Source organism: Mycobacterium sp. IDUB_5, assembly GCF_055419565.1.
The window spans coordinates 1-205,139 of sequence record NZ_JBVAXX010000006.1 but is presented as its reverse complement, the minus strand read 5'-3'; the positions used below and the strand labels follow the sequence as shown (position 1 = coordinate 205,139).

191 protein-coding genes, 3 tRNA genes and 1 other RNA gene are annotated in these 205,139 nt (G+C 67.8%); 74 read left to right on the top strand and 121 right to left on the bottom strand.

Going from position 1 to position 205,139, the window contains the following annotated elements; all coding sequences use genetic code 11:
- The 3 genes from ACZY1G_RS20945 to leuC all read right to left on the bottom strand — a co-directional run.
- On the bottom strand, positions 1–442 hold a 442-nt coding region (locus ACZY1G_RS20945), incomplete at its 3' end, for an HU family DNA-binding protein (RefSeq protein WP_463823517.1).
- 201 nt (positions 443–643) lie between these two features.
- Positions 644–1,237, bottom strand: a complete 594-nt coding sequence (leuD, locus tag ACZY1G_RS20940) for a 3-isopropylmalate dehydratase small subunit (protein ID WP_463816954.1) — start codon at positions 1,235–1,237, stop codon at positions 644–646.
- Between the two features lie 17 nt (positions 1,238–1,254).
- Positions 1,255–2,700: a 3-isopropylmalate dehydratase large subunit gene (gene leuC / locus ACZY1G_RS20935; RefSeq protein ID WP_463816955.1), complete on the bottom strand. Its 1,446-nt coding sequence runs from the start codon at positions 2,698–2,700 to the stop codon at positions 1,255–1,257.
- A gap of 36 nt (positions 2,701–2,736) precedes the next feature.
- Here leuC and ACZY1G_RS20930 point away from each other — a divergent pair, with 36 nt between their 5' ends.
- Positions 2,737–3,438: an IclR family transcriptional regulator gene (locus ACZY1G_RS20930; RefSeq protein ID WP_335333765.1), complete on the top strand. Its 702-nt coding sequence runs from the start codon at positions 2,737–2,739 to the stop codon at positions 3,436–3,438.
- A gap of 49 nt (positions 3,439–3,487) precedes the next feature.
- On the opposite strand, the gene ACZY1G_RS20925 is transcribed toward ACZY1G_RS20930, so the two are convergent.
- The 4 genes from ACZY1G_RS20925 to ACZY1G_RS20910 all read right to left on the bottom strand — a co-directional run bounded on the left by ACZY1G_RS20925 (position 3,488) and on the right by ACZY1G_RS20910 (position 6,086).
- Positions 3,488–3,560: transfer RNA gene (locus tag ACZY1G_RS20925), tRNA-Glu, on the bottom strand.
- Positions 3,561–3,621: 61 nt separating this feature from the next.
- A tRNA-Gln gene (locus ACZY1G_RS20920) sits at positions 3,622–3,696 on the bottom strand.
- A 129-nt stretch (positions 3,697–3,825) separates the two neighbouring features.
- Positions 3,826–5,301, bottom strand: a complete 1,476-nt coding sequence (gene gltX / locus ACZY1G_RS20915; RefSeq protein ID WP_463816956.1) for a glutamate--tRNA ligase — start codon at positions 5,299–5,301, stop codon at positions 3,826–3,828.
- Positions 5,298–6,086, bottom strand: coding sequence for a fumarylacetoacetate hydrolase family protein (locus ACZY1G_RS20910; RefSeq protein ID WP_463816957.1), 789 nt, complete (start codon positions 6,084–6,086; stop codon positions 5,298–5,300). The genes gltX and ACZY1G_RS20910 overlap by 4 nt, the downstream gene beginning before the upstream one ends.
- 118 nt (positions 6,087–6,204) lie before the next feature.
- Here ACZY1G_RS20910 and ACZY1G_RS20905 point away from each other — a divergent pair, with 118 nt between their 5' ends.
- Positions 6,205–7,443 carry an MFS transporter gene (locus ACZY1G_RS20905; RefSeq protein WP_463823516.1) on the top strand — a complete coding sequence of 413 codons (1,239 nt, stop codon included), beginning with the start codon at positions 6,205–6,207 and terminating at the stop codon, positions 7,441–7,443.
- Here ACZY1G_RS20905 and ACZY1G_RS20900 read toward each other — a convergent pair.
- Complete coding sequence (locus tag ACZY1G_RS20900) at positions 7,332–7,820, bottom strand: MarR family winged helix-turn-helix transcriptional regulator (RefSeq protein ID WP_463816959.1); 489 nt, start codon at positions 7,818–7,820, stop codon at positions 7,332–7,334. The genes ACZY1G_RS20905 and ACZY1G_RS20900 overlap by 112 nt on opposite strands.
- A gap of 60 nt (positions 7,821–7,880) precedes the next feature.
- Between ACZY1G_RS20900 and ACZY1G_RS20895 the strand changes: the two genes are divergently transcribed.
- Positions 7,881–8,207 carry an antibiotic biosynthesis monooxygenase family protein gene (locus ACZY1G_RS20895; RefSeq protein ID WP_463816960.1) on the top strand — a complete coding sequence of 109 codons (327 nt, stop codon included), beginning with the start codon at positions 7,881–7,883 and terminating at the stop codon, positions 8,205–8,207.
- Here ACZY1G_RS20895 and ACZY1G_RS20890 read toward each other — a convergent pair.
- Genes ACZY1G_RS20890 through serA form a run of 3 tightly spaced genes read right to left on the bottom strand, consistent with a single transcriptional unit; the run spans position 8,174 to position 11,387 of the window.
- Positions 8,174–8,779 carry a hypothetical protein gene (locus tag ACZY1G_RS20890; protein WP_463817197.1) on the bottom strand — a complete coding sequence of 202 codons (606 nt, stop codon included), beginning with the start codon at positions 8,777–8,779 and terminating at the stop codon, positions 8,174–8,176. The two genes, ACZY1G_RS20895 and ACZY1G_RS20890, sit on opposite strands and share 34 nt — an antisense overlap.
- Positions 8,780–8,781: 2 nt before the next feature.
- The gene (locus ACZY1G_RS20885; RefSeq protein WP_463823653.1) at positions 8,782–9,792 is read right to left on the bottom strand and encodes a 3-isopropylmalate dehydrogenase; all 1,011 of its coding nucleotides are present in this window, start codon (positions 9,790–9,792) and stop codon (positions 8,782–8,784) included.
- 8 nt (positions 9,793–9,800) lie between these two features.
- On the bottom strand, positions 9,801–11,387 hold the full coding sequence (gene serA / locus ACZY1G_RS20880; RefSeq protein ID WP_463816961.1) for a phosphoglycerate dehydrogenase: 1,587 nt from the start codon (positions 11,385–11,387) through the stop codon (positions 9,801–9,803).
- 35 nt (positions 11,388–11,422) lie between these two features.
- Between serA and ACZY1G_RS20875 the strand changes: the two genes are divergently transcribed.
- Both ACZY1G_RS20875 and ACZY1G_RS20870 read left to right on the top strand, forming a co-directional pair.
- Positions 11,423–12,871 (top strand): phytoene desaturase family protein, encoded by a 1,449-nt coding sequence (locus tag ACZY1G_RS20875; protein WP_463823515.1) that lies wholly within the window; start codon positions 11,423–11,425, stop codon positions 12,869–12,871.
- A 433-nt stretch (positions 12,872–13,304) separates the two neighbouring features.
- Positions 13,305–14,579, top strand: coding sequence for a hypothetical protein (locus ACZY1G_RS20870; RefSeq protein WP_463816963.1), 1,275 nt, complete (start codon positions 13,305–13,307; stop codon positions 14,577–14,579).
- An 82-nt stretch (positions 14,580–14,661) separates the two neighbouring features.
- On the opposite strand, the gene ilvC is transcribed toward ACZY1G_RS20870, so the two are convergent.
- The 3 genes from ilvC to ACZY1G_RS20855 are packed head-to-tail and all read right to left on the bottom strand — an operon-like array spanning position 14,662 to position 18,093.
- On the bottom strand, positions 14,662–15,663 hold the full coding sequence (gene ilvC, locus ACZY1G_RS20865) for a ketol-acid reductoisomerase (RefSeq protein ID WP_335333537.1): 1,002 nt from the start codon (positions 15,661–15,663) through the stop codon (positions 14,662–14,664).
- 47 nt (positions 15,664–15,710) lie between these two features.
- A complete protein-coding gene (gene ilvN, locus ACZY1G_RS20860; RefSeq protein WP_335333531.1) occupies positions 15,711–16,211 on the bottom strand; it encodes an acetolactate synthase small subunit in 501 nt (166 codons plus the stop codon).
- Positions 16,212–16,242: 31 nt separating this feature from the next.
- On the bottom strand, positions 16,243–18,093 hold the full coding sequence (locus tag ACZY1G_RS20855) for an acetolactate synthase large subunit (protein ID WP_463823514.1): 1,851 nt from the start codon (positions 18,091–18,093) through the stop codon (positions 16,243–16,245).
- 297 nt (positions 18,094–18,390) lie between these two features.
- Between ACZY1G_RS20855 and ACZY1G_RS20850 the strand changes: the two genes are divergently transcribed.
- Positions 18,391–18,780, top strand: coding sequence for a PH domain-containing protein (locus ACZY1G_RS20850; RefSeq protein ID WP_463816965.1), 390 nt, complete (start codon positions 18,391–18,393; stop codon positions 18,778–18,780).
- A gap of 3 nt (positions 18,781–18,783) precedes the next feature.
- Here the strand turns inward: ACZY1G_RS20850 and ACZY1G_RS20845 are convergent, their stop codons facing one another.
- Positions 18,784–19,617 (bottom strand): DoxX family protein, encoded by an 834-nt coding sequence (locus ACZY1G_RS20845; RefSeq protein ID WP_463823513.1) that lies wholly within the window; start codon positions 19,615–19,617, stop codon positions 18,784–18,786.
- A gap of 167 nt (positions 19,618–19,784) precedes the next feature.
- Here ACZY1G_RS20845 and ACZY1G_RS20840 point away from each other — a divergent pair, with 167 nt between their 5' ends.
- Positions 19,785–20,888 carry a PQQ-dependent sugar dehydrogenase gene (locus ACZY1G_RS20840; RefSeq protein ID WP_463823652.1) on the top strand — a complete coding sequence of 368 codons (1,104 nt, stop codon included), beginning with the start codon at positions 19,785–19,787 and terminating at the stop codon, positions 20,886–20,888.
- A gap of 6 nt (positions 20,889–20,894) precedes the next feature.
- Here the strand turns inward: ACZY1G_RS20840 and ACZY1G_RS20835 are convergent, their stop codons facing one another.
- The 5 genes from ACZY1G_RS20835 to gatC form a co-directional block, all read right to left on the bottom strand.
- The gene (locus tag ACZY1G_RS20835) at positions 20,895–22,265 is read right to left on the bottom strand and encodes a sensor histidine kinase (RefSeq protein WP_463816968.1); all 1,371 of its coding nucleotides are present in this window, start codon (positions 22,263–22,265) and stop codon (positions 20,895–20,897) included.
- A 7-nt stretch (positions 22,266–22,272) separates the two neighbouring features.
- Positions 22,273–23,784, bottom strand: a complete 1,512-nt coding sequence (gene gatB, locus ACZY1G_RS20830; protein WP_463816969.1) for an Asp-tRNA(Asn)/Glu-tRNA(Gln) amidotransferase subunit GatB — start codon at positions 23,782–23,784, stop codon at positions 22,273–22,275.
- Between the two features lie 100 nt (positions 23,785–23,884).
- On the bottom strand, positions 23,885–24,916 hold the full coding sequence (locus ACZY1G_RS20825; protein WP_463816970.1) for an ATP-dependent 6-phosphofructokinase: 1,032 nt from the start codon (positions 24,914–24,916) through the stop codon (positions 23,885–23,887).
- An 18-nt stretch (positions 24,917–24,934) separates the two neighbouring features.
- The gene (gene gatA / locus ACZY1G_RS20820; RefSeq protein WP_463823512.1) at positions 24,935–26,452 is read right to left on the bottom strand and encodes an Asp-tRNA(Asn)/Glu-tRNA(Gln) amidotransferase subunit GatA; all 1,518 of its coding nucleotides are present in this window, start codon (positions 26,450–26,452) and stop codon (positions 24,935–24,937) included.
- Entirely contained in the window at positions 26,449–26,748 is a 300-nt protein-coding gene (gatC, locus tag ACZY1G_RS20815) for an Asp-tRNA(Asn)/Glu-tRNA(Gln) amidotransferase subunit GatC (RefSeq protein WP_463816972.1), read from the bottom strand. Before gatC ends, gatA begins: the two co-directional genes overlap by 4 nt.
- A gap of 82 nt (positions 26,749–26,830) precedes the next feature.
- On the opposite strand from gatC, the gene ACZY1G_RS20810 reads away from it, so the two are divergent.
- Positions 26,831–27,490 (top strand): ACT domain-containing protein, encoded by a 660-nt coding sequence (locus ACZY1G_RS20810; protein ID WP_463816973.1) that lies wholly within the window; start codon positions 26,831–26,833, stop codon positions 27,488–27,490.
- On the opposite strand, the gene ligA is transcribed toward ACZY1G_RS20810, so the two are convergent.
- Positions 27,487–29,631, bottom strand: coding sequence for an NAD-dependent DNA ligase LigA (gene ligA / locus ACZY1G_RS20805; protein ID WP_463823651.1), 2,145 nt, complete (start codon positions 29,629–29,631; stop codon positions 27,487–27,489). The genes ACZY1G_RS20810 and ligA overlap by 4 nt on opposite strands.
- A 93-nt stretch (positions 29,632–29,724) precedes the next feature.
- On the opposite strand from ligA, the gene ACZY1G_RS20800 reads away from it, so the two are divergent.
- The gene (locus tag ACZY1G_RS20800) at positions 29,725–30,156 is read left to right on the top strand and encodes an MmcQ/YjbR family DNA-binding protein (protein ID WP_463823511.1); all 432 of its coding nucleotides are present in this window, start codon (positions 29,725–29,727) and stop codon (positions 30,154–30,156) included.
- A gap of 16 nt (positions 30,157–30,172) precedes the next feature.
- Positions 30,173–31,789 (top strand): 4-coumarate--CoA ligase family protein, encoded by a 1,617-nt coding sequence (locus tag ACZY1G_RS20795; protein WP_463823510.1) that lies wholly within the window; start codon positions 30,173–30,175, stop codon positions 31,787–31,789.
- A gap of 35 nt (positions 31,790–31,824) precedes the next feature.
- On the opposite strand, the gene ACZY1G_RS20790 is transcribed toward ACZY1G_RS20795, so the two are convergent.
- Positions 31,825–32,835: a uroporphyrinogen decarboxylase/cobalamine-independent methonine synthase family protein gene (locus ACZY1G_RS20790; protein ID WP_463816976.1), complete on the bottom strand. Its 1,011-nt coding sequence runs from the start codon at positions 32,833–32,835 to the stop codon at positions 31,825–31,827.
- 35 nt (positions 32,836–32,870) lie between these two features.
- Here ACZY1G_RS20790 and ACZY1G_RS20785 point away from each other — a divergent pair, with 35 nt between their 5' ends.
- Positions 32,871–33,524: a sensor domain-containing protein gene (locus tag ACZY1G_RS20785; protein WP_463816977.1), complete on the top strand. Its 654-nt coding sequence runs from the start codon at positions 32,871–32,873 to the stop codon at positions 33,522–33,524.
- 24 nt (positions 33,525–33,548) lie between these two features.
- On the opposite strand, the gene ACZY1G_RS20780 is transcribed toward ACZY1G_RS20785, so the two are convergent.
- Positions 33,549–34,151, bottom strand: coding sequence for a TetR/AcrR family transcriptional regulator (locus tag ACZY1G_RS20780; RefSeq protein ID WP_463823509.1), 603 nt, complete (start codon positions 34,149–34,151; stop codon positions 33,549–33,551).
- A gap of 94 nt (positions 34,152–34,245) precedes the next feature.
- On the opposite strand from ACZY1G_RS20780, the gene ACZY1G_RS20775 reads away from it, so the two are divergent.
- Positions 34,246–34,965 carry an SDR family NAD(P)-dependent oxidoreductase gene (locus ACZY1G_RS20775; RefSeq protein WP_463817204.1) on the top strand — a complete coding sequence of 240 codons (720 nt, stop codon included), beginning with the start codon at positions 34,246–34,248 and terminating at the stop codon, positions 34,963–34,965.
- On the opposite strand, the gene ACZY1G_RS20770 is transcribed toward ACZY1G_RS20775, so the two are convergent.
- The 8 genes from ACZY1G_RS20770 to ACZY1G_RS20735 form a co-directional block, all read right to left on the bottom strand.
- Positions 34,966–36,546 carry a Na+/H+ antiporter gene (locus ACZY1G_RS20770; RefSeq protein ID WP_463823508.1) on the bottom strand — a complete coding sequence of 527 codons (1,581 nt, stop codon included), beginning with the start codon at positions 36,544–36,546 and terminating at the stop codon, positions 34,966–34,968.
- 35 nt (positions 36,547–36,581) lie between these two features.
- A complete protein-coding gene (locus tag ACZY1G_RS20765) occupies positions 36,582–36,752 on the bottom strand; it encodes a hypothetical protein (protein WP_463816980.1) in 171 nt (56 codons plus the stop codon).
- 40 nt (positions 36,753–36,792) lie between these two features.
- Positions 36,793–37,866, bottom strand: a complete 1,074-nt coding sequence (gene mnmA / locus ACZY1G_RS20760) for a tRNA 2-thiouridine(34) synthase MnmA (RefSeq protein ID WP_463816981.1) — start codon at positions 37,864–37,866, stop codon at positions 36,793–36,795.
- A 2-nt stretch (positions 37,867–37,868) separates the two neighbouring features.
- Positions 37,869–39,062 carry a cysteine desulfurase family protein gene (locus ACZY1G_RS20755; RefSeq protein WP_463823507.1) on the bottom strand — a complete coding sequence of 398 codons (1,194 nt, stop codon included), beginning with the start codon at positions 39,060–39,062 and terminating at the stop codon, positions 37,869–37,871.
- A gap of 47 nt (positions 39,063–39,109) precedes the next feature.
- Positions 39,110–39,955 (bottom strand): lysophospholipid acyltransferase family protein, encoded by an 846-nt coding sequence (locus ACZY1G_RS20750; RefSeq protein ID WP_463823506.1) that lies wholly within the window; start codon positions 39,953–39,955, stop codon positions 39,110–39,112.
- A complete protein-coding gene (locus ACZY1G_RS20745) occupies positions 39,952–40,812 on the bottom strand; it encodes a GNAT family N-acetyltransferase (RefSeq protein WP_463816984.1) in 861 nt (286 codons plus the stop codon). Before ACZY1G_RS20745 ends, ACZY1G_RS20750 begins: the two co-directional genes overlap by 4 nt.
- Positions 40,813–40,975: 163 nt before the next feature.
- Positions 40,976–41,932, bottom strand: a complete 957-nt coding sequence (locus ACZY1G_RS20740) for an electron transfer flavoprotein subunit alpha/FixB family protein (protein ID WP_463816985.1) — start codon at positions 41,930–41,932, stop codon at positions 40,976–40,978.
- A 68-nt stretch (positions 41,933–42,000) separates the two neighbouring features.
- On the bottom strand, positions 42,001–42,792 hold the full coding sequence (locus ACZY1G_RS20735) for an electron transfer flavoprotein subunit beta/FixA family protein (RefSeq protein WP_463816986.1): 792 nt from the start codon (positions 42,790–42,792) through the stop codon (positions 42,001–42,003).
- Between the two features lie 191 nt (positions 42,793–42,983).
- On the opposite strand from ACZY1G_RS20735, the gene ACZY1G_RS20730 reads away from it, so the two are divergent.
- From ACZY1G_RS20730 to ACZY1G_RS20720, 3 genes are read left to right on the top strand one after another with little or no spacing between them, the layout of a single operon-like run.
- Positions 42,984–43,790 carry a class I SAM-dependent methyltransferase gene (locus tag ACZY1G_RS20730; protein WP_463823505.1) on the top strand — a complete coding sequence of 269 codons (807 nt, stop codon included), beginning with the start codon at positions 42,984–42,986 and terminating at the stop codon, positions 43,788–43,790.
- Positions 43,787–45,367, top strand: a complete 1,581-nt coding sequence (locus ACZY1G_RS20725) for a 1,4-alpha-glucan branching protein domain-containing protein (RefSeq protein ID WP_463823504.1) — start codon at positions 43,787–43,789, stop codon at positions 45,365–45,367. Before ACZY1G_RS20730 ends, ACZY1G_RS20725 begins: the two co-directional genes overlap by 4 nt.
- 2 nt (positions 45,368–45,369) lie before the next feature.
- A complete protein-coding gene (locus ACZY1G_RS20720; protein WP_463823650.1) occupies positions 45,370–46,608 on the top strand; it encodes a glycosyltransferase family 4 protein in 1,239 nt (412 codons plus the stop codon).
- On the opposite strand, the gene ACZY1G_RS20715 is transcribed toward ACZY1G_RS20720, so the two are convergent.
- Positions 46,605–47,342: an acyltransferase gene (locus ACZY1G_RS20715; protein WP_463823503.1), complete on the bottom strand. Its 738-nt coding sequence runs from the start codon at positions 47,340–47,342 to the stop codon at positions 46,605–46,607. The genes ACZY1G_RS20720 and ACZY1G_RS20715 overlap by 4 nt on opposite strands.
- 82 nt (positions 47,343–47,424) lie before the next feature.
- Between ACZY1G_RS20715 and ACZY1G_RS20710 the strand changes: the two genes are divergently transcribed.
- Entirely contained in the window at positions 47,425–48,702 is a 1,278-nt protein-coding gene (locus tag ACZY1G_RS20710; RefSeq protein ID WP_463823502.1) for an outer membrane protein assembly factor BamB family protein, read from the top strand.
- Positions 48,703–48,706: 4 nt separating this feature from the next.
- Here the strand turns inward: ACZY1G_RS20710 and ACZY1G_RS20705 are convergent, their stop codons facing one another.
- The 8 genes from ACZY1G_RS20705 to ACZY1G_RS20670 all read right to left on the bottom strand — a co-directional run bounded on the left by ACZY1G_RS20705 (position 48,707) and on the right by ACZY1G_RS20670 (position 54,972).
- Positions 48,707–49,408, bottom strand: a complete 702-nt coding sequence (locus ACZY1G_RS20705) for an esterase (RefSeq protein WP_463823649.1) — start codon at positions 49,406–49,408, stop codon at positions 48,707–48,709.
- Between the two features lie 109 nt (positions 49,409–49,517).
- Entirely contained in the window at positions 49,518–50,735 is a 1,218-nt protein-coding gene (locus ACZY1G_RS20700; RefSeq protein ID WP_463817207.1) for a THUMP-like domain-containing protein, read from the bottom strand.
- Complete coding sequence (locus tag ACZY1G_RS20695; RefSeq protein ID WP_463823501.1) at positions 50,681–51,718, bottom strand: class I SAM-dependent methyltransferase; 1,038 nt, start codon at positions 51,716–51,718, stop codon at positions 50,681–50,683. The genes ACZY1G_RS20700 and ACZY1G_RS20695 overlap by 55 nt, the downstream gene beginning before the upstream one ends.
- A 34-nt stretch (positions 51,719–51,752) precedes the next feature.
- Positions 51,753–52,418: an enoyl-CoA hydratase gene (locus ACZY1G_RS20690; protein WP_463816992.1), complete on the bottom strand. Its 666-nt coding sequence runs from the start codon at positions 52,416–52,418 to the stop codon at positions 51,753–51,755.
- Entirely contained in the window at positions 52,415–53,272 is an 858-nt protein-coding gene (locus ACZY1G_RS20685; protein WP_463823500.1) for an NUDIX hydrolase, read from the bottom strand. Before ACZY1G_RS20685 ends, ACZY1G_RS20690 begins: the two co-directional genes overlap by 4 nt.
- Positions 53,272–54,120: an ABC transporter ATP-binding protein gene (locus ACZY1G_RS20680; protein ID WP_463823499.1), complete on the bottom strand. Its 849-nt coding sequence runs from the start codon at positions 54,118–54,120 to the stop codon at positions 53,272–53,274. Before ACZY1G_RS20680 ends, ACZY1G_RS20685 begins: the two co-directional genes overlap by 1 nt.
- A 13-nt stretch (positions 54,121–54,133) precedes the next feature.
- A complete protein-coding gene (gene yczE, locus ACZY1G_RS20675) occupies positions 54,134–54,823 on the bottom strand; it encodes a membrane protein YczE (protein WP_463816996.1) in 690 nt (229 codons plus the stop codon).
- Entirely contained in the window at positions 54,820–54,972 is a 153-nt protein-coding gene (locus ACZY1G_RS20670; protein WP_335333498.1) for a hypothetical protein, read from the bottom strand. Before ACZY1G_RS20670 ends, yczE begins: the two co-directional genes overlap by 4 nt.
- A gap of 62 nt (positions 54,973–55,034) precedes the next feature.
- Here ACZY1G_RS20670 and yczR point away from each other — a divergent pair, with 62 nt between their 5' ends.
- Positions 55,035–56,474 (top strand): MocR-like transcription factor YczR, encoded by a 1,440-nt coding sequence (yczR, locus tag ACZY1G_RS20665; RefSeq protein ID WP_463816997.1) that lies wholly within the window; start codon positions 55,035–55,037, stop codon positions 56,472–56,474.
- Positions 56,475–56,492: 18 nt separating this feature from the next.
- On the opposite strand, the gene serB is transcribed toward yczR, so the two are convergent.
- Positions 56,493–57,722 (bottom strand): phosphoserine phosphatase SerB, encoded by a 1,230-nt coding sequence (gene serB / locus ACZY1G_RS20660; protein ID WP_463816999.1) that lies wholly within the window; start codon positions 57,720–57,722, stop codon positions 56,493–56,495.
- 26 nt (positions 57,723–57,748) lie between these two features.
- Positions 57,749–59,494, bottom strand: a complete 1,746-nt coding sequence (ctaD, locus tag ACZY1G_RS20655; protein WP_463817000.1) for an aa3-type cytochrome oxidase subunit I — start codon at positions 59,492–59,494, stop codon at positions 57,749–57,751.
- A 228-nt stretch (positions 59,495–59,722) separates the two neighbouring features.
- Here ctaD and ACZY1G_RS20650 point away from each other — a divergent pair, with 228 nt between their 5' ends.
- A complete protein-coding gene (locus ACZY1G_RS20650; protein ID WP_463823648.1) occupies positions 59,723–60,856 on the top strand; it encodes an iron-siderophore ABC transporter substrate-binding protein in 1,134 nt (377 codons plus the stop codon).
- On the opposite strand, the gene ACZY1G_RS20645 is transcribed toward ACZY1G_RS20650, so the two are convergent.
- From ACZY1G_RS20645 to ACZY1G_RS20595, 11 genes are read right to left on the bottom strand one after another with little or no spacing between them, the layout of a single operon-like run.
- On the bottom strand, positions 60,849–61,892 hold the full coding sequence (locus tag ACZY1G_RS20645) for an isopenicillin N synthase family dioxygenase (RefSeq protein WP_463817001.1): 1,044 nt from the start codon (positions 61,890–61,892) through the stop codon (positions 60,849–60,851). The genes ACZY1G_RS20650 and ACZY1G_RS20645 overlap by 8 nt on opposite strands.
- The gene (locus ACZY1G_RS20640) at positions 61,889–62,404 is read right to left on the bottom strand and encodes a hypothetical protein (RefSeq protein WP_463817003.1); all 516 of its coding nucleotides are present in this window, start codon (positions 62,402–62,404) and stop codon (positions 61,889–61,891) included. The genes ACZY1G_RS20645 and ACZY1G_RS20640 overlap by 4 nt, the downstream gene beginning before the upstream one ends.
- Positions 62,401–63,420 (bottom strand): allantoicase, encoded by a 1,020-nt coding sequence (gene alc / locus ACZY1G_RS20635; protein WP_463817004.1) that lies wholly within the window; start codon positions 63,418–63,420, stop codon positions 62,401–62,403. Before alc ends, ACZY1G_RS20640 begins: the two co-directional genes overlap by 4 nt.
- Positions 63,421–63,433: 13 nt before the next feature.
- Positions 63,434–64,204 carry an aspartate/glutamate racemase family protein gene (locus tag ACZY1G_RS20630; RefSeq protein ID WP_463817005.1) on the bottom strand — a complete coding sequence of 257 codons (771 nt, stop codon included), beginning with the start codon at positions 64,202–64,204 and terminating at the stop codon, positions 63,434–63,436.
- Positions 64,201–65,544, bottom strand: coding sequence for an allantoinase AllB (gene allB / locus ACZY1G_RS20625; RefSeq protein WP_463823498.1), 1,344 nt, complete (start codon positions 65,542–65,544; stop codon positions 64,201–64,203). Before allB ends, ACZY1G_RS20630 begins: the two co-directional genes overlap by 4 nt.
- A complete protein-coding gene (locus ACZY1G_RS20620) occupies positions 65,499–66,338 on the bottom strand; it encodes an N-acyl homoserine lactonase family protein (protein ID WP_463817007.1) in 840 nt (279 codons plus the stop codon). The genes allB and ACZY1G_RS20620 overlap by 46 nt, the downstream gene beginning before the upstream one ends.
- Positions 66,338–67,915 carry an ABC transporter substrate-binding protein gene (locus ACZY1G_RS20615; RefSeq protein ID WP_463823497.1) on the bottom strand — a complete coding sequence of 526 codons (1,578 nt, stop codon included), beginning with the start codon at positions 67,913–67,915 and terminating at the stop codon, positions 66,338–66,340. Before ACZY1G_RS20615 ends, ACZY1G_RS20620 begins: the two co-directional genes overlap by 1 nt.
- On the bottom strand, positions 67,912–68,559 hold the full coding sequence (locus ACZY1G_RS20610; protein ID WP_463817009.1) for a cysteine hydrolase family protein: 648 nt from the start codon (positions 68,557–68,559) through the stop codon (positions 67,912–67,914). The genes ACZY1G_RS20615 and ACZY1G_RS20610 overlap by 4 nt, the downstream gene beginning before the upstream one ends.
- On the bottom strand, positions 68,560–69,564 hold the full coding sequence (locus ACZY1G_RS20605) for an ABC transporter permease (RefSeq protein ID WP_463823496.1): 1,005 nt from the start codon (positions 69,562–69,564) through the stop codon (positions 68,560–68,562).
- On the bottom strand, positions 69,561–70,433 hold the full coding sequence (locus ACZY1G_RS20600) for an ABC transporter permease (RefSeq protein WP_463823495.1): 873 nt from the start codon (positions 70,431–70,433) through the stop codon (positions 69,561–69,563). Before ACZY1G_RS20600 ends, ACZY1G_RS20605 begins: the two co-directional genes overlap by 4 nt.
- Complete coding sequence (locus tag ACZY1G_RS20595) at positions 70,433–72,442, bottom strand: dipeptide ABC transporter ATP-binding protein (protein WP_463823494.1); 2,010 nt, start codon at positions 72,440–72,442, stop codon at positions 70,433–70,435. The genes ACZY1G_RS20600 and ACZY1G_RS20595 overlap by 1 nt, the downstream gene beginning before the upstream one ends.
- Positions 72,443–72,666: 224 nt before the next feature.
- Between ACZY1G_RS20595 and ACZY1G_RS20590 the strand changes: the two genes are divergently transcribed.
- The 4 genes from ACZY1G_RS20590 (at position 72,667) to ACZY1G_RS20575 (ending at position 77,001) form a co-directional block, all read left to right on the top strand.
- Entirely contained in the window at positions 72,667–73,332 is a 666-nt protein-coding gene (locus ACZY1G_RS20590) for a TetR/AcrR family transcriptional regulator (protein WP_463817013.1), read from the top strand.
- 130 nt (positions 73,333–73,462) lie between these two features.
- A complete protein-coding gene (locus tag ACZY1G_RS20585) occupies positions 73,463–74,509 on the top strand; it encodes an NAD(P)-dependent alcohol dehydrogenase (RefSeq protein ID WP_463817211.1) in 1,047 nt (348 codons plus the stop codon).
- A 202-nt stretch (positions 74,510–74,711) separates the two neighbouring features.
- Complete coding sequence (locus tag ACZY1G_RS20580; protein ID WP_463823493.1) at positions 74,712–76,307, top strand: APC family permease; 1,596 nt, start codon at positions 74,712–74,714, stop codon at positions 76,305–76,307.
- A gap of 40 nt (positions 76,308–76,347) precedes the next feature.
- Positions 76,348–77,001: a response regulator transcription factor gene (locus tag ACZY1G_RS20575; RefSeq protein WP_463823492.1), complete on the top strand. Its 654-nt coding sequence runs from the start codon at positions 76,348–76,350 to the stop codon at positions 76,999–77,001.
- On the opposite strand, the gene ACZY1G_RS20570 is transcribed toward ACZY1G_RS20575, so the two are convergent.
- Complete coding sequence (locus ACZY1G_RS20570) at positions 76,983–77,363, bottom strand: response regulator (protein WP_463817016.1); 381 nt, start codon at positions 77,361–77,363, stop codon at positions 76,983–76,985. The genes ACZY1G_RS20575 and ACZY1G_RS20570 overlap by 19 nt on opposite strands.
- A 72-nt stretch (positions 77,364–77,435) precedes the next feature.
- Here ACZY1G_RS20570 and ACZY1G_RS20565 point away from each other — a divergent pair, with 72 nt between their 5' ends.
- Entirely contained in the window at positions 77,436–78,950 is a 1,515-nt protein-coding gene (locus ACZY1G_RS20565; protein ID WP_463823491.1) for a GAF domain-containing sensor histidine kinase, read from the top strand.
- A 3-nt stretch (positions 78,951–78,953) separates the two neighbouring features.
- Here ACZY1G_RS20565 and ACZY1G_RS20560 read toward each other — a convergent pair whose 3' ends face one another.
- From ACZY1G_RS20560 to ACZY1G_RS20545, 4 genes are all read right to left on the bottom strand, one after another.
- Positions 78,954–79,280: a hypothetical protein gene (locus ACZY1G_RS20560; protein WP_463823490.1), complete on the bottom strand. Its 327-nt coding sequence runs from the start codon at positions 79,278–79,280 to the stop codon at positions 78,954–78,956.
- 1 nt (position 79,281) lies between these two features.
- Positions 79,282–80,244, bottom strand: a complete 963-nt coding sequence (nrdF, locus tag ACZY1G_RS20555; RefSeq protein WP_463823646.1) for a class 1b ribonucleoside-diphosphate reductase subunit beta — start codon at positions 80,242–80,244, stop codon at positions 79,282–79,284.
- 152 nt (positions 80,245–80,396) lie between these two features.
- On the bottom strand, positions 80,397–81,119 hold the full coding sequence (locus ACZY1G_RS20550; protein ID WP_463823489.1) for an Atu4866 domain-containing protein: 723 nt from the start codon (positions 81,117–81,119) through the stop codon (positions 80,397–80,399).
- A 120-nt stretch (positions 81,120–81,239) separates the two neighbouring features.
- Positions 81,240–81,977 carry a TetR/AcrR family transcriptional regulator gene (locus ACZY1G_RS20545; protein ID WP_463817020.1) on the bottom strand — a complete coding sequence of 246 codons (738 nt, stop codon included), beginning with the start codon at positions 81,975–81,977 and terminating at the stop codon, positions 81,240–81,242.
- 151 nt (positions 81,978–82,128) lie between these two features.
- Here ACZY1G_RS20545 and ACZY1G_RS20540 point away from each other — a divergent pair, with 151 nt between their 5' ends.
- The gene (locus ACZY1G_RS20540) at positions 82,129–83,310 is read left to right on the top strand and encodes a geranylgeranyl reductase family protein (protein WP_463817021.1); all 1,182 of its coding nucleotides are present in this window, start codon (positions 82,129–82,131) and stop codon (positions 83,308–83,310) included.
- 96 nt (positions 83,311–83,406) lie between these two features.
- Positions 83,407–83,823, top strand: coding sequence for a VOC family protein (locus tag ACZY1G_RS20535; protein ID WP_463817022.1), 417 nt, complete (start codon positions 83,407–83,409; stop codon positions 83,821–83,823).
- A 10-nt stretch (positions 83,824–83,833) separates the two neighbouring features.
- Here ACZY1G_RS20535 and ACZY1G_RS20530 read toward each other — a convergent pair whose 3' ends face one another.
- The gene (locus ACZY1G_RS20530) at positions 83,834–84,553 is read right to left on the bottom strand and encodes a LysR family transcriptional regulator substrate-binding protein (protein ID WP_463823488.1); all 720 of its coding nucleotides are present in this window, start codon (positions 84,551–84,553) and stop codon (positions 83,834–83,836) included.
- Positions 84,554–84,582: 29 nt separating this feature from the next.
- Here ACZY1G_RS20530 and ACZY1G_RS20525 point away from each other — a divergent pair, with 29 nt between their 5' ends.
- On the top strand, positions 84,583–84,969 hold the full coding sequence (locus tag ACZY1G_RS20525) for a DUF5997 family protein (protein ID WP_463823487.1): 387 nt from the start codon (positions 84,583–84,585) through the stop codon (positions 84,967–84,969).
- 94 nt (positions 84,970–85,063) lie between these two features.
- On the opposite strand, the gene ACZY1G_RS20520 is transcribed toward ACZY1G_RS20525, so the two are convergent.
- The 6 genes from ACZY1G_RS20520 to ACZY1G_RS20495 form a co-directional block, all read right to left on the bottom strand.
- Positions 85,064–85,240 carry a hypothetical protein gene (locus tag ACZY1G_RS20520; RefSeq protein WP_463817026.1) on the bottom strand — a complete coding sequence of 59 codons (177 nt, stop codon included), beginning with the start codon at positions 85,238–85,240 and terminating at the stop codon, positions 85,064–85,066.
- A 20-nt stretch (positions 85,241–85,260) separates the two neighbouring features.
- An RNA gene (locus ACZY1G_RS20515) (hammerhead ribozyme type II) lies at positions 85,261–85,329 on the bottom strand.
- A 21-nt stretch (positions 85,330–85,350) separates the two neighbouring features.
- Positions 85,351–87,522, bottom strand: coding sequence for a class 1b ribonucleoside-diphosphate reductase subunit alpha (gene nrdE, locus ACZY1G_RS20510; protein WP_463817027.1), 2,172 nt, complete (start codon positions 87,520–87,522; stop codon positions 85,351–85,353).
- Positions 87,489–87,935, bottom strand: coding sequence for a class Ib ribonucleoside-diphosphate reductase assembly flavoprotein NrdI (gene nrdI, locus ACZY1G_RS20505; protein ID WP_463817029.1), 447 nt, complete (start codon positions 87,933–87,935; stop codon positions 87,489–87,491). Before nrdI ends, nrdE begins: the two co-directional genes overlap by 34 nt.
- Before the next feature lie 46 nt (positions 87,936–87,981).
- Complete coding sequence (nrdH, locus tag ACZY1G_RS20500; protein WP_463817030.1) at positions 87,982–88,224, bottom strand: glutaredoxin-like protein NrdH; 243 nt, start codon at positions 88,222–88,224, stop codon at positions 87,982–87,984.
- A gap of 456 nt (positions 88,225–88,680) precedes the next feature.
- Positions 88,681–89,223 (bottom strand): NAD(P)H-dependent oxidoreductase, encoded by a 543-nt coding sequence (locus ACZY1G_RS20495; protein WP_463817031.1) that lies wholly within the window; start codon positions 89,221–89,223, stop codon positions 88,681–88,683.
- Between the two features lie 121 nt (positions 89,224–89,344).
- Here ACZY1G_RS20495 and ACZY1G_RS20490 point away from each other — a divergent pair, with 121 nt between their 5' ends.
- From ACZY1G_RS20490 to ACZY1G_RS20480, 3 genes are read left to right on the top strand one after another with little or no spacing between them, the layout of a single operon-like run.
- Complete coding sequence (locus ACZY1G_RS20490) at positions 89,345–89,929, top strand: TetR/AcrR family transcriptional regulator (RefSeq protein ID WP_463817214.1); 585 nt, start codon at positions 89,345–89,347, stop codon at positions 89,927–89,929.
- Positions 89,926–90,999: a DNA polymerase IV gene (locus ACZY1G_RS20485; protein ID WP_463823486.1), complete on the top strand. Its 1,074-nt coding sequence runs from the start codon at positions 89,926–89,928 to the stop codon at positions 90,997–90,999. Before ACZY1G_RS20490 ends, ACZY1G_RS20485 begins: the two co-directional genes overlap by 4 nt.
- A gap of 12 nt (positions 91,000–91,011) precedes the next feature.
- Positions 91,012–92,175: an AAA family ATPase gene (locus ACZY1G_RS20480; protein ID WP_463823485.1), complete on the top strand. Its 1,164-nt coding sequence runs from the start codon at positions 91,012–91,014 to the stop codon at positions 92,173–92,175.
- A 3-nt stretch (positions 92,176–92,178) separates the two neighbouring features.
- Here ACZY1G_RS20480 and ACZY1G_RS20475 read toward each other — a convergent pair whose 3' ends face one another.
- Both ACZY1G_RS20475 and ACZY1G_RS20470 read right to left on the bottom strand, forming a co-directional pair.
- The gene (locus ACZY1G_RS20475) at positions 92,179–93,042 is read right to left on the bottom strand and encodes an SDR family oxidoreductase (protein ID WP_463823484.1); all 864 of its coding nucleotides are present in this window, start codon (positions 93,040–93,042) and stop codon (positions 92,179–92,181) included.
- A 42-nt stretch (positions 93,043–93,084) separates the two neighbouring features.
- Positions 93,085–93,720 (bottom strand): TetR/AcrR family transcriptional regulator, encoded by a 636-nt coding sequence (locus ACZY1G_RS20470; RefSeq protein WP_463823483.1) that lies wholly within the window; start codon positions 93,718–93,720, stop codon positions 93,085–93,087.
- 127 nt (positions 93,721–93,847) lie between these two features.
- Between ACZY1G_RS20470 and ACZY1G_RS20465 the strand changes: the two genes are divergently transcribed.
- Entirely contained in the window at positions 93,848–95,329 is a 1,482-nt protein-coding gene (locus ACZY1G_RS20465) for a cytochrome P450 (RefSeq protein WP_463817036.1), read from the top strand.
- 18 nt (positions 95,330–95,347) lie between these two features.
- Here the strand turns inward: ACZY1G_RS20465 and ACZY1G_RS20460 are convergent, their stop codons facing one another.
- The gene (locus tag ACZY1G_RS20460; RefSeq protein ID WP_463823482.1) at positions 95,348–95,839 is read right to left on the bottom strand and encodes a homocitrate synthase; all 492 of its coding nucleotides are present in this window, start codon (positions 95,837–95,839) and stop codon (positions 95,348–95,350) included.
- A 458-nt stretch (positions 95,840–96,297) separates the two neighbouring features.
- On the opposite strand from ACZY1G_RS20460, the gene ACZY1G_RS20455 reads away from it, so the two are divergent.
- A complete protein-coding gene (locus tag ACZY1G_RS20455) occupies positions 96,298–97,056 on the top strand; it encodes a sulfite exporter TauE/SafE family protein (protein ID WP_463823481.1) in 759 nt (252 codons plus the stop codon).
- 16 nt (positions 97,057–97,072) lie between these two features.
- Here ACZY1G_RS20455 and ACZY1G_RS20450 read toward each other — a convergent pair whose 3' ends face one another.
- Both ACZY1G_RS20450 and poxB read right to left on the bottom strand, forming a co-directional pair.
- Positions 97,073–98,125, bottom strand: a complete 1,053-nt coding sequence (locus ACZY1G_RS20450; RefSeq protein WP_463823480.1) for a phosphotransferase family protein — start codon at positions 98,123–98,125, stop codon at positions 97,073–97,075.
- Between the two features lie 51 nt (positions 98,126–98,176).
- Positions 98,177–99,913: a ubiquinone-dependent pyruvate dehydrogenase gene (gene poxB / locus ACZY1G_RS20445; RefSeq protein WP_463823479.1), complete on the bottom strand. Its 1,737-nt coding sequence runs from the start codon at positions 99,911–99,913 to the stop codon at positions 98,177–98,179.
- 87 nt (positions 99,914–100,000) lie between these two features.
- On the opposite strand from poxB, the gene ACZY1G_RS20440 reads away from it, so the two are divergent.
- Both ACZY1G_RS20440 and ACZY1G_RS20435 read left to right on the top strand, forming a co-directional pair.
- Complete coding sequence (locus tag ACZY1G_RS20440; RefSeq protein ID WP_463823478.1) at positions 100,001–101,527, top strand: molybdopterin-dependent oxidoreductase; 1,527 nt, start codon at positions 100,001–100,003, stop codon at positions 101,525–101,527.
- Positions 101,528–101,561: 34 nt separating this feature from the next.
- Positions 101,562–103,130, top strand: a complete 1,569-nt coding sequence (locus ACZY1G_RS20435) for an ATP-dependent DNA ligase (protein WP_463823477.1) — start codon at positions 101,562–101,564, stop codon at positions 103,128–103,130.
- Between the two features lie 27 nt (positions 103,131–103,157).
- Here the strand turns inward: ACZY1G_RS20435 and ACZY1G_RS20430 are convergent, their stop codons facing one another.
- Positions 103,158–104,201: a TIGR03857 family LLM class F420-dependent oxidoreductase gene (locus tag ACZY1G_RS20430; RefSeq protein WP_463823476.1), complete on the bottom strand. Its 1,044-nt coding sequence runs from the start codon at positions 104,199–104,201 to the stop codon at positions 103,158–103,160.
- Between the two features lie 65 nt (positions 104,202–104,266).
- On the opposite strand from ACZY1G_RS20430, the gene ACZY1G_RS20425 reads away from it, so the two are divergent.
- Positions 104,267–105,919 (top strand): acyl-CoA synthetase, encoded by a 1,653-nt coding sequence (locus ACZY1G_RS20425; RefSeq protein ID WP_463823475.1) that lies wholly within the window; start codon positions 104,267–104,269, stop codon positions 105,917–105,919.
- Positions 105,920–105,996: 77 nt separating this feature from the next.
- Here ACZY1G_RS20425 and ACZY1G_RS20420 read toward each other — a convergent pair whose 3' ends face one another.
- From ACZY1G_RS20420 to ACZY1G_RS20410, 3 genes are all read right to left on the bottom strand, one after another.
- Positions 105,997–108,342 carry a hypothetical protein gene (locus ACZY1G_RS20420; RefSeq protein WP_463823474.1) on the bottom strand — a complete coding sequence of 782 codons (2,346 nt, stop codon included), beginning with the start codon at positions 108,340–108,342 and terminating at the stop codon, positions 105,997–105,999.
- Positions 108,343–108,482: 140 nt separating this feature from the next.
- On the bottom strand, positions 108,483–109,598 hold the full coding sequence (locus ACZY1G_RS20415) for a sulfotransferase family protein (protein ID WP_463823472.1): 1,116 nt from the start codon (positions 109,596–109,598) through the stop codon (positions 108,483–108,485).
- Positions 109,599–110,624 (bottom strand): 3-oxoacyl-ACP synthase III family protein, encoded by a 1,026-nt coding sequence (locus tag ACZY1G_RS20410; RefSeq protein WP_463817049.1) that lies wholly within the window; start codon positions 110,622–110,624, stop codon positions 109,599–109,601. It lies immediately after the preceding gene.
- A 376-nt stretch (positions 110,625–111,000) separates the two neighbouring features.
- Between ACZY1G_RS20410 and ACZY1G_RS20405 the strand changes: the two genes are divergently transcribed.
- On the top strand, positions 111,001–111,375 hold the full coding sequence (locus ACZY1G_RS20405) for an NYN domain-containing protein (protein WP_463817050.1): 375 nt from the start codon (positions 111,001–111,003) through the stop codon (positions 111,373–111,375).
- 11 nt (positions 111,376–111,386) lie between these two features.
- Here the strand turns inward: ACZY1G_RS20405 and ACZY1G_RS20400 are convergent, their stop codons facing one another.
- From ACZY1G_RS20400 to fabG, 4 genes are read right to left on the bottom strand one after another with little or no spacing between them, the layout of a single operon-like run.
- A complete protein-coding gene (locus ACZY1G_RS20400) occupies positions 111,387–112,055 on the bottom strand; it encodes a GntR family transcriptional regulator (RefSeq protein WP_463817051.1) in 669 nt (222 codons plus the stop codon).
- Positions 112,056–112,061: 6 nt separating this feature from the next.
- Positions 112,062–113,255, bottom strand: coding sequence for an acyl-CoA dehydrogenase family protein (locus ACZY1G_RS20395; RefSeq protein ID WP_463817052.1), 1,194 nt, complete (start codon positions 113,253–113,255; stop codon positions 112,062–112,064).
- Positions 113,252–114,487 carry an acetyl-CoA C-acetyltransferase gene (locus ACZY1G_RS20390; protein ID WP_463823471.1) on the bottom strand — a complete coding sequence of 412 codons (1,236 nt, stop codon included), beginning with the start codon at positions 114,485–114,487 and terminating at the stop codon, positions 113,252–113,254. The genes ACZY1G_RS20395 and ACZY1G_RS20390 overlap by 4 nt, the downstream gene beginning before the upstream one ends.
- Positions 114,484–115,224, bottom strand: coding sequence for a 3-oxoacyl-ACP reductase FabG (gene fabG / locus ACZY1G_RS20385; protein WP_463817054.1), 741 nt, complete (start codon positions 115,222–115,224; stop codon positions 114,484–114,486). The genes ACZY1G_RS20390 and fabG overlap by 4 nt, the downstream gene beginning before the upstream one ends.
- Before the next feature lie 80 nt (positions 115,225–115,304).
- Here fabG and ACZY1G_RS20380 point away from each other — a divergent pair, with 80 nt between their 5' ends.
- Complete coding sequence (locus tag ACZY1G_RS20380) at positions 115,305–116,477, top strand: acyl-CoA dehydrogenase family protein (protein ID WP_463817056.1); 1,173 nt, start codon at positions 115,305–115,307, stop codon at positions 116,475–116,477.
- On the opposite strand, the gene ACZY1G_RS20375 is transcribed toward ACZY1G_RS20380, so the two are convergent.
- Positions 116,478–116,930, bottom strand: a complete 453-nt coding sequence (locus tag ACZY1G_RS20375) for a MaoC family dehydratase (protein ID WP_463817057.1) — start codon at positions 116,928–116,930, stop codon at positions 116,478–116,480.
- Between the two features lie 1,226 nt (positions 116,931–118,156).
- On the opposite strand from ACZY1G_RS20375, the gene ACZY1G_RS20370 reads away from it, so the two are divergent.
- From ACZY1G_RS20370 to ACZY1G_RS20360, 3 genes are all read left to right on the top strand, one after another.
- Positions 118,157–118,519, top strand: coding sequence for a hypothetical protein (locus tag ACZY1G_RS20370; protein WP_463817058.1), 363 nt, complete (start codon positions 118,157–118,159; stop codon positions 118,517–118,519).
- A gap of 11 nt (positions 118,520–118,530) precedes the next feature.
- A complete protein-coding gene (locus tag ACZY1G_RS20365; RefSeq protein WP_463823469.1) occupies positions 118,531–120,696 on the top strand; it encodes an Rv1355c family protein in 2,166 nt (721 codons plus the stop codon).
- Positions 120,697–120,765: 69 nt separating this feature from the next.
- The gene (locus tag ACZY1G_RS20360) at positions 120,766–122,547 is read left to right on the top strand and encodes a putative bifunctional diguanylate cyclase/phosphodiesterase (RefSeq protein WP_463817215.1); all 1,782 of its coding nucleotides are present in this window, start codon (positions 120,766–120,768) and stop codon (positions 122,545–122,547) included.
- Positions 122,548–122,564: 17 nt separating this feature from the next.
- Here ACZY1G_RS20360 and ACZY1G_RS20355 read toward each other — a convergent pair whose 3' ends face one another.
- The gene (locus tag ACZY1G_RS20355) at positions 122,565–123,305 is read right to left on the bottom strand and encodes a hypothetical protein (RefSeq protein WP_463823468.1); all 741 of its coding nucleotides are present in this window, start codon (positions 123,303–123,305) and stop codon (positions 122,565–122,567) included.
- 219 nt (positions 123,306–123,524) lie between these two features.
- Between ACZY1G_RS20355 and ACZY1G_RS20350 the strand changes: the two genes are divergently transcribed.
- Together ACZY1G_RS20350 and ACZY1G_RS20345 are read left to right on the top strand one after the other, a co-directional pair.
- Positions 123,525–124,757, top strand: a complete 1,233-nt coding sequence (locus ACZY1G_RS20350; protein ID WP_463817064.1) for an acyl-CoA dehydrogenase family protein — start codon at positions 123,525–123,527, stop codon at positions 124,755–124,757.
- A 20-nt stretch (positions 124,758–124,777) separates the two neighbouring features.
- A complete protein-coding gene (locus ACZY1G_RS20345; RefSeq protein ID WP_463823467.1) occupies positions 124,778–125,914 on the top strand; it encodes an acyl-CoA dehydrogenase family protein in 1,137 nt (378 codons plus the stop codon).
- Here ACZY1G_RS20345 and ACZY1G_RS20340 read toward each other — a convergent pair.
- A complete protein-coding gene (locus tag ACZY1G_RS20340) occupies positions 125,911–126,792 on the bottom strand; it encodes a universal stress protein (RefSeq protein WP_463817066.1) in 882 nt (293 codons plus the stop codon). The genes ACZY1G_RS20345 and ACZY1G_RS20340 overlap by 4 nt on opposite strands.
- A 116-nt stretch (positions 126,793–126,908) precedes the next feature.
- Complete coding sequence (locus tag ACZY1G_RS20335) at positions 126,909–127,673, bottom strand: endonuclease/exonuclease/phosphatase family protein (protein ID WP_463823466.1); 765 nt, start codon at positions 127,671–127,673, stop codon at positions 126,909–126,911.
- 46 nt (positions 127,674–127,719) lie between these two features.
- Between ACZY1G_RS20335 and ACZY1G_RS20330 the strand changes: the two genes are divergently transcribed.
- Together ACZY1G_RS20330 and ACZY1G_RS20325 are read left to right on the top strand one after the other, a co-directional pair.
- Positions 127,720–128,304 carry a hypothetical protein gene (locus ACZY1G_RS20330; RefSeq protein ID WP_463823645.1) on the top strand — a complete coding sequence of 195 codons (585 nt, stop codon included), beginning with the start codon at positions 127,720–127,722 and terminating at the stop codon, positions 128,302–128,304.
- Positions 128,305–128,396: 92 nt separating this feature from the next.
- Positions 128,397–129,167 carry a PE-PPE domain-containing protein gene (locus tag ACZY1G_RS20325; protein ID WP_463823465.1) on the top strand — a complete coding sequence of 257 codons (771 nt, stop codon included), beginning with the start codon at positions 128,397–128,399 and terminating at the stop codon, positions 129,165–129,167.
- Position 129,168: 1 nt separating this feature from the next.
- Here ACZY1G_RS20325 and ACZY1G_RS20320 read toward each other — a convergent pair whose 3' ends face one another.
- Entirely contained in the window at positions 129,169–129,777 is a 609-nt protein-coding gene (locus tag ACZY1G_RS20320) for a TetR/AcrR family transcriptional regulator (protein WP_463817070.1), read from the bottom strand.
- A 110-nt stretch (positions 129,778–129,887) separates the two neighbouring features.
- Between ACZY1G_RS20320 and ACZY1G_RS20315 the strand changes: the two genes are divergently transcribed.
- Together ACZY1G_RS20315 and ACZY1G_RS20310 are read left to right on the top strand one after the other, a co-directional pair.
- A complete protein-coding gene (locus ACZY1G_RS20315) occupies positions 129,888–130,997 on the top strand; it encodes a DmpA family aminopeptidase (protein WP_463817072.1) in 1,110 nt (369 codons plus the stop codon).
- Positions 130,998–131,062: 65 nt separating this feature from the next.
- Positions 131,063–132,412, top strand: coding sequence for an APC family permease (locus ACZY1G_RS20310; RefSeq protein ID WP_463823644.1), 1,350 nt, complete (start codon positions 131,063–131,065; stop codon positions 132,410–132,412).
- Here ACZY1G_RS20310 and ACZY1G_RS20305 read toward each other — a convergent pair.
- A complete protein-coding gene (locus ACZY1G_RS20305) occupies positions 132,401–133,999 on the bottom strand; it encodes a PucR family transcriptional regulator (RefSeq protein ID WP_463817073.1) in 1,599 nt (532 codons plus the stop codon). The two genes, ACZY1G_RS20310 and ACZY1G_RS20305, sit on opposite strands and share 12 nt — an antisense overlap.
- An 80-nt stretch (positions 134,000–134,079) precedes the next feature.
- Here ACZY1G_RS20305 and ACZY1G_RS20300 point away from each other — a divergent pair, with 80 nt between their 5' ends.
- Together ACZY1G_RS20300 and ACZY1G_RS20295 are read left to right on the top strand one after the other, a co-directional pair.
- The gene (locus ACZY1G_RS20300) at positions 134,080–135,570 is read left to right on the top strand and encodes a CoA-acylating methylmalonate-semialdehyde dehydrogenase (RefSeq protein WP_463823464.1); all 1,491 of its coding nucleotides are present in this window, start codon (positions 134,080–134,082) and stop codon (positions 135,568–135,570) included.
- Between the two features lie 13 nt (positions 135,571–135,583).
- Complete coding sequence (locus ACZY1G_RS20295) at positions 135,584–136,963, top strand: aminotransferase class III-fold pyridoxal phosphate-dependent enzyme (RefSeq protein ID WP_463823463.1); 1,380 nt, start codon at positions 135,584–135,586, stop codon at positions 136,961–136,963.
- Positions 136,964–136,972: 9 nt separating this feature from the next.
- Here ACZY1G_RS20295 and ACZY1G_RS20290 read toward each other — a convergent pair whose 3' ends face one another.
- Positions 136,973–138,433: a hypothetical protein gene (locus ACZY1G_RS20290; protein ID WP_463823462.1), complete on the bottom strand. Its 1,461-nt coding sequence runs from the start codon at positions 138,431–138,433 to the stop codon at positions 136,973–136,975.
- A gap of 540 nt (positions 138,434–138,973) precedes the next feature.
- Between ACZY1G_RS20290 and ACZY1G_RS20285 the strand changes: the two genes are divergently transcribed.
- Together ACZY1G_RS20285 and ACZY1G_RS20280 are read left to right on the top strand one after the other, a co-directional pair.
- Complete coding sequence (locus ACZY1G_RS20285; RefSeq protein ID WP_463823461.1) at positions 138,974–140,416, top strand: HNH endonuclease signature motif containing protein; 1,443 nt, start codon at positions 138,974–138,976, stop codon at positions 140,414–140,416.
- 161 nt (positions 140,417–140,577) lie between these two features.
- The gene (locus ACZY1G_RS20280; RefSeq protein ID WP_463817079.1) at positions 140,578–141,234 is read left to right on the top strand and encodes a hypothetical protein; all 657 of its coding nucleotides are present in this window, start codon (positions 140,578–140,580) and stop codon (positions 141,232–141,234) included.
- 7 nt (positions 141,235–141,241) lie between these two features.
- On the opposite strand, the gene ACZY1G_RS20275 is transcribed toward ACZY1G_RS20280, so the two are convergent.
- From ACZY1G_RS20275 to pgm, 6 genes are all read right to left on the bottom strand, one after another.
- The gene (locus tag ACZY1G_RS20275) at positions 141,242–143,242 is read right to left on the bottom strand and encodes a heavy metal translocating P-type ATPase (protein ID WP_463823460.1); all 2,001 of its coding nucleotides are present in this window, start codon (positions 143,240–143,242) and stop codon (positions 141,242–141,244) included.
- Between the two features lie 83 nt (positions 143,243–143,325).
- Positions 143,326–143,583, bottom strand: coding sequence for a DUF3297 family protein (locus ACZY1G_RS20270; RefSeq protein WP_463817082.1), 258 nt, complete (start codon positions 143,581–143,583; stop codon positions 143,326–143,328).
- A 131-nt stretch (positions 143,584–143,714) separates the two neighbouring features.
- Positions 143,715–144,458, bottom strand: a complete 744-nt coding sequence (locus tag ACZY1G_RS20265) for an MBL fold metallo-hydrolase (RefSeq protein ID WP_463823459.1) — start codon at positions 144,456–144,458, stop codon at positions 143,715–143,717.
- A 120-nt stretch (positions 144,459–144,578) separates the two neighbouring features.
- Positions 144,579–144,651: transfer RNA gene (locus ACZY1G_RS20260), tRNA-Ala, on the bottom strand.
- Positions 144,652–144,707: 56 nt separating this feature from the next.
- Entirely contained in the window at positions 144,708–145,970 is a 1,263-nt protein-coding gene (locus ACZY1G_RS20255; RefSeq protein ID WP_463823458.1) for an MFS transporter, read from the bottom strand.
- Positions 145,967–147,601 carry a phosphoglucomutase (alpha-D-glucose-1,6-bisphosphate-dependent) gene (pgm, locus tag ACZY1G_RS20250; protein WP_463823456.1) on the bottom strand — a complete coding sequence of 545 codons (1,635 nt, stop codon included), beginning with the start codon at positions 147,599–147,601 and terminating at the stop codon, positions 145,967–145,969. Before pgm ends, ACZY1G_RS20255 begins: the two co-directional genes overlap by 4 nt.
- A 72-nt stretch (positions 147,602–147,673) precedes the next feature.
- Here pgm and crcB (ACZY1G_RS20245) point away from each other — a divergent pair, with 72 nt between their 5' ends.
- From crcB (ACZY1G_RS20245) to ACZY1G_RS20235, 3 genes are read left to right on the top strand one after another with little or no spacing between them, the layout of a single operon-like run.
- The gene (gene crcB, locus ACZY1G_RS20245; protein ID WP_463823455.1) at positions 147,674–148,069 is read left to right on the top strand and encodes a fluoride efflux transporter CrcB; all 396 of its coding nucleotides are present in this window, start codon (positions 147,674–147,676) and stop codon (positions 148,067–148,069) included.
- Positions 148,066–148,431, top strand: a complete 366-nt coding sequence (crcB, locus tag ACZY1G_RS20240; protein WP_463823454.1) for a fluoride efflux transporter CrcB — start codon at positions 148,066–148,068, stop codon at positions 148,429–148,431. Before crcB (ACZY1G_RS20245) ends, crcB (ACZY1G_RS20240) begins: the two co-directional genes overlap by 4 nt.
- A complete protein-coding gene (locus ACZY1G_RS20235; protein ID WP_463823453.1) occupies positions 148,398–149,459 on the top strand; it encodes a DUF190 domain-containing protein in 1,062 nt (353 codons plus the stop codon). The genes crcB (ACZY1G_RS20240) and ACZY1G_RS20235 overlap by 34 nt, the downstream gene beginning before the upstream one ends.
- Here ACZY1G_RS20235 and ACZY1G_RS20230 read toward each other — a convergent pair whose 3' ends face one another.
- Positions 149,460–149,834: a hypothetical protein gene (locus ACZY1G_RS20230; RefSeq protein ID WP_463823643.1), complete on the bottom strand. Its 375-nt coding sequence runs from the start codon at positions 149,832–149,834 to the stop codon at positions 149,460–149,462.
- Positions 149,835–149,918: 84 nt separating this feature from the next.
- On the opposite strand from ACZY1G_RS20230, the gene ACZY1G_RS20225 reads away from it, so the two are divergent.
- Complete coding sequence (locus ACZY1G_RS20225; RefSeq protein WP_463817090.1) at positions 149,919–150,107, top strand: hypothetical protein; 189 nt, start codon at positions 149,919–149,921, stop codon at positions 150,105–150,107.
- Between the two features lie 4 nt (positions 150,108–150,111).
- Here the strand turns inward: ACZY1G_RS20225 and ACZY1G_RS20220 are convergent, their stop codons facing one another.
- Positions 150,112–151,050 (bottom strand): DUF808 domain-containing protein, encoded by a 939-nt coding sequence (locus tag ACZY1G_RS20220; protein ID WP_463817091.1) that lies wholly within the window; start codon positions 151,048–151,050, stop codon positions 150,112–150,114.
- Between the two features lie 178 nt (positions 151,051–151,228).
- Between ACZY1G_RS20220 and ACZY1G_RS20215 the strand changes: the two genes are divergently transcribed.
- The 3 genes from ACZY1G_RS20215 to ACZY1G_RS20205 all read left to right on the top strand — a co-directional run bounded on the left by ACZY1G_RS20215 (position 151,229) and on the right by ACZY1G_RS20205 (position 153,456).
- Positions 151,229–152,227, top strand: a complete 999-nt coding sequence (locus ACZY1G_RS20215) for a hypothetical protein (protein ID WP_463823452.1) — start codon at positions 151,229–151,231, stop codon at positions 152,225–152,227.
- Between the two features lie 66 nt (positions 152,228–152,293).
- Positions 152,294–152,764, top strand: coding sequence for a hypothetical protein (locus tag ACZY1G_RS20210; protein WP_463823451.1), 471 nt, complete (start codon positions 152,294–152,296; stop codon positions 152,762–152,764).
- Between the two features lie 8 nt (positions 152,765–152,772).
- Positions 152,773–153,456, top strand: coding sequence for an HAD family hydrolase (locus ACZY1G_RS20205; RefSeq protein ID WP_463823450.1), 684 nt, complete (start codon positions 152,773–152,775; stop codon positions 153,454–153,456).
- On the opposite strand, the gene ACZY1G_RS20200 is transcribed toward ACZY1G_RS20205, so the two are convergent.
- Positions 153,446–156,268 carry an MMPL/RND family transporter gene (locus tag ACZY1G_RS20200; protein ID WP_463823449.1) on the bottom strand — a complete coding sequence of 941 codons (2,823 nt, stop codon included), beginning with the start codon at positions 156,266–156,268 and terminating at the stop codon, positions 153,446–153,448. The genes ACZY1G_RS20205 and ACZY1G_RS20200 overlap by 11 nt on opposite strands.
- A gap of 253 nt (positions 156,269–156,521) precedes the next feature.
- Here ACZY1G_RS20200 and ACZY1G_RS20195 point away from each other — a divergent pair, with 253 nt between their 5' ends.
- Positions 156,522–157,487, top strand: coding sequence for a DNA polymerase domain-containing protein (locus ACZY1G_RS20195; RefSeq protein ID WP_463817097.1), 966 nt, complete (start codon positions 156,522–156,524; stop codon positions 157,485–157,487).
- Positions 157,488–157,505: 18 nt separating this feature from the next.
- Here ACZY1G_RS20195 and ACZY1G_RS20190 read toward each other — a convergent pair whose 3' ends face one another.
- From ACZY1G_RS20190 to ACZY1G_RS20170, 5 genes are read right to left on the bottom strand one after another with little or no spacing between them, the layout of a single operon-like run.
- A complete protein-coding gene (locus tag ACZY1G_RS20190; RefSeq protein ID WP_463817099.1) occupies positions 157,506–157,817 on the bottom strand; it encodes an STAS domain-containing protein in 312 nt (103 codons plus the stop codon).
- Positions 157,817–161,950 (bottom strand): SpoIIE family protein phosphatase, encoded by a 4,134-nt coding sequence (locus ACZY1G_RS20185; protein WP_463817100.1) that lies wholly within the window; start codon positions 161,948–161,950, stop codon positions 157,817–157,819. Before ACZY1G_RS20185 ends, ACZY1G_RS20190 begins: the two co-directional genes overlap by 1 nt.
- A complete protein-coding gene (locus tag ACZY1G_RS20180; RefSeq protein ID WP_463817102.1) occupies positions 161,947–162,312 on the bottom strand; it encodes an STAS domain-containing protein in 366 nt (121 codons plus the stop codon). The genes ACZY1G_RS20185 and ACZY1G_RS20180 overlap by 4 nt, the downstream gene beginning before the upstream one ends.
- Positions 162,313–162,342: 30 nt before the next feature.
- Positions 162,343–163,041 (bottom strand): PAS and ANTAR domain-containing protein, encoded by a 699-nt coding sequence (locus ACZY1G_RS20175; protein ID WP_463817103.1) that lies wholly within the window; start codon positions 163,039–163,041, stop codon positions 162,343–162,345.
- A 50-nt stretch (positions 163,042–163,091) separates the two neighbouring features.
- Entirely contained in the window at positions 163,092–163,472 is a 381-nt protein-coding gene (locus tag ACZY1G_RS20170; protein ID WP_463817105.1) for a DUF4242 domain-containing protein, read from the bottom strand.
- 59 nt (positions 163,473–163,531) lie between these two features.
- Here ACZY1G_RS20170 and ACZY1G_RS20165 point away from each other — a divergent pair, with 59 nt between their 5' ends.
- Positions 163,532–166,153 carry an ATP-binding protein gene (locus ACZY1G_RS20165; protein WP_463817106.1) on the top strand — a complete coding sequence of 874 codons (2,622 nt, stop codon included), beginning with the start codon at positions 163,532–163,534 and terminating at the stop codon, positions 166,151–166,153.
- Here the strand turns inward: ACZY1G_RS20165 and ACZY1G_RS20160 are convergent.
- Positions 166,150–167,520, bottom strand: a complete 1,371-nt coding sequence (locus ACZY1G_RS20160) for an APC family permease (protein ID WP_463823448.1) — start codon at positions 167,518–167,520, stop codon at positions 166,150–166,152. The two genes, ACZY1G_RS20165 and ACZY1G_RS20160, sit on opposite strands and share 4 nt — an antisense overlap.
- A 67-nt stretch (positions 167,521–167,587) precedes the next feature.
- On the opposite strand from ACZY1G_RS20160, the gene ACZY1G_RS20155 reads away from it, so the two are divergent.
- The gene (locus ACZY1G_RS20155) at positions 167,588–168,754 is read left to right on the top strand and encodes an LLM class flavin-dependent oxidoreductase (protein ID WP_463823446.1); all 1,167 of its coding nucleotides are present in this window, start codon (positions 167,588–167,590) and stop codon (positions 168,752–168,754) included.
- Positions 168,754–169,551, top strand: coding sequence for an aminoglycoside phosphotransferase family protein (locus ACZY1G_RS20150; RefSeq protein WP_463823445.1), 798 nt, complete (start codon positions 168,754–168,756; stop codon positions 169,549–169,551). Before ACZY1G_RS20155 ends, ACZY1G_RS20150 begins: the two co-directional genes overlap by 1 nt.
- Positions 169,552–169,570: 19 nt before the next feature.
- On the opposite strand, the gene ACZY1G_RS20145 is transcribed toward ACZY1G_RS20150, so the two are convergent.
- Positions 169,571–170,218 carry a TetR/AcrR family transcriptional regulator gene (locus ACZY1G_RS20145; RefSeq protein ID WP_463817111.1) on the bottom strand — a complete coding sequence of 216 codons (648 nt, stop codon included), beginning with the start codon at positions 170,216–170,218 and terminating at the stop codon, positions 169,571–169,573.
- Between the two features lie 89 nt (positions 170,219–170,307).
- Here ACZY1G_RS20145 and ACZY1G_RS20140 point away from each other — a divergent pair, with 89 nt between their 5' ends.
- On the top strand, positions 170,308–171,771 hold the full coding sequence (locus tag ACZY1G_RS20140; RefSeq protein WP_463823444.1) for an FAD-dependent monooxygenase: 1,464 nt from the start codon (positions 170,308–170,310) through the stop codon (positions 171,769–171,771).
- A gap of 113 nt (positions 171,772–171,884) precedes the next feature.
- The gene (locus ACZY1G_RS20135) at positions 171,885–172,316 is read left to right on the top strand and encodes a VOC family protein (RefSeq protein WP_463823443.1); all 432 of its coding nucleotides are present in this window, start codon (positions 171,885–171,887) and stop codon (positions 172,314–172,316) included.
- Positions 172,317–172,322: 6 nt separating this feature from the next.
- On the opposite strand, the gene ACZY1G_RS20130 is transcribed toward ACZY1G_RS20135, so the two are convergent.
- Together ACZY1G_RS20130 and ACZY1G_RS20125 are read right to left on the bottom strand one after the other, a co-directional pair.
- Positions 172,323–173,438, bottom strand: a complete 1,116-nt coding sequence (locus ACZY1G_RS20130; RefSeq protein ID WP_463823442.1) for a DUF1214 domain-containing protein — start codon at positions 173,436–173,438, stop codon at positions 172,323–172,325.
- Positions 173,435–174,010: a TetR/AcrR family transcriptional regulator gene (locus ACZY1G_RS20125; RefSeq protein ID WP_463823441.1), complete on the bottom strand. Its 576-nt coding sequence runs from the start codon at positions 174,008–174,010 to the stop codon at positions 173,435–173,437. The genes ACZY1G_RS20130 and ACZY1G_RS20125 overlap by 4 nt, the downstream gene beginning before the upstream one ends.
- Before the next feature lie 31 nt (positions 174,011–174,041).
- On the opposite strand from ACZY1G_RS20125, the gene ACZY1G_RS20120 reads away from it, so the two are divergent.
- On the top strand, positions 174,042–175,286 hold the full coding sequence (locus ACZY1G_RS20120; protein ID WP_463823440.1) for a sulfotransferase family protein: 1,245 nt from the start codon (positions 174,042–174,044) through the stop codon (positions 175,284–175,286).
- A gap of 11 nt (positions 175,287–175,297) precedes the next feature.
- Here the strand turns inward: ACZY1G_RS20120 and treS are convergent, their stop codons facing one another.
- Positions 175,298–177,517, bottom strand: a complete 2,220-nt coding sequence (gene treS / locus ACZY1G_RS20115) for a maltose alpha-D-glucosyltransferase (RefSeq protein ID WP_463823439.1) — start codon at positions 177,515–177,517, stop codon at positions 175,298–175,300.
- 196 nt (positions 177,518–177,713) lie between these two features.
- Here treS and ACZY1G_RS20110 point away from each other — a divergent pair, with 196 nt between their 5' ends.
- On the top strand, positions 177,714–178,592 hold the full coding sequence (locus tag ACZY1G_RS20110) for a lytic transglycosylase domain-containing protein (protein WP_463823642.1): 879 nt from the start codon (positions 177,714–177,716) through the stop codon (positions 178,590–178,592).
- Between the two features lie 13 nt (positions 178,593–178,605).
- Here the strand turns inward: ACZY1G_RS20110 and ACZY1G_RS20105 are convergent, their stop codons facing one another.
- Genes ACZY1G_RS20105 through ACZY1G_RS20095 form a run of 3 tightly spaced genes read right to left on the bottom strand, consistent with a single transcriptional unit; the run spans position 178,606 to position 181,857 of the window.
- Entirely contained in the window at positions 178,606–180,024 is a 1,419-nt protein-coding gene (locus ACZY1G_RS20105) for a DUF2252 domain-containing protein (protein WP_463817119.1), read from the bottom strand.
- Between the two features lie 47 nt (positions 180,025–180,071).
- Positions 180,072–180,569, bottom strand: coding sequence for a nitroreductase/quinone reductase family protein (locus tag ACZY1G_RS20100; RefSeq protein ID WP_463817120.1), 498 nt, complete (start codon positions 180,567–180,569; stop codon positions 180,072–180,074).
- A gap of 46 nt (positions 180,570–180,615) precedes the next feature.
- Positions 180,616–181,857, bottom strand: coding sequence for a PucR family transcriptional regulator (locus tag ACZY1G_RS20095; RefSeq protein WP_463817121.1), 1,242 nt, complete (start codon positions 181,855–181,857; stop codon positions 180,616–180,618).
- A 56-nt stretch (positions 181,858–181,913) separates the two neighbouring features.
- Between ACZY1G_RS20095 and ACZY1G_RS20090 the strand changes: the two genes are divergently transcribed.
- Genes ACZY1G_RS20090 through ACZY1G_RS20080 form a run of 3 tightly spaced genes read left to right on the top strand, consistent with a single transcriptional unit; the run spans position 181,914 to position 186,026 of the window.
- Entirely contained in the window at positions 181,914–183,005 is a 1,092-nt protein-coding gene (locus tag ACZY1G_RS20090; protein WP_463817123.1) for a ferredoxin reductase, read from the top strand.
- Between the two features lie 15 nt (positions 183,006–183,020).
- Entirely contained in the window at positions 183,021–184,157 is a 1,137-nt protein-coding gene (locus ACZY1G_RS20085) for a fatty acid desaturase family protein (protein WP_463823438.1), read from the top strand.
- Positions 184,158–184,211: 54 nt separating this feature from the next.
- Complete coding sequence (locus ACZY1G_RS20080; protein ID WP_463823437.1) at positions 184,212–186,026, top strand: serine/threonine-protein kinase; 1,815 nt, start codon at positions 184,212–184,214, stop codon at positions 186,024–186,026.
- An 18-nt stretch (positions 186,027–186,044) separates the two neighbouring features.
- Here the strand turns inward: ACZY1G_RS20080 and ACZY1G_RS20075 are convergent, their stop codons facing one another.
- Positions 186,045–186,656, bottom strand: a complete 612-nt coding sequence (locus ACZY1G_RS20075; RefSeq protein WP_463823436.1) for a TetR/AcrR family transcriptional regulator — start codon at positions 186,654–186,656, stop codon at positions 186,045–186,047.
- 93 nt (positions 186,657–186,749) lie between these two features.
- Here ACZY1G_RS20075 and ACZY1G_RS20070 point away from each other — a divergent pair, with 93 nt between their 5' ends.
- The 3 genes from ACZY1G_RS20070 (at position 186,750) to ACZY1G_RS20060 (ending at position 189,947) form a co-directional block, all read left to right on the top strand.
- Positions 186,750–187,445 (top strand): hypothetical protein, encoded by a 696-nt coding sequence (locus ACZY1G_RS20070; protein ID WP_463817130.1) that lies wholly within the window; start codon positions 186,750–186,752, stop codon positions 187,443–187,445.
- Positions 187,446–187,447: 2 nt separating this feature from the next.
- Positions 187,448–189,394 (top strand): YhgE/Pip family protein, encoded by a 1,947-nt coding sequence (locus ACZY1G_RS20065; RefSeq protein WP_463823435.1) that lies wholly within the window; start codon positions 187,448–187,450, stop codon positions 189,392–189,394.
- 121 nt (positions 189,395–189,515) lie between these two features.
- Positions 189,516–189,947, top strand: a complete 432-nt coding sequence (locus ACZY1G_RS20060) for a hypothetical protein (protein WP_463817134.1) — start codon at positions 189,516–189,518, stop codon at positions 189,945–189,947.
- A gap of 9 nt (positions 189,948–189,956) precedes the next feature.
- Here ACZY1G_RS20060 and ACZY1G_RS20055 read toward each other — a convergent pair whose 3' ends face one another.
- The 5 genes from ACZY1G_RS20055 to ACZY1G_RS20035 all read right to left on the bottom strand — a co-directional run bounded on the left by ACZY1G_RS20055 (position 189,957) and on the right by ACZY1G_RS20035 (position 193,161).
- The gene (locus tag ACZY1G_RS20055; RefSeq protein ID WP_463823434.1) at positions 189,957–190,832 is read right to left on the bottom strand and encodes an enoyl-CoA hydratase; all 876 of its coding nucleotides are present in this window, start codon (positions 190,830–190,832) and stop codon (positions 189,957–189,959) included.
- A 116-nt stretch (positions 190,833–190,948) separates the two neighbouring features.
- Positions 190,949–191,542 (bottom strand): twin-arginine translocation pathway signal, encoded by a 594-nt coding sequence (locus tag ACZY1G_RS20050; protein ID WP_463823432.1) that lies wholly within the window; start codon positions 191,540–191,542, stop codon positions 190,949–190,951.
- Positions 191,539–192,237 (bottom strand): hypothetical protein, encoded by a 699-nt coding sequence (locus tag ACZY1G_RS20045; RefSeq protein WP_463823431.1) that lies wholly within the window; start codon positions 192,235–192,237, stop codon positions 191,539–191,541. The genes ACZY1G_RS20050 and ACZY1G_RS20045 overlap by 4 nt, the downstream gene beginning before the upstream one ends.
- A 104-nt stretch (positions 192,238–192,341) precedes the next feature.
- A complete protein-coding gene (locus ACZY1G_RS20040; protein WP_463823430.1) occupies positions 192,342–192,773 on the bottom strand; it encodes a hypothetical protein in 432 nt (143 codons plus the stop codon).
- Position 192,774: 1 nt separating this feature from the next.
- Entirely contained in the window at positions 192,775–193,161 is a 387-nt protein-coding gene (locus ACZY1G_RS20035) for a hypothetical protein (RefSeq protein ID WP_463823641.1), read from the bottom strand.
- Positions 193,162–193,268: 107 nt separating this feature from the next.
- On the opposite strand from ACZY1G_RS20035, the gene ACZY1G_RS20030 reads away from it, so the two are divergent.
- Positions 193,269–193,784, top strand: a complete 516-nt coding sequence (locus ACZY1G_RS20030) for an Rv2253/PknI dimerization domain-containing protein (protein WP_463817141.1) — start codon at positions 193,269–193,271, stop codon at positions 193,782–193,784.
- Positions 193,785–193,797: 13 nt separating this feature from the next.
- On the opposite strand, the gene ACZY1G_RS20025 is transcribed toward ACZY1G_RS20030, so the two are convergent.
- Genes ACZY1G_RS20025 through ACZY1G_RS19990 form a run of 8 tightly spaced genes read right to left on the bottom strand, consistent with a single transcriptional unit; the run spans position 193,798 to position 202,998 of the window.
- Positions 193,798–195,342 carry an MCE family protein gene (locus ACZY1G_RS20025; RefSeq protein ID WP_463823429.1) on the bottom strand — a complete coding sequence of 515 codons (1,545 nt, stop codon included), beginning with the start codon at positions 195,340–195,342 and terminating at the stop codon, positions 193,798–193,800.
- Complete coding sequence (locus tag ACZY1G_RS20020; RefSeq protein ID WP_463823428.1) at positions 195,342–196,595, bottom strand: MCE family protein; 1,254 nt, start codon at positions 196,593–196,595, stop codon at positions 195,342–195,344. Before ACZY1G_RS20020 ends, ACZY1G_RS20025 begins: the two co-directional genes overlap by 1 nt.
- On the bottom strand, positions 196,592–198,064 hold the full coding sequence (locus ACZY1G_RS20015; RefSeq protein ID WP_463823427.1) for an MCE family protein: 1,473 nt from the start codon (positions 198,062–198,064) through the stop codon (positions 196,592–196,594). Before ACZY1G_RS20015 ends, ACZY1G_RS20020 begins: the two co-directional genes overlap by 4 nt.
- Positions 198,061–199,143, bottom strand: coding sequence for an MCE family protein (locus ACZY1G_RS20010; RefSeq protein WP_463817149.1), 1,083 nt, complete (start codon positions 199,141–199,143; stop codon positions 198,061–198,063). The genes ACZY1G_RS20015 and ACZY1G_RS20010 overlap by 4 nt, the downstream gene beginning before the upstream one ends.
- On the bottom strand, positions 199,143–200,174 hold the full coding sequence (locus ACZY1G_RS20005) for an MCE family protein (protein ID WP_463817150.1): 1,032 nt from the start codon (positions 200,172–200,174) through the stop codon (positions 199,143–199,145). Before ACZY1G_RS20005 ends, ACZY1G_RS20010 begins: the two co-directional genes overlap by 1 nt.
- Complete coding sequence (locus ACZY1G_RS20000; RefSeq protein WP_463817151.1) at positions 200,171–201,337, bottom strand: MCE family protein; 1,167 nt, start codon at positions 201,335–201,337, stop codon at positions 200,171–200,173. The genes ACZY1G_RS20005 and ACZY1G_RS20000 overlap by 4 nt, the downstream gene beginning before the upstream one ends.
- Before the next feature lie 30 nt (positions 201,338–201,367).
- Complete coding sequence (locus tag ACZY1G_RS19995) at positions 201,368–202,213, bottom strand: ABC transporter permease (RefSeq protein WP_463817153.1); 846 nt, start codon at positions 202,211–202,213, stop codon at positions 201,368–201,370.
- 14 nt (positions 202,214–202,227) lie between these two features.
- Positions 202,228–202,998 carry an MlaE family ABC transporter permease gene (locus ACZY1G_RS19990; RefSeq protein ID WP_463817155.1) on the bottom strand — a complete coding sequence of 257 codons (771 nt, stop codon included), beginning with the start codon at positions 202,996–202,998 and terminating at the stop codon, positions 202,228–202,230.
- A 307-nt stretch (positions 202,999–203,305) separates the two neighbouring features.
- On the opposite strand from ACZY1G_RS19990, the gene ACZY1G_RS19985 reads away from it, so the two are divergent.
- From ACZY1G_RS19985 to ACZY1G_RS19975, 3 genes are all read left to right on the top strand, one after another.
- Positions 203,306–204,142, top strand: coding sequence for an alpha/beta fold hydrolase (locus ACZY1G_RS19985; protein ID WP_463817222.1), 837 nt, complete (start codon positions 203,306–203,308; stop codon positions 204,140–204,142).
- An 81-nt stretch (positions 204,143–204,223) separates the two neighbouring features.
- Positions 204,224–205,018, top strand: a complete 795-nt coding sequence (locus tag ACZY1G_RS19980) for a 2-keto-4-pentenoate hydratase (protein WP_463823640.1) — start codon at positions 204,224–204,226, stop codon at positions 205,016–205,018.
- A 33-nt stretch (positions 205,019–205,051) separates the two neighbouring features.
- A partial coding sequence (locus ACZY1G_RS19975) for a hypothetical protein (RefSeq protein WP_463823639.1) occupies positions 205,052–205,139 on the top strand: 88 nt, incomplete at its 3' end.

The following is a 205,139-nucleotide window of genomic DNA, read 5'->3' as shown; positions in this document are numbered from 1 at the left end:
CCGGGGCCTTGGTCGCGGCCTTCTTGGCCGGGGCCTTGGTCGCGGCCTTCTTGGCCGGAGCCTTGGTCGCAGCCTTCTTGGCCGGCGCCTTCTTTGCCGCCTTGCGGGCGGTGCTCGATGCGGTCACTCCGCGCTTGACGGCGGGACCCTCGGCCGGAAGCTTCTGCGCACCGGAGACAACAGCTTTGAACTGAGCGCCGGGGCGGAAGGCCGGAACGGACGTGGGCTTGACCTTGACCGTCTCACCCGTGCGGGGGTTGCGGGCAACACGGGCGGCGCGGCGGCGCTGCTCGAAGACACCGAAGCCGGTGATCGTCACGCTGTCACCCTTGTGCACGGCGCGCACGATGGTGTCGACGACGTTCTCCACGGCGGCGGTCGCTTGCCGACGATCCGAGCCCAACTTCTCCGTGAGTACGTCGATGAGCTCTGCCTTGTTCATGCAAAACCTCCGGGAACTGTGGTCCTCTCTGGACCGACTAGAGGACACGGTAAACCCATTACCCGTTGATTTCCAAGAGCCACGCGCAATTTCAGGCCGCGTCAGCGAACTTTTTTCAATCCGCTTGGCCCCCTTCGGGTCCTACCGGGCCGCCGCAAAAGTGGATTGCAGAGCGGATATTTCACCGCGCAAGCCTGCCGTTCAGGACGTCAGAGTACGCGGTTTCCACTCTGGGCGGTGCGCCTCGTAATCCTCGATCTGATCGAGTTTCCGCAGCGTAAGGCCTATATCGTCGAGTCCTTCGAGCAGACGCCACGCGGTGTAGTCATCAATCTTGAAGGGCACCACCATCGTTTCGGCGGCGATGGTCCGATCTTGAAGATTGACAGTGATTTCCGTGCCCGGCCGCTGCTCGATGATTTTCCACAACAATTCCACATCGTCTTGTGCGACTTCGGCCGCCAACAGTCCGGCCTTGCCGGCGTTGCCCCGGAAAATGTCAGCGAATCGTGACGAGATGACCACCCGGAAGCCGAAGTCCATCAGCGCCCAGACCGCGTGTTCGCGCGACGAACCGGTCCCGAAATCGGCCCCCGCCACCAGAACCGAACCGCGGTCGAACGGCGACTGATTGAGCACGAACGACGGATCGTTGCGCCAGGCCGCGAACAAACCGTCCTCGAATCCCGTGCGGGTCACGCGTTTCAGATAGACCGCCGGGATGATCTGGTCGGTGTCGACATTGGTGCGGCGCAGCGGCACGCCGATCCCGGTGTGGGTGGTGAAGGCTTCCATGTCAGCGTCTCCGTTTTTCAGTGTGTGGGCGCGGGGATCAGATCGGCCGGGGACGACAGGGTGCCCCGGACGGCGGTCGCGGCGGCGACTGCCGGCGACACCAGGTGTGTGCGACCACCTTTGCCTTGCCTGCCCTCGAAATTGCGGTTCGACGTCGAGGCACAGCGCTCGCCGGGGGCGAGCTGATCGGGGTTCATGCCCAGGCACATCGAGCAGCCGGCCTGGCGCCACTCCGCGCCTGCGGCGGTGAAGATCTCGCCGAGACCTTCGGATTCGGCCTGAGCGCGCACCCGCATGGAGCCGGGCACGATCAGCATCCGGACGCCGTCGGCGACAGATCGATCGCGAAGCACGTCGGCCACCACCCGCAGGTCCTCGATCCGGCCGTTGGTGCAGGAGCCGACGAACACCGCGTCGACCGGGATGTCGCGCATGGGGGTACCCGCCGCGAGACCCATGTATGTCAACGCCTTTTCGGCAGTCTCCCGCTGGCTGTCGTCGAACATCGCTTCCGGATCGGGTACCGCGCCCGACAACGGCACCCCTTGGCCGGGGTTGGTGCCCCAGGTGACGAACGGGCTCAGCGTCGAGGCGTCGATGTGGACCTCGGTGTCGAATTCGGCGCCCTCGTCGGTGCGGAGCTCACGCCATGCGGCCACCGCGTCGTCCCACGCGGCACCCGTCGGCGCGTGCTGGCGCCCCTTCAGGAACGCGAAGGTGGTGTCGTCCGGTGCCACCATGCCGGCGCGAGCGCCCGCCTCGATGCTCATGTTGCAGATCGTCATCCGGCCTTCCATGGACAGCGATTCGATGGCGCTGCCCCGGTATTCGATGACGTGTCCCTGCCCGCCGCCGGTTCCGATCTGCGCGATCACCGCGAGGATGATGTCCTTGGCGCTGACGCCGGGCGGCAGTTCGCCGTCGACGGTGACGGCCATGGTCTTGAACGGCCGCAACGGAAGTGTCTGGGTGGCCAGCACATGTTCGACTTCCGACGTACCGATGCCCATGGCCAAGGCGCCGAACGCCCCGTGGGTCGAGGTGTGGCTGTCACCGCACACGACGGTCATGCCGGGCTGCGTGAGACCCAGCTGCGGACCGATGATGTGGACGATGCCCTGCTCGGCATCCCCCATCGGATGCAGACGGATCCCGAACTCGGCGCAGTTGCGGCGCAACGTCTCCACCTGAGTCCGGGACACCGGGTCGGCGATCGGCTTGTCGATGTCGACGGTAGGCACGTTGTGGTCCTCGGTGGCGATCGTCAGGTCGGGCCGCCGCACCGGCCGTCCCGCCATCCGCAGCCCGTCGAATGCCTGGGGGCTGGTCACCTCGTGCACGAGGTGCAGATCGATGTAGATGAGATCCGGTTCGCGGGCATCACCCTCACCGTTGCCCGCGACGACGACGTGATCACTCCACACCTTCTCGGCGAGAGTCCGCGGGTTGTTCGCGATGTCCATTGACCATCTCACAATCTGGGAAGCTAGTATCTCCTTGTGAGACAGGATAGCGGTATCGGCGTGCTCGACAAAGCGGTGGCCGTCCTGCACGCGGTCGCCGAGTCCCCCTGCGGTCTGGCCGATCTGTGCGATCGCACCGCCCTGCCCCGCGCGACCGCACACCGGCTTGCCGTCGGACTGGAGACGCACCGGCTGCTCGCGCGCGACGCCGACGGGCAGTGGCGCCTGGGCCCAGCGCTCGCCGAGCTCGGCAGCCACGTCCGCGACCCACTCGTGTCGGCGGGCGCCGTGGTGTTGCCCCGCCTGCGCGAACTCACCGGTGAGAGTGTGCAGCTGTACCGAAGGGACGGGACTGCACGCATCTGCATCGCCGCGCTGGAACCGCCTGCCGGTCTTCGGGATACGGTGCCGATCGGCGCGCGTCTGCCGATGACGGCCGGCTCGGGGGCCAAGGTACTGCTGGCATACGCCGACCCCGCCACCCAGCGCACCGTCCTTGCCGATGCGGCGTTCACCGACCGCGCGCTCGCCGAGGTGCGCAAGCGCGGCTGGGCGCAGAGCGCGGCAGAACGGGAACCCGGGGTGGCGAGCGTGTCGGCGCCGGTCCGCGACGGCCGCGGCGCCGTGGTCGCCGCTGTGTCGGTGTCCGGGCCGATCGACCGGATGGGACGGCGTCCGGGCGCGCGCTGGGCGGCCGATCTGGTGGCCGCCGCCGACGCCCTGACCCGGCGGCTCTGAAGGCCCCGACATGAAAAACTCGCAGGCCTTCAAGGCCTGCGAGCAGATGTACCCCCGATGGGATTCGAACCCACGCTACCGCCGTGAGAGGGCGGCGTCCTAGGCCGCTAGACGACGGGGGCTAGAACTCTTTCCGGACGGTCAGCATAGCCGAGACACACAGTGCTGACCTAATCCGCACATTGGCTGGGGTACCAGGACTCGAACCTAGAATGGCTGAACCAGAATCAGCTGTGTTGCCAATTACACCATACCCCATTGGCAGCCCGTCACCGCAGGTCACGGGCCATTTTGCGGCCCCAGCGCCTCGCGATGGTGCCGCGTTGCGCCGTTGTCCGGGCCGACGAGCACACTACCAAAGATTTCCGGGTGCTTTCTCCACCCCCGTCACACCGCCGCCGCAGCATGGTCTCGGCCTGCTCGCAGCCGCGCCAGCGTGCGGTCACGCCCCAGCAGCTCCAGCGATTCGTAGAGCGGCGGGCTCACCGACGAGCCGGTCACCGCGACGCGGACGGGTCCGAACGCCTTGCGGGGCTTGAGTTCGAGCCCGTCGATCAGCGCGACCTTGAGCGCCTCCTCGATCTGCGGACTGCTCCACTCCCCGAGCGCCTCGAGAACGCCCAGGGCGGCCTCGAGAACCGGCACCGCGTCGGGCCGCAGTTCCTTGCCTGCCGACTTCTCGTCGAGCGCGAAGGACCCGTCGTCGAGGAACTTGAGGAGCCCCCAGGCGTCGCCGAGAACCACGATGCGCGTCTGCACCAGTGCGGCCGCTTCGGCGAAGGCGGCGTCGTCGAGCCCGGTGTCGTGGTCGTGGGCGCGGAAATACTCGCCCAGGCGGCGGGTGAACTCGTCGGTCTCGAGCATCCGGATGTGCTCGGCGTTGAGTGCGTCGGCCTTCTTCTGGTCGAATCGGGCCGGATTGGAGTTCACGTCGGCGACGTCGAACGCCGCGACCATCTCCTCGATGCTGAAGATGTCCCGGTCGTCAGCGATCGACCAGCCCAGCAGCGCAAGATAGTTGAGCAGGCCCTCGGGAATGAATCCGCGCTCACGGTGCAAGAACAGATTGGACTGCGGGTCGCGTTTGGACAGCTTCTTGTTGCCCTCGCCCAGCACCGGCGGCAGGTGAGCGAACCGAGGCGCGCCGTCGGCGATGCCGAGCCGTTCGAGCGCGGCGTAGAGCGCCAGCTGCCGCGGGGTCGAGGGCAGGATGTCTTCACCCCGCAACACGTGGGTGATCTTCATCAGCGCGTCGTCGACCGGATTCACCAACGTGTACAACGGTTCTCCGTTGCCCCGCGTCAGCGCGAAGTCCGGGATCGAGCCCGCGGGAAAGGTCGTCTCTCCCCGCACCAGGTCGTCCCACGTGATGTCGGTGTCGGGCATCCGCAGCCGGATGACCGGCGAGCGGCCCTCGGCACGCAACTCCGCCCGCTGCTCGTCGGTGAGGTCGCGATCGAAGTTGTCATAGCCCAGCTTCGGGTTGCGCCCCGCCGCGAGATGCCGAGCCTCCACCTCCTCTGCGGTGGAGAACGCCTCATAGGCCTCCCCCGCCTCGAGCAGTCGCGCCAGAACATCGGTGTAGATCTCACGCCGGCCCGACTGCCGGTACGGCTCGTACGGCCCGCCGACCTCTGGCCCTTCGTCCCAGTCGAGGCCGAGCCACCGCAGCGCATCGAGCAGCGCCCGATAGCTGTCATCACTGTCACGCGCGGCATCGGTGTCTTCGATGCGAAACACGAAGGTGCCGCCGGTGTGCCGGGCGTAGGCCCAGTTGAACAACGCGGTACGGATCAACCCGACATGGGGGGTGCCCGTCGGAGACGGACAGAACCTGACTCTGACGTTCGGCGGGACGGTCACGATTTTCCTTTGCGCACAACGGGATTGGTGAGTGTTCCGATGCCTTCGACGCTGATGCTGACGCTGTCGCCGTGCTCGAGGGGGCCCACACCCTCGGGCGTTCCGGTCAGGATCAGGTCCCCGGGCAGCAGCGTCATGACCGCCGAGATCCACTCGATGATCGCGCCGATGTCATGGATCATCAACGATGTTCGGCTGCGCTGCTTGACCTCACCGTTGACCTCGGTGCGGATCTCGAGATCGGACGCGTCCACATCGGTGACGATCCAGGGGCCGACCGGACAGAACGTGTCGTGGCCCTTGGCGCGCATCCACTGGCCGTCCTTCTTCTGCTGATCACGTGCCGACACGTCGTTGGCGATCGTGTAACCGAGGATGTTCTCCGCGGCGCGCGAGGCAGGCACGTCCTTGCACGGACGGCCGATGACGGCGGCCAGTTCGCCCTCGAAGTGCACCGGATGGGCGTCGGCGGGGAGCTGGATCGGCGTGCGGGGTCCGATGATCGCGGTGTTGGGCTTGAGGAAGATGATGGGATCCTCGAAGGTGCCGCCGCCCATCTCCTCGATGTGGGCGGCGTAGTTCTTGCCCATGCAGACGACCTTGCTGGCCAGGATCGGCGCCAGCATGCGGACGTCGGCCAGCGGCCACTGCCGGCCGGTGAATGTCGGTGTGCCGAACGGGTGCTCGGCGATCTCACGGGCGATCGCCTCCCCGGGCTCGTCGACCGGCCCTTCGATGGAGACAAAGGCCACACCATCAGGGCTGGCGATTCGACCAAGACGCATGGCAGTCAGCCTAGCGCCAGCACCCCGCGCGCAAGCGGGCGCACAGCCGACGCGAAGCGGGTCTCAATATGTGAGATATCAGTTCAATAATGTGAGATGCCCGTGCCACCATGGCGGTATGGACACCTCCTCGATCAGCACCGCGCGGCGCTGGTCCATGTTGATCGTCGCCCTGGCCGCCACGTTGTGCGCCAACGTCTTCATCAACGGTGTGGCCTTCCTCATACCGACGCTGCATCGTGAGCGCGGCCTGGATCTCGCACAGGCAGGACTGATGTCAGCGCTGCCCAGCCTGGGCATGGTGGTGACCCTGATCGCGTGGGGTTACGTCGTCGACCGGTTCGGCGAGCGGACGGTGTTGACCCTGGGTTCGGCGTTGACCGCCGCCGCCGGCTTCGGTGCGGCAGCCGCGGACTCGCTGCCGACGGTCGGAGTCTTCCTCTTCCTGGGCGGGATGGCGGCAGCGAGCAGCAACACCGCCAGCGGCCGCTTGGTGGTCGGCTGGTTCGACGCGGAAAAGCGTGGTCTGGTGATGGGCATCCGTCAGACCGCCCAGCCGCTGGGCGTCGGCGTCGGCGCGCTGGTGATTCCCCGACTGGCCGAATCCAGCGGGGTGTCGGGCGCGCTGCTGTTCCCTGCTGCCGTCTGCGCGGTCTCGGCGGTCATCTGCGCCGTCGCGGTGCTGGACCCGCCGAGACCGGCGCGCGCCGAGGCCAGTGAGACCGACCTCGCCAACCCCTACCGAGGGTCCAAACTGCTGGTTCGCATCCATCTGACCTCTCTGTTGCTGGTGGCGCCGCAGGCGATGGTGTGGACCTTCACGCTGGCCTGGTTGATCACCGACAGGGGCTGGTCCGCCGGCTCCGCGGGCGCGATGGTCACCGTCGCGCAATTGCTGGGTGCCGGCGGACGAATCGCGGCCGGGCGGTGGTCGGACTTCGCCCTACGGCGTTCTGCAGACGTGCTGAGCTCGCGGATGAGACCCATACGCACGATCGCCGCAGCCGCGTCGGTGTCGATGGGGCTGCTGGCGCTGACCGATTGGCTGGACTCCCCCGCCAGCATCGCGCTCATGATCGTCGCGTCGGTGGTCACGGTGTCGGACAACGGGCTGGCCTTCACCGCCATCGCCGAGGTCGCCGGCCCGTTCTGGAGCGGGCGCGCCCTGGGCACGCAGAACACCACCCAGCTGCTGACCGCGGGCGTCACTCCGCCGCTGTTCGGCGCGCTCATCACCGCGGCCGGCTACCCCACGGCCTTCGCGGTGTGCGCGCTGTTCCCCTTGCTGGCGATTCCGTCGGTGCCTGCGACGCGTTCGAGGTTCTCGGCACAGCGCAGCAGCGACTCCGCGAGCTGACGGCGCTCTGCCGCCGGCATGCCCTCTGTCATCGACGCGTCGACAGCGCTGACCGCGTCGTGCGCCGCGGCCAACCGCGCCTGTCCCTCGACGGTGAGCTCCAGCGCACGCGCGCGGCCCGGTCGGCTCGTTGCGGCGTCGGCGATCAACCTCCCGCCCCGCAGGGCGCCGAGGAGGTCCTGCAGCGACTGCCGGGTCACGAAACACAACCGGGCGAGTTCGGCGGCCGACGCGTCTGGATGATCAGCGAGCGCGCGCAGCACCGCGTACTGGGACATCGACAGCCCGGTGGGCCGCAACGCCGAATCACAGCGGCGCCGCAGCGACTGCTGGACCCGTTTGACCAGATATCCGACCGCGTCTTCCACATCCGTCATGACAGGAACCTTACACAGGTGTACGGTTGCTTTGTAAGGAAGCTGACATAAGGAGGACAGATGCCCACGATTCAGACGAACAGCCCCTGGACCACCCTGATCAACGTGTTCACCGTCGCCCCGGAGCGCGCGGAGGCGCTCGCCGGCGTGCTCACCCGCGCCACCGAGGAGGTGATGCGCCATCTGCCGGGCTTCGGCTCTGCCAGCATCCACATCAGCCGCGACCGGACCCGCGTGGTGAACTACGCACAGTGGGACACCGCGGAGTCATTCGTCGCGATGCAATCGAATCCGGCTGCGCGAGAACACATGACGGTGGCCGCCGAGATCGCCGACGACTTCCAGCCGCATCTCTACGACGTGGCGTCGGTGCACGAACGCGACTGACGCCGGCGCGGGAGCAGCACCAGGGCGGCAACCAGGAAACAGAGCGCACCGACGAAGGTGCCGAGGTTGGCCAGCCTCTCGTCCTCGGTGACGCCTGTCGTGCGCACGAACGCAGCACCGGCCGACACGGCGAACGCCACACACCCGATCATGTTGATCACAGCGGAACGCCAGTCGCGGGACTGCAGATCGATCAGCGCGCCCACCGCCGCCATGCCGAGGACGCCACTGACCAGAAATGCCGTGGACCCGAAAACGTCGGGTACCCAGACATAACGCCGCTCACTGGCGACCGCATGCGCCCACACCGACGCCCCTGTGCTGAGGTTGAACAGCACGGTCCCGACGAATTGCACTGCCGCGCTGAACCATTCCGAGCTATGTGCACGGTCGCTGCGGAACAGTTGAATCCAGGCCGCAGTCGTGAAGAACCACGACCCGCAAAAGCACAGCAGATTCGCTCCGCCCGCACCCAGCCACGCCGGGACACCGGGCGCGGTCGCCAGCGCGAACAGCGACGAGCCGACGACGAACAGCCAGCACTGCGCAGACAGTGTGGCCAGCCGCCGGATGGCTACAGCTTTCCGAGGATGCGCTCGCCGACCTGGGCGGTGGTCAGCGACTGATCACCCCGGGTCGCGAGATGCTCGGCGACCGCCGCGTCGACACGGGCCGCCGCGTCGAGCTCACCGAGGTGGGCCAAGAGCAACGACACGCTCATGATCGCCGCCGTCGGGTCCGCGATGCCCTGCCCGGCGATGTCGGGTGCGCTGCCGTGCACGGGCTCGAACATCGACGGATTGGTCAGCGTCGCATCGATGTTGCCGCTGGCCGCCAGCCCGATGCCACCGCACACCGCCGCGGCGAGGTCGGTGATGATGTCACCGAACAGATTGTCGGTGACGATGACGTCGAACCGGCCGGGATCGGTGACCATGTGGATCGTCGCCGCATCGACGTGCTGGTAGGCCACCTCGACGTCCGGATACTCCGCAGCCACGGACTGCACGGTGCGCCACCACAGCGATCCGGCGTGGGTCAGCACATTGTTCTTGTGCACCAGGGTCAGATGCTTACGGCGGCTCTGCGCACGATGGAACGCGTCGAGCACCACACGGCGCACGCCGTAAGCGGTGTTGACGCTGACCTCGGTCGCGATCTCGTGGGGGGTGTCCACCCGGATCGCACCGCCGTTGCCGGTGTAGGGACCCTCGGTGCCCTCGCGCACGACGACGAAGTCGATCTCCGGGTCGCCGGCCAGCGGACTGCGCACACCGGGGTACAGCCGGCCCGGGCGCAGGTTGACGTGGTGGTCGAGCTCGAAGCGGATACGCAGCAGCAGACCGCGTTCGAGCACCCCGCTGGGCACCGAAGGGTCACCGATCGCCCCGAGCAGGATCGCGTTGTGCGCCTTGAGTTCGTCGAGGACCGAGGCGGGCAGCACCTCGCCTGTCTTGTGGTACTGGCGCGCGCCGAGTTCGTACTCGGTCTTCTCGACTCCGGGGCGGACGGCGTCGAGCACCGTGAGCGCCTGACCGATCACCTCCGGACCGATCCCGTCGCCGCCGATCACCGCGAGTTTCAACGGAGCGCTCATGTCAGGTCGACCACTTCCAATGTCGCAGCGTTGACGTCCCGGCCGATGGTGGCCAGAACGTCGTCGGGCACGTTCCGGTCCAGGCGCAGCATGATCGTCGCACCCTGACCGTCGGCGTCCTGGCTGAGCTGGGCGGCCAGGATGTTGACCTCGGCGCTGCCGAGCAGCGTGCCGATCTTGCCCAGCGCGCCGGGTTGGTCGTCATAGTTGACGATCAGGTTCACGCCTTCGGCACGCAGATCGAGGTTGCGGCCATTGATCTGGACGATCTTCTCGACCTGCTGCGGACCCGACAGCGCGCCGGCCACGTTGACCGTGCTGCCGTCGGCGGCCACGGCGCGGACGTCGACGACGCTGCGGTGGTTCGGGCTCTCCGATTCGGTGTCGATGGACGCTTCGACGCCGCGCTCGGCGGCCAGCGCCGGGGCGTTGACGAAGGTGACCGGATCCTCGATGACCGCTGAGAACAGACCGCGCAACGCCGAGAGGCGCAGCACCTCGACCTCCTCGCTGGCCAGCTCGCCGCGCACCTGGACGCAGAGGTTCGTGGGCAGCTCTGCAGACAGCGCACCGACGAGCAGCCCGAGCTTGCGGACCAGATCCAGCCACGGCGCGACCTCTTCGCCGACTGCGCCGCCGCCGACGTTGACCGCGTCGGGCACGAACTCACCGGCGAGCGCGAGCTTGACGCTGGCGGCCACGTCGGTGCCGGCGCGATCCTGGGCCTCGGTCGTCGATGCGCCGAGGTGCGGCGTCACCACCACCTGGGGCAGCTCGAACAGCGGGCTGTCGGTGCACGGTTCTGTGGCGAACACGTCCAGACCGGCACCGCGCACATGACCGCTCGTGATCGCGTCGGCCAGCGCCTGCTCGTCGATGAGTCCGCCTCGCGCGGCGTTGACGATGATGACGCCCTGCTTGGTCTTGGCCAGCGCATCCTTGCCGATCAGCCCTGCCGTCTCCTTGGTCTTGGGCAGGTGCACCGAGATGAAGTCTGCGCGGGCGAGGAGCTCGTCGAGGCTGAGCAGCTCGATGCCGAGCTGCGCCGCGCGGGCGTGCGAGACGTAGGGGTCGTAGGCGGTGATGTGGGCGCCGAACGCGGCCAGCCGCTGGGCCACCAGCTGGCCGATCCGTCCGAGGCCGACGACGCCGACCGTCTTGCCGAAGATCTCGGTGCCGGAGAACGACGACCGCTTCCACGTGTGCGCGCGCAGGGTGGCGTCGGCGGCCGGGATCTGACGGGCCGCCGACAGCAGCAGCGCGAGCGCGTGCTCGGCGGCGCTGTGGATGTTGGAGGTGGGGGCGTTGACGACCAGCACACCGCGGGCGGTGGCGGCGTCGACGTCGACGTTGTCCAGTCCCACACCGGCGCGGGCGACGATCTTCAGCTTGGGCGCTGCGGCCAGGACCTCGGCGTCGACGGTGGTGGCCGAGCGCACCAGCAGCGCGTCGGCTTCGGCGACGGCGGCCAGCAGCTTCTCCCGGTCCGGGCCATCGACCCAACGGACCTCCACCTGGTCGCCCAACGCTTCGACGGTCGAGGGGGCCAGCTTGTCGGCGATCAATACCACGGGCAGACTCACGAGGCCTCAGCCTAGTGGGCTGTAATGATCGGGTGGTGAGCGGGGAAAGCGGCACCAACGTCACGGTCGTCGGAAGCGGGCCCAACGGGCTGGCTGCCGCGGTGATCTGCGCACGGGCCGGCCTGTCGGTCCGGGTGATCGAGGCCCAGCCCACCGCCGGCGGCGGCGCTCGCTCGGCGCCCGACCCGGAGTATCCCGGCGTCGTCCACGACATCTGCTCGGCCGTTCACCCGTTGGGGGTGGCCTCCCCCTTCTTCGCCGAGTTCGATCTCGCGGCGCGCGGCGTGGAGCTGCGCACCCCGGAGGTGTCGTATGCGAACCCGCTGCCCGACCGGCCGGCCGCGGTCGCCTACCGCTCGTTGGAGCGCACCTGCGCGGAATTGGACGACGGCGCCTCCTGGCGGCGCCTGTTCGGCCCGCTGACCGAGCACGTCGACGGGGTGCTGGGCTTCTTCCTCGGCGACAAGCGGTCGCTGCCACCGGACCTGCTGACCACGGTGCGCGCTGGGGTGCGGGTCCTGGCGATGGGCAGCCCGGCGTGGGGCCTGCTGCGCGGCGAGGACGCCCGCGCGCTGTTCACCGGCGTTGGCTCGCACGCCATCTCGCCGATGCCCTCCCCCGTCAACAGCGGGGCGGGCTTGATGCTCGGGACGGTGGCGCACACAGCGGGATGGCCGGTGCCCGTCGGCGGCACGCAGGTGATCGCCGATGCCCTGATCGCGGATCTGGTGGCTCACGGCGGCGAACTGGTCCTCGGCGAACCCGTGTCCACGCCGCCCGGCGGGGTCGTCATCTGGGACACCGCCCCGACGGCCCTGCTCGACATCTACGGCGATGCGGTGCCGGCGAGATACGCACAAGCGTTGCGGCGTTATCGATTCGGTCCTGGAGTCTGCAAGGTGGACTTCGTGTTGTCCGGCGAGATTCCCTGGCGCGACCCACGTCTGGCGCAGGCGGGCACCCTGCACATGGGTGGCACGCGTGCGCAGATGGCACTCGCCGAGGCCGAAGTCGCCGCGGGCCGCCATGCCGAGTGGCCGATGACACTGGCCGCGCTGCCGCATGTGGTCGATCCGTCCCGTATCGATGACCAGGGTCGCCGCCCGCTGTGGACCTACGCGCACGTGCCCGCGAATTCGACCGCCGACCTCACCGAGACGATCACCGGACTGTTCGAGCGTGCCGCGCCCGGCTTCCGCGATCTCGTGGTCGCCGCGCGGTGCGTGCCGGCCGCCCGGATGGCCGACCACAACGCGAACTACGTCGGCGGTGACATCATCGTCGGCGGCGCAACGCTGTTCGCTGCCATGGTCGGACCCACTCTGCGGCTGAACCCGTGGACGACGCCGATTCCCAGGGCGTACCTGTGTTCGTCGGCGACGCCACCGGGCACCGGTGTGCACGGGATGGCCGGCTACTACGCGGCACGCACGGTGCTACGCCGTGAATTCGGCATCACCACGATGCCGCGCCTCGCGCCCTGATTCCGCGAAGGTCGATCGCGAAGACTTCTCGAAATCGAGTAGTCCAATACTCATTCCCGGACAGCAAAGTCGTCATACGCTCCCCGCGTACGTAAACAGGCCATTCTGGCGAACAGGGGAGAAACTCGTGTCGTTTTCAAAATCTACCATTGGCGGACGGCATCGCCGGGCGTCCGACACATCATCGCGCACGAGGTTGATCGCCTGTGCCACAACGTCTATCGGCGCACTCGCGATAGCGGGTGGCGTTGCTGGCGGCATCGCACCTCCCGCGAGCCCGATTATTGGTTCCGCGGTTGCAGCAAAGGCGAGCAGCCAACAACCGCGTCACGCGTCGGGCGTCGTTCCCGCCGCGGACCTCGCCGTTGCCCTAGCCGCCCTGACGACCGGGACGCCCTGCGGTGCCGGGTCGCGTGCCGCGGCGCCCGCCAACGTGACGCCCACCGAGATCCCGGTGACCGGCGCGCTGTCCGACTTCATCAGCTCGACCGGCACTCGCGCCCCGCGGCATCTCCGGATCGTCGAGTCCACCATCGTGTCCGCACCGCTGCCGAAGACATCGATACGAAATCGGTCCGACGACAACGCAGCTGACACGACGCGCATCGCATCGGCCACGCTCGCCGGTCCCGACGGCGTCAGGGTGGGGCTGCTGTTCACGTTCACCAAGACCGCCGAGGGCCTGACCGTGGTCGACCGATTCGGCGTGATGTGGATCGGCAACGGCGCAGACGGCGTGCTGCCGGGAGAGGCCGGACAGGACGGCGGGCGACTGTTCGGCAACGGCGGCAATGGCGCCGACGGTCTCGACGGCACAGCTACAACGGGTCCCACAGCCGGTGGAAATGGCGGGAAGGGCGGTCTGTTCGGTGGAACAGGCGGCAGCGGCGGCAAGGGCGGAGACGGCGCTACCGATGAATTTGGCGTCGCGAGTGCCGGTGCGAAGGGCGGCAACGGCGGCGCGGGCGGCCGCTTCAAGGGCGACGGCGGTGACGGCGGTGAGGGCGGCCTCGGCGGGAACGCCGTGTTCGGTCCCGGCGCGAACGGCGGCAACGGAGGCAGTGGCGGCAAAGCCGGTCTTTTCTCGGGCACCGGCGGCGACGGCGGGGCAGGAGGCGGAGGCGGCGAAGGTAGCTTCGGGGCGGGGACCCCGGCGACTGCGGGCGGAAACGGCGGCAGCGGCGGTAGCGGTGGTGCCGGTGCCGCCTTCGGCGGTGACGGCGGCGCCGGCGGTGCAGGCGGCGGCGGGGGTGACGGCGGCGACGGAAGCAACAGCGGGTCTGCCCCGAGACCCGGCGCGAGAGGCGCTGACGGTGGTGCGGGCGGAACCGGCGGAACGGGAGGCGCTGCCGGCGGGAGCGGAACCGGTGGCGACGGCGGCCTCGGTGGCGGGGGCGGCCGAGGAGGCATAGGCGGCACGGGCAACGTGACCAAGCCTGGCGGAGAGGGCGGCACCGGCGGCGAAGGCGGTTACGGAGGAGACGGTGGCGCCGGGACGTCGCGGGGCGCAGACGGCCAGGGCGCGACGGGTGGCCCCGGCGGCTCCGGTGGTCGCGGCGGACATGGCAACTCGCCGGATGGCAACTCCAACGCCGGCAATGAAGGAACCCCGGGCACCGGCGGCCACGCCGGACAGGCTGGCAGCGGGCGTGACGGTGGCGCCGGCGGCAGCGGTGGCACCGGCGGCACCCCCGGCGCCGGCACATAGGGCGCCACCTGTCACCCTGCGAACGCTTTCGGTGTAGTTCGTCACGCCCAGCGTGACGAACTACACCGAAATCACGGCGAAATCAGGCGGTTTCGGTGATCGGGCGATCGACCCAGCTCATCAGGTCGCGCAGCTTCTTGCCGGTGACCTCGATCGGGTGCTCGGCGTTCTCCTTGCGCAGGCCCTCGAGTTCCTTGTTGCCACCCTCGACGTTGGCGACCAGCCGCTTGACGAACGTGCCGTCTTGGATGTCCTTGAGGATGTCCTGCATCCGCTTCTTGGTGTCGGCATCGATGACCCGCGGGCCCGACAGGTAGCCGCCGAACTCCGCGGTGTCGGACACCGAGTAGTTCATGCGCGCGATGCCGCCCTCGTACATCAGGTCGACGATCAGCTTGAGCTCGTGCAACACCTCGAAGTACGCCATCTCCGGCGCGTAGCCCGCCTCGACCATGACCTCGAAGCCGGTCTTGACCAATTCCTCGGTGCCGCCGCACAACACGGCCTGCTCACCGAAGAGGTCGGTCTCGGTCTCTTCCTTGAAGGTGGTCTTGATGACACCGGCGCGCGCGCCACCGATCGCCTTCGCGTAGGACAGTGCGAGCGCCTCGCCCTCACCCTTGGGGTCCTGATCGACGGCGATCAGACAGGGCACGCCCTTGCCGTCGACGAACTGCCGGCGGACCAGGTGGCCCGGGCCCTTGGGCGCGACCATGCCGATCGTGACGTTGGCCGGCGGCTTGATCAGACCGAAATGGATGTTCAGGCCATGGCCGAAGAACAGCGCATTGCCGTCTTCGAGGTTCGGCTCGATGTCGTTCGTGAAGATCTCTGCCTGCGCGGTGTCCGGCGCGAGGAGCATGATGACGTCGGCCCACTTGGCCACCTCGGCCGGGGTATCGACGTCGAGGCCCTGCTCGGTGACCTTCTCGCGGGACTTCGACCCCTCCTTGAGGCCCACCTTCACCTGCACCCCGGAGTCGCGCAGGCTCAGTGAATGCGCGTGCCCCTGGCTGCCGTAGCCGATGACGGCGACCTTGCGGCCCTGGATGATCGACAGGTCCGCGTCGTCGTCATAGAACATCTCAACTGCCATTGTCGTGGATCTTCTTTCTACTCTGTGCTTTTCAGCTACTTGGTGCCGATTCCGCGGGGGCCACGCGACAGCGACACCACACCGGACTGGACGATTTCTCGGATACCGTACGGCTCCAGGACGCGTAGCAGCGCCTCGAGCTTGGCCGGGGTACCGGTGGCCTCGACGGTCAACGACTCGTTGGACACGTCGACGACCTTGGCGCGGAACAGGTTCACGGCTTCGATGACCTGACCGCGGGTGGTGGCATCGGCGCGCACCTTGATCAGTGCGATCTCCCGCGACACCGCGTTGTCCTCGTCCTGCTCCACGATCTTGATCACGTTGACGAGCTTGTTGAGCTGCTTGGTGATCTGCTCGAGCGGCGAATCCTCGACGTCGACGACGATCGTCATCCGCGAGAGGTCCTTCTGCTCGGTGGCACCAACAGCCAGCGAGCAGATGTTGTAGCCGCGCCGTGAGAACAGCGACGCCACGCGAGCGAGCACGCCGGGCTTGTCCTCGACGAGCACCGACAGGGTGTGGATGGTGCTCATCAGAGCCCTCTCTTCTTCGCGCAAGCGCTCATCAGGCGTGCCCCTCTTCGTTGTCGAACAGCGGTCGGATTCCGCGCGCCGCTTGGATCTCGTCGTTGCTGGTACCTGCGGCGACCATCGGCCACACCTGAGCATCAGCGCCGACGACGAACTCGATGACCACCGGGCGGTCGTTGATCTCGCGCGCCTGACGGATCACGTCGGCGACGTCCTCTTCGCGCTCGCAGCGCAGCGCGACACAGCCCAGCGCCTCGGAGAGCTTCACGAAATCGGGGATGCGACGGGTGTGGGTGGCCAGATCGGTCTGGCTGTAGCGCTCTTCGTAGAACAGCGTCTGCCATTGCCGCACCATGCCGAGGTTGCCGTTGTTGATCAGCGCGACCTTGATCGGCACACCTTCGATGGCGCAGGTGGCCAGTTCCTGATTCGTCATCTGGAAGCAGCCGTCTCCGTCGATGGCCCACACCTCGGCCTCCGGGCAACCCATCTTGGCGCCCATCGCCGCGGGCACCGCGTAGCCCATCGTGCCGAGACCGCCGGAGTTGAGCCACGTCTTGGGCTTCTCGTATTTGATGAACTGCGCTGCCCACATCTGGTGCTGTCCCACGCCGGCCACGTAGATCGCGTCGGGGCCGGCGATCTTGCCCAGCGTCTCGATCACGTACTCCGGCGACAGGCTGCCGTCGCTTTGCGGTCCGTAGCTCAGCGGATAGGTCGACTGGATTCCGCTCAGGTACTCCCGCCAGTTGTCCAGCGGGGTCGAGCCGAGATCACTGTCGCGCCGGAGAGCCTCGATCAGATCGGTGATGACCGCCTTCACGTCGCCCACGATCGGCACGTCGGCGTGGCGGTTCTTGCCGATCTCGGCGGGATCGATGTCGGCGTGGATCACTTTGGCTTCGGGCGCAAAGGAATCCAGCTTGCCGGTCACCCGGTCGTCGAAGCGGGTGCCCAGCGCGATCAGCAGATCGCTGCGCTGCAGCGCCGCCACCGCAGCCACCGTGCCGTGCATACCGGGCATGCCGAGGTTTTGCGGATGGCTGTCGGGGAACGCGCCGCGGGCCATCAGCGTGGTGACCACCGGGATGCCGGTGAGCTCGGCCAACGCCAGCAGCTCCTCGGACGCCTCGCCGCGGATGACGCCGCCGCCGACGTAGAGGACCGGCTTGCGGGCGGCCGCGATCAGCTTGGCGGCCTCACGGATCTGCCGGTTGTGCGGCTTGGTGTTCGGCTTGTAGCCGGGGAGTTCGAACTTCGGCGGCCAGGCGAAGGTGCACTGGCCCTGCAGCACGTCCTTGGGGATGTCCACGAGCACCGGGCCGGGCCGGCCGCTGGAGGCGATGTGGAACGCCTCGGCGATGACGCGCGCGATGTCGTCACCGTTGCGGACCAGGAAGTTGTGCTTGGTGACGGGCATGGTGATGCCGGAGATGTCGGCTTCCTGGAAGGCGTCGGTGCCGATGAGGCTGCGGCCGACCTGACCGGTGATGGCCACCACCGGGATCGAGTCCATGTAGGCATCGGCCAGTGGGGTCACCAGGTTGGTGGCGCCGGGGCCCGAGGTGGCCATGCACACACCGACGCGGCCGGTGGCGTGGGCGTAGCCGCTGGCGGCGTGACCGCCGCCCTGCTCGTGCCGGACCAGCACGTGGCGCAGCTTCACCGAGTCGTAGAGCGGGTCGTAGACGGGCAGCACCGCACCGCCGGGGATGCCGAAGATGACGTCGACGTCGAGTTCCTCGAGGGCACGGATGACGGCTTGTGCGCCGGTGAGCTGAAGTGGCGCAACGTTTTTGGGTTGCGGCGTAGTGGGGGCGGCGGTACGAGTCCCGTTGGCCGGGGTCGCCGGCTGCTCAGGTGCTCGCGTGGTGGGTGCGCTCACGGTGTCCTCTTGTGTCCTGTCCGGCCTGTGTGGCTTGGGTAGATCTTCTCAAATCAGTGCTGGGGCAACAAAAAACCCCCGTCAGCCGGGAGGCTGAGCGAGGGTTGCGCGTCGATGCGGTTGTGCTATGCCCGGACCAGGGCTAGCGCGGCATCAACGCGCAACCCAATTACTACGAGAGAGTCCAGGACCTGCATAGCTCCCGACGGTAGCTCGCGAACTGGACTTCGGTCAAATTCCCAGCTCCGCCGGGGTCGGTCTAATTTCCCACCTCCCCCGGAATGGGATGATGGGCAGATGGCATCCACCGCGTCGCCCGCCCCGGTCGTGATCCGCATATCCCCCATGGCGCATCTCGCCGTCGCCCTTTTCGCGCTGGCCCTGCTGTCCATCGTGTTCGCCGGGCCCGGCTGGTTCGCCGTTCTGTTGGTGGTCCCCGTCGCGCTGTCGGTCGCGGTCGCGCGCTACCGCACGGTCGCCGACCGCGACACCGTCACCGCACGCACCCTGTTCGGGACGCAGACGATGCGCTGGGAGGACATCGACGGGCTGCGCTTCGGCAAGAAAGCCTGGGCTCTGGCGCGGCGCACCGACGGCAGCGAGACCGCGCTGCCTGCCGTCACCTTCGCGAGCCTGCCCGTGCTGACGGCCGCGAGCGGCGGCCGGGTGCCGAATCCCTACGAGTAGCGCTCAGGTCAGCGGGTTCGCGCCGTTGAGCAGCACCCAGATCGCGACGCCGGCGCCGATTCCGAGAACCAACGCGGCGAAGCAGCCGAGGAACGGCCGGCGAGCCCATCCACGCCCGGCGTCGAGGCCGTAGCGCCCGGGCCCGGTGAGGATGATCGCCGCGACCGCCGCGACGAGAAGGACCTGGTACTCGTGGCCGTCGGTGAGGAACGCCGACAGTCGCGCATCGTTGTGGGCCTCGACCGCCTCGGCGAGCACCCCGTTGATCAGGTAGGCCAGCGCGCCCGCCGCCGCCACCGGAGTGAACAGCCCCAGCACCAGCAGGATGCCGGCCGCGATCTCGCCGCCCGCTGCGATGTAGCCCAGGATGTCGGCGTACCGGAACCCCACGCCGTCGAGGTAGTCGCGGAATCCGCCCAAGCCGGGACCGCCCCACAGCCCGAACAGGTTCTGCAGACCATGACCCACCAGCAGGGCGCCGACGGCGACGCGCAGCACCAGCAGACCGAGGTCCTGGGTGCCGCGGCGATCCCGCGCGCGATCCTCGTCGAAGACGCCGACCTCGGTCGGCGCTACCGCCGGCGACCCGTAGGAGCCGGGTGCGAGACCGGCGCTCGGCTGCACGTACGGGAGGGGTTCGGCGTCGCCCAACAGCCCGAACGGTTGCTGATCGGACGGTTTGGCGGTGTCGTAGCGTGGGATCGCCGTGGTCTCGAAGTCGCCGCCGTAGTGTTCCGAGGGCAGATCGTCCTCGGGGTCCACCAGACGCGCCGACGCAGGCCGGCCACTCGAGTCGGCGGGCCGCTGCCAGGGTTGCGAGTCATGCGGGCTGGTCACACCAGTCAGGGTAAGTGCTGCTCAGGTCGTGGCCGGGAATTCGCTCGGCGCGCCCGACCACGTGTTTTCGCGCTGGTGAGGACTCCCCGACCAGGTGGGCGCGCGGGCGCCGTGGCGAGCACTGCGCAACGATCCGTAATCTGGCTCGCATGAGTCGACGCCGCTCGATGCGGACCGCCACGGTGGTGGCCAGTGCTGCGCTGATCGGCATCACCGGCTGCGCGCGCTTCGATTCGGCCCAGTCGCAGCCCTACACGACGGAGCCGCAGATGGCGCCGGGCGCCACCTCGACGCCGCCTCCCCCGCCGCCCCTGCCCGCTCAACCGTTCCCCAAGCAGTGCCCCGCCCCCGGGGTGATGCAGGGCTGCCTGGACAGCACCAGCGGGCTGATCATGCTGCCGGACAGCCAGTCGGCGCTCGTCGCCGAACGGGTCACCGGCGCGGTCAAGCAGGTCGCCACGAAGGCCGAGCCGTTCGTCAAGATGACGATCCCGGTCGACGGCAGCGGCGATGGCGGGCTCATGGACATCGTGCAGTCGCCCACCTACCAGCAGGATCGGCTGACCTACGCCTACATCAGTACGCCGACCGACAACAGGGTGGTGCGCATCGCCGACGGTGACGTGCCCAAGCCGATCCTGACCGGCATACCCAAGGGCGCTACCGGCAACTCGGGGTCACTCGTGTTCACCAGCCCCACCACGCTGATGGTGCAAACCGGCGACGCAGGCGATCCCGCGCTGGCATCGGATCCCAGTTCGATGGCGGGCAAGCTGCTCCGCATCGAACAGCCCACCACGGTCAACCAGGCACCCACCACCACCGCGCTGTCGGGCCTGGGGCCCGGTGGGGGTATGTGCATCGACCCGTCCGACGAATCGCTGTACGTCACCGACCGCACACCGACCGGCGACCGGCTGCAGCGCATCACCAAGGACTCGAAGGTGTCGACGGTGTGGTCCTGGCCGGACCGCCCCGGGGTGGCCGGCTGCGCCGCGCTCGACGGCACCGTGCTGGTGAACCTCGTCAACACCAAGCAGACCGTCGCGGTGCGGATGGCGCCCGACACCGGCGCGGTGACCGGCGAACCCGAGGTGGTGCGCCAGGACCAGCACGGTCACGCCTGGGCGCTGCAGGTCGCACCCGACGGCAACATCTGGGGTGCCACGGTCAACAAGACCTCCGGGGACGCCCAGAAGCTCGACGACGTGGTGTTCCCGCTGTTCCCGCAGGGCGGCGGCTTCCCGCGGGCCAACGACGAAAAGACCTAGAACGACTCAGGTCTGGCTGGGCCCGGACCCCGGCAGGCGCAGGATCAGACGCGTACCGCCGAGCGGACTGTGCTCCAACGTCGCTGTGCCGCTGTGGATTTCAGCCTGCTGAGCGACGAGCGCCAACCCCAGGCCTGAACCGGAGCGCGACGCGGTGGACCCCCGGTGGAAGCGTTGGAAGACTTCCTGACGTTCCTCGTCGGGCACACCGGAACCGTTGTCGTCCACGGCGATCTCGACGCCGTCGGCCGAACTGATCACGCTGAGCTGGACGCGCGTGGCACCGCCGTGCTTGACGGCGTTGGCGATCGCGTTGTCCACCACCAACCGCAGACCCGCCGGCATGCCGAGCATCAGCACCGTCGTGGACGAGGCGAGGGTGACCTCCAGCCCCGGGTAGTTGTGCATGGCGTCGTGGGCGGCGCGGTCGAGGAGTTCGGCGACATCGAGGGGGACGAAGTCGGCCGTCGTGGTCAGCTCGCCTTGGGCCAGCCGCTCGAGCGCCGACAGCGTCGCCTCGATACGCGTCTGCGTGCGCATGACGTCACCGATGACCTCGCGGCGCTGCTCCGGGCCCAGGTCGAGGGTCATCAGCACCTCGAGGTTGGTGCGCATGGCCGTCAGTGGGGTGCGCAGTTCGTGCGAGGCCACCGCGGCGAAGTCACGCGCTGATTCCAGCGCCGCCCGGGTCCGCTGCTGCTCGTCACCGATGCGCGCGAGCATCCCCTCCACCGCCTCGGAGATCTCGACGGCCTCCCACACCCCGCGCACCTGCACCTCGTCGGGGTTGGACTGGGCATTGATGGCGCGCGCCTGCTGGGCGAGCAGCCGGAACGGGTTGACCATGATCAACCCGATCACCCACCCCACCAGCAACGTGGCCAGGATCACGCCCGCGCAGATCCAGAACACCCGCCAGTGCAGCGAGTCGATCCGGGCCTTGGTGTCGGCCAGCGGCGCACCGAGTGCGATCGACGCGGACCCGGTGGTGATCGTGCGGATGCGGTACTCGACGCCGCCGATGGTCGCGTCCGCGTACCCGTTGGGCAGCTCCGGCAGCGTGATCTCGGGCGGCATCGAGACGGCGACGGGGCCGATGCGCGCAGTCCGCACTAGTCCGCCCTCGGCCGGTTCCGGTCCGACTCCCTCTTGCGCGCTGCGCAGCAGCGTGTTGACGTCGCCGAGGCTCGACAGTGAGTCCAGCCGCCGGTCGAGCTGGTCGTACTGGTCGTTGGTGACGCCCACCCACACCCAGATGCCGAGGGTGAGAACCAGGATGATCACGCCGACCTGGGCCAGGATGACGATCGAGCGCAGCGACAGCAGCCGCAACGGGTGCGAGAGCAGGCGCAGTACCAGGTCCTGGGCGCGCGTCATCGGAGCGTCAACTGCAGGCGGCCATGACCAGCTCGCGCACGCGCGCGGCGTCCGCCTGCCCCTTGGTCGCCTTCATCACCGCGCCGACGATCGCGCCGGCAGCGGCGACCTTGCCGCCTCGGATCTTCTCGGCGATGTCGGGATTGGCGGCCAGCGCCTCGTCCACCGCGGATTGGATCAGCGAGTCGTCGCGGACCACCGCGAGACCGCGCGCGGTCATCACCTCGTCGGGTTCACCCTCACCGGCCAGCACACCCTCCACGACCTGGCGGGCGAGCTTGTTCGAGAGCTTGCCGTCGTCGACGAGTTCGACCACTGCGGCCACCTGGGCGGGGGTGATGGCGAGCGCGTCGAGCTCGACCCCTTGCTCGTTCGCCTTCTGCACCAGGAAGTTTCCCCACCAGGCACGTGCGGCGTCGCTGGAGGCCCCGTGCTCGACGGTGGCCGTGATCAGGTCCAGCGCCCCGATGTTGACCAGGTCGCGCATCACCTCGTCGGAGATGCCCCAGTCCTGCTGAACTCGCTTGCGCGACAACCACGGAAGTTCGGGGATGGTGGCGCGCAGCCGCTCGACGAGGTCATCGCTCGGGGCGACAGGCTCGAGATCCGGTTCCGGGAAGTACCGGTAGTCCTGCGCGGTCTCCTTGCTGCGCCCCGGCGAGGTGTAACCGTCCTCGTGAAAGTGCCGGGTCTCCTGGGTCACCGTGCCGCCGGACTCCAGAACCGCTGCCTGCCTGCGCATTTCGTAACGCACCGCGACTTCCACACTCTTGAGCGAGTTGACGTTCTTCGTCTCGGTGCGGGTACCGAACTCGGCTCGGCCGATCGGCTTGATCGAGACGTTCGAGTCGCAGCGCATCGAGCCCTGATCCATCCGCACATCGGATACGTCCAAGGCGCGCAACAGGTCTCGCAATGCGGTCACGTACGCCCGGGCGATCTCGGGGGCGCGCTCACCGGTGCCTTCGATCGGCTTGGTGACAATCTCGATCAACGGCACGCCGGAGCGGTTGTAATCGGCCAGCGAGGTCGTGGCGCCGGCGATGCGACCGGTGTCACTGCCCAGGTGGGTCAGCTTGCCGGTGTCCTCCTCCATGTGCGCGCGCTCGATCTCCACGCGCCACGTGCTGCCGTCGTCGAGCGGAACGTCGAGGTATCCGTTCACCGCGATCGGCTCGTCGTACTGGCTGATCTGGTAGTTCTTCGGCTGGTCGGGATAGAAGTAGTTCTTGCGGGCGAACCGGCCCCACGGCGCGATCTGGCAGTTGAGCGCGAGGCCGATGCGGATCGCGGACTCGACCGCGGCCCCGTTGAGCACCGGCAGCGAGCCCGGCAACCCGAGGCACACCGGGCACACCTGGGTGTTGGGTTCGCCGCCGAAGCGGTTCGGGCAACCGCAGAACATCTTGGTCTGCGTGGAGAGCTCGACATGCACCTCGAGGCCCAGCACCGGCTCGTAGGCGGCGATGACCTGGTCGTAGTCCAGCAGCGGTGCGGTGGCCGAGGTCACGGAAGACATGGCCCCGATCCTAGTGGGTCACTTTTCCCCGGCGAGCAGACGCGAACTCGCGTGGTTTCGCGGCGAGTCGCGCGAGTTCGCGTCTGCTCGCCGGGAAAAGTCAGCCGAAGAACTCCGCGGCGTCGTCGTAGCGGCTCTGCGGCACCAGCTTGAGTTGACGCACCGCGTCGCCCAGAGGGACCCGACCGATGTCCTGCCCGCGCAGCGACACCATCATCCCGAACTCCCCGGCATGCGCGGCGTCGGCGGCGTTGACGCCGAACCGGGTGGCCAGCACGCGATCGTAGGGCGTGGGGGTGCCGCCGCGCTGGACGTGCCCGAGCACCGTGACCCGGACCTCCTTGTTGATCCGCTTCTCGACCTCGATAGCCAGTTGCTGGGCGACCCCGGTGAAGCGCTCGTGGCCGAACTCGTCAGTGCCACCCTGCTTCAGCGACATCGATCCCTCGGCCGGCTTGGCGCCCTCGGCGACCACGCAGATGAAGTGCGAATCTCCGCGCACGAAGCGCTGTTTGACCAGCCGGCAGACTTCCTCGACGTCGAACGGCTGCTCGGGGATCAACGTCATGTGGGCACCCGAGGCCAGGCCCGCGTTCAGCGCGATCCAGCCGGCGTGGCGACCCATGACCTCGACCAGCATCACCCGCTGATGGGACTCTGCGGTGCTGTGCAACCGGTCGATGGCGTCGGTGGCGACGTGCAGCGCGGTGTCGTGGCCGAACGTGACGTCGGTGCAGTCGATGTCGTTGTCGATCGTCTTCGGCACGCCGACGACGGGGACGTTCTCTTCCGACAGCCAGTGCGCCGCGGTCAGCGTGCCCTCGCCGCCGATGGGGATCAGGACGTCGATGCCGTTGTCCTCGAGTGTCTGCTTGATCTGATCGAGGCCGGCGCGCAGTTTGTCGGGGTTGACCCGCGCCGTGCCGAGCATCGTGCCGCCCTTGGCGAGCAGCCGGTCGTTGCGGTCGTCGTTGCGCAGCTGGATGCGGCGGTCCTCGAGCAGGCCGCGCCAGCCGTCCTGGAAGCCCACCACCGACGAGCCGTACCGCACGTCGCAGGTGCGCACCACGGCCCGGATCACCGCGTTCAGGCCAGGACAGTCACCACCGCCGGTCAGCACTCCGATACGCATGGTGACCATCCTCCTCTGTCAGAGCGCAGTTGGCAGAGGACCCCGGGCAACTTCATAGGCCGCACCCACGCGGTAGAGCCGGTCGTCGGCCAGCGCCGGCGCCATGATCTGCAGCCCGACCGGCAGGTTGTCGTCAGCCGACAGGCCCGAGGGCACCGACATCCCGCAGTGGCCGGCCAGATTCAGCGGAAGTGTGCAGAGGTCGAACAGGTACATCGACAGCGGATCGTCGACCTTCTCGCCGAGCCGGAACGCGGTGGTCGGGGTCGCCGGCGAGACCAACACGTCGACGCGCTGATACGCCTCGTCGAGGTCGCGCGCGATCAACGTGCGGACCTTCTGCGCTTGGTTGTAGTAGGCGTCGTAATAGCCGGCCGAGAGCGCGTAGGCGCCGATCATGATGCGACGCTTGACTTCTGGGCCGAAGCCGGCAGCGCGGGTCAGTGCCATCACCTCTTCGGCGCTGTGGGTGCCGTCGTCGCCGACGCGCAGCCCGTAGCGCATGCCGTCGAACTTGGCGAGGTTCGACGACACCTCCGACGGCAGGATCAGGTAGTACGCCGGCAGCGAGTAGTCGAAGTGCGGGCAATCCACCTCGGTGATCTCTGCGCCGAGCGCGCTGAGTTGGTCGACGGCCGCGGTGAACGACGCGAGGACGCCGGGCTGGTAGCCCTCGCCGCTGCGCAGCTGCTTGACCACTCCGATGCGCACCCCGGTGAGATCACCGGCCGCGCCGGCCCGCGCGGCTGCGACGACATCGGGCACCTCAGCGTCGATCGACGTCGAATCGCGCGGATCGTGCCCGGCGATGACCTGGTGCAGCAGTGCGGTGTCCAGCACGGTACGGGCGCACGGGCCGCCCTGATCCAGGGATGACGCACACGCGATGAGCCCGTAGCGCGACACCGTGCCATAGGTCGGTTTCACCCCGACCGTGGCGGTCAGCGCGGCCGGCTGGCGGATCGACCCGCCGGTGTCCGAACCGATCGCCAGCGGCGCCTGGAACGCGGCCAGCGCCGCCGCGCTCCCGCCACCGGAACCGCCGGGCACGCGCTCGGTGTCCCAGGGGTTGCGGGTGGGCCCGAAAGCCGAGTTCTCGGTCGAGCTGCCCATCGCGAACTCGTCCATGTTGGTCTTGCCGAGGATCGGAATCCCGGCGGCACGAAGCCGGGCGGTCACCGTCGCGTCGTACGGGGACGTCCACCCCTCGAGGATCTTTGATCCGCAGGTGGTCGGCATGTCGGCGGTGGTGAACACGTCCTTGAGTGCCAGCGGCACGCCGGCCAGCGGCGAGCTCAGCTGACCGCCTGCGGCGACGGTGTTGTCGACCTCGGCGGCGGCGGCCAGCGCCTGATCACCCGCGACGTGCAGGAAGGCGTGGTACTCGCCGTCGGTCGCGGCGATCTGATCGAGGCAGGCCTGGGTCGCCTCGACCGAGGACACGTCGCCGGCGGCGATCTTGGCTGCCAGCGTGGCGGCGTCGAGCCGGATCAGGTCGCTGCCTTCTGCTCTTCGCGTAAGCGGCTCATCGCTCATTCGGGCTCTCCCAGGATGCGCGGCACCGCGAAGCGTCCGTCGACGGCGTTGGGCGCCTCGGCAAGTGCCTGGTCTTGGGTCAGGCACGGCTGCGGCTCGTCGGACCGGAAGACGTTCACGCTCGCGAGCGGATTGTCGGTGGCGGCGACGCCGGTGACGTCGACGGCTTGGATCTGGCTGACATGGCCGAGGATGGCGCCGAGCTGACCCGCGAAACTATTCAGTTCTTCGTCGGTCAGGGCCAGACGGGCCAGGCGCGCCAAGTGCGCTACCTCGTCTCGGGAGATCTGGGACACGACCCCGAAGCCTAGTTCACCGTGACGCCGGGGCTTTCGTCCGAGTCGCCGCTGCACAGGAGTCCGTGACACAGTGTTGCGCGTGCCGTCGTATCTGCTGCGCGTCGAGCTGGAGGACCGGCCGGGCAGCCTCGGTTCCCTGGCCGTGGCCCTGGGGTCCGTCGGCGCCGACATCCTGTCGCTCGATGTGGTCGAGCGCACCTCCGGCTATGCCGTCGACGACCTGGTGGTCGAGCTCCCGCCCGGCGCCATGCCCGACTTGCTGATCACCGCGGCCGAGAAGCTCAACGGTGTCTACGTCGACAGCATCCGGCCTCACACCGGGCTGCTCGAAGCGCACCGCGAACTGGAGCTGATCGACCATGTGGCCGCCGCGGACGGTAAGGACCGCCGCCTGCAGGTGCTCGTCGACGAAGCACCCAAGGTGCTGAGGGTCGGCTGGTGCACCGTGACCCGCCTCACCGAGCAGGGGCCGCACCGAGTGGTCGGCAGCTCCGGGGCGCCCGAGACGCAGGCTGCGCAGACGCCCTGGCTGCCGCTGGACTCACCGACGGCCCTCGACGGTCACGCGGACTGGGTGCCCCAGGTGTGGCAGGACATGGACACGACACTGGCCGCCGCGCCGCTGGGCGACCCCCACACCGCGATCGTGCTCGGCCGGGCGGGCGGGCCCGAGTTCCGTCCGAGCGAGGTCGCGCGGCTGGGTTACCTCGCTGGCATCATCGCGACGATCCTGCGTTAGCCCGCCGGCTCGACATCCGAATCGACCTGCGCGTCGGCCTCCGGCGCGACCTCGGATGCGACGCTGTCGGGGCCGCCGTCGAGCAGGCGGCGGAATCCGTCCTCGTCCAGCACCGGGACGCCCAGTTCGATCGCCTTGTCGTATTTCGATCCGGGGGCGTCGCCGGCGACCACGTAGGCCGTCTTCTTGGACACCGAGCTGGCGGCTTTGCCGCCACGCGCGATGATCGCCTCTTTCGCGTCGTCGCGGCTGAATCCCGTCAGTGAGCCCGTGACCACGATCGAGAGCCCCTCGAGCGTGCGCTCGATGCTCGCGTCGCGCTCGTCCTCCATCCGGACCCCGGCGGCGCGCCACTTGTCGACGATTGCGCGGTGCCAGTCGACGGTGAACCAGTCGATGACGGCGGCGGCGATCGTCGGACCGACACCTTCGGTGGCGGCGAGCTGTTCTTCGGAGGCCGACGTGATCGCCTCGAGGCTGCCGAATTCTGTGGCGAGGGCACGCGCGGCCGTCGGCCCGACGTGCCGGATGGACAGCGCCACGAGCACCCGCCACAGCGGCTGCGCCTTGGCCTTGCCCAGATTGGCCAGCAGCCGCTTGCCGTTCGCCGAGACCTGGCCGGCCTTGGTGGTGAACAACTCGGTGCGCAGCAGGTCCTCGGCGGTGAGCCCGAACAGGTCCCCCTCGTCGGTGATCACCCTGGCGGCCAGCAGCGCGGTGGCGGCTTCGTAACCCAGCCCCTCGATGTCGAAGGCGCCGCGACCGGCGACGTGGAACACCCGCTCGCGCAACTGCGCCGGGCAGGACCGCGAGTTGGGGCAGCGGATGTCGGCGTCGCCCTCTTTGGCCGGCGCCAGCTCGGTTCCGCATTCCGGACAGTGCGTCGGCATCGTGAACTCGCGCTCGGAGCCGTCCCGCAGATCCACCACGGGGCCGAGCACCTCGGGGATGACGTCGCCGGCTTTGCGGATCACCACCGTGTCGCCGATCAGCACGCCTTTGCGTTTGACCTCCGAACCGTTGTGCAGCGTGGCCAGCCCGACCGTCGAACCCGCGACCTTGACAGGCTCCATGTAGGCGAACGGTGTCACCCGTCCGGTGCGGCCCACGTTGACGCGGATGTCGAGGAGCTTGGTCGTCGCCTCCTCCGGCGGATACTTGTAGGCGATCGCCCAGCGGGGCGCACGCGAGGTCGCCCCCAGGCGGCGCTGCAGCGCCACCTCGTCGACCTTGACCACCACGCCGTCGATCTCGTGCTCGACGTCGTGGCGGTGCTCGCCCCAGTACGCGATGCGCTGGGTGGCCGCTTCCAGCCCTCGGACCTGCGCGGTGTGCTCAGACACCGGCAGACCCCACGCTCCGAGCGCGCGGTACGCGTCGTGCAGCGTCGCGAACGGAAAGCCCCCGGGACTCTCGATGTGCCCCAACCCATGGCAGATCATCCGCAGCCGGCGCTTCGCCGTCACCGCCGGATTCTTCTGGCGCAGCGAGCCGGCGGCGCTGTTGCGCGGATTGGCGAACGGCGGCTTGCCCTCGGCGACCAGCCCCGCGTTCAGCTCTTCGAAGTCCGCCACCCGGAAGAACACCTCACCGCGCACCTCTAAGACTGGAGGCACCGGGAATTCGTCTGTGCCCGTGAGGATTTCGGGGATGTCGGAGATGGTGCGCGCGTTCAGCGTGACGTCCTCACCCGTGCGGCCGTCACCCCGGGTGGCGGCGCGGACGAGCCTGCCGTCACGGTAGACGAGCGCGAGCGCCACACCGTCGATCTTCAGCTCGCACAGGTACTGGGCGTCCGGGCCGATCTCCCCCGCGATGCGCGCCGCCCAGGCGGCCAGCTCCTCGGGATCGAAGACGTTGTCCAGGCTGAGCATTCGTTCGAGATGCTCGGCCGGGGTGAAGTCGGTCGCGAAGCCGGCGCCGCCGACCAGCTGGGTCGGCGAGTCGGGTGTGCGCAGCTCGGGATGGGTGTCCTCGAGGGCCTGCAGGCGACGCAGCAGCGTGTCGAACTCGGCGTCGGAGACGGTCGGTGCGTCGCGCACGTAGTAGCGGAACTGGTGCTCGCGCACTTCGTCGGCGAGCTCCTGCCAGCGCCGACGCACCTCGGCGTCCGGGGCGTCGCCGGCCTGCTCGGCCAGCATTGCCTCGGGATTCGGGGACGGCTTCGGACTCACCCTCGCAGGCTATCGAAGAGCACAGACATGATGGCCGGGGCTTCTGGCTACCCTGCAGACATGCCGCATCCGGTCATGTTCTCCGAACACGATCCCGGGCTCGCGGAGGTCCGCGCGATCGCGCTCGCCTACCCCGGCGCATTCGAGAAGGTCTCTCACGGCAGGCCCGTGTTCTGCGCACCGAAGATGTTCGTCGTCTACGGCGGCTCCCAGAAGGGCACCCGAGGTGGGGAACACATCCGCTTTCCGTATGCGGTGCTGGTCAAGGTCGACCAGAGCGACCGACTGGCCCTCGAACAGGACGATCGCTTTTTCGTGCCCGCCTACCTGGGTCCGTTCGGATGGCTCGGGCTGGACCTCTCCGCGACACCCATCGCGGAGGTGGACTGGGGCGAGGTCGGAGAACTCATCGACGCCTCCTACCGTTTGACCGCGCCGAAGAAATCGATCAAGCAGCTCGACCAAGACCGACCCGATGCGCCCCGGACATGATTCGATCGGAGACACCATGAGCTTCTCGAGCCCCTTCCCCGAAGTCGACATCCCCACCGCAAGCGTCTACGACTATCTGTTCGCCGGCTTGGCGGGCCCGGACGCCGAGCATCTGGACCGCGTCGCGCTGGTCGATTCCGCCACCGGCCGCCACACCAGCTATCGCGAAATGGTCGCGAGAATCGACTCGTTCGCGGGCGCGCTCGCGGCACGCGGATTGGGGGTCGGCGACGTCGTCGGGCTGTTGGCCCCCAACAGCTCGGCGTTCGCCGTCGCGTTTCACGGCATCCTGCGTGCCGGAGCGACCGCAACGACCATCAACGCGCTGTTCACCGCGAAAGACATCGCCAAACAGCTGACGGATTCACGAGCGACCATGCTGATCACGGTGTCCGCATTGGCCTCGGCGGCGGCGGAGGCCGTCGAGCTGGTCGGGATTCCCGCCGAGAACCTCGTGGTGCTCGACGGGCCGGGTCGGGCCGTCGACGGCCACCCCAGCGCCGTCGAACTCCACGACGGCAACCCCCCACCTCCGGACGTGACGTTCGCCCCGTCGTCGCATCTGGCCGCGCTGCCCTACAGCTCCGGGACAACGGGCAACCCCAAAGGTGTGATGCTGACCCACCGCAACCTGGTGGCCAACGTCGCGCAGATCCGACCGCTGCACGGCATGGTTCCCGACGACGTCGTTCTGGCGGTGCTGCCGTTCTTCCACATCTACGGGATGACGGTGCTCCTCAACGCCGCGCTGCACGCGCGGGCCCGCTTGATCATCATGCCGAGCTTCGACCTCGGCCAGTTCCTCGGCAACATCGCCGAGCATCGGTGCACGATCGCGTTCATCGCACCGCCGGTTGCCGTCGCGCTGGCCAAGCACCCGCTGGTCGACGAGCACGACCTGTCGTCTCTGAAGGTGGTGATGTCGGGGGCGGCTCCGCTGGACGCCGACCTCGGTCGCGCCGTCGCCGAGCGGCTGGACTGCCGTGTCGTGCAGGGCTACGGGATGAGTGAGCTCAGCCCCGTCAGCCACATCACCCCGTTCGACGCCGGCAAGCACGACATGCATGTCGATGCGCCGCTGAGTTCGGTGGGCTGGACGGTCTCGAACGCGGCGTCCAAGATCGTGGACCCCGAGACCGGCGAGGACATTAACCCTCCCGAGGAGGGTCTCAGCGCCACCGGTGAGCTGTGGTTCAAGGGCCCCAATGTGATGGCCGGATACCTGAACAACACCGAAGCCACTCGCTCCACGATCGACGACGACGGCTGGCTGCACACCGGTGATCTCGCGCAGGTCGACGCCCACGGCTGTGTGTACATCGTCGATCGGCTCAAAGAGCTGATCAAGTACAAGGGCTATCAGGTGCCCCCGGCCGAGCTGGAGGCCGTGCTGCTCGGCCATCCTGGCGTCGCCGACGCGGCGGTGATCGGGGTGCCGAACGACGACGGCGAAGAGGTGCCCAAGGCGTACGTGGTGAAGCAGGCCGACGCGGAGCTGACCGAGGACGAGGTCATCGACTTCGTCGCCGGCCAGGTGGCGCCCTACAAGAAGGTTCGGCAGGTCCAATTCATCGACGCCATACCGAAATCCGCGTCGGGGAAGATCCTACGCAAGGATCTGCGCAACGCCTGAGAGCTGCACCGTCTGAGCGCTACCCCGTCTGCGAGCTATGCGGAGTCGGGGTCTTCGGCCAGGCCGTCGGCGACCTTCTGTGCCAACTCGACTGCGCGGCGGGCCCACTCGACCGTCGCGGACGTGAGCCCGCATGCCGGGGTGACACCCACCCGGTCGCGCAGCACGGTCCGGGGGAAGCCGAGCCTGTCGGTCACCGCGGCCACCGTGGCGGCGATCTCCTCGACGGCTGGCCGGGGCGCGGGCGCGAGTGCCGGCACCGCCCCGAGCAGCACCGTGCGGCCGGATTCCAGGAACTCGCCGACCCCGTCGAGATCGGTCGCGTTCAGCGTCCGGACGTCGACCATCACCGCAGCAATCACGCTGCGCTGCAACACCGTCCACGGAACGTCGGCGGCGCAGCAGTGCACGGCGACCTCGCCGCCGACGCGGGCGACACACTCGTCGAGCAGCCCGGTGACCACTGCCGCGTCCACCGGGTGGACCGGGTTGAGACTGCTCACCCCGCTCAGCCGCCCGGCCAGCGCCGAGGGCAGGGTGGGCTCGTCGAACTGGACGACGACTGTGGCCTGCAGTCGCCGTTCGAGCTCCGCCCGGTGCGCTGCCACCCCCTCGGCCAGCGACGTGGTGAGATCCCGCACGGCGCCGGCATCGGTGATCGCTCGATGCCCATTGCCCAGTTCCAGGTGCGCGGCGAGTGTCACTGGACCGGGGGCCTGCACCTTGACCACCCGATCACCGCCGCGCAATCCTGCCTTCTCCCAAGCCTCTTCGAGTGCGTCGACGTCCTCGTCGAGCAGGCTCACCGCACGACGAGTCGCCGCGCTGCGCCCCGCCGCGATGCGGTAACCGCGGGGCACCGTGTCCAATGCGATGTCGACCAGGAGCGCACCCGCGCGTCCGATCATGTCGGCGCCCACGCCGCGGCCCGGCAACTCGACCAGATGGGGCAGCCGGTGCAGCTCCCCCACCACCACTTCGGCGGCATCTCGGGCCGACACACCCGGCCATGATCCGATCCCTGTCGCGGTGGCGAAAGCAGTCACTCGCCCGACGATAGGCGACGCATTAGTGTCGGGGCATGACGGGCCGTGTGCTTCTGTGCGCGCTGGCAGTCGTCCTTTCCGGATGCACGCAGACCGTCTCTGGCGCAGCCACCCGACCGGTGCCCGCCCTCGACGAGAATTCCCGCTCGCCGGTCGACGTCGACGCCTTGTTGCTGGATCGGTCGCAGATGCAGGCGCTCAGCGGCGCCGGCGCCGACCTCAGCCCGGTGCCGGGCATGGAAAGCAAAGTGCCCGTGGACATTCCGACCGATCAGGGATTTCTCCCTGACCCCTTCTCCCGAGAGCTGCCGCAGGAGTGCGGATGGCTGTTCGCCGAGACGGAGGTCTTCGGCCCCGACGTCGAGGAGTTCCACAAGGAGACCTACCAGAGCCCCCGGCGGGGCGGGCTGATCTCCCAGGCCGCTGCCGGGTATCGCGACACCGCGACCGCGGTCACCGCGCTGACCGATCTGACCCGGCAGATCGATGCGTGCAGCGACACCGAGCAGGGCTCGATGCTGGTCGGCGATGTGCTCGCCACTGACGATTCGGTGCGCATCCGTCCGGGCTCGTGTGGCCGTGACTACCAGGTGAAGTCCGTGGTGATGGTCGAGGTGACGTTCTGTTCGTTTCCCGACTCGGTGCCCGAACTGGTGATGACGAACATCGTCGACAACGTGCCGCGCTGAGGGGCGCGAGCCGCAGAAGAAAAGCTACGGCAACACCGGCGCGGGGTGCGGGAGCGGGTGCGCGCCCTGCGGCCGCAACCCGTCGAAGATGATCGCGAGGTAGCGCCGCCACAGCTCCGGCGACGGGTCGGCGACGTACTCGACCGCATGGACCGGCGCGCACATCAGCAGGAACACGTCGGCCTCGGTGATGTCGGCGCGCACAGCCCCCGCCTCGCGGGCCCGCCCGACGAGCACCTCGAGACTCTCGTGCAGTTCGGTGCGCGCCCTCACCACACGGGGATCGTCGTCGCTGGCGGTCTGCACGAACGTCAGGTCGTGCTGCCGCCGCTGATCCGCGGCGACGGTGAGGAACTCCAGCAGGGCCTCCCCCGGTTCCGCAGAATCTGCGAGTTGTCTTGCAGCACTGGACAGTACAGCGATGTGATCGCACACGACCGAGGCGATCAGATCCTCTTTGGTGGCGAAGTGCCGGAACACGGTGCCCTTGGCCACCCCGGCTGCAGCGGCGATGTCGGCCACCGAGGCGGAGTGCCCCTTGTCGGCGAACACCTTCTCGGCCGCCGCCACCAGCGACGCGCGGTTGCGGGTGGCATCGGCGCGCTGGGGGCGGGCAGGCGGCGACATGGCATCAGGGTACCAAGTTGACCGATCGGTCATGTTGTGCCACGGTGAAAACATGACCGCATGGTCATCTTCACTGCCCGAAGGGAACACTCCTATGCAGATTCACGGCGCCACCGCTCTGGTGACCGGCGCGAACCGCGGCCTCGGCCGATCCTTCGCCATCGAGCTGCTGCGACGCGGGGCGAAGGTCTACGCCGCGGCGCGACGCCCCGAACTCATCGACGTGCCCGGGGTCGAGCCGGTCCGGCTCGACATCACCGACGCCGGCCAGGTCGACGCCGCCGTGGCGGCGGCGCCAGACGTCGACATCCTGATCAACAATGCCGCCGACACCGCCGGAGGACATCTGATCACCGGAGACCTCGGTGCGATCAGATCCGTGATGGAGACGAACTACTTCGGCACGCTCGCGCTGATCCGCGCCTTCGCACCCGTCCTCGCCCGCAATGGAGGCGGCGCGATCCTCAACGTACTCTCGGCAGCAGCATGGACGACCGTCGACGGAAACGCCGCCTACGCTGCCTCGAAGTCAGCCGAGTGGGGTCTGACCAACAACGCGCGCATGGAACTCGCTGATCAAGGAACGCTTGTCGCAGCGTTGATTCCAGGTCTCATCGGTACCCAGACGCTCTTCGACTTCGCAGAACGGCAAGGAATCGAGTTCGGTGAGGGCGCTGTCGTCGACCCCGCCGACCTGGTCACCGTGGCTCTCGACGGGCTCGAGGCGGGCGAGGTGGAGATCTTCGACGCGCTCGGCCGCAAGGCCAAGGAACTACTGTCCGGCCCGCCTCTGGCCTTCCCGTTCGAGGTGTGATCACGTCTCCAGGCGCGACTCTTCGAGATCGATGTCGCGCAGGATCCGATTGAAGGCCTCGTTCGAGAGCTTCCCGTCCCGCCGCATCGCCAGCAGCTCGCGACGCTGCGCCTCCAAGACCGACCGCACCATGTCCTGATACGCCCGCGAACGCTCCTCGTACTCGCCGACCTCGTCACCGGCCAGCCTGGCCTCGAAACGCTGGGTGCGGTACTCGTACAGACCCCGCATGCGTTCCGCGGTGTCGGTGCGTGTCCACTCTTCGTCCGCGAGTTGGTCGATGCGATCGATCGCCGCACGCGCAGCCGCCAGACGCGCACGGTCTTCTTCTGCGGTCTCGGGGTCGGCCGTGCCATCCAACCGGTCGATCAGCGCCGGCAGCGTCAACCCCTGCACCACCAGCGTGAAGAAGATGACCGCGAACGTGAGGAACAGGATCAGCTCGCGGTGCGGAAACGGCGACCCGTCCGCTGTCTGCACCGGCACGGCCAACGCCACCGCAAGAGACACCGCACCGCGCATCCCGCTCCACGCCAACACGAGTCGCCACGATGCCGGTGCGCGTCTCCGGCGCTGCTGGGGGCGTCGGTCGAGTACCCGGATCAGATACGGCACCGAGAAGAACCACAGGAAGCGGCTGGCCACCACCGCGGCGATCACCGCGACCGCATAGCCCATCAGCGCCGGGAAGCGGTATTCGTGCAAGCCCGACACGATCGCGTGCAGCTGCAGACCGATCATCGCGAACAGGGTGGCGTTGATCAGGAAATCGACGATGTCCCAGACGAAATAGCCCTGCAGCCGCGGCCGGGCCTCCAGCACCTCGGGGCTGCGGATCGCCATGACGATGCCTGCGGTGACGACTGCCAGCACGGCCGAGGCCCCCGCCGCTTCGGCGGGTAGGAACGCGGCGTAGCCGGTGAGAAGCGAGATCGTGACACTGATCTGCGCGTCGTAGATGCGGGCGCGCACCCACCCCGACAGCCAGCCCACCACCAGCCCGATCGCGATGCCGCCGAGCGCACCCAGCACGAAGCTCAGACCGGCATCGGCGAGCGAGAAGCCACCCGCGACCGTCGCGGCGATCGCGACCCGGAACGCGACGAGCGCGGTGGCGTCGTTGAACAGACCTTCTCCCTCGACGCTGCTGATCAACCTGCGGGGCGCGCCCAGGCGGCGCATGATCGTCGCCGCGGCAACGGGATCTGTCGGCGACACGATCGCACCGAGGACAAAGGCTGCCTCCCAAGGCATGTCGGGAATGACAGCGTGAGCGGCGCATGCGACGACGCCCATCGTGACGACGACCAGGGCGACGGCGCTGAGCGTGAGGCTGCGCAGCCCCGTGCGGAAATCGCCGAAGTTCGCATAGATCGCCGACTTGTAGAGCAGCGGTGGAAGGAACAGCGCGAGCACGAGGTCGGGTTCGAGGCTGATGTCGGGCAGGCCGGGGATGAACCCCGCCAGCGCGCCCCCGATCACCAACGGAATCGGATACGGCACCGAGAGTCGGCACGCGAGCGCACCCAGCGCCGCGACGGCCATCAGCAATGCGGTGATCAGCACCTCGGCATGGTCCACCTCGTCACCCTCACGCCACGGTGCACACCTGTCAATCAGGCGCCGCAGCGGCGGTACACGTAACCGTCATCAGCCGGGGTGACGATGCCATGGTCGCGCAGGATCATCACGGCGGGCCGACCCGGGCTGGTGCAGGCGGCGCTGAAGGCATGCTCGCCGAGCGGCGCGGCCGGAGCGAGCGCCGTGCACCACACTCCGAGCGCCACGGCACACCGGAAAGCATTGCGCCGCAGGCGAAGCGGTTCGTCAGCGCGCCTCGGCGATCGTCGCACTACCGAGCACCTCGTCCCCCTGAGGGTCAGGGCGGTAGAGCACGAGCGTCTGCCCCGGCGCTACCCCGCGCAGCGGGCTACGGAGGTCGACGACGACGGCACCGTCATGGACGTGCGCGACGGCGTCGGCCGTACCGCCGTGAGCGCGCACCTGCACCGTGGCTTCGACCGGACCGTCGGGGGCGACCCCTGAGGTGAAGACCGGCCGCTCTCCGCGCAGCGAATGCACCTCGAGATCGGCGGCGTCACCGACGTAGACGGTGCCCGAGTCCGCGTCGATACCGGTGACATACCGGGGTCGACCGTCCGGACCGGGACCGGGGATGCCGAGCCCCTTGCGTTGCCCGATCGTGAAGCCGTGCACACCGTCGTGTTCGGCCAGCACGGCGCCGGTGGTGTCGACGACCGCTCCCCTGCGCACACCGATCCGCGCGCCGAGGAACGCCCGGGTGTCCCCCGTGGGGATGAAGCAGATGTCGTGGCTGTCCGCCTTGTCGGCGACCGACAGTCCCCGCCGGGCCGCCTCCTCGCGAATCTGCGCCTTGGGGGTGTCGCCGATCGGGAACACTGCATGACGCAACTGCTCGGCGGTGAGCACCGCCAGAACGTAGGACTGGTCCTTGTCATGATCCACGGCCCGGCGCAGCCGACCGTCGGACAGTCGCGCGTAATGGCCGGTGGCCACCGCATCGAAACCGAGCGCCAAGGCGCGAGCGGCCAACGCGGAGAACTTGATTCGCTCGTTGCAGCGAACACACGGGTTGGGGGTCTCGCCGCGCGCGTAGGCCTCCACGAAGTCGTCGATGACGTCTTCTTTGAAGCGATCGGCGAAATCCCAGACGTAGAAGGGGATGTCGAGCACATCGGCGACACGACGGGCGTCGCCGGCGTCTTCCTTCGAGCAGCATCCCCGCGAACCGGTGCGCAGCGTGCCCGGCGCCGACGACAAAGCCAGATGCACGCCCGTCACGTCGTGTCCGGCGTCCACCATGCGCGCCGCCGCCACCGAAGAGTCGACGCCGCCACTCATCGCAACCAGAACCCGCATGGCTACGCCCGTCCCGTCGCGCTCGCCAACGCCGCATGCCGCGCGCGCTCCACGGCCGCGGGCAGCACGGCCAGCACCGCGTCGATGTCGTCGTCGGTGCTGGTGTGTCCCAGCGAGAATCGAAGCGAACCGCGGGCGCTGGCCGGATCGGCCCCCATCGCGGTGAGCACGTGCGACGGTTGCGCCACTCCCGCGGTGCACGCCGACCCGGTGGAACACTCGATTCCCTTGGCGTCCAACAACATCAGCAGCGAATCACCTTCACACCCGCGGAAAGTGAAGTGGGTGTTGCCGGGTAACCGGCCGGCACCCGACGGGCCGTTGAGTTCCACGTCGTCGATGGTCGCGAGCACCTGGTCGATCATGCGGTCTCGCAGGGCACGCACCCGGGCCGCCGTGACATCCATGGTCTCGACGGCGTCGCGCGCTGCAGCGGCCATTCCGGTCACCCCGGCGACGTCCTGCGTGCCCGAGCGCACGTCGCGTTCCTGGCCACCGCCGTGCAGTTGCGGTACGCACGCGGTGTCCCGCCGCAGCAGGAGCGCGCCCGCGCCGGTGGGGCCACCGAACTTGTGCGCGGTCACACTCATCGCCGACAGGCCCGACGCGGCGAAGTCGACCGGGATCTGACCGACCGCCTGCACCGCGTCACTGTGCATCGGGACACCGGCGGCCGCACACACGGCGGCCAGCTCGGCGATCGGCATGATCGTGCCGACCTCGTTGTTGGCCCACATCACCGACACCAGGGCGACATCGCCCGCGTCGCCGATGGCGGCGCGCAGGGCCTCGGCGGTGACCATCCCGCGCCGGTCGACCGGCACCCAGGTCACCTCGGCGCCTTCGTGGTCGACCAGCCATTCGACGGCGTCGAGGACCGCATGGTGTTCGACGGGCGTGGTGACGATCCGGCGGCGGGCGGGGTCGGCGTCACGGCGGGCCCAGTAGATGCCCTTGACGGCGAGGTTGTCGCTTTCGGTACCTCCGGCGGTGAAGATCACCTCCGAGGGGCGCGCGCCCAAGAGGCCCGCCAGGGTCTCGCGGGACTCTTCCAGCCGACGCCGCGCCAGGCGGCCCGATCCGTGCAGTGACGAGGCGTTCCCGACCGAGGCCATCGCAGAGGTCATCGCCTCGATGGCAGCTGGGCGCATCGGGGTGGTGGCAGCGTGGTCGAGATACACCGCGGACGCAGTCACAACGCTCCACAATAGCCGTGACGAGGCCCGCGCCCGCATTCGAGCACTCAGGCCGCCAGCGCGTGACCCTCTCCGCGGGCCTTGATCGCGATCGCGCTGGTCCCCCGCACGGCGGCCTCGCATCGCGCGGCCAGGTCGCGGCGATCCTCTCCCGGCAGCTGCAGTGATTCGACGCGGACGTGCACGACGGTGCGTTGCGCCGTGACGAGTCTGCGGATCGAGGTGAGCAGGCTGTCGTCACCGATGTAGGCCGCCGCGGTGGACGCCCGTCCGTCGCGGTGGTGATAGCTCAGCCGCAGCGGTTGCACCGGACGGCCGGCGTCGATCGCGGCCTGGAACATCGCAGGGCGAAACGGCCCGTAACCCAGGCCGCACCACGTCGTGCCTTCGGGGAACGCCACCACGGTGCGGCCGGCGCGTAGCCGCTCGGCGACCGCGTGCACCACCTCCGGCAACCGGCGGAGGTTGTCCCGTTCGATCGGGATGACCTTCATCAGCCGGGCCAGCGCCCCGAGCCCGGGCCATCCGATCATCTCTGCCTTGGCGACGAAGGCGCCCGGCATGACGGCGCCGATCGCGAAGATGTCGACCCACGAGACGTGCCCGCTGACGACGAGCACGCCGGGCACGTTGCGAATCGGCCCGCCGGACACCGTGATCCGAATCCCCAGGCAGCGCAGCACGATTCGGCAGTATCGGCGCTGCAGATGCGATCGGCCTGGCAGCGGAACGGCCAGCACCGGCAGCGTCGGGAGCAGTACCACGGTCAGCGCCGCGCGCAACGTCACGCGGAAAGCGGTGGCGGCGCGCCGGCTCGACGTGGCGGTGCCCGCCGAGATGCAGGCCGGGCCGCACGAGGCGGCGGGCAACCAGGCGTGCGGGCGGGCGCTCACGATGCGCCCACCGTCGAGGTCGCCGCGCCCGCCGAGCGCAATCTCGTCAGATAGCGGATGTCGGCCCTGCGCTTGTCGAGCAGCGCCGGGAAGTCGCCGACGCCGAAGTCCGGATCGTGGGCGGGTTCGCCGCAGACCTGGGCGCCGAGGCGCAGGTATCCGCGCATCAACGGCGGTACCGACACCCGGGCGGGCGGGGCGATGTCGTCCAGGTTGCGGCCGTCGACCAGCACCGGCCGGTACGGGCGGACGGTGAGGTCGCGCGGCGCGCGGTGGCGGCGCATCACGAAGTCGCGGACGCCGCGCAGGTGGGTGCCGGCGGGTTCGACACCGGCCGGGTCGGCGACGGGCACCGAGACGCACCCGGTCACGTAGTCGTAGCCGCTGTGGTCGAGGTAGGCCAGGATGCCCGACCACATCATCAGGACGACGGCACCGTTGCGGTGCCCGTCGCGCACCACGGCCCGACCCATCTCGACCAGCGACGGCCGCAGCGCGTCGAGGGCCGAGACGTCGAACTCGGTTGCGGTGTAGAGGCCGCCGGCGGCGATCGCACCCGGCGGCGGCAGCATGCGATAGCAGCCGACCAGCTCGCCGGTGCGGTCCTCGCGGACCAGCAAGTGGTCGCAGTATTCGTCGAATCGGTCTCTGTCCAGACCACTCGAGTCCCGGCCACTGCCGCCGTCGGCGAGGGTGAATCCGGGCTCAGAGGTGAACACGTCGTAGCGCAGCCGCTGGGCCGCCTCGATCGAGGCGTCGTCTCGGCACAGCAGGAGCGAGTAGCGGGGCGCCGTACCGGCCGGCATGTGTGTGTCGTGGACGTCCTGGGCGGAGATGAGTACAGAAGCAGTGCTCATGGTCAGCACGGTCGCGCAGGCGATCGGCGCGACGGCAAGCGGTGCGTGACGTGTTCATGAGCGGTGGGTGACGGTTCGGGTGCGCCCCCGGACGTTCGAGGCTCGAGACAGCGAGCGGCCCCCGTCCGCAAGGACGGGGGCCGCTCGGTGTGCCTGGAGGTGATCAGCCCTTGCGAGCCTTGATGGCCTCGGTCAGCTGCGGGGTGACCTTGAACAGGTCACCGACGATGCCGAGATCGGCGATCTCGAAGATCGGCGCCTCTTCGTCCTTGTTCACCGCGACGATCGTCTTCGACGTCTGCATGCCGGCGCGGTGCTGGATGGCGCCGGAGATTCCGAGCGCGATGTAGAGCTGCGGCGAGACCGTCTTACCGGTCTGGCCCACCTGGAACTGGCCCGGGTAGTAGCCGCTGTCGACGGCCGCACGCGACGCGCCGACGGCGCCGCCGAGCGAGTCGGCGAGCTCTTCGACGACCTTGAAGTTCTCTTCGCTGCCGACACCACGGCCGCCCGAGACGACCACGGTCGCCTCGGTGAGCTCCGGACGGTCACCCTGGACAGCGGGCTCACGCTTGGTGATCTTGGTCGCGTTCTCCGCGGGTGCGGGCACCTCGACGGAGACGACCTCGCCGGCACCGTCGGACGGCGCGGCCTCGATCGAGCCCGGACGCACGGTGATCACCGGGGTGTCACCGACAGCCTCGGCCTCGACGGTGTACGCCCCACCGAAGATGGAGTGGATGCCGACGCCACCCTCGCGGACCTCGACGACGTCGCTGAGGATGCCCGCGCCGATACGCGCGGCCAGCCGTCCGGCGATCTCCTTGCCGTCGGCGCTGGAGGCGAGGATGACCGCCGCAGGCGATGCGGACTCGGCCAGCGAGGCGAGCACGTCGACGTACGGGGTGATCAGGTAGTTCTCGGCGTCGTCCGATTCGGCGACGTAGATCTTCGCGGCGCCGGCCGATTTCAGTCCGTCGACGAGCCCGTCGGCGGTGCCGGGCTTGCCCACCACGACCGCGGCGGGCTCACCCAGGGTGCGGGCGGCGGTGATCAGTTCGGAGGTGACCTTCTTCAGCGCACCTTCAGCGTGCTCCACGAGCACAAGTACTTCAGCCATGAGATTCGTTGCCTCTGAGTCTTTCGGTGATGGAAGGGGGAGTTTTTCGGGGTCGGCCGGGGGTCTGCCTAGACGATTTTTTGAGCGACCAGGTACTCGGCGATCTTGGTGCCGCCCTCGCCCTCGTCGGTGACCTTCTCGCCCGCGGTCTTGGGCGGCTTGGGCGTCGACGACAGCACCTTGGACCCGGCGTTGGCGACGCCGACCTCGTCGGACTCCACGCCGATCTCGGCGAGGGTCAGCTTCGTCACTTCCTTCTTCTTGGCGGCCATGATGCCCTTGAAGGACGGGAAGCGGGGTTCGTTGATCTTCTCGTTGACGCTGACCACGGCGGGCAGGGTCGCCTCGAGGGTGAACACGCCGTCGTCGGTCTCGCGCTCGCCGGTGACCTTGCCACCTTCGACCGTGAGCTTGCGCACGTGGGTGAGCTGCGGCAGGCCGAGGTACTCGGCGATGATCGCCGGGACGGCGCCACCGGTTCCGTCGGTGGCCTCGTTACCGGCGATGACCAGCTCGGTGCCTTCGATGGTGCCCAGCGCGCGGGCCAGCGCCCAGCCGGTCTGCACCATGTCCGAACCGTGCAGGCCCTCGTCGACGAGGTGCACCGCCTTGTCGGCACCCATGGACAGCGCCTTGCGGATCGCCTCGGTGGCACGCTCGGGACCGGCGGTGAGCACCGTCACCGTGCTGTCGCCGCCTTCGCGCTCCTTGATCAGGAGCGCTTCCTCGACAGCGCGCTCGTTGATCTCATCGAGCACCGCATCGGCGGCCTCACGATCCAGCGTGTAGTCACCGTCGGAGAGCTTGCGCTCCGACCATGTGTCGGGAACCTGCTTGATCAGAACCACGATGTTCGTCATGAGTTCGTCCTTCTCGAAGGGGCCGGTGACCGGCCCGCCTTATCACGTTTGGAGCTCTCACCCCCATGTTACCAGTGGGTAACTTAAGGCGGTTCGCAAAAACACCATAGCTGGTCGAAGTACGCGGTCTCGCCCGCCCGGGTGCGACGAACTATTCGTCATCGCTCGGTTACGGGTTAGCCTGCCTTCCGATGAGCACACACGTGACCACCTCCGAGGTGGGTGAGCCGCCGGCCGATGCGCCGATGGCGATGACCGGCGAGCGAACCGTGCCCGACGTCGCCGAGGAGAATTACTGGTTCCGCCGCCACGAGATCGTCTACCGCGACCTGGTCGCCCGGCTGGCCGAGCGCTTCGCCGACGCCGATGTGCTGGAGGCCGGATGTGGCGAAGGTTACGGCGCCGACCTGATCGCAGGCGTCGCGCGCCGCGTGATCGGTCTGGACTACGACGAGTACGCCGTCGCCCATGTGCGGGCCCGCTACCCCAGGGTCGACATGCGCCACGGCAACCTCGCCGAACTGCCGCTGCCCGACGAGTCGGTGGACATCGTCGTCAACTTCCAGGTGATCGAGCACTTGTGGGACCAGGGCCAGTTCGTCGCCGAGTGCCGACGGGTGCTGCGCCCGGGCGGCCTGCTGCTGATGTCGACGCCCAACCGCATCACCTTCACCCCCGGCAGCGACACCCCGGTCAACCCGTTCCACACCCGCGAGCTCAATGCCGCGGAGCTGACCGAGCTGCTGACCGACGCGGGCCTTCACCTCGACGGTCTGTACGGCGTCTACCACGGCGCCCGCCTGCGTGAGCTGGACGCCCGACACGGCGGATCGATCATCGACGCACAGATCACCCGCGCACTGTCCGATGCGCCGTGGCCGGCCGATCTGCTCACCGACATCGCCTCGATCACGATCGAGGACTTCGACATCGATCGCGACACCGATCGGAACATCGATGAGAGCCTCGATCTGGTCGCGATCGCGGTACGGCCGTGACATCGGGGCAGCCGAGCGCCGAGCCGGTGCCGGGACTGTTCACCTTCGTCCTGCACACCCACCTCCCCTGGCTGGCCCACCACGGCAGATGGCCGGTGGGTGAGGAATGGCTCTACCAATCGTGGTCGGCGGCCTACCTGCCGCTGGTCCGGGTGCTGCGCACGCTGGCCGCGGAGAACCGACGGCATCTGCTCACCCTCGGCGTCACGCCCGTGGTGGCCGCCCAGCTCGACGATCCGTATTGCCTGCAGGGCATGCACCACTGGGTGGCGAACTGGCGGCTACGCGCCCGTGAAGCCGCGACGATACGCACCCCGACCGGTCCGTCTCCTGCTTCTGCGCCAGAAGCGTTGCGCCGCTTCGGCTCCCGCGAACTGGCAGAGGCCGACCGGGAGCTCGCCGAGTTCGAGACGCTGTGGCGCCACGGCGGCAGCCCAGTGCTGCGCGAGCTGATCGACGGTGACGTCATCGAGCTGCTGGGCGGCCCGCTGGCCCACCCGTTCCAGCCCCTGCTCACCCCGCGACTGCGCGAATTCGCGTTGCGCGAGGGCCTCGCCGACGCCGGCCAACGCTTCGCCCACCAACCGGCAGGCATCTGGGCGCCGGAGTGCGCCTACGCCCCGGGCATGGAGATCGACTACGCCGCAGCCGGCGTCGGCCACTTCATGGTCGACGGGCCGTCCCTGCACGGTGACACCGCCCTGGGCCGGCCGGTCGCCGACTCGCCGGTCGTGGCGTTCGGCCGCGACCTGACCGTGAGTTACCGCGTGTGGTCGCCGCGCTCGGGATACCCCGGCCACGCCGCCTACCGCGACTTCCACACCTACGACCACGCGACCGGGCTCAAACCCGCCCGGGTCACCGGGCGCAATGTGCCCTCCGACGAGAAGGCGCCCTACGATCCCGAGCGTGCCGCGGCCGCCGTCGACGCCCACGTCGCCGACTTCGTCGCGACGGTGCGGGAGCGCCTCCTCAGTGAGAGCGCGCGCATCGGCAGGCCCGCTCACGTCATCGCGGCGTTCGACACCGAACTCTTCGGACACTGGTGGTACGAGGGGCCGCAGTGGCTCGCGCAGGTCCTGCGCGCGCTGCCGGAGGCCGGTGTCCAGGTCGGCACCCTGGCCGACGCACTGGCCGCCGGTTACGTCGGCCAACCGGTCGAATTACCGCCCAGCTCATGGGGATCCGGTAAGGACTGGCAGGTGTGGTCGGGAGAGCAGGTGGCCGACCTCGTGCGGCTCAACACCGAGGTCGTCGACACCGCGCTCAGCACCGTGGACAAGTCCCTGGCGCATTCGGCGGCCCTCGGCTCACCGGGCCCGCGGCTGCTGGTCGCCGATCAGATCCTGCGGGAGACCCTGCTGACGGTGTCCAGTGACTGGCCGTTCATGGTCAGCAAGGACTCGGCCGCCGACTACGCCCGCTACCGCGCGCACCTGCACGCCCACGCGACCCGCGAGATCTCCGACGCGCTCGCCTCGGGCCGCACCGAGCACGCCGAACGTCTTGCCGCCGGCTGGAATCGCGCCGACGGTCTGTTCGGTGCGCTGGACGCCCGCCGACTCCCGAGCCCGTGACGATGAAGATCCTTCTGGTGTCGTGGGAGTACCCGCCGGTGGTGATCGGCGGGCTCGGCCGACACGTGCATCACCTTGCCACCGAACTCGTCGCCGCCGGCCACGACGTCGTCGTGCTCAGCCGCAGGCCGACCGGCACCGACCCCGCCAGCCATCCGACCACCGACGAGATCAGCGACGGCGTGCGTGTGATCGCCGCCGCCGAAGATCCCCACGAATTCGCCTTCGGCATGGACATGATGGCCTGGACCCTGGCGATGGGCCATGCGGTGGTGCGCGCCGGCCTCACCCTCGGCGACTGGCGGCCCGACGTCGTGCACGCCCACGACTGGCTGGTCGCCCACCCTGCCGTCGCGCTGGCGCAGTTCTTCGACGCGCCGCTGGTGTCCACCATTCACGCCACCGAGGCCGGCCGGCACTCCGGCTGGGTGAGCGGTGCGATCAGCCGCCAGGTGCACGCGCTGGAATCCTGGCTGGTGCACGAATCCGATTCGCTCATCACGTGTTCGGCGTCCATGCGGGACGAGATCAGCTCACTGTTCGGCCCCGGCCTGCCCGAGATCGCCGTGATCCGCAACGGAATCGACACCGAGGGTTGGCCTTTCGCCATGCGCCGGCCACGGACCGGCCCCGCCGAGCTGCTCTACTTCGGCCGGCTCGAATACGAGAAGGGGGTCCACGACGCGATCGCGGCCCTCCCCCGCATCCGGCGCACCCACCCCGGCACCACGCTGACGATAGCCGGCGACGGCACGCAGCTGGCGTTCCTGACCGAGCAGGCCCGTCGGCACCGCGTGCTCAAGGCCGTCGACTTCGTCGGCCTGGTCGACCACGAACAGCTCCTGGCGCTGCTGCACCGTGCCGACGTCGCGGTGCTGCCGTCGCGCTACGAGCCTTTCGGCATCGTCGCGCTGGAGGCCGCGGCGGCCGGCGCACCCCTGGTGGTGTCCGACGCGGGCGGTCTCGGCGAAGCCGTCGGCCACGGCACCACCGGTCACACGTTCCCGCCGGGCGATGTGGCCGCGTTGGCGGCCGCCGTACGCACCGTGCTCGATGCCCCCGACGCCGCCCAGCAAGCCGCCACGGCCGCGCGTGAGCGACTCACCTCCGACTTCGCGTGGGCAACGGTGGCCGCCGAGACCGCGCAGGTGTATCTCGGCGCCAAGCGCGGCGAACGCCGCCCCCAACCGCGCCGACCGATCGCCGAACTGGCGCTGCCCGAGCGGCACCGCGAGGGTTAGCGGGAGGCCTTTTTCCGTTCGATGTCGGCCAGCGCTGCCGCCAGTTCGGCGCGCTGGGCCACTGAGGTCTCCCACGAGGTCTTGCGGTTCTTGACCACCTTGGCGGGCGCCCCCACCGCGATCGAGAAGTCCGGGATGTCGCCGCGGACCACCGCGTGCGAGCCGAGCACGCAGCCGCGCCCGATCGTGGTGTTGCGCAGCACGCTGACCTTGACCCCGACCCACGTATCGGGGCCGATGCGCACCGGGCCCTTGACGATGCCCTGGTCTTTGATCGGCAGCTCGATGTTGTCCATCCGGTGGTCGAAGTCGCAGATGTAGCACCAGTCGGCCATCAGCACCGAATCGCCGAGCTCGATGTCGAGGTAGGTGTTGATCACGTTGTCGCGGCCGAGCACCACCTTGTCGCCGATCCGCAGCGAACCCTCATGGCAGCGGATGGTGTTCTTGTCGCCGATGTGCACCCACCGGCCGATCTCCATCTGCGAGAGCTCCGGGGTGGCCTGGATCTCGACGCCCTTACCGAGGAACACCATGCCGCGGGTGATGATGTGTGGATTGGCGAGCTTGAACTTCAGCAGACGCCAGTACCGCACCAGGTACCACGGCGTGTAGGCGCGGTTGGCGAGAACCCATCTCAACGACGCCACCGTGAGGAAGTTCGCCTGGCGAGGATCCCGCAGCCGCGATCCACGCCAGCGCTTGTGCAGCGGCGCGCCCCACATCGTCGTCATGGCCGGAAAGCCTACGCGAGCGTGGAACCCCGAACGGTTACCCTCACGGGGGCTGACGTCCACCGCGACAAGAAGGGAACCCGTGCTCCGGCGAATCATCGTGCTGGCCAGCGCCGTGCTCGTCGCCGTAGCCGCCTCGTCATGCGGGACGACCGATTCCTGGGTCGATGCCCGCGCAGCCTCCGGCTGGGCCGCCCAGTACGCCGACGCCGCCAACCGGAGTTCTGTCGCACGAGCCGGCGCCGACACGTTGCGCCTGGAGTGGGTGCGCTCGGTCAGAGGTGAACTCGCCGCACAGGTCGCGCTGGGTTCGGGCAACTACCTCGCCGTCAACGCCCAGACCGCCGGCGGCTGCTCGCTGATGGTCTGGGAGACCAACAACCGGGCGCGTCAACGGTGGTGCACGCGCCTCTGGCAGGGCGGCGGCCTCTCCAGTCCACTGTTCGACGGCTTCGACAATCTCTATGTCGGCCAGCCCGGCGCGGTGCTGTCGTTCCCGCCGACGCAGTGGATCCGCTGGCGCCAGCCGGTGATCGGTATGCCGACCACGATGCGCTTCCTGGACCCCGGTCACCTGCTGGTGGTCACCCACCTCGGCCAGGTGCTGGTCTTCGACGCGCACCGGGGCACAGTGGCGGGCACGTCTGTGGACCTCGTGGCGGGCCTGGATCCGCGCGACTCGGAACGTGGTCTGCAGGACTGCCGGCTCGGCGGGCCGGAGTGTCCCGTAGCTGCCGCGCCGGCCTACTCCGAGTCCTCCGGCGTCATCGTGGTGACGTTGTGGCCACCCAGCGCCGGGGAACCCGAACTGGTCGGTCTGCGCTACCGGCCGGGACAGACCCCGCTGATCACCCAGGAGTGGACTAGCGACGCCGTCGGCCGCGGTCCGCTGGGCAGCCCGGTCTTCTCCCCGGACGGCAACACCATCTACGTCAACGGCCGCGACGAGCGGCTGTGGGCGATCAACGCCGAGGACGGTTCGGTGAAGTGGTCACAGCCGCTGGACTACCTGGCGCAGACCCCGCCCTCGGTGACGCCCGAGGGGATGATCGTCGCCGGTGGCGGCCCGGGTGCCACGCTGACCGCGATCCGCGACACCGGAGACGGGCCGGAACGGCTGTGGCGCCGCGACGACACGGCGCCGCTGACGACGAGCAGCATCGCGGGCGTCGGATACACCGTGGCCCCTGACGGCGACGGCATGGCTCTGACGGTGTTCGACCTGGGCGACGGGCACACCGTGCACAGCTACCGCCTGCCCAACGCGACGGGCTGGCCGGTCGGGGTGTCCGTCGGTCACGATCGCCGCGTGGTGACCGCGACGAGCGACGGCCGGGTCTACGGTTTCGCGCCGGCTTGACCTGTCAGGCCATCATCGCGGCGACGGCCGAGCGAGGCACCGTGGCCTGCAGCGCGCCGCCGGCGCCGGCCATGATCTCGCCCTGGCCGAAGAAGAAGATGATCGAGTCGTCCGTCACGGCGAACTCCGAGTACTTGGCCGGATCGAGGCCGTCGGACGGGGTGATCGGGGAATCGAGGCCCAGTTGACGGGAGATCTCGGACTGCACGATCGGGAAGATGACGTCCAGGGGCCGGGTGTCGGGCTTGAACAGCGACGCGAAGGTGATCGGAGCCTTCTTGGCGACGTCCCAGTTGAACGACTTGTACCAGGTCTGCGGGTGGGCGCCGCCGACGTTCTCGTACACCTCGAACACGACGCTGCGGGTGCCGCCGTCGTCGGGGCCGCTGCGATACCCCGCGCCCTTGCCGTCGAGAACGTACGGCAGGTTCCACGAACCCGGCATCTCGGCGACGTTGACGAAGCCGTCCCGGGTCTGGGTCAGGTAGCCGATGAGGGCCCGCTGGTCGGGATAGTCGGCCGGAAACGTGAAGTCGACGGTGTAAGTGGGGTTGTCCATGTGCACGGTGCACACCTGCTGCGCATCGACCGTCCCGCCCAGATCGGCGCACGCCGGTTCGGCCGCGGCGGCCGGGATAGCGACGGAGCCGGCGAACACACCGGCGGCCAGAAGGGCGGCCAGAAGGGCGGCGGCGATCACGCGCATCGTCAACAGCATCCTCATCGTCGGCGCCGTAGTCGCTCGGGGGCGCGGGGTGGACTTCGGTGGTGGGAACAGTGGTGGAAGTGCGTTCACCGCCAGGGTACGTGAGGGTTCACCGTGACGGACGGCATATGAATGCCGTTGCCCTGCTTGAGGCTCCGGAACCGAGACGGGTGATGACGACCGATGCCCGCTCCGCGCCGCGCAGCCGCATGCGTTTGCGCAGAGCGTCGGGATCGACGTCCACACCGCGGACCAGGAATTCGACCGCGCCCACTGCGCGCGCCGAAAGCGCCTGGCGCAGGTGGCGTTCGCTGTAGGCGAGTTGCTCGAGCACCTCGAATCCGCGCACGCCGTCGGGCAGCCCGTCCCCGGACAGGTAGGCGATGTCGGGATCGATCTGCCAGAGCCCGTGCCGCGCCGCGTAGTGGCGCACCAGGCCTGCGCGCACGACCGCCCCGTCGGGGTCGACCAGCCAGCGGCCTGCCGGCGCGACGCCGCAGTCGTCGGGGTCGGTGTCGACGACCTGCTCCCCGGTGTCGAGGACCGTCGCGCGTCGGCGCACCCGGTCTCTCGTCAAGCCCGGGGACCACAGGCACGCCTCCCGCACGCTCCCGGCGAGTGAGGTCACCTCGATCTCCCCGGTGAAACCCATCTCCTCGACGACGTCGAAATCGATTCCCGGAGCGCACTTCACCGCGTGATCACGGTCGGCCAGTGCTTCGAGCAGATCATCGAGGGGCGGCTGGTAGGCGCGGGGGTCGAAGCGGCGCGACGATCCGGTTCGCCGCGCGGGGTCGGCGAGGATGACCGCATCCCTACTGACGGGGTGCAGCACGTCGGCGCGGCAGAGCGGCACCCGGGCGCCGACGTTGTGGCGCGCCATCGCCAGCCGGACCGGATCGAGATCACTGCCCATCACCGATGCTGCCGAATCCGCAAGCGCCACAAGCTCGGAACCGATCGAACAGGTGGCGTCGTGCACGGCTGCGCCGACGAGCCGTCGCGCGCGATGAGCGGCGACCGGCGCCGCGGTGGCCTGCTGCAGCGCCTCGTCGGTGAACAGCCACTGCGCCGCGCCGTCGAATTTGGCGGCGGCCTTGCGCCGCAGACGCACGGTCTCCACCAGCACCGCGGCACGCTCGCCGAATTGCTTTCGCGCCGTTGCCACATCGGTGACCAAGGTGGTGGCGGTCAGGTCCAGCAGGTCGACCTCGGCGAGCGCCTGCCGACCGGATTCGGTGCGCAGGAAGCGAACATCGTCGAGTCCGAACGCTACGACGATGCGCCGCCCGGCTTGACCCCCGTGATCATCACGTTGTAGAACCAGCCCTTGGGCACGACCCGGCGCCACACGGTGGAGTCCACCCACGACAACGTCGTCCAGCTGGAGAACGCGAATTTGGCCCAGCCCCAGCCGAGGCGTCCGGGAGGCACTGCCGCCTCGAACGTCCGGACCGGCCAGCCGAGCATCGCCGCAGTGAATTCCTCACTGGCCGTGCGCACCTCGACGGCGCCGGCGCCGGTCGCCATGCGCTCGAGGTCGCTCGGGTCGAAGGTGTGCAGATCGACGACCGCCTCGAGTGCTGCAGCCCGTGAGGACTCGTCGAGCTCGGCCTGCGGGCGACGCCAGCCCGAGAGCATCGGCAGCTTCGTGACGTTGGTGGCGATCCGCCAGGTCAACGTCGACAGTTCGCGGGCGTAGCGGTTGCCCACAGTGGTCGGCTCCCCCGCGAACACGAAGCGGCCGCCCGGCTTGAGCACGCGCACGACCTCGCGCAGCGACAGCTCGACGTCGGGGATGTGGTGCAGCACCGCGTGCCCGACCACCAGGTCGAATGTGTCGTCCGGGTAGGGGATCCCCTCGGCGTCGGCGACGCGGCCGTCGATGTCCAGCCCGAGAGACTGGCCGTTGCGGGTGGCCACCTTCACCATGCCCGGGGACAGGTCGGTCACCGACCCGCGCCGGGCGACCCCGGCCTGGATCAGGTTGAGCAGGAAGAACCCGGTCCCGCAGCCCAGCTCCAGCGCGCGGTCGTAGGGCAGCTGCCGCTGTACTTCCTCGGGCACCGCGGCGTCGAAGCGGCCACGGGCGTAGTCGACGCAGCGCTGGTCGTAGGAGATCGACCACTTCTCGTCGTAGGTCTCGGCTTCCCAGTCGTGGTAGAGCACCTGGGCGAGCTTGGTGTCGTGCATCGCGGCGTCGACCTGCTCCTTGGTCGCGTGCGGCGTCGGAGCCGGGTCGGCGACATCAGGGTTCGGAGCCGGGTCGGCGACATCAGACTGGGCGCCGGGTTCCTTCGTTGTCGTCATGCAGGGCAGCCTAACGCTCTGAGGCGGAGGCCGGTCATGGCCGGTCGAAGGCGGCCTTGGCCGCAGCCAGCGCATCGGGCGGGTAGTCGAGGAAGCGGCGCGCCCTCGACAGGGCGGCGTCGTACACGCCGTCCGGTGACACCAGCTCGTCGACAAGGCCGAGCTCGAGCGCTTCCCGCGCGTCCACGAAACGACCGGTGAACACCAGGTCGCGGGCCTTGCTGGGACCGACCGCCGCGGTGAGGCGCGCTGCACCACCGGCGGCGGGAACCATCCCTGCCAGGATCTCCGTCGCTCCGAACTTCGCATTGTCACCACTGACCCGCCAGTCGGCGGCCAGTGCGAGGGCCAGCCCTGCACCGAGGGCGTAGCCGGTGACAGCGGCGATCGTCGGGCGCGGCATCCGGGCGAGCGCCTCGACCGCTGTCTCGCACAGTTGCGCCGCGACCGCGGCCTCCTCGCCGGTGAGGGTCTGCAGCTCGGGCATGTCTTCGCCGGCGGAAAAGATCTCATGGCCACCGAAGACGATGATGGCGGCGAGATCGGACCGCTCCCCCAGCTCGTTGGCGGCGTCGGCGAGCTCCCTGTAGACCTGGCGGGTCAGCGCATTGGTCGGCGGACGCGAGAGCAGTAGCGTCGCGATCCGGGGCTCGTCGTGGGCCTGATCGCTGCCGGTGTGGACACTGACGAACTCCCTCACGGTTGCGGAGCGGCGTCGGTGTGGCCCTGGGGGGCGCGGCGGTTGCGGGCGGCGTTGTAGCGGTCGCTGTTGAAGAACTCGATCTCCCAGTTTCCGCCCGGCTTCGCTGCCAGCGTCGGCTCGATCGCGGTGATCTGCCGCTCGACGGCGAGAACCTCGGCCACGCTACGGCCGGCCAGCGCATCGAGCTGCGTCCACGTCGGCGGGAGCAGGAAGCTGCGCCCCTCCGCGAAATCGTCGAGGGCGGCCTCCGGAGTCACCCAGCCCGCCTCGTCGGTTTCGGTGTTGTCGCCGTCAGCGCGCTGCCCCGCAGGAAGCGCGCCGACGAAGAAGTAGGTGTCGTAGCGGCGGGTGCGCTCTTCCTTCGGCGTGACCCAGTTCGCCCACGGCCGCAGCAGATCAGAGCGCAGCACCAGATTCTCGGCACGCAGGAACTCGCCGAACGACAGCTGCTTGCTCTCCAGCGCGGCCCGCTGTTCGCGATACACCGAGGCGTCGTCGACGAGCAGGTCGGGATCGTCGGCCGACCCCGCGAACAGCACCCCGGATTCTTCGAACGTCTCCCGTGCGGCAGCGCACACGAGCGCCTCGGCGAGCTCGCTGTCGACGCCGAAGCGCTGCGCCCACCAGCTCGGGTGAGGTCCGTGCCAGGCGATGTCGGCGTTGCGATCGCGGTCGTCGACCCCGCCGCCGGGAAACACCATGACCCCGGCGACGAACTCCATCGCCGCGTGCCGGCGCATCAGGAAGACTTCAATGCCGCCTGCGATGCCTTGGCGCGTGTCCCGCACCAGCATCACGGTCGCGGCAGGCCGCGGGACCAGCGGATCGTCGGAATTCGTCGACGAAGCCATCAACGCCTCCTGTGCGCGGCTCGGCTGCGCGTGCGGCGCGCGAAGTAACGGCCGTCGATCAGGTCCAGCGCGATCGACTGACCGAACGCGGTGGACAGATTGTCGGCGGTCAGGACGTCGGTCAGCAGGCCGGCATCGACGACCGCACCCTCGGACAGGATCAGGCAGTGGGAGAAACCGGGTGGGATCTCCTCGACATGGTGGGTGACCAGCACCATCGCGGGCGCGTCCGGGTCCAGTGCGAGGTCGCTGAGGCGGGCCACGAGTTCCTCGCGGCCGCCGAGATCCAGGCCGGCGGCCGGCTCGTCGAGCAGCAGGAGCTCAGGATCGGTCATCAGCGCGCGGGCGATCAGCACCCGTTTGCGCTCACCCTCCGACAGCGTGCCGTACGTCCGGTCGGCCAGGTGCTCGCCGCCGACGCTTTCGAGCATGTCGAGCGCCTGGGCGTAGTCGAGGTCGTCGTATTTCTCGCGCCACCGGCCGAGCACCGCGTAGCCCGCCGACACCACGAGGTCGCGCACGATCTCGTCGTCGGGCACCCGCTGGGCGAGGGAAGCACTACTCAGCCCGATCCGGGCCCGCAGCTCCGACATGTCCACTCGCCCGAGTCGCTCACCGAGGATGTGGGCGGTGCCTGACGACGGGTGTTCCATCGCCGCGGCGATGCGCAGCAGCGACGTCTTCCCGGCCCCGTTCGGACCGACGATCACCCACCGCTCGTCGAGCTCCACCGACCAGGTGACGGGTCCGACGAGAACCCGCCCGTTGCGCCGCAACGTGACCTTCGTGAAGTCGATGAGCAGGTCTTGATCGGCTGCTGGTTCTTCATCACGGGGGTCGGCAGGCACCCGCTCATCGTAGTCAGCTCGCCGTGCACTGCCCGCGCGCCTCGGCGAGCGGGCCCGCATCGGCGGCGGTGACCGGTCGGCGAACCTGCGCCCATCCACTCGCGGCGAGGAGCCGCTGCGGGGTGAGGCGGACGAACAGTTGCACCAGCGGTCCGATGCCGAAGGCATAGGCCAGAGTTCCGACGCCGACGGTGCCGCCGAGAAGCCAGCCGAGCGCCAGCACGGTGACCTCGATCGTGGTGCGGACCAGGCGCACCGATCGGCCGGTGGCGCCCACCAGTCCCGTCATCAAGCCGTCCCGTGGGCCGGGTCCGAGCCCAGCCCCGATGTAGAGCACCGTGCTCACAGCGTTGAAGACCACCGCCCCCACCATCAGCGCAACCCGCGCCGGGAGGGACTGCGGCGCCGTGATGAAGGACAGTGCGACGTCGACGGTCACGGCGATGACGACGACGTTGGCGACGGTGCCGATACCGGGCCGGTTGCGCAGCGGGATCCAGGCGAGCAGCACCGCCACCCCGACCACCGCCGACGCGGTGCCGATCGTCATGCCGGTACGTAGAGCCAGTCCCTGATGGAAGACGTCCCAGGGGTCCAGTCCGAGACCGGCGCGCACCATCATCGCCATGGAGGTGCCGTAGCCGGTGAGCCCGGCGAGCAACACGGCACCCCGCACGGCTCCCCTGCCGACTGCGGCCTTCACGAGTGGTCGGGGAAGTGCATGCGTATCGCGTCCAGTTCGGTGCGCATGCGGCGGGCGTCGGAGTCCCGCTCGTCGAGCGTCCCCCCGATCGACGGTAGGTAGTACAGATCAGCCAGCCTGAGGGCCAGTCGAGATATCCAGTGAGTCATGCCGCCATCTTCTGGCCCGACTGGCTTGCTTATCAATAGCCAGTTGGGCAATACTGGCCTCAATGACCGCTTCCATGACTGCCAGATCCCTCGATGTGGACCTTCTGTGCCGCGAACTGGGTAACTGGCGCACGTCCAGTCGCGCCGGACCGGCCTATCACGGCCTGTCCGACGCCATCCGGTTGTTGATCGTGGACGGCCGCATCCCGATCGGGGCGCGGCTGCCCAGCGAGCGCGCACTGGCCGAAGCGCTGCATGTCTCCCGGACCACCGTGACCGCCGCGTACACCCAGCTCCGCGAGGACGGCTACCTCAACGCCAGGCAGGGAGCGCGCAGCACGACAGCGCTGCCTGTCGCGCCGGCAGCGCCCTCGCTGACCATCCCGACCGCCAACTTGGCCGCCGCAACACTCTCCGCCCCCGCCGCGCTGGTGTCGCAGGCCTACTCCGAGGCGGCCGACCTGATCACCCCCTATCTGCGCGATATTGGCATCGAACTGCGCGGCGTGCCGGCCCTACGCGAGGCGATCGCCGAAAGATATTGCGCCAGAGGACTTCCCACCGATCCTGACGAGATCATGGTGACCACCGGTGCGCTGCATGCGATCGGGCTGATCCTGGCCACCTACACCCAACCCGACGATCGGGTGCTCGTCGAACAGCCCACCTACCACGGCGGACTCGCGGCGATGGCCACCCGCGGTGTGCGGCCGGTGCCCGTCGCGATGACCTCCACCGGCTGGGAGCTCGACGCCGTGGACGCGGCCATCCGGCAGTTGATGCCGAGCCTGGCATACCTGATTCCCGACAACCACAACCCGACCGGATTGACGCTGCCGCCGGCAGGGCGGCGCCGCCTCGCGCAGATCATCGCCGATACGCGCACCCGCACGATCATCGACGAGACCATCACCGACATGTGGCTCGACGAGCAGGTGCCGCCGCCGTTCGCGGCGTCGATGACGACGGGCAGAGAACTCGTGCTCACAGTCGGCTCGATGTCGAAGTCGTTCTGGGGCGGGCTGCGAATCGGCTGGATCCGCGCCGAGCGCACCACCTTGGCGACGGTCGCGGCGCTGCGTCCCGCGATCGACATGGGCACCCCGGTGTTCGAACAGCTGGCTGCGGCAAGGCTTTTGGCAGTCGAGAACGAGGTGCTCCCGGAACGGCGGGAGATCCTGCGGGCCCGGCGCGCGCTGCTGCTCGACCTGCTGAGCGAGCATCTGCCTGACTGGCGGCCCGCGCCCGGAACGGGTGGGATGTCGGTGTGGGTGCGGTTGCCGGCGCCGATGAGTTCGGCGTTGTCGGCGGCTGCGTCGCGGATGGGTCTGGAGATCCCTCCCGGCCCCCGCTTCGGCGTGGACGGCACGCTCGAGCGGTTCATCCGCGTGCCCTTCACGTTGCCCGACGATCAGCTCACCGAATCGATCGCGCTGCTGGCGAGGGCCTGGCGAACGGTGACCGGATCGGCCCCCACCGAACCGGCCGCAGTGGTCGTCTGAGCGCAGTTCTCGTCTGACTCAGTCCGGGATGTCGACCCGGCGCACCATACCGTCGAGAGCATCCGCGGCCTCGATCTCACCGCGGGTGATGCCGAGGATGAACAGCACCGTGTCGAGATAGGGGTGACTCAGCGAGGCGTCGGCCACCTCACGTAGCGCGGGCTTGGCGTTGAAGGCCACGCCCAGACCGGCGGCGGTCAGCATGTCGATGTCGTTGGCGCCGTCCCCGACCGCGACCGTCTGCTCCATGGGGACACCGAATTGAGCCGCGAAGTCTCGCAACGCCTTTGCCTTGCCTGGGCGGTCCACCACCGTGCCGGTCACGCGACCGGTCAACACGCCGTCGACGATCTCGAGGTGGTTGGCGGCAACGAAATCGAGCATCAGGTCTTCGGCGAGAGGTTCGATGACCTGTCGGAAACCGCCGGAGACGACACCGCAGTGGTAACCGAGTCGGCGCAGAGTGCGCAATGTGGTGCGGGCACCGGGGGTGAGCTCGATCTGGTCGGCCACCTCGTCGACGACGGCCGCGGGAAGCCCGGCCAGCGTCGCGACCCGTTCGCGCAGCGACTCCTCGAAGTCCAGTTCTCCGCGCATCGCGGCCTCGGTGATCTGGGCGACCTTTGCCTCCACCCCGGCCCGCGCGGCCAGCATCTCGATCACCTCACCCTGGATCAGCGTGGAGTCGACGTCGAAGACGATCAGACGCTTGGCCCGGCGCGACAGGCTGTAGTCCTCGACCGCGATGTCGACGGCCTGCTCGGCACTGACTTTGGCGAGGACGGTCTGCAGTTTCCGATATGCGCCGGTGGGCACCGAGACGCGCAACTCCAAACCGGTCACCGGATAGTCCGATACGCCGCGGATGGTGTCGATGTTGACGCCCAGTGCAGCGGCCTCGCGCGCCACGACGCCGAAAGCCCCTGCGGTGATGGGTCGGCCGAGCACGACGATGGTGTGGGTGGAGGGCTGACGCAGGACAGGCAGACCGTCGCTACCCTCGATCGTCACGTCGAGCCCGACGTCCCAGATGGCCTTCTGCACCTCATCGCGCAGCGTGATCCCGCCCGCAGCATCGGCCGGTCCCGCCACCAGGACAGCGAGCGTGAGACGACCGCGGACGACCACCTGCTCGACGTTCAGCAGCTCCACGTCGTGTGAGGAGAGCACCTCGAACAGCGCCGACGTGACACCCGGCTTGTCTCGGCCGGTGACGGTGATGAGCACCGACACCTTAGGCGTGGTCACCCCCGCAACGTCCGAGCGCGCGGAAGTCAGCTGCGAACTTCGACGTCGTCGATCCGCGTCACGTCGCCGTCTTCGGGTCCGTGCGCGCGCCCTACGTGGGCCTCCCGCCGCATGCGCTCCACCATGTGGGGATAGTGCAACTCGAACGCGGGCCGCTCGGACCGGATCCGGGGCAGCTCGGTGAAGTTGTGCCGCGGCGGCGGGCAGCTGGTGGCCCACTCCAAGGAGTTGCCGTAACCCCAGGGGTCGTCGACCATCACGGGCTCGCCGTAACGCCAGCTCTTGAAAATGTTCCACAGGAACGGCAGCGTCGACAGGCCGAGGATGAACGCACCGATCGTCGACACGATGTTCAACGTGGTGAACCCGTCGCTGGGCAGGTAGTCGGCGTACCGGCGGGGCATGCCCTCGTCACCGAGCCAGTGCTGGACCAGGAACGTCGTATGGAAGCCGATGAACGTCAGCCAGAAGTGCACCTTGCCCAGCCGCTCGTCGAGCAGGCGGCCGATCATCTTCGGGAACCAGAAGTAGATGCCGGCGTAGGTCGCGAACACGATGGTGCCGAACAGCACGTAGTGGAAGTGCGCGATCACGAAGTAGCTGTCGGTGACGTGGAAGTCCAGCGGCGGGCTGGCCAGCAGCACACCCGACAGACCACCGAGCAGGAACGTGACGATGAACCCGACCGAGAACAGCATCGGTGTCTCGAAGGTCAGCTGCCCCTTCCACATCGTGCCGATCCAGTTGAAGAACTTGATGCCCGTGGGCACCGCGATCAGGAACGTCATGAACGAGAAGAACGGAAGCAGCACGGCACCGGTGGCGTACATGTGGTGCGCCCACACCGCGACCGACAGGGCTGCGATGCCGAGCGTGGCGTAGATCAGCGTGGTGTAGCCGAAGATCGGCTTGCGGCTGAACACCGGGAAGATCTCGCTGACGATGCCGAAGAACGGCAGCGCGATGATGTACACCTCGGGATGGCCGAAGAACCAGAACAGGTGTTGCCAGAGCAGCACACCGCCGTTGGCCGGGTCGTAGACGTGCGCGCCGAGGTGTCGGTCGGCGGCGAGCCCGAAGAGTGCAGCGGTCAGCAGCGGGAACGCCAGCAGCACCAGGATCGACGTCACGAGGATGTTCCAGGTGAAGATCGGCATCCGGAACATCGTCATGCCGGGGGCGCGCATGCACACGACGGTGGTGATCATGTTGACCGCGCCGAGGATGGTGCCCAGACCGCCGACGGCCAGACCCATGATCCAGAGGTCGCCGCCTGCGCCGGGCGAGTGGATCGAGTCGGTCAGCGGCGAGTACGCCGTCCAGCCGAAGTCCGCGGCGCCACCGGGGGTGATGAAGCCGGCGATCGCGATCGTGGCGCCGAAGAGGAACAGCCAGAAGGAGAATGCGTTGAGCCGCGGGAACGCGACGTCAGGGGCGCCGATCTGCAGAGGCAGCACCAGGTTGGCGAACCCGAACACGATGGGGGTCGCGTAGAACAGCAGCATCACCGTGCCGTGCATGGTGAACAGCTGGTTGTACTGCTCGTTGGACAGGAACTGCAGACCCGGCACCGCGAGTTCGGTGCGGATGAACAGCGCCATCAGCCCGCCGATGAGGAAGAAGGCGAAGCACGCGACGCAGTACATGATGCCGATCAGCTTGTGATCGGTGGTGGTGATGAGCTTGTAGATCAGGTTGCCTTTGGGCCCGATGCGCGACGGGAAAGGACGCCGTGCCTCGAGTTCTCCGATTGGGGGCGCTTCGGCTACCAATTGGTCCTCCAACCTTCCTGACGCACCGGGATGGCACAGGCTTGCCGACACGCTTTCCCGGTGAAGTTCGACCGCAATCCTAACCCCCGAACCCGACGGAAGTCGGGGTGGTCCTACAAACTGTCGTAATCATGTCAGTTGCGACGCCGCCGACCCGCGTGACCAGCATCGGGAGCCTCCTGGAGGACACCGGGTGTTACCGTCGGCGTCGTGTCGATGGGCGTCTCGATGGCAGCAGCACGGACCCGCCGACCAGGCGCGGTCCGCCTGCCCGTGATCGCGCTCGGCACGGCACTGACGGCCCTCCTGTCCGGGTGTGGCCAATCGGATCAGCCCGCGGCGCCAGGGGCCGATCCGACGTCGATCGTCACCAGCACCACCCGCATCGCCAGTGCCGGGGTGCTCGGCAACGACCGCCGGCCGGACGAATCCTGCGCTCCCGAGCCCGCACCACTCGATGACGGACCGCCCGAGCGGGAGGTGCGCAACGCCACGGGCCATGCCATCACTCCCCCGATAGCGGACACCACGACCGTCGTCGCCGATCCGCAACGCATCGTGGCGCTCGCCGGCGACCAGCTCGACGCGCTCTGCGCCCTGGGGCTGCAGTCCCGCGTCGTCGCCGCCGCACTGCCTGACGGCTCTCCCGACCAACCGTCCTATCTCGGCACCGCGATCCACGAGCTGCCGGCCGCCGGAAGCCGCACCGATCCAGACCTCGAGGCCATTCGCGGGGCGCGGCCCGACCTCATCCTCGGCTCGGTGGGGCTCACCCCCTCAGAGCATCCGGCACTCGCGCAGATCGCACCGACGGTGTTCACCGGTCCGCCCGGTACGGCGTGGAAAGACGATCTCCGCGCCGTCGGCGCCGCGACGGGTCGGCTCGACGCCGCCAACCGGCTCGTCGAGGATTTCGACCGCCAGGCCGACCGGGTCGGCACCGACACTGACGCCGTGCATTTCCAGGCCTCGGTGGTGCAGTTCACCGATACCACCATGCGGGTGTTCGGCACCGACAACTTCCCCGGCAGCATCCTCGCCGATGTGGGCGTAGATCGTCCTGCCTCACAACGGTTTTCGGACAAGCCCTACGTCGAGGTGGGAATCTCCGACGCCGATCTCTCGGGCTCGCCCGACTTCTCCGCCGCCGACGGGGACATCGTCTACGTCTCGTTCGCGACGGCCGAGGCGCGGGAGCGGGCTCCGAAGGTGATGAACAGCGACGCCTGGAGGAAGTTGTCGGCCAACCGCGACAACCGCGTGTACGCGGTCAACAACGAGATCTGGCAGACGGGCGAAGGAATCGTCGCCGCCCGCGGCATCATGGCCGATCTTCGACTGGTCAACGCTCCGATCAACTGATGCGGTCGTGGTGGCGCGCCTGCTGCCCGAACTGGTTGGGCTCCAGTGCGCCGTCGGGCAGGACCAGCTCACCGGACTCGATGCGCCGGCGGAGATAAGCGAACGTCTGGGCCGTCTGGGCGAACAGGTGCTCACCCGCCCGCAGCGCAGGCCGCGCCACCGTACCCGCGTTGGCGAACTGCGCAAGAGGGGCGACCTGGGTGTCGTAGTCGACATTGAAGAACAGCGGAAAGGAGTAACGCTCCTCGGCGACGCGCCGGACCCGATGGCTGGTGGCCACGTACACCCCGTTGGTCCACAGCTCGAGCAGATCACCGATGTTGACCACGTAGGTGCCCTCGATCGGCGGTACGTCGATCCACTCGCCGGCGCCGTTCTGCACTTCCAGCCCGGGCGCCGTCGGCTTGAGCAAGGTGAAGCATTCGTAATCGGTGTGCGCGCCGATCCCGGGCGCGTCACTGGCGTCCGAGTTGTAGGGGTAGTGCACCAGCCGCAGCTGACTCGGGGGCTTGGTGGTGTGGCGGGAGAAGACGTCCGGATCCTCGCCGAGGGCCACCGCGAACGCGCGGAGCAACCGATGCCCGACGGCCATGATCGCGTCGTAGTAAGCGGTGACCGCCGCCGCGAAACCCGGCACCGCGGGCCAGGTGTTCGGCCCGAGCATCGGGTTACCGCTGAGGTATTCGGGATCGTCGGCGGGCAGATCCAGCCCGGTGTCGAAGGCTTCCTTGAAGTCACCGACGCCGGATTCGACCCCTTCCTCACCGATCGGAACATAGCCGCGATGGCATCCGGACAGGCCGATGTAGCTGCGCATCTTCTCCTCCAGCGGCAGGGCGAAGAATGCTTTCGTGGCTGCCAGCAGCTGATCGAAGAGGGCCTCGTCGATGCCCGATCCGCTGATGTAGAAGAAGCCGATGTCGCGGGCGGCGGCCCCGATCGATGCCGCGACCCCCTCCCGATCGGTGGGCTCCTCCGAGCGCAGACCGCTGATGTCGATGATGGGTATCGATGTGAAAGACGTTGCGCTGCTCACGATGTCGTGACTCCTTCTCGTGCGGTGATCGTCCAGCGCACACCGTCGGCGACGATGTGGTCCTCATGGCACGGCCAGCCCTGAATCCGCTCCGCGTCAGCGACCAGGGCGCCTGCGGCGGTCGCCCATCCGATCAGCCGGCCCACGCGCACCAGGACGGCGCGCTCGGCACCGGCAGACAGGAACAGCGCGCCGGCGGGTTCGGCCGGCCCGTACTCGCGGACCCAGTGCTCGGTGTAGCGTTCGTGAACCCCGGTCTCGATCAATGTGCTGTCTTCCCAACGCATTCGGCCGGCATCCGGGAGCTCGGTCGGTTCGGTGTCGACGTCGCGATGCCAGCTGAAGACGTCGTCGCTCTGGGACAGGGCGCCGGCGAAGCCGCGGGTGTCCACGTAACCGGTCGGTCCCTGCAGCCACAGCACATCGGTGGAGGTGTCCGGCGGCCCTTCGGCCGGCACCAGCAGCACGCGCCGCCAGAGTCCGATGCAGTCCTGTGCCGATACCTCGGTCATCGAGCCTCCTCCCAGCGGGCGCGGAGGCTCTGCATACCCGCGGGTGTCGGCGTGCCGATCGCTCTGACGCGGGCGAGCCCGCCGTCTGGATAGGCCTGCACCCGCAACGCGCAGACGTCGTCGACGGCCACCGCGAATCGGTGCCGCGTATCGGCCGCCAGCGGCGTGCGGTCCAGCACCGGCACGTCGAACGGCACCCTCGCCCAGCCGTTGAGGTCCGGACGGTGGCGGCTGGCCAGCACCGACACTTCGCGGGAGGAATTGAACACGAACCACGAGGTGTCGACCTCGAGGCGTCGCAGATCCGTCGGCACCGCGAACGAGATCAGGACCGCGTCGTGCGTCTCGGGCCCGACGTCGCGGCGCCTGCGTGTCTCCCAGCCATCACCCATCGTGCGGGGCCGGTCCGGTCGGATCAACGCACTGGCATCGGAATAGAAACTGTCGCTGGACCATTCGACGCGACCACCCTGTTCCAGCCCGGACACCTCGATGCTGACGTCACAGAATTCGGCCGGGTCGGGAAGGACCGTGCCGTAGACGCGCAGCCGGGCCACCCCGCCGTCAGAGGCGAGCCTGAGCCGAACGTGCGTCCACCGCCGGCGATCGGTCACCGGCAGCTTGTTGGCCGAATCAGGTTTGAGCGCGGTCCATTCCGTCAGCGGTGCCCAGTCCACTGTGGAGGCCGTCGGGTCCTGGGCGAGGCCGAGGACGCAGGCATCCACCCGGCACGCGGTCGGGTGATTTCCCGAGAAGAACCGGGTGTCGACGTCCACGGTGTGCACTACGCCGGGGGCGCCGAGCCTGACAATCGCCCAGTCACCCTCGGGCCCGGCGTGGCGTCGTGTCTCCCACCCGTCGACCACCTCGCCACGCAGGTCGTAGGTGCCGGGAACGAAGGCGGGTTCTGCCGGGTCGACGAGACGTTCTTTGACGCCGAACGATTCGTCGCTGGCGGCGACGACGCTTCCGCCGAGGATCCGTGACGCGAGGTCGACGTCGTTCTTTGGATTCATGAGTTCTGTGAATTCATGAGCCCTGCCCGTTCATGATCGAATGCCCCAGTGCCGCCGACAGGGGCCAGTGGCTTCGTGGGTTGGCCGGCCCAGGCGCGTACACGCCGACCTTGCTGGTCGACAGTCCGAGGCCCACCACCGCCTGGGCCAGCGCGACGGCCGCTGCGACGCCGTCGACCGCGGGCACTCCGACGTGTGTGGAGATGGCAGCGGTCACCCCGGCCATGCCCGCGCAGCCGAGGCAGATGACGTCGGCGCCGTCTTCGGCGACGGCGCGCGCCGCCTCGGCCACGATGGCGCGGACCGCGCCTGCCGGGTCCGCGTCCACCTCGGCGGTGCCCAGACCGCAGGCCCGGACGGACGCACAGTGCGCGTCCAGACCGGCCAGCAGCAGCCGGTCCTCGATCGGCGCGATCGACCTGGCCAACGTCGTCACCACGGAGAAGCGGCGCCCGATCAGGTGGGCGACATGGGCGGCGCACTCGGCGATGTCGAACACGGGAACGGTCAGCATCTCGGCGAGCGCGTCGCGGCCGTGCTCGCCGAATCCCGCGAGGACCACGGCGTCGAAGTCGAACTCCCCCGCCTCCTGCAGGGTCGCGACGAGATCCATCACCGCGACCGCCGACAGGTAGCTCTCCGCTGCGGAGTCGATGGCGGTGGCCCCGAATGGCGCACTCCGACAGATGATCTCGGTACCAGGGTGGGCCGCTGCGGTGGCCGCTGAGGCGATCTCACCGGCCATCGACACCGACGTGTTGGGGTTGAGGACGAGCAGTCTCACGCCGTCACCCCCGCAGCCTCGTAGACCGGCCTGCCCTCCACCCACGTCCCGAGGACACGGCCACGCAGGACCATGCCGTCGTACGGAGTCAGAGGGTGCCGGTGCCGCAGATGTGCCGCGACCACGGGTTCGGTGGCGTCGGGGTCGAAAGCGCACAGGTCGGCGCGGGCTCCTGCGGCGATGCTGCCACGGTCGGTCCAGCCCGCCAGCCGCGCGGGCCGCTCCGACATCCATCGGCTCAACTCGGCCAGCCCGACACCGCGTTGCGCGGCTTGGGTCCAGACGGCGCGGGGGCTCACCTGAAGCGAGCTGATACCCCCGAACGCGGCGCCGAAATCGCCGGACCCCTTGAGTGCCGGCGCGCACGGCGAGTGATCCGAGACCACCATGTCAAGGGTTCCGCCGGCCAGCGCGGCCCACAGCGCATCACGGTCGTCACTGCGGCGGATCGGCGGGCAGACCGCGAACTGTGTTCCCCCCGCGGGAATCTGGTCGGCGGCGAACGTCAGGTAATGCGGACATGTCTCAGCGGTCACGGTGACACCGGCCGCTTTGGCGGCGGCAAGGACCTCGACAGTCTCAGCGCTCGACACGTGCACGATGTGGATACGCGCTCCGGTGTCGCGCGCCACCGCGACAGCCAGCTCGACGGCGCCGACCTCGGCAGCCGCCGGACGGGATGCCAGGAACGACGTGTAGGACGGGCCCGATGGGGGCGCGCTCCCGGCCACGACGTCGTGATCCTCCGCGTGCACCAGCAACACCGATCCCAGGTCGGCGATCTCGCGGGCGGCGGCCGCGAACTCCTCCGGTGTGAGACGGCCGAAATGCGGGTTGCCGGAGTCGGCGAGGAAACACTTGAACCCGCGCACTCCCGCGTCGGCCAGCGGCCGCAACGCGCCGACGTTCTCGGGCACCACTCCGGCCCAGTACCCGACGGCGACGTGACATCGGCCCTGTGCCACCGCCCTTTTCGCGCCCAATGCGGCGACGGTCGTGGTGACCGGCAGCGAATCCAGCGGCATGTCGACCAGCGTCGTGATGCCGGCGCGCGCGGCGGCCTCGGTCGCGCTCGCGAACCCTTCCCAGTCGGGCCCGGGTTCACTGACGTGGACATGGGTGTCGACGAATCCCGGTAGCAGCACCGCACCCGGCGTGACGGAGATCTCGGCGCGGGTGTCGTAGGCGGCATCGCGGACACCGACGTCGACGACGAAACCGCGCGCCACAGCCACCGATGCCGGCCGGATCTCGCCGTCGATCAGCGCCCGATCGGCCCGCAGAACCAGGTCGATCACCGCGGGAACCGCTCGTCGAAGTGCCGTGTCATCTCCGGCCACACGTGCGGATCATGGCCGGGGATCAGCGGATACTCCTTCTCCTGGGCCAGTCTCTTGAGCCGCCGGATGGGTTCCACCGTGTCGGCGGGGTCGACGTCGATGAAGCCGCCGACCGGCAACTCGCCCTCGATGTTCTCCATGAGGTCGGCCGCGTCGAACGCGAAGACGTAGCCGGCGGGCCTCCCTGCCTCGCAGACGGTCTCGTCGAGTTCGACGACGAAGCTCTGATGCCCCGGGGTGTGCCCGTACGTGGGGATCGCGGTGACACCGGGGGCGATGTCGGCCTCGCCGTCGGCGAGTTGCCAGTCGATCGTCGGGTCGTCGAAGTCGACCCGGAAGATCGCATGCCGTTCGGGCTCCGGATGATTGGCCAGGCCGTACTCCACCTCGCGCCGCTGGGCGTGCACCGGCACCTTGCCGGCGAACAGTTTCAGCCCGCCGGCATGATCGGTGTGCAGGTGCGAGACGGCCACCACCCGGATGTCGTCGACGTCGATTCCGATGCCGGACAACGACTCCTCGATCGGCTCCCCCGGCCCGGGCAGGATGGGCTGGTACTCGACACTCGGGTAATAACGGCGCCGCAGGTGCGGGTCGCGGATCAGCGCCGTGTTGAACCCGGTGTCGAGCAGAACCCAGCCGCCGTCGGTCTGCAGCAGCACCCCGGGAACCGGCTCCCGCAGACGGATGTCCGACGGTGCGCCGTGAACCGACACCGACTTCGGCAGGTCCTCCCACCCCAGGGTGAGCAGGACGATCCGGCGTACCCCGCTGCGCCGTGTCAGCGTCGCCATCAGCCCACCGACAATGCCGCCAGGCGCAGCGAATTCGGGTTCGTCACGACGTGGGCCGCTTCGACGCCCTTGAGCCACGGCTGAGCCACCATGAAGTCGTTGACGTCCGCGACGTTGAGCCAGCAACCCGTCTTCACGGCTTCCTCACCGGCGGTGGAGAAGTCGGCGTCCGATCCGGTGGGCAGGCCCTTGACCAGCGCATCGGTGATTCCCGGGGAGGAGCAACCGAAGAAGTTCAGACCGCCGTCGGCATCCCAGGAGATGTGGCCCCAGGTGTAGGGCGACGGTGCGTCCGGCCACCCGAGGTAGGTCATGATCTCCGGCCCCGCCTGCCCGTCGCCACCGATCCACCCGTAGATCTCCGAGGTCGGGTACGCCTGCACCTTCGCCGTGAGACCGGCTGCGGCCAGCTGGGTTTGGAGCAGATTGCTGATCAGCTGGTTGTCAGGGTTGGACGAGTCGTAGCCGATGGTGACGGCCTTCTGGTCGGCGGGCAGGGACGCGGCGATGCCGGACAGCACCGACGGGTCGTGGGTCACCGATTGCTTGGCGTACTGCGCCTCCATGACGTTCGGCGGGTAGATCTGCTCGGCCTTCTTTCCGCGACCGAAATAGGTCTGCTTGACCAGCTCGTCGACGTCGACGGCTTGCATCACGGCGTTGCGGTTCTTCGCGTCGGCCATCATCCCCTTCTTGGGATTGATGTAGACGAAGTTCGACATCATGGTCGGCAGCGAGTAGTTGGCGAATGCCTTGTTGTCGAGGTAGGACTGCACCGCCGACGAGGGCAGGTCGTGCAGGATCGCGGCGAGCTGACCGTTGTTGAACTGCAGCTGCTGCGCCGAGACGTCGGTGATCACCGGCATCTCGACCTTCTCGAAATACGGCTTCGTGCCCCAGTAGTCGGCGAACGCGGTCAGCTCGTATTTCGAGCCGACCTCGGCGGCGGTCAGCGTGTACGGACCGGTGCCCAGATCGTGAGAGGTCAGGTAGCCCTGCGCGTTGTCGGCGCCCCCGTTCTTCTGCAGCCCAACGGGGCTGAGCATCCTCGGACCGTACGGACAGGCCAGGTAGTCGAGGAACGCCGAGTTGGGCGCCTTGAGCGTGACGGTGACGTCGTAGTCGCCCTGGGTGGTGACCGACTCGATGTCGGAGACCATGTACGCCGGCCCCTGGTTGACCGCGGCCCGCCGGTCGAAGGAGGCCTTCACCGCCGCGGAGGTGAACGGTGTTCCGTCGTGGAACTTCACGCCCTCGCGCAGTTTGAAGGTGTAGACCCGGTTGTCGGGTGAGGCGGTCCACTCGGTGGCCAGCAGCGGCTCGAGTTCGGGCTTCTCGGTGCCGGCCTTGTACTGCAGCAGACCTTCGTAGGTGTTCGTGGTCAGCAGCAGGCCCTGGCCCGCGTAGTAGATGTCAGGGTCCGGCGGCTGGCCGATGTCCTGCAGGAACGACAGGTGCAACACCTTGTCGGTGGGCGCCGCATTGGGCGTGCTGCTGCCGGAATCCGATCCGCCGCAGGCACTCAGTGTCAGGACGAGCGCAGCCAGCGCGGCGCCGAACCTCAGACGTCGGCTCATCGTGCCGCTCCTTCCAAAATGTTTGTCGCTGCACCGATTTCGGCGAACGCGTCGAGGATCTCCTCGGTGGTGCGCATCGCACCGGTCTGCAGGTACTCCATCGCATCGAGCGCCGCGTCGTGGCGGTACTGCGTCGAGCCGCCGACGCAGTCGGTCACCACGCGGACGTAGAAGTCACGCTGGTGGGCGTCGGCGAACGTGTAGTGCACGCAAACGTCGGTGAGGCCGCCGATGAGGATCAGTGTGTCGGCCTTGAGTCCGGAGAGCACGATCTCGAACTCCGTGCCGATGAAGCCGGAGTAGCGCCGCTTGACGATGTGGAATTCGTGGTTCGGTCCGTCGAGGTCGGGCAGCAGGGCGGGGTGCAGCGGAGTGCCCGGGCGGCCGTCCACGCAGTGCTCGCCTTCGACGCCGTCGAGTTCCCGGCCGAAGTCGATGCCGCTGGGCCGGTGCACCTCCTGGAAGAACACGATCGGGATGCCGGCCGCGCGGGCGGCGTCGATCATGCGTTGGGCGCGGGCGACGCGGTCGTCGAAGCCGGGCATGTGTTCGATGCCCACCTCGTCGGCGGGCATCCCGCCGGCCTCCTGCATGTCGACGACGACGAGCACTGGATTGCCCACGATCAGTGGCTGTTTCGGCACCTATCCTCCTGTGACTGCGATGCGGGGGTCTGCGGCGGCCTGGAGTAGGTCCACGGCCGTGTTGATGACGACATAAAGGGCGCCGAGCATGAGCGTGACGCCGGCGATGGCGGGAAAGTCTGCGACGGGGATGCTCTGCGCGATGTACTGACCGATCCCCGGCCAGCCGAACACCTGCTCGACCACGAGGACGCCGGAGAACATCAGGCCGACCTGCAATCCCGTCATGGACAGTGCGGCGCCGACGCAGTTGCGCAGGACGTGGCGGGCCATGATCTGGGTCTCCGACAGGCCTTTCGCGCGGGCAGTCCTGGCGTAGTCGCTGTCGATGTCGTCGATCAGGCTGCTGCGCAGCACCCGTCCGATCGCCACGGCGGGGCCGAGTGCGATGACGACAGCCGGCAGCAGAAGGTGATGCAGCGCGTCGGCCACGACGTCGAATCTGCCGTGCAGAAGTCCGTCGACTGTGAAGAGACCGGTCGGTCCGTCCGGGACGTCGGCCAGCGCGATGCGGCCGTTGGCAGGCACCCATCCGAGCGTCTTGTAGAACACGAGAAGGCCGAGGATGCCGAGCAGGAACATCGGCGCCGACGAACTGGTGAACAGGATGGCGCGCAACACCTGGGCGCCAGGCCATTTCAGTGTGGTGCTGAAAGCGAGCAGGGCGGCGAGCACCAGCGCGATCGCCAGACCGTACATCGCCAGTTCCAGCGTGGCGGGGAAGAACGTGCCGAGATCGGAGAGCACGGGGTGCCTGGTTCGATACGACGTGCCGAGGTCGCCGGTCGCGGCCCCGGTCAGATAGTGCCAGAACTGCACGAGCACAGGGTCATTGAGGCCCAGCGCCTCCCGGCGCGCCGCGACGGCCTCACCGGAGGCCTGCGCCCCCATCTGCGCTTTGACCGGATCCAGCGGCGAGATGTGCTGGAGTACGAACAACACCCCGGTCAGCGCGATCAGGATCGCGAGCATCGCGGCGACCCGCGTCATCACGAACGTCTTCACGCGCGGTCCTTCATCAGGTTGCGCAGGCAGTCGCCTGCGATGTTCCCCACGAGAGCCAGGACCAGCACGGCGAGGCCAGGCATCACCGGGATCCACCACTGCTGCAGGAAGTAGCTGAGGTTGCGCGCGGAGTCGGCGCCCAGTTCGGGGGCCGGCGCGGCCTGACCGAGCCCGAGGAAGGACAGCGCCGCCAGGGTCAGTATCAGCGTGCCGATGTCCAGGCTCGCGGCGACCAGACTGTTGGGCAGCGCGCCGGGCAGCAGGTGCCGGATGGCCACCCGAATCGGACTGACGCCGGCCAGTTTGGCGGCCTCCACGTGGGGGCGGGCCGCCAGGCGTGCCACTTCTCCGCGGACGAGCCGGGCATAGAACGGCCACCACACGATCGACACCGCGATCAGGGTGTGGACGAATCCCGGTCCGAGCGCGGCGACCACGGCGATCGCCAGCACCGGCGCGGGCAGCGAGAGGAACGCGTCGGTAATGCGCATGAGCACGGAGTCGAGCCAGCCCCCTGCTGCTCCGGCGATCAGACCGATCAGCCCGCCGATGAGCAACCCGACGGCGACGACGACCAGAGCGGCGAACCAGCTGGAGCGCGCCCCGAAGAGCACTCGCGACAGAATGTCGCGGCCGATGCTGTCGGTGCCGAGGAGGAACCCGTTGGTGCCCGGCGGCTGGAGCGGCATGGTGACCGGTAGCAGGGGGTCATACGGCGCGAGCACCGGCACTGCGATCGCCACCGCCGTCACGACGAAGATCGAGGCGAATCCGATCCAGTTCAGCAGTGGCAGCGTCGACGTGGGCATCCGAACCAGACGCAGGGGACGCCGCGACCGGACCGGCGCCATCGGGACCGCCAACGCCATCAGTCGGCCCTCCGTTCGATGCATGCGACGCGGTGTGCGCTGCCGGGGCGGCCCTCGAGCCGTACGTCGAGGCCCGTGTCGGCACACGCGTCGATGGAGATCGGGCAGCGCGGATGGAATGCGCAACCGTCCGGCGGCGCCAGCGGACTCGCGGGTTCCCCTGGCAACGCACGCAATTCGCGACCGAGATCGGGAATGGAGGCGACCAGCGCTTGCGTGTAGGGATGTGCGGGACGGCTGATCACCTCGTCGGCGTAGCCGACTTCGACGATGCGGCCCAAGTACATCACCGCGATGCGATCGGCGACGACGCGCGCCACCGCCAGGTCGTGGGTGACGAACAGGACCGACATGTTCAGGGAGCGACGCAGATCGGCGATCAGGTTCAGCACCGACGCGGCCAGGGACACGTCCAGCGCGCTGGTCGGCTCATCGCACAGCAGCACCGACGGCGGAATCACGGTGGCACGCGCCAGCGCGACCCGCTGCCGCTGCCCGCCCGAGAGTTGGCCGGCCCGCGCAGTGGCGATGTCGGCCGGCAGCCCGACGCGTTCGAGAACCTCGGTCACCGCGGCACGGCGTTGGGCGCGTGAGCCCTTCTTGATCCGCTCGCCGATGATCTCGCCGACCGACAACCAGGGCGTCAGCGATGCGCCCGCGTCCTGGAACACCATCTGCGGGCGTTGACCGCTCGGGAGCTGCACTGTGCCCGAGGTGGCCTTCTCCAGACCCGCGATCACCCGCAGCAGCGTCGATTTACCGGAGCCGCTCTCCCCCACCAGCGCCACGGATTCCCCGTGCGCGACACGCAGCGAAACCCCGCGCAGCGCCTGGAGTTTGCCGGCACCGGTGGTGCGGTCGAGCCACCGGCGCGCCACCGTGAACGTCTTCGTCACGTCGCGCAGGTCGACGGCCGACGGTGCGTCATCGGCCGTGACGGCCTCCGTTCGGGCGGGATCAGCGACGGACTCGACGGGCGTCCGATAGTGCTCGGCGACCTCCGCGGGGGTGCGCACGCAGGCGCTCACCCGTCCCGGAGCGACCGCAATCGGCTCCGGCGGGGCCTGCTCGCACTCCGGCGCGGCGAGGGCACACCGGGGAACGAACGCGCACCCCGGCAGCGGATCCACCGCGCTGGGCACCGAGCCTGCCAGGGCAGCCAGCCGGCGGTCCCGCGCGGTCTGCAACGTCAACCGGGAGCCGAGGAGGCCAGCGGTGTAGGGATGCGCGGGACTGTCGAGAACCTGTGCGGTAGGACCGATCTCGGCGATTCGTCCGGCGTAGAGCACCGCGATGCGGTCGGCGATCTGCGCGGCGACGCCGAGATCGTGGGTGATCAGCACGATGCTGCAACCGATCTCGTCGCGCAGCCGCTGCAGCAAGGCCAGCACCTGAGCCTGCACGGTGACGTCGAGGGCGGTGGTGGGTTCGTCGGCGATCACCAGCTCGGGATCGCCGGCGATCGCGATCGCGATCATCACGCGCTGGCGCAGACCTCCCGACAACTGGTGCGGGAAGGCCCGCATGCGGGACTTCGGGTCGGGGATGCCGACGGCGGTGAGCAGCCGCAGCGCCTCCTCGGGGCTCCCCGCCACCTCTTCGACCTGCTTGCCGATGCGCATCGTCGGGTTCAGCGACGTCATCGGATCCTGGAACACCGCACCCAGGTCGAGCCGACGCACCTTGCGCAGGTTCTTCGAATCGAATCCGGGCATTCCCGGCAGCATGTCGGAATCGGCCACCCGGACCCGGCCGCGGACTCGCGCACCGTCGGCGAGCAACCCCAGCATGCTGAAGCCGAGAACGCTCTTGCCCGAACCTGATTCACCCACCAGCCCGACGATCTCGCCCGGCGCGATCGCCAGCGACACACCCCGCAGGGCATGCACGTCGCGCCCCCTGCGGGTGAACGTGACGTGCAGGTCGGCGACCGTGGCCACGGGAGATCCGGAGGCAGGCGCCTCCGAGCCTGCTGCCGCGTCGGCAACGGTGGATGCGGTAGTGCCCACGCGGATGCTCCTGGAGTCTCGGGCTATGAGTCTGGGTGCGGCGGCAGCTCGTCGATGCGCAGCTCGCCTGTCGATCGACAGTTTTCTCGGACTGGACGCCCCGTGGGTGTCGCTGGCGTAACCAATTGACGGCCGAGGTAACCGATTGATGTCCCGTGTTTCTATCGCGTGACAGATATGAGCGGAGGCACCTAATCGGTCCGATCATGGGCCACGATGAAGCCATGCCGCTGACCCGCGCCGGACGACCCCGGCTGCAGGCCCAGCGCCGTCCCGGTGTCACCGCTCGCGATGAAATCCTCGACGCCGCAGGGGAACTGTTCACCACGCAGGGCTATGCCGGGACCTCGACGCGCCACATCGCCGAATCCGTCGGCATCCGGCAGGCGTCGCTGTACCACTACTTCAAGACAAAAGACGACATCCTGTGCGCCCTGCTGAGCCAGACCGTCTCCCCCACCCTGTCGATCATCCCTGTCCTGCGTGAGGCCGACCCGGCGATGAGTCAGGCCCAGCAACTACACGCGCTGGCCGTCTTCGACGGCAGACAGCTGCTCAGCGGCCGGTGGAATCTCGGCGCCCTCTATCTGCTTCCCGAACTCCGCGACGCCCGACTGGAACCCTTCTACTCCGAACGCGAGCGGCTGCGCCGGCACTACCTGGAGCTGAGCTCCGCCATCCTGGAAGACACGGGGGTCGATCCGGCGGCGGCCGACCTCCCGTTTCGCCTGGTCGAATCCCTGGTGAACATGTGGTCCACCCCCGAGGGGGTGGCGCGCCAACGGCTGCCCGGCCATGTCGCCGATGCGTGTCTGAGGGTCCTGGGCATTGCCGACCCGACCGCCCTGCACGCCCGCACCCGAGAGGCGCTGACCGCCGCCGGCCCGTGACGATTCTCACGCGCTGGTATGCGCATGGATGAATACGGGGCATGCTCGATGTTGAACTGCTCGGCCCGCGGGACGGGCCGGTTCGCGCAGTGAAGACGACACGATGACAACACGACAAGAGGACGAGACTTTGACCACCGTTTCCGCGTATGCAGCAACATCGGCCACCGAGCCGCTCACCAAGACCACGATCACCCGCCGCGAGGTCGGACCGCACGATGTCGCCTTCGACATCCACTTCGCCGGCATCTGCCACTCCGACATCCACACGGTCAAGGGCGAGTGGGGCAAGCCGAATTACCCGGTGGTCCCGGGCCACGAGATCGCCGGCGTGGTGACCGAGGTCGGCTCCGAGGTCACCACGTACAAGGTCGGCGACCACGTCGGCGTCGGCTGCTTCGTCGACTCCTGTCGCGAGTGCGAGAACTGCAAGGACGGCCTCCAGCAGTACTGCACCGGCACCGGCATGGTCGGCACCTACAACGCCGTCGGCCGCGACGGTGAGCCCACCCAGGGCGGCTACAGCGGCGCGATCGTCGTCGACGAGAGCTATGTCCTGCGCATCCCGGACTCCATCCCGCTGGACAAGGCAGCACCCCTGCTCTGCGCGGGCATCACGCTCTACTCCCCGCTGCGCCACTGGGGCGCCGGGCCCGGCAAGAACGTCGCGGTCATCGGACTGGGCGGCCTGGGCCACATGGGCGTCAAGCTCGCCAAGGCGATGGGCGCGCACGTCGTCGTGCTCAGCCAGTCACTGAAGAAGATGGAAGACGGTCTTCGCCTCGGCGCCGACGAGTACTACGCCACGAGCGACACCGACACCTTCGGCAAGCTGGCCGGCCAGTTCGACCTGATCCTCAACACTGTGTCGGCGAATCTCGACCTGGGCGCGTATCTGAGCCTGCTCAAGCGTGACGGCACCCTCGTCGAACTCGGTATGCCGGAGCACGCGATGGAGGTGCCTCCCTTCCCGCTCGCCGGCATGCGCCGCAGCCTCGCCGGCTCCATGATCGGCGGCATCCCAGAGACCCAGGAGATGCTCGACTTCTGCGCCGAACACGACGTCACGCCGGAGATCGAGGTCATCGACCCCGAGTACGTCAACGAGGCCTACGAGCGCGTCCTGGCCAGCGATGTGCGCTACCGGTTCGTGATCGACACCTCGACCCTGAGGTAGTTCTCGAGTCCGGCCGCTCGTCGAGGTACTCCTCGGCGAGCGGCCGTTCTGTGTGGTCACCATCGCCGACCTGTGAGCTTCCTGGACGCCGTGTTAACACTGCATTTCTCCGGTTGTCGCGTGGTCTATACAGTGCGACGCTCTGTCCGGTCCGTCTGCGTGCGGGCCTTTCTCGCACTGGTTCTACCCCTCAGGAGACGCGATGGCCACCGAATCCGCAGCCGAATCCGCGCAAGCAGCCACCGCTGCACCCGCTGGACTGAAGAAAGGCGCGATCGGCATGGTCGCGGTGATCTTCATGGCGGTCGCCAACGCCGCGCCGATCACGGCGATGACCGGAAACGTGCCGATCGCCGTCGGATTCGGCAACGGCCTCGGCGCACCGGCGGGGTTCCTGTTCGCCACGATCGCCCTGACGTTGTTCGCACTCGGATATGTGGCGATGGCCAAACACATCACCACCACCGGCGCGTTCTACGGCTTCATCTCGCACGGCCTCGGGCAGGTGTGGGGCATGGCCAGTGGATTCCTGGCCACCTTCGCTTACGTGGTGTTCGAGGGGTCCCTGATCGGTGGCTGCGCCTACTTCGCGAATGACGCCGTCAATACCATTGCCGGAGTTGATATTCCGTGGCTCGTCTTCGCGATCGCTGCGATCGTGGTCATCGGGGTGCTCTGCCACTTCCACATCAGCCTGACCGCGGCCATCCTCGGTGTCACGCTGATCTCCGAGGTCCTGATCCTGCTCGCGTTGGCGTTCACAGTGATCGCCAAGGGCGGCGGGCCCGACGGCTTCATGCTGGATCAGACCGTGCTTCTCAACAACGCGTTCGAGAGCCTGCCCGAAGGCGCATTCGGCACCGCCGCGGCCGCCGGCTCGATGGCCATCGGCTTGTTCTTCGCATTCTGGTCCTGGGTCGGCTTCGAGACCACCGCCGTCTACGGCGAGGAGTCGCGCAACCCGAAGAAAATCATCCCGCGCGCCACACTGATCGCGGTGATCGGCCTGGGCCTGTTCTACACGTTCATCTCCTCCATGGTGCTGGCCGGCAACGGCGCGAAGACCTCGGTCGAGGCATCGATCAGCTCCTCGCCACTCGACCTGTTCTTCAACCTGGTGCAGGCCAACCTCGGCGGTGTCCTGCTCGATGTCTACAAAATCCTGCTGGTGATCGGCTCGTTCGCATGTGCGCTGGCTTTCCACAACGCGGCGTCGCGCTACCTGTTCGCCCTCGGCCGAGAGATCCCGGTCAGAGCGGTCAAGTCGACGCTCGGCGCTGCACACCCCAAGCACGGCTCGCCCTATATCTCTTCAGCAGTGCAGGCCGTGATCACCCTCGTCATCGTGGTGCTGTTCGCGGTCTTCACCGCCGTACAGGTACCCGATGCCAGCGGAGTACCCGTCGATACGCCGAGCCTGGTGCCCTACACCAACATCTACGGCATCCTCGCGTTGATCGGCACGGCAGCGATCCTGCTGGTGCAGGCCATCTGCTCGATAGCGGTCATCTGGTACTTCTGGGTGCGAAAAGTCCACTCCGGCAACGTGATCACCACCCTGCTGTGCCCCCTGCTCGGCGGCGTGGCGATGGCGTACGTGGTGTGGCTGCTGTGGGACAACCGGGCGTTCGCGGCCGGGTACGCCGCCAACTCACTGGTCTTCAAGAGTGCCCCCTATCTGATCCTGGCGGTGTTCGTGATCGGCATCGCCTACGCGCTGTGGTTGCGCAGCGCGCGACCGGGCACCTACGCCGAGATCGGGCGCACCGTGATGGAAGACGCCCACGAACGCAGCTAGGAACGCCCGGGGCGACGCGTCGATGTCAGAATGTCAGACCATGGGCGCTCTTCGGGTCGTCGTCGCCGACGACGACGTGCTGTTGCGGGAGGGGCTGGCCAGTCTGCTCCAACGCTCGGGCCTCGAGGTCCTCGGCCAGGCCGGCGACGCGTCGGCGCTCCTCGATCTGGTCCGCACCGAGAAGCCCGATCTGGTGCTCGTCGACATCCGGATGCCGCCGACCCACACGACGGAGGGCCTCGACGCGGCCCGGGTGATCCGCGAGGAGTCGCCCGACATCGGCATCGTCGTGCTCTCGGCACACGTCGATGTCGAACACGCCATGGAATTGCTCGCCGGCGGCCACGCGATCGGCTACCTGCTCAAAACCCGCGTCACCGACGTCGACGACTTCATCGACACGGTGCAACGCGTGGCCAACGGCGCGTCGGTGGTCGACCCCGCACTGGTGGCCGAGCTGATCGGTGCACGCAAGCGCAACGATCCCCTGGCTGCGCTCAGTGCGCGGGAACGCGAAGTCCTCACGCTGATGGCCGAGGGCCTGTCCAACGGTGGTATCGGACGTCGCCTGTGGGTCACCGAGGGCACGGTGGAAAAGCATGTGCGCAGCATCCTGACCAAGCTCGATCTGCCCGAGACCGGTGACGATCACCGCCGCGTGCGCGCGGTGATCCTCTACCTGGAGTCGCGCTGAGCCGTCTTGGAGGGCACGCGACCCAGCATCGTCATCACCGCAGACGGCGACAGTGCCAGCTTGGGCAGGAACCCGAGCGCGCGGCTGGCGTCGATCAGATCGGCGAAATCCTGCTCGTCGTGGGTCGAGGTCAGGATGACCGCGGTGCCGGCCAGGCGCTCGGCCACGTCGAACCCGCTGTCGGCGCCCAGATCCACGTCGACCAGCGCGACGTCGGGGTGTAGCGCGTGCGCCTGCTGCACCGCTTCGCTCGCATCAGCGGCCGTTCCGACCACGACGAAGTCCGCGCGCTCCAGCATGGCGCGCGCGGCGTCGCGGAACGACGAGCTGTCGTCGACGATCAAGCAGCGCACACCGGTCATTCTTCGAGTCTGCCCGGGGGATCCCCTGTTGGCATTCCTGTTAACGGGAATCTCTGCCCTTACCATCGGCGGGTGACCTGGCGTTCGTTTGCGACCACGCTGCTGTCGGTGGTCGTGCGACCCACCGCCCGCCCGCTCGGCGTGGGCATCGTGGTGGCCTGCGTTTTCCTGGTTGCTGAGGTGCTCGCCGTCGTCGCGCTGAAACGGGTTGCGCCCATGAACGCCTTCGGGGCGTTGCTGCTGCTGGGTGTGCTGGTCGTGTCCGCCGGGTGGGGTTTCGGCCTCGCCGTCGCGACGTCGTTCGCAAGCGCGGCGGTGTATGCCTATCTCCATCTCGAGGGCCGCGACAGCCTCGCCCCCGCGGTGGCGGTCTTCCTGACGCTGGCGCTGCTGACCAATGCCCTGGTGGGCCAGGCGCGGGTCCGCGCGGCCGAGGCCGAGCAACGCCGGCGGCAGGCCGACAGGCTGGCCGCGCAGCAGGCCGCGCTGCGTCGCGTCGCCACCCTGGTCGCGCGCGGCGCGGCTCCCACCGAGGTCTTCGGAGTCGCGGTCGAGGAGCTGGCGCGCAGTCTGGGCGTCGATCAGGTCACGCTGCTGCGCTTCGAACCCGACGACATCGCCGTGGTGCTCGCCGCATGCGACCGGCCCGGGAAGCGGAGCCTGGCTCCTGGTGAGCGGCTCTCCCTCTCCGGGGACAGCGTCAGCACGAGAATTCGCCAGCGGGGCGCGCCGGCCCGGATCGAGGACTACGACGAGGCAACGGGCCCGATCGCGACGAGGTTGCGTGTCCTGGGTGTGCGTTCGGCCACCGGCGTGCCCGTGATCGTCGGCGGCGTCGTGCGTGGCGCGTTGTTGGTGGGGTGCCTCGACTCCGAAGAGATCGCCGCCGACCTCGACGCCCATATCGGGGACTTCGCCGATCTGCTCGCCACGGCGATCGCCAACGCGGAAACCCGCGCACAGCTGACCGCGTCGCGGGCGCGCCTCGTCGCGGCCGCCGACGAAGCGCGCCGGGGCTTCGAACGCGACCTCCACGACGGAGCGCAGCAGCGGATCGTCTCGTTGAGCTTGCAGCTGCGAGCCGCCGAGGCAGCCGCCGGCGCCGAAGATGTGCGCGATCAGCTGTCGGCCGCGGTCGCGGGACTGGCGGATCTGTACTCGGACTTGCAGGAGCTCTCCCGAGGGATGCATCCCGCTGTGCTGTCCAAGGGAGGGCTGCCTGCCGCACTGAAGGCGCTGGCGCGCCGCTCGACCGTGCCTGTCGAGGTGACGATCGACGTGGACCGCCGTTTGCCCGAATCAGTGGAGGTCGCGGCGTATTACCTTGCGGCAGAAGCGCTCACCAACGCCGCCAAGCATGCCCAAGCGGAGGTGGTCACCATCGATGCCAGGCTGGCGGACGAGACGCTGCACCTGTCGGTGAGCGACGACGGCGTCGGTGGCGCAGAGTCGGGCGCGGGCTCGGGTCTGATGGGTCTGCGAGACAGGGTGGAGGCCCTCTCCGGCTCGCTCACCGTCACGAGTCGGCCCGGCGCGGGCACCCACATCACCGCGACCATTCCGGTCGCCGAGCACGCGGCGTCCTAGCGACTACTTCTTGCGCTGACTCTCGGCGTATTCCTCGGGGCGGTTCTTCTTCATCCACACCCGCATCGGCCAGAACAGCACCCAGAGAACGGGATACACGGTGACGTAGAACAAGCCGTACACCGCCAGACACCCCAGGATCCCGAGCACCCAGCCGGGGTAGACGATGATCAGGCAGAACTGGATGAACTGTTTCAGCACGACCGGGTAGCCGTCGGACATCGACCAGACAGTCTTCGGACTCAGCGCGTCGAGCAGAGCCCGCCACGTCGAACGCTTCGGCGCGTCGACCGGCTCCTCCTCCAGGGCTCCGCTCGCCGGCTCGGTCATGTCAGAAGTCCCAGTCCTCGTCTTCGGTGTTGACAGCCTTGCCGATGACGTAGCTGGACCCGGAGCCGGAGAAGAAGTCGTGGTTCTCGTCGGCGTTGGGGCTCAGCGCGGACAGGATCGCCGGATTGACGTCGGTCTCGTCCCGCGGGAACAGCGCCTCGTAGCCGAGGTTCATCAGCGCCTTGTTGGCGTTGTAGCGCAGGAACTTCTTCACGTCCTCGGTCAGGCCGACCTCGTCGTAGAGATCCTGGGTGTATTCGACCTCGTTGTCGTAGAGCTCGAACAGCAGTTCGTAGGTGTAGTCCTTGAGCTCCTGGCGGGTGCTCTCGTCCGTCAACGCCAGACCGCGCTGGAACTTGTATCCGATGTAGTACCCGTGCACGGCCTCGTCACGGATGATGAGCCGGATCATGTCGGCGGTGTTGGTGAGCTTGGCCCGGCTGCTCCAGTACATCGGCAGGTAGAAGCCGGAATAGAACAGGAAGCTCTCGAGCAGAGTGGATGCGACCTTGCGCTTGAGCGGCTCGTCACCCTTGTAGTAGCGCATGACGATCTCCGCCTTGCGCTGCAGGTTGGGGTTCTCCTCCGACCAGCGGAACGCATCGTCGATGTCGGCGGTCGAGCACAGCGTCGAGAAGATGTTGCTGTAGCTGCGAGCATGCACCGACTCCATGAACGCGATGTTGGTGTACACCGCTTCCTCGTGCGGCGTGAGCGCATCGGGGATCAAGCTGACCGCGCCGACGGTGCCCTGGATCGTGTCGAGCAGGGTCAGTCCGGTGAACACCCGCATCGTCAGTTGCTTCTCGTGGGCGGTGAGCGTGTTCCACGACGGGATGTCGTTGGACACCGGCACCTTCTCCGGCAGCCAGAAATTGCCGGTCAGGCGCTCCCAGACCTCGGCGTCTTTCTCGTCCTGTAGGCGGTTCCAGTTGATCGCAGAAACACGGTCGATCAGCTTGATGCCATCACTCACGAGAACCCCATTTCACCTGGCTGTTTACGCTGTCGTCGCGGGATCCCCCGCACCGCTGCCAACACTACAACTGGGGGGCGACATCGCCATGCTCTACGAGATGTTGTGTTCGGGCGTGTCGCTGATCGTCACTGTTTTCGCTACCTTCGCCGGTAGAAGACCATCCCGCCGTGGTGCAGTTCGTCGCCGGTGACGAACGTTCCGGACGCGGTGAATCCGGTGTCGTCCCAGTACTCGATGCGATTGCCCGTCACCTCGTACCGCCCGGTGTACGCGCTCTGCCGGTCCCCGCGAGCCTCGTCGTAGCGGCCGTCGGGCAGCAATTCCTGCCGGATCTCCCCGTCGGCGGTCACCCACATGCCCACGTATGGGTGGTCGGCGGCGGGTGCGGCCGGTACGCGGGTCAGGAGTTCATCGAGTGCCACCAGGTCGAGGTAGGCCGTCACGCGAATCACCCGCTCGTCGTGCAGCGTCATCACCCAGGCGTAGTCGTTGACGTACGGCCGGCCGTCGCGGGCGGTCGCCGTGCCCCGCCACAGGGCCACGACGGTGTCGCCATCGGTGTGGAGCTCGCGCACGTCGGCCCGGATCTCTCCGGCGAGGCGAGACACGATGGGCCCGGCACCGTCCCGAAGGAAGTCGATTCGACTCGTGTAGGTCGAGGGCCGGACGGCCCGCGCCACCGTCCAGTGGACGTCGTCGGCGAGGATCGAGTAGAAGGTGTCCGCCCTTCCGACGCCAAGCGCGAGGGCGTCGCGCACCACCTGGGCGTTGCGCCCCTCAACCTCGGCGGCATCGGCGGTGCCGGTGCTACTGCAGCCGACGGCCACGGCCGCTGCCGCGCCGATCACAGACGATCTCATTCTCGCGCCCCAGCGCTGATTCTCTCCCGATGTCTTCGTGACCATGACATCGAACCTAGGAACGCGCTGGACGTGCCGGCAGGGTGCAGTTCTCCCAGGGACGCGACGACGGGGACGGGCTCAGGCGACCTGTTCGCGCCGGGTGACGCCCTCGTGCAGCGGCAGGTCCGGGTCGATGCGGATGCCGAGCACCTCACAGGTCCCGTTGATCGAGCCCAGCATGATCGTGGTCAGGTAATCGACGAACTTCTCGGCCGGCAGCCGCCGCGGCATGTCCCGCGCAGTGCCGAGCCACCAGTCGGTCGCAGAGGCCGCAGCCCCGAAGGTCGCGAACGCGGCCAGCTCGAACGCCGCGCCGTCGAGCTCCATGTCCTGAAGTTCGTGGCTGAACATGTCGGCCATCGCCAGCGTGATGTCACGGCCCTCGTTCACCGCACGGATCGTCGACTCGCTTTCGGCGAACCGGCCCTGCATCAGGAACCGGATCACGTTCGGGTGGTCGTCGACCAGCCGGACGTATTGCTCGACGGCGCGACGGATGATCGTGTGCGCCGGATCGGTCGAGACGTCGATGGACGGGAAGATGGCCGACCACAACATGTCCCGCATGCGCTGGCCGATCGCCTGGAAAAGGTCCGATTTGTCGGTGAAGTGCCGGTAGATCTTGGGTTTGGCCGTGCCCGCCTCTTCGGCGATCTCCCGCAGTGAGACATCGGGGCCCTGCTGGTCGATCGCCCGGAATGCCGCGTCGACGATCTCGGACCGCACCTTCTTGCGGTGTTCGCGCCAGCGTTCGCTACGGGCGTCCACCTTGACGCCCGGCTCGTCGGCTGCGCGCCTGCTCGGCCCTCGTCGCACGCGGACACTCTACCCGGTACAGATGCGGCTGACCTGCCCCGACCGCGCGCCGCGGGAAGCGCGTCACCAACAGATCATCACGGCCGTGCCGCGCAGCGCGCCTCCGAATCGGTACTATCTCGGGCGACAGCCGCGCAACGAGACGAGAGATATGACGCAGCGATACGACCTGGTCATCGCAGGTGGGGGGCCGTCGGGATCGGCGGCCGCATGGCAGGCCGCCCAGACCGGAGCGAACGTGGTGGTGCTCGACAAGGCACAGTTCCCGCGGGCCAAACCCTGCGGCGACGGCCTGACCGCGCGCGCCGTGAGCTACCTGCAGAAGATGGGGCTGGCCGACGAGGTGGCCACCTATCACCGCGTCAACCGGGTGACCGTCTTCAGCCCCAGCCGCTGGGAACTGTCGTTCCCGACGCGTCCCGGCATGCCCAACCACGGGCACACCGTGAGCCGCGAGCACCTCGACACGACGCTGCTCAAGCACGCCGAATCCGCGGGTGCCGAAGTGCGCCAGGGCGCGGAGGTGGCAGGACCGGAGCTCGACGCCAACGGACGCGTCATCGGTGTCGTCCTCAAGGGCGGCGAGAAGGTGTACGGCGACGCGGTGATCGCCGCCGACGGCGCCTACTCCCCCATCAAGCGCGCGCTGAAGATCGACTCCGAGTACAACGGCTACTCGGCGATCGCGATCCGGTCGGAGATGCCGGCCAACCGCGCGGACTCCGACAGCCTCGACATCTACCTCAAGCTGCAGTTCCAGGGTGACCAGCTGCCCGGTTACGGGTGGGTCTTCCCGATGGGCGACGGCATCTTCAACATCGGCCTGGGCTACGTCAACAGCTACAAGAACTGGCAGTCCATCAACGCGACCCAGTTCCTGGGCGACTTCCTGCGCACACTGCCCCGAGAGTGGGATCTGCCGCCCATCGAGGAGCTGAAGAAGAACAAGAGCGTGCGCGCCTGGCGGTTGCCCATGGGGTTCACCGCCTGGCCGGCGTGGCGCCCAGGTGTGCTGTTCACGGGCGACTCGCTGGGCGCAGGCAAACCGGCATCGGGCGCGGGCATTTCGAAGGCACTGGAGTCCGGATTGGCCGCGGGTGAGTGCGCGATCGCCGCGCTGACCAACGGCGGGCCCGACGATTTCACGAACTACGGGCAGCGCATGGAAGCCGCGTGGGGCCGGGAGTACAAGCGCGGCAGGTACTTCCACAAGCTGGCGGGCATTCCGGCGGTCGCCAACACCGGTATCAAGCTGATCGACAACGCCCACTTCCGCGACCGGATGCTCAAGTCGCTGTACAAGAAGGCCCAGGGCCCCCAGCACACCTTCTAGAGACCACCCCGCCGCAATGTCGGCGCCCCGCCGGGTGTTGGAGTGACAGTCCACACCCGGCGGTGTGGTGTCAGGGGTCGGCGCTACGGTCGCCCTATGGAGCAACGCATCAGCCTGATCACGCTCGGTGTCGACGACCTCGCGCGGGCGCGCCGGTTCTACGAGGACGGTCTTGGTTGGCTGCCCCACGACGCGCCCGAGGGCGTGGTGTTCTACCAAATGCCCGGTATTGCGTTGGCGTTGTTCGGTCGCGCGGATCTGGCCGAGGACGCTCACCATCCCGTGGACGGACGGTTCAGCGGGATCACGATCGCGATCAATCAGCGCTCCGAAGCCGACGTCGACGCGGTGCTGGAGCAGGCTGTTGCCGCGGGTGGCACGCTGCTGAAGCCGGCTGAAAGGGTCTTCTGGGGCGGGTATTCGGGATACTTCGCCGACCCGGACGGGCACGTGTGGGAGGTGGCGCTGAACCCGGCGTGGACGATCAACGACGACGGCACGCTGACGCTCTGACGCTCCGCGGTCAGCGGCCCCGCTGGGCTCGGCCGGGTTTGCGGGCCACCTTGCCCGCGGCGGCGCGGGCGGCCTGCTTGGCCAGTGTTTTCTCGCGTGCGGTGCGCTTGGGCGCCGGTTCCGTCTGACCGCGGGACGAGCCGGGCTTGCGGCCGCGGACGACACCGATGAAGTCGTCGACGAGTGCTGATTGCGGACCCTGCGGCACGGCGAGCGCGACAGCGCAGGTAGGCGCGTCCACGATAGGCCGGTAGGTGATGTCTTTCCGGTGATGCAGGCGCGCCAGCGACTGCGGGACGATCAGCACGCCGGCCCCTGCAGCGACGAGTTCGATTGCAGCTGGCGTGTTTTCGGGCCGATGCTCGGCCGGGGTACCGGGTGCGTCAGGCCAGTCGACGACGTCGTCGAGGGGCACGAGCCGTGACTCGTCGACGAGATCGGCGGCGGTGATCTCGTCGGCGGCGCTCAGCAGGTGATCCGCCGCGACGACGGCGACTGTGGTTTCGGCGTAGAGCGGGATGACCGCCAGCCCGGAGGTGTCGGTGGGCAGGCGCAGGACCGCGACGTCGACGGTACCGTCGCGTACGGCCTCAGCAGCCTCGGCCGCGGGAATCGTGGTGAGCTCCAGCCGAACCTGCGGGTGACGCTGCGTCCAGTGGCGCGCCCATTTCGCGGGCGTGCCGCCCGGGACGTAGCCGACCGTGAGCGACGGCTGCGACGGCGGGACCATCGCCACAGGCTACCGATACCCTGAGCGTCATGAGCAGGCCGAATTCGCAGTCGATGAAACCCGCGACCGCGGCGAAGAAGCTGGACGTCTACCTGCCGGCGACACCCGAGGAGTTCCAGAGCAACGCCATCACCCGCGACGAGCTCGCTGGGTTGCAGGCCGATCCTCCGCAGTGGCTGCAGGATCTTCGCAAGAACGGCCCGCATCCGAAGAACCTGGTGGCGGCGAAGCTGGGGGTGTCGATCGCGGGGTTGGCCCGCGGAGGGGTCACCGAGGCGCTGACCACCGAGCAGATCGACGCGCTGCTCGCCGATAAGCCGGAGTGGTTGGTCGCCGAACGCGAGAGCTACCAGAACGTGGTCCGCGAAGAGCGTCGCCTGAAGGCCGCACGCGCGGATCAGGCTTCCGAGAAGTAGGCCCGACCCTTTCGAGCGTGGGCATTGTGCACGCGAAAGTGGCTTTCGCCGTGCACAACCCCCACGCTCGAACCGTCGGCCTTTCGCCTGACTCTCACAGGCTCGTCAGCAGGGTATCCCTGAAGACCGGGAGGTGGCTTTTTCCGGTTTCACCCGTGCGCTCTTCGACGCATTTCACTACTGCATTTCCCATACGCGTGACCTCCTTCGCGATGATCGTCGACAGGTACCCGATAACTTCCGATACTGCGAATCCCACAAGAAAACTCATGGGACCGACGGTCATGAACACAATGGCTGCCATCATCAGCCTGAGAACACCACCTCCCAGGGACGCCGACCTTAGTCAGCGTTTCGGCAATTCAGTTGTCGTAGCTCAGCTCACAACATGCAGCTGACGCAACCCTCCACCTCAGTGCCTTCCAGCGCCATCTGGCGAAGCCGGATGTAGTACAGCGTCTTGATTCCCTTGCGCCAGGCGTAGATCTGCGCCTTGTTCACGTCGCGCGTGGTCGCGGTGTCCTTGAAGAACAACGTCAGTGACAGACCCTGATCCACGTGCTGGGTGGCCGCGGCGTAGGTGTCGATGATCTTCTCGTACCCGATCTCGTAGGCATCCTGGTAGTACTCCAGGTTGTCGTTGGTCAGGTACGGCGCCGGGTAGTAGACGCGACCGATCTTGCCTTCCTTGCGGATCTCGATCTTGCTCGCCACAGGGTGGATCGAGCTGGTCGAGTGGTTGATGTAGCTGATCGACCCGGTCGGCGGAACCGCCTGCAGGTTCTGGTTGTAGATGCCGTGCTTCTGCACCGACTCCTTGAGTCGCTTCCAGTCCTCCTGGGTCGGAATCCGGATGCCGGCGTCGGCGAAGATCTGCCGCACCTTGTCGGTGGCCGGCTCCCACACCTGATCGGTGTACTTGTCGAAGAACTCCCCCGACGCGTACTTCGAGCGCTCGAACCCGCCGAAGGCCCGACCTCGTTCGATCGCAATGCGATTCGACGCCTGCAGCGCGTGATAGAGCACCGTGTAGAAGTAGATGTTGGTGAAGTCCACACCCTCTTCCGAGCCGTACATGATGCGCTCACGTGCCAGATAGCCGTGCAGGTTCATCTGTCCCAGACCGATGGCGTGGGATTCGTTGTTGCCCTGCTCGATCGACGGCACCGACGTGATCGAGGTCTGGTCGCTCACCGCGGTCAAGGCGCGAATCGACACCTCGATGGTCTGCGCGAAGTCCGGTGAATCCATGGCTTTCGCGATGTTCAGCGAGCCGAGGTTGCAGGAGATGTCCTTGCCGACCTTGGCATAGGACAGGTCGTCGTTGAACTCCGAGGGCGTGGACACCTGCAGGATCTCCGAGCACAGGTTGCTGTGGGTGATCTTGCCGTCGATCGGGTTGGCGCGGTTCACCGTGTCCTCGTACATGATGTACGGGTAGCCGGACTCGAACTGCAGCTCCGCCAGGGTCTGGAAGAACTCGCGCGCCTTGATCTTGGTCTTGCGAATCCGCGCGTCGTCGACCATCTCGTAGTACTTCTCGGTCACCGAGATGTCAGCGAACGCCTTGCCGTAGACCTTCTCCACGTCATAGGGCGAGAAGAGGTACATGTCCTCGTTCTTCTTCGCCAACTCGAAGGTGATGTCCGGGATCACCACGCCCAGCGAGAGCGTCTTGATGCGGATCTTCTCGTCGGCGTTCTCGCGCTTGGTGTCGAGGAACCGGTAGATGTCGGGGTGGTGCGCGTGCAGGTACACCGCACCGGCGCCCTGGCGGGCGCCCAGCTGGTTGGCGTAGGAGAACGAGTCCTCGAGCAGCTTCATGATCGGGATGACGCCCGAGCTCTGGTTCTCGATGTTCTTGATCGGCGCGCCGTGCTCACGAATGTTGCTCAGCAGCAACGCGACTCCGCCACCGCGCTTGGACAGCTGCAGTGCCGAGTTGATGGAGCGACCGATCGACTCCATGTTGTCCTCGATGCGCAGCAGGAAGCAGCTCACCGGCTCGCCGCGCTGCTTCTTGCCCGAGTTGAGGAACGTCGGCGTCGCCGGCTGGAAGCGGCCGTCCATGATCTCGTCGACCAGCTTCTCGGCCAGCGTGGTGTCGCCGGAAGCCAGCGTCAGCGCCACCATCACCACACGATCTTCGAAGCGCTCGAGGTAGCGCTTTCCGTCGAAGGTCTTCAGCGTGTAGGAGGTGTAGTACTTGAACGCGCCCAGGAACGTCGGGAACCGGAACTTCTTGGCGTACGCACGATCCAACAGCGTCTTGACGAAGTTGCGCGAGTACTGGTCGAGCACCTCACGCTCGTAGTACTCCTTCTGCACCAGGTAGTCGAGCTTCTCGTCCTGATTGTGGAAGAAGACGGTGTTCTGGTTCACGTGCTGCAGGAAGTACTCCCGCGCCGCCTGGACGTCCTTGTCGAACTGGATCTTGCCGTCGGCGTCGTACAGGTTCAGCATCGCGTTCAGGGCGTGGTAATCCATCTCGCCCGGAAGCGCGTGCACGCCGGTGGTGGTTACAGGTTCTGCAGCTGTGACGGTTGGTGGCACGTCTGGTCCTTCCAGAAGTCTTGTAATCCTGCGCGGACGGCGAACACATCGTCCGTCGTTCCCATGAGTTCGAACCTGTAGAGAAAGGGGACGCCGCACTTGCGTGAGACGACCACCCCGGCGTAGCCGAATTCGGCGCCGAAATTGGTGTTGCCCGCGGAGATGACACCGCGGATCAACGACCGGTTGTGTTCATCGTTGAGGAATGCGATCACCTGCTTGGGGACGTATCCCCCGCGATCGGGATCGGGGCCGTTGGCGTGCCCGCCGCCATAGGTGGGTAGGACGAGCACGTACGGCTCGTCTACCTGGATCCGCTCCTTGAGGGGAATCCGTATAGCGGGCAGTTCGAGCTTCTGCACGAACCGATGCGTGTTCTCCGACACGCTGGAGAAGTAGACGAGGTTGCTCACTCCCCTGCTCCTCTCGGTCGATGCGTCGGACGGTCCTGTCAGTGGTTCAGGCGGTGACGGCGGATGCGCCGGCGAGGGCCTTGATGCGGTCCGGGCGGAAACCCGACCAGTGGTCGTTGCCGGCCACCACGACGGGTGCCTGCAGGTAACCGAGCGCCATCACGTAATCGCGCGCCTCGGTGTCCACGCTGATGTCGACGACGTCGTAGGCCACGCCTGCCTTGTCGAGCGCCTTGTAGGTGGCGTTGCACTGAACGCAGGCCGGCTTGGTGTACACGGTGACAGTCATTTGCGCGCTCCCTCAGCGAAAATTTTCATCAACAACGGGTGTTTTTCCTGATAACTGCAAGTCCCTGCACACCCCATCCGACGATCACCTGCCCGGGCGATCTACCCTCCCCGCTCTCAACGCCGATCCGAGGAGGTAACTTCCCCGAGATCCCCGCCGAGCGCAGATCGCGTCTTGTGCCGCTCTCCACCCTAGGGCACTAGATGTTGTGCCTCGTTAGTAGAGCACACACAAGATGGTCTTAATAACACGTTTGGAATTTTCCCTGGTCACCCCGGTGTGTCGCGCCGATTTCGGCGTGTCAGACATCACATCAGGGCCCGCGCGCATCCATGCGTCTGGTCTACCAGGACCCACCGACAACAACGCCCCTACCGGCGCCACCCCCGTAAAAGCCCAGCAAACGACATCGCCCGGCCTTGCTCGAGGAGCAAGGCCGGGCGAGTCGAGTGGAAGTCAGCCGATCTCGGCGACCAGTTTGCCGACGATGTCGCGCAGCTTGGCGACCACATCAGCGCTCTCTCGAGGGTGCTTGCCGTCGAGCGTCTGCGCGGGCAGCGAGAAGTCGAGGTCTTCCACGACACGCGGACCGGCGATACCGAACGACTTGCGGGTCTCGTCGTGCGCCCACACGCCGCCGTACTGCCCGAGCGCTGCTCCGACGACGGCCAGCGGCTTGTCCTTGAGTGCGCTGTCACCGTAGGGCCGCGACAACCAGTCGATCGCGTTCTTCAGGACGCCGGGGATGCTGCCGTTGTATTCGGGAGTGACGACGAGCGCCGCATCGGCGCGGCCGGCAGCCTCCCGCAGAGCCTTCACCGGTTCCGGCACCGACTCGTTGTCGATGTCCTCGTTGTAGAACGGCAGCTCGCCGAGGCGATCGAACTGTTCCAGGATGACCCCGTCCGGCGCTGTCTCAGCGGCCAGATCGGCCAACTGCCGGTTGATCGACTCCTTCCGCAAGCTGCCGACCAGGACCAGAACCGTACTCTCCGCCATCACTTCTCCTATCCGTCATTCGCGATCGTCGTGTGGATACTTGCAGAGTTTAACCGGACCGCGGTCCGATTGATTCCGGCTGAGTTAAAGTTGCCAGGTGAGCGCCTCTGACGGCCTGACGATGCTGTCGGTCAGCGATTCCGGCCCACCCGAGCGGGGTGATGCCGCGCGCAACCGCGCGTTGCTGCTGGACGCTGCGCGCCGACTCGTCGCCGAGCACGGGGCCGAGGCCGTCACCACCGACGACATCGCCGCTGCCGCCGGCGTCGGCAAGGGGACGCTGTTCCGCCGGTTCGGCAGTCGCGCCGGGTTGATGATCGTGCTGCTCGACGAGGACGAGAAGGCTCAGCAGCAGGCCATCCTGTTCGGCCCGCCTCCCCTGGGCCCGGGAGCCCCGCCGCTGGAGCGGCTGATCGCCTATGGCCGCGAACGGCTGTGCTTCGTCAACAGCCACCACGCCCTGCTCTCCGATGTCGGCCGGGACCCGCAGATGCGCTTCAACGCGCCGATGATGCTGCACCACCGCCACGTCCGCGTGCTGCTGGACGACGGCGGCACCAGCGGTGACCTCGACGCCCAGGCCACGGCGCTGCTGGCTCTCCTCGACGCCGACTACGTCCGCCACGAGACCACCGACCGTGGCCGCACGCTGGACGAACTCGGCGACGCATGGGAGACGCTGGCCCGCAAGATCTGCGGCACATGATCGCCGGGGGACAGACAACCGGGTGGATTCTGCACGTGGACCTCGACCAGTTCCTCGCCTCGGTCGAACTGCGGCGCCGACCCGATCTGGTCGGCCTTCCCGTCATCGTCGGCGGCAGCGGCGACCCGTCCGAGGCGCGCAAGGTCGTCACCTGTGCGTCGTATGAGGCCCGCGCACACGGCGTGCACGCGGGGATGCCCCTGCGGGTGGCGGCACGACGCTGCCCGGAGGCCACATTCCTGCCGTCCGATCCCGACGCCTACGACGCCGCCTCCGAGCAGGTGATGGCCGCGCTTCGCGACCTGGGTCATCCTGTCGAGGTGTGGGGCTGGGACGAGGCGTACGTGGACGGCGGCCAGACCGATCCGTTCGCGCTGGCCAAGCGCATCCAGGAGACGATCACCGCGGAGACCGGACTGTCCTGTTCGGTCGGCATCAGCGACAACAAGCAGCGGGCCAAAGTGGCGACCGGCTTCGGCAAGCCGGGCGGGATCGCCGCGCTGACCGACGAGAACTGGATGTCGATGATGGGCGAGCGGCCCGTCGACGCACTGTGGGGGATCGGCCCCAAGACGTCCAAAAAGCTTGCCGCGATGGGTATCACGACCGTCGCCGAGTTGTCGGCGACCGACGCCGAGGCACTCACGGCGACCTTCGGCCCCACCACCGGATTGTGGATCTTGTTGCTCGCCAAGGGTGGAGGCGACACGACGGTCCGCGCCGACCCGTGGGTGCCGCGCTCCCGCAGTCATGTCGTCACGTTCTCCGAGGACCTCACCGATGATGCCGAGATGGCCGCAGCTGTCACCGATCTCGCGCGGCGCACGCTGGCAGAGATCGTCGAACAGCAGCGGGTGGTCACCCGGGTGGCGGTCACCGTGCGCACCGCGACGTTCTACACCCGCACCAAGATCCGCACACTGCCCGCACCGACGGTCGACTCCGAAGCCGTCGTCGCCACCGCGCTCGCCCTCCTCGGGGACTTCGATCTCACGCGTCCCGTGCGGCTCCTCGGGGTTCGCCTCGAGCTGTCGATGACCGACGTCGCACCTGTCGGTGCCGGCGGCTAACGTCGGTCGGCGATGTTGCACACCGTCGCGGTTCGCGGATACCGCTCACTTCGAGATCTCGTGTTGCCCTTGCGTCGACTGACCGTGGTCACCGGCGCCAACGGCACCGGCAAGTCGTCGCTCTACCGGGCGCTGCGCCTGCTGGCCGACTGCGGTCGCGGCGAGGTGATCGGATCCTTCGCCCGCGAGGGCGGCGTCGAATCGGCGATGTGGGCCGGTCCCGAACACCTCGGCGGAGCACGACGCACCGGGGCCGCCCAGGGCGGCCCTCGCACCCGCTCCGTGTCCATCGAATTGGGTTATGCCGCGGATGATTTCGGATACCTCGTAGATTTCGGCCTCCCCCAGGCGGTCGATTCGGCGTTCACCCGCGATCCGGAGCTCAAACGAGAGCTGGTCTTCGCCGGCCCGGTCGCCCGGCCGACCACCACCCTCGTCCGTCGCGTGCGGGGAATGGTGGAGGTCGCTTCCGAGGGCAGTCGGGGTTTCGACGAGCTGTCGCGCAACCTGCCGGCGCACCGCAGTGTGCTGGCGGAATGGGCGGGTGCCGCACCCGAACTGGTGATGGTCCGGGAACGGTTGCGGGACTGGCGATTCTACGACGGTTTCCGAGCAGACGCGCACGCTCCGGCGCGGCGACCGCATGTCGGGACCCGCACCCCTGTCCTGGCCGACGACGGTTCGGATCTGGCCGCGGCCATACAGACGATTGTGGAAACCGGCGTCGAAGACCTGGATCGTGCCGTGGCCGCCGCGTTCGACGGAGCGACGGTCTCGGTGTCGGTCACCGAGGGGCTGTTCGACCTCCACGTGCACCAACGCGGCATGCTCCGCCCGCTGCGCAGTGCCGAGATCTCCGACGGCACGCTGCGTTTCCTGCTCTGGACGGCCGCACTGTTGAGTCCGCAGCCGCCGTCGCTGATGGTGCTCAACGAACCCGAGACGTCGTTGCACCCCGACCTGCTCCCCCCGCTGGCCGACCTGATCTGCGCCGCCGCGACGACGACCCAGGTGGTGGTGGTGACGCACTCCTCGGCGCTGCGGGAGCGGCTCGCTGCGGCGCCCCTCGGCGAAGACGAGACGACGGAGATCGAACTCGTCAAGGATTGGGGTGAGACGAAAATCGACGGCCAGGAACTGCTGACCACTCCCCCGTGGAACTGGGGGACGCGCTGAGGGTCAGCGGCGCCGCGGCGGCGGCCGCAGCGCGCGGGCGAACAGCACGTTGACCCGCGTCATCGCGAACGCGTACGGCCACCAGAAGAATCGCTTGGCGAAGTACAGCGCGCGGATGTCCACCGAGGTGTAGATCAGATACTTGTTGCGTCGTACGCCACGCAGGATCTTGTCGGCCGCTTTCTCCGGTGACACCGCGTGGCCCCCGAAGCGGTCGGTCCACCACTGCACGCGCGGATCCTCACGATCCACGCCGGCGATCTGAACCGACTGCACCAGAGGCGTTTTCACCGCGCCGGGCACCACCACCGAGACGCCGATGCGGTGGCGCGCGAGGTCGAAACGCAGCACCTCCGACAACCCGCGCAGACCGTACTTGCTGGCCGAATAGGCCGCGTGCCACGGCAGAGCGACCAGCCCCGCCGCCGACGAGACGTTGACCAGGTGGCCGCCACGGCCGGCCGCCACCATGGGCGGCAGGAACGTCTCGATGACGTGGATCGGCCCCATCAGATTGACGTCGATCATCGACTTCCAGTGCTGGTGGGTGAGCTGACTGACAGTGCCCCACGCCGACACGCCCGCGATGTTCATCACGACGTCCATTGCGCCGTGGGCAGTGTGGATGTCGGCGGCGAACGCCACGACGGCGTCGTGGTCGGTGATGTCGAGCGCGCGGTGCGCCGCGACGACCGCACCGAGCGCTTGCGCATCGGCCACAGTGGCGGCCAGTCCGTCGGCGTCACGATCGGTGAGATAGAGCTCCGCACCCTGGGCCGCCAGCTTCAGCGCCGTCGCGCGTCCGATTCCGCTGGCCGCACCGGTGAGCAGGCACCGTTTGCTCGCGAAACCGTCGGCGAATCCCATGGGAGGTGACCTTACCGGCCCCCGACCGAGCCCCGGCCCGCCTCACCGCTCGGGCAGCTCGACTCCACCCCAGAGGCTGTTGAGCCACAATCGCTCGGCGATCTCGACCGCCCGGTTCGGATCCGTGTCACGTCCGACGAATGCGCTGTCCAGCGCGAGCGTCATCGACGTCACGGCGACCAGTGTGCGAACCAGCGACTGCAGATCATCGGAAATGGGACGGGGGCCCGAATCCTGCTCGACCAGACCGACGATCTTGTTGACCACGGTGTCCTGGAAGTCGTCCATGATCTCGCGGATCTGCGCGTCGGTGCTGCGGGCCAGATTGCACGCGCCCATGATCGGGTCGTTGGACGCGAAAACTGCCGCGGCGTATCCGACCATCCGCTTGGCGAAGGACGACGGCGACTCCCCCGGCTCACGCGGCGCGAAGTCGTGGGTGAGCTGATCGAGCTCCGCCATCGCCTCGGCGACGATGACCGCGAGGACGGCGTACTTGGAGTCGAAATAGAAGTAGAAGCCCGATCGGGCGACGCCGGCGCGCTCGCTGATCGTGCTGACCGACAGGTCGGCGAAGGAGCGTTCCTCGAGGAGCTCCCGTACCGCGGCGATGATGGCTTCCCGCTGACGGTCACCGCGGGTCCTACGGGGATCGCTGCTGACGGGATCGGCGGTCATGACAACAAACCTTTGCATCGCGATGCACAGGACACAAACTCCGCGAAACTTGACAGCCGTCAAGTGGGTCCGCCAGGATGATCAGCAGTGACATCGACCACAGTCACCCTCATTCAGGAGTGCCAAGATGCCAACGATCAGCGCCACTGACTACTGGATCGACCAGGCCAAACGACGTCTGAAGCCCACCGCCCTCACCATCCCCGGGATGGGGGCGGTCGAGAAGCGCCTCAAGGACAAGGAGTGGGAGCGGTTCGTGTTCGCCGAGCCGCCGGCCGGCAGCGACCTGAAGGCGATCACCGGAGACTCCGGGCTGCCGATCATCGGTCACATGATCGAGACGTTCCGCGGCGGTCCGGACTTCATCGTCGAGCAGTACCGCAAGCACGGCCCGATCTTCTACTCGCAGTCGCCGGCCCTGTCGGCGGTGATGGCGCTCGGACCCGACGCGACCCAGGCCGTCTTCACCAACCGCAACAAGGACTTCTCCCAGCGCGCCTGGGATCCCATCATCGGCCCGTTCTTCGACGGCGGACTGATGCTCCTGGATTTCGAGGAGCACCTCTTCCACCGCCGCATCATGCAGGAGGCGTTCACCCGCACCCGGCTCTCCGGTTACGTCCCTCACGTCGATTCGGTGGCCACGCGCGTGCTGAGCAACGACTGGGTCGCCGACGATCCGCGCTTCCTGTTCTATCCGGCCATCAAGGAGCTGACCCTCGACATCGCGTCCGAGGTCTTCATGGGCCACCCCGCGGGCACCGACCGCGAACTGGTCACGACGATCAACCAGGCCTTCACCACCACCACGCGCGCGGGCAATGCCATTGTGCGCAAGCCCGTCCCGCCGCTGAGCTGGTGGCGCGGCATCAAGGCCCGCGAGACGCTGGAGCGCTACTTCGTGAGCCGGATCGGCGAGAAGCGTCGCTCGGAGGACACCGACATGTTCAGCGTGCTGTGCCACTCGCAGGACGAAGACGGCGGTAGCTTCACCGACGATCAGATCGTCAGCCACATGATCTTCCTGATGATGGCGGCCCACGACACGTCCACGTCGACGATGACCACGATGGCCTACCACCTGGCCGCCAATCCGGAGTGGCAGGACCGCTTGCGCGAAGAGTCCCAGCGCATCGGCGACGGACCACTCGACATCGAGGCGCTGGAGAAGCTCGAGACCTACGACCTGGTGGTCAACGAGTCGCTGCGGATGATGACGCCGTTGCCGTTCAACTTCCGCCAGACGGTCCGCGACACCGAGCTGCTCGGCTTCTACATTCCTGCCGACACCCCTGTGGTGACGTGGCCGTCGATCAATCACCGGCTGCCCGAGCTGTGGACCGATCCGGAGAAGTTCGACCCGGAGCGCTTCTCGGAGCCGCGCAACGAGCACAAGCGGCATCGCTACGCCTTCGCCCCGTTCGGCGGCGGCGCACACAAGTGCATCGGCATGGTGTTCGGCCAGCTGGAGATCAAGACCGTCATGCACCGCCTGCTCACGCGGTACCGTCTCGAACTCCCGAAGGCCGGATACACACCGCGCTACGACTACGGCGGCATGCCCGTGCCGCTCGACGGAATGCCGATCGTGCTGCGGCCGCTGCGCTGAGCCCTCCGCGCCGAGCCGTCAGGCCAGGAGCCGGTTCGCGCAGGCGATGACCGCGCGCAACGCCGACTGCACCGGATCGGATGACAGGCCCATCGCCCACTCGACTCGAGCGCCGTTGGCGCCCTGGATGAACGTCGCGATGTCGCCTCCCGCGGTGCGCTGATGGAACGCCGTCATCTCCACGGCGACACCTCGGTCGTAGAGCATCGCGGTGAGGGCGGCGACGGGACCGCATGCCGTCGCCTGCGCTGTTCCGATGCGGTCCCCCAGCGCCAGCGTGGCGTGGTACGTCTGTGCCTGCGGCCCCCACCGGGCCGACGGGCGGTCGGCCTCGGCGCAGGCCCACTGGCCGAGCCGCACCGGTCCGCTCGCCGGTGCGAACTCGGCGACGAACTCGTCGTAGGTGCGGCTGTCGGCCTTCGCCCGCAACGGTTCAGGAGCGCGGCCGGTCAGCCGGGCGGCGAACGACGACGTCCGAGAGTGGGCGATCGTGGCGATCGGAGAATTCATGATGTGCCGGCCTTGAGGTCGAGGAGAACGACCGACGGCTACGCAACGACCCACAGCGGGGGGTCGGTCTGGATCAGACCCCGCTGCGGGTTGCTACTACGAGTCGGTTCGGCACGTCGGCGATAGTAGCCCGCTGCCCGTCGGCGCGGCAAGCAGCTTTACTGTAGAGTTTGCCGTGTTCGATGCCGCTGCAACGCCGGCGAAATGCGCACCGCGAAATTACACTCCGGCTATCCCGTTCCTGACATTCGTTTGCCACGCCAGTGAAATACACACTCCGGAAATGCATCACGACATTTTCGGAGTAGCAACTGACAGCATCTCCGCCGCCGCCAGGAAACACACCCCGATCCTGCCAGCAAAGTCACTTACCTGCGAAATTATCACAATGCCATTTGCTTGCAGCGCTGGCGCTGGCGCGGTCGCAGGAGCGCGGGGGCTCGTGCACAATGGGCCCAATGTCGTGGTCGATGACGGTGCTTCTGGTCGCGGCAGGCATCCTCGGTGGCCTCACCGGAAGCATCGCGGGTTTGGCCTCGGTCGCCACCTATCCCGCGCTTCTGGTCGCGGGATTGCCGCCGGTCGCTGCGAACGTCACCAACACCGTGGCCCTGGTGTTCAACGGCGTCGGGTCGATCCTGGGATCGCGCCCCGAACTAGCCGGGCAGCGCCAGCGTGTGGTGCGGTTGCTGCCCGTCGCGGTGCTGGGTGGAATCGCGGGCGCGGTGTTGCTTCTGTCCACTCCGGCCGAAGGATTCGAGAAGGTGGTGCCCCTGCTGCTCGGCTTCTCCTCATTGGCGATCCTGGCCCCGGTGCGACCTCCGCCGGAACCGGGAGGTGACACTCGGGGCCACAGAGCCCGCAGAATCGCCGAGGCTGTCGCGATCTGCGGGATCTGCATCTACGGCGGATATTTCGGCGCAGCTGCCGGAGTTCTGCTGCTCGCGCTGCTGTTGCGTTCCGGCGCAGCGAGTTTGGCCCACGCCAACGCCATCAAGAACGTCGTACTCGGCGCAGCCAATCTCAGCGCCGCGGTGATCTTCGCCTGCGTCGCGCCGGTGCATTGGACGGCAGTCGTCGTGTTGGGCCTGGGGTGCCTGATCGGCTCCCGATTGGGTCCCGTCGTGGTCCGCCACGCACCCCCGGGACCGATGCGGATCGTCATCGGGGCGGCCGGTCTCGCCCTGGCGGTCAAGCTCGGCCTGGATGCCTACTGACGATCACAGAAATACGTCACAGAAAAGCGTTGTCGCCCTGGGTCACTCGGGTGCCCAGTGCGATCAGGTTCTCCGCCGAGGTGTGCAACCGTTCCCCCGCTTCGGCACTGGCCCGCCCCGCCAGATAACGGGACCACGTGCCCTCGATCACGATGCCGAGCTTGAAGCAGGCCATCGCGATGTACCAGTCCAGATGGTCGGTTGCCCTACCCCCGGCGTCGCGATAGGCGCGCAACAACTCGGTGCGGCTCGGCAACCCGCCCAGGTCGGCCAGCGCCGCACCCGCCTGGATCGGGTTCGGGCCGTCCGGCCAGCACACCAGCAGCCATCCCAGATCCAGCAGCGGATCCCCGATCGTGGACATCTCCCAGTCGATGAACGCGGCCAACTCCGGGACGTCGCGGCGCAACAACACGTTGTTGAGATGGCAGTCACCGTGCATCACGCCGGGTTCGGCCTCGGGCGGAAGGTTGGCCGTGAGCCACTCCGCGAGCCCGGTCACCGAGGGGAAGGACTCCGGTGCGTAGCGTTCGTGCCGATAGCTCTCGAGGAGCCGCATGAACTGCGGAACCTGCCTGGCGATAAAGGAACCCGGCCGTTTCAGCGCCCCGAGAGCGCTGCCCTGCCATGGCACCTGCCCCAGCTTCGCCAGGCTTGCGGCGTAGGACAGGCCGACGTCGTGGCGCATGCCGGCATCGCGCAGATAGGCGTCGTCGATGTCGGTGCCCGGGTTGAACCCGTCGATGCACTCCATCAGGTAGAAGACCACGCCGAGGACGTCGAGATCGTCACAGCCGGCGATCAATTCGGGGTGTGGGACCGGTGATCCGGCGAGCGTGCCGAGCACCGCGATCTCGCGACGCATGGTGTCGTCACTGGTCGGCCGGGGGTGTTCGGGCGGCCGGCGCAGCACCATCGGCCGTCCGTCGACGCTGACCCGCACCACGATGTTCTGGGAGCCACCGGTCAGCGGGGCGACGTCGTCCACGGTCGATCCGAGACCGATGTCGCGGATCCAGGCCTGCAGCGCGTCGATATCGGACGGGGACAGCGTCACCTCGACTGGCATGACCGCCATAGTGTCAGGTGCGGCACCGGCGGATCCGCCCGTTCGACCAGATCAGTCCAGGATGCGGCGTGCGACGTTGGTGCTGACGAGATCGAGTAGTTCGTCGGAGTGCCCGGCGAGGATGGTCCGGATCGCGTACAGCGAGAAGCCTTTCGCCTGTTCGGCGGTGATGGTCGGGGGGATCGAGAGCTCCTGGCGCGCGGTGACCACGTCGACGACGGCGGGGCCGTCGGTGGCGAACGCGTCGGCGAGCGCCTGCTCCAACTGCGCCGGATGCTCGACGCGACGACCGAAGATCCCCATGGACTCGGCGACCGCCGCGAAGTTCGGATTCACCAGATCGGTGCCGAAGTTGACGATGCCCGCGGCCTTCATCTCGAGTTCGACGAAGTTCAGCGACGAATTGTTGAACACCACGAGTTTCACCGGCAGCCGGTTCTGCACCAGCGTGATGAGGTCGCCGAACAGCATCGTCAGTCCACCGTCGCCCGCCAGGGCCACGATCTGACGGCCCGGCTGTGCGGTCTGGGCGCCGATCGCCAGCGGCAGGGCGCAGGCCATGGTGCCGTGGTTGAACGACCCGATCAACCGGCGGCGCCCGTTCATCTGCAGGTAGCGTGCCGCCCAGACCACCGGCGACCCGACGTCGACGGTGAACACGGCATCCGGGGCAGCGAGCCGATTCACCGCGCCGGCAACGTATTCCGGCCGGATCGGGGTGCGGTCACGGTCGTTGTCGGCGAGTTTGTCCAGCGTCGCGCGCGTCTTGCGGTAGTGCCGCAGTGAGCGCTCCAGGTGCGCGGTGTCCCCCTTGGGGCGCAGCAGGGGCATCAGGGCCGCCACGGTGTCCTTGACGGTGCCCACCAGAGGAAGGTCGACCGGCGTGCGGCGACCCAGGTTCCGGCCGCGGATGTCGACCTGGATGACCCGTGCGTGGTCGGGATAGAACTGTTGGTACGGGAAGTCGGTACCCAGCATCAGCAGGGTGTCGCATTCCTTGATCGCCTTGTAGCCCGACGCGAAACCCAGTAGTCCCGTCATCCCGACATCGAACGGGTTGTCGTACTCGATGAACTCCTTGCCGCGCAGGGCGTGCACGACAGGGGCTTTCAGCAGATCGGCCAGGGCCACGAGCTCGTCATGGGCGCCCTCGACGCCTGCGCCCCCCAGGATCGTGACCGCCTGCGCGGCGTTGAGAAGCTCGGCTGCCTGGCCCAGCGCCGTGTCGTCGGGCCGCACCACCGACGTCGTCGCACGCACGGGCCGGGTCTGCCAGGCCGTGGGATCCGCCTTCTGCAAGAAGATCTCCCCGGGCACGACCACGACGGCGACGCCGGACTCCTCGACCGCCGTCCGCATCGCCATGTGCAGGATGCGGGGCAGCATCTCCGGTGTGCTGACCAGCTCGCAGTAGACACTGCAGTCGCGGAACAGCTCCTGCGGGTGGGTCTCCTGGAAGTACTCCGAGCCGATCTCGGTCCGCGGGATGTGCGCGGCGATCGCCAGGACCGGGACCCGGCTGCGCTGGGCGTCGAAGAGGCCGTTGATGAGGTGCAGGTTGCCGGGCCCACAGCTGCCGGCGCAGACCGCCAGCGCGCCGGTCAGCGCAGCGTCGGCGGCCGCAGCGAACGCCGCGGTCTCCTCGTGTCGCACGTGCTCCCAGGTGATTTCACCCGAGCGGCGCAGCGCATCGGTGAATCCGTTGAGGCTGTCCCCGGGCAGACCGTAGACCCGCTGGACACCGCTGACGTGCAGCGCTTCGATGACGTGATCGGCGATGGTGGCCACCTCTGGAACCCTAGTGCGCCCCCGCACCCCGAGCACGACACCATTCGGTAAGGGTTGCCGGCGCACCCCGCCGGTAGGTTGGGCGCCATGACCACCCAGGGCGACAAAGCTGCTCACGGCGTCGCCGCGGCCTCGGTGTCCGTCGGCGTGGCGCAACTGCTCGGGGCTGCGTTCGGTCCGCAGGCCGACGTACGCACCGCCGTCGGCTCCTCGGTCATCGAGCGGACCCCCGGCCCACTCAAGGAGTGGGCCATCGAGACATTCGGCACCGCAGACAAGCTCTTCCTGACCGTCGCGGTGCTCGTCGTCGTGGCGGCGCTCGCGATCATCGCGGGCATCGTCGAGACCCCGCGGCGTCCGTGGGGCAGCGCGATGATCGTCGCCGCGGGCGTTCTCGGCTCCGCGGCGGTGCTGTCGCGGCCGGGCGCCGGCGCCGTCGACGTCATTCCCACGGTGGTGGGTGCCGTCTGTGGCGTTGCCGTGCTGCGGTTCCTGACGTCGCGCCGCTTCACCGGTGAGAGCAGCGAGGACGCCACCGCGACGGACACCGACACCGGCAGGCGCCGCTCGCTGATCACGCTCGGATTGATCGTCGCGGGAACGGCCAGCGGGGTCGCCGGGGTCGTGATCACCCGGCTGGCGTCGTCGGTGTCCGGAGACCGCAACGCCTTCGCACTCCCCCGCGTCGCCAAACCCGCGACCCCGATCCCCGCCGATGTGCAGCCTCCCGACATCGCGCTGCCGTCGTTCGTCACCCGCAACGACGAGTTCTACCGGATCGACACCGCGCTGACCGTGCCGCAGCTCAGTCGTGAGGCGTGGAAGCTGCGCATCCACGGCATGGTCGACCGCGAGGTGACCGTCGACTTCGCCGATCTCGACCGATTCGAGGTGGTCGAACGGGTGGTGACACTGACCTGCGTGTCGAATCCGGTAGGCGGTGAACTGATTTCCAATGCGGTGTGGACGGGCTACCGCGTCGCCGATCTGCTCGCTGAAGCCGGGGTGCGCCCCGACGCCGACATGGTGATGTCGACATCGGTGGACGGGTGGACGGCCGGCACCCCGGTCGAGGCGCTCACCGCCGACGACGCGCTGCTGGCGATCGGGATGAACGGTCAGCCGCTGCCCATCGAGCACGGCTACCCGGCGCGGCTGGTGGTGCCGGGTCTGTACGGCTACGTGTCGGCGACGAAATGGGTCGTCGACCTCGAGCTCACCCGGTTCGACCGTGCTGAGGCCTACTGGACCAAGCTGGGGTGGGCGGCGCGAGGGCCGATCAAGACCGAGTCGCGTATCGACATCCCCCGGGCCGGCCAGGACGTGACGGCCGGGTCGACGCGGTTCGGCGGCGTGGCGTGGGCGCAAGACCGGGGCGTGCGGTCTGTCGAGGTCAAGATGGACGACGGCGACTGGCAGCAGGCCACGCTCGGTGCCGCCTATTCCGGGGACACCTGGCGGTTGTGGAGTTTTGACTGGCAGGCAACCCCGGGCTTCCACACGATCACCGTGCGCGCCACCGACAACAGCGGCTACACGCAGACGCCCGACCGCGCCGACCCGGTGCCCGACGGCGCCACGGGCTGGCATTCGATCACGTTCAACGTCAAGTGAGCCGGCTGTCGGACCCTCGTGCCAGGGTGGCTGTGTGCTCGTAGCAGACGTCGCGAAAGCCTCCACGGACGTGGCGGCCTCGTCGTCACGGCTGGCGAAACGCGCACGGCTCGGCGAGCTGCTGAGCCAGGCCGGAGCCGAGTCCTCCGAGGTGGTGTCCGTCGTGGTGTCGTGGCTCTCCGGTGAGCTCACGCAGCGCCAGATCGGTGTCGGGTGGGCCGCGCTGCGGTCGCTGCCGGCTCCCGCCTGTGCACCGGTGCTGACGGTGGACCAGGTGGAGGCGACGTTCACCCAGATCGGGGCGACCGCGGGCAAGGGTTCGCAGGCGCGTCGCGCGGAGCTGCTTCACGGATTGTTCGCCGCGGCCACCGACGTCGAGCAGGCGTTCCTGCGCCGGCTGCTGGGCGGGGAGTTGCGCCAGGGCGCGCTGATCGGGGTGATGGTCGACGCGGTCGCCGCGGCGTCCGGTGCACCGGCGCCGTCGGTGCGTCGGGCCGCGATGCTCAGCGGTGACCTCCCATCCGTGGCAGCGGCCGCGCTCGCCGGCGGTGAAGATGCGCTGGCGCAGTTCACGTTGCGGGTCGGCACCCCGGTCGGTCCGATGCTCGCGCAGACCGCCACCGATGTGGCCGACGCGCTGGAACGTCTGGGCGGCACCGCGGTCTTCGAGGCCAAACTCGACGGGGCGCGCGTGCAGATCCATCGCGACGGCGATCAGGTGTCGATCTTCACCCGCAGCTTGGACGACGTGACGGCCCGGCTGCCCGAGGTCGTCGATGCGGTGCTGGCGCTGCCGGTGACGGACCTGATCGCCGATGCGGAGGCCATCGCGCTGAAACCCGACGGGCGACCGCACCGATTCCAGGTGACCGCGTCGCGGTTCGGGCGGCGGGGCAGCTCCGGCCCGAACGAGCAGCGGCTGTCGGTCTTCTTCTTCGATCTGCTGCGCGCCGACGGAACCGACCTGCTGGATCGCCCGGCGCACGAACGCATCGCGGTGATGGATGCCCTCGTGCCGTCCGATCAGCGGGTCGACCGGCTGGTCACCTCCGACGCCGACGATGCGCACCGCTTCCTGGATGCCACGCTGGCAGCGGGCCATGAAGGTGTCATGGCGAAGTCCGCCGACGCCGCCTACGAGGCAGGCCGCCGCGGCGCCGGCTGGCTGAAGATCAAACCGGTGCACACGCTCGATCTGGTGGTGCTGGCCGTCGAGTGGGGGTCGGGGCGGCGCACCGGCAAGCTGTCCAACATCCATCTCGGCGCCCGGGACGAGACGACGGGCGAGCTGAAGATGTTGGGCAAGACGTTCAAGGGCATGACCGACGAGATGCTGGCGTGGCAGACCCAGCGCTTTCTCGAGCTCGCTGACGGAGCGGCGCCGGCCGCGACATCAGGCACAGGTCCCACCGATGGCTACGTGGTGACGGTGCGGCCGGAACAGGTCGTCGAGATCGCCTTCGACGGAATCCAGACCTCGACGCGCTACCCCGCCGGGATGGCCCTGCGGTTCGCCCGTGTGCTGCGCTACCGCGACGACAAGACGGCCGCCGAGGCCGACACTGTCGCCACCGTGCGAGCCTTCCACGACCGCAGCGGTTGATCCGGCAGAGACAAGCCGGGCCGGGCGTCAGGATTCGACCGCGCGGTACGCCGCGACCACAGGCTCCAGCTCGTCGGGTGTGGCGCCGTGCATGATCACCGCGTCGGCGCCATAGTCGAGTTCCGCGCGCACCCGCGCGGCACACTGCGACGCCGAACCCGTCGCCGCCGGCTCCAACCACTCGTCGGGGATCAGCGTCGCGATGTGCTCGATCTGCTCCGGTGTCGCCTTGTGATCGATACCGCCCGCAACCGACTGCACCACCTCGTCGGCGCGAAAACGTTGCAGCACAGCCGCATCCCACTCATTGGTGCGGACCAGTAGGTCACCGTAACCCTGGAGATAGGTCGCCAGTCGAGCCACCGTCTTCTTCAGCCGCAGCTCCTCGGGGAGGTGATCGCCGACGGTGGCAAGGCACGACCAGACCCGCACCTGCCCAGGATCCCGGCCGGCCTGCTCGGCCGCGCTCTTGACGATGCGTACAGCTCGCTGCAGCGTCTCCGGAGTGAAGTAGGTGTGCAGGATGACGTCGTCGAACTGGCGCCCGCCCAATGCCAGCGTCTGCGGACCGAACGCGACGATCGCCAGCCGAATGTCCTCGTCGAAGTCGCCGTCGAGGTAGAGCACCGGGTACCGGCCGATCGGCCCGTCGTGGCCGACGATGACCCCGCCGCGCCACAGTGTGCGCATCACCTCCGCGAAGTCCTCCATCTGCGCGGTGGTCACCGCGGGCACTCCGAAACCCTGATAGATGGCCGCGATTCCGCGCCCGATGCCGAGGGTGAATCTGCCTCCGGAGAGACGGTGCATCGTCGTGGCCCACGAACCGGTGATCAGCGGGTGGCGGGTGTTGTGGTTGGTCGCCGCCGTCGCAATCTGCATGCGGTCGGTCACGGCCAGCGCCGCCCCGGTCAACGAGGAAGCCTCCTTGACGTTCCACCGTTCGGAGATGAACGCGGTGCCGAATCCGAGCGCCTCCCCATGGCGAGCCTCTTCGAGCAGGCTCGCCGGACCGTCACCACCCGCGCCGGCCAACAGGTAGTACCCCAGCTCGTCGAGCACCCGGTCCATGCGACGACCATACAACTTCGGCACATGTGTTCATTCGAGCGACGGCGGAGTCTAGAGTCCAGACCATGTCAGAGCCGACACACTTCACCGTCCCCGGTGCCTTGGACACCATCGCCACAGTCATCGGCGACCGCGAGTTCATCGTCGCGGGCGATCGACGTTTCACCTACGCGCACACCGTCGAACGGTCGAATCGGCTGGCCAGCTACCTCCACAGCCAAGGCCTGGGTTGCCACACCGAGCGGTCGGCGCTGGCCGGCCATGAGGTCGGACAGGACCTGCTCGGCATCTACGCCCACAACGGACCCGAGTACGTCGAGGGCATGCTCGGCGCCTGGCGGGCCCGGGTGGCGCCGTTCAACGTGAACTACCGCTACGTCCGGAGCGAACTGCAGTACCTGCTCGCGGACGCGGGCGCCACGGCGATGCTTTATCACGCCGCGTTCGCGCCGCGCCTGGCCGAGGTCCTCCCCGACCTCCCCTCAGTGCGGGTGCTGATCCAGATCGCCGACGACTCCGGCAATGAATTACTCCCCGGCGCAGTCGATTACGAGTCGATCGTGGCCGACGGTCCGGCCGATGCCCCGCCGGTCGAGCCGTCACCGGACGACCTCTACGTGCTCTACACCGGCGGCACCACCGGTATGCCCAAGGGTGTGCTGTGGCGATCGCACGACATCTTCATGGCGTCGTTCGGCGGTCGCAGCCTCTACACCGGCGAGACCGCTAGAAGCTACGAGGACCTGGCCACGCGGTGCGCAGAGTCACCAGGCACCAAGTTGCTGGTGCTGCCGCCGCTGATGCACGGGGCCGCCCAGTGGGCCGTGATGACCTCGATGACGATGGGTCAGACCGTGGTGTTCTCCGCGATCACCGATCACCTCGACGTCGACGATGTCGTGCGCACGATCGAACGGGAAAAGGTGCTGACCGTCACCGTGGTCGGCGATGCGATGGCACGTCCGCTTGCCGACGCGTTCGAGCGCACCGACGCCGACCTGTCCTCGCTGGCCGTGGTGGCCAGCGGTGGAGCCCGGCTGACGCCGACCGCCAAGCAGCGCCTGATCGACACCAAACCGAACCTGATGGTGGTCGACAGCGTGGGCTCCTCGGAGACCGGAGCCCAGATGACCCACATGTCGGCGCCGGGCGCGGTGTCGACGGGCACCTTCACCGCCGGACCCGACACTTTTGTCACCGCAGAAGATCTCGGCTCCATCCTCAAGCCGGGACACGACGGCCTCGGATGGCTGGCGCAGCGCGGCTACGTCCCTCTCGGCTACAAAGGCGATGCAGCCAAGACGGCGGCCACCTTCCCGGTCATCGACGGCGTCCGCTACTCCGTTCCGGGCGATCGTGCTCGTCACCTCGCCGACGGCGTGATCGAACTGCTCGGCCGCGATTCGGTGACCATCAACTCCGGCGGAGAGAAGATCTTCGCCGAGGAGGTGGAGACCGCCGTGGCGTCGCACCCAGCCGTGGCCGACGTCGTCGTCGCGAGTAGACCCAGCGACCGGTGGGGGCAGGAGGTGGTCGCCGTCGTCGCGCTCGCCGACGGCGTCGAGGCCACGGCGCAGGAGCTGATCGACCACGCGGGAACCGTGCTCGCGCGCTACAAGTTGCCCAAAGCCGTGGTGTTCCGGCCCATCATCGAGCGCAGCCCCGCCGGCAAAGCCGACTACCGCTGGGCGCGCGACCAGGCGAGCGCCGAATCCTGAGCTATTACACCACGATTCGGCCCACACAGCAGCGGTGCGCCGCCTGATTCAGGCGACGCACCGCTGGTGTGACGAGATCAGGCGACGTCGCAGGCCGAGCCGTCGAGCAGGCACAGATCCTGGTCGGCGCCGAGCAGTCCACCGGACTGCGCACCCGCGAAGCTCAACAGGTTGTTCTGCGCGCTGTCCTTACCGTAGGGCGTGTAGAAGTCGTAGTCCGCCAAGCCCTTCGACGCGTTGTAGATGTTGAACAGCGGGATCGCCCCGAAGATGGTGCGCAGCTCATACCGCGTCTTGTCACCGTCCGGGTCGGGCATGGAGTAGTACCCCTCACCGAACGGGGAGTTGCCCATGTACTTCATGTTGAAGATCGAGCCGACCGGCGGGACCTCGCCCTTGTCGGTGCCGACCCCGTTGACGGAGCTGTTGACGTCGGTGACCAGGATCGCCTTCGAGTACCCGCGGGAGAGGTCCCACTGAGTGCTGACGTCGGCGTCGACGCTGCCGATCTTGACGCCCTTGGAGTCGAACACGTCGAACTGCTGGTAGCCCTGGACGATGACCTCGCGCGGGGGCAGGCCGTTGACCCCGGTGTAGGTGATGTCCGACGTCGGCTTGAAGGTGTAGTCACCGACGGTGTACGAGTCGCGGGTGGGCTCGTCGGAGGCGTTGAAGCTCAGCGGCAGTTCGTCGACGACCTGGCCCTTACGGGTCTGCGAGATCAGCAGCGTCTTGACGATGTCGTTGCCCTCCTGGGGCAGGGAGTAGTAGAGCGCGTACTCCGACGCGTCCTTCCAGTAGATGATGTTGTAGACCGATCCGACCGGCGGGATCATCCCGTCTTCGACGCCGGATGGGCCGTCGACGGAGGTCACGATGATCGCCTGGCTGGTGGTGCCCCAGAAGTCCGATGTCACGGTGGTCACGCCGTCGAAGGTGCCGATGAGCGTGTTGGTCTCATCGTCGTAGATCCCGAACTTCTGCGTGCCCTGGATCGCGTTGAACAGCGGCTCGTATCCGACGAACCCGGTGTACTCCAGCGTGTCATCCTGGACCGGCTTGATGTGGTACCCATTGGTCAGGTAGATCGGCCGGTTGATGCCCTCGTAGTCGGTGAGGAAATCGGCCGCGCTGTAGTTGCGCCGGAATGGGTCCCCGTTGAGCGGCAGCGACCCGAATCGCGTGACGTACCTGTAGGACACCACATCCGTGCCCTCTTGGGCGAGCGCGGAGTACACCTGTCCGGCGCGACCGTTGGTGATGACGGCGAAGATCGAACCGTCCGGCGGAATGTCCTTGTTGTCGACACCCTGCTGGTAGCCCTCGGCGACGTTCGTGACGTCGAGGACGACGATCTGCAGCGAGCGGTTACCCGCACCGATGTCGTTGTTCATCGCGACGAGACCCTTGATGGTGGCCACCGTGTCGCCGGTCTCGGGATCGATGAGATCGAAGTCCTGCTTGCCCTGGAGCACGCCCGGGAACGCCGGAACCATCGTGTACTTGCCGTAGAACGAGGTGATCGTGGGCTCGCCCACCGGACGGACCTCGAGGCCGTTCCACACCATCGTCGGATCGCTCGGCTGCGCCTGCGAGTCGAGTTCGCGGCGTGACGCCGCGGCAACGAGCCACGCGAACGGCGAGTTCGCATTCGGCGCCGCGGGTGCGTTGCCGCTGAACACGTCGAGGAAGCGCTTGAACAGCGTCACGAGCGGGCCCTGCGACACGGTCGTGGTCGAGGCCTCTTCGGTGTCTGTCGCGACCTCGGTGGTCGTCTTCGCCGACGCGGTCGACACGTTGACCAGCGTCTTGGGAGTCGTGGCTGCTTCGGGGGCATCGACGGTGATCGTCGACAGCAGACCCTTCAGACCCTTGGGCGTCTTCGTCGTCTTCGTCGGAGCCGCTTCGTCGGTGACGGTGGGAGTGACACTCTCGGTGTCGTCTCCGGTCGATGCGCCGGCCTCGGCAGGCTTCCAGGACCAGCGCGGCTTCTTCGGGGGCGCCTTCACCGTGTCGGTGTCGTCGCCGGGCGTCTCGGTCGCGTCGTCAGAGGGCACCTGCGGAGTGTCGGACGGCTGGTCCGTCTCGGTTCCCGGCTTGGGCTTGTGACCGCTGAACAGTTCTTTCCAGACGTTCTTGCGGTCCTTCTTGTCCGGGGCCTTGTCGGCGTCTTTGTCGCCGTCAGTTCCGGTGTCCTTGACGTCCTTGGCGTCCTTGGTGTCCTGGCCGCCGGCGCCCGTCTCTTTGCTCGACCCTTTGCCAGCGCCCAGGGCGCCACCGGGAGTCTGGCTGCCCGTATCCGATGTCGAACCCGCATCGGTGGAGTCCGCGTAGGCCACCCCTTGGCCCGCGAAGACCGCGGCGCCTACACCCAGGGCGACCGCCAGGCCTCCGATACGACCGACGTAACAACCAGCGTTCATTGCTCTCCCCAGGACTACAAGCGACTTGTGACCGAAACTATACAATTCAGGACCGTTCGCACAGCCCGTTTCCAGAGTTAACCAGAAAACTTTCACTATTTTGCTGACCGGCGGGTGACCGCCGTCTTACCTACCGCCGTTCAGCCGACCTTTCGAGGCAGGTCGAAGGTGTCGTACACGAAGGACAGGTCGTTCTGAATCCGCTCCGCGCTCAGCCCGAAGCGGTCGGGGGCGTGCTGGTGCTTGCTCTTGTACGACCGCTGCTTCTCGGCCTGCGCACGCACCTCGGCCAGGAATGACGCGGTGGGCTCGATTTCGGCGAACTCACAGATGCGCTCGATCGTCGGCTCCAGGTTCTGGATCAGATCGGGATAGCGCACCACACACAGGTTCTTCTCCGGGATCTGGCCCGAGGTGTAGGCGTCGTGGAACACCTTCAGCATTGCGCAGGATGCCTGGTAGAGGTTCTCTACCCAGCGCTGCTGGTCCTCGGCGGATGTGCGATTGAACGCGTCGTAGCCGTTCTCCAGCACACTCGCGATCAGCGACATACCCGATGGGATGACCTCGACCGGATCGCGCACGATGTAGACGAGCTTGGCATCCGGATAGCGTTCGAGCACCTCGTCGAGGCGGAATGTCAGCATGCTCGTCTTGGCGAGGATGCGACGATCCTTCTTGTAGAAGAGGTTCCTTCGCCAGAGCTCTTCGTAGTAACCGAAGAATTGCTCCCGCTCCCGAGGAGCCGCGCCGTCGATGCCGAAGCAGCGCCGCGACAGGTCGCTCCCCCAGGTGTCCTGCCAGGCCAGGAAGTACGCCCAGGCGAACGGGCCGTCGAGGGTGTGGAAGAACCACGCCGGGTCGTCGGTCTCGATGCCGCGCAAGCTGGTGTCGTGCACATCCGACGGGTGATAGCGCGCCGGCGAGAGCCGATCCAGCTTGGGCACGATCCGACCGAGCAGTTTGCGCGCGGTGATCGCCGGAAACAGCATCTCCCATAGCTCGAACGCCGACAGGCCGCCGTTACTCAGCAGAAAGCGGTGCAGGAAGGTGGTGCCGCTGCGCGGGTTGCCGATGATGAAGATCGGGCGATCGATCGGCTCGTCTTTGTAGCGCGGGAACACGAGGCGGTCCAGGCCCATGGTGGCCGCGGACACGCCTCCTCGCACCTGCAGGATCAGAAAGGTACCGAGTGGCCGCAGCCACAACCCGAAGGTCTTGTTGATGACTCGGTAGACCCGCAGGTACCGGTCCATTCAGCCCTCCCACACGGCGGCGGCACCCACGATGGTGAATCCCGCTGCGGCACTTGCCATCACGATCTTGTCACCGGGCTCGACCGTGCCGTGCTTGAGCCGGTACTCGAGCGCCAGCGCCCACGCGGTGCTCGCGGTGTTGCCGAACAGCGAATGTGTGTGCACACAGGCCTGCGGGCGGGCGCCGAGCTCGGTGAAGACCCGCTCGAGCACCGCCTCGCTGGGCTGGTGCAAGGCATAGTGGTCGATCTCTTCCGAGGACCAGCCGAGCTCTGCGAGCATCTCGCGAATCGCGGGTGGTACGTGGACCGAGAGCGCGAACAGCTCCTTGGACTTCGACGTGAAGTGCCCGTCGACCGGCGTCTTGCACAGTCCGTAGTGCTCACACAGCGTCTTGTGGAAGATGCCCTCCAGCCGAGCACTGCCGCCGGCCAGCGGCTCGCGCGACACCAGCAGCGCAGCAGCGGCGTTGCCCAGGGTCAGCCCGGCGGCGAACACCGCAACGTCCTGCAGACCCCGCATGTCGTAGGTGATGCGGTCGCGAGTCAGCTCACCGGCGCAGATCAGGGCGGTCTTCATCTCCGGATGTAGCGCGAAATATCCGGCGACCGTGTGCATGGCCTCGATCAGGCCGGCGCACGCGCAGGTGACGTCGGTGGCATGCAGTGGACGTGCGCCGAGCCGACCGGCGACCTCCGCGGCCGTCGCCGGCTCGAAGTTATCGCGGGCGATACCGCCGTAGACCACCAGATCCAGATCGGTGGCCGCCACGCGGTTCTGCTCCAGACAGGCCAGCGCCGCCTGCGTTGCAAACTCTCCCGGCGACAGAGTCGTGCTCTGATCCAGGTAGCGGGTCTTGGTGTTGCAGCGGTCGAAGACGTAGCGAATGGTTTGCTCGACTCCGTCCCACTCCGCGGCCGGACCTGTGAACTCGCCGCGAACGAGCGCGAGAACCTCGTCGTTGTCCATTGCTGTTTCGGGCAGCACTGTGGCAGGCCGCGAGAAGTAAAGAGTTGGAAGCGTCATGAGCCGATCCCCCTGTTCAGTAGTGGCGCGATCATTGCGGTGAGCTGGTCATAACCTATGAGCCACGGGGCGGCTCCGCAATTGCAGCACACGAAACATAGCGTCTTGTCACTGCGCATTGGAAGTTACCCTGCCCTTCGACACCTGTCAGCGGATTGGGCAAGCCTGAGAATTTGGCACGACCTTCTACCAGGCCGCTCATAGATTGTCCCCCGACGCGGCCCTCTATATTGACAGTTCCGTAATATTTCTACCTGGCCGAAGGTTAGCTGATGATCTGCTGTGGAGGGCACGAATCATCACCAGTGTTTTCCTGCTGCTCATGCGCTCGCTACCGGCCAGCAACATAGTCGGCTGCGCGTCATAGCCTGATCGCATGCGCTGGGTCGTCGACGGGATGAACGTGATCGGCGCCAGGCCCGACGGCTGGTGGCGCGACCGGCACGCAGCGATGATCGCGCTGGTGCACGCACTCGAGCGGTGGGCCGGCACCGAGGGCACCGACGTGACCGTGGTTTTCGAACAGCCGCCGCGGCCGCCGATCGAGTCCTCGGTGATCACGGTCGCGCACGCGCCGTGCCCAGCACCCGACTCGGCTGACGCAGAGATCGTCAGGCTGGTCCAGGCCGACGAGCGCCCGGACGACATCGTCGTCGTCACCTCTGACCGCGCCTTGACCGAGCGGGTCCGGTCCGCCGGCGCCATCGTGGCGTCGCCCGCACGGCTGCGCGCCCTGATGGCGAACCAGTGAGCTAGCGGCGATCAGTCGATGACTCCGCGGCGGGTCAGGTGGTCGATCAACGGCGAGGCCCCGGCCGTGAGGTGCTCGGCCATGGCCGCGCGGGCCTGCGCTTGATCGCGTGCCGCGAGGGCGGCCAGCACGCGCCGATGGTGCCGGTTCGAGTTCTGCGGCCAGCCGTCCACTGCGGGAAACACGGCCTCGGGCGCGTACCGGGTGATCTGAGACATCAGCTGCGCGAGTTTCGGAGAGTGCGCGGCGACGTTGATCGCGCGGTGGAACTCGTGGTTCAGCCGGACCGCCCGCTCCCCGTCACCGGCGGCGTACGCCGCCTCGAGGCCGGCCTGGACCGCCGACAGGTCCGCCAGCTCGGCGTCGGTGATCGCAGCAGCCGCGCGCGCAGCCAGCTCCCCTCCGATGAAGGCCTGCACCTCGGCGACGTCGGTGATGTCGCGCTCGGTGACCGGCCGGATGACGAAGCCACGTCGCGGCTGCTGGTCCAGCAGGCCTTCGGCCTTCAGCTCGAAGAGTGCCTCACGCACCGGGGTCACACTGATGCCGAGTTCGGCGGCGAGCTGTTCGAGTCGCACGTAGCTCCCCGCCGTGTAGGTGCCGTCGAAGATCCTGCGCCGGACCACCGCCGCCACATCCTCGGCCAGCTGTGGCCTGCTCGCGAAATCGGGGGTGCTCATTGCCGGTCACACCCGGTAGTCGGCGAGCAGCCGCTTGCTGATGATGTTCTTCTGGATCTCGCTGGTGCCCTCCCCGATCAGGAGGAACGGCGCGTCACGCATGAGTCTTTCGATCTCGTACTCGCTCGAGTAGCCGTAGCCGCCGTGGATGCGGAAGCTCTGCTGAGTGACCTCGGCGCAGGCTTCGCTCGCGAAGTACTTCGCCATACCTGCCGCGACGTCGTTACGGTCGCCGGAATCCTTGAGGCGTGCCGCGTTGACCATCATCAGATGGGCCGCTTCGACTTTTGTGGCCATCTCGGCCAGCGCGAAAGCGATGGCCTGATGTTCGGCGATCGGCTTGCCGAAGGTGCTGCGCTGCTGTGCGTAGCGCACCGCGAGTTCGAACGCCCGGACGCCGACCCCACAGGCCCGGGCCGAGACGTTGACACGACCGATTTCGACCCCGTCCATCATCTGGAAGAAGCCCTGTCCTGGTGCTTCCCCGAGGATGTCGGCGGCTTGGGCACGGTAGCCGTCGAAGATCAGTTCCGTGGTGTCGATGCCCTTGTAACCGAGCTTGTGGAGCTTGCCGGGAATGATGAGGCCCGGCACCACTTCGCCGAAGCCCGTGGGCTTTTCGACGAGGAAGGCGGTCAGGTTGCGATGGGGGCGGTCCGCCCCCTCCTCCGTGCGCACCAGCGCGGCCACCAATGTCGAGCTGGCCCCATTGGTCAACCACATCTTCTGGCCGTGGATCGTGTAGGTGCCGTCGCCGTTGTCGACAGCCCTGGTCCGGATTGCCGCCACGTCGGAGCCGAGCTCGGGCTCCGACATCGAGAATGCACCCCGAGTCTCACCGGTTGCCATGCGCGGCAGGAAGTTTCGTTTCTGCGCGTCGGTGCCGTGCTGCCGGATCATGTAGGCGACGATGAAGTGGGTGTTGATCACTCCGGACACACTCATCCAGCCACGGGCCAGCTCCTCGACGCACAGCGCATAGGTCAGCAGCGACTCGCCGAGCCCGCCGTACTCCTCTGGGATCATCAGCCCGAACAATCCCAGGTCTTTCATGCCGTCGACGATCGCCTGCGGATAGGTGTCGGAGTGCTCGAGTTCCTGGGCGGCCGGAATGACCTCCCTGTCGACGAATGCCCGCACGGTCGAGACGATCTCGGTCTGGAGCTCGGTCAGTCCGAGGGTTTGAGCCAGTCTGGTCATCGCGTTGCCCTTTCACAGACGGACGTCCTTTCGAAGACGGCGGCCAACCCCTGCCCGCCGCCGATGCACATGGTGACCAATCCGTACCGGCCGCCTCGTCGGTGCAACTCACGAGCCAGTGTCGCGAGCATCCGCCCACCGGTGGCCCCGACCGGGTGCCCCAGGGAGATGCCCGACCCGTGCACGTTGGTGCGGTCGAAATCTTCTGCTCTGAAACCCCATTCGCGCGTACAGGCGAGCGCCTGGGCCGCGAACGCCTCGTTCAGCTCGATGAGGTCGACATCGGACAGTCTCAGGCCTGCTCTGGCGAGCGCCTGCCGGGTCGCCGGCACGGGGCCGATACCCATCACCTCGGGACCCACACCGGCGACCGCCCACGACACGAGCGTGACCAGCGGCGTCAGTCCGAGTTCTTCTGCTTTCTCTGCGGTGGTGACCAGGCACATCGACGCCGCGTCGTTCTGGCCGCTCGAGTTACCGGCTGTCACAGTGGCTTCCGGATCGGAGGCCGCGAGGATGGGCCGGAGTGCGGCGAGCTTGTCCAGCGAGGTGTCGGCACGGGGGTGCTCGTCGGTGTCGATCACGTCTTCACCACCGCGAGAGCTGACGGTCACTCCGATGATGGTTTCGGCGAGCAGGCCCTGCGCGCGAGCTGCGACGGCGCGCTGATGTGAGCGCACCGCGAGCTCGTCTTGTTCCTGACGCCCGATCCCGTAGCGACGGCGGAGGTTCTCCGCGGTCTCGAGCATGCCGCCGGGCACGGGATGGTACTTGCCGCCCGCCGTGGTCCTGCCCCGTGCGAGCGCGTCGTGCACCGTGATGCCGCCGCGGACTCCGCCCCACCGCATGTCGGTCGAGTGGAACACCGCGTTGCTCATCGACTCTGCCCCGCCGGCGATCACGACGTCGTGGTCGCCCGCGGCGACATGCTGGCAGGCCTGGATCACCGCTTGCAGTCCAGACCCACAGCGTCGGTCGACCTGCATGCCGGGCACTGTCACCGGGAGGCCGGCGTCGAGGGCGATGACGCGGCCGATGGCCGGCGCCTCCATCGAGGGGTAGCAGTGCCCGACGATGACGTCCTCAACACTCTCAGGACCCACACCGGTGCGAGCGAGCAGGCCCTGCAGCGCTGCGACGCCGAGGTCGACGGCCGTCAGCGACGCGAACATGCCGCCGTAGCGCCCGATCGGAGTACGTACCGGCTCGCAGATGACCGCCGCACGGGTCACAGGTGACGTCCGCCGGTGACCTCGAGGACTGTTCCCGTCATGTACGAGGAGAGGTCGCTGGCCAAGAAGAGCGCGACGCCCGCCACTTCGTCCGGTTCCCCGGCGCGGCCCATCGGCACCTCGGCCACCTTGGAGTCCCAAATGTGTTGCGGCATGGCCTCCGTCATCGCCGACCGGATCAGTCCGGGTTGGATCGCGTTCACCCGCACCCCGAGATAGGCGAGCTCCTTGGCTGCCGCCTTGGTCATCCCGACGATGCCGGCCTTGGCGGCCGAGTAGTTGGTCTGGCCGATCATGCCGACCTTGCCCGAGATCGACGACATGTTCACGATCGCGCCGCGCTTGTTCTCCCGCATCAGCGCCGAGGCTGCGCGCAGACCGTTCCACGTGCCCTTGAGGTGCACGGCGATCACCTGATCGAACTGCTCCTCGGTCATCTTGCGCATGGTCGCGTCGCGGGTGATACCCGCGTTGTTGACCATCACGTGCAGACCGCCGAAGTGCTCGACCGCCGCTGCGACCAACGCGTCGACCTGCTCGGCGCTGGTGACGTCGCACTGCACCGCGCGGGCGACGTCGGCACCCCCGAGCCCCTCGGCCGCGGCCTGCGTTGCCTCGAGGTTCACGTCGCCGAGCACCACCTGCGCTCCCTCGTCGACGAATCGCCGGGCGATCGCCAGGCCCAATCCCTGCGCTCCGCCGGTGACCACCGCGACCCGCTCACTCAGTAACCCCATGTGCCCATCCTCACGTCGTCTGACTTCGAGGCGATATCGTATTTCATATACGAAATTGTGGACACGACCCGAGGAGACCGATGACCAGCGCCGAGGTTAGTGACGAGGACTTCCGCGAGATCCTCGCGCAGACGCGCCACTTCGTCAGGACCGTCGTCGTCCCCCGCGAACAGGAGATCCTGACCGAGGACCGGGTTCCCGACGACCTCCGCGAGCAGGTCAAGAAGATGGGATTGTTCGGATACGCGATCCCCCAGGACTGGGGCGGGCTCGGCCTGAACCTCGCTCAGGACGTCGAGCTCGCCATGGAGCTCGGATACACCTCGCTCGCACTTCGGTCGATGTTCGGCACCAACAACGGCATCGCCGGACAGGTGCTCGTCGGCTACGGCACCGACGAACAGAAGTCCACCTGGTTGGCGCCCATCGCGTCGGGAGACGTGGTCGCGTCGTTCGCGCTGACCGAACCCGGCGCGGGGTCCAACCCGGCGGGCCTGCGCACCAAGGCAACTCGTGACGGCGACGGCTGGGTCATCAACGGCGCCAAGCAGTACATCACCAATGCCCCGACCGCGGATCTGTTCATCACGTTCGCACGCACCCGGCCCGCCGACGCGCAGGGCGCCGGCATCGCGGTGTTCCTCGTTCCCGCCGACGCCCCGGGGGTGACGGTCGGCGCGAAGGACAAGAAGATGGGCCAGGAGGGTGCCTGGACCGCCGATGTGTCCTTCACCGACGTACGGGTCGGCAGCAGCGCGCTCATCGGGGGCGCCGAGGACATCGGCTACCGGGCCGCGCTCGCATCTCTGGCTCGAGGCCGGGTACACATCGCGGCGCTGGCGGTCGGCACCGCTGCGCGAGCCCTGGACGAATCTGTCGCCTACGCCGCGACAGCGACTCAGGGCGGTACACCGATCGGCGAATTCCAGCTCGTGCAGGCGATGCTCGCCGATCAGTACACCGGGGTGATGGCCGGCCGGGCCATGGTGCGCGACGCCGCCCGACAGTGGCTGAGCGGCGAAGACCGCCGGCTGGCTCCCTCGGCAGTCAAACTGTTCTGCACCGAGATGGTGGGGCGCGTGGCCGACCTCGCCGTCCAGATCCACGGCGGCGCCGGCTACATGCGCGACGTGCCGGTGGAACGGATCTACCGCGACGTGCGCTTGCTCCGGCTCTACGAGGGCACCAGCGAGATCCAGCGACTCATCGTCGGCGGCGGGCTGGTCAGAGCGGCGTCTGCGGCCGCCCGCTGATCAGCCGACGAAACGCACGATCGACTCGGCGATCGCCGCGGGCTTGTCAGATCCGTCGATCTCGACGGTGACCGCGAGTGTGGCCTGCACGGCGCTGTCGAGTCGGCTCACCGTCGAGATCTGTGCGCGTGCGCGTAGCCGCGCACCCACGCGCACCGGGGTGATGAATCGGACCTTGTTGTAGCCGTAGTTGATCGCCATCGCCACGTTGTCGACGGTGTAGAGCTGGTGGGTGAAGTGCGGCAGCAGTGACAGGGTCAGCAACCCGTGTGCGATCGTCCCGCCGAAGGGCCCGCCGGCTGCCCGCTCAGGATCGACGTGAATCCACTGGTGGTCATCGGTGGCATCGGCGAACAGATTCACGCGGTCCTGCGTGATCTCGAGCCAGCCGGTGGGCCCGAGCTGCGAACCCTCCGCGTCGACGAACTCGGCCAGATCCTTGAACTTCTTCACCTGCGTCTCCTTTGACTGACAGCCCTGATGCCGGTTCCCCACAGTGCCATAGCGGGGTGGTGCGATAGGTCGCCGGACCGGTCCCCGGAAATCGTGTCAGCGAGTGCCGGAATATCTGCAGCCTGTTCCGCCGAGGAAATTGCTGTGTCTTCTCATTTCGTTTTCTGGATGAGTAATGTGAGATAACAGGAATGGGCGATTACGTCGCGCGGATTTCTGTCGCGAGAGTCAATAACATTTGCGGCACCGCCGCGTCGTTATCGCGATTTGCGAGTTTGGCAAACACCGCCGGGCCGCTGATTTATGGCCAAATCCGCTCGTCACAGCACCCGCCGGGCAGAGGTGCCACACGGACACGGCTTCCACGCAACGCCCACGCCCTGCGTCGGCACCGGATGGCGAGCCGCGTTGCCGCCCCCGGGTCAGCAGCCGCGAAACAGGGTCGTTACTGGACGGTAACCGCGCTGACGGTGCCGTCAGCGCGGCGATGTGCAGTGCGAATCCATCCCCGAGATTGCAAAAAGAGCAAAGGAGACAGGGGTGCCAGGCGACGCCCCTTGCGATCGAAACCACCTGGGATCGATTCTTCGCCACCGCAACGACATGGCCGCCTGAGCTGGGCCGACTCCGATCCCGGCAATTGCCATGAACACGGGTGTCGTGATCGTGACCTGATCGTGACCTTTACCGGATTCAGATTAAGTGGGTGACTTCTTCCGGCTAGCTGGAATTTGACTGTGGATGGGCGAGATACTTGAGAATGAACGTGTTTTTCCGCGTTCCGCGCAGCACCCGCCCCCACCATTGCGCCGCCGGACGAATGGATCGAAATGACCCGACCCGACTTTGCCTTTGCTGACCTCGATGTCGACCGGCTGGGCGCCAGTCCGCGATATTGGGACCCGGTCACTGAATGCACCGTCGTCTATGCGCGGCCCTCGACGGAACCCGAGTTGTGGTCCGATTTCGTGGCCGGAGCGTCACACAGCTACCAACAACACGGCATCGGTGCTGCGATCGACACACGCGCCTTACACCGCGGAGACGACACGGCACTATTCGCCGCATGCGTCAATCAGGCCGGTCGAGTTGTGGGTGGACTGCGCGCAAAGGGGCCCTATAGGTCGATAGCCGAATGCCATGCGATCGAGGAATGGGCGGGGCAAGAAGGCGAGGATGCGGTCCGAAAAATGGTTGCTGACCGTCTGCCGTTCGGGGTGGCGGAAATGAAGACCGCCTGGGTCGCCGACGATCCCGAGTTGAGCCGCCGACTCACCACGAGCATCGCTCGCACCCCCCTGCACGCCATGGACCTGCTGGGCATCCAGTTCGTCGTCGCGACCGCAGCGTCCTACGTGCTGAAAAGGTGGCTGACCTCGGGCGGAGTACTGGCTGCGAAGATCCCGCCGACGCCCTATCCCGACGTGCGGTACCAGACCAGGATCGCCTGGTGGGATCGCCTCACGTTCGCCAACCACGCGCAGCCCCGCCAGCTCGCCGCATTCCTGGCCGACAAGCGGGCCATGACGCCGGGGGCAGACTTCGCCGAGGACGCGGCGCTCGCGGGCGCGGCGCGGCGGCTGGGATGAGCGCGGGTGGGATGGATGATGCCGCCGATCAGCCCTGTGCCGCATCGGTGCTCGACCCGGACGACCCGCAGGATGCGGAGCGGTGGGCGGCATTGCGCGACGACCCCCGCGTCGAAGTGGTCGACACGATCTCTGCACAGCGTGCGGAGCTGGCCGCGGTGCGCCCTGCGGTATCGGCCGATATCGCCGACGAGCCCGACCGCTGGGCGTACTACCCCTGGCGGCGCGTGCTCGCCCGTGTCCTGGGCCCCCACGGGTACCGCCGACTGCGATTGGATCGCAATCGCAATCTGATCTCCGCCGACGAGATGGAGACACTGGGTCGGCTGCGGATCGGCGTGGTGGGGCTCAGTGTCGGGCATGCGATCGCCCACACCCTGGCCACCCAGGGGTTGTGCGGTGAACTCCGGCTCGCCGACTTCGACGCCATCGACGTGTCGAATCTGAATCGGGTGCCCGCCACCCTTCTCGACGTCGGGGTGAACAAGGCGGTGGTGTGTGCGCGGCGGCTCGCCGAACTCGACCCCTACCTCCCCGTCGTCGTGCAGCACGACGGGTTGACGCCCGACACCGTCGACGCATTCCTCGACGGGCTCGATGTTCTGGTGGAGGAATGCGATTCGTTGGACGCCAAGGTTCTCGTCCGGGCCGCGGCACGGGCTCGCGGCATCCCGGTGCTGATGGCCACGAGCAGCGGCGGATTGCTGGACGTCGAACGCTTCGACACCGAACGCGACCGACCGCTACTGCACGGGATGCTGGGCGACCTCGCCGAGATGGATTCCGCTGCGTTGGCCGGCCTCAGCACCAAGGAGAAAGTGCCGCGGGTTCTCCGCATCATCGATGCCTCCGGTCTGCCGTCACGGATGGCGGCGTCGCTGCTCGAGGTCGGCGCCACTCTCACGACATGGCCGCAGCTGTCTTCAGAGGTGGCCGTCGGCGCCGCGTCGGTGGCCGAGGCGGTCCGGCGTATCGGGCTGGGCGAACCGCTGGCCTCCGGCCGGGTCAAGGTGGACGTGCCTGCACTGCTCGACCACATGCGCGAACCCCGCCGCGGGCTCGATGCCGCGGGGTCGGGCGAACGCCCGGAGGGCGAGACCCCGATAGCGCCGGTCGGGGAGACCATCGACGTGGTCGCCGCAGCGGCGCAGCGGGCGCCGTCGGGCGGCAATACCCAACCGTGGATCATCGAGAAGCGGATCGAGCCACCGGATCGCAGCCTGGCCATCCATCTCGATCCGGACCTCACCTCGGCTATGGACGTCGGATTCCGCGGAAGCGCGGTGGCCGTCGGCGCGGCCACGTTCAATGCGCGGGTTGCCGCCGCAGCCCGGGGATTCGGGGCGCGCGTCGACTTCCTTCTCGGCGACGAGCGTTTCCCACTGAGCGCTGTCGTGTACCTCGGCGGCACCGAACCCGACGGCGCGCTGGCCCAGCTCTATCCCGCGATGATGCGAAGGGAGACCAATCGTCGGCAGGGCACGCGCATCGAGCTCGATGATGCGCTCGTCTCCGAGCTGAGAGCAGCGGCCGACCTCGAAGGTGCGCGGTTGTGCCTGCTGACCGATCCGTCCGACCTCGAACGCGCCGCCGCGATCCTGGCCGTTGCAGACCGGATCCGTTACCTGACACCACATTTGCACGCACAGATGATCGACGAGTTGCGGTGGCCCGGGCATCCCTCGCCGGACACCGGGATCGAGGTGCGCAGCCTCGATCTCGACGACGCCGACCTGGTCCTGCTCGACATCCTGCGTCGCGGCGACGTCATGGCGCATCTGGCGGCATGGGACGGGGGCACCGCGCTCGGCGATGACAGCCGGACGAAGGTGTCGGCGGCCGCAGGTGTGGCGATCATCACCGTGTCGGGCCACACGCTCATCGACTACGCCCGCGCCGGAGCTGCGGTGGAGTCGGTGTGGATATGCGCCCAGCAGCATGGATTAGCCGTGCAACCGGTGTCGCCGGCTTTTCTGTACGCCGCCGACAGCGAAGACTTTGCCGCGCTGTCGCCGCGCTTCGCCGATACGTTGGCTGACCTGCAATACACTTTCCGGACGTTGGTATCCGCGAATCCCGCTGAGTCACTGGCGTTGGTGCTGAGGCTGTCCCGAGCGCCGAGACCGTCGGTCGTCAGCCGGCGTCGCGGCCGGGAAGACAACTCGTCACCGAACTGACGCGGATACGGAGAGGGTCGCTTGCCCGAGAGCCTGGACCTGGTGGTGACATCGGTCGCGACGCAACTCATGGGTGCCACGTCCGCGACGGTGAAAGATCTCTGCCAGAACGTGCTCGCCGACCTGGTGGCGTTTTTCGGCGTCGACGTCAGCTTCCTCCGACGTAACGATCACACGATCCGGGCGTCGGTGCTGGTGGCCGAGTGGCCGGTGCGGCCGGGCATCCCTGACCCGGATCCACTCGCCGTCGTGTACTTCACAGACGCCGATCCCGTCTTCGCGATGGCCGAGCACCAGAAGGAGCCGGTGGTCTTCCGGCCCGAGCCGGCCACCGACGACTACCAGCGCACCATCAACGAGGGCCGACAGGTGGCGGCGACCTCGATGGCGTGCGTGCCGCTGCTCTCCGGCGAGGTGACGTCCGGGGTGCTGGGTTTCGTGAAGTTCGGGGACCGCGACTGGACCGAGGCCGAACTCAACGCGCTCAAGGCGATCGCCTCCCTGCTGGCGCAGGTCCAGGCGCGCGTCGACGCCGAAGAACAGCTGCGCTATCTCGCGGATCACGACGATCTCACCGGCCTCTACAACCGGCGCGCGCTACTCAGCCATCTGGACGCGCGTCTGACTGACGGCCAACCCGGGCCGGTGTCGGCTCTTTTCTTCGATCTCGACCGGCTCAAGGCGATCAACGACTATCTGGGCCACACGGCGGGCGACTGGTTCATCAGGGTGCTCGCCGAACGGCTCCGCCGCAGCTCCGACGGCCCCACTCTGATCGCGCGGCTCGGCGGTGACGAGTTCGTGGTGGTGCCTGCCACCCCGATGGACGCCGCGGCGGCAGAGGCGCTCGCGCTGCGGTTGCAGACAGCTCTGCGGGAGCGGGTGTCCATCGACGGGGAGATGCTGACGCGCACCGTGAGCATCGGGGTGGCGTTGGGGATGCCCGGCCGTGACAGCACCTCGGATCTCCTGCGCCGGGCCGACCAGGCTGTGCTGACAGCGAAGAACTCCGGCGGCAACCAGGTGGCGGTGTTCACCGATGACATGTCCATGGAGAACGAGTTCCGCAACGACATCGAGCTGCATCTGCAGACCGTGGTCGAGAGCGGTGCCCTCCTGCTGCACTACCTGCCCGAGGTCGACATGCGGACCGGCGACATCGTCGCCATGGAGGCGTTGGTGCGCTGGCAGCACCCCACGCGCGGCCTGCTGACCCCGGACTCGTTCATCGGCGTCGCCGAGTCGATCAACATGGCCGGCGAGCTGGGCCGGTGGGTCCTGCGCACTGCGTGCGCCGAGTTCGCTGCCTGGCGATCCCGCGGCCACGGAACCGAATCCGTGATGCGGATCAACGTGTCCCCCGTCCAGCTCGTCACCGAGGGCTTCGTGGAGAGCGTCAAGGGTGCGATGGCGGACAACGGCCTGCCGCCGGGTTCGGTGTGCCTGGAGATCACCGAGACGGTGGTGGTCCAGGACATCGAGACGACGCGCATCACGCTCGCCGGCCTGAAAGAGGCCGGCGTCCAGGTCGCCATTGACGATTTCGGCACCGGTTACAGTGCGCTGTCACAGTTGAAGTCACTGCCGGTGGACACCCTCAAGATCGACCGCAGCTTTGTGACCGAATTAGGTTCTGACCCAGGCGATCTGGCGATCGTGCGAGCCATCATCGCGCTGGCCGAGGCGTTCGGTCTCGAGTTGGTCGCCGAGGGGGTGGAAACCAAGGCCGCCGCGCTGACACTGCTGCGCCACGGGTGCCACCGCGCTCAGGGTTTCCTGCTGTCCCGGCCCATCGCTGCCGGACCGATGGAGTCACTGCTGTCCCAGGGTCGCATCGACGTCGACTTCTGAGCGACGTGGCGCCCGGTCTAGTTGCCGGTGAGGAGTTCGACCCGGCCGAACCGACTGGCCGACCTGCCGACCAGCGCGACCTTCCCGGGACGATTCGGCGCCTGCAGCGCGAGACCCGGCGGCCCGCAGAGCAGCACACCGTGCCGCGCGCGGACCGCCAGCGGGCCGTCCGCGGTGGCGAAGACCACCCCGGCCACCGTGGAGTCGTCGAACACCAGCCGGTCGATGGCCTCGACCGGCTCGGCCACGAGGCGGTGCTCCCGCGCCTGCGCGGTCAACCACGCGTCCAGCCCCCCGGGCTCGCCGAGTGCGCTCGCCGGAACGTCGGAGGTGCTCACATCCACGATGTCACCGTCGGCGGACACCACTTGCGACGACGGCCAGTCGGTGACGCGGGTGTAGAGGTAGCCCAACGGCGAGGCCAGACATTCCCCTGTCCAGCGCCGAAGCCGGCCACCATCGAACGGCGGCACCATGCGCTTCTTGCGACCAGCAGGCGCGGTCTCCACCGGCTTCACCGCGCGGGCGGGGAAAACATCGGGGTCGTCGGGCAGGTTCTTGACGTCGATGTCGTCGATGAGGGCAGAGGCGTAGGCCGTGGTGGCGGCATCACCGCGAAGCGTGTCGAACCAGGTTCGCGTGTGGCGCGGCTGTGCGGCCACCATCACGTCACCGCCTTCTGCAGATGCGGCGAGGGCACACAGTAGCCCCGCAGGGCCGACGTCGGTACACACGACGTCGACTTCGTCGTGCCACACCACATCGGGATACACCGTTATCCGCCTCTGATTTGCCGAATGTGTCAGCCAGTTCGCATAGTCCTGTCAGCGGGATCGCGACAAGAATATCCGGGCGTTGCTGAAATGTGCCATCACCGGACGTGGCAACACAATAAACCTACCACCGGCCACGAGAGGGCCGGTGCCACCGATACCCGGGTGGTGTTCCACCTAACTAACTAGGTTTACTCTCTTGGCATGAACCTGACCTGGTCGCCCGCCGATCTCGCCTTCCGCGACGAGGTACGTTCCTTTCTCGAGGAGAACCTCACTCCGCAGCTGCGGCGCGCGGGCACGTTGATGACCAGCGTGTACGCCGACCATGAGGCCAGCATGGAGTGGCAGCGAATTCTCCACGACAAGGGCTGGGCCGCGCCCGCGTGGCCGGTCGCCCACGGCGGCTGCGACTGGACGCTCACGCAGCACTACATCTTCAGCCGGGAGTCGACGCTGGCCGGCGCGCCCTCGCTCTCGCCGATGGGCATCCGCATGGTCGCCCACGCGATCATCGAGTTCGGCACGGACGCGCAGAAGGATTATTTCCTTCCCCGAATCCTCACCGGTGAGGTGTTCTTCTGCCAGGGCTACTCGGAGCCGGAAGCAGGTTCGGACCTCGCCGCGCTGTCGATGGCAGCCCGCGATGACGGCGACCACCTGGTCTGCACGGGTAGCAAGATCTGGACCACCCACGCCCGGGAAGCCAACTGGATGTTCGCGCTGGTGCGCACGACCCGGTCGGACAAGAAGCAGCGCGGCATCACGTTCGTGCTGGTCGATCTCGCGACACCGGGCATCGAGATCCGGCCACTGGTGATGACTTCTGGCGAGGAGGTACAGAACCAGGTGTTCTTCGACGAGGTGCGGGTCTCCAAAGACAACATCATCGGGGAGATCGACGACGGGTGGACGGTCGCGAAGTACCTGCTCGAGTTCGAGCGGGGCGGCGGGGCGGCGGCGCCCGGGCTGCAGGTGATGGTCGAGGACATCGCCGCGGCGGCCGCCGAGCAACCCGGTCCGGCCGGTGGGCGACTTCTCGATCATCCGGCGTTCGCCCGCAAGCTCGCCGACGTGCGAATCCGCACAGAAGTCCTCGAGATCCTCGAGTACCAGGTGCTCGCGGTGGTGGCCGCAGGCGGCAATCCCGGCGCCAAGTCGTCGATGCTCAAGGTGCTCGGCACCGAGTTGAGCCAGCACATCACCGAGTTGGCCATGGAGGCCGCAGGTCCTCGGGGCCGCGCGTACCAACCGCACGCCACGTGTCCCGGCGGTCCGATCGCCCATTTCGAGCCGCCCGCAGGCGACTACGTCAGTGGTGAGCCGTGGCAGGCGGTCGCCCCTCTGCGGTACCTCAACGACCGCGCCGGCTCGATTTACGCCGGCAGCAACGAGATTCAACGCAACATCCTGGCCAAAGCGGCACTGGGACTCTAGAGGGGCTGTAGAGGGAAAGAATGGACTTCACGTTCAACGACGAGCAGGATCTGTTGCGTACCGGGTTGACACGGTTCCTCGCAACGCGATACGACCTCGAAAAGAGCCGTACCGCAGCACAATCCGGAGCAGGCTGGCAGCCCGAGATCTGGCGGGCATTCGCCGAGGAACTGGACATCCTGGGTGCCACGTTGCCTGAAGAACACGGCGGGATCGGCGGGGGGTCGGTCGAGATGATGCTGATCTGCGAGGCACTCGGCCATGCGCTGGCCATCGAGCCCTATGTCGACACCGCGGTGGTGGCGGCCGGGTTGCTGCGCCGTGCCGAGGGCCCGCTGGCGACCACATTGCTCGACGGAATCGTCTCGGGGACAACGGTGGTCACCATGGCGGCGACTGAGCCGACGTCGGGTGAGAACTGGCAGGATGTCTCGACCGTGGCCGAACGCGACGGTGACAGCTGGGTGCTCACGGGAACGAAGATCGTCTCGGCGAGCACACCCCTGGCCGACCATGTGCTCGTCACCGCCCGCACCTCAGGCGCCCCTGCCGACAGCGACGGCATCTCCCTGTTCGCCGTCGACATCGGCTCGGCGCCCTCGGGTCTGGACATGCACCATTACCGCACCATCGACGATCGGCTCGCCGCGGACATCACGCTCGCGCGCGTTCCGACCGCGGCACTGCTGGGCGAGGAAGGCGGCGCCTGGCCCTCGATCTCTCGCGCGCGCGACGAGGGAGCCGCAGCGGTGTGCGCGGAAGCGGTCGGCGCGATGCGCAAGGTCCTCGCCGACACGGTCGACTACGCCAAGCAGCGCAAGCAGTTCGGCCAGCCGATCGGCGCATTCCAGGTGCTGCAGCACCGCATGGTGGACATGTACATGGAGGTCGAACAGGCCGCGGCGGCGGTGTATCTGGCGGTGCTGCATCTCGATGACGACGACGCCACCACCCGTGCCAGGGCGGTGTCAGCCGCCAAGGCGACCGTCGGGAGGGCAGCCCGCTTCGTGGGCCAGCAGGCGGTCCAACTGCACGGCGGGATGGGGATGACCGAGGAATTGGCGATCGGCCACTATTTCAAGCGGCTAACGGCGCTGCAGTTCGAGTTCGGCTCGACCGACTTCCACGTCGATCGGTATGCGGCTCTGACCCGCTAGCGGCGCGCGACGATCACCGGCGTGCGGGCGGACTGCACGACCTGGGTACTGACCGACCCGAGGAGCATGCCCGCGAACCCGCCGCGTCCGTGGCTGCCGACGACCACCAGCTGGGCCGTCGCCGCCTCGTCGAGGAGCCGGCGGGCCGGCTGATCGCGGCAGACCACCCTGCGCACCGTGACGTCGGGGTAGCGCTCCTGCCAGCCGGCGAGCCGCTCGGCCAGCAGCATGTCCTCTTCCGGCTGCGCCTCGGTCCAGGGCTCGTCGGGCAGTTCGTATCCCGCGTCGCTCCAGGTGTGCACCGCCACCAGGTCGACCCCGCGCCGTGACGCCTCGTCGAACGCGATCGCCGTGGCGTGCTCGCTGGCCGGGGATCCGTCGATGCCCACCACCACCGGCGCCTGATCCGGATGGGCGATGAGCGGATCTTCGTCGCGAATCACGGCGACCGGACATGTGGCGTGGTGCACCAGACCCGTGCTGACCGACCCCAGGAGTCGCCGCTCCCACGTGCCGAGCCCTCGGCTGCCGACGACGATCATGTCGGCGTCGGCGCTCAGGTCGGCCAGCGCCGCGACGGGCTGACCGGAGAGGATCTTCTCGCCGAGTCCGCCGAGCTGCTCACCGGCGGCCGCCCGGGCGACCACGGATGCGTCGTCGAGGATCTCGCGAGCCGCGTCCTGCTCGTCCTGCAGAAAGGCAGGCGGAAGTGGAACCTGGACCCACGACTGCATGCCGGCCGATGGCAGCACGTGCGCCAACGTCAACCTCGCCCGGCGACGCGCCGCGGTGCGCGCGGCCCAATCGACGGCCACCCGGGATGCCGCCGAACCGTCCACACAGACGACGATGCCCAGCGATGCAGCTGGTTGGCTCATGAAGTTCGCCTCCTGACGGGGCAGCGTCGTTGCCGCCAACCCCGACGCTACGCCCGCCGATCCCGCAGGTCAGGGGTCTGCAGACATCCATGGCGGGGACCAAAGTCCTTCCCGCGTCACTGTCGATGCAGATCGACCACGAGGGGGCGGTGATCGGAGATGGCGACCGCCGGCGTCTTGCAGGCGCGCGCCTGTAGGCCCGGGTCGTCGGTCAGGACATGGTCCAGTTGCTGGGTGGGCACGTCGGCGGGGAAGGTGGCCGCCGAGGCGAGTGCGCGCAGACGTGTGTGGCGGCGCGCAGCCGCAGGCGGCATGTTCAGGTCACCGGTCACGATGCGCGGCCCCGGCATGCCGTCGATGTCGCGCAGCAACCGGCGCAGCTGCAGCCGGTTCCACCCAGGTACGAACGACAGGTGCGTGTTCGCGATGGTGAGCGGGCCCAGCGGGGTGTCGAAGTGTCCGACCACCGCAGCTCGCGGTTCTTCGTGGATGATCTGCACGCGGTTGGGCGAGCGCAGGTACAGGGGGAACCGAACCGGGATCCGGGGCAGGCGCACCACCTGCCAGTGGGCCGCGGGATAGCGCGAGAGCAGCGCGACCCCGTATGCCGCGGTACCCGGCTGCTCCTCCCCCGTCGCAGCCATCCAGGTCGCGCCGGGCGTGCCGGAGATGGCGGCGACGAACCTGTGGCTGCGGGCCCCCATGGCCTCGGCGGCCAGTGCCGTCAGGTCGGCCATGCCCGATCGCTGCTGCACCGAGTCCACCTCCTGTAGTGCGAGGATGTCGGCGTCCAACCCCTGGATGCAATCGGCGAACCGGTCCAGATCAACATCGCCACCGAGGGTGCGCCCGTGGAGGATGTTGAAGGTCACCAATTTCATGGGTATTGCACTACCCACCCTGCAGTCGAAACCCACGGCGGTGCGAATGTCCCCTGAAGATCTGCCCGAGGCGTTGCGCCATGCGGCGTCAGCGCTCAAAGCCGACGGCCCGCCGTTTGCGCTCGCCGGGAGTTTCGCGCTGTGGGTGTACGGCGCACCAGAGCCGACCCACGACGTGGACTTCGTCGTGACTGAGGCGGACGCGGAGGCGGCGGCCGCCACGCTCTCCAAAGCAGGGTTCGACATCCGACGCCCTCCCGAGGACTGGCTGTTCAAAGCGGCGCTCTCCGTCGACGGACCCGCAGTGATCGACGTGCTGCATCAGATCAACAGGGTTCCGGTCGATCCCGCCATGATCACCGGTGCACCGATGATGGACGTTCTCGCGCTGTCGATACCGGTGCTGATGCCCGGTGAGGTGATTCTGCAGAAGCTGCACTCGCTGCACGAGCACCACTGCGATTTCGCGAAACTGCTTCCGGTGGTGCGGGCGGTCCGCGAGCAGCTCGACTGGGCGGCCATGCGCGCAGAGACCAGCGACAACCCCTTCGCGACGACGTTCCTCGATCTGTGTGCCCGGTTGGGCATCGACACGGGATGCACGGCGGACTCACAGCCGGAGCTCAGCTGAGAACCGTTGTGCCAGAGCTACCCTCGCGGGGGCCCGGTGGAGGAACGGATAGAGGCGGGGCCACAGTGAATCGTCAGGCGAAGCGACGCGCGATGTTGGTCATCGTCCTTGCGCTGCTCTGCTCGGGATGCCTCGGGCACCGATTCGCGGCTCGCCAGGATGCGTCGGCCCCGACGACCGGTCTGTCGGCAGCGGCCGCCACCCGACTCGGCATCCCGTCGCAAGGCACCGTTCTCGCGCTGCCCGGGGCGGATCTCCACTTCCGCGACACCATGGCCGAAGAGTTCCGCGGGGTGTTCAGCACCGGCCCCTACACGATGAAAGTCGTCGACTACCCGCGCGATCTGGCCCTGGATTCGATTCCGACCGGGGTCGCCAACCTCGACACCGCGATACGCGCCACACCGGGCACCATCATCGTGCTGGCGTACAGCCAAGGGGCCCAGGTGGCGTCGGAATGGATGCGCCAGCATGCGCAGGATCAGACGGCGCCGGGACCCGACCGCATGACGTTCATTCTGTTCGGCAACCCGTTGCGCGCATCGGGAGGCGCGAAGGTGGGCGATCCCACGGCCCGCACCACTGGGCTCGCCACCCCGACCGACACCCCGTGGCACATCGTGGACATCGCCCGCCGCTACGACGGCTGGGCCGACTCGCCCACCGACAAGAGCAACGCCGCCGCGGTGCGCAACGCCGACCTGGGAAAGCTGTTCATCCATCCGCACTACGAGGGTGTGGATCTCGACGACCCCTCGCTGACGGTGTGGCAGCGCGGAAACACCACGTTCGTCCTGACGAACGAGGCACCGTTGCTGCCCAACGATGCCGCCCAGATCGAGTCTGCTTACCGTCGAACGTGATTCATATCGCGGGAAGAGTTGCCCCCGTCGCCGATTCCGCGTACTGCCGCATGAGACGCAGCGCCGTCGCACGGTCCATCTCCGGATCGCGCGCCACGATGCGGTAGCCGAGGTAGTCCTCCATCGCCATCAGCGTCATCGCGATGTCACGCGCCGGCACGGAGAGGCTGAACACGCCCGCGTCGGCACCCGCAGTCAGCAGATCCCGGTAGAGACCGACCTGACGGTGATAGATCCCCTGGACGTCGCGGCGTTGGTCCAATTCGAATCCGGCGGCGAGCACAGCCCGCCAGATGGCCCGCCACTCGGCGTCCTCGGCCCCGGTCGGCAGGCCCGCCGCGATCGTCATAGCCAGCTGCAGTGACAGGTCGTCGGTCCGATCGCCGAAACGACGGCGTTCTTCGTAGAAGCGCACGTCCGAGCGGAGTGCCAACGCTGAGAGCAGCTCGGCCATGTCCTTGAAGTAGTAGCGCACCGCGTTCGTGGTCAGACCGAGCTCGGCTGCCACGTCCGCGAGCCTGAGACTGGCGAGGTCATGGCGTTCGATGAGGGCGATCGCCGCATCCATGATGTCGGCGCGTCGCTGCGCCTGGGTGTTCGGCCGACCCATCTGTGTGCACCCCTCTCTGGTGTCGTGAGTGTGATTCTGCCGTTCCGGTTGCGTGACGTCCGACACGGGCGCATAGTTCTTTTCCAGTTCGGAAAACAATGGAGCGTGTCATGAGGGCAAGAGACCTCGGCGTCATCATCGGCGACCACCCCACCGGTGCCCACAACGCCATCACCGACGTGCCCGGGGTGCGCGTCGGACACGTCACCCTCGACGCCGACGGGCCGCCCGCCGTCCACACCGGCGTCACGATGGTCGTGCCGCACGACGACATCTGGACCGAGCCCGTGTTCGCCGGCGCGCACCGCCTCAACGGCAGCGGCGAACTCACCGGCCTGGAATGGATCCGCGAATCCGGCGAGTTGACATCCGTGATCGGACTCACCAACACCCACAGTGTCGGCGTGGTGCGCGACGAGTTGGTCGCCGCGCAGGTACGGGCCCGCGGTGACGGCGTCTACTGGTCGCTGCCCGTGGTCGGAGAGACCTACGACGGTCTGCTCAACGACATCAACGGATTTCACGTCAGATCCGAACACGCCCGCGCCGCGCTGGAGAACGCATCGGCGCAACCACCCGCCGAAGGCAACGTGGGCGGCGGCACCGGGATGATCTGCCACGGCTTCAAAGGCGGCATCGGTACGTCGTCGCGCATCACCGAGACCGCGACGGGTCACTACACCGTCGGCGTCCTGGTTCAGGCCAATCACGGCCGCCGGGAACGACTGCGCATCAACGGAGTCCACGTCGGTGAGCTGATCGGAGCGGACGCTGTACCGCTGCCCGACCTGCCGCCGCGTTACGAACCCGGATCCGGTTCGATCATCGTGATCGTCGCGACCGACGCACCCCTGCTCCCCCACCAGTGCACCCGCCTGGCGCAACGCGCCGCTCTGGCCGTCGGCCGGCTCGGCGGCACCGGTGAGCAGTACAGCGGTGATCTCATGCTGGCGTTCTCGACGGGAAACCGCGGAATCCCCCCGTATGCCTGGGACGAGAACGTGAGCACCGCCCAACCGGAGATCGGGCTCCGCATGGTCGCGCCGCAATTGATGACGCGACTGTTCGACTTGACGATCGACGCCACCGAGGAGGCCATTGTCAACGCGATGGTCGCCGCCACCACGATGACCGGCCGCCACGGCTTCACCGCCCACGCGATCGATCACGACCTGCTCCGCACCGCACTGTCGACCACTTCTCCCCAGGAGACCCCGTGACCGCCACGACCATCGCCGAATCTCGGCGACTGACAGGACAACTCGGCCCCGTCGGAATCGTGTTCATGGTGGTGGCCGCCGCGGCACCACTGACCGTGATCGGCGGCAACATGCCGCTGGCGATGGGCCAGGGCAACGGAGCAGGCGCACCCGTCGGGTTCGTGATCGCCGCCCTGGTGCTGCTGGTGTTCAGCATCGGGTTCGTGACGATGACACCTCACGTTCCCGAGGCCGGCGCGTTCTTCTCCTACGTCACAGTGGGTCTCGGCGGACGGATGGGCAAGGGCATCGCGGTGGTCGCCCTGATCGCCTACACCGCGATCCAGATCGGCATCTACGGATACATCGGCTGGGCAATCGCCGACACTGTCGCCCACTACAGAGGCTCCTCCCAAGGCCCCGACATCCCCTGGCCCGTCTACTCGTTCGTCGTCTTGGCGATCGTCGCCGTCCTCGGCTACCGCCACATCGATCTGAGCGCCAAGGTCCTCGGCGTCGCGCTGGCCTTCGAGATCGGCATCGTGGTGATCCTCGACGTGGTGATGGTCGCCAAGCCCGGCCCGGCCGGTGTCACCTTCACCTCGTTCGCTCCGGCGACGTTCACCCAGGGCACCATCGGAATCGCGATCCTGTTCGCGCTCACCGGATTCATCGGATTCGAGGCCACGGCGGTGTTCCGTGACGAGGCGCGCGACCCCGAGCGAACGATCCCGCGCGCGACCTATGCGGCGGTCATCATCATCGGCGCGTTCTACGCGATCACCGTGTGGGCGTTCGTGGTGGCGCTGGGCCCCGATCAGGTGACCGGTATCGCGCAGCGGACACTCGACGGCGACGGCAACATGCTGCTGGACACCACCGGCGACATGCTCGGCACCATAGGCCGCGACATCGTCAACGTACTGCTGCTGAGCAGTCTGTTCGCCTGCGTGCTGTCTTTTCACAACGTGATCGCGCGCTACCAGTTCGTGCTGGCCGGTAAGGGATTGCTGCCTTCGCGACTGGCCACTGTGCATGACGACCATGCGTCCCCGTCGTTCTCGTCGCTCGTCCAGACCGTGACGGCAGGGGTCATCGTCGCGGTTCTCGCGCTGCTCGGCATCGATCCGCTGGTCGGTGTGTTCGGTTCGATGGCGGGCGTCGCGACGGTCGGCATGGTGGTGCTGATGTTGACCACGTCTGTCGCGGTGCTCGCGTTCTTCCTGCGCCACCGCGAGCACGGCGGAACGTGGACGACCCGGATCGCGCCCGCACTCGCCGTGCTCGGGTTGCTCGCGAGCCTGTGGCTGGTGCTGTCGAACTTCACGCTGGTGACCGGCGGCAGCGTGACGCTGAGCACTGTGCTGGCCGCGATCCCGTTCCTCGGGCTGGCGGTCGGTTTCCTGGCGTGGCGGCCGTCGAAGTCACTCACGTGACCCGGTAGCCCCGTCGACGATCATCATCGCGACGTGCAGTGAGGTCATCGATTCTCCGTCGTCGAGGTCGACCCCCACGGCGGCGCGGATAGCGGCCAGCCGCTTGTAGAGGGCCGGTCTGCTCATGTGCAGCCGTTGCGCGAGCGCCGCCTTGTTGCCCGCGAGCCGCAGATACTCCCGCAGCACCGTCAGGTTGGACGGCGTGTCCGAGGAATCCTCGGAGAGCAGGCTTTTCAGTTCGGTCTCGGCGAATTGCTGGACACGTCGATCGTCACGCAGCAGGGACAGAAGGCCGCGCAGCCGAACGTCGGCGGCCCGGAAGTAGGGGCGGTGTCGATCCCCCTGCGCCAGAGCGACTTCAGCGATGTGCGCGGCCTCGGCCAGCCCGGACACCGCGTCGGCGATCTGCTCCGCCGGCGGCCCCAGCGCCAGCACCGACGCCATCGCACCGTCGACTCGACGCACCTGCTCCCGCAGCCGGGCACCCAGTGCCGCCAGTGTCGCGTCTGTGCCGCGAGAGTCCTTGAGGGACAGGATCATCACGACTTCCGAATCACCCCGCAGCGCGAACAGACCGGTGTGACCGGACGCGTTGACGGTGTGGGCAACCGCGTCGAGGAACGCGATGGCGCGCCGGTGACCGGCCACAGGATCCGATGACGGGGACGGCCGTTCCGCGCGCACTGTGGCCGGGTGATACCGGGCGGCCCGCCGCAGTCCCAGCGCTTCGGCGCGCGCCGCCAATTCGCGCTCGTCGGTGAGGCGTCCCCGCAGCACGTCGTCGATGAGCCCGCTCTGCGCCTGATGCTGCAGCCCCGTTCGGTCCTGCTCGATCATCCGGTGCATGGCCAGCGCCGCCGCTGCCCGTTCGAGCACCATCTTGGCGCGATGCTCGTCTGCGGGTGCGCGAGGCACGACCAGCCGCCCCCACAGCTGGGTGCGAGGCCCGACACCGGTGACCGCCCAGGGCTCCGCCTGCTCGGTGCGTCCAGGGCTGCGGCGGGAGCGGCGCTCCCAGTTGTCGAGCAGATCCGCGGGTATCCCCGCCGACATCGCGACCGCCTGGTGCGAAAGATCCTCCAGCACAACCGGCTCGGCGAGGATCTGTGCTGCCGCATCGACGATTCCCCTCAGCGAGGCGCGCTTCATGGACAACTCGGTGAACGTCTCGTGCACGCGGCGGTCGAAGGCCACCTCGTCGTACTGCTCGGCGACGATGCGTCGGTGTACCGCTTCGGTGATCTCGACGAACCGCACCGTGCGGTGGAGGACGACCAGGGCGAGTGCGAGTTCCTCGGCGACGGCGCCGACCCCGGTCGGCAGCGCGGGCACCTGGGTGCCCACCTCCACGATGACGCCGAGTGCACCTGCGTCGGCGAGGCCACGCAAATACCTGCGCGGGTGCCGAGCCAGGGCCTTGCCTGTGGTCAGCACCAGCTCACCGCCCTGGAGCAGACTGGACAGGTCGGCCAGGTCGCTGCCGTGGACCCAGCGGATTGTCTCGGCCCACCGCTGATCGCTGAGGACTTCTGGATCGCCCTGCTGCACCACAGGCAGAGCGACGACCTCACCCACCGTCAACGGCATTGACACAGTGTATTGCCTGGGCCTGTTTTGATGACAGTGTGCATCTGTCACGATGTCCGTGCGCGCGCGAGACTCTTCGTATGGCTGCGCAGATTTCGCATTGGGTGAACGGTGAAGTGTTCGAGGGTTCTTCCGGTGCGTCGGCGCCGGTGACGAATCCGGCGACGGGTCAGGTGACCGGTCAGGTGGCCCTGGCTTCGGTCGAGGACGCGCGAGCCGTGATCGACGCCGCGGCGGCGGCGTTCCCCGCCTGGCGCGACACGTCGCTGGCCAAGCGCACCCAGGTGCTGTTCCGCTTCCGCGAACTGCTCAACGAGCGCAAGGGTGAGCTCGCCGAGATCATCACCAGCGAGCACGGCAAGGTCGTCTCCGACGCCCTGGGCGAAGTGGCCCGCGGCCAGGAAGTCGTCGAGTTCGCCTGCGGCATCGCCCACCTCCTCAAAGGCGGGTTCACCGAGAACGCGTCGACCAACATCGACGTGCACTCCATTCGCCAACCCCTCGGACCGGTCGGCATCATCTCCCCGTTCAACTTCCCCGCGATGGTCCCGATGTGGTTCTTCCCCCTGGCCATCGCCTGCGGCAACAGCGTCGTACTGAAGCCGTCGGAGAAGGATCCGTCGGCGTCGCTGTGGCTGGCCAAGCTGTGGACCGAAGCCGGCCTGCCCGCCGGGGTGTTCAACGTTCTGCAGGGCGACAAGACCGCCGTCGACGAGCTGCTCACCAACCCCAAGATCAAGAGTGTGTCGTTCGTCGGATCGACCCCGATCGCTCAGTACGTCTACGCCACCGGCACTGCCGCGGGTAAGCGCGTCCAGGCTCTCGGTGGCGCCAAGAACCACGCCGTGATCCTGCCCGACGCCGACCTCGACCTGGCCGCCGATGCGATGGTCAACGCCGGTTTCGGCTCCGCCGGGGAACGCTGCATGGCCATCTCCGCGGCCGTCGCTGTCGGACCCATCGCTGACGACCTCGTCGCCAAGATCGCCGAACGCGCTGCCACCATCAAAACCGGCGACGGCACCAAAGACTCCGACATGGGCCCGCTGGTCACTGCCGCCCACCGCGACAAGGTCGCCTCCTACATCGACGCCGGCGAAACCGCCGGAGCCAAAGTCGTTCTCGACGGCCGCACCGTCACCGCTGACGGTGGTCAGGACGGGTTCTGGCTCGGCCCTACCCTGCTCGACAACGTCACCCCCGACATGACCGTCTACACCGACGAGATCTTCGGCCCCGTCCTGTCCGTGGTGCGGGTGGACACCTACGACCAGGCGCTCGAGCTCATCAACACCAACCCCTACGGCAACGGCACCGCGATCTTCACCAACGACGGCGGCGCCGCCCGCCGCTTCCAGAACGAGGTGGAGGTCGGCATGGTCGGCATCAACGTGCCGATCCCGGTTCCCATGGCCTACTACAGCTTCGGCGGCTGGAAAGCCTCCCTGTTCGGTGACAGCCACGCCCACGGCCTCGACGGTGTGCAGTTCTTCACCCGCCAGAAGGCCATCACCACCCGCTGGCTCGATCCCAGTCACGGCGGCATCAACCTCGGCTTCCCCACCAACTAAGCGAGAGAGCACCATGACGTCAACAGTGAGCGCCCTGCCCACCGGCGAAGACCTCGACACCGCGATCGCCCGCGGGCAGCGCGCCTACGATCTGGACCGCCAGCACGTGTTCCATTCGTGGTCGGCGCAGGCCCAGATCACGCCGATGACGGTGCTCGCTGCGCAGGGTTCCTACGTGTGGGACGGTGACGGCAACCGGCTGCTGGACTTCTCCTCGCAGCTGGTCAACACCAACATCGGCCATCAGCATCCGAAAGTGGTTGCCGCCATTGCCGAGCAGGCCGCCAAGCTGTGCACGATCGCACCTCAGCACGTCAACGACGCGCGCTCCGAAGCCGCCCGGCTGGTTGCCGAGCGGACACCCGGCGATCTCAACCGCATCTTTTTCACCAACGGTGGTGCTGACGCCGTCGAGCACGCCGTGCGCATGGCCCGCCTGCACACCGGCCGCTACAAGGTGCTCTCCCGCTACCGCTCCTACCACGGCGGCACCGAGACCGCGATCAACCTGACCGGCGACCCCCGCCGCTGGCCCAACGACCACGGCAACGCCGGAATCGTCCATTTCAGTGGGCCTTTCCTGTACCGGTCGACGTTCCACGCCGAGACCGAAGAGCAGGAAACGCAGCGTGCGCTCGAGCACCTGGATCGCCTGGTGCAGATGGAGGGTCCGTCGACGATCGCGGCGATCATCCTGGAATCGGTGCCGGGCACCGCGGGCATCATGGTCCCGCCGCCGGGTTACATGGCCGGTGTCCGCGAGATCTGTGATCGTCACGGCATCGTGTTCATCGCCGACGAGGTGATGGCGGGCTTCGGCCGGACCGGGCGCTGGTTCGCGATCGACAACTTCGACGTCGTCCCGGATCTGATCACATTCGCCAAAGGTGTTACCTCAGGCTATGTTCCGCTCGGCGGCGTCGCGATCAACGACGCGATCTACGCGACGTTCGCCGACCGCGCGTACCCGGGCGGGCTCACGTACTCGGGTCATCCGCTGGCGACCGCCTGCGCCGTCGCGACCATCACCGCGATGGAGGACGAAGGCATGATCGGCAACGCCGCACGCATCGGCTCCGACGTGCTCGGCCCAGGCCTGCGGCACCTGGCCGCTCGGCACCGCAGTGTCGGCGAGGTCCGCGGTCTCGGCGTGTTCTGGGCGATCGAGTTGGTGGCTGACCAGCAGACGCGCGAGCCGCTGGCTCCCTACGGCGGCTCCAGCCCCGCGATGGCCGCGGTGCTCGCGGCGTGCAAGTCCGGAGGGCTGCTGCCGTTCGCGAACTTCAACCGCATCCACGCGGTGCCGCCGTGCAACGTGACCGACGACGAAGTCGCCGAGGGACTGCGCATTCTCGACGCCGCGCTGGACGTCGCCGACGAGTACGCGCGCTGAGGATCGTTTTCAGACAGTCAGTTTCGCGAAGGACACGTCGACGCGATCCGGCACCCACGTGCGGGCCCGGAACACCGGGATGTCACCCAACGGAGTGGTGATCCATGATCGCTTGACGTCGACTCTGCCGTCGGGCATCACGAATTGCGCAGTGCCGAAACGGCTGTCGCCCAGCGTGACGATGTTGATGACGGAGCCGACGGGCGGGACGTCGCCTCTCGCAGTCCCGGCGTCGCCGTCGACGACATCGGTGACGAGGACAGCCTCGCTGCGGATTCCGTACAGGTCGTTCTGGGTCATCACGTCGGCGTCGACGCGTCCGATCCGGGTGCCCTTGGCGTCGTAGACGTCGAACTGTTGATAACCCTGGTATTGGATCTCCCTGGGCGGCAGACCGTTCACGCCGACGGGTTGCAGTGCCGAGACCGGAACCAGGGTCAGGCCGCGGGACACCTTCAGCGGTTGCGTCGACGGTGGCTCCGATGCGTCGATGAAGGTCTTGGTGCTGGTCTGCACACCGCCCGGGCCTACCTGTTCGACGATGAGCACGTCACCTGTCGGCGACGGAAGGGATTGGTACAGAACGTAGTTGTCGTCGTTGCCGGCGTAGACGACGTTGTAGACCGACCCGACCGGGGGAATCTGCCCGTCACCGGTGCCGACGTCGACACCGTCGTTGGCGGTGACCAGGATCGCTTGGGTGTATGTACCGAGGATGTCCGAAGTGGTCGTGAAGACACCTTCGAAGGTTCCGACCTGGGTGCCCGTCGCGTCGTACATTCCGAACACCTGCCGGCCTTGGATACTGGTGAACAGCGGTTGGATTCCGCTTGTGCCGGTGATGGTTTCGCCGTCAGGATCGGCGGGTGCGATGCTGTAACCGTTGGTGAGCCGCACGGGTCTGTTGTCGAATGTGTGGTCGGCGATGCCGGCGGCGCCGTCGAACGTCAGGGGCAGAGGGATGCTGCCGAACGGGGTGACGATCTTGAAGGAGATCACGTCACCGGTTGCGGTCGGCATCGCCGTGTAGGCCCAGCCGACGGGACCGATCGTGAATGTGGCGATCAGCGATCCGACTGGGGGAACCTGTCCTGGACCGGTTCCGACGTTCGTTCCCCCGTTGTCGATGACGAGCAGCGATGTGTAGTTGTAGCCGAGCCCGCGCCCGACCAGGGCGTCGAACTCACCCACCGACTCTTTGGTTCGCGGATCGACGATGTCGAATTTCTGTTGGCCTTGAACGAGGCTGGGGGCGCCGGGAAGGTAGGTCCAGCGGCCGTAGAACGACGTGATCTCCTCCGCAGAGTCCGGCACCAGGCTGTAGCCGTTCAGCTTCAACCGTGGCGGCGCGGCGGTGGGACTCGGCATGCCGATGTTGAGCACCGATACCGCGACGGCGAGACCCACCTCGAGCACCGATGTGAGTGCGAGGCTCACCACCCCGGGCGGCACGTCGCCCGCTCTGCGCATTTCCGCTCGCTTGACCAGCGGTGTTGACGCGACGGTGACGGTCTCCGTCTCGGCTCGCCAGCGGCTCTGGCGGGCGGTTATCGGACGGGTTGTCCCACTTCGCCTTTCGCTCGATGTGGGCCGCGGTTCACGCTCGGTGGCGAGTGTCCGCTTGCGCGGTGCGGTGTCTTCAGCCGGCGCGTCGGCGTGGTCGTGCGGGGCGCTCTGGCGCGCATCCCGCCGGGCCGCCAGACTGGTCCGCCGAGCCTGGCGCGTCTCGGCCTTTTCGTCACCGCGCTCTCGCAGCTGTCGTGCGCCACTGGATCGTGGCGCCTCTTTGGCAACCGTCTGCGATGAGTCGGCCGACGACGAGTCCGGCGCCGCAGATGCCATCGGACAACTCGTCATCACGGCGGCGCCCACCCCGAAGAAGACCGCCAGCGCGCCCACCCGCCCGATTACCCGCGAAGCATTCATCGCGTCCGAAAGTAGCCGGTCAGCGACTCCTGCGCGCGATTTCTCGCGGCCACATTCGGCGGCTCAAGATTTGTCGGTGGTCGAATGTATGTTCGAAGTATGTCGGAGGTGCGGGAGGCGGTGGCGGTCTTGAGGGCCGCTGTCGACGGCGTGCTCGCTGCCGATCTGGACCTCGCGACGGCTGCGGAGCTCACGGAGCTGCTCGACGAGGTGGAATCCGCCGGCTGCCGGCTCCCGGCGGCCCAGCACCGAGCGTTGGCCCGGCTGCAGATCGAGACCACCCCGCAGCAGATGGGCGCCAAAAACTGGAAAGACGTGCTGGCGATCCGCTGGCGTATCAGCGGCCCGGAAGCGCACCGCCGGTTGACTGAGGCGGCGCTGCTCGGGCCGCGGGTGTCGCTGACCGGAGCACCCTTGCCGCCGGTGTTGCCGGCGACCGCTATCGCGCAGGAACAGGGGCTGATCACCGGGGAGCATGTCGCCGAGATCCGCAAGGCCGTCGACAAACTGCCCGGCTTTTGCGACGCCGCGACTCGGGAGCAGTTCGAAGTGGAATTGGTGCGCACCGCGGTCGGTACCGGCCCGAAAGAGACCCGCGACGCCGCGGATCTGACCCTGTTTCTCCTCGATCAGGACGGCCCCGAACCCGACGATGCGGAACGCACCCGCAAACGGGGTCTGAAGAAATCTCGGCAGGGTCGCGACGGCATGACGGCGTGGTGGGCGGATCTGACGCCGGAAGCGGCCGCGGTGTGGGAGGCGATCTTCGCCAGATACGCCGCCCCCGGCATGTGCAACCCCGACGATGACGAACCCTGTATCTCGGGGACGCCGACGCAGGCCCAGATCGACAACGATCACCGCAGCCTCGCCCAGCGCCAGCATGATGCGCTGCTGGCGGTGGGGCGGATCGCGTTGATGAGCGGGGAGTTGGGTCAGCTCAACGGGTTACCGGTGACCGTGATCGTGCGCACCACATTGCAAGACCTCGAATCCCGCGCCGGTGTCGGCGTGACCGGTGGCGGCACCCGCCTGCCCATCAAAGACGTCATCCAGATGGGCGCCCACGCGAGCCACTACCTGGCGATCTTTGACCGCGCCACCGGCTCCGCGCTGGACCTGTTCCGCACCCGCCGGGTCGCCTCGGCGGCGCAACGGATCATGCTGATTGGCCGCGAGGGTGGCTGCACCAAACCCGGCTGCCCGGTCGGCGCCTACGGCTGCCAGGTCCACCACGTCACACAAGATTGGGCTGCGGGTGGGCTGACCAACATCGACGACCTCGGCCTGGCCTGCCCACCCGACAACCGCAGCGTGAACGACGGCGGCTGGACCACGACGATGAACACCCGCCACGAAGTCGAATGGGCCCCACCACCGAACCTCGACACCGGACAAGCCCGGGTCAACACCCACCACACCCCAGAACGCCTCCTCCGCCCACCCGACGAGCAGGAACCCACCCAGGCGTCCGCCGACCCCGCAGAACCCGGCGGACCCGCACCACCCGACAACGAAGCGGCTTGATGTTCGGGCGTGATCGCGCACCGGCGCCACGACACGGCGGCGGTATCCATGCCCGCCAAGGTGACGGGGCCGTCTCGTTCGGATGGCGAAGTGGTGTCACAGCGTTACTGACCGGTCCGTCTGCTGACATCATCTGACGAGTGGCGCCGTACACCGTCAGAATGACGGACAGCAGACTGGCAGTTCGCCTCGCGGCGCTGGCGTCGCTGGGCGCTGGGATCATTCACGTCGCAGTCGTCCCCGCACACTGGCAGGAGTGGGCTCCCTCGGGCGCGTTCTTTTTCTTCCTGGCTCTCTTCCAGGTGATCTGGGCTCGGTCAGTTCTCGCGCACACCACCATTCCGGTACTGAGCGCTGGAGTTCTGCTCAACGTCGGCGCGCTTGCGCTGTGGGCGGTATCCCGCACCGCGGGAGCTCCGTTCGGTCCGAACGCCGGGCACGTCGAGCTGATCGCCGGCGCTGACGTGTGCGCGGTGCTGCTCCAGATCTACGTCGTGATGGGCGCCGGTTGGGTGTGGTACCGCGGCCTGCGCGGAGCTCCCGTGCCGACCTTCGCCGGCGCCGTGATCCTCGTCGGCGCCGTCGGTGTCGTCGCGATGGCATCAACGGTGGGCGCGGCCTCCGGACTCCAGCACGGCGAGCATCACACCGGCGGCCACGGGCCGGCCGGTCATGCCGACGGCGCTCATGACGTCGGCCCCGAAGCGGTCACTCCCCCGCCGGCCCTGCGCCCCGTCCAATCACCCTCGCCCACAAGCGAACCGTTCCCTGCGGCGGTACCCCTGAGCGGTCACGAGGCCCACGACCACGCACACTGACTGGCCGTCACGCAATACTGCGCGCGCTGGGGCTGAGGTCGAGTCGGCGCAACAGCTGCGCATTCAACGCCACCACGACGGTCGACAGCGACATCAGGACCGCGCCCACCGACATGGGCAGGACGAACCCGACGGGTGCCAGTACCCCAGCGGCGAGCGGCACCGCCACGAGGTTGTATCCGGCTCCCCACCAAAGGTTTTGCTGCATCTTGCGGTAGCTCGCGCGGGACAGCTCGATCACCGACAGCACCGAGCGCGGGTCAGAACTGGCCAGGATCACTCCCGCCGAGGCGATCGCGACGTCGGTGCCGGCCCCGATCGCGATGCCGACGTCGGCCTGAGCCAGCGCGGGCGCGTCGTTGACGCCGTCACCGACCATCGCAACCGTCCTGCCTTCGCGCTGCAGGTCAGAGACCTTGGTGGCCTTGTCTTCTGGGCGCACGCCCGAGAACACACGGTCGATGCCGAGCTCCCGCCCGACGGCCTCGGCGACAGCCGCGGCGTCACCGGTGATCATGACGACCTCGACACCGAGTTCGCGAAGGGCGTCGACAGCGTCGCGGGACTCCGGCCGGATGTCGTCGGCAAGGCGAAGTCCACCGATCACCACGCCGTCCCGGACGACGTGCAGGATGATCGCGCCTTCGGCACGCCACGCGGCGGCAGCTGCGATCTCCTGGGCGCCTATCTCGTCGAGCAGCCGGGGCCCGCCGACACGGACTTCGCGACCGTCGACGGTCGCTGTGACACCCACCGCCGGAGATGACGAAAACCCACGAGCTGAAGGCACTTCGAGGCTGCGATCATGGGCCGCCCGCACGATGGCCTTCGCCAGGGGATGCTCGCTGTCGGCCTCGGCAGCGGCAGCCAGCGCGAGTATCGTCTCGTCGTCGAGGCCGGCCTCGGCGTCGACGGCGGTCACCGTCGGCTCGCCCGTGGTGAGGGTGCCCGTCTTGTCGAACAGCACCGCGTCGACGGTGCGCATCCCTTCGAGAGCCAGCCGATCCTTGACGAGCACACCACCACGCGCGGCTCGCTCGGTGGCGATCGACACGACCAGGGGAATCGCCAAACCCAATGCGTGCGGGCAGGCGATGACGAGCACGGTGATCGCCCGCACGACGGATGCATCCGGGTCCCCGACGAGCGTCCACACGACCGCCGTGACAGCAGCGGTGATCAGGGCGAACCAGAACAGCCAACCGGCCGCTCGGTCCGCGAGTCGCTGGGCCCGCGACGACGAGCTCTGCGCCTCGGTCACCAGGCGCTGGATGCCGGCAAGGGCGGTGTCGTCGCCGGTCGCGGTGACCTCGACGCGCAGACCGGAATCGGTGGCGACGGTCCCCGCCGTGACCACGTCACCGACGCCACGGGTGACGGGGCGTGATTCGCCGGTCACCATCGACTCGTCCATGTCCGCACGCCCGTCGACGATCGCGCCGTCGGCGGGAACGCTGCCACCGGGTCGGACGAGGACCACATCGCCGACGCGCAGGTCTGCCGGTGCGACGGCCACCGTCCGGTCGCCCTCGACTTTCTCCGCCTCGTCGGGAAGAAGCGCCGCAAGTGAATCCAGCGCGGAGGTCGTCTGGGCCAGCGAGCGCATCTCCACCCAATGGCCGAGCAGCATGATGACGATGAGCAGCGCGAGTTCCCACCAGAACTCGAGTTCGTGGTGCAGCAGACCGAGGCTCGCCCCCCAGGACGCGAGGAATGCGACGGTGATCGCCAGGCCGATCAGCAGCATCATCCCGGGCTTGCGTGAGCGGATCTCGCTGACGGCGCCGGTGAGGAAAGGACGCCCACCGATGACGTACATCGCCGTACCGATCAGCGGTGCGATCCACTGCGCTCCGGGAAAGCCGGGTAAGTCATAGCCGACCAGCATGGCGAACATGGTCGAGAACGCGACGACGGGAATCGCGAGAATCAGGTTGATCCAGAACAGGTTTCGGAACTGAGCAGCGTGGTCAGTACCGTGGCCGGCGTGCTCGTGTGTCACCGTCATGGGCGTCCTCCGCGTTCACCATATACCCCCACGGGGTATATGAACAGATGCGCTCCGGAGGACATTCCCGAAGGAGCGGCGCGCTACTGTGATTCGCGAAAGTACGGCTCGACGGTGCCGCTCAGCTTCACGACCATCGGATTGCCGCGGCGGTCCCTCGCGGTGGGGACTTCGACGCGCACCCAACCCTCGGCCACATCGTACTCGTGGACGTTCGTCCGCTCGACGCCGTTGAAGCGGATGCCGACGTCGCGGGTGAGCACCTCTTCGTCGTAGAAGGGGCTGCGCGGATCGATGGAGAGGTGATCCGGCGGAACGTCTGGGGTCTGATCCTGCGACATGCCCCAAGAACCTACGCGATCCGATGGGAAGGGATTCCGTCGCCGTCACACCCGTGCCGTTGACGGGCGGCCCCGGTTGCTTCAGTAGGAGATTCGATCGATCCCGGCCGGGGTGGCTACCCCCCAAAGACTCACAGCCACACACCATCCCACACGTCGGCGGACACCACGGGCGCACCGTGACCAGGGAGAAGCGCGGTGACCGCCAGCGCACGCAGCCGAGCATTCGACTCGCGAGCAGCCTCGCCATCGACGAACTCCGGTGTGAACCATGCTCTTCCGCGACGCGTCAGGACGGCGTCACCTGACAGCAGGGTTCCCGATGCCGCGTGCCACAGAGCGACGCTGTCATCGGTGTGTCCGGGAGCGTCGAGGATCTGCCATGACGGGGCACCGGGGAGGCGGTCACCATCACGCAAGACACCTGCGGGGGCGCTTCCGCTCCAGACCATGCGATCGCTCCGACCGAAGCCGGCGCACCGCGTGCCGCTCCACAGCCCGCTGATCGCCGACCAGTCCACAGGCTGATCTCGGAAGACGGCTGCGATCTTCGCTTGATCCCGCAGGCCGGTAGTACGGGCTTTCTCTCCCGCAATGTAAGAATGCGTCCGCTCGGGAAGATGAACACCGACGCCGAATCGCTCGGCGACTGCGGGGGCTCCCGCGAGGTGGTCGCTGTGCCCGTGCGTCGCGACCACGGCGCCGACCGACCCGCCCAGGTTCTGGATCACCGGCGCGATGTCAGCAACGGCCGAGGGCAGCCCGGCATCGACGACGACCGGGCCTTCATGGATGACGTAGCAGTTCCAGATCCACCGGGAGATCCTGGTGACACCTGCGCCGTCGTAGGTTTCGATCACCGGGTCGCGAGCCATGGATGATGACCTTCTCCCGTTGTGTGTGGGGTGATCTCACGCGCCGCCGGTGTAAAGCGGCCAGGCCAGATACGAAAATCGCCCCGACCGAGTGGTCAGGGCAGTCTCCGTGTCGAAAAGTGGAGCTAAGGGGATTCGAACCCCTGACCCCCACACTGCCAGTGTGGTGCGCTACCAACTGCGCCATAGCCCCTGATTGTTGTGCTCATCGAAGCTACACCACGACCCGGTTCCGCTCAAAATCGCAGGTCACGGGCATTCCCCGCCGGCTTCGGGGCCGAGCGGCCGCACCTCGGTCCGCTCGCGCGCGACCCGGGGCCGGGTTTCCGGCGCGAACACCCAGCCGATGCAGGCCACGCCCAGGATGACGCCACTGACCAGGAATGCCAGCCCGTAGGACGTGTACTGCGCGATCAGCCCGACCAACAGCGAGCCGCCGATCGATCCGAAGTCGGCCATCATCTGGAACGTCGCGATCGCGGTCCCGCCGCGCGATTTGCTGCCCACCACGTCGGCGACCGCGGCCTGCTGCGGCGACACGAACACCCCGGTGGCCGCTCCGGCGACGTACGCCGCCGCCAGGAACACCGGCAGTGACGTGGTGAACCCGACCAACGCCGTCGACACCGCCGCGAGGCTCAGCCCGAAGATCAACAGCTTGCGCCGCCCCAGCCGATCCGACAGATACCCGCTCGGGATCACCACCGAGATGTTGCCCACCGCGAACGCCGTCAACGCGACGCCTGCCGCACCGGGCCCGCGACCGAGGACCTCCACCACGAACAGCGGCACCAACGCGATCCGCAGACCGAACGACGCCCAGCCGGTCGCGAAGTTCGACAGCAGCGCCGCCCGGTAGGCCCCGTGGCGGAACACCGTCCGGAACGGCACGGCCGCCTCGACATCGTCATCGGATCGGGTGATCACCGTCGAATTGCGCAGGCTCACGAACACCACCGTGGCGGCGACCAGCAGCGCCGCGCCGTAGATCAGGAACGGTGCCGCGAGCCCCAGCCCAGCGGTGAGGCTGCCCAGGATCGGCCCGCCCACCGAGCCGACCATGAACCCCGACGAGAACAACCCGGCGACACGACCGCGTGCGTCCGGGGGTGAGATGCGGATCAGCAGCCCCAGCGACGACACCGTGAACATCGCCGATCCGATGCCGCCAAGAGCGCGGAAAACCAGCAGCTGCCAATAGGTTTCGGCGAACGCGCAGGCGGCGGTGGACACCGCGACGATCAGCAGTCCGCTGATGTAGACGCGCCGCTCCCCCAGCCTCTGCACCAGCATCCCGGCGGGCGGCGCGCCCACGAGCCGCATCACCGCGAACGCGGTGATGACGAACGTGGCGGCACTGATGCTGACGCCGAAATGCCGGGCGTACTGCGGCAGCACCGGTGCGACGACGCCGTAGCCCAGCGCCACCACCACGTTGGCGGCGACGAGCACCCACACCTCGCGCGGCAGGCGCGGGGTCGTGCGTCTGTCGCCGTCGGCGACGAAACTCACGAAATGACCGCCGACACCACTTCCCGAGCCGCCTCCTGCACCTCGGCGAGATGGTCAGGGCCGCGGAACGATTCGGCGTAGATCTTGTACACGTCCTCGGTGCCCGACGGCCGCGCCGCGAACCAGGCGTTCTCCGTCGTCACCTTCAGTCCGCCCAGCGGCGCCCCGTTGCCGGGTGCACTCGTCAGCTTCGCGGTGATCGGCTCTCCCGCCAACTCGGTGGCACTCACCTGCTCCGGTGACAGCTTGCCCAACCGTGCCTTCTGCTCGCGGTTGGCCGGCGCGTCGATGCGCGCATACGTTGGCGCCCCGTATTTTTCGGACAACTCCCGGTAACGCTCCGACGGTGTGGAGCCGGTAACCGCGAGCATCTCCGACGCCAGCAACGCCAGGATGATGCCGTCTTTGTCGGTGGTCCACACCGAACCGTCGCGGCGCAGGAACGACGCCCCTGCGCTCTCCTCGCCGCCGAAGCCGATCGTCCCGCCGACGAGCCCGTCGACGAACCACTTGAAGCCCACCGGCACCTCGACGAGCGTGCGCCCCAGACCGGCCACCACGCGGTCGATGATCGACGAGCTCACCGCCGTCTTGCCGACCGCCGTCTCCGCCGCCCACTCAGCCCGGTGCGTGAACAGGTAGTCGATCGCCACTGCGAGGTAGTGGTTCGGGTTGAGCAGTCCACCGTCGGGGGTGACGATTCCGTGCCGGTCGGAGTCGGCGTCGTTGCCGGTCGCGATCTGGTACGCATCCCTGTTCGCGATCAACGACGCCATGGCGTTGGGGGAACTGCAGTCCATCCGGATCTTGCCGTCGGTGTCGAGCGTCATGAACCGCCACGTCGCATCGACCAGCGGGTTGACGACGGTGAGCGCCAGATTGTGCCGCTCGGCGATCGCGCCCCAGTAGTCCACGCTGGCGCCGCCCAGCGGATCGGCTCCGATGCGGATGCCTTCGGCGGAGATGACGTGCATGTCGACCACGTTAGGCAGGTCGGCGACGTACGCCTCGAGATAGTCGTGGCGTTGCACCGTGGTCAGCGCCCGCGCCAGCGGCACGCGTTGGACACCCTTCAGACCGTCGCGCAGCAGCTCGTTGGCCCGCTTCGCAATCACTCCGGTGGCGTCGGTGTCGGCGGGCCCGCCGTTGGGCGGGTTGTACTTGAAGCCGCCGTCGCGCGGTGGGTTGTGCGATGGCGTGACGACGATGCCGTCGGCGAGCGCGGAGTCGCGGCCCCTGTTGTAGGACAGGATCGCGTGGCTCACCGCCGGCGTCGGGGTGTAGCGATCGGCCGAATCGACCATCGTGACAACGTCATTCGCCGCCAGCACCTCCAGCGCCGACACCCAAGCTGGCTCGGACAGCGCATGCGTGTCGCGCCCGATGAACAGCGGACCCGTGGTGCCCTGCGCGGCGCGGTACTCCACGATCGCCTGCGTGGTCGCCAGGATGTGCGCCTCGTTGAAAGCCGCGTCCAGACTGGAGCCGCGGTGTCCCGACGTGCCGAACGCCACCTGCTGATCGACGTCGTCCGGATCGGGGACGACGGAGTAGTAGGCCGTCACCACCGCAGCGATATCGATGAGGTCGTCAGGTTGCGCCGGCTGGCCGGCACGTGGGTTCGCAGCCATGGACCCGATTCTGCTACGCCACGCGCCCCCGCAACACCGGGTACCGGGATCGGATCACCGATACTGTGCGCCATGGCCTCAGACCGGCGCGAGTTGGCCGCGGTGTTCGCGGGGGGCGCCCTCGGCACCCTGGCCCGTGCGGGCCTCGAGGAACTCGCGGCCAGTGACCCCGGGCGCTGGCCGTGGCCCACGTTCACGGTCAACATCGTCGGCGCATTTCTGCTCGGGTTCTTCGTCACCCGCCTGCTCGAACGTCTGCCGGTGTCGAGCTACCGCCGACCGTTGTTGGGCACCGGCATCTGCGGAGGGCTCACGACGTTTTCCACCATGCAGGTCGAGACCGTCAAGATGCTCGAACACGGCCACTACGGCCTGGCCATCTCCTACCTCGCGGCGAGCGTGGCCGCCGGCCTGGTGGCGGTCTATCTCGCGACGGCGCTCGTGCGCCGGGTTCGGACGCGTCGATGACCGCGGTGGTGTGGTTCGGCGTCGTCCTACTCGGCGGACTGGGGGCAGTCGCCCGCCTCACCGTCGACAAGGCCGTGTCGCGGCGCATCAGCCGACCATTTCCGTTCGGCACGCTCGTCGTCAACGTCAGCGGCGCTTTCCTTCTCGGCGCGTTCGCCGGGTTGACGCTGCGGCCGCACGTGGCGCTCCTGGTCGGCACGGCCTTCGTCGGCTCGTACACGACCTTTTCGACGTGGATGCTGGAGACGCAGCGGCTGGCCGAGGAACGCCAGCTGGTCGCGGCGCTGGCCAACATCGGTGTCAGCATCGTCTCGGGCCTGCTCGCCGCGTGGCTCGGTCAGCGCCTGGGAGCTGTACTGTGACCGAAATACACACGCTCACAGTATATTTCGCCGAAAGACAACGGATGGGAGGGCGCTTCGTCGCGGATGCGCTGCTCGAGCTCTGCACCCGGGAAGACGTGGCCGCCAGCATCTGTCTACGTGGCATCGCGGGGTTCGGCACCACGCATGTGCTGCGCACGGACCGCTCGTTGACGCTGTCCGAGGACCCTCCGGTAGCGGTGACGGCCGTCGACAGCCCGGAACGGATCCGTGGGCTCGCCGACGGGGTGGTCGCGCTGGCGCAGCGCGGGGTCATCACTGTCGAGCGGTCATGGCTGGCCCCGGATTCACCGCCCGGCGACGGGGCGGTGCGGCTGTCCCTTCTTCTGGGACGAAAACAGCCGGTCGCCGGCGCACCCGGGTACGTAGCGGTGTGCGAGGTCCTGCACCGGCGCGGATTCGTCACCGCCGACGTCTTCCTCGGCGTCGACGGCACCGTGGCCGGCCAACGCCGGCGGGCTCGTTTCCTGAGCCGCAACACCGATGTACCCCTGCTCGTCACCGGCGTCGGTCCGCGCGCGCAGGCCCCGGCAGCGCTCGACGAACTCACGGCCCTGTTGGACACCGCACTGATCAGCGTCGCCCCGGTCGTGGTCTGCAAAGTCGACGGCCGCACCGTCGCCGAGCCGCCCCGCCACTGGCGCTCCCACAAGATCACGGTGCACACCAATGAGGACACCCGACACGGGGGCAGATCTGGGGGCCGCCCCGTGCACCGCGAGCTCATGACGCGGCTGCGCGCGACCGACCATGCCGGCGGCGCCACCACATTGCGTGGGCTGTGGGGATTCCGAGGCAGCCAGCGCCCGCACGGCGACCACTTCCTGCAGATCGGTCGGCACGTACCGGTGACGACCACACTGCTCAGCACCGACACCACGATCGGCGCCGATTACGGCGTCGTCGACCAGGTGACGGCGGAGCACGGCGTGGTCACCTGCGAGCAGGTGTCCGCGCTGGTCGCGGTCCACGATGGCCGGCGGCGCGGCACACTGACGCTCGACTGATCACAGCGCGAGCAGCGCCACTCCGCCGGTGATCAGCGCGACCACCTTGACCGCCTCCAGCCCGACATAGACGACGTGCGCCCGCGACCGCGGAGCATCCTCACCGGCCAGCACGCGATCCGAGCGACGTGTCAGCGCCGGGCGCACCAGCAGGACTTGGACCGCCAGCAGCGCGACCGCCGTCACCGTGGCGCCCAACGCAACACCCGTCACGTGCGCGGTCAGCACGCCGACGAGCACCACGACCGCGAGGACGACCTCGCTCGCATTGAGCGCGCGGAACACGAGGCGGCCGATCCCGAGCCCTACGGGCAGCGTGACTCCCGGCGCGCGGAACTTCAGGGGCGCTTCGAGGAAGGAGATCGCCAGCACCATGCCGAACCAGGTGAAGGTCGCCGCGACCGCGACCGCCGAACCAGCGTGCACATCGGCGAGCTTAGGAGGTGGCACGCTGAGGCGATGGACCGTGTGGCCGAACTCCAGCGCTGGGCCGACTCAGGCGCCGTCTGGGAGGTGATCGGCCGCGCCGCCGGCACGGTCACCGTGGCACTGCTGCGCTGCGACGGGGGCGAGGAAGCGGCCCGCTTCACCAGTTCCGAGCCAGAGCTGTTGGCCTACCTCGCCGACCGCGACAGCAGTCAGGAGTGAGCGTTCAGGCGTGGGATTTCTTCTTGCCGAACGGCAGAACCGACACGATGCCGACGACCAGCGCACCGACGATCAGCCCGATCACTGCCGAAGCTGCGGTGTTGACCAGCCAGGCCAGCACCGCACCGACCCCACCCACGTGGTGCACGGCCTCCTCGGCGTGGTGCACCAGGGAGTAGGGGCCGTGCCAGCCCAGCGTGTCGGTGCCGACGAGCAGGATGTGCCCGCCCACCCACAGCATCGCCGCCGTTCCCACGACGGACAGGAAACTGAGCAGCTTCGGCATACCCGCCACCAGTCCGCGCCCGATGCGCTGCACGAAGGCACTGGAACGCTGGGTGAAGTGGAGCCCGACGTCATCCATCTTGACGATGCCGGCGACCACGCCGTAGACCGCCACCGTGATCACCACCGCGACGACGAGCAGAATGATGAGCCTCGGCCAAAACGATTCGGAGGCAACCTCGTTCAGCGCGATCACCATGATCTCGGCGGAGAGGATGAAGTCGGTGCGGATCGCGCCGGCCACCATCTGCTTCTCGGCGTCCGGCCCCTGTGCGGCGGCGGTCTCGTGATGGCCGCCGTGGCCGAGCAGCTTGCCGAACACCTTCTCAGCACCCTCGTAACACAGATACGTCGCACCCAGCATCAGGATCGGTGTGAGCAGCCACGGTGCGAACTGACTGAGCAGCAGCGCCGCCGGCAGGATGAACACGATCTTGTTGCGCAGCGAGCCGATGGCGATGCGTTTGATGATCGGCAGCTCGCGCTCGGCGGTGACACCGTGCACGTACTGCGGGGTCACCGCGGTGTCGTCGATGACGACCCCGGCAGCCTTGGCGGTCGCCCGCCCCGCGGCCGCGCCGACATCGTCGACGGACGCGGCCGCCAGTCGGGCCAGTGCCGCGACGTCGTCGAGCAGGGCGAACAGCCCCCCGCTCACCGGACACTCCTGATCGCACCTGCGGTCATGGCGGGAAGAGTACCCGCAGCGACCGGTCAGGAGTCTCCCAGCGCCGGACGCACCGGATAAGCGCTCGCCGGTTGTCGGAGCAGCGTGCTAATTTGCGCTGAGATCGTCGGGGGCAGCGCAACAGGTCGCCGACTCAGGGGGGTGCCACATGCGCAAGGCCGTACGCCCGTGGCTGACTGTGGGGGTGGCCGCCCTCGGTGCGGGCGTCACAGTCGTCGCGCCACCGCACGCCCCGGAAAGCCAAGTGCACGTTGCGAATTCAGCAGTGGTTCAGCACGCCACCCGGAGTCCACTGCAGTACTACCCCGAGATGCTGTCGCGGTCGCTGACCAACGCAGGGCTTCTCGCCGACGAGTACCTCGAGGACCCCTTGCCCGTCGTTCGGGCGATTGCCGACAATCAACATCGCGCCGTCGTCGAGATACTCCGCGCCGCCGCCGAACTGGACCCAGAGGCGTTCGCGCATGCAGTCCTCGCCGCGGTCAACCAACCGGTCGCCGGCCTCGGCCGCGTGGTCGGCAGCGGCGAGCCGTTCCGCACGGCCAACAGCCTGCTGGTCAGACTGACCATGCCCGCGGCCAGCGGTGTGTTGGCCGGCGGGGCAGGCGCAGCCGATACCGTCGCCGCGGTGACCGACCTCGACCCTGTGCGTGCTGCCAGCGCGCTGGTCAACATCCCGGCACGCACTGTCGACGGACTGCTCAACGGCCGCGTCGACGGCGAGAACGACGAATACTTCGGTCTCCTCGGTGACGTCGTGGAAGCCCCTGTGAGCGAGGAGATTTCGGGGCCATTCGACTATCTGATCCATTCACTGCGCGACATCGGCGAGACGATCTCCGCCCCGCCGTCGGCTGCCGACACCCTCGCCGATCCGGGTGCGGCACCACCCGACCTGGATGCGCCGACGCTGACGGTGCACTCGAATGGCGAAGACACCCCTGCAGTACAGCCTCCCCCCGAACGGGCGGACAGCCGAGCCGAGGGTGAGGCCGAGAGCGAGAGCGCTGCCGCGCGGGATCGGCCGGAAAGCCCCCGGCCGACGCAGAGACGCCATGGCGCGACACCGCGCCACGCTGAGCCGTCCGCCCCTCGCCACGCGCGCGGAACCGACGCCCAGTCAGACACCGACAGGCCCTCGGCGTAGCTCGGGGAGTTTCGGGGGACGGAGGCTCGGGTATCTGCGGGGCACCCTGCGACAGATTGGTGGCCCATGAAATCCCCGAGGACTGCACTGGCCGTATTCGGCGGCGCGACGTTGCTCGTGTTCGCCGTCGGTTGTGGAGGCGGTGAGAGCGGCGACTCGAGCAGCACGTCGTCGACGACCGAGAGTAGTACCACCACGAGCACCACGACGCCGGCCAGCAGCACTGCGCCGACGATGAGCACGAGCCCGGCACCCGGCGGTGCGACCGGTGGCGGCGGAGCCGACGGCGGCGGCGGTGCCATCCCGGGCGGCCCGACCGGTGGCGGCGACGCCAACGGTGGCGGTGGCTCCATCCCCGGCGGGCCTACCGGTGGCGGCGACGCCAACGGTGGCGGTGGCTCCATCCCCGGCGGACCCACGGGCAGCGGCGGTCCCGGTGGCGGCGGCGGCTCCATCCCCGGCGGCCCGACCGGCAGCGGCGGACCCGGCGGTGGCGGCGGCTGCGTGCCCGGCGTCGGCTGCGTCACGGTTCCCTGAGCCCGTCGATGCCTTCAGCCCGTCCTGCCGTGTTGTTCGACGTCGACGGCACCCTCGTGGACTCGAACTATCTGCACATCTACGCCTGGATTCGCGCCTTCGACGCAGAAGGCGTGGGAGTCGAGGCGTGGCGGATCCATCGGTGCATCGGCATGGACGGCACGACGCTGGTGAAGACCCTGGCCGGTGACGACACCGGCCAGGGTCAGCTCGATGAACTCAAGAGCAAACACAGCGAGTTCTACCGGGAGAGTGCGCACCTGCTCACTCCCCTGCCCGGTGCGCGCGACCTGCTGCGGCGCGTCGCGGACCTCGGCCTGCAGGTGGTGCTCGCGACCTCCGCGCCCGACGACGAATTGCGCACGCTGCGTGAGGTTCTCGACTGCGACGACGTGGTGTCCGAGGTGACGTCGTCCGAGGACGTCGACACCGCCAAACCACAACCCGACATCGTCGAGGTCGCACTGGAGCGGGCCGGCGTCACCGCCGCAGAGGCGGTGTTCGTAGGCGACGCGGTCTGGGACTGCGAGGCTGCCCGCCGGGTCGACCTGACCTCGGTCGGTGTCCTCTCCGGCGGCGTGTCGAGGGGCGAGTTGTCCGAGGCGGGCGCGGCTGCCGTATTCGAGAACGCCGCCGACCTGTTGGCGCACCTCGACGCGACGCCTATCGGCAAACTCGCCGCTAGCTCCTGAGCGCGGCCAGTCTGCGCCGTGACGCCGGGCTGGGCACGTGCTGCGGCCACCAGAACCACCGGCCCAGCATCGTGGCCATCGCCGGCGTCATGAACGAGCGCACGATCAGTGTGTCGAACAGCAAACCCAATGCGATCGTGGTTCCGACCTGCGCCATCACCGCCAGGTCGCTGAAGGCGAACGAGGCCATCGTGAACGCGAACACCAACCCCGCCGAGGTGACCACCGAACCGGTGCCCGCCATCGCGCGGATGATGCCTGTCTTCAGCCCGCCTTCCTTCTCCTCTTTGAACCGCGAGACGAGCAGCAGGTTGTAGTCCGAACCGACGGCGAGCAGCAGGATCACCGACATCGGCAGCACCATCCAGTGCAGCTCGAGGCCGATCAGGTGTTGCCAGAGCAGAATCGACAGACCGAAGGACGCGCCGAGGGACAGCAGCACCGTACCGACGATGACCGCCGCGGCGATCGCGGCCCGGGTGATGATCAGCATGATGACGAAGATCAAGGTGACAGCGGCGATTCCGGCGATCAGCAGGTCGTAGTGCGAGCCGTCCTTCATGTCCTTGTAGGTGGCCGCGGTGCCGGCGAGGAAGACCTTCGATCCCTCCAGCGGGGTGCCCTTGATCGCCTCTTTGGCCGCCGTCTTGATCGGGTCCACCTTGTCGAGGCCCTCGATGGTCGCCGGGTCGCCCTCGTGGCTGATGATGAACCGCACTGATTTGCCGTCGGGCGAGATGAACTGCGCGATACCGCGCTGAAAAGCCTTGTTGGTGAACACTTCCGGCGGCAGGTAGAACGAATCGTCGTTACGCGAATCGTCGAAGGCCTCCCCCATCGCCGACGCGTTGTCCTGCTGCGCCGCCATCTGGTCCTGCATGCCCTTCTGCGACTGGTACATCGTCAGCATCATCGACTTCATCGACCGCATGGTCTCGATCTGAGAAGGCAGCAGCTCCACCAGCTGCGGCATCAACGTGTCGAGGCGTTCCAGGTCGGGAACGATGGCGGCGATGTCGTCGCTCATCGTGTTGATCCCGTCGAGGGTGTCGAACACCGAGCGGATCGCCCAGCACACCGGGATGTTGTAGCAGTGCGGTTCCCAGTAGAAGTAGCTGCGCAGCGGACGGATGAAGTCGTCGAAGTTGGCGATGTTGTCACGGAGGGTCGCGACGTCGACGGCGGTGTCTTTCGTCTTGAGCACCAACTGGTGCGTGGTGTCGCGCATCTGCTGGGTGATGCCGTACATCTTCTGCATCGTGTCGATGGTCTTCTGGATCTCGTCGGCCTGCGTGAGCATGTCACCCATCCGGTCCTGCTGATACTTCTGGTTCAGCTGCATGAGCGTGCCCTGCATGCTCATCTGGAACGGGATGGTGCTGTGCTTGATCGGCTTGCCGTCGGGGCGGGTGATCGTCTGCACGCGGGCGACACCAGGTACCCGGAACAGGGCCTTGGCGATCTTGTCGATGACGAGGAAGTCCGCCGGATTCCGGAGGTCGTGGTCGCTCTGAACCATCAGCAGTTCGGGATTCATCCGCGCCGTGCCGAAGTGGCGATCCGCCGCGGCGTACCCGACGTTCGCCGGGATGTCGGACGGCAGGTAGTTTCGCGCGTCGTAGTTGGTCTTGTAGCCGGGAAGGGTGACCAGCCCGACGAGCGCGAGCGCCAGCGTCGCTCCCAGCACCGGCCCGGGCCAGCGCACCACCATCGTGCCGATGCGGCGCCAGCCGCGGGAGCTGATCGCGCGCTTGGGAGTGAAAGCTCCGAAACGGCCCGCGATCACCACCACCGCGGGCCCGAGCGTCATTGCGGCCAGCACTGCCACCAAGGTGCCGACCGCACAGGGCACGCCGAGTGAGTTGAAGTACGGCAACCGCGTGAAGCTCAGACACGACATGGCGCCCGCGATCGTCAGACCCGAGCCGAGGATGACGTGCGCGGTGCCGTTGAACATCGTGTAGAACGCCGTCACCCGATCCTGGCCCGCGCCGAGCGCCTCCTGGTAGCGCCCTATGGCGAAGATCGCGTAGTCGGTACCCGCCGCGATGACCATCAGCACCAAGAGATTCACCGCGAACGTGGACAGCCCGATGACGTTGTTGATCGCCAGGAAGGACACGATGCCACGGGCCGCGCCGAGCTCGATGAACACCATGAACAGGATCAGCAGCATCGTGACGACGGACCGGTAGACGAGCAGGAGCATGATCGCGATGACGCCGATGGTGATCAGCGTGACGCGGAAGATGCTCCTGTCGCCTGCGTGCGCCTGGTCGGCGATCAGCGGCGCCGGCCCGGTCAGGTAGGTCGTCATGCCCGGCGGCGCGGGGGTGGAGTCGATGAGTTCGCGCACCGCGGCGACCGACTCGTTGGCCAGTGGTTCGCCCTGATTGCCGTGCAGGTTGATCTGGACGTACGCGGCCTTGCCGTCCGCGCTCTGGGCCCCCGAGGCGGTCAGCGGGTCGCCCCAGAAATCGGCGACGTGCTGAACGTGGGCCTTGTCGGCCTCGAGCTTGTCGACGAGCGTGTCGTAGTAGCGGTGCGCTTCGTCGCCGAGTGGGTGGTCCCCCTCGAGCACGATCATCGCGGTGCTGTCGGAGTCGAACTCCTCGAAGTTCGCGCCGATCTGCTTCATCGAGATGTAGGCGGGTCCGTCCTTGGCGGCCAGACCCACGGTGCGGTCTTCGCCGACCTTCTCCAGCGACGGGAGGAGCACGTTGGTCCCGACGGTCAGCAGGAGCCAGCCCAGCAGAATGGGCACGGCGAGGGCGCGCACGACCCGCGCCACTCCCGAGTGCTCATTCGCCATCGTGCATCGTCCCCATCAAGCCTGACCTCGCCCTTTTCCAGGCCTTTTCCGGGCCCATTCCAGACCCACGTCGTGGAGTCGCCCGCGCATCACCCGGCGCGTCGAAGATACATACAACTAGCTCATCAAATCTTTCGCTGTCGATCCGGGCAGACGTTACCGGTTCGCCACCCTGTCGTCGGCCCTGCGCTCGCGAACGTCACTGTTGCGTTGCTCCGTAGGCTGGCGGAATGCGTTCGGAGCTGTGCGACTGATGTCGTCAGAGGAGCGCGCGGGGGTCGACCTGACCAACCTCGACCAGCCCCTCGACGGGGATGGCGGGGCGACCAAACGCGACCTCGTCGACTACCTGGACGCGATCTCCGACCGGATGCTCCCGGTGCTGGCCGATCGGCCCTTGACCGTCCTGCGCGTGCTGCGCGGCCGTGCCCCGTTCATGCAGAAGAACCTGCCGACGTACACCCCGGAATGGGTGCCGACCGTGCAGATGTGGGCGGAGGCGTCGCACCGCGACGTTCGCTACGCGCTCTGCAACGACCGGCGCACGCTGCTGTGGCTGGCCAACCAGCGTGCCGTCGAGTACCACCCGGCGCTGGGCCTGGCCGGCGACGTTCACCGGCCCACCCACCTGATCCTCGACCTCGACCCACCCGACGGTGCAGACTTCACCGCGGTCGTCTCGGTCGCGGAACTGGCCCGTCGGGCCCTGCAGGACGTGGGGTTGACGGGCGCGGTGAAGACCAGCGGGTCGAGAGGTCTGCACGTCTTCGTCCCGGTCGAGCTGGGCGGGCTGCAGACTCCGGGTGAGGACGTGGCCGCGGCCACCCGCGCGCTCGCGGCGCGGGCCGAGGCGCTCGATCCGGCGATCGCGACCACGGCGTTCATCGTCTCCGACCGGGCCGGCAAGGTGTTCATCGATGCCACCCGCTCGGGTGGGGCGACCGTCGCCGCGGCGTACAGCCCACGCCTACGCCCCGGGACGCCGGTGTCGTTTCCGGTCGCATGGTCGGAGCTCGACAGCGTGCACCCGTCGGATTTCACGATCACCACGGCGGTGGAGCTGCTCGGCGGACGGGACCCGTGGGCCGAGGCGATGCCGATGCCGCAGCGGCTGCCCGACGAGCTGATCGAGCACGGACGGACGATCCCCGTCGCACGGGTGGCGGCGATGCACGAGGGCAAGCGACGTGCCCGCGCCCGCCGGCAGGCCGGAAACTGAACTACTGGGCCGTCTGAACTACTGGGGCGGCGCGGCCTGCACCGTCGTGACCTTGTCCAGGCCGCTGACCGTCAGGACCGACATCAGGATCGGGTTGACGAGCACATCGATGGCGTCGGCATGGTCGAACAGCACGTTGATGGCGCCACTGTCCAGATATTCGATCCGGGTCAGATCGACGCGCACCGGGGCTTCGTCGCCGGTGCGCACCGCAGCGCCGAGGGCCTCGGAGAACACGGCGACATTGCTCAGGTCGAGTTCGCCTGCCGCCGCCACCACTGTTGTGCCGTCGTCGCGGCGGTCGGTGTGCACCTCCAGCGGAGTGGCCATCACGCGATCCTCGCCTGCATGTGCACCGTGGTGCCGGTCGTCTGGGAGTCGATGGACACATCCTGCATCAGGGCATGCATCAGCCCGAGGCCGCGTCCCCGATGGATCGCCGGCGTCTCGGCCTGCGGTTTCCAGCGGCCCGTGTCGCGGATCGTCACCTGGAGGTGGTCGGCGAACGCGCTGGCATGCAGGCTGACCGTCCCGCCGGGGTCGTCGCGGTGGCCGTGCTCGATCGCGTTCGCCACCGCCTCACCGACCGCGATCAGCACGTCGAGCGTCTGCTCCTGGCTGACACCTGCGCTCCCGAGCCACGTCCGCAGGGCGGCGCGGCTCGGCGCCAGCTCGGCCACGTCGGCGGTCATGTCGATCTCCAGCGGCGCGGGCTGCCGGTAGAGCAGCAGCGCCACGTCGTCGTCGTAACCGCTGTCCGGCGCCAGCCCGGTCATGATCACGTCGGCCAATTCGTCGAGCGCGGTGCCGCGATGAGCACCGACGACGCCGGTGGCGCGGGCGATGCCGTCGTCGATCGATTCCCTGCGGCGCTCGACCAGGCCGTCGGTGTAGAGCAGCAGGGTGGCACGCGGCGGCATCGTGACGCGCGTTTCGGGGCGCGGCTGCCCGTATCTGACGGCCAGCGGTGTGGAGCGGGCGTCGTCGAGCAGTTCTGTCGTCTTGTCGGCGAAAACCAGAATGGGCGGCGGATGCCCGGCGCAGGAGTAGGTCAGCTCGCCGGTCCCGGGGGTGAGGACCGCACAGAACGCGGTGGTGCACCGCGCCCCGGGAAGGCGCGCGGCGAAGCGGTCGAGCGCCGACAGCGTCGCGGCAGGGCTGGGATGCTCGAGGAGCAGGGCCCGACACGCACTGCGCAGCTGACCCATCACCGTCGCGGCGGCCAGTCCGTGCCCGACACAGTCACCGACGATCAACCCGATCCGGCCGTCGTCGAGGTCGACGACGTCGTACCAGTCCCCGCCGACCTGCAGCGGCCGGGTGGCGGGTTGGTAGCGCACCGCGAACCCCGTCGAGAGGGCCGGCCCGAGAATCGCGTGCTGCAACGCCAGCGCGGTCTCGCGCTGCTGGTCGATCTGGTGTACCCGCTGCAGCCCCTGACCGAGCCGGCCGGCGAGCACCGTGAGCAGTGTGTGGTCTTCGGCGGTGAACCGGCGCTGCTCGAGGAGCTCGATGTGGATCACCAGGATGCCGCGGGGGTGTTGCATGGCCACCCCGGCCGACCCGGGCTCCGAGGTAGCCGGGTCCAGCAAATCGCCGTCGCGCAGCGTGGTGATCGCGCGCTGCGCACGCTCGGACAATCCGCCCCAGCCTGCGACACTCTCCCCGGCGCTCACGACATGTGGTGCGCTGGAGCGTGATCCGGAGCCATCCGCCGGGAACGTCACGGCGACCACCCGGCGGGCGTGCCAGACGCCACGCAGCTGCTCGGCGGCGGCCCGCACCGCGTCGCCGAGCGTATCCGCCTGTGCCAGAGCATCACTGAGTGACGCCAGCGCGGACTCGCGCTGAACCAGGTAGTGCTCGGCGGTGACATCACGCATGGTGCCGACCACCACCTTGCGGCCGGTGTCCGGGTCCTCGGAGTGGGTGAACGTCGCGGTGACCCAGAGCCGGTGCCCGTCACGGTGAGTGACGGGCACGTGATTGATGGTGCCGTGCGGCTGGTCCATCAGGCTGCCGAACGCCTCGGCGACCTCGCGGTGGGCGTCGGCGTCCGTGTCGGCCGACGGCCACCAGGGATACACCGGCGCATACGGCAGGCCGGACGCGTCGAATCCGAGGATGTCGGTGAACGCGCCGTTGATCTCGATGACCGAGCCGCCCTCGTCGCACAGGAAGAACGCCTCCTGCAGCGAGTCGACCAGCGCGGTGCGCCATCGCGCGTGATGGTCACGGAGGCGGGCGAGTTCGACATTGGTGCGCACGCGGGCCAGCAGTTCGGCCGCGGCGAACGGCTTGACCATGTAGTCGTCTGCCCCGGCCTGAAGACCGCTGATGGACGCCTCTTGCCCGGCACGGGCGGACAGCAACAGCACCGGGACCGCGGCGGTTCGCCGGTCGGCGCGCAGGGCCGACACCAGGGCGAGCCCGTCGAGCCCCGGCATCATCACATCGCTGATCACCATCTCCGGGGGGTTGGCGCGCACCGATTCCAGCGCCCGCACACCGTCGGTGACGGCGTCGACCACGTAACCGTCGGATCGCAGCAATCGGGTCAGGTAGTCCCGCATGTCGGCGTTGTCGTCGGCGACGAGCACCCGAACCGGCGCCCCGGAGAGCGGCGACTGCGGTGCGTCAGCGCCGGAAACCGTTGCGGTAAACCGATTGTCGGTGTCCGCTTCACCCTGCCAGCGCATCGCCTCTTCGACGTAGGCGTCCGCCGAGGCGCCGAGGCGGCGGACCGATTCCGACGCGATCGCTTCGGCAGGGAGATGATCGGTGCCGAACGGCAGCCGGATGTCGAAGGTGGTGCCCACGCCGTGGGTACTGTCCACATCGATGGTCCCGCCGTGCAATTCGACGAGTTCCTTGACCAGCGCGAGCCCGATACCGCTGCCCTCGTGCGAGCGGGCCGCGACGTTCTCGATGCGATGGAACCGCTCGAACAGGCGCGGGATCTCGTCGGTCGGCACCCCGGTCCCGGTGTCCGACACGGTGATCAACGCCCCGTCGCCGTCCTGGCGGACGGAGACCGAGATCGTGCCGTCGAACGTGAACTTGAGGGCATTCGACAGCAGGTTGAAAACGATCTTCTCCCACATGTCGGTGTCGACGTAGACCGGCTGATCGAGCGCCGCGCAATCCACCGCAAACGTCAACCCCGCCCGTTCCACGGCGGACCGGAACACGCTCGCCAGTTCCGCGGTCGCCGCACCGACATCGACGGGCACATAGGTCGCCTGCGCCCGGCCGGCTTCGATGCGCGAGAAATCGAGGAGGGTGTTCACCAGTTTGGTCAGCCGTAACCCGTTGCGCCACACCACGTCGAGCTCTTCACGGGTGGAGGTGTCGACATCCTCGCGGCGCCGAAGCTCGGCCACGGGATCGAGGATCAGGGTCAGCGGCGTGCGGAACTCATGGCTGATGTTGGAGAAGAAGGTGGTCTTCGCCCGGTCGAGTTCGGCGAGTTCCTCGGCCCGGCGCTGTTGCGCGCGGTAGCTGCGGGCCAGGCTGACACCGGCGGCGAGGTGGCCCGCTACCAGAGTCACGAAGCCGCGGTAGCCCTCGTCGAGCGGTCGATAGCGGTTCAGTCCGGCCACCAGGAACCCCACCGGCGCGCCGCCACCCTGCTGCAGGAGCGGGGTCACCAACGCCTGGGTGGGCGATTCTCGCCAGTCACCGGTCGGCATGGGCGGGAAGTCGTCGAGATCGACGACGATCGTCTGGCCTGCCGCGGCCGGCGCGACCGGCCAGATGTCACCGTCCGCTGCGATGACTGCCGCCGCCGCGGGATGATCCGCTCCGATCCCGCTCATCCCTGCCAGGCGCCCAATTCCGTCGGCGTCCAAGAGGTACGTCAGCGTGAACGGCAGGTCCCGAAGGTTGTGGCTCAACTGCCGATCGGCGAACGCGAGGATCTCCGTTTCGGTGCGGGCGACACTGGGATCGGAGCCCAGATCGCGCAGCGTGGCCATCCGACGTTCACCGATCACCTGCACGGTGTCCTCGCTGACGACGCAGAGCAGACCGACCACGGTGCCGGTGTCGTCGCGCAGCGGGCTGTAGGAGAACGTGTGGTAGGACTCCTCCGGGTAACCGGAGCGTTCGAGGAACAGCAGCAGCGCAGCGTCCCAGGTCGCGTCGCCGGTGGACATCACGTGCTCGATGCGGGGGTAGATGTCGGCCCAGATCTCCGCCCAGACTTCGCGCGCGGGCCGGCCGAGCGCCCAGGGGTACTTGCGCGCCAACGTGTCCCGGCGGTAGGCCTCGTTGCAGAAGAAGGTCAGCTCTGGACCCCACGCCATCCACATCGAGAACCGCGAGGACAACAGGATGCTGACCGCGGTCTGCAGGCTCTGTGCCCACTGCTGCGGCTGACCCAGCGGAGTGGCGGCCCAGTCCACCCGAGCGAGGTCCCGGCCGATCTCGCCGCCATCGGTGAACGGGCCGGGAGACGTCACAGCGAACCGGCGTCCGTTGCCAACGCTTTCGCGACGGAGGGAAAGGGACGCAGCACGGTGTCCAGCTTGGTCACCTCGATCGGCCGGATCACCTCCGGGTTGTCGGCGACCACGCGAACCGCGACGCCGACGTCGCGGCCCCGCTCATAGCAGCCCAGTACGGCGTTCAACCCTGCGCTGCCGAAGTAGGTCACCCGTGTCAGGTCGATGATCAACACCTTCGTCGGGGCCGTCGCGCCGGTGGACAGACCGCCGTCGAGCGCATCGACGAGCGCACCGACTGAGTTCGAATCGACGTCACCGCGGACGCACACCACCACCGCGCCACCGTCAACATCCTGTACGACGTCCAGCAACCCCACACACCTTCGTATCCACCATCACCGGCCCCATCATCGGCGCTCGGCGTTCGAGCCGACCCGTTCGTGCACCGTGAGCATCAGATGGTCGACCTGGCGGCGTACACCCCCGCTGTCGACCGTAACCGCACTCAGCTCGGACACCAGCTGCGCCGCCAGTGCTCGCAGCTTCGTGTTGGTTTCTTGCGACCTCCACAGCAACAGCTTGAACGCCTGATCGGCGTCCACGCCGTAGACCAGCATCAGTGCGCCCTTGGCCTGTTCGATGGCCGCTCTGGCTTCGAAGAGATCGGGCAGCGACTCGTCGAGCGCCGCACGTCGCTCCCTGTCGAGGGTTTCGGTCAGATCGACGTAATAGCCTTCGGTGCCGACGACCGCACCCTCGTCGTCGTACATCCGATCGGCGATCACGATCACGTCGTGCTCGACGCCGCCGGTGTCGACGAAGCGATGCTTGCTGTTGAACGAGCCGCCGAAGTGCAACGCGTAGTCGAGCAGTTCCTGGACGGGCCGGCGGTCCTCGGGGTGCTTGTGGGAGAGCAACAGCTCGGTGGTCGGCTCGATGGCGCCGGGTTCGTAGCCGTGCATCCGCGCCACCTCATCCGACCATTCCCAGCGCTGCCCGACGAACCAGAAGCGGAATCCGCCGGCCGGCAGCTGACTGGTCGACGACGACGGTCCGGCCGACGGCGGCCCGGAAGACGAGGCGGAGGCGCGGGCGGATTCCGGCATGCCGCCATTATCCCATCACCCCTCCGCCGGATCGGCCTTCTGCTCAGAAGTCATGTTCCGACAGCAGATGTGGTGCCCGATTCGGCACTGTGCGGCCCGAACTCGTGCGCGATCGTGACCACGACGTCAGCCGGGAACCCGCCGCGGCGGGCGTGCTCACGGATGGCGTCCTCGTCGTCTGCCTCGTGTACGCAATAGATCTTGTCCCCCGCGACATAGCTGGTCACCCAGCGATAGGGGACGCCGAGGGAGTCGACGGCGGCGTTGGACGTGCAGGCGATGGTCGCCAGCTGTTCCTCGGTCAGCTCCGATGCCCCGGGGATGTGCCGCTCGATGAGGAATCTCTGCATGAGCCTCTCCTGTTCTCGATTCTCGTGGTCCGGCCCGTGCCGGACGTCGTCGACTCTGGTCGATACGGCGACCACGGTCATCGGGAGAACCTCCCCATTTACCTAGGTGACGGTCGGCAGGTTGCCGATACGATTCCTGGGTGACGCTCACCGGCTGCGAGCGGCAGTACGAGCAGCTCGCGGCCATGCACGCAAGGGCGCGCGCCGGTCATGGTGGCGCGGTGCTGGTGTGCGGGGAGTCCGGCGCCGGCAAGACGACCTTCGTCGAGCAGTTCGCCGCCGGGGTCGGCGAGCACACCCGCGTCCTGTGGGGCGCCTGCGATCCGCTGTCCACCCCGAGGCCACTCGGACCGGTTCATGACGTCGCCCATGAACTGAGTCCGCCCACCCGTCGACAACTCGCCGAGGGACAGCAGCCGTACGACATCTTCGTGTCGATGTTCGACGAACTGCGCAGCTCGCCCGCGATCCTGGTCCTCGACGATCTCCAGTGGGCGGATCAGGCCACCCTCGACCTGTGCCGCTTCCTGCTGCGCCGGGCCGCGCAGTCGACGCTGCTGATCGTGGGGATCCTGCGCGACGACGAGGTCGACCTGACCCATCCACTGCGAGGCTTCCTGGGAGACGTCGCCCGCTCCGCGCATGCACAGACGCTGACCGTGCCCCCACTGGACGTGGACGCCGTCACCGCGCTGGTGGGCACGCGTGATGTCGACCCGGTGTGGCTGCACCGGATCACCGGTGGCAACGCGTTTTTCGTCTGCGAGATGCTCGACCAGGACTGCTCTGACGGCGCAGAGTTGCCAACGACGGTGCGCGACGCGATCCTGGCCCGCACCGCCGACCTCGGTGCCGACACGTGGGACCTCCTGCAACTGTTGACCTGCGCCCCGGGCGCGATCGGCGATCAGCTGCTGGTCGGGCTCGGTGTGACGCTGCCCGCGCTGCGCGCGGCCCACCAGGCGAAGCTGATCCGGCGGGACGTCCGTGGCGTGGCGTTCCGCCACGACCTCTGCCGGCGCGCCGTCGCCGGTGCGCTCCCGCCCGGCGCGCAACCGAGCCTGCACCGCAGATTCGTCGAGGCCCTGAGCACCGTCGCGACGCCCGACCCTGCAGTGCTCACCCACCACGCACTCGGCGCCGGGGACATGACGCTGGCCGTCGCGGCCGCGGCCGACGCCGGCCGGGCGGCCGCGCGGACGGGGGCGCACACCCAGGCATGCGAGTTCTTCGAGCTGGCCCTGCAACAAGGGGGGCTGCTCTCCGACGCCGTCGAGGCAGAGCTTCTCGAGCTGCTCGCCCCCGAGTACTACCTGACCGACCGGCTCAGCGATGCGATCGCCGCCAGCCGACGGGCCCTGCTGCTGCGCCGCGCCCTGGGCGACTCGGCCGCGGTGAGCGCGAACCACCACGCCCTCGCTGTCTACGAGTGGTACAGCGGAAACCGCGCCGCGGCTGAGCAACACGCCGCCGATGCCGTGGCAGCGCTGGAAAGACTTGCCGGCGAATGCGATTCAACGCAACTCTGTCAGCTCGGGCACGGTCTTGCCATGCAGGCATTCCTTGCGGTGCAGGCCAACAGCATCGAGGACGCCGAGCGCATCCTGCGTGGTGCGCGCGACATCGCCACCGCCGTCGCCGACACCGATCTGACGGCACGGGTGGAGCTGATCGGTCAGTACTGCGGCATCCTGTCCGGGCGAGCGCACTCGCGGGACCGGTTGTTGGCCGTCCTGGCGGCAGCACCCCGGCACATCGACGAGATCTACTCGAGCGGATACACCAACCTCACGCACTTCGACGTCGAGCAACGACGGCTCGGGCCGGCCGCAGAGCTGCTCCGACACAGCATCCCGCTGATGGTCGAACACGATCTGCCGATTTGCCGCATGGTGCAGGTCGGGTCGCGCAGCAGACTCGGACTACTGACCGGCGACTGGGCCGCCGCGCTGGCCGACGCCGATTCGGTGCTGCGCAGCCCGAGCGCCCCGCTGGCCAGGATGTGGCCCCTGCTCATCCGCGGCCTCGTCGCGTTGCGTCGGGACGGTGGTGACAGCGGACTGATCGATCAGGCCTGGGAGCTCGCCGAGCGCTTCGGAGAGCTGGTGCGGATGTTGCCTGTCGCGTCGGCCTTCGCCGAACGCAGCTGGGTGACCGGCCAGCCCGACCCACACCTGGATCACTGCCTGGTTCTGTTGCGGGACAGCGGTTCTCACAGCGGCCTGGAGTGGGCGCGCGGCGATCTCGCCGTGTGGTTGCACCGGCTGGGCATGCCGGTCACCGGTACCGCCGGCGTCGCCGAACCGTATGCGCTGCTTCTCGACGGCCAACTCGACGACGCAGCGCGGGCATTCGAGGAGCTGTCGAGCCCTTACGAGGCCGCGCTGGCGTGTGGCTCCACCGCTGACCCGCTGTTGTCGCGCCGGGCGCTTGACATGCTGGACCGGCTCGGGGCCGACGCGATCGCCGCGAGGATGCGCGCCAACCTGCGCGCGGCCGGCATGTCCGGCGTTCCCGGGCCGCGGCGCACCAGCACCCTCGCCCATCCTGCCGGGCTGACCAGCCGGCAGGTGGAGGTACTGCGCCTACTGGGCGACGGGCTGACCAACGCCGAGCTCGCCGAGCGGCTGTTCCTGTCGGTGAAGACGGTCGATCACCACGTGTCGGCGATCCTCACCAAGCTGGGCGCCACGAGCCGGCGGGACGCGGTACGTCGCGCCCACGAGGCGGGACTGCTCCCCCGGCCGTCCGCCCCGCTCTAGACCCCTGTGCGGTCGTCGGCCCGTGTGTGCGACGTAGCCGACTGTCGCTGCGTCACCCTGCGCGCGATGGCGTACAGCACGACGCCGACCAGCAACAGGATCCCGCCGAACAGCCAGACTTGCCCACTCTGTTGGGTCAACAGGAGCAGGCACGAACCGACGCCGAGCACCGGCACGAACGTCCACACCCGGAAGTGCCGGTGGGCGACCTCGTCACGACGCAGCACCAGCACCGCGACGTTGGTGGACAGGAACACGAACAGCAGCAGCAACACCACGGTCTCGGCCAGGGTGGACAGGTCGCCGACCAGGGTCAGCAGCATCGCCACCGCGGTGGTCGCGACAATAGCGACCCACGGCGTGCGGCGGCGGGGCAAGACCCGGGTCAGCCCCGTCGGCAGCAGACCCTGCTCGGCCATGCCGTAGGCGAGACGGCTCGACATGATCATCGTCAACAACGCGCCGTTGGCCACGGCGATCAGCGCGATGAGGCTGAACACCCAGTCGGGCACACCGACGCCGGATGCGGCGACGACGGCCAGTAGCGGGCCCGAGGACTCGGACAATTCGCTCGCCGGCAGCGCGATCGCGCTGGCCACACCGACCAGTGCGTACATCACCCCCGCTGTGATCAACGCACCGAACAGCGCCCGCGGATACACCCGGCTCGGATCCTTGATCTCCTCCACGACATTCGCCGACGTCTCGAACCCGACGAACGAGTAGTAGGCGATGATCGCGCCGCCCAGGATCGCCAGCGCCGGGGTCGACCCGTCCGGGAACTCGACGACGCGACCGACGTCGCCCTGACCGCGGCCGAGCATCACCGCCACCACCGCGATGACGATCAGCAGGCCGGACAGCTCGACGACCGTCATCACCACGTTGGTTTTCAGCGACTCGGAGATACCCCGCGCGTTCAGGCATGCGACCAACAGCAGGAACACCAACGCCGCAGGGACGACGGGTACGTCGACGAACGTCGCGAGATAGTCGCCCGAGAACGCCAGCGCGAGTCCGGCGGCACTGGTCACGCCCGCGGCGAGCATCGAGAAGCCGACCAGAAACGACAGCAGGGGTCTGCCGAACGCCCGGTCGGCGAACACCGACGCTCCTCCCGCGCGGGGGTACTTGGTGACCAGTTCGGCGTAGGACCCTGCGGTGAGCAGCGCCAGCACCAAGGCGATCACCAGCGGCGCCCACAGCACACCGCCCACCTCCTGCGACAGCACACCCATCAGCGCGTAGATCCCCGCGCCGAGAACGTCACCGAGGATGAACAGGAACAGCAGAGGGCCCGTGATGCGGCGGGCCAGCTTCGTCGACCCGGTGTCGGTGTCGCGCGCCGGGTCGGTATCGGATGCCATCGGATCTCAGTACCCGCTGCCTCGCCATCTAGGCCCGAGGAATCGAGCGACACCGCAGAATGGTCGGATGCGCTTCGGGAACTTCATGGCACCGTTTCACCCCACCGGGCAGAATCCGACGCTCGCGATCGAACGCGACCTCGACCTGATCGTCGCCATGGACCGGCTGGGCTTTCACGAGGCCTGGATCGGCGAACACCACTCCGCCGGATTCGAGATCATCGCCTCGCCGGAAGTCATGATCGGCGTTGCCGCGGAGCGCACCAAGCACATCAAGCTCGGTACCGGTGTCAGCTCCCTGCCCTACCACCACCCGCTGATGCTGGCCGATCGCATGGTGCTGCTCGACCACCTGACCCGCGGGCGGGTGATGCTCGGCTGCGGGCCGGGTCAGCTGACCTCCGATGCGCACATGCTGGGCATCCCGGCCGACGAGCAGCGCCCCCGAATGGAGCAGTGCCTCGAAGCGATCATGCGGTTGTTGCGCGGTGAGACCGTCACGATGCACACCGACGGCTTCACATTGCAGGAGGCCCGGCTGCAGCTCGCGCCCTACAGCGATCCGTGCTTCGACGTCGCGGTCGCAGCCTCGTTCTCCCCCACCGGGCCACGCGGAGCGGGCAAGCACGGCATCGGGATGCTGTCGATCGCGGCGACCGCCCGGCAGGGAATGGATCTACTGGCCCAGCATTGGCAGACGTGGGAGGAGGTGGCACTCGAGCACGGGCACGTCGCGGACCGGTCGAAGTGGCGCCTCGTCGGCCCTATGCATCTGGCCGAGACGCGCGAGCAGGCCGAGCGCGACGTCGCGTACGGAATCGCCGAATTCTCAAGGTATTTCAGCCACATCCTGCCCGCGGGGCCGGTGCAGGGCGACACCGTGTCCGAGATCGTGGCCAACAATCACGAGTCCGGCTTCGCGGTGATCGGCACGCCGGAGGACGCGGTCGCCAAGATCGAGGAACTCATCGAGGCCAGCGACGGCGGGTTCGGGGCGTTCCTGCTGTTCGACCACGACTGGGCCCCACCCGCGGCCAAGCTGCGCAGCTACGAACTCTTCGCGCAGTACGTGATCCCGCATTTCACCGGTCAGCTCACCGCACCCCGCGCGTCGCAGGAGTGGGTCACCGCAAGTGGGCGCGAATTCGTCGACCGTGCAGCGCATGCCATCGGCAAGGCGATCGAGGACCACGCTGCCGAACAACACGCCAAACAATCCCCGGCCGCGCCGTAGTGCCCGATCGGGCTGACCTGGTACCGCAGTTGGTCGACGAGTGGCGGCTGCGTGCCGACGGACGGGCCGACGAAGACGCCGACGCGCTGACCCTCCCGGTGCGCACCGCCGACGGCGCACCCGCCCTGCTCAAGATCGGCTCACCGGCGTCTGCCGACGAACATCTGGTACTGCGACGGTGGGCCGGCGACGGCGCGGTCCGACTGCTCCGTGCGGACCCGCACCGCCACGCGGTGCTGACCGAGCGGGCCGGCCCGGCCACGCTGGAGACGCTGAGCGACACCGACGCCTGCGAGGTGGTGGCCGGCCTCTACGCGCGGCTCCATGTCCCGGCGATGCCCCAACTGCCCTCGGCGGCAGACGCATTGCGGCGCTGGCTCGACGGCGCGGGACATGCCGGTACGGCCGTACCGCGCCGGCTGGTCGACCAGGCGCAGATCCTCGGTCGGGATCTGCTCGCCGGCGGCGCCGCGGAGGTGGTGATGCACGGCAACCTCCACTTCACGTCGGTGCGCGCGGCCGACCGTACGCCGTGGCTGGCCGTCGATCCCCGCCCGGTCAACGGCGACCGCAACGACGAGGTGGCACCGATGCTCACCCATCGCTGGGACGAGGTTGCCGGGCGGGTGCGCGACGGTGTTCGAGCGCGCTTCTGGACACTGGTCGATGTCGCGGGTCTCGACGAGGATCGCGCCCGTGCCTGGGTGATCGTGCGCATGGTGCGCGCGGCCGCCCGAGCCTCCCGCGCGGATGAGGTGACGCGATACCTGGCGATCGCCAAAGCGGTCCAGGACTGACCGGCGTGAGAGATTCCGTCTAGTCGGGTAGAGCCGAGCCGGCTCGCACGAGTCCGGTGAGGATCATGTCGAGCCCGGCGTCGAACCGCCGGTCACGGTCACCGGTGAGTATCGCGATGAGGTCATCAGCCTCAGCGGGCCGAGGGTGGCCGCTGTCGGCGATCTGCTGAAGCAGCGTGTCCCACTCGTCTGTGGCTTCGAGCTCTAGGAAGGCCTGCTCGTCGATAACGAATCCGGTTGTGTAGGAACGTAACAACGCTGCAAGCTGGCCTGGGCTGAATTGGGGTGCCGTGACTGCGCTCAGGAGCTCGATGAGCGTCGCCGACAGATTGAGCGTGGCAGCAAAGGGCGCGTAGGAGCCGGCGATGATGCGTCCGCCGTCCCGAAATGCCATCATGGCGCGGCGCATTCGTTCGCAGCAGACCTTCACCTGCTGGACCGATGGGACAGCACAGTCGATGTCGGAGAGATCGATGGTGGCGTAGATCGCGTCGGCCATCGCACGCTGGAGGTCCTTGCGGTCCCGAAAGTGCTTGTACAACGCCCCAGGAGTTACTTCGGCAGCTGCCGCCAGCCGGCGCATCGTCAGCGCGTCGAGTCCGTTGGCGCCAACGTATTCGTGAGCGAGCGCCACCAGCGCGTCACGGGTTAATCCACGCTTGACCATTGCGGCCCAGCGTAGATCGGACGTGTTGACAGAGCGCTCGGATAGCCTCACACTTCGATGGTAAACATTGTTTACCTTGGAAGTGAGATGTGACAGAGCACCAGGTGGTAGTCGTCGGCGGGGGCCCGACGGGACTGATGCTGGCTGGCGAGTTGGCGCTTGCGGGAGCCGACGTCGCCGTGGTCGAACGTCGAGTCGATCGCGACCTGGCGGGTTCGCGTGCGGGTGGCATGACACCGCGCACGATCGAGGTGCTCGATCAGCGTGGCATTGCCGATCGATTCATCGCCGAAGGGACCACGGGTCAGAACGTCCACTATGCAGGACTGTTCTTCGACGTCTCCGATCTGCCAACCCGGCATCACTACGGGCTCGGACTGCTGCAGTACCGCATCGAGACGATCCTGGCGGACTGGGTTGCCGAACTGGGCGTGTCCGTGCACTACGGCCGTGAGGTCACCAGCTTCGCCGCGGACGAGACCGGGGTTCACGCTGCGGTGTCGGATGGGTCAACGCTTCGGGCCGAATACCTGGTGGGGTGCGACGGAGGTCGCAGCTCCATCCGTAAGACGGCCGGGATCGCCTTCCCAGGGTGGGGCGCCTCGACCAGTTGTCTGGTCGCCGACGTCGACATGGACTCCGTGCCGCCGTGGGGTCTGCACCGACGAGGCGGGTTCCATTCGTTCTTCACCTTTCACGGCCAAGACACCGTGCGGGTGATGGTGACTGAAGCGCAGGTCGGAAACACCGCCGAACCCACCCTGGCCGACCTCAGTGAGCAGTTGATTGCCGTCTGCGGAACAGACTATGGATTACGCAGTGCCACATGGATTTCCCGCTTCACCGATACAACCCGACAAGCAGCGACCTACCGAGCCGGCCGCGTTCTGTTGGCCGGTGACGCCGCGCACATCCATTTCCCGATCGGCGGCCAAGGCCTCAATACGGGTATCCAGGACGCGGTGAACCTTGGATGGAAATTGGCTCGCGTCGTGCGTGGCGCATTCGGTGAACAACTCCTCGATACCTACCACGCGGAACGGCACCCCGTCGCGGCGCGCGTTCTGCACAACACCATGGCCCAAACCGCTCTCAACGGCACGGGGGAACGCATCGACGCTCTCCGCGACACCGTGTGCGAACTGCTCGCCATGGACGAACCTCGTATCTGGGTGGCGGCCATGATGTGCGGTCTGGACATCCACTACGACCTCGGAAGCGACCACGGGGGCGACCACCCGTTGCTCGGCCGCCGCATGCCAGACCTCGATTTGCAGACCCCTTCCGGCCCCACCCGGGTGTTCACGCTCCTGCACCAGGGCAATGGAGTCCTGCTCAAGTTCGGTGGCCGATCATTCGATGTCGACATCACGCCCTGGTCGGACGAAGTGTCGACATACGACGTGCATTACAACGGAAGCTGGGAGCTCCCGGTCATCGGCGAGGTGGCGGCGCCGCAGGCCGTTTTGGTCCGACCCGATGGCCACATCGCCTGGGCGGCGGACAGCTCCTCCGCGGGACTCGTGGATGCACTCGACAAGTGGTTCGCGTAGCGCCTCGGGCCCGAGCCCGCGCGATGAGACGAGCGACCGAAGTCAGATGACGATTCGATGAATACGCTCCGCTGAGCCCCCGGAGCTATCTCCAGGCGGGTACTCCGGACGGCATGGCTCTTGTCGACAGCACCGGGTTCGCCCATGTCCGCATCACCGTGAGCGACATCGCGCGCTCCAAGAAGTTCTACGACACGGTGTTCGGCTGGCCGCTGGTGGTGGATGCGTCCTCGATGGCCGACGACCCGGGTGTCGCTCAGTCAGCCGAGCGCTTCTTCGGCGGTGCGGTGTATCAGACGCCGCAAGGCACACTGTTCGGGCTGCGCCCCGGCGGCAGCGGCGACTTCGATCCACAGCACATCGGCTTGGATCACGTGAGCTTCGCCGTCGCCGGCCGTGCGGAACTGGCGGCGGCCCAGAGCGCGCTCGCAGAGGCGGGGATTCCCCACGGGGCCATCACGGTCCTTGAAGAGGCCGGCATCGCGATCCTGTCCTTCCAGGATCCCGACGACGTCAACATCGAGCTGACCGCCCCGCTGGACTGAGCGGCGTCAGGTCACCTGCGTCGGCGCGTCGGCGAGCTTCACCAGTGCGACGTCCGGCCGCGTGGGCACCCGCTCAGCGTGAAACCAGCGGAACGCCAGGTTGCCACGCGGGTAGTCGACGGTCGAGATCGCATTCGGATGTGCTGTCTGGCTTTTCGCGATCACCACGGTCACCGAGCCGTCGCTGTTGGGCACAGCGGTCGCGCCGTTGATCGACACTCGGGCGTCGGTGACGATGTGGCCGCCCATGAACTGGTTCCACACCACGAGATTCCAGAAGCGGCAAGCCGGCGGGCGATGGGTGACGACGAGCGCCTCGTCGTCGTCGAGGACGAAGCTCGCGTAGGCATAGCAGGCGTCGCGGGCCGACCACCCGAAGTTCGCGTCGGGAACCTGGTACGGCTCGCCGAATTCGTTGGCGATGTTGCCGGTAACGTGTCCGAGCGCGTGCGCATCGTCGACCCGGGCACCGACGGCCAACGGGACGATGGCGAACATGGTGCGCAGCCAGGCCGCGCAGGCGCGCAGCGATGCGGCGGTCTCGGCATCTGAATGCCGGATCGGGTCGGGCTCGTCGAGTGCCTCGATGTGCCAGCGCACCGGCCTCCCGGTCAGTGGATCGGCCTGATAATCCCGGGTCACGAGCACCGCCACCTCCGGCAACGGCCCGATCTCGAACGAGAAGCCACCGTCGGCGTCCATGCGACCGCTGGCCTCCAGGTCGGAATCGTTGACGATGTCCACGATCCGATCCGACCAGCTGCCCGATGCCGGCTCGTTGTAGGCGGTCACCGAAAAGTACACGCTGTCAGCACGATTGCCGCTGATCCGGTAACGACGGTTCTCGTCGACCGGGCACAGGTGATACCACGCGTCGGTGTTGTCGCCTCCCCAGCGACGGTCTCGGCGAAATGGCGTGTTGAGCTCCACGAACTGAGGCCGGCTGCGCTCAGCGAACAGGTACGTGTCGAAGGCGACTCCGAGTGTGGTGGCCATCATCCGGTAGCCATCGGCGAGGTGGCGGTCGTCGACGACGGCACGGTCACCCTCGATGAAGCCGCGGTCGAGCTCACCCAGGGTCTGGACCAATTCCTGCCAGGCGGTAGTGGATTCGGCGCTCACGTGGCGATTCCTCTCGTGATCAGGGTGGCGGCGCGGTCGAGCCAGCCGTCATCGGGGGTATCGGTGCGTGTCAGCAGTGAGAGCATCGTGATGCCGACAACGGCCTCGGCGAGCTCTGCCGCGTCGACGTCCGCGCGGACCTCGCCGCGCTGGACGGCATCGCGCAGGAAATCGCCGAGGCCACGGGTGATCACATCACCGAAGCGTTCGAGCAGCGCGGAGTGCAGGGTGGGGTCGGCCGCCATCTCGGCGATCAGCCCCGGGATGGCGGCGCGCGCCGGGGCGGCGGTCAGCAAGGCCGCGACGCGACGCACCATCTCGCGGATGTCGGTGGCCAGCGAGCCGGTCGACGGGATCTGGGTCGCCTCGCCGATCGGGAACACGGCCTCGTGCACCAGGTGCGCCTTGCTCGGCCAGCGCCGATAGATCGCGGGCTTGCTGGTGCCTGCGCGGCGCGCGATCGCGCCGACCGACAGCTCGGCGTAGGGCACCTCGGCGATCATCTCGGCGGCGGCGGCCAGCGCGGCGTCGTCGATACGCCGGTCCCGAGGCCGGCCGAGCTCTGTCGTCATTACGTGACCAAGAGTAACATAATTGCCTGTGATGCACACCACACCTGCAGTCATCGAGCTGACCGACCTGGCTGCACCGTGCTATAGCGTTGAGGCTCAACAGGTTCGGGAGATGATCGCCTCGGTCGCCGATGGCTGCGCGCTCACGTCCGACGCGCTGCACGCAGCCGCGCGGGATGCGACCGGTCTCGACGACTTCGGCGCCGACGACTACCGGGAACGCCTCGACGTCTACCTCGGCGCGCTGGCCGGCCTGGACGACATGCACGACTGCGGACGGGTGAACTTCTTCGCCCAGCTCTCGCAGTGGTTGAAGAACCGGCTACTGCTCACCGACCTCCTGCGCCGACACCCCGAGATCCACGACATCGAGCTGACCCCGCCGGTCGTCATCGCGGGGCTACCCCGCACCGGGACCACACACCTGCACAACATGCTCGCCGCCGGCCCGACATTCCGCACGATGCCGTACTGGGAAAGCGCCGAACCGTTTCCCGCACCGGCCGAGATCGGTGTCGAACCCGACCCGCGGGTGGCCCGCATGGAGATGGCGGTGTCGATGATGGACCTGCTGCTCCCCCACTTCCGGGCCATGCACGAGATGACGAGCGAGCACGTGCACGAAGAGATCCAGCTGCTGGCCAACGACTTCTCCACGATGCTGATGGAGACGCTCGCGCACGTACCGCCCTGGCGTGACTACTACCTCGCCCACGATCAGACGCCGCACTACGAGTATCTGCGCACGCAGCTCAAGGCCATGCAGTTCCTCCGCGGCGGACGCCGCTGGCTGCTGAAATCTCCGCAGCACCTCGAGCAGCTCCCCGTGCTACAGCGCGTCTTCCCCGGCGCCGTCGTGGTGTGTACGCACCGCGATCCCGTTCCGGTGGCGGTCTCCATGGTCGCGATGGTGGTGTACACGGCCCGGATGTACAGCGCCGCACCGCCAGTGCAGGCCATCGCCACGTCGTGGACCGATCGTCTGGAACAGATGCTCGCTGCGTTGGTGCGCGATCGCGACGTGCTGGGTCCCGAACAGTCGACCGATGTCGACTTCGAGTCGTTCATGACCGACGAACGCGGTGTCGCCGAGCGCGTGTACGGGCTCGCCGGCGAACCGATGACCGACGAGGCACGCACCTCCATCGACAGCTATCTGGCTGCGCACCAACGCAATCGATTCGGCCGGGTGGCCTGCACCAGCGCGATGTTCGGGCTCGACGAGCAAGAACTCGCCACCCGATTCGGTGGCTACACCGAGCGCTTTCTCACCTGATCACTGCCCGCTCATTCCGATACAGCGGGGGCTTCCACCAGCAGCGACATCCCGTGCAGCGGCGGCATCTCGGTGGCGAAGCTGTGCAGATCGTCGACGGTCGCGATCTCGTTGCCGCTGAACATGTCCGACACCACCGCACCCGGGGGCAGATGCTCCGAGCGCACGGTGCCGGCGATCTGCTCCTGGGCGAAGTTGAGCACCGTGAGCTGGAAGCGCCCGTCACCCTCGAGTTCGTGCACCAGCACCAGCATGCCGCGGTGCGACACCTCGGGGATGTCGAGCTGGCGGCTGGTCGCGATGCCGTAGTGCGAGCGCACCTTCAGAATCGCTTGCAGTTGGCGGATGAAGCTGGTCTCGTCGGCGAGCTGCTGCGGAATCGGGCCGTACAGGTTGCGGCCCACCGGCATTCCCGCGATGGACTGACGCGCATGCGGGTTGATGCCCATCAGGTCGTGTGCGCCGCGGTTGATCCAGCGGGTGTCGCCCCCGGCCACCAACTCGGCGACGTCGGAGACCGGCAGCGTCAGCATCCCGACCAGATCCCAGCCCGAGAGCGCGAACACTCCTGGTTGCAGCGCGTTGAACATCGCGAGCAGCAGGTGGGCGCGCCGGATGGGATCGATGTCGTCGATCTCGTCGAAATCCTTCACACCGAGCGCCGCGCAGACGACAGACGCTGTGGTACAAGCGATTCCGTTGGTGGTGAAGGTGCGGTTATACGGCGCGTCGGGTCCGGTCAGATGCGCGACGAGGTCGCTGCGCACGCTGGCCGCGATCTGCTCGCCGGTGACTTCCCCGCCCCGGAAGCTGTAGACGTCGTCGCGGTGCCCGTTCTCCCAGTGCAGCAGCTCGTAGGTCAGCTCGTCGTGGTTCTGCATCGCGTGCACCAGCGACGCGGGGTCGACGCCCAGTTCCAGCGTGGTACGCAATGTCAGCCGCAGGAATTCGGTGTCGCCGGTGGCGAGGGCGTGGTGGTAGGCCGGGCGGTTGACGAAGTCGTAGGACAGGTCGGCACCCGCCTCGCCGATCTGGCGGATGTCGTCGATGGTGAGGTTCAGTTCCTGGAACGTGAACCCGCCGACCTTGCGCACCATGCTGGCGATGAGGTGGTTGGCTGCCTCCGACAGCGGGTGACCCTCCGACCACGCCGACGACCCTTCTGCCGCGGCCTTCTCCACGCCGAGGAAACCGTTGGCGTCCAGGCGCAGCGCGCCGGTGCCCAGATCGGCCAGTGAGTGCAGGGCGTCACCGATGACCAGCCGCATGCCGGCGAACGAGGGGTCCAGCCAGTTGATAGACGGCTGCCCGTCCTTGAAGTAATGCAGGTACACCCAGCGGCGTTCGACGCCGTCGACACCGGTGACCGGGCGGGTGACGCTCCAGTTGGTCTCCTTGACGCCTTCGGCGTAGAAGATGACGCGCTGAAGCCGACCGATGATGTAGCCGGCTTTGTCCAGCCACTCCTCGGTGGCCGCGTCGATGTTGATCGAGTCGGCGCCTGCGGGGACGTCGGGCAGCTCGTGCCAGTCGCGCGGGTCGATTTCGACCATGTGGTAGATGCCCGGGTAGTCCGCGTACTTCATCTCGGCCAACCGGAAGTCGGCGCCCTTGCCGGTGTGACCGGGGACGATGTCGTCGATGATGGTGCCGCCGTACCACGCGGCCGTGGCGCACATCTGCCGGAATTCGTCCTCGGTGCCGAATGCGGGATCGATCTGCGTGCCGATCCGGTCGAAGTGCCCGTCGACGCTCGGGGTGTACTGCCATCCGGAGATGCCGCCCGCGCGCTTGACCGGGCCGGTGTGGATGGCCTCGATGCCGATCTCGGCGAACGCCTTCCACATGTCCTCGCTGGCCATCGCCTTGAGGAACGACTCCTCAGGCCGAGTGATCAGGGACAGCGGGTAGGCGGTGAACCACACCGACGCGGTGTCGACAGCACCCCGGGGATTCGGCGTGGCGAAAGGGTTCTGCCACATCGAACCCTGACCCGAGAACTGGGCGCTGATCTCGTTGGCGTCGGCCAGCATCGACTGGGCGCGCAACCACTCCACATACGCGGGGTTCTTGCCGTTGGCCGGGCCGTCCTGGGCCACGGAGCGGCGCACGAACGGCGTCTTGACCCGCGGCCGGAACCGCAGCGTTCGCGGACGCGCCGGGTGAAGGTGCTCGGCGTAGGTGGGTTCGACCGACTCGTGTCCCTCGTCGGTGACCTCCAACTCCGACATGCATCTCCTCCTCATCGTGGCGATCCTGGTCGAACATTCCAGCCCGTATTGCCACCGCATCGTGGCCGGAAACCGCCGGACGCATACTGTGGCGCGATCGCCAGTGACGACGATACTGGCGGCCGGGGATCGACTCGATGCGAGAGAAGAGGAGTTCGGCCTGAGCAGGACAACAGCATGTCGCCGCGATCGTGTCCTGGCGCTGCTTGTCGCGACGTGTGCGCTGGCTGGCTGCTCGTCCGCGCCGACTCCGCCCGCGGCGACGACATCGGCACCGCCGCCGGCCGTCGCGCCGGCACCGCGGGTGCTGGCGAGCGAACCGGTCGGTCTCGCCGACGGCGTCGTCGCCGACGAACAGGCCCTGCGTGACCCTGCGGCGTCCGACGTGTTGGTCACGACGGCCGGCCGCCGCCAGCAATCGGCCTACCGGCTGCTCGCCCGCCATCCCGAGTGGGATGCGCTCGCCCGGTCGCGCGTGCCCGCCGAATTGCTGGGCACCTATGACCGCAACATCGATGCGCGCCGCCAACTCGGGGCCATGGCGCGGCCCCGGGCGACCCTGCCTGCGTGGCGGATCGTCGCGCCGCGGCCCGTCGAGGAGCTGATGGGCTACTACCGCGAGGCGGAGGCAGCCTTCGGGGTCGACTGGCATGTGCTGGCGGCGGTGAACTTCGTGGAGACCGCGTTCGGACGGGTGGCTGGGGTCAGCACGGCCGGGGCGCAGGGCCCGATGCAGTTCATGCCGGCGACGTTCGCGGCGTACGGGGCAGGCGGCGACATTCACGCGCCTCGCGACGCCGTCATGGCCGCCGGCCGCTACCTCGCCGCCAATGGTTTCGCACGCGACCGCGACTACGCGCTGTACCGGTACAACAACTCGCGACAGTACGTGCGGGCGGTCAACGACTACGCGACGGTGCTGGCCGCCGACCCGGCGGGACTGCGCGGCTACTTCCAGTGGGGTGTGTACGTCAACACCACCGCCGGTGACGTGTTGCTGCCCGACGACTACGCGGCCACCGAGCCGATCCCGGTTGAGGACTACCTCGCATCGAAACCTGGTGCCGGACGCTGACTTTCGTCAGCCCTCAGACGCCGCGCTCGACGGGCATCCTGCCCCGGTCGACGGCCGCCACCAGCGCGGCGTGGTCGGCTTCGGTTTGGTCGGCGTATCGCCGGGCGAACGCGCACAGGGCCTTGTCCACCTTCTCCGAGCGGCCGAGATACCCGGCGATCATCGACGCCCCGCTGGTGCGCGCATGCCCCTTGGCGAGCAGCTGGCCGACCACCGCGGTGTAGTCGATGAGCGCTGCGGGGTCCATGGCATCCAACGGGATGGTGCCCTTCATGTTGCGGAACTGCCGCACGTAGAACTGCAGGCCGTCGACCGTCGTCCACCCCAACAGCGGATCACTGACCGTCTGCAGCGCCTTCTGGTACTCGACCACCCGCTGACCCTGATGTGCGTGCCACGCCGATTCGCCGTGTACGTACCGCGCAAGGACCGAGCGGCGCGCCTGCTTGAGTTGCAGGAAGACCACGTCCTCAGGAGACGAGCCCTCCAGCAGAGCCACGTAGGCACGCAGACCGACACTGCCCACACCGACGACCTTGTGCGCGACGTCGATCAGGGTGTACCCCCCAAGCACCCGGCGCCAGTGCGTGGACAGCGTCGGGAGGTAGTCGTCGAGCGCTTCGGCGAGCGCATCGGCTTCCCGCTCGGGCAGGCGTGTGATCAGCGGCGGCTCCTCGACGATCTGGCGGACGCCGTCGACCTCCTCGGTGAATCGGGGCAGGGCACGGTCGCTGGTGCGGTGGCGTGCACGCCGGGCCGAGCGCCGCACCTCGTCGGCCAGCGGCCCGTGCGCTTCTCCAGCCAGGCGGTCCACGTCGAGGCGAGCGAAAGACCGCGAGAACAGCGGCTCGTCGGCCAGGCGGCGCACCTCGTTGCGATATGCCGCGACGCACGAGCGCACCGCGCACCCGCAGTCCTCCTCGGACGAGCCGTTGTGGCGGCCGGCCACCCAGATGCTGGCGACCAGGCGGCGCAGGTCCCATTCCCACGCGCCGGGGTGGGCCTCGTCGAAGTCATTGAGATCGATGACCAGATCACGTTCAGGTGATGCGTAGAAACCGAAGTTGCCGAGGTGGGAGTCGCCGCAGACCACCGGCGTGATGCCGGTGGCGGGCAGATGCGCGACGTCCTCGGCCATCACAACGGCGCTGCCGCGCAGGAATCCGTAGGGCGAGGCGACCATGCGTCCCACCCGGATCGGAACGAGGAGGTCCACCCTGCCGCGATGGTTCTCCTCGATGAGGTACACCGGGTCCGGCCTGTCGGCGGGAGGGGTCCAGTCCGCGAGCGATTTACGAGGCACCCGTTTGCGCAGGCTCTTCCCGAGCGCGTAGCGCTCTGCTCGCGTCACCGGTTGTTGTCTCAGGGAGTGGTACGCCGCGCCGTCCGTCTCGGCCAGAACGGTGTGCCGGGTTGGCTCAACAGTCGTCATCGGGCTCCATGGTGCGCGGGTCGCGGGCGCCGCGGTAGGTGAACCGATCAGATGGACGAGGGGGTGAACACATCGACCGGCCTCACCGGCGTGAGCATGAGCAACGGTATGTGCCGGCTCGTTGACCGCTGATAGGCGATGTAGGGCGGGTAGAGGTGGCTCATGTACTCCCAAACATTGTGGCGCTCAGTATCTTCCGGCTCACGCCAGGTGGCCTCGAAGGCCTGGGTGGCGATCTGCACACCGATGGTCTCGTTGGTCAGGATGCTGAGGTACCACTCCGGGTGCGTGTCCGCCCCACCCTTCGACGCGACGACCACGATCTCCCCGCCCACGTTGCCGTAGATGAGCGGCTTGACGTAGTTCCTGCCCGACTTCCGTCCTGTGTACCTGATCAGACAGTGCGTGGTCATTGCACGGCCACCGACCGAACTGAGGTCGACGATGTGGCCCTGTGCACCACCCGACTCGAGATACATGGTGAGATGCTGGCCCATCCAGTCACGATGGTCGGCCGTGTTCGCGGCGGCGTCGGTGTCAGCCATGTCAGTCCCCTCGGTCAGCTGAGCCGACCTTACGGCAGACGCGAGCTCACTCCGGTCCGGGCTCGAACCCCGTCGGAACAGCCAGCGCCACGGTGAGTTCCATGACCGTTCGCGGATCGTCGAGTCCGGCGCCGAACAGTTCGCGAATTTGTGTCATCCGGTACCGCACCGTCTGCGGGTGGACGAACAGCTCCGCGGCGACGGCCTCCCGTTGGCCCTGATGCAGAAGCCACGATCTCAGCGTCTCGGCCAGCCGCTCGGCGGTGGTGGGCCTCAGCCCGCTCAACGGCGCCAGCACCCGCTCCCGGAGATCCTCGGCAGCCTCCCGGTCCGCGGTGAGAAGGAGCTCGACCAGGTGGTCGTCGGTATCGACGATGTCATCGGTGACGGGCAGCGTGCGCGCCCGCAGCGCCCGTCGATACGACGATTGGACCAGCATCCACGGACGAGCGGGCCCCACCAGGGCCCGCCGGCCCTGCAGCGCCGAACGGAGTTGGCGGCGATGCCGGACGTCCAGATCGGGGGCCAGCAGCACTGCCAACGAGTCCGATGCGCCGACGCCGGGCAGGTCTTCGCTGACGAGCAGCGTTGCTTGGCCGAAACGTGCCGCCAGACCTCGGGTTTGGCTCTCCGCAAGGAGGATGGCGGTCAGCGTGGACGGCGGAGTCCACCCCGCCCGCTCGGCACTGTCGTGCAGAACCTCTGCCGGCTCGCCATCGAGCAACTGCCGCGCCAGCCGTTCGAGATAGCGTTCCCGCACCCGCCCCGTCGTCGCCAATTCGTCGGCGTGCCCGGAGACGCTGGACGCCGACAGTTCGTCGATGAACGCGAACACCAGCTCCGCGAATCGGGCCACCGTGTCCGCGGTCAGCCCTGCCTCGACGGCGGTGCCCGACAGCTCCCGCCAGGCGACGCGCGCGCCGACCCGGTACGCCGACAGCAGTGCATCCATGGAACGGCCCTGTCGCGCCTCGCCACGACCGAGTTCGTAGGCGCCGTTCAGCGCGGGGGTCAGCGTCGCTGCCGGGTCGGTGTCCTGCGCGCGCACCGCGAGCCGCAGGAAGCCACCGAGGGCCATCTGCACGGCGTTCTCGATGTTCTGGCCCATCCGGCCGCTGAACGCGGCGGCGTAGCTGGGCACCTCGGCTGTCACCGCGGTCACGGTGCGCTCGGCCATCCGCGGCAGGACCGCCTGCAGGGCAGCAGCGACGTCGTCCGGCAGGTCGAGCCCAGTGAAGCGGAGCCCCTGCTCGACCATCAACTGTCCCCTGCGAACAAAAAAGAGCATGGAATTCACGCTCTGTAGCCAAGAGTTTATACCCTGGACCAAGCCAGAGTGGTGTCATGACCACAACAGCACCCCGCCCGACGACTGTCGGCACTCTGCGGGGGCGCGTCATCAAGCTCGCGGAATGGGTGACCACGCCGCTGGTCCCCGCCGACTACCTCGACGTCATCGACCCGCTGCGCTCCAGCGCAGACCTACGCGGCCGCATCGTCGCGGTGCACCCGCAGACCCGCGACGCCGTCACGGTGGTGATCAAGCCGGGTCGCAGCTGGCGCGGCCACACACCCGGCCAGTATGTCCGCATCGGTGTCGACGTCGACGGCGTCCGCCAGTGGCGCGCCTACTCGCTCACCTCGGAGGTGTCCCGCGAGGACGGTTGCATCGCGATCACCGTGAAGGCGATCCCCGACGGCACGGTCAGCAACCATCTGGTACGTCGGGCCACCGTCGGCACCGTCATCCAACTCGACCAGGCCGCAGGAGATTTCACTCTCGGCACCCAGACGCCGAGCAAGCTCCTGTTCCTCACCGCAGGCAGCGGCATCACCCCCGTGATGGGGATGCTGCGCAACATGACCGACGAGCGCGCCGATGTCGTGGTCGTGCACTCCGCCCCCTCCGCGGACGACGTCATCTTCGGCAGGGAACTCCGCTTGATGGCCCGCCGCGGCCGAATCCGGTTGGTGGAGAGGCACACCGACACCGACGGCATGCTCGACATGGGGCGCCTCGGCGATCTGGTCGGCGACGTCGCCGAGCGCGAGACCTGGGCCTGCGGGCCGGCCGGAATGCTCGACGCCCTCGAGGCCCGCTGGGACACCGCGGGCATCGCCGATCGGCTGCACACCGAGCGCTTCCGGCCGACCGTCATCACCGCCGGCGACGGCGGCGAGGTCACCTTCGCCAAGACCGGAACGGTCGTCGCGGCCGAAGGGTCTCAGACTCTGCTCGACGCCGGCGAGGCCGCGGGTGTCCTGATGCCGTCCGGCTGCCGGATGGGCATCTGCTTCGGCTGTGTCGCTCCCCTGCGTCAGGGCGCCGTTCGCGACCTCCGCACCGGAGACGTCACCACGGCCTCACCCGGTGACAACGTTCAGATCCAAACCTGTGTCTCCGCCGCTGCGGGCACCTGCGAAATCGCACTGTGATCAAGGAGATTCGACATGACTTCCACCACCCTCGCCCCGGCACGCACCACGGCCGGCCCCGCCGCCCATCTCACCGATGACGACATCGAGAATCTCGGCCGGGAGCTCGACGCCGTCCGCGAACAGATCATCTCCAGCCGCGGCGAGCGCGACGCAGCCTACATCCGCAGGGTCATCGACGGTCAGCGCAAACTCGAGCTGAGCAGCCGGGCGATCCTGCTGTTCTCGTTGTTCCCGCCCGCCTGGATCGTCGGAACGGCCGGTCTGTCCGTGTCGAAGATCGTCGAGAACATGGAGATCGGCCACAACGTCATGCACGGCCAGTGGGACTGGATGCGCGACTCGAAGATCCACTCGACCACCTGGGAGTGGGACAACGCCTCGCCCGCGGACATGTGGAAGCACTCGCACAACGAGGTCCACCACACGTACACCAACGTGCGCGGCAAGGACCACGACCTGGGTTACGGCATCATGCGCGTCGACGAGAACCAGAAGTGGACGCCGTTCTACCTGGGCCAGCCGCTCTACAACGCTGTCAATGCCCTCATGTTCCAGTACGGGATCGCGGCGTACGACCTCGAGATCGGCAAGTATCTGAAGGGCAGGACGGACTCCGAGGAGTTCCGCCGCAACGGCAAGCGGGTGCTCGCCAAGATCGGCAAGCACGCGGTGCGCGACTATCTGCTGCATCCGCTGCTGTCGGGACCGTCCGCGCTGACCACCCTGACCGGGAACCTGACGGCGAACGCGGTCCGCAATCTGTGGACGCACTCGGTCATCATGTGCGGGCATTTCCCCGAAGGGGTCGAGACGTTCGAGAAGACGTCGATCGACGGCGAGACGCGCGGCCAGTGGTATCTGCGTCAAATGCTCGGATCGGCCAACATCACAGGAAGTCCGTTGCTGCACTTCATGACTGGCAATCTGTCGTTCCAGATCGAGCATCACCTGTTCCCCGACCTGCCCAGCAACCGCTACCAGGAGATCGCGCCGAAGGTGCAGGAGCTGTTCGAACGGTACGGGCTGACCTACACCAGCGGTTCGCTTCCCCGACAGGTGGCATCGGCGTGGAAGAAGGTCTTCCGGCTGTCCCTGCCGAACGACTTCGGCGGGTCACGGCGGACGACCGACGCCGCCGCCGCGGCGTAAGCCCAGCTCGGCGGCGCCGCCGGCCTGAGCCGTGCCGGTTTGTAGGCTCGGTGCATGCCGCTGCACAAGGGCGAGGAATTCGCCGGGTACCTGATCGAGCGGCTGCTCGGCACCGGCGGGATGGGCGAGGTCTACCTCGCGCAGCATCCCCGCCTACCTCGTCATGACGCGCTGAAGATCCTCACGTCCACCTCGACGGCAGACACCGAGTTCCGCGCCCGGTTCATCCGGGAGGCCGAGATGGCGGCGACGCTGCGGCACCCCCACATCGTCGGTGTGCTCGACCGGGGCGAATTCGACGGCCGCCTGTGGATCTCGATGGACTTCGTCGACGGCACGGACGCGGGCCGATTGATCGCGCAGACCTACCCGCGCGGGATGCCCGAGATCGAGGTGATCGACACCGTGACGGCGGTGGCAGATGCGCTGGACTTCGCCCACGAACGGCGCCTGCTTCATCGTGACGTCAAGCCGGAGAACATCCTCGTGACCGCGTCGGACGGACGCCGCCGACGGGTGCTGCTGACGGACTTCGGTATCGCCCGTCGCATCGACGACGTCAGCAACCTCACCGACGACAACGTTGCGATCGGGACCGTCAGCTACATGGCCCCCGAGCAGCTGCGCGGTCAGCCCCTCGATGGTCGCGCCGACCAATATGCTCTGGGGGCCACCGCTTTCCACCTCCTGACCGGTGCGCCGCCGTTCGACGACGCCAATCGTGCGGTCGTGATCGGTCACCATCTGGGGACACCACCTCCGCGCATTTCGGCGCGTCGGCCCGATCTCGCGCACCTCGACGACGTCCTCGCGAAAGCACTGGCCAAGGATCCCGATCAGCGGTACCCCAGCTGCCTCGACTTCGCCGAAGCGCTGTCGAGTCGACACCGAGCAGCCGAGAACACGCAACGCCACCCCGCGGCGCCGGAAGCGGGTCCGCAGGGCCGTCCCGCCACCCAACGCCTCGAACATCTGGCGCTGCGTGGAACTGCATATGAGGTGAAATACCGCGCTGCCGGGGCCGGTGGCGGCGGCGAGGCGGTGTCGTTCCGTCTGACACCGACCGATCCGACCGATCATCTGCCCAGTCCGGTTCCCGTCGCGGTCAGTGCTGAGCTCGGGCCTGGTCCGCTCGCTGACGGCGCGACGGTCGACGTGCACGGGGTCTGGGACGGCCGAACCCTCGACGCCGACGAGATCAGAATCTACCCGGCCCAGGCGCCCCCGCCGCCCCCGCCGCCGCCGTCGTCGCGGTTGTCGCGCGAGACGGCAGCGTTCGAGACGGCCGAGCACGAGCCGACATTCACCCGCCGCAGGCGCAGGCCGGCGATCCTCGGTGCGCTCGCCGGGGTGATCCTGGTGGCGGTGGGTGCAGTCGCGTGGTTCACCGACGGCTTCGGTCTGTGGACACGTTCGGGGCCGATCGTCACGCCGGCCGGGGTCACCGTCTTCGCGCCCGCCGGCGCCGCGGACAATCCCGACAAGGCGAAACTGGTGATCGACGGCAACCCCGACACGTCGTGGTCCACGGTCACCTACACCGACCCCGTCCCCTTCCCGAATTTCGTCGAGGGCGAGGGATTGATAGTGCACCTGCCCGAACCGACGGCGTTGAGCGCCGTCACCATCGACCTGTCCAGCACCGGGACCGAGGTCCAGATCCGCTCCTCGCCGTCGGAGAATCCTGCCGCACTGGCCGATACCGCGGTGCTGACCCCGACCACCCCGCTACAGCCGGGACACAACCGCATCGCCATCCAGGACCACACCGCCACGTCCAATGTCCTGGTGTGGATCAGCACATTGGGCACCACCGACGGCAAGAGCCGTACCGCGATCTCCGAGATCACCGTGCAGGCGGCCCGGTAGAACGCCGGGCCCGCAGCATCACGCCGACAGTCCTTCGACGACGGCCAGCGCGGTGAGGTAGCGAACTTCCTCAGTGGCGGCGCGATCGCTGAGGAACTGACCGGAGGCGCCGGCCTGAGCCGCCATCAGCGCGCGTGTGAACGCCTCCGGGGTGACGGTCAACGTCCGGCCGGTCTTGGCGATCATCTCCATGAAGATCTCCTGCAGGCCTTCTCGAAGGCGTTCGACCTGGGCGTCCAGCGCACGGGCGATATCGGGCTGATGAGCGGCCCGAGCCACCAGAGCGGCGTGCAGGGCGATGCGCGGTTGATCGGTGACGCCGGCCTTCAGCAGGTGCCGCACCACGCGGTCGGTCTCGAGGATGCCCGCGGTGTGCAGCAGGGGTTCGGCGGTGTTCCGTAGCCGCGCGACGAGGGCGTCGTTCTGATGCTCGTAGACCTCGAAGAGCAGGTCTTCCATGCCCTCGTAACTGGAGTAGAACGCGCCACGCGTGTAACCGGCCGCGCGGCACACTTCCTCGACGCTGAACCACGTCCGGCCGCTGTCTGCGATGAGCGCATCAGTGGCCTCGATCAACCGTGCCCGGGTGTTGCTGCGCCGGCGGGTTCTCGGCGTCCCTGTGACCTTCACGACAAACGGCCCTTCTAGCTCGATACATTCCGTATTGGATGCATATCGTATTGAAGCACCCACACAGTTCCGACGGCAACCCAGGAGGCGAGAATGAGCCGACACACTGCGGCGAGCGATCCGCAGACGCGTCCCGGGACCGCCAGTGAGGCGGTCATCGTGGCGCGCGGGTTGACGTTCGACGGTGAGCACGGCCCGCTGTTCAGCGACGTGGATCTGGATCTCGATCGCGGCCTGCACGCGGTGCACATGCCCGGCGGCCACAGCCAGAAAGCGCTCTTGCTCACGCTGGCCGGTCGGCTCAAGCCGAGCGCCGGCACCGTGGAGGTGTTCGGCGACACGGCGCCGCGGGCGATACGCCGGCACTGCGCGATCGCCGCCTTCGCCGACATCGACGATCTGGACGACGCCGTCACCGTGGGGACAGTCGTCGCCGAGCAGCGTCGCTGGCTCGCTCCCCTGTTCCGCCGGTCGGTTGACGATTCGGGCCGCGACGTCCTGTCCGAGGTCTTCGGGGATCTGCGCCGCCCGGCGCCTACCGACTACATCGGAGACCTGGGCGATCTGGAGATGTTCCTGCTGCAGATCGCTCTGGCGCTGCAGTCCGATCGGCCGGTGCTGGTGGTGGGCGACCTCGAACAGGTCCGCGACAGCGAGCGGCGGGTGCAGGCCGCGCAACGCCTCGGCGCCATCGCCGGCTCCCGCCTGGTGGTCGTGGGCGTGACGAACTCGCTCGGCGATGAGGCTCCCGAGCACGACGTGCACATCCCGAACATGGGGAAGGACTGAAGATGATGGGCGGACTTGCCCTCGGGTCGGAGATCACACGCTTCGCCCGCAACCGGATGACGCGGATCGCCGTCGTCGTCCTGATGCTGATGCCGTTGACCTACGGCGCGCTGTATCTGTGGGCATACTGGGATCCGTTCGGCCATGTGGACAAATTGCCTGTGGCGCTGGTGAATTCGGACCGCGGCACGGAGGTGTCCGGTCAGAAGATTAACGTCGGCGCCGAGATTGCCGACCGCCTCAACGACGACAAGAGCCTGGACTGGCACCTGGTCGACGATGCCGAGGCGCGCGACGGGGTCACACACGGCAAGTACTACTTCATGCTGGAGCTGCCACCGGACTTCAGCGAGGCCATCGCGTCGCCCACCACGGGTAACCCCCGCAAGGCGCAGCTGATCGCCGAGTACAACGACGCCAACAACTACATCTCGTCGAGCATCGGCCGCACTGCAGTGGAACAGGTCCTGGGCGCCGTGTCGACCAAGATCTCGGGGCAGGCGGTTAACCAGGTGCTGTCGGTGATCACCACCTCGGGGACAGGTATCAAGCAGGCGGCCGACGGAGCGAACCAACTCGCCGACGGCGCAGCGCAACTCGACACTGGCGCGGGTCGATTGGTGGCCGGCCTCGATGCCGCCCGCAACGGGTCGGCGGAACTGGCGGCCGGGTCCCGCAAACTGTCCGACGGTATCGACACCGCCACAGATCCCCTACTGAAGATCACCAACCTGGTCGCGTCGGTCGGCACGACGAGCGATCAACTCGACGGGCAGGTCCAGGACAGCTCGTCTGCGCTGACCGAGGCGTCCGACGAGATCGCCACCATCACCGCAGCGCAGGACACCGCCGCCCAGTCGCTGACATCGGTCATCGACAGCCTCTCTGCCAACCAGGATCCGGTGTCGGTGATCGCGACCGGGAAACTTCGGGAGACCCGCGATCAACTGCTCGCCCACCAGCGGACCGCAGACATCCAGGCCAAGCTCACCAAGGCCCGCGCCATCGCAGACTCGGGCGGCCCAGTGGCGTCTGCGCTCTCCGACATCTCCAGCACGAGCAAGGAACTCAGCGCAAAACTCACTCAATTGCGCGACGGCGCCCAGCAGGTTGCGTCCGGCAACGCCCAATTGAGCGCAGGGATCACCACACTCGATGACGGCGCCCAGCAGTTGAAATCCGGTACCGCACAGCTGAGTTCCGGTTCTCATGAGCTGGCGACCAAGCTGACCGAGGGCGCGCAGCGCGTTCCCGACTGGACACCCCAGCAGAAGGACGCCATCGCCGATACGATCGGCGGACCTGTGCAGCTGACGAGCTCGCATGAGAACTCGGCGCCGAACTTCGGTACCGGCATGGCGCCGTTCTTCCTCACGCTCGCACTGTTCTTCGGTGCCATGCTGGTGTGGATGGCGTTCCGTCCGCTACAGAACCGGGCGCTCGCCGCGGAGATCGCGCCGCTCCGGGTGACCTTGGCCAGTTATCTGCCCGCAGTCCTGATCGGAATCCCCCAGGCGATCATCCTGTATAGCGTCGTGCGCTTCGCTCTACACGTCCACGCGGAACATCCCGTCGCGATGCTGGGCTTCATGATCCTCACGTCATGCGCCTTCATCGCGGTGGCCCAGGCGATCAGCGCCTGGCTCGGCCCGGTGCTGGGCAAGGTGCTCCTGATGATGCTGCTGATGGTGCAGCTGGTCAGCGCGGGCGGGCTCTACCCCGTCGAGACCACCACCGCGCCGTTCCAGACCCTGCACAAGTTCGACCCGATGGCCTACGGCGTCAACGGGCTTCGGCAGCTGATCCTCGGCGGAATCGACGGTAGGCTCTGGCAGGCGCTGATCTTCATGGTCGCGGTGTGGCTGGGATCGATACTGCTGACCTCACTGGCGGCGCGGCGCAACCAGTTGTGGAACCTCACCCGCCTGGTGCCGGTCGTCAAGATGTAGGGAACCGAGCGAGCGATGCCCGACAGTCGTCGGAACCTCCCGCTCACCGGGCGGCCGTTTCGTCATCGCCGCCACCGTCTGCAACCGTGTGGTTCACAGGCAGACGTCAGGGAAGGGCGACATGAAAGCCGTGTTGTTGATCCTGCTCGCGATCTGCGCTTCGGCGCTCGGGCCACCTCTCGCAGTGGCCGACACTCCACACGGCAACTTCGAACTGCGGCTCGACGGCAGATACGACTTCCACACGTGGATCTGGGTGTTGGCGAGCTGCGACGGTGACTGCGTCTTCGTCCAGGCAATTCCCCAGCCCGTCGCGAGGGCCTTCCCCTACGCCGGTGACGCGTGGCTGAAGGATGGCCGCTACACCCTGGCGGTGGATGTCCCCGACGGATTGCGCTGCGGCAATGTGTATTACGGAACGACGATCCCCACCCACGACGTCTACACCTGGGACGCCACCACCCGCGTCGGTGTACTCACGTCCTCTTTCGATGCCGGGTGCGACGGCAAGCCGGGGACACTGACCTATCCGTTCTCCCTGTCGCTCATGTAGCAGCGACCACTACCTGTCGGCCCTGACTGCCATGGTCTTGGCGTCCATCCCCCCGAGTGACCCCGTGCCCGTCTCGGCATTGTGCGCATGGGCGAAGTGGTGCAACCCGAAAACCGAGTCCATACCGTTGCGCAGACCCATCTGGTCTTCACACTGGTTGACGGCCCGTTTCGCCAGCGCCAGACCGAAGGCGGGCATCTGCGCGATGCGCTCGGCGAACTCGAGCGCCGTCGCCTCGAGTGCGTCCCGCGGCACCACGCGATTGACCATACCCACCTCGTATGCTCGTTGGGCGGTGAACCGGTCGGCGGTGAACAGGACTTCCTTGGCGAATCGCGGACCGAGGATCCAGGGGTGGGCGAAGTACTCGACACCGGGAATGCCCATCCGGACAACGGGATCGGCGAAGAACGCGTCGTCCGCGGCGATGATGGCGTCGCAGACCCAGGCCAGCATGAGGCCGCCGGCGATGCATGCACCGTGCACCATGGCGATCATCGGTTTCGGGATGTCGCGCCAGCGGCGACACATTCCGAGATAGACCTCCATCTCGCGGGCATAGCGTTGGTCGCCGCCGTCCTTTCCGACGTGGTCCCACCACAGCACGGCGTGGTTGTCGTAGGACACGTGGTGATCGCGGCCCGGGGTTCCGATGTCGTGCCCGGCACTGAAGTGGTCACCGTTGCCAGCGAGAACGATCACGCCGATGCCGTCGTCGTCGACCGCGCGTCGAAACGCCGCGTCCAACGCGTAGGTCATGGCCGAGTTCTGCGCATTGCGGTACCGGGGCCGGTTCATCGTCACCACCGCAACTCGACCGTCGGCCCGGTACGTCACCACGTTTTCTTCAGGGTGGCCCGCCGAGTCGTCTCCAGATGTCGCCACAGTGACCCCGCTTCCGCTTCGTTGTCGTCGAGCCAAGGGTGCGTGGTGCGAAGGCTCCGCAGCAGAACGGCTTCCACTCATCGGGAGTTGAGCCGGTCACATGCCGGAGGCGGACGTCAGGCCGGGTCGAACGAGGAGATGCGCCAGGTGCCGTCAACCTTGGCGAGCCCGACCTTCACGCTGCTCGCCGCCTGGGCCGAGCTCGGATTGTCGCGGCTGGTCGTCGATTGGTTGATGAACAGCAGCACGTGCGCGCTGTCGGGACGGGCATCCATCACGGCCGAGCGCACCACGGTCGCGCTGGCGTGGACATCCTTCTGCTTGGCAGCAGGTACGAGGATCTGATCAGCGAACTGGCTGTAGTAGGTGAGGAAATCGCCGGTGAGGTGAGACCGCGCAGTCGCCAGATCTTTGTCCAAACTGTCGGGCGCATAGGACAACAACGCCACGGCCCCCTGCTGCGCGGCGGCCAGTGCCTCTCGCGCTGCAGCGGCCGTTTCGCGGTCGCCGCGATGGGGCCCGAGGTAGACCACGGCAGTCACCGCGAGGCAGATCACGAGAAAGCCAACGGTGGCGAGCAACCGCCATCGAGCCGCCAGCGATCGCGTCCAGGTCGTCGCGGTGTCCGCTTCCGGGGTCTGCGGGCTCTCGATCCCATCCTCGGGCGTCGCAGTAGCGGTGGAAGCGTCTTCGTCGATGCTGGCGGTCACGGCACGAACTCCACTTTCGCCAGTTTCATCTGGTGGCCGTCGTCGACCATGTCCACGCTGAGGCGCCAGTTGCGTGGTTGTTGGTCGGCGCCAGCGGAATTGCTGACGGTCGTCGCGGCCGTGACGAGCACGGTTGCGGTGGTCGGAGTCATCGATTCGACGGCAACCACCTGTGCGTCGGCCTTCGTCACCGACTTGGACGCCTGCGCGGTCTTCACGAAATCCCGTGCTTCGGATTGGAAGTCGTCGTGGAACTGCCCCGTGGAGTTGTCGAGGATCTGGCGCACGTTGTCTTCGGCTCTCGAGCTGTCGATGGACATCAAGGTGACGACCGCCTGCGACGCGGCGGCCGCGAAGGCCGCCCGACGTTGCTGCTCCTGCTGCTCGAGATGGTGTTCCCACAGCAGATACCCACTCGCTGCCAGGAGGGCGACCCCGGCCAGGAGGGCGACGGCGGAAACCAGCCCCGTCGTGGTGGGCCGCCACCGTCTGCGCCGGCCGACGACAGAATCGGGTGGTTCCGACGTGTCGGCGTCATCAGCGGACTGCAGGCCAGCCTTGCGGCGCAGTTCGTCGGCGCGGGCGCGGGCCTGCTCGGCGCGGGCTTCAGCCTCGACGGCCTCGGCTTCCGCCTGCCCCGCCAGGGACAGTTCGTCCGTCGCGGTCGTCTTCTCGACGCGGCTCATCAGCCGCATGGCCTACCTCCAGATACGTCGAACGTCGATCAGCAGCACTGTGACTGCTGCCACACGGTAAACGGCTGGACGACTGCCGGTCACCGAAGGTTCCCACCCAGCGGTCACCAGTGCCGCATCGAGCACAACGCCCCGCGTTGCCCCTCGCCGTGATCGACGTCGACACCGTCGACCGTCATCTGACAGCGCAGGGTGGCGGGGGCCGGCGAAGGCGGCCCGGCCGCGGTCACTGCGACCATGGCCCACCGACCGGGGTCGGCCAGCATGGCCTCGTGGACCCACGGGGCGCCCGGCTCGAGCTGGACATCGTCACGCGGGCTGAAGCGGTATGGGTCATGGCTGTAGTCGGCCCATGTCGGGGGATCCGTGTCGCGGTAATAGATGTCGACATCGACGGGACGGTCGGTGGTGACGGTGTAGGTCACGCGGTGCAGCGGCGCCCCGTCGTCGGCACGTGCCGTCGGAGTCTGGGGCATGCACAGGGCACCGGCGACCAGCACGCACCCGGCCACGCCGTTCTTCACACGCCTCGTCATCTCAGGTGTCTCCGCGAACCCAGCGGGCGGCCCCGTCGACAGCTATGCAGGACAAGAACAACCCGTCGGGCGCCTGGGCGACAGTGTTCATCGCACCCTCGCACGACGAATTCTCGTCACGGACGCCCTGCAGGGGCGGCGACCGGAAATAGCGGGGGGCGTAGCGGCGCGGCGAGCCGCAGAACACCAACCTCCCCCACGATGTCGTGCCGAACACGAAGTGTGCGGTGTCGGCGCACGGCGAACCGAGAACCACGCCGCCGGTGATGCCGGGTACGCAGGACGGGTCGTTGCATTCCGGGGGTGCGGCGTGGACCGTTCCCGGAAGGGCGAGACCCGCGACGAGCAGCGCCGTGGTCGCGATCGCCCGAAAGTGCACGCCCGACACTGTGCCACCGCGGGCGCGAGGCGCCATCGCATCGCCCACTGGGTGGGAGGTGTGCGGCCACAGGGCGCCGGAACAGGGAAAGTGTGCGGCGACGTGAGGAGCGAGCCATGCGGTTGTCGAAGACGTCTGTTGCGCTGGGGGTGATGTCCGCCGCGGCGGCAGTGGCCGGCCAGCCAGGCCTCGTTGCCGCGGCATCCCCGCAGTGGGGCCTGAACGGCACCTACGTCGCCACGTCCAACGGCGAGTGGGCGAAGACCTACGACGTGTTCAAGGACGAGGCCAGCACCCGCAGTACGTGGTCGATCACCACGTCGTGCAGCTATCCCGGCGAGTGCACCGGCACGGTGCACAGCGACTTCGGTTGGGACGCACCGATCTACCAGAAGAGTGGGGTCTGGTATGTGAAGAAGATCGTCGATCGGTGGCAACCGTGTCCCGACGGCAGCGCCGGCCCCGGGCTTCAGGTGTTCCGCTTCTACCCTGCGACCGCTGATGGCAGCGGGACCGATCCGACCTCGACCACCCTGATGGGTGAGGACTCGACGACCGGGGTCAGTGGATCGTGCGGCAGCAGCAAAGTGGTGTTCACGACGATGCCCTTCAAGCTCGTCAAAGTCGACTGAATCACTGGGCTTCTCAGCTCGGGAAGAGATCCTTCCAGCTGCGTCCGCCGGCGTGCGGAACCAGATCGGCCTGCCGGTACACCTGACCGTCGGGGGTGGCGTATTGACCGGTCCGCGGGTCGTAGGTGGCGATCGCCACTGAGGGACCGCCGGAACCGTTGGGGCGGTATGCGCTTGGCGCGACCGTCGCATCCCCCGGGGCCGGCGCACTCGCGGGGGCCGGCGCCTCCTGCGGTGGCGCGGCTGGTGCGGGCGGGGTGCCTTCCACCGGCCCGTGGATCGCACCGTCGTGGTCGACGCGGGAGTCCGGCGGGACGCCCTGGGCCAACAGATTGGGGTCGATCGGATACGGGCCCAGAGCATGCTGCCGCATGGCCAGAGGCTCGTAGGGCTTGTCGCTGTCACAGATCTCGACGGTGGGTGCACGCTTGCCCGGGTTACCCATACAGGGGTAGTTGCGGGCGCCGCGCACTCCGATGGGCGAGTCCTGCGGGAGCTTGCAGTACAGGCCGTCGGGGGTGTCGATGTCGCTGGTGTCCTCGGGTGACCGCCATGCCGAGGGCGGAAGGAATCCCACCGTGCAGGCCGGAGGATCCCCGATGGTGAGGCTGAAGTCACCCAGCGACATGCCGGTGGGGTTGTTCTTCGGCGCACCGTAGGCCTGGGTGGAGGCGACCACGGGCGGCAGCAGCACCAAGAGTTGCTCCAGGGCCGGTTGGTAGGTGACACCGACCTGGCCGAGGGTGGTCAGGTTAGCCAGCAGGATCGGCAGCGTGGGCTTGACGTCGTTGAACAAGCGGGACGCCTCGTCGGCTGCGCCGGGTCCGGTGGACAGCAGGGTACGTACCTGGGGGTCGTTGGCGGCCACCTGGCCGGTGATGCCGGCGAGGCTACGGGCCCACGTGCGGATGGCGTCCGCGGATTCGGCCTGGCCGTCGAGCAGCGGTGCGCTGTCGTCGATGAGCGCTCTGGCCTCATCGGCGTGGGCGTTGGCGTCTCCGATCAACCGTGACGACGAGTCCAGCAGTGATCCGACGTCGGGCCCGGTTCCGTTGAAGGCGGTGAAGGTCTCGTCCATCAGTGGGCTGATCTTGTCTTTGGGGACACTGCCGATCAGCGCGCTGATCTGATCGAGCATCGGTCCGACCGCCTGCGGGATCGACGTGTCGGCCATCGCGATCACCGATCCGTCGCGCAGAGAGGGGCCCACATCGGAGCGAGGCTGCAGGTCCACGTACTGCTCGCCGACCGCCGAGACGCTGAGGACCGCGGCGTGCAGATCGGCCGGGATCTTCGGTGAGGTGTCCAAGGACAACGTGGCCTCGGCACCGTCTCTGGTGGGTCGCACATCGGTCACCTTGCCGACCTGGACGCCGCGGTAGGTGACATTCGAAAACCGGTACAGGCCACCGGTTCCGGGCAGTTTCAGAGTGACGGTCATGCGGCCGATGCCCAGCAGGGTGGGCGCCTGCAGGTACGTCACCGCCATCACCGTCAACCCGATGACCGAGGCGACCGCGAACAGGATCAGCTGGGTACGAATAAGGCGGGTGAGCACTAGCTGCCTCCTGCGGTCGGAATGACAGGCGCGGTGTCAGACCCGGCCGATGCAGCGGGCGCGGATTCGGCACCCGACGATGCGTCGGCGCCTTCTGCCGGCGGATCGATCAACGGTGGCATCGTCGAGATGTCTTTGGGCGCGGGTGTGATCGGCATGTTGATCGGATCCTTGGTGTAGTTGGCATACCAGGGATCTCCGGGTGCGGGCACCAGCGGCGCGCCTTCCTGACCCCACCGGGTGCCCAGGAACAGGCCCCGCTTCAACCGGGGAATCGTGAAGTCGAAAGTGATGAAAATGTTCATGTAGTCACCGCGGATGGCGCGGTCGATGAAGTTCTGCGGATACGGGTAGGTCGGCACGAAGGCCAGATCCGTGGCCAGATTGGGTCCCACGTCGGCCAGCGCGCGCACCGTGGGTTCGAGGTTGCGCAGGTTGGTGACCAGGTCGTCGCGGGTGGCGGTGATCACCGTGGTGGCGGTGTCGCTGAAGTGCCCGAGCTTGTCCAGTGCGGTGGTGATGCGAGGCCGTTCCCTGATCAAGACGTCCAGCGCCGGTGGAATACGTTGCAACGCTTGGGTGATGACGTCGCGCTGACCGGCCAGCGTGCCCGAGAGGCGGTTGAGCGCCGCGATGGACGCGTTGATGTCGTCGCGCTGGTCGGCGAAGACCCCCACCAGGTTGTCGAGACGGGTGAGCAGGTCGCGGATCTTGCCTTGGCGACCATCGAGCGCGGCGTTGAACTCGTTGACCAATTCCCCGATCTTGCCCAAGCCGCCGCCGTTGACCAGAACCGACAGCGACGACAGGGTTTGTTCGGTGGACGGATAAGTGGAGGTCTGATCGAGCGGGAGCGTCGCCCCCGGAGAGAGCCGTCCGGCTGCCTGCTGGCCGAGCGGCGGGTCCAGGGCGACATGCATGGAGCCCAGCAGGCTGGTCTGGCCTACTGTCGCAACGGCGTTGGCAGGAATGACGACATCCGGCTTGACGGAGATCTCGACGTCGGCATGCCAGTTTCGCACCGTCATCCGGGACACACTCCCGACGATCACATCGCTGACCATCACCGGTGAATTCGCCTCCAGCGTGCCCACATTGGCCAGTTCGAGGCGATAGGTGGTTGCATCAGCGCCCCGGCCGACGGTGCCGGGCAGTGGCAACGAGTTGAGGCCGTTGAAGGCGCATCCCGTCAGGGTCAGCACCGAAGCGCCCCCGATCGCTGCGAGGCGCAGGACGGATCGTCGAAGGGTCATGGCGCGCCGCCGGGAGCCGGTGCTGCCGGGGCAGGCGCGGCCTCGGCGGGCAGCAGCATGTCTTGCAGAGAACGTCCGGGCGCGCCGACTGGCGCGGGCGCGGGTACGCCGGGCGGGATCGGAGCGCCGGGGAACAGTGCCGGGGACGGGTTCGCCGGCACCGCGGGGTTCGGTGCGTACGCCCCCGGCGGGCCCGGAGGCCTGCCCCATCCGGCGGGAGGCGGTACGTCACCGGCACCGGTGTAGGCCGACACCGCCGGCGGCGCGGACACGGGCTGTGGTCGTCCGCCCGGACCTCCGGGGGCGATGTTCGGATCGGTGTACACCAGGTTCTCAGGGCTGGGCGCCTTGCGCAGATAGGCGTTGAACGGCATCGGCAGGTAGTTGAAGTTGATCAGCGAAAGAGCAGGCCCGAGATATTGGGCGCACAGTTTGGAGGTCTCGGGGGCGGTCGCGTTCTTGACCGCCGCGATGGCCGAACACACCACCGCCACCGGATCGGCGAAGTTCGACAGGGCGAATGCGCCGACGGCGGTTCCGCTGTCCGGGTTGTAGATGTTGTACCCGTTGGCGATTGCGTTGGGCGCTACGTGCAGGAGGTTTTCGAGTTTGACTTTGTTGTCGACGAGATTCTGAGTGACGTTGGTCAGGCGCTGCAGCTGTTCGACCGTCTGGTCCCGGCTTCCGGCGATGAAACGCCGGACATCCCCCACTGCGGTGGCGAGGTTGGTCAGCGCCGCGTCCAGGTCGGTGCGGCTGCCGTCGATGACGCTGGTCACGCTCGCCAGACGATGCTGGAACTCGACGATCTGAGTGTTGCTGTCCTTGAGTGCGGTGACGAAGACCTGCAGGTTCTTGATGGTGTCGGCGATGTTGCCGCTGCCCGCAGCGAGCACCCGGCCGACGCCGGCCAGCTGGCTGAGCGCTTGGTGCAATTTCTCGCCGTTGCCGTCCATCGCGGCCGCAGCACTGTCGATGACTCGGCTCAGCGAGGTGGCTGATACACCGCCCAGAGGTCCCAGGTCTGATGCGAGCCGCATGAGCTGGTCTTTGACCTGGTCCCATTCCACCGGAACGGCGGTGCGCTCCAACCCGATTCGGGCCCCGTCCGACATCACGGGACCGCTGTCCTCGTACGCAGGGGTGAGCGCAACATAGCGGGCCGCAACCAGATTCTGCGCCATGATGATGGCTTTCGCACCGGCGGGGACAGCGACACCGTGGTCGATGGCAAGCGTCAGTGTGGCGTGGTCGCCGGCGGGTTCGATACTGGTGATCCGGCCGACTTTCACCCCCGCGACGCGCACGTCGTCACCGGGATAGATGGCGGTGGCCGAACTGAAGTCGGCGGTGACTGTCGTCGGCCCGAAAAAGCTCTGCCGCACCAGCACCGCTGACCCGGCCACGCCGAGAACGATCAGCACGATCAGGGCGGCTCGGGCGATGGATGCACGTTGGCGGGTGATCATCGGCTGCCTCCGGGAATGCCGTTGCGGGGCCAGGGGAATTCCGCGCGCGGTCCGGCGTTGTCGGGGGGTTGTCCGGCGTTGGTGCCACGCCGGAATCCGAACGCGTAATCGAGGAACGGCTGCAGCGTCTGCGACGGCAGCAGGTTGCCGATGAATGCGTTGTAGTAGTAGCCGTTGTTGACTGACTCCCCCTGTGTGACTTGGTACTTCGCCAATCCGGAGAGAGCGTTGGCGATGTTGTCACGGTTGCGCTCGAGCATCTCGGTCACCGAGTTGAGCTGCTTGAGCGTTGGGGCGAGTTCTTCTTCGTTGTCGTGCACCAGGCCGGACAACTGCTGCGCCAGCGCCGAGGTATTGGCCAGCAGGGTGACGATCGAGTAGCGGCGTTGGTCCAGCACCTCGGTCAGGGTGTTGGCGTCGAGCAGCAACGTGTTGACCTGTTGGCTGCGCTCGGCCAAGATTCCGGTCACGTCTGCAGCGTTCCTGAGCAGATTCGCCAACGATCCGTTGCGGTCGTTGAGCGTTCGAGACAACTCAGTCAAACCGTCGAAGGTCGGACCCAGCTGCGGCGCCATCGCGTCGATGGTGTCCGACAGCGTGTCCAAGGACTGGTTGAGCGCACCGGTATTCGTCGCGGCGGTGTTGGCGGTGAAGTCGCTGACGGCGTCGGTCAGCGAGTACGGCGAGGACGTGTGGCTCAGCGGGATGGTGTCCGCGGCGCGCAAGCCGCCCGCACCGCTGGGTTCGAGGGTGAGCATCCGGGCGCCCAGCACGGTTCCGGTGCGGATGTGGGCGGTCGTTTCGGCGCCGAGGTGCACCGCGCTGTCGAGCGTGAAGGTCACCAGCGCCTTGCCATGGCTGAGCGACACGTCGGTGACGGAGCCCTTGGTCACGCCTGACACCTTGACGTCGTTGCCTGGGGCGAGACCGCCGGCTTCGGCGAACAGTGCGCGGTACTTGATCGCCGTCGCCCACGACCACAGAGCCTGGGGCTGCAACCCCACGGCGATGACGAGGGCGATCAGGATCACGCCGATGAGTCCGCTACGGACGAGCTGGGATCCGCGGTACTTCAGCATCAGGGCTCCCCGCAACGGCCGTTGTTCTGGGTGATCCAGGGGAAGTAGGCCGTCCGACCCTGGAGGTCGGTGACGCGCACGTTCATCCCGCACAGGTACTGATTGATGAAGCTGCCGTAGGAGCCCAGTCGCGCCAGCTTGCGGTAGTTCGCCGGCGCCTTCTGCAACGACAGGTCCAACTTGGCCTTCGCCTCGTCGTCGGCGAGCAGAGGAGCCAGCCGGGTGAGTTGATCGACGGTGCCCGACAGCGGCGGACGTGCCTGGACCATCAGATCGGTGAGCGACGCCGTCCCGGTGTCGAGTGCGGTGATGGCCTCACCGATGGGGTCTCGTTGCTCGGACAGGCCGGTGACGAGTTGTTGCAGACGCTGCACCGCGCCGGCGAACTGGTCACCATCCTCGGCCACCGTCGCCATCACGGTGTTGAGGTTGTCGATGAGCTGCTGCACGGTCTGGCCGTTGTCGGCGAGCGCCTGGGTGAACGACGACGTGTGCGACAGCAGGGATTGAACGGTGCCGCCCTGCCCTTGCAAGATCTGGATCAATGAGTTGGTCAGGGTGTTGACATTCTGCGCGTTGAGCCCCTGGATGACGGGTTTGAGTCCGCCCAGCAGCAGGTCGAGATCCAGCGCGGGCTCGGTCCGTTCCCGCGGGATCTGAGAACCCGGCGGTTGCAATCGGGTCGAGCCGGGGCTGTCGAGCAGCTCCAGATACCGGTTGCCGACCAGATCGAGATAGCGCACGGCGACTTTGGTGGAGGTGGTCAATGCGACGTCACGGTCGGCGTCGAACTGTACGACCACTGTGTTGTCCGGCTGCAGCGCGACGTCGTCGACCGTGCCGACGCGAAGTCCTGCGACGCGTACCGAATCGCCGGCTTTGAGGCTGGACGCATCGGCGAACACCGCGGAATAGCCGTTGGTGGACCCGGTGCGGAACTGTCCCATGATGACGAACAGGGCGCTCGTCAGCAGCAACATGGTCACGCCGAACACGCCGAACTTGATCGCCGTCCCGTAGCGGCCGGTCATCCGGGCTGGCCGATCTGGGCGGTGTTTCGAGGGGGGCCGTCCAACGGGCCGAACAGCGCCTCCTTGAGGGCGTCGGAGTTCAACAGAATTCCCTGGTTTCCGTACTGCGCCGGGTTGGCGTCGATGTCAGTGACCACGAACGGGGGACGTTCCCCGAACCCGACGTTGGGCAGGTTCATGCATTGCGGACCGCCGGTCGCGGCGACCTTCGGCAGGTTCCTGGGATATCGATAGCGTTCGGTGCCGAGCAGGAAAGAGTCGAGCAGCATGACTCCCGGGAGGGGCTGCGGTGCACCCATGGCCAGGGGTTCGACGCCTTTGAGCGCACACGTCAACGCGGGGTTGTACCGGTTGGTCAACGTGGTGGTGGGCACCAGCAGGCGCAAAGTGCTGGCCAGCGAATCGCCGTTGGTGGCGATGACGTCGGTGCCGATGTCGGCCAGCCCTATCGTGCTGATCAGCAGGGCGTCGAGGTCCTGTTGACGATCGACGAGGGTGTCGCTGAGCTGGGTCGCGTTGGCCGCCGTCTTCGTGAGGTCAGGCGCGGCGTCGGCGTAGGCGTTGAGGACACCGGGTGCGACGGACAGCTCATGCCGCAGCGCCGGCAGGCTGGGGTCGAGTGTGGCCAACAGGTCGTCGAAGTCGGTCATGGTCTGTCCGACCTTGTCACCGCGGCCGCCGAACGCTTGGGCCAGCGCGCCGAGGGTTTCATTGAGCTTCTCGGGTTGAACTTCCCGGAGCACTGTCACCAGCTGCTCGAAGACGGTGTTGATCTCGACAGTGACGTGCCGGGCGTCGAGCACTTGGCCGGCGCGCATCGGGTCGGCCGACGGTGTCGTAGGAGGGATCAGGTCGATGAATTTCGCTCCGAAGACCGTGCTCGAGGCGATCTGCACCGTGGCGTTGGCCGGAATCAGGCCGAGGTCGTGCGGATTCATCGCAAGCCGGATCGCGGCTTGTCCGTCGGGCAACGCGTCGATGGTGACGACCTTGCCGACTTGCGCGCCGTGCCATTTCACTTTGGCTTCCGGATTCATCACTAGTCCCGCGCGAGGTGAGATGACCGTCAGCGAGGCCGTCGGGGCGACTCCGCCACGGAACAGCACCACGGCGCCGGCGACGACGGCGGCGATCACGGCGAGCGCGACGGCACCCGTCCACATACGTGCAGCGTTGTTCGACAAGGGTTTCTGCTAACCGGAGAGGTTGAAGTTGCCGTTGGAGCCGTAGACGGCCAACGAGGTGAGCAAGGTGATCGAGACCACGACGATCAACGATGTGCGTACCGCGTTGCCGACGGCGACCCCCACCCCCGCGGGGCCTCCCGAGGCGAAGTACCCGAAGTAGGTGTGCACCAACAGGATTGCCAACGCCATGAGTATCGCTTGGAGGAACGACCACAGGAGATCGATCGGGTTCAGGAACGTGGTGAAGTAGTGGGCATAAAGACCACCGGACTGCCCCAGCAGCACCACGGTGGTGAACTGGCTGGCCAGAAACGACAGGATGACCGCGATCGAGTACAGCGGCGTGATGGCCACCATGCCGGCGACGATGCGGGTGCTCACCAGGTACTCGACGGCCCGGATGCCCATCGATTCCAGAGCGTCGATTTCTTCGTTGATACGCATCGCTCCCAATTGCGCAGTGACACCAGCACCGAAGGTGGCGGCGAGGCCGATGCCGGCGACGATGGGCGCAGAGATGCGCACGTTGATGAAGGCAGCAAGGAAGCCGGTGAGTGCTTCGATGCCGATGTTGCCCAGCGAGCTGTACCCCTGGATCGCCAGCACCCCGCCGGTGGCCAGTGTCAGGAATCCGACGATGACCACCGTTCCGCCGATCATCGCCAATGTTCCTGCACCCATGCTGATCTCGGCGATCAGGCGGATGACTTCGCTGCGGTAGTGGGCGGCCGCATAGGGCACGGAACGCAGTGCTCTGCCGTAGAACAGGACGTGGTCGCCGATGCCGCCGACGATGGCCGCTGGTTGTCGCGTTGCCCGCACCAGGCGGGGGTAGGTCGATTGAATAGCCACAGTGGTGCCGCCCGTCACTTGCTGGTCATCTGGATGCCGATCGCGGTGACCACGACGTTGACAACGAACAGCGCCATGAACGCGTAGACCACGGTCTCGTTGACGGCGTTGCCGACGGCTTTGGCACCGCCGCCGCTGATGGTCAGCCCGCGGTAGCAGGCAACCATTCCGGCGATGAGACCGAACAGCGCGGCTTTGACACAGGAGATGACGACTTCCGGAATGCCGGTCAACAGCGTGATGCCTGCGGCGAATGCACCCGGGTTGACGTCCTGCACGAACACGGAGAACAGGTAGCCGCCGAGGATGCCGATGATCACGACCAGGCTGTTGAGCAGCATTGCGACCAGCCCCGAGGCCAGCATTCGGGGCGTGACCAGCCGCTGCACGGGGTTGATACCGAGTACTTCCATCGCATCGATCTCTTCGCGAATCGTGCGCGATCCCAGATCCGCGCACATCGCCGTCGCGCCCGCGCCGGCGACGATGAGCACCGTCACCATCGGACCGACCTGGGTGACCGCGCCGAACGCCGCACCCGCTCCGGACAGATCGGCCGCCCCCAGCTCGCGCAGCAGGATGTTGAGCGTGAATGACACCAGAACGGTGAACGGGATCGCCACCAACAACGTGGGCGCCATGGATACCCGTGCCACGAACCAGGACTGGTCGAGAAACTCCCGCCATTGGAATGGTCCGCGCACGACGAACTTGGCGGCATCGACCGACATGGCGAACAATCCACCGACCCCCTGCAGCGGGACGGCGAGATGTCGCTGCGGCATCGCTTCCTCCATTCGGCGTGTCACCCGATGTGACGCTGTGACCGGGGACACGTCTTGACTCGGGGAACCCTCGCATCTTCTCGACTGCCAGAAAATGGGCTGTCCCGCCCATCGGGAGAACGGGTCCGGGGCTCTGTTTCCACGCGGCTCACCGGTCAACGGAACGACGCGTTGCGCCCGCCACTCGGTGCGTGTGACGCTCGCGGTGACGATCCGGACGTGACGATCCGGACGTGACGATCCGGACGTGACGAAATGAGGAGCCGTGTCACAGACTGCTGTCCCGAACTCCCCTGGTGGGTCCGAGATCCTGCATGAAACCTCTACGAGCGCGGGGCCTTTGCGCTATTACGATGTCGGCCAGGGACCGGTGCTGTTGTTCCTGCACGGATCGGGGCCCGGGGTGACGGGGTGGCGCAACTTCCGCGGGGTTCTGCCGACCTTCGCCGAGCGCTTCCGGTGCCTGGTCCTGGAGTTCCCCGGTTTCGGCGTGTCCGACGACTGGGGTGGGCATCCCATGGTCACCGCGCAGGGCACTGTTGTCCCGTTCCTCGACGCATTGGGCATCGAGCGGGCGCACATCGTCGGCAACTCCATGGGCGGTGGGGTGGGTATCAACACCGCGATCACGGCGCCTGAACGAGTGGGCCGCCTGGTGACCATCGGTGGGATCGGCACCAACGTCTTCTCCCCCGGACCCAGCGAAGGTATCCGGTTGCTGCAGGAGTTCACCGAGAACCCGACCCGGCAGCGTCTGGTCGACTGGCTCAACTCGATGGTCTACGACCAATCGCTGGTCACCGAGCAACTGATCGAAGAGCGCTGGGCGCTGGCCACCGATCCCGAGACATTGGCCGCGGCACGTCGGATGTACGGCAAGGCCGCGTTCTCGGCCATGATGGCCGCGATGGCGTCGTCCGAGGCGCCCCTACCCTGGGCACGCATGCACAAGGTCTCCGCGCCGACCTTGCTCACCTGGGGGCGCGACGACCGCGTCAGCCCGCTGGACATGGCACTGATACCGATGCGCACGATCCCCGACGCCGAATTGCACGTGTTCCCCCGCTGCGGGCACTGGGCGATGATCGAGGCGAAGGCCGCCTTCGAGTCGGTGGTCACCGGATTCCTGCAGCGGGTGGCCTAGCACACGTCCGCTGGGCGGAACACGACACCTGATTCTCGCGGCAGTATTCCTACAGTGACCGCACCGCCCGAAGGGATTTTCATGCCGGACAACATGACTCGCGACGCCGCGGCACGCATGCTGCGCCAGGCCGAGCAACAGCGCAGGCCGGTCGACCCACTGATCGACGCCTACCCTGACCTAAACGTCGCCGACGCCTACGCGATTCAACGCGCCAACATCGCAGAACGGCTCGCCGCAGGCGTAACGATCTGCGGGCACAAAATCGGACTCTCATCTCCGGTGATGCAGCAGATGATGGGCGTCGACGAACCCGATTTCGGACACCTGCTCACGGACATGGTCGTCGAGAACGGCGCCGTCGTCGACCTGTCGTCACTGTGCCACCCCCGCATCGAAGTAGAGGTGGCGTTCGTCCTCGGCGCCGCCCTGCCCGCAGACTGCACCCCCGAGGATGTCCTCAACGCCACCGAGTACGTCAGCGCAGCAATCGAACTCATCGACAGCCGCATCCTCAACTGGCGCATCGGCATCATCGACACGATCGCCGACAACGCATCCTCGGGCAAGTTCGTCCTGGGCCCTGACCGCGCGGCGCCCGATGCGGTCGATCTCGCCGCTGTGGATGCGGCGCTCTACTCGGGCTTCGGCGGACGCGACGTCCTGGTGACCCAGGGCTCCACCAGCGCGGTCCTCGGCCACCCGGCCAACGCCGTGGCGTGGTTGGCGCGCACCCTGTCCGCATACGCCGTCACGCTCGAAGCGGGGCACGTCGTTCTCTCCGGCTCGTGCACACGCGCCGTCGACGTGGCCAAGGGTGACCATTTTCGAGCCGAACTCACCGGGCTCGGCGAAGTTCTCGTCGAATTCGTCTGAGAAAGAGCACTTTTGATGTCAGGAGTGAGCCCGATGGCTGGTAGCAAGGCAACCGTGGCGATTGTGGGGTCGGGGAACATCAGTACCGACCTGTTGTACAAGCTGCTGCGTTCGGAGTGGT

What these genes read in the sequence shown, in the direction of transcription:
- leuD (WP_463816954.1), bottom strand. Translation starts at nt 1,237, where the DNA reads ATGGAAGCCTTCACCACCCACACCGGGATCGGCGTGCCGCTGCGCCGC.
- leuC (WP_463816955.1), bottom strand. Translation starts at nt 2,700, where the DNA reads ATGGACATCGCGAACAACCCGCGGACTCTCGCCGAGAAGGTGTGGAGT.
- ACZY1G_RS20910 (WP_463816957.1), bottom strand. Translation starts at nt 6,086, where the DNA reads ATGCGTCTTGGTCGAATCGCCAGCCCTGATGGTGTGGCCTTTGTCTCC.
- ACZY1G_RS20905 (WP_463823516.1), top strand. Translation starts at nt 6,205, where the DNA reads ATGGACACCTCCTCGATCAGCACCGCGCGGCGCTGGTCCATGTTGATC.
- ACZY1G_RS20900 (WP_463816959.1), bottom strand. Translation starts at nt 7,820, where the DNA reads ATGACGGATGTGGAAGACGCGGTCGGATATCTGGTCAAACGGGTCCAG.
- ACZY1G_RS20895 (WP_463816960.1), top strand. Translation starts at nt 7,881, where the DNA reads ATGCCCACGATTCAGACGAACAGCCCCTGGACCACCCTGATCAACGTG.
- ilvC (WP_335333537.1), bottom strand. Translation starts at nt 15,663, where the DNA reads ATGTTCTATGACGACGACGCGGACCTGTCGATCATCCAGGGCCGCAAG.
- ilvN (WP_335333531.1), bottom strand. Translation starts at nt 16,211, where the DNA reads ATGAGCACCATCCACACCCTGTCGGTGCTCGTCGAGGACAAGCCCGGC.
- ACZY1G_RS20850 (WP_463816965.1), top strand. Translation starts at nt 18,391, where the DNA reads ATGGCATCCACCGCGTCGCCCGCCCCGGTCGTGATCCGCATATCCCCC.
- ACZY1G_RS20840 (WP_463823652.1), top strand. Translation starts at nt 19,785, where the DNA reads ATGCGGACCGCCACGGTGGTGGCCAGTGCTGCGCTGATCGGCATCACC.
- ACZY1G_RS20835 (WP_463816968.1), bottom strand. Translation starts at nt 22,265, where the DNA reads ATGACGCGCGCCCAGGACCTGGTACTGCGCCTGCTCTCGCACCCGTTG.
- gatB (WP_463816969.1), bottom strand. Translation starts at nt 23,784, where the DNA reads ATGTCTTCCGTGACCTCGGCCACCGCACCGCTGCTGGACTACGACCAG.
- ACZY1G_RS20825 (WP_463816970.1), bottom strand. Translation starts at nt 24,916, where the DNA reads ATGCGTATCGGAGTGCTGACCGGCGGTGGTGACTGTCCTGGCCTGAAC.
- gatA (WP_463823512.1), bottom strand. Translation starts at nt 26,452, where the DNA reads ATGAGCGATGAGCCGCTTACGCGAAGAGCAGAAGGCAGCGACCTGATC.
- ligA (WP_463823651.1), bottom strand. Translation starts at nt 29,631, where the DNA reads ATGCTGGCCGAGCAGGCCGGCGACGCCCCGGACGCCGAGGTGCGTCGG.
- ACZY1G_RS20800 (WP_463823511.1), top strand. Translation starts at nt 29,725, where the DNA reads ATGCCGCATCCGGTCATGTTCTCCGAACACGATCCCGGGCTCGCGGAG.
- ACZY1G_RS20795 (WP_463823510.1), top strand. Translation starts at nt 30,173, where the DNA reads ATGAGCTTCTCGAGCCCCTTCCCCGAAGTCGACATCCCCACCGCAAGC.
- ACZY1G_RS20785 (WP_463816977.1), top strand. Translation starts at nt 32,871, where the DNA reads ATGACGGGCCGTGTGCTTCTGTGCGCGCTGGCAGTCGTCCTTTCCGGA.
- ACZY1G_RS20780 (WP_463823509.1), bottom strand. Translation starts at nt 34,151, where the DNA reads ATGTCGCCGCCTGCCCGCCCCCAGCGCGCCGATGCCACCCGCAACCGC.
- ACZY1G_RS20775 (WP_463817204.1), top strand. Translation starts at nt 34,246, where the DNA reads ATGCAGATTCACGGCGCCACCGCTCTGGTGACCGGCGCGAACCGCGGC.
- mnmA (WP_463816981.1), bottom strand. Translation starts at nt 37,866, where the DNA reads ATGCGGGTTCTGGTTGCGATGAGTGGCGGCGTCGACTCTTCGGTGGCG.
- ACZY1G_RS20745 (WP_463816984.1), bottom strand. Translation starts at nt 40,812, where the DNA reads ATGAGCACTGCTTCTGTACTCATCTCCGCCCAGGACGTCCACGACACA.
- ACZY1G_RS20740 (WP_463816985.1), bottom strand. Translation starts at nt 41,932, where the DNA reads ATGGCTGAAGTACTTGTGCTCGTGGAGCACGCTGAAGGTGCGCTGAAG.
- ACZY1G_RS20735 (WP_463816986.1), bottom strand. Translation starts at nt 42,792, where the DNA reads ATGACGAACATCGTGGTTCTGATCAAGCAGGTTCCCGACACATGGTCG.
- ACZY1G_RS20730 (WP_463823505.1), top strand. Translation starts at nt 42,984, where the DNA reads ATGAGCACACACGTGACCACCTCCGAGGTGGGTGAGCCGCCGGCCGAT.
- ACZY1G_RS20720 (WP_463823650.1), top strand. Translation starts at nt 45,370, where the DNA reads ATGAAGATCCTTCTGGTGTCGTGGGAGTACCCGCCGGTGGTGATCGGC.
- ACZY1G_RS20715 (WP_463823503.1), bottom strand. Translation starts at nt 47,342, where the DNA reads ATGACGACGATGTGGGGCGCGCCGCTGCACAAGCGCTGGCGTGGATCG.
- ACZY1G_RS20705 (WP_463823649.1), bottom strand. Translation starts at nt 49,408, where the DNA reads ATGCGCGTGATCGCCGCCGCCCTTCTGGCCGCCCTTCTGGCCGCCGGT.
- ACZY1G_RS20695 (WP_463823501.1), bottom strand. Translation starts at nt 51,718, where the DNA reads ATGACGACAACGAAGGAACCCGGCGCCCAGTCTGATGTCGCCGACCCG.
- ACZY1G_RS20685 (WP_463823500.1), bottom strand. Translation starts at nt 53,272, where the DNA reads ATGGCTTCGTCGACGAATTCCGACGATCCGCTGGTCCCGCGGCCTGCC.
- ACZY1G_RS20670 (WP_335333498.1), bottom strand. Translation starts at nt 54,972, where the DNA reads ATGACTCACTGGATATCTCGACTGGCCCTCAGGCTGGCTGATCTGTAC.
- yczR (WP_463816997.1), top strand. Translation starts at nt 55,035, where the DNA reads ATGACCGCTTCCATGACTGCCAGATCCCTCGATGTGGACCTTCTGTGC.
- ACZY1G_RS20650 (WP_463823648.1), top strand. Translation starts at nt 59,723, where the DNA reads ATGGCAGCAGCACGGACCCGCCGACCAGGCGCGGTCCGCCTGCCCGTG.
- ACZY1G_RS20640 (WP_463817003.1), bottom strand. Translation starts at nt 62,404, where the DNA reads ATGACCGAGGTATCGGCACAGGACTGCATCGGACTCTGGCGGCGCGTG.
- alc (WP_463817004.1), bottom strand. Translation starts at nt 63,420, where the DNA reads ATGAATCCAAAGAACGACGTCGACCTCGCGTCACGGATCCTCGGCGGA.
- ACZY1G_RS20620 (WP_463817007.1), bottom strand. Translation starts at nt 66,338, where the DNA reads ATGGCGACGCTGACACGGCGCAGCGGGGTACGCCGGATCGTCCTGCTC.
- ACZY1G_RS20615 (WP_463823497.1), bottom strand. Translation starts at nt 67,915, where the DNA reads ATGAGCCGACGTCTGAGGTTCGGCGCCGCGCTGGCTGCGCTCGTCCTG.
- ACZY1G_RS20600 (WP_463823495.1), bottom strand. Translation starts at nt 70,433, where the DNA reads ATGGCGTTGGCGGTCCCGATGGCGCCGGTCCGGTCGCGGCGTCCCCTG.
- ACZY1G_RS20590 (WP_463817013.1), top strand. Translation starts at nt 72,667, where the DNA reads ATGCCGCTGACCCGCGCCGGACGACCCCGGCTGCAGGCCCAGCGCCGT.
- ACZY1G_RS20580 (WP_463823493.1), top strand. Translation starts at nt 74,712, where the DNA reads ATGGCCACCGAATCCGCAGCCGAATCCGCGCAAGCAGCCACCGCTGCA.
- ACZY1G_RS20575 (WP_463823492.1), top strand. Translation starts at nt 76,348, where the DNA reads ATGGGCGCTCTTCGGGTCGTCGTCGCCGACGACGACGTGCTGTTGCGG.
- ACZY1G_RS20570 (WP_463817016.1), bottom strand. Translation starts at nt 77,363, where the DNA reads ATGACCGGTGTGCGCTGCTTGATCGTCGACGACAGCTCGTCGTTCCGC.
- ACZY1G_RS20560 (WP_463823490.1), bottom strand. Translation starts at nt 79,280, where the DNA reads ATGACCGAGCCGGCGAGCGGAGCCCTGGAGGAGGAGCCGGTCGACGCG.
- ACZY1G_RS20550 (WP_463823489.1), bottom strand. Translation starts at nt 81,119, where the DNA reads ATGAGATCGTCTGTGATCGGCGCGGCAGCGGCCGTGGCCGTCGGCTGC.
- ACZY1G_RS20540 (WP_463817021.1), top strand. Translation starts at nt 82,129, where the DNA reads ATGACGCAGCGATACGACCTGGTCATCGCAGGTGGGGGGCCGTCGGGA.
- ACZY1G_RS20535 (WP_463817022.1), top strand. Translation starts at nt 83,407, where the DNA reads ATGGAGCAACGCATCAGCCTGATCACGCTCGGTGTCGACGACCTCGCG.
- ACZY1G_RS20530 (WP_463823488.1), bottom strand. Translation starts at nt 84,553, where the DNA reads ATGGTCCCGCCGTCGCAGCCGTCGCTCACGGTCGGCTACGTCCCGGGC.
- ACZY1G_RS20525 (WP_463823487.1), top strand. Translation starts at nt 84,583, where the DNA reads ATGAGCAGGCCGAATTCGCAGTCGATGAAACCCGCGACCGCGGCGAAG.
- ACZY1G_RS20520 (WP_463817026.1), bottom strand. Translation starts at nt 85,240, where the DNA reads ATGAGTTTTCTTGTGGGATTCGCAGTATCGGAAGTTATCGGGTACCTG.
- nrdH (WP_463817030.1), bottom strand. Translation starts at nt 88,224, where the DNA reads ATGACTGTCACCGTGTACACCAAGCCGGCCTGCGTTCAGTGCAACGCC.
- ACZY1G_RS20495 (WP_463817031.1), bottom strand. Translation starts at nt 89,223, where the DNA reads ATGGCGGAGAGTACGGTTCTGGTCCTGGTCGGCAGCTTGCGGAAGGAG.
- ACZY1G_RS20490 (WP_463817214.1), top strand. Translation starts at nt 89,345, where the DNA reads ATGCTGTCGGTCAGCGATTCCGGCCCACCCGAGCGGGGTGATGCCGCG.
- ACZY1G_RS20485 (WP_463823486.1), top strand. Translation starts at nt 89,926, where the DNA reads ATGATCGCCGGGGGACAGACAACCGGGTGGATTCTGCACGTGGACCTC.
- ACZY1G_RS20480 (WP_463823485.1), top strand. Translation starts at nt 91,012, where the DNA reads ATGTTGCACACCGTCGCGGTTCGCGGATACCGCTCACTTCGAGATCTC.
- ACZY1G_RS20475 (WP_463823484.1), bottom strand. Translation starts at nt 93,042, where the DNA reads ATGGGATTCGCCGACGGTTTCGCGAGCAAACGGTGCCTGCTCACCGGT.
- ACZY1G_RS20470 (WP_463823483.1), bottom strand. Translation starts at nt 93,720, where the DNA reads ATGACCGCCGATCCCGTCAGCAGCGATCCCCGTAGGACCCGCGGTGAC.
- ACZY1G_RS20465 (WP_463817036.1), top strand. Translation starts at nt 93,848, where the DNA reads ATGCCAACGATCAGCGCCACTGACTACTGGATCGACCAGGCCAAACGA.
- ACZY1G_RS20460 (WP_463823482.1), bottom strand. Translation starts at nt 95,839, where the DNA reads ATGAATTCTCCGATCGCCACGATCGCCCACTCTCGGACGTCGTCGTTC.
- ACZY1G_RS20455 (WP_463823481.1), top strand. Translation starts at nt 96,298, where the DNA reads ATGTCGTGGTCGATGACGGTGCTTCTGGTCGCGGCAGGCATCCTCGGT.
- ACZY1G_RS20450 (WP_463823480.1), bottom strand. Translation starts at nt 98,125, where the DNA reads ATGCCAGTCGAGGTGACGCTGTCCCCGTCCGATATCGACGCGCTGCAG.
- ACZY1G_RS20440 (WP_463823478.1), top strand. Translation starts at nt 100,001, where the DNA reads ATGACCACCCAGGGCGACAAAGCTGCTCACGGCGTCGCCGCGGCCTCG.
- ACZY1G_RS20430 (WP_463823476.1), bottom strand. Translation starts at nt 104,201, where the DNA reads ATGGACCGGGTGCTCGACGAGCTGGGGTACTACCTGTTGGCCGGCGCG.
- ACZY1G_RS20425 (WP_463823475.1), top strand. Translation starts at nt 104,267, where the DNA reads ATGTCAGAGCCGACACACTTCACCGTCCCCGGTGCCTTGGACACCATC.
- ACZY1G_RS20420 (WP_463823474.1), bottom strand. Translation starts at nt 108,342, where the DNA reads ATGAACGCTGGTTGTTACGTCGGTCGTATCGGAGGCCTGGCGGTCGCC.
- ACZY1G_RS20415 (WP_463823472.1), bottom strand. Translation starts at nt 109,598, where the DNA reads ATGGACCGGTACCTGCGGGTCTACCGAGTCATCAACAAGACCTTCGGG.
- ACZY1G_RS20410 (WP_463817049.1), bottom strand. Translation starts at nt 110,624, where the DNA reads ATGACGCTTCCAACTCTTTACTTCTCGCGGCCTGCCACAGTGCTGCCC.
- ACZY1G_RS20405 (WP_463817050.1), top strand. Translation starts at nt 111,001, where the DNA reads ATGCGCTGGGTCGTCGACGGGATGAACGTGATCGGCGCCAGGCCCGAC.
- ACZY1G_RS20400 (WP_463817051.1), bottom strand. Translation starts at nt 112,055, where the DNA reads ATGAGCACCCCCGATTTCGCGAGCAGGCCACAGCTGGCCGAGGATGTG.
- ACZY1G_RS20395 (WP_463817052.1), bottom strand. Translation starts at nt 113,255, where the DNA reads ATGACCAGACTGGCTCAAACCCTCGGACTGACCGAGCTCCAGACCGAG.
- fabG (WP_463817054.1), bottom strand. Translation starts at nt 115,224, where the DNA reads ATGGGGTTACTGAGTGAGCGGGTCGCGGTGGTCACCGGCGGAGCGCAG.
- ACZY1G_RS20380 (WP_463817056.1), top strand. Translation starts at nt 115,305, where the DNA reads ATGACCAGCGCCGAGGTTAGTGACGAGGACTTCCGCGAGATCCTCGCG.
- ACZY1G_RS20370 (WP_463817058.1), top strand. Translation starts at nt 118,157, where the DNA reads ATGAAGACCGCCTGGGTCGCCGACGATCCCGAGTTGAGCCGCCGACTC.
- ACZY1G_RS20365 (WP_463823469.1), top strand. Translation starts at nt 118,531, where the DNA reads ATGGATGATGCCGCCGATCAGCCCTGTGCCGCATCGGTGCTCGACCCG.
- ACZY1G_RS20360 (WP_463817215.1), top strand. Translation starts at nt 120,766, where the DNA reads ATGGGTGCCACGTCCGCGACGGTGAAAGATCTCTGCCAGAACGTGCTC.
- ACZY1G_RS20350 (WP_463817064.1), top strand. Translation starts at nt 123,525, where the DNA reads ATGAACCTGACCTGGTCGCCCGCCGATCTCGCCTTCCGCGACGAGGTA.
- ACZY1G_RS20345 (WP_463823467.1), top strand. Translation starts at nt 124,778, where the DNA reads ATGGACTTCACGTTCAACGACGAGCAGGATCTGTTGCGTACCGGGTTG.
- ACZY1G_RS20340 (WP_463817066.1), bottom strand. Translation starts at nt 126,792, where the DNA reads ATGAGCCAACCAGCTGCATCGCTGGGCATCGTCGTCTGTGTGGACGGT.
- ACZY1G_RS20335 (WP_463823466.1), bottom strand. Translation starts at nt 127,673, where the DNA reads ATGAAATTGGTGACCTTCAACATCCTCCACGGGCGCACCCTCGGTGGC.
- ACZY1G_RS20330 (WP_463823645.1), top strand. Translation starts at nt 127,720, where the DNA reads ATGTCCCCTGAAGATCTGCCCGAGGCGTTGCGCCATGCGGCGTCAGCG.
- ACZY1G_RS20325 (WP_463823465.1), top strand. Translation starts at nt 128,397, where the DNA reads ATGTTGGTCATCGTCCTTGCGCTGCTCTGCTCGGGATGCCTCGGGCAC.
- ACZY1G_RS20320 (WP_463817070.1), bottom strand. Translation starts at nt 129,777, where the DNA reads ATGGGTCGGCCGAACACCCAGGCGCAGCGACGCGCCGACATCATGGAT.
- ACZY1G_RS20315 (WP_463817072.1), top strand. Translation starts at nt 129,888, where the DNA reads ATGAGGGCAAGAGACCTCGGCGTCATCATCGGCGACCACCCCACCGGT.
- ACZY1G_RS20310 (WP_463823644.1), top strand. Translation starts at nt 131,063, where the DNA reads ATGGTGGTGGCCGCCGCGGCACCACTGACCGTGATCGGCGGCAACATG.
- ACZY1G_RS20305 (WP_463817073.1), bottom strand. Translation starts at nt 133,999, where the DNA reads ATGCCGTTGACGGTGGGTGAGGTCGTCGCTCTGCCTGTGGTGCAGCAG.
- ACZY1G_RS20300 (WP_463823464.1), top strand. Translation starts at nt 134,080, where the DNA reads ATGGCTGCGCAGATTTCGCATTGGGTGAACGGTGAAGTGTTCGAGGGT.
- ACZY1G_RS20295 (WP_463823463.1), top strand. Translation starts at nt 135,584, where the DNA reads ATGACGTCAACAGTGAGCGCCCTGCCCACCGGCGAAGACCTCGACACC.
- ACZY1G_RS20290 (WP_463823462.1), bottom strand. Translation starts at nt 138,433, where the DNA reads ATGCGCAGAGCGGGCGACGTGCCGCCCGGGGTGGTGAGCCTCGCACTC.
- ACZY1G_RS20285 (WP_463823461.1), top strand. Translation starts at nt 138,974, where the DNA reads ATGTATGTTCGAAGTATGTCGGAGGTGCGGGAGGCGGTGGCGGTCTTG.
- ACZY1G_RS20280 (WP_463817079.1), top strand. Translation starts at nt 140,578, where the DNA reads ATGACGGACAGCAGACTGGCAGTTCGCCTCGCGGCGCTGGCGTCGCTG.
- ACZY1G_RS20275 (WP_463823460.1), bottom strand. Translation starts at nt 143,242, where the DNA reads ATGACGGTGACACACGAGCACGCCGGCCACGGTACTGACCACGCTGCT.
- ACZY1G_RS20270 (WP_463817082.1), bottom strand. Translation starts at nt 143,583, where the DNA reads ATGTCGCAGGATCAGACCCCAGACGTTCCGCCGGATCACCTCTCCATC.
- ACZY1G_RS20265 (WP_463823459.1), bottom strand. Translation starts at nt 144,458, where the DNA reads ATGGCTCGCGACCCGGTGATCGAAACCTACGACGGCGCAGGTGTCACC.
- pgm (WP_463823456.1), bottom strand. Translation starts at nt 147,601, where the DNA reads ATGGCTGCGAACCCACGTGCCGGCCAGCCGGCGCAACCTGACGACCTC.
- crcB (WP_463823455.1), top strand. Translation starts at nt 147,674, where the DNA reads ATGGCCTCAGACCGGCGCGAGTTGGCCGCGGTGTTCGCGGGGGGCGCC.
- crcB (WP_463823454.1), top strand. Translation starts at nt 148,066, where the DNA reads ATGACCGCGGTGGTGTGGTTCGGCGTCGTCCTACTCGGCGGACTGGGG.
- ACZY1G_RS20230 (WP_463823643.1), bottom strand. Translation starts at nt 149,834, where the DNA reads ATGGTGCTGGCGATCTCCTTCCTCGAAGCGCCCCTGAAGTTCCGCGCG.
- ACZY1G_RS20225 (WP_463817090.1), top strand. Translation starts at nt 149,919, where the DNA reads ATGGACCGTGTGGCCGAACTCCAGCGCTGGGCCGACTCAGGCGCCGTC.
- ACZY1G_RS20215 (WP_463823452.1), top strand. Translation starts at nt 151,229, where the DNA reads ATGCGCAAGGCCGTACGCCCGTGGCTGACTGTGGGGGTGGCCGCCCTC.
- ACZY1G_RS20210 (WP_463823451.1), top strand. Translation starts at nt 152,294, where the DNA reads ATGAAATCCCCGAGGACTGCACTGGCCGTATTCGGCGGCGCGACGTTG.
- ACZY1G_RS20205 (WP_463823450.1), top strand. Translation starts at nt 152,773, where the DNA reads ATGCCTTCAGCCCGTCCTGCCGTGTTGTTCGACGTCGACGGCACCCTC.
- ACZY1G_RS20200 (WP_463823449.1), bottom strand. Translation starts at nt 156,268, where the DNA reads ATGGCGAATGAGCACTCGGGAGTGGCGCGGGTCGTGCGCGCCCTCGCC.
- ACZY1G_RS20195 (WP_463817097.1), top strand. Translation starts at nt 156,522, where the DNA reads ATGTCGTCAGAGGAGCGCGCGGGGGTCGACCTGACCAACCTCGACCAG.
- ACZY1G_RS20190 (WP_463817099.1), bottom strand. Translation starts at nt 157,817, where the DNA reads ATGGCCACTCCGCTGGAGGTGCACACCGACCGCCGCGACGACGGCACA.
- ACZY1G_RS20175 (WP_463817103.1), bottom strand. Translation starts at nt 163,041, where the DNA reads ATGCCGGAATCCGCCCGCGCCTCCGCCTCGTCTTCCGGGCCGCCGTCG.
- ACZY1G_RS20170 (WP_463817105.1), bottom strand. Translation starts at nt 163,472, where the DNA reads ATGACCGTGGTCGCCGTATCGACCAGAGTCGACGACGTCCGGCACGGG.
- ACZY1G_RS20160 (WP_463823448.1), bottom strand. Translation starts at nt 167,520, where the DNA reads ATGGCATCCGATACCGACCCGGCGCGCGACACCGACACCGGGTCGACG.
- ACZY1G_RS20155 (WP_463823446.1), top strand. Translation starts at nt 167,588, where the DNA reads ATGCGCTTCGGGAACTTCATGGCACCGTTTCACCCCACCGGGCAGAAT.
- ACZY1G_RS20145 (WP_463817111.1), bottom strand. Translation starts at nt 170,218, where the DNA reads ATGGTCAAGCGTGGATTAACCCGTGACGCGCTGGTGGCGCTCGCTCAC.
- ACZY1G_RS20135 (WP_463823443.1), top strand. Translation starts at nt 171,885, where the DNA reads ATGGCTCTTGTCGACAGCACCGGGTTCGCCCATGTCCGCATCACCGTG.
- ACZY1G_RS20125 (WP_463823441.1), bottom strand. Translation starts at nt 174,010, where the DNA reads ATGACGACAGAGCTCGGCCGGCCTCGGGACCGGCGTATCGACGACGCC.
- ACZY1G_RS20120 (WP_463823440.1), top strand. Translation starts at nt 174,042, where the DNA reads ATGCACACCACACCTGCAGTCATCGAGCTGACCGACCTGGCTGCACCG.
- treS (WP_463823439.1), bottom strand. Translation starts at nt 177,517, where the DNA reads ATGTCGGAGTTGGAGGTCACCGACGAGGGACACGAGTCGGTCGAACCC.
- ACZY1G_RS20105 (WP_463817119.1), bottom strand. Translation starts at nt 180,024, where the DNA reads ATGACGACTGTTGAGCCAACCCGGCACACCGTTCTGGCCGAGACGGAC.
- ACZY1G_RS20100 (WP_463817120.1), bottom strand. Translation starts at nt 180,569, where the DNA reads ATGGCTGACACCGACGCCGCCGCGAACACGGCCGACCATCGTGACTGG.
- ACZY1G_RS20095 (WP_463817121.1), bottom strand. Translation starts at nt 181,857, where the DNA reads ATGCTCTTTTTTGTTCGCAGGGGACAGTTGATGGTCGAGCAGGGGCTC.
- ACZY1G_RS20090 (WP_463817123.1), top strand. Translation starts at nt 181,914, where the DNA reads ATGACCACAACAGCACCCCGCCCGACGACTGTCGGCACTCTGCGGGGG.
- ACZY1G_RS20085 (WP_463823438.1), top strand. Translation starts at nt 183,021, where the DNA reads ATGACTTCCACCACCCTCGCCCCGGCACGCACCACGGCCGGCCCCGCC.
- ACZY1G_RS20080 (WP_463823437.1), top strand. Translation starts at nt 184,212, where the DNA reads ATGCCGCTGCACAAGGGCGAGGAATTCGCCGGGTACCTGATCGAGCGG.
- ACZY1G_RS20070 (WP_463817130.1), top strand. Translation starts at nt 186,750, where the DNA reads ATGAGCCGACACACTGCGGCGAGCGATCCGCAGACGCGTCCCGGGACC.
- ACZY1G_RS20065 (WP_463823435.1), top strand. Translation starts at nt 187,448, where the DNA reads ATGATGGGCGGACTTGCCCTCGGGTCGGAGATCACACGCTTCGCCCGC.
- ACZY1G_RS20060 (WP_463817134.1), top strand. Translation starts at nt 189,516, where the DNA reads ATGAAAGCCGTGTTGTTGATCCTGCTCGCGATCTGCGCTTCGGCGCTC.
- ACZY1G_RS20045 (WP_463823431.1), bottom strand. Translation starts at nt 192,237, where the DNA reads ATGCGGCTGATGAGCCGCGTCGAGAAGACGACCGCGACGGACGAACTG.
- ACZY1G_RS20040 (WP_463823430.1), bottom strand. Translation starts at nt 192,773, where the DNA reads ATGACGAGGCGTGTGAAGAACGGCGTGGCCGGGTGCGTGCTGGTCGCC.
- ACZY1G_RS20030 (WP_463817141.1), top strand. Translation starts at nt 193,269, where the DNA reads ATGCGGTTGTCGAAGACGTCTGTTGCGCTGGGGGTGATGTCCGCCGCG.
- ACZY1G_RS20020 (WP_463823428.1), bottom strand. Translation starts at nt 196,595, where the DNA reads ATGACCCTTCGACGATCCGTCCTGCGCCTCGCAGCGATCGGGGGCGCT.
- ACZY1G_RS20015 (WP_463823427.1), bottom strand. Translation starts at nt 198,064, where the DNA reads ATGATCACCCGCCAACGTGCATCCATCGCCCGAGCCGCCCTGATCGTG.
- ACZY1G_RS20010 (WP_463817149.1), bottom strand. Translation starts at nt 199,143, where the DNA reads ATGCTGAAGTACCGCGGATCCCAGCTCGTCCGTAGCGGACTCATCGGC.
- ACZY1G_RS20005 (WP_463817150.1), bottom strand. Translation starts at nt 200,174, where the DNA reads ATGACCGGCCGCTACGGGACGGCGATCAAGTTCGGCGTGTTCGGCGTG.
- ACZY1G_RS20000 (WP_463817151.1), bottom strand. Translation starts at nt 201,337, where the DNA reads ATGTGGACGGGTGCCGTCGCGCTCGCCGTGATCGCCGCCGTCGTCGCC.
- ACZY1G_RS19990 (WP_463817155.1), bottom strand. Translation starts at nt 202,998, where the DNA reads ATGCCGCAGCGACATCTCGCCGTCCCGCTGCAGGGGGTCGGTGGATTG.
- ACZY1G_RS19980 (WP_463823640.1), top strand. Translation starts at nt 204,224, where the DNA reads ATGCCGGACAACATGACTCGCGACGCCGCGGCACGCATGCTGCGCCAG.